Here is a 230,686-nt window from a genome sequence, read left to right as displayed (position 1 = left end):
AAGCCAATGGTGACGTGTTACCTGTGGATACGGGGAGAACCGGGCATGCCTTCCTCGATGACATCGCCCACACGGCGGTGCCGAAAGCTAACCTGGTAGCCGATGGCGATAGCGAAGTGGGTAATACACCGGGGGCAGGAACCTATGACGATGAACTGCTCGACAGCCACTTCATTACCGGTGACGGTCGCGGCAACGAAAATATCGGTCTGACCGCCGTACACTCTGTGTTCCACAGCGAACATAACCGGCTGGTCGATCAGTACAAGACCACCATCCTCGAAACTAACGACATTGAACTGATCAACCAATGGCTGATTAAGCCGATTACCGAACTGCCAGAGGATCTCAACACCCTGCAATGGAACGGGGAATACCTCTTCCAGGCGGGACGTTTCGCGACGGAAATGCAGTATCAGCACCTGGTGTTTGAAGAGTTTGCCCGTGCCGTGCAACCAGCGGTCGATCCGTTCGTCTTCTCCAACACGGCGGATATCAACCCGGCCATTTTTGCTGAATTTGCCCACGTGGTTTACCGCTTTGGTCACTCGATGCTGACCGAAACCGTCGCCCGTACCGATGCCTCCATGCAAGACGATGACATCGGGCTGATTGAGGCGTTCCTTAACCCGGTCGCGTTCCATGAACTTAACGGCCAAACCATCTCCAGCGATCAGGCGGTCGGCGCTATTGTTCGCGGGATGACCCGTCAGGTCGGCAACGAAATTGACGAGTTCATTACTGAAGCGCTGCGCAATAACCTGGTCGGGCTGCCGCTGGATTTGGGCGCACTTAACCTCGCACGCGGGCGCGACACGTTAATGCCGACCCTCAATCAGGCGCGTGAGCAATTCTACGAATTAACCGGCAATAGCGAGCTGCGCCCTTACACCAGTTGGGCCGATTTTGGCTCCTTCCTGAAAAACCCGGCGTCGATCATCAACTTTATGGCGGCCTACGGTCAGCATGATTTGATTAAAAACGCGACCACACTGGAAGGAAAACGCGCGGCGGTGAACTTCCTCCTGTTTGGATCGGATGACGCCCCGGCGCCTGCCGATGCGCTCGATTTCTTTACAGGAACCGGTACCTGGGCAGATAAAGAAACCGGCCTCAATATGGTCGATTTCTGGATTGGCGGGCTGGCGGAACGCAAAAATGAGTTCGGCGGGATGCTCGGCTCCACCTTTAACTTTGTCTTTGAAACCCAAATGGAAATGTTGCAGGACGGTGACCGGTTCTACTATCTGAGCCGCGTTCAGGGTCTCAACATGCTGAACGAACTGGAGGCAAACTCCTTCTCTGCCCTGGTGATGCGTAACAGCGATCTGGGCGATCCGGGTTCGTCTCACCTGCCTGCCCATCTGTTCCAGACGCCTGATTATACCTTCGAGGTCAACCAGTCCTTGCAGACGCATGCCGATCCAAAATGGGACAATGCGCTGAAAGACCTCCTCTTCCCACTGGTAGTTCGCCGTGCGGCGGGAGCGGATGTCGATAATGACGGCGCGGCTGACGGTGCCTATCTGAAATATTCGGGTGATGGCCACGTGGTACTCGGCGGTTCGGCGGGCAACGACACGTTAATTGGCGGGAAAGGTATCGACAGCCTGTGGGGTGATGCCGGTGACGACCGTCTCGACGGTGGCGATGAAGCCGACGTTGTGCACGGTGGTGATGGCAACGACATCATTACGGATACAGGAACCCCCATCGGCGGCGCTGACTTCCTGCACGGCGATGCGGGACACGACGTTATTTTCTCCGGTAACGGTAACGACCTGATCTTTGGCGGCAGCGGCAGTGATTTCATGGTGATCGGCGAAGATGCTCAGGAAGTCTTTTCCGGACGCGATAATGACTTCGCGCTGGGGGGATCTGGCGGTGACACCCTGATGGGTAACGAAGGCGACGACTGGTTAGAAGGCGGTGACGGCTTCGATACCCTGGCCGGCGATAACTCCGAACTGTTCTTTAACAGTACCATCATTGGTCATGACGTCTTGAACGGTCAGGGTAACGACACCGACTACGATGGCGAAGGCGGTGACGACATTATGGTTCAGGGCGCGGGCATTCAGCGCAACAACGGCATGTCCGGTTTTGACTGGGCCATTCATAAAGGAGATCCGAACGCCGCCAACTCCGATCTGGGTATCCCGATTTTCGTTAACCAGCAAGAGTTTATCCTGCGCGATCGCTTTGACCTGGTGGAAGGCCTCTCGGGCTGGAAATTTAACGATGTGCTGATAGGCACGGAGCAACCTATCGGAACCGCGCCGGTTCAGGGCACACCGCTTTCCAATAACCTGACCCAGGAGGGTGCTGACAGAATCACCGGACTCCAGTCGATTCTGGGTGTTCCACGCGCAGAAAAAGCCGATACCGTCTTGTTTAACCCGGACAACGGTGGCGACATCTTACTTGGTGGCGGCGGCAGCGACCGCATCACCGGTAAGGCCGGCAACGACATCATCGACGGCGATTCGTGGCTGAACGTGCGTATTGCCGTCTCCGGGATGCAAGGGTTAACCAGCGCCGACAGCATGAATGAGCTCAAATCTTACATGCTGGCAGGCACGCTCAAACCGAACCAACTGTCGATTGTGCGGGAAATCCTCCGCGACGGTAATGGCACAGAAACCGACGTTGCCGTTTACCGGGATCTCAGCAGCAATTATCAATTCCAGCGCAATGCCGACGGCAGTCTTACCGTCAATCACGCCACGCCGGCCGCCGGACTGGCGTTCAATGATGGCGTAGACCGCCTGCTCAACATTGAAAAAGTGGAGTTCGTCAACGGCGAACAGCTCTGGGTGACGGCGCAAAAAGCCACTGGCAATCTGGCCATCAGCGACGGAACACCTGAAGTGGGCGATTTGTTGCAAGTCAATCTGTCTAATCTGCTCGACGGGAATGGTATTGCCGCAGATGCGCAAATCACCATGACCTGGCAGGCACTGGTCAACGGTCAATGGCGTGACCAGGCGACAGGTACGCAGTTCCGGGTTCCGGGGAATATTCTGGGCGCGCCGCTGCGGGTTGTTGCCAGCTTTACCGACCGCATGGGCGATGCTGAAACGCTGGTGTCGTCACAAACCAGCGCCGTGATGGTGCGCGATCAGGCCACCACCGGTTCGCCGGTTATCAGCGATCTGACGCCAACGGAAAGCGTCACCCTCACCGCCCTTGTCTCCGGCATTGCGGATGCAGACGGTTTAACTGGGAATAACTTCACCTACCAATGGAGAGTGAACCAGCCGAACGGCACTTTCACCAATATCGCCGGGGCGACGCAAGCGACCTACACCCCGCCAGCAAACATGATTGGGCGTACATTGCTGGTCGTGGTCACGGTCACCGATGATGAGGGGAACCCGTCCGTCGTCCTGACCTCTGCCGCCACTCAACCGATTGGCGATATGATCGTCGGCACCAACGCGTCAAACACCCACTCGGGAACAGCGTGGAGTGACGTCATCCTTGCACAAGGCGGCAATGACACCCTGCTCGGTCAGGCGGGTGACGATCTGCTCAACGGCGGAGCCGGTGATGATGACATTGAAGGCGGCAGTGGTCGGGATACGCTGATTGGCGAGGCCGGCAACGATCAACTGGATGGTGGACAGGATGCCGACTCCATGGACGGTGGCGCCGGGAATGACCTCTATATCGTTGATAACGCGGGTGACGTGGTGATCGAGGGGGCGAATGCGGGGACTGATACTGTCGAGACCAGCCTTGCCACCTATGTTCTGACGGACAACGTCGAAATCCTGGAATACACCGGGACAGGAAATTTCACCGGTACCGGCAACGCGCTGGCGAACACCATCACCGGGGGTAATGGCAATGACAACTTATCCGGGATGGGCGGGAATGACCAGTTGCTGGGTGGCGTTGGCAACGACATTCTCGACGGTGGCGACGGTAACGACAACCTGCAAGGGGCAAACGGCGTCGACACCCTGCTGGGTGGCGCAGGCAACGATGTGCTCTCTGGCGGTCTCGGCAATGACGTGCTGACCGGCGGTACAGGTAACGACACTATGGACGGGGGTACCGGTGACGACCGCTTCATCTTCTCAAGCGGGTTCGGACAGGACACCATTTCTGGTTTCGACAGTAATGCTACCGGCGGACAGGATCTGATTAATATCTCTGGAATGGGAGTGACTACCGCAAACTTTACCTCTACGGTTTTGATTTCGGGAAATAATAACCAAACGATCATCACTATCGGCGGCGATGTTATTACGTTGACGGGGGTTGCGGCCAATACCGTTAACTCTACCGACTTTATTATTTAAACGTCTGGAATAAGAAAAGCCGAACTGTTGAACATTTGATTAACGAGTAAGGAGCCTATTATGCCGCGCCAGCAAAAGCCAACTGAGCTACAAAATGCGTTGAAAGGATGTAAGCCTGCATTTCTGATGTTACTGTTTTTTAGCAGTACGATTAATATGCTAATGCTGGCGCCGGCAATTTATATGTTACAAGTCTACGATCGCGTGTTGGTCAGTAAGAACACCACCACATTGTTAATGCTGACATTACTGATAATCGGTCTGTATACCGTTATCTCAATGATTGAATATGCCCGTACCAGCGTGATGACGCGATTTGGCAACCGACTGGATGTAAAATTAAATCAATTAGTCTTTAACGCCGCGTTTAAACGCCGGGTTTCCACCCGTGAAAATAACCCGGCGCAGGCGCTGGCCGACCTGGCGCAAATTCGCCAGTTTCTGGCGGGTAACAGTTTATTTGCCCTGTTAGATATTCCGTGGACACCCTTCTATTTACTGATTGCGTTTATTGTCCACCCGCTTCTGGGATACCTTTCCATTATCGGGATCCTCATCTTATTTACCCTGACGTTGGTCTCAGAACTGTCGACCAAAAAACCGATTCAGCAGGCGCACGCATTAACCATCAACAATACCAGTAAGCTGAATAAGCAATTGCAAAACTCCGACACCATTGAAGCAATGGGAATGCTGGCGACGCTGAAAAAACACTGGCTGGAGCAGCACAGCAAAGTGCTGGTTCTGCAAACGCAAATTGCGGACAAAACCGCCACATTAAGCAGCCTGAGCCGCTTTGTTCGTATCTTACTGCAATCTGTTTCGCTGGGTGCGGGAGCCTTACTGGTGATCGACGGACAAATCACCCCCGGCCTGATGATTGCCGCCTCCATTATCCTCGGCAGGGTATTGAACCCGGTCGAACAGGTCATCGGTAGCTGGAAACAATTTGTGCAGTTTCGCAATGCCTGGCATCAGACCACCACGCTGTTACGGGAATTTCCGGAACAGAAAGATGTACTGACGCTTCCGCGTCCAAAAGGCAATATCAGCGTAGAAGGCGTATTCGCAGCACCTCCAGGCCAAAAAACGCCGACGCTGCGAAATATCACTTTTCAGCTCGAACAGGGCGAAATCCTCGGGATAATCGGCCCCTCCGCCTCAGGAAAAACCTCGCTGGCAAAACTGCTGGTCGGCGTCTGGAGCCCGCTTTCCGGTAAGGTTCGTATCGATGGCGCAGATATCTGCCAGTGGGACAAAGCCTTGCTTGGCCCGTCTCTGGGCTACCTGCCGCAGGATGTTGAATTGTTTGACGGAAGCATTGCGCAGAATATCGCGCGCTTTACCCCCAATAACAGCGAACTGATCGTCGCGGCAGCGCAACTTGCGGGGGTACACGACATGATTTTACGTCTGCCACAGGGATACGATACCCCGCTTGGCGCCGAGGGATACCAATTGTCGGGCGGCCAGCGGCAGCGTATCGGGCTGGCGCGGGCGGTCTATGACAACCCGGCATTCATCGTGCTGGACGAACCCAACGCTAACCTTGACGACGCGGGTGAACAGGCCCTCATCAAGGCCATCAATACGCTACGCACGCAGGGACAAACGGTGATCATTATCTCGCACCGACCGACGCTGCTGGGCGTCGTCAATAAAGTGTTATTGCTCAACGAAGGGGCGATTCAGGAATTCGGTCCGCGCGACCAGGTGTTTGCCAATTTGCGTCAGGCAAATATTTTAAAATCGGTTCCCAACGCATCAACCACACCACCACCAGCCCAGAATAATGAACCACAACGCGAGGCTTTATCATGAAAAAGCAGACAGAGAATACGACAGCGCCAAAGACGGAGAGTGTCGATACAAATATATGGCCGCCTTTAATCAGAGGTATCGCTGTGATTATTCTGGGGGTCGGTGGTTTTATATTATGGGCGGTAGGTGCGCCACTGGACGCGGGTGTGGTCGCTGACGGTACGGTTACCGTCTCCAGTAATCGTAAAACTATTCAACATTTAAGCGGCGGACGCGTAACTGATATTCTGATTAAGGAAGGAAATCTGGTTAAGAAAGATCAAATCCTTGTTCGCCTTGATAAAATGCAGCTTGATATGCGTTACAGCGCATTGATTGCGCAATATATCTCGGCAAAAACCCATGAGGACAGGTTACTGGCAGAAAGGGATGGCCGCGATACCATCGTCTATAGTGAGGAATTAATAAGCCAGTTTTCCAGTAATAAGCGTCTTGTCGAAGTCCGTCAATTACAAGAAAAGCTGTTTGAGACCCGCAGAAAAAATATTCAGGACGAATTATCTATGATTCAGGAAACCCTGGACGGTCTGACCGGGCAAACCGAAAACTTAACCAAAATAAAAGGGTTTCGCGAGCATCAATTTACACTGATTAGCAGAGAACTGGGCGCCATTCGCGCACTGAGCGAAAAAAACTACTATCCCAAGGCCCAGTTACTGGTACTTGAGCGGGAGGCCGCCGAAATATCCAGTAATGTCTCAGAAGATATTCTCAATATCGCCAAACTCAAGTCTCAGCAAAATGAAATGAAGATCAAGGCGTATCAGGTACAGCACCAGTTTCTCCAGGAAGTGGAATCAGAGCTGACCCTCAAACAAAAAGAGGTCGCGATGCTGGAAGATGAGTTAGCGTCTACCCGACACGAGCTGAATAATACGGAGATCCGCTCACCGATTGACGGGATCGTTCTGGACGTCAAAGTCAGTACCGTCGGCGGGATCATTCAACCGGGTGAGCATTTGATGGATATTGTCGCCGCAGAGCAACCGCTGCAAATTGACGCCAAAATCCCGGTGCATGCCATTGATAAAATGATGCCGGGACTGACCGTCGATGTGCTCTTCCCGGCGCTCAACCATGCATTATTGCCTTCAGTGCCGGCGCAGGTATTAACCGTTTCGGCTGACCGTCTTATCGATAAAGTGACTCAGCAGCCCTATTATCTTGCTGAAGTCCGGGTCTCCCCGGAAGGCGTGCATCTGTTAGGAAATTACAAAATTAAAGCGGGAATGCCCGCCAGCGTAACGATTAAAACCGGCGAGCGTACATTTCTGAGCTACCTGTTTAAACCGTTGCTTGCCCGTCTGGAGCTGGCGTTTAAAGAGTATTAATACTGGCAGACGTGTTTGGTCATGCTAGTTTTGCGAAGGGTTCCGTTCACCTTATGTTCTTCGCTTCTCTGGCATTTCATGTCCCGTGAACGGGTTAAGGGTGCTATCTGTACTGAACCCCAGATCCTGGACTTCATGTTCAGTGTCTGGGGTTCAGTACAGTGAGCCTCCCTTGCACGTTCACAGGTAGGGTGATTGCAAAGAGGCTGTGAACATCAGGTGAACGTCACCCTTCACCAGAGTGACAGGTTCTCGATAATTCTTTAACTAATCAGTATTACATCTAAGAGGACTAACGCTTAAATAGCCGACTTCGGCCGCAGATTCTCATCAAATTGCAGACGTTTACGGCCTGATTCCTCTTCCCGTAGCGGCTCCACCTGATGCATCGTCAGTTTGCAACGCTCGACCAGCACCTGATACTCACGCGTGCCCTGCTGTTTCCACGCCATCTCCTGCGCGCTCAGCGCGCGGATAGCTTTAGCCGGGCTACCGATAATCAGGTAATCCGCTGGCATTTCGGCTTTGGCTTTCACAAACGCGGCAGCGCCGACGATGCTGTTTTCACCGATCACCGCCCCGTCCATCACCACCGCGTTCATACCGACGAGCGCGTTGCGACGAATTGTGCAACCGTGCAGAATCGCACCGTGCCCAATATGGCCGTTCTCTTCCACCACGGTGTCCTGCTCAGGAAAACCATGCATCACGCAGTTATCCTGAATGTTCGCCCCATCTTTAACGACGATACGGCCAAAATCCCCCCGCAGACTGGCGTTCGGCCCCACATAGACCCCTTTGCCGAGGATAACATCGCCAATCAACACGGCCGTCGGATGGACATAACTCTCTTCAGGCACCACCGGGGTCAATCCATCTATTTGATAAACTGGCATACTGCCTCCTGATCTACACTCAGACCGCCAAAACGCTGGAACCAGAGACTGCCCGGCGACGGCAATTCTCCTACCGAGGTTTCCCCTTTTTCACTGACAAACGCCAGCGCACCCGGGGCAACACGTTGATAAATATTGATACACAACTGACGCGCCGTCTGTCCTGCCCAATGCGCCGGTAATAACTCCTCGGGCAACAGCGGATCTTTTAGCACCACGCGTCGATAGAAATGGATTAACAGCAGTTGAATATGAAAAGCGCGCTGGGGGGTTAGCTCGTCTGGCCCCACCTCTTTCAACAGGGGCAGCAACGGGCGAAATGCGTCGATGAACGACTCATACATGACGTTTTGCTCGGTCAGTTGCCAGCACTCTTCAACCCGGGCACGCAGCGCCGCGCGGGACAACGCCAGCGGAGAATGCGCCTCAAAGCAGATCACGTTTTCCGCGACACCGGCCTCGTGTAACAGCGACTGTACATCCGCAAGCTGTTGCGACGGCGACGCCATCAGACTCGGTGCCAGCGTGCCAAACCCCTGCCAGATAAGCTGTTTTTTCACATCGGCGAGGGTGTTTTTGTCTAACCCTTCAGACAGCAGCAGCAGCCATTTGCCATCCCACGCGGGCTGTTCAGCGCGATAAATTTTATTTTCTGCCCGCCGGGTTAAACGCAGGCCTTTGTCACTCAAACTGTAGAAACTGCGGCGGCCCAGGCGCGAAACATTCAGCCAGCCCTCTTTATTGAGCCGAAACAGCGCGGTACGCACAAAGCGTTCGCCAAAGCCCAGCCCTTCCAGCAATGCCGCCAGACTCCCGAGCCAGATTTCACCGCCGCGATGAGAGAGCGAGTCGCCATAAAGCGAAGAGATGAGTGAGGTTCCGCTGATGTGGCCCGAACTAACCGCATGCTGGATGAAGGTATCGAGTTTACTCATGTGACTCATTCTGTTGTTATTGTTCAGATTTACGCATCATAGCATAGGTTTATACGAGGACTTTGTCGGGTGGCGCGACGCTTACCCGACCTACGTTCAACCTGTAGGCCGGATAAGGTGTTTACGCCGCCATCCGGCAAGACTTACACGTTGGCGATGTTGCGTAAATCGAACACGCGGCAGGCTTTCCCCTCTGAACGCGGAATACTGCCGCAGTTCACGATCATCACGTCAGTCGAAATACCGACCATCGATTTGATGCGGTGGCGCAACTGATGGCACACCTGGCAGCGCTGTTCATGGGTCAGCGTCAGGCTGCTCTCTTTCAGTTCCACCTTCACGGAGAGTGAATCCAGATGCCCGCGACGGTTTACCTCAAGCTGGTAATGCGGCGACAGATGCTCGAGCTTGACGATCTCTTCTTCAAGTTGGGATGGGAAGACGTTCACGCCGCGAATAATCAGCATGTCGTCGCTGCGGCCACTGATGCGGTCCATACGGCGCATGGTGCGTGCAGTGCCCGGCAGCAAACGTGTCAGGTCACGGGTACGGTAACGAATGACCGGCAACGCCTCTTTGGTCAGGGTGGTGAACAGTAATTCGCCCTGCTCGCCATCGGCCAGCGGCGTGCCATCATTCGGGTTGACGATTTCCGGGTAGAAGTGATCTTCCCAGATGGTCGGGCCGTCCGCCGTTTCGATACACTCCATTGCAACACCTGGCCCCATCACTTCGGACAGACCATAAATATCCAGCGCGGTGATCCCCAGACGACGCTCAATTTCTTTACGCATCGCCTGCGTCCACGGTTCTGCGCCAAACACGCCGACCCGCAGAGAGCACTGACTGGCGTCGCCGCCCATCTGGCGCTCCAGTTCTTCAATTAAATTCAGGCAGTAGGACGGCGTCACCATAATCATATCGGGCTGGAAATCACGGATCAGTTGCGCCTGTTTTTCGGTTTGCCCACCGGACATCGGAATCACCGTGGCCCCTAAACGCTCTGCGCCGTAGTGCGCGCCAAGCCCTCCGGTGAACAGTCCGTAACCGTAGGCGACATGAATTTTATCTTTCGCCGAGCCGCCTGCTGCGCGCAGTGAGCGAGCGACAATATTCGCCCAGGTATCAATATCATTTTGGGTATAGCCGACAACCGTCGGTTTGCCGGTGGTTCCTGAAGAGGCGTGGATACGCACCACCTGCTCCATCGGTACCGCAAAGGTGTCGAACGGATAGTTATCACGCAGATCCTGTTTAGTGGTACACGGGAATTTGCGCAGGTCGGCCAGCTCTTTGAAATCGTCAGGATGCACGCCAGCGGCATCAAATTTGCGGCGGTACATCGGAACGTTGTCGTAAGCATGTTTCAGCGTCCACTTCAGGCGCTGGGTTTGCAGCGCCTGTAATTCATCCAGCGACGCGGTTTCAATCGGATCCAGTTGTGTTGTTGTTTTCGTTGTCATTGTAGGGTACTCGCAGGTTGTTATGCTCAAACACGTTCCAGAATCATGGCAATGCCCTGACCCACGCCGATACACATTGTGCACAACGCGTAACGACCGTTGCGACGATGCAGCTCGTGTGTCGCGGCTAACGCCAGCCGGGCACCACTCATTCCCAACGGATGGCCTAACGCAATCGCACCACCATTGGGGTTAACATGCGGGGCATCATCCGCCAGCCCCAGCTCTCGCAGCACACCCAGCGCCTGGGCCGCGAACGCTTCGTTCAGTTCGATAACGTCCATGTCGTGAATGCTCAGACCGGCGCGCTCCAGCACTTTGCGGGTGGCCGGCACCGGCCCCAGTCCCATCAGGCGCGGCTCAACCCCGGCTGTCGCCATCGCGACAATACGTGCCCGCGGAGTCAGTCCCTGTGCAATGGCCATCTGTTCGCTGGCAACAATCAGCGCCGCCGCACCGTCGTTAACGCCAGACGCATTACCTGCGGTGACGACGCCCTCACGACGAAACGGTGCTTTTAGCGCGTTGAGCTGCGCGAGAGTCGTTTCCGCACGCGGGTGCTCGTCATGTTGTATTTCGGTTATGGCACCTTTTTTATTCTTCAACAGCACCGGAACGATTTCCTGCGCCAGGATCCCCATCTCTTGCGCTCTCGCCGTCCGTTGCTGACTGCGTAACGCAAAGGCATCTTGATCCTCGCGCGTTATCCTTAACAACTCAGCTACATTCTCTGCCGTTTCCGGCATACTGTCAGTACCAAATTGCTGCTCCATGAGCGGGTTCACAAATCGCCAGCCAATGGTGGTATCAAACATCTCTGCCTGACGTGAAAATGCGCTGGTCGCCTTGCCCATCACGAAAGGTGCGCGAGACATCGACTCCACGCCGCCTGCGATCAGCAGGTCGCTGTCGCCCGATTTAATGGCACGCGCAGCAAAGCCCAGCGCATCCAGACCAGAACCGCACAAACGGTTGATAGTGGTACCGGAAACGGTTTGCGGCAGACCCGCCAACAGTGACGACATGCGCGCCACGTTACGGTTATCTTCGCCGGCCTGGTTGGCGCAGCCGAAAATCACGTCATCAATACAGTGCGCGTCAAGCGTCGGGTTACGCACCAGCAGTTCACGCAGCGGGATGGCCCCTAAATCATCAGCACGTACGCCAGACAGCGCGCCGCCGTAGCGACCAATGGGGGTACGGATTCCGTCACAAATAAATGCATCGCGCATCAGGCTTCTCCTGTAATGGTGCCGCCGGTGCGGTGAGATTTACCGCGAAACAGCGCGACCGTTTTATGCTGTTGGTTAACAATTTCGATATCGTAAACACCGGTTTTTTTACCCTGATGGCGAACCTGTGCGGTCGCCGTCAGAACATCGCCCGCAAATCCCGGACGTAAAAAATCAATGGTGCAGGCCGAGGCCACCGCCGCCAGTCCCTGACTGTTGCAGGCGTAGGCAAACGCGGTATCCGCCAGGGAAAACAGTTGCCCACCGTGGCAACTCTGATGCCCATTCAACATTTGCGGCGTGACGGTCATCGTCAACACGGCAAAACCGTCGCCCATCTCAATAATGTTGATCCCCAGCGCTTTTGCGCAGGCATCGTTCTCGTACATGGCGTGGGCGTTTTGCCAGGCGTTATGACTCATAACCAGACTCCAGAAGCGCACGCTGGCGCAGCAGTGAGCAAGGGCGATAACGTTCTTCACCGTAATGGCGTTGCAGGTTTTCCAGCAGAATCAGCAGACGTTGCCAGCCCAGACGTTCTCCCCATGCGAGAGGGCCGCACGGATAATTAACGCCAAGCCGCATGGCGGTATCGATGTCCTGTTCGGTGGCGACCCCTTTTTGCAGCGCATCCAGTGCTTCGTTCACGATCATCGCCACGGTACGCCAGACCAGTAGCCCAGGATAATCAGCGATGTGCAGCACTTTTTTCCCCTGCTGCTGCAGGTAATAAATGGCTTTTTGCGTCGCTGAGCGTGGATTGCTGTCGGCGGCGGCAACAATCGCCACATCGCCTTCCATGCGATCGACCACCACCACCGCACGCCCGGTACGCAAGGCCAGCGCCTGGGCGGTTTCGCCCTGCGTTTCAATCAGCAGCACATCGTCAAGCTCGGTGACACCGTCACTTCTCTTTTCAATCTTCACCGGGCCGTAGCTTGCACTCACCGTCCCGACGACCTCGGCGGGGGCACGTTCGGTACGCCAGTCATAGACGCCGTGACCACTTTTTTTGCCCAGACGCCCCGCCATCACCAGTTCTTGTTGAACCAGCGAAGGCAGAAAACGGCGTTCCTGCCAGAACGCGTTAAACACCGAGCAAGTGACCGCAAAGTTGACGTCCTGACCGATCAGGTCGGTCAATTCCAGCGGCCCCATCGGGAAACCACCGCCGCCACGCAGCGCGGCATCAATAACTTCAGGTGCCGCCACCTGCTCTTCCAGCGCGCGCCAGGCTTCCGAATAGAACGGGCGAGCCACCCGATTGACGATAAATCCCGGCGTAGACTGGCAGCGGACGGGCTGTTTGCCCCAGCTCATCGCCAGATTGCACAGTTGCTCCACCACCGCCTCTGAAGTGGCTAATCCGCTGACCACTTCAACCAGCTTCATCACCGGCGCGGGATTGAAAAAGTGCAGTCCGGCGACACGCTCAGGATGGCTTACGCTTGCGGCAATCGCCGTAATGGAGATCGACGAGGTGTTACTGGTCAGCAGTGTGTGAGGCTGGCAAATTTCCGCCAGTTGGGAAAACAGTGCCTGTTTGATTTCAAGGCGTTCTGACGCCGCTTCAATCACCAGATCTGCCGCTGCCAGCGAGTCGATATCAGTCACCGGAACCAGTCGCGCCAGCGTTGCTTCACAGGCAGACGCCGCTAATTTGCCGCGCGCCACGCGAGATTCCAGACGACGACGAATACCGTCAACACCGCGAGAAACAGCAGCCGCCGAAATGTCATATAACAGCACCTGATGGCCGTGGCTGGCGGCAACTTCTGCAATGCCCGCCCCCATTGTGCCACTGCCAATCACCGCAACGGTCTGTACACGTGTCATCATCTTATTTCCCCGTGAACTGCGGTGAGCGTTTAGCGAGAAATGCGCTGACGCCTTCACGGTAATCCGCGCTTCGACCCGCCAGACGCTGATAATCGCGCTCCAGATCGAGCTGTGCGTCCAGCGTGCTGGTTTCAGCGTGGTTGAGAGCCTGTTTAATCAATCCCAGACCAAAAGTGGGCTGCGCCGCCAGATGAAGCGCCAGTTGCTGTGCGGTGTCGGAGAGTTTCTCATCGTCCACCACCTGCCAGATCATGCCCCAGTTGTGCGCCTGCTCTGCGCTCAGCTTCTCGCCCAGCAGCGCCAGTCCCATCGCACGCGCTCGCCCCGCCACACGCGGTAACAGCCAGGTGCCGCCACAATCAGGCACTAACCCTAATTTGCTGAACGCCATTACAAAATTTGCCGAACGGGCGGCGATGACAATATCGCAACCCAGTGCCAGCGTTGCCCCGGCGCCCGCCGCCACACCGTTTACCGCGCAGATGACCGGTTTCGGCAGTTTGGCCAGACGACGCACCAGCGGGTTATAGAAACGTTCCACCGACATGCCCAGATCGGGCGCGGGGCCGGAAGGGTCGACGTTGCGATCGTTAAGATCCTGTCCGGCGCAAAAACCGCGACCGGCTCCAGTCACCAGCAGGCAGCGGATGGTGTCATCGCGCTCGGCCTGTTTCAGGCACTCAGCCAATTGCTGGTGCATCACGTCATTAAAACTGTTCAGACGCTCCGGGCGGTTGAGCGTAATGGTCATCACGCCCTGTTCAACATGACTCAGAATGAAATCCATGATTAGCGTCCTTTAAAAACAGGTGAGCGTTTTTGTAAAAATGCGTCGATCCCTTCCCGGCGATCTTCCGTTGCCGAAAGCAGCGTAAAGAGCTGGCGTTCTTGCGCCAGTCCCGCCTGGAGAGGGACTTCCTGCGACTGGCGTAGCGCCTGCTTTGCCGCCTGTAGCGCCAGCGGCGAATGGCGCGCCATCAGCGCCGCCTGTTGCAAGGCATACTCCAGCGTCAGCGCCGACGGGTAAACATCGCTGACCAGCCCCGACTGCAACGCCTGTTGCGCGGTAATGCTCTCACCGGTCAGCACCATTTTGGTGGCGAGCGATTTCCCGACGCTGCGAATCAGACGCTGCGTTCCACCGGCACCCGGCATAATGCCCAGCGTAATCTCCGGCAGACCAAAACGGGCGTTATCCCCGGCAATCACCACATCACACAGCAGCGCCAGCTCACAACCGGCGCCCAGCGCGTAACCGTTGACTGCGGCAATCAATGGCTTATTAAAAGCGTTGATTCGGGCCCACAGTTGGACACGCGCATCGTTGAGCGTGGCGGGCAGATCTTTTTCCGCCATTTCATTCAGATCGGCACCGGCGGCAAAAAAGCGTTCGTTACCGGTAATGACGCAGACAGAAATACTGCTGTCGCTCGCGGCGGCTTCCAGTTCGCCCGCCAGTTGCGCCAGCAGGGCATTGTTCAGGGCATTACGCGCAGCCGGACGGTTCAGCGTTAGCTGCAATACGCGGTCGTGACGGCTGACAATGAGTTCGTTCATGCCATCCCCTTCGCGTCAAAGTCGACAACCACATCGCTGGTCAGCGGCAGCGCCTGACAGCTCAGGACATAACCTGCCGCCAGTTCATCCGGCTCCAGGCTGTAGTTGGTGACCATGTCCACTTTTCCACGCACCACTTTGCATTTACAGGTAGCGCAGACCCCGCCTTTACAGGCGTAAGGTAAGTCAGCGCCCTGACGCAGCGCCGCATCAAGAATGCTTTCATCATCGGCAGACAGCGTAATTTCACGGTCACGGCCATCCTGACGCACGGTCACTTTTTGCCCTTCTGTCTGGACGCTGGTCGTGCGTTTTACCGTAGAGCCAGGGGTGTTGAAACGCTCCAGATGGATGGCTTTTTCCGGCATGCCGAGCGCTTTAAGCGTGACTTCCGCCTCGTCCATCATCGCCGCCGGGCCGCAGATAAAGGCCGCGTCGAACTGGCTGTAATCGACCAGGTGGGTGGCCAGCGCCGTCAATTTCTCACCGTCAATGCGCCCGTGCAGCAAATCGCTGTCCATCGTCTCCTGACTGAAGACGCAGACCAGTTGCAGACGCTGCGGATATTTGTCTTTCAGGTCGGCCAGCGCCTGGCGAAACATCATGCTCTGGCTGCTACGGTTACCGTAAATCAGCGTGAACTCGCTGGCGGTTTCGGTTTGCAGGGTGGCAGACAAAATCGCCAGCATAGGCGTGATACCGGAACCCGCAGCAATCGCCAGATAGCGCCCGCTGCGCTGGGCTTGCGGCTGATAGCCGAAATGGCCCTGCGGCACCATCACCTCAAGCGCCATACCTTGTTTGATCTCGTCGCGGGCATAGCGGGAGAAACGCCCGCCCTCGATAGCTTTTACCGCCACGCTGATTTCGCCCGGATTCAGGCTACGGCAGATGGAGTAGCAGCGGCGTAACTCCGTCCCTGCCAGGTGTGCTTTCAGCGTCAGGTGTTGACCCGGGCGAAAGCGATACGCGTCCTGTAACGCAGGCGGCACCGCAAAGGTGATGGTCACCGCATCGCGGGTTTCGGGTTCTACTTTTGCCACCGTTAAGGAATGAAACGTTGTCATGGCAACCTCAAATACATTTGAAATAATCGAAGGGTTCACGGCAGCTATCGCAGCGCCAGAGCGCTTTGCAGGCCGTTGAACCAAATTCACTGATAAGCGACGTGTGTACGCTGCCGCAGCGCGGACAGCTCACCTCAGCCGGGAGATGCGCGTGGCAACTGTGTCCGACCGGCGGGCTGATGCCGTACTGGCGCAGGCGTTCACGGGCATCCGGCGTCATCCAGTCGGTAGTCCAGGCGGGATCGAGGCGCAGTACAATGTGAACGGGCGTAAAACCGTGCGTCGTCATCGCCTCGCGGATAGCGCCTATCAGATGTTCCGTCGCCGGACAGCCGGAATAGGTCGGCGTAAAGCCAATAACCCAACCTTCGCCCTGCTGTGCGACGCTGCGCACCATGCCGAGATCGGTAATGGTCAGCACCGGAATTTCCGGGTCCGGGATCGCGCTAAGCAGATTCCAGATTTCGCGAGTTTGTGCCGGGGCTATCTCTGCCAGACGTTGCATGACGACTCCTCCGTTACCACTGCTGACCAGGATAAGCGCGCTGGAGGTACTGCATTTCCGCCAGCATCGGTCCCAGATGTTCGGTGTGCAGCCCTTTTTTGCCGCCCGTGCGGTACGCCGCTTCTTGTGGCGTCGTAAGCGTTGCTTCACGCAATCCGGCGAACACTTCCGCTTCCCACTGCGCACGTAACTGCGCGGGATGAACGGCAATACCGGCGTCGCTCAGGGCGATATCAATCTCATCGGCATCGAACAATTCGGCGGTAAAGCGCCACAGATTGTTGACCGCCTGCTGCATTTTTTGCGTCGACACGTCAGTACCGTTGCCCAGACGCTCCAGCCAGCCGCGGCTGAAACGCAGGTGATAACGCGCTTCTTTAATCGCTTTGGCGGCGATGGCGGCAAGCTGCTGATCGCGGCTCAGCGTGAGGCGGGAAAACAGCGCCACATGCCAGGCATCAATGAAATACTGGCGCACGAGGGTGTCGGCAAAGTTGCCGTTTGGCTGTTCGACCAGCAGTAAGTTGCGAAACTGGCGCTCATCGCGGCCAAAGGCCAGCGTATCTTCGTCGCCCGCGCCTTCCAGTTCGGCGGCATAACTTAAGAAGTTGCGCGCCTGACCCAGCAAATCCAGACCAATGTTGGCGAGCGCGAGGTCAATCTCCAGCTCTGGCGCATGTCCGCACCACGCGCCAAGGCGTTGCGACAGAATCAGACAGTTGTCACCCAGACGCAGGGTATAAGCGGTTAACGTTTTCATTCCCTGCCTCACATGTGCTCAATGCCATCGGGGATGGTGTAAAACGTCGGATGGCGGTACACCTTGCTCTCCGACGGGTCGAAGAACTCACCGCGCTCTTCCGGCTGGGAGGCGACGATTTCGCTCGCCTTCACCACCCAAATCGAACACCCTTCGCTGCGGCGGGTGTAAGCGTCACGCGCATTCTCCAGCGCCATCCGATCGTCTGCCGCGTGCAGGCTGCCCACGTGGCGGTGCGATAATCCTTGCTTACCGCGAACAAAAACTTCATATAACGGCCAGTAAACTTTGCTCATTGTGTTTCCCCTTAAGCGACCTTGCAGGCGTGTTGTTTTTGCGCATGCGCCAGTGCGGCTTCGCGCACCCACGCCCCGTCTTCCCACGCTTTACGTTTGGCATCCAGACGTTCCTGGTTGCAAACGCCGCGTCCGTTGATCACCTCGTTGAACTCCTGCCAGTCGATCTCGCCAAAGCGGTAGTGGCCGCTTTCAGCGTCAAAGCGTAGATCCGCATCCGGTACGGTCATGCCCAGCATTTCAACCTGCGGGACGGTGTTGTCGACAAAGCGCTGACGCAGTTCGTCGTTACCAAAACGTTTGATCTTCCACGCCAGGCTTTGGGCGCTGTTCGGCGAGTTATCGTCGTTCGGTCCAAACATCATCAACGCTGGCCACCAGAAACGATTGATCGCGTCCTGAAGCATCTGACGCTGCTCCTCGCTCCCCTGTGCCAGGGCCATGCAGGCTTCGAATCCCTGACGCTGGTGAAAGCTTTCCTCTTTACATATTTTCACCATCGCCCGGGCATACGGCCCGTAGGAGGTACGGCACAGCGCCACCTGGTTCACAATCGCGGCACCGTCAACCAGCCAGCCGATCACGCCGATGTCCGCCCAGCTCAGGGTGGGATAGTTAAAGATGGAGGAGTATTTCATGCGGCCATCGAGCATCTTCTGATAGATGTCTTCCCGGGCGCAGCCCAGGGTTTCTGCCGCACTATAGAGATATAAACCGTGCCCGGCTTCGTCCTGCACCTTCGCCAGTAAAATGGCTTTGCGACGCAGCGTCGGCGCGCGGGTGATCCAGTTGCCTTCCGGTAACATGCCAACAATTTCGGAATGCGCATGCTGACCTATCTGGCGGATCAGCGTTTTACGGTAGGCCTCGGGCATCCAATCTTGTGGCTCGATTGCCGTCTCCTGCGCTATGCGTTGCTCAAAGCGTTGTTCTTCGGTCACGTCATCACCTTTACGATTCCAGTTTTCGTGATTTAAAACAAAAAACGAATCACGTTGTTTTACAAACGTTACACAATAGTTAATTAAAACCCCAAGATTTGTTTGTGTAATTTGTGACGCGATTCGCAGGTGATTTATCATTTCCCTTTATATTCAGGCTTGTAAAGGTTTTCGCATAATGCTCCGCGATCACATTGTTAATAAAATATTAAAACAAGGCTTGATTTTTATGATTCATAAATCAACTATTCACAGCGAGATCACGTAACATTTGGAGAGAAGAGATGCAGCAACTAGCCAGCTTCTTGTCCGGTACCTGGCAATCTGGCCGGGGCCGCGCCCGTATGATTCATCACGCCATCCACGGCGAAGCCTTATGGGAAGTCACCAGCGAAGGCCTTGATATGGCGGCAGCTCGCCGGTATGCCATTGATAAAGGAGGAAATGCGCTACAGGCCATGACCTTTATTGAACGTGCCGCCCTGTTGAAAGCCGTTGCCAAACATTTGCTCGGCGAAAAAGAGACCTTCTATGCGCTCTCCGCGCAAACCGGCGCTACCCGGGCAGACAGTTGGGTCGATATTGAAGGGGGTATTGGTACGCTGTTTGCCTATGCCAGCATGGGCAGCCGTGAACTTCCGGACGATACGCTCTGGCCAGAAGATGAACTGATCCCCCTTTCCAAAGAAGGCGGTTTCGCCGCGCGTCATGTACTGACGTCAAAATCAGGCGTGGCAGTCCACATTAACGCCTTTAACTTCCCGTGCTGGGGCATGCTCGAAAAACTGGCGCCAACCTGGCTTGCCGGGATGCCGGCAATCATTAAACCGGCGACCGCCACCGCCCAGGTAGCACAGGCAATGGTGAAATCGATGATTGATAGCGGTCTGGTTCCTGACGGCGCTATCAGCCTGATTTGCGGCGGCGCGGGCGATCTGCTCGACCAACTCGACAGCCAGGATGTGGTCACGTTCACCGGTTCCGCCTCAACCGGTCAGTCATTGCGTGTTCACCCGAACATCGTGGCAAACTCGATCCCCTTCACCATGGAAGCCGACTCGCTGAACTGCTGCGTCCTCGGTGAAGACGTGACGCCAGAAAGCCCGGAATTCGCGCTGTTTATCCGCGAAGTGGTGCGTGAAATGACCGCCAAAGCTGGGCAAAAATGTACGGCCATTCGCCGTATCATCGTGCCAAATTCACAGGTTGAAGCGGTTAGCGATGCGTTAATCGCCCGCCTCGGTAAAGTGGTGGTGGGCGATCCGGCGCAGGAAGGGGTCAAAATGGGAGCGCTGGTTAACGCCGAACAGCGTGCCGACGTTCAGGAAAAAGTGAACCTGCTTATCGAGGCTGGCTGTGAAGTGCGTCTTGGCGGTCAGGCGGATTTAACCGCGCCGGGTGCGTATTTCCCGCCGACGCTGCTGTTCTGCCCTCAGCCGGACGAAACCCCGGCGGTACATGCCACAGAAGCCTTCGGCCCTGTCGCAACGCTGATGCCGTATCAACACGCCGACCACGCGATGGCGCTGGCACGTGCGGGTGGCGGCAGTCTGGCGGGAACGCTGGTGACGGCAGATCCTGCGCTGGCGCGTCAGTTTATCGCCGGGGCTGCCCGCGCCCACGGTCGTATTCAGATCCTCAATGAAGAATCCGCCAAAGAATCTACCGGCCACGGTTCGCCGCTGCCGCAACTGGTTCACGGCGGCCCAGGACGCGCAGGCGGTGGCGAAGAGCTGGGCGGTTTGCGGGCGGTGAAACATTACCTGCAACGCACCGCAATTCAGGGCAGTCCGACCATGCTTGCCGCCATTGGTAAACAGTGGGTTCGTGGCGCGCAGGTTCTTGAAGACCGAATCCACCCTTTCCGCAAATACTTCGAAGAGTTGCAGGCGGGCGACAGTTTGCTGACACCGCGTCGCACCATGACCGAAGCGGACATCGTTAATTTTGCCTGTCTGAGTGGCGATCACTTCTATGCGCACATGGACAAAATCGGCGCAGCGGAATCCATTTTTGGCGAGCGCGTTGTGCACGGTTACTTTGTGCTTTCTGCCGCCGCAGGGCTGTTTGTCGATGCTGGCGTCGGGCCGGTTATCGCCAACTACGGGCTGGAGAATCTGCGCTTTATCGAGCCGGTGAAACCCGGCGATACGATTCAGGTTCGTCTGACCTGCAAACGCAAAACGCTCAAAAAACAGCGTTCAGCGGAAGAAAAACCGACGGGCGTCGTCGAATGGGCGGTCGAAGTCTTTAACCAGCACCAGACCCCGGTCGCGCTCTACTCCATTCTGACTCTGGTCGCACGTCAGCACGGGGATTTCGCGTCCTGATAAGGGTTAACCGGGTGGCCTGTTGCGGGCTGCCCGGCTCTTTTCAGTATAACAGCAGTGCAATGAGCCAGACTGCCCACAGCAGCGCAATTACCCCCAACGCCTGGCGAAATTGTTTAAGCGCCCCCTGACGCCGTTCGTCTAACGTTAACCGTTGCAACCTTTCGCGCCGCCAGATGAAAAAGAGCGCAGCCCCCGCCTGTTCGTTATTCTCTTGAGTGATCAGCGCTAAATACTGCGCATCCAGCCAGACTCGCCAGCAGCCAAAGAAGGCTAACCCGCACAGCAATGCGATACCCGCGCGAACTACCCCGGCCTGTCCGACAAACACCACCCACATCAACGGCGGGAGGATAAAAAGCAGCAAGAATCGCCAGCTCGACAAGGTCTGTTTCAGCAGGTGCGACGCGACATCATCGCCATAAGTTACACTGTCACACTTGTTTTCCATTGTTCCAGTAACTCCAGATGTTCAGGGGTGAAGACCACCTGCGGCCGGGCTTCGCGAACACGTGCTACCGCGTGTGCGACGTGCAGTGTCGGGTCGCGCCACAGCAACCATGCCGCAGCCACCAGTGCGCTACGCGAAAGCCCAAGCGCGCAGTGAACAAGCACGCTCCCGTGCGCGGTGCGTAACGCTTCAAGCGTATTTACCGCCAGACGTAGCGTCGCCGGGGTTGGATTCACCAGATCCAACAGGGGAACGCACTGGTAAGCATGTTCGCGCACGGCGCGTGAGCGCGCAAACTCGCTGGTCAGATCCAGTACCGCGCGTGGCGCTGGCGGCGTTCGTGGGTACACGCCCAGAGACACCCCATCCGCAAGCGGGCTGATGGTCGGTAAACGGCGGGTGTAGAGGCGCATAGAAAGCCACATGCCCGCGCGCCAGGGCAACAGCAGCCACCAGGCCGCGTCGCTTAACCGCCCTTTTTCATCCTTTTGCAGCGCGTCGACGCCCAAAACGGCATACGCGAGTGAAACAATCAGCAAGGCAATGGCGGGCCACCACAGCCAGTACGTCATGAAGGTTCCAACCAAACACACCAGCGCGCCCGCAAAATAGCGTCCTGCCAGCGTGCGATGTTTTCCGCCAGCCCATTGCCAGCGCCATTTGCCCTGCACGGGGATCAGCCAGTCAATCAGCATACCAACTGCCAGACCCGTTAGCACATCAATGGCGTGATGCTGCCAGGTCGTCAGCACAGAAACCGCGATCAGCGAAAACCAGCCGGTACTTAGCGCCCGCCAGTCGCCGCTCAGATGGCGGTTGAAATGCCGCCACAGCAGCCAGCATAAAATAATATGCAGTGAGGGCGACTGGTTGTAGGGCAAATCAAACTGTTCAAGCTGACCGAATAACCAGCCCGCCAGACCGCTGATTTCCGGTCTGACAAAGGTAAAACGCAGTGGAAACAGCAGGAAACCAGCGCAGGCGATAAGCGACGCCAGCGCCAGTCGCCCGACCAGCCGGCGTTGTTCATTCAGCGAAGTGCAAATAAACAGCGACAGGCCGTACAGCAGATCCAGGCTCCAGTAGGGAATGATGGTGAACGGCACAAACGGAATATGCCGTTCCCAGTCAAAGACAATGCTGCCGATGCCGTCTCGTCCGGCGGTGAATTGATTGACCTGCCCGTAGGTCAGAAAGAAAAACGGCGCGAGCAACAGCAGCCAGCCGATACCCTGAACAAAAATGGGGCGTTGAACCGTCATGATGCGCGGCGCACCGCCATTGAGACAGTGAAAATGCCCCACTCATCAATCAACTGGGCGCATTTATCGAACCCCGCTTCATGTACCAGCGCATCCATTTCGCCCTGAGTGCGCACGCGCATTACCCACGCTTTACCGTCTTTGTGGCTGGTGAGCGACCAGGCGATGGTTTTTAACTGTGGATGCCAGGGCTGTCCGGTGTAGATCAAAATGCCGCCCGGTTGTATGGCGTCTGCCAGCCCGGCAAGCGAGTTTCGCACCAGCGTGTTGTCTGGAAACAGTTCGTACAGACCGGAGACAATGCCCAGCGTCGGACGCGGCTCAAGCGCGGCCAGTTCCGTGCGGTTAAAGGCATCTCCCCGCTCAAAACGCGCCCTTCCCGCCATCCCGCGCTGTGCGATCATCTCCTGACCTTTCAGCACGTTCAGCTCGCTGTAGTCGCGCAGTAATATTTCGCTCACCGCCGTTTCGCCTTGCAGCGCATCGAGCACGTAGCGGCCGTGACCGGCGGCGATATCAACCACCCGCACAGGCGTTTCCTGCGCGTTCAGTTGCGCGACCGCCTGTTGGATTAGCGTCTGAAGATGGGCTTTACGCTGGCGAATACCTTTCCAGCCCACGCTGTTGAGGTAGTTTTTATCAATCAGACGCCCCAGCACGCCGCTGCCCTGGGGCTGATTGCGATAGACGTAGTCCAGTGTGCTGCCGGAGTCAAAACCGGTTTCAAACCCCACGCGAACGCCCGCAGACTGCGTGCCCAGCATCTTCATGGCGTAGCGCAAACTGCGATACGCGAGATCGTCGACGGAGAACGGTTCTGGCCCGCCGTTTAATATCCGCCAGTTATCGGCGCCAGGGCTCCAGCGGTCTTCGTGGCGGTAATCGAAGAATTGCGGCGGCTTCGCGTAGAGCGTATCGATAAAGTCCCGCATTTTGTCAAAAGCCAGATGACGATCTTTTTCGCCCAGCGTGTCGTGATAAAAACCGGGTAGAACATGCAATTCTTTGTGCGGATTGCGCAGGCGCTGATAAAAATCGATCTGAGGTTGACGATGCACCACGAAATCTTCGCCGGAGACCAGCAGTTGTACCGGTAACGTAATCGCGCCAGCGTCGCTGACAATACGTTCCGCCGTTTTGTAGAGATCGAGCAGAATATTGACGGCAATCGGGCGGGTAATCAGCGGGTCTTGATTGAAACTCGCCACCCGCTCGTGATCGTGCGTCAGATATTTGCCTTTGACATAGGAATTCACGAAGAAAAGTCCGCGCAGGCGGTGCATCAGCGAAAGCCCCTGGCGGGCAAACGGGACGTACAACTTCACCTTAAACGCCGGGGATGCCAGCACCATCCCGCGAATGCGCGGGGCATAGTCATGAGCCCAGGTCGCCGCCATCACCGCGCCAACGCTTTGCGCAACCACCACCACCTCTTCCAGCGCCGCCAGGCTGTCGGCAGCAGCAAAACGCACAAACTCATCGACATCCTTTACCGAACGCGCCAGCGACGGACTGTATCCCCGCACGCCAGGTGAACGCCCATGCCCGCGCGCATCCCAGGCGTAGAACGCGGTGTCTGGCATCGCCAGTTCGTCGACAATATGCTGCAAACGCCCGGAATGCTCGTGTCCACGATGAAACAGGACGATCACTTTGGCGGCAGTCCCTTGCGTCTGTGCGGGCCAGTGGCGATAAAACAGTTCGCAATTGTCGCTGGTCAGAAAATGCCGTTCATCCGGCGTGCGATGTGGGTTCATGAGCGTAGTTTCCTGTTGTTTGTTGCTGAAGCGCCAACAGTTGTTGCTTCAGTTCATCCATAAACACGTTTTTTTCCGGGTGACAAGGCAGCGCCTCACCCACACAGACGTCAATAAAGAGCGGCAGAGGAATTCGATTTCCCCGCGCCATCACCTGTTCTGTACCGCGCAACCAGACAGGAATAATGGGCGCTTCTGGCACCCGTTGGCTCAGATGCCACAGCCCGGATTTCAGCGGCGACAGCTTACCCGGCTCGCCTCGCGTCCCTTCCGGGAAGATAATCAGTATTTTGTTGTCGCGAAGCGCCTGTTCACACTGTGCCAGCGGATTGGCTTCGCCCCCCTGGCGAGTGATGGGAATAATATTGATGATATTCAGCGCAAACCAGGCCATCCATTTGTTGCGCAGAAAATAGTCAGCAGCCGCGACCGGATGGATCTGCGCCTGGCGGCGTAACGGAAACAGCGACAGCAAGGCAAACACATCCATATGGCTGTTGTGATTCGCCACGATGATCGCCGGGCCGTTTTGCGGTAAGCGTTGCCGATGTTTGACCCGCAGCCCCAGCCACAGCCAAATCACCGGCCAGACGATACACAATGAGAACAGCGTTCTAAGCAGTTTTGTCATCATAGGTTAGTAACAAAAATAACGAATAAAATGGAAAAAGACCGGCGCGGTGAAAATCAGCGAGTCCAGGCGGTCAAGGATCCCGCCGTGACCGGGCAATAACGTCCCGCTGTCTTTTACGCCGATATCACGCTTGATGGCCGACATCACCACATCGCCACAGAATCCGGTCACCCCAATTATCACCCCGGCAAGCAGCGCCATCGGCCAGCTTAACGGCGTGAGTAATGGCCCGAGCAACAGCGCCGCCAGCGCCGTAGTCGCCACACCGCCCACCAGTCCTGCCAGCGTTTTATTGGGGCTGACCGTCGGCGTCACCTTGATGCGCCCAATGGATTTCCCCCACAGGTACTGGGCGATGTCGTTAAACTCGGTTAATCCGACCAGGAAGAGAACCAGTAGCGCGCCGGTTTGTTTGTCGTCAGCAGGCAGCACCAGCAGAAAAGCAACGTGACTGAAGGCGAAGACGGTCGTCATCAAACTCCAGTGCAACTGGGAGGCGGTACGCAAAAATCCCTGCGTATCTCCGGCTATCACCATCCGCGCCGGTAAAAATAAAAAGACATACACCGGAATAAACACCACAAACATGCCGTACCAGCCAATGCCGATGAGCCAGTAGTTAATGGGAATGGCAATAAACATCCATAACAGCGGCATACGATCGGAATGACGCGAAGGCACCAGCGTCAAAAACTCTTTTAACGCCATAAAACTGACGATCGCGAAAAAGGTCAGCGCCAGCCAACGCGGGCTTAACATCGCCAGCGAAAACAGGATGATAATGACCCACCAGGTGCGGATACGTAACGTAAGCTCGCGCCAGTCTTTGCCAGGACGCAACCACACCAGCAGCATGTTCACCACCGTTGCCAGAATTAACAGAGCAAAAATGACCGCCAGTGATTTTTCCAGCAACATCATTTCGCCCCCTCTTCACGCAATGCGCTCCGGCAGCGGTTCACCACCGTCCACAGCAGCAGCGCTATCGCCAGTCCCCAGACAAGGTTGTTCCACTGCACAAGCTGAGGCCAGATGGCCAACGCCAGCCCCCACGCGCCAAACACCAGCGCCCTGTCGCTTTTACCTAACGGGCCACTGTAGCTACGTACACCGTTAAGGGTTTGCACCAGCACGCCGCAGAATTCCGTCATCGCGGCACAGAACAGCATCGCCAACACCAGCGGTAACGAACTGGCGGGCAGAAACAGAAACGGCAGGTAAAGTGCAATGTCTGACACGACATCGCCCACTTCATTAAGAATAGCGCCCAGGCGAGATTGTTGATGGCATTCTCGCGCCAGCATACCGTCCAGCGCATTGAGTGCCATGCGAACAAACAGCACCACGGGCAGCAGGAAAAACAGTTTGGGCTCGGGGAAAAAACTTAATATCGCCCCGGTGACCAGGGAAAGTGCCATTGCGGCGAGGGTAACGTGATTCGCCGTCACATGGCGTCGGTTCAGCCAGAACATCAGTGGACGCAGAAGTGCCTGAAACGCGGGTTTTATCTGATAAAGCGTCATTACCTTTCCCTGATAATTGATAGACTTCCCTATAGTGTATCAAGTATTAACAATGGGCTAACGCTTTTCACCCTGTCGGTGAGTAATTCTGAAATCACTCGCAAAAAATGATAACAAGTGAGCGTTATCACCGCATGTCTGCCACCGGTTGGCAGGTATCTGGCAAATCTGACAAATAACCTGGCAAATGTAAGCAAACTGTTTCCACGGCCATATTGCTATGTTAGCGATAGATAAACCGCGCACAAAAGCGGTCACAAACGCAGAACAACACAACAAGACGAGGTTATATATGAACCTGACTCCCCGCAAAACAGCGCTGGCGTTGGCTGTCGCCCTGCTGTGCTCCTGGCAGTCGCAGGCATTCGCGCATGGCAGTGAAGCAAAAATGCTGCCAATGACAAAAACCCTGCAGGATTTTGGCGCAGATGTGCAGTGGGATGACTACGCGCAGATGTTTACCATCAGCAAAGACGGCGCTTTCGTTAAAGTTAAGCCGGGAGCGAAAACGGCCATCGTCAATGGTAAAACCCTGACGTTACAGGTTCCGGTAGTGATGAAGAACAAAAAAGCCTGGATCTCCGATGGCTTTATCAATGACGTTTTTCAGTCCGATCTGGATCAAACCTTCCAGGTGGAAAAGCGCCCCCACCCGCTTAACTCACTGACCGCCGACGAGATCAAACAGGCCGTCGAAATCGTCAAAGCCTCACCTGATTTCAAACCGAATACCCGCTTTACCGAAATTTCACTGCGTGAGCCGAACAAAGAAGAAGTCTGGGATTTCGCCCTGAACGGCACACCGGTGAAACAACCCCGTAAGGCCGATGTCATCATGCTGGATGGCAAAAACATCATTGAAGGCGTGGTTTCACTGGATGACAAAAAGATTGAATCCTGGACGCCCATCAAAGATGCCCACGGCATGGTCTTGCTGGACGATTTCGCCACCGTGCAAAACGTGATTAATGGCAGCGAAGAGTATGCCCAGGCGCTGGCAAAGCACGGCGTGACTGACCCGAAAAAAGTGATCACCACCCCGCTGACCGTCGGCTACTTTGACGGCAAAGATGGATTAAAACAGGATGCGCGTTTACTGAAAGTGATCAGCTACCTGGATGTCGGCGACGGTAACTACTGGGCGCATCCGATTGAAAACCTCGTCGCCGTGGTCGATCTTGAGCAGAAGAAAATCATCAAAATTGAAGATGGCCCGGTGATTCCGGTTCCGCTGACGCCACGTGCGTATGACGGTCGCGATCGCCATGCTCCAACAGTAAAACCGCTGCAAATCGTCGAACCTGAGGGCAAGAACTACACCATTACCGGCGATATGATCCACTGGCAAAACTGGGACTTCCATCTGCGCCTGAATTCGCGCGTCGGCCCGATTATTTCCACCGTCACGTTTAACGACAACGGGAAGAAGCGCAAGGTGATGTACGAAGGATCGCTCGGCGGCATGATCGTGCCTTACGGCGACCCGGACATCGGCTGGTATTTTAAAGCCTACCTGGATTCCGGCGATTACGGGATGGGGACGCTGACCTCGCCTATCGAGCGCGGCAAAGATGCGCCAGGCAACGCCGTACTGCTGAATGAAACTATCGCGGACTACACCGGCAACCCGACGGAGATCCCGCGTGCTGTCGCTATTTTTGAGCGCTACGCAGGCCCGGAATATAAGCACCAGGAGATGGGGCAACCCAACGTCAGTACCGAACGACGTGAACTGGTGGTGCGTTGGATAAGCACCGTCGGCAACTACGACTACATTTTTGACTGGGTTTTCCATCAGAACGGCACTATCGGCATTGATGCTGGCGCCACCGGGATTGAAGCGGTGAAAGGCGTACAAGCGAAAACGATGCACGATCCGAGCGCGAAAGACGATACCCGTTACGGTACGCTTATCGATCACAATATTGTCGGCACCACTCACCAGCATATTTATAACTTCCGCCTGGATTTAGACGTCGATGGCGAGAATAACAGTCTGGTGGCAATGGACCCTGTGGTGAAACCGAACACCGCTGGCGGGCCGCGCACCAGCACCATGCAGATTGATCAGTACAACATCAGTAATGAGAAGGATGCCGCTCAGAAATTTGACCCCGGCACCATTCGCCTGCTGAGCAATACCAATAAAGAAAACCGCATGGGTAATCCGGTGTCCTACCAGATAATTCCTTACGCTGGCGGTACGCACCCGGTGGCGACAGGCGCGAAATTCGCCCCGGATGAGTGGATCTATCACCGTCTGAGCTTTATGGACAAACAGTTGTGGGTCACGCGTTACCATGCCGATGAACGCTTCCCGGAAGGCAAATACCCGAACCGTTCAACGCATGATACGGGGCTTGGCGAGTACACCAAAGACAACGAGTCGCTGGACAATACCGACACCGTGGTCTGGATGACAACCGGCACTACCCACGTTGCCCGCGCGGAAGAGTGGCCGATGATGCCAACCGAATGGGTTCATACCCTGTTGAAACCGTGGAACTTCTTTGATGAGACGCCGTCGTTAGGCGCGAAGAAAGAGAAGTAATGTTGGGAGATGTGAAAAACGGCGCGCTGCGCCGTTTTTTTATCCCTGAATAAACAGCGATTCCAGCAGAGATGGTCTGCAACCGATTTTTGCTTTATCTGAATGTCTATGGATTTAAATCTAAAAAGACGGGCAGAGGTTTCTTTTCAGGCGTTTAGCCCGCGAAGTCAGTTCCACTGGCTATGCAGGTGATTTTTGCGAGGGTAAGGGGGCGGGAGAAGAGTACGATTTGCTTAGTTTTCTGTTGATGGATTATCCGGCCTGTCACAGGAGGTGCCCGGTAAACAACACGCTACCGGGCATCCGTTCAGAGATTAATAACGTACGCACACCGACTTGGTTTCACACCAGCCGTCCAGCCAGTCAGGGCCGAAATCACGCCCGGTGCCGGACTGTTTCATTCCGCCAAACGGCAGGTTGGCATCGATCAGCGTATGGCTGTTAACCCACACCGTTCCGGCCTGTAAACGGTCAGTATATTCCAGCGCTTTGCTGATATTTTGCGTCCAGACACTCGCCGTCAGGCCGTATTCCGTATCGTTCGCCAGTTGAAGTGCTTCTTCGCCATCCGCCACGCGTACGAGGTTAACGACCGGGCCGAAAACTTCTTCTCGCGTCAGGCGCAGATTCGCATCCGGGTTGACGACCAGCGTCGGCGTCACGTAGTAGCCTTTCGCGTCCGGAATTGTCGCGCCGGAGATAAGCTCTGCGTGGTTGGCACGGGCATCGTCAAGGAAGGTCTGTACTTTGTCGCAGTGCGCCCGGGAAACCAGCGGGTTAATCTGCGCCTGTAACGACATACCCGGCCCGATGCTCAATGATTTGACGGCCTGCTCAAAACCGCTCACCAGCGTGTCAAAGAGCGGGGCTTCAATGTAAATGCGCGAACTGGCCGCACACACCTGCCCCTGATTCAGGAAGCTTCCGGTCATCAGGCCTTCAATCACCCACTGCGGGTCGGCATCTTTGAGCACAATCGCCGGGTTTTTACCGCCTAACTCCAGCGTCACGCCGGTCAGCCGGTCTGCCGCCGAACGCGCGATGTTTTTCCCCGTCGCCGTTGACCCCGTAAAGCTGACTTTCGCGATATGCGGATGGGTGGTTAACGCTGCGCCGCACACGGCACCGCTGCCGGTCACCACGTTGAAGACGCCATCCGGTATCCCCGCTTCTGTCGCCAGTTCCGCGACACGCAGCAGCGTAAGCGGCGTAGTTTCAGACGGTTTGATAACGATAGAGCATCCTGCCGCCAGCGCAGGCATCACTTTCCACATCCCAATCATCAGCGGGAAGTTCCACGGCACAATCCCGGCGACCACACCGACGGGCTCTTTACGCGTCCAGGCCTGATAACGCGCGCCTTGCGGCAGCGGAATCGAAAGATCCAGCGTTTTACCGGCAATTTTGGTCGTTAACCCGGCGGTATAGCGCATCCAGTTCAGCGTGCAACCGACTTCAAATGCCCGGGCAATGGCGATCGATTTCCCCTGCTCCAGCGTTTCGAGCTGCGCCAGTTCCTCGCTGTGCTGTTCGACCAGATCGGCGAAACGCAGCAGGATCCGCTCACGTTCAGCCGGTAATTTCCCTGCCCAGGTGCGAGAAACAAAAGCGCGCCAGCCGGACATCACCGCGCGATCGACATCGGCGACGCTGGCGTCTGCCGTTGAGCCGATCACCTCACCGGTGGCCGGGTTGTAAATACTGAGCCGCTTATCGCCATCGGACGGCGTCTGGCGCCCATCAATCCAGAGCCCATGCTGCCTGTCCAGAAAGTGTTGTACCGCGGCGAGGACGGTGACCTGTGTATCAGACATACATTCTCCTTAGTATTGCAGGTTGTCCAGACAGTCTATGCCGCCTTCACAAAACAGGCTTTTTGCTCTGTGACAATCGCTTTGTTTGCTGTGACAGGCTCCGCAAATACCAAGAATAACCCCTACAAACGCTATGCCCGGCGAGCGTTATTTCCTATAGTCACCCACAACGCCCTTGCTATTTGCAACATTAAAGCAACAGAAATAAAACAATGCATAAGGCAGCGAGATAAAAATGGCTGGTGTGAGCAAGATGGATCAATACGAACAGTGGCTGGCGCAGATCAACCAGGTTTGCGGCAGCTTTGCCGCCCGCCCGTTGGCGGGAGAATTTGTTGGCGAACTGGAGTCCAGTTTTGCTAACAATCTGAAGTTAAGCACGGTCACAGTGGGCGGGGTAAATCTGTTCCGAACCCCCCAGGAAATTAAGCACAGCAATGACGCCTGGTTTTATACCGTGTTCCAGCTTGACGGTAAGGCCGTCATGGAACAGGACAATCGCCAGATTGAACTTGAAACCGGCGACATTACGCTGATCGACGCCTCGCGCCCCTGCTCTTTTTACTGGCCGGCAAAAGCCCGTCAGGTTTCACTGTTGCTGCCACGGCAGATGCTCGAACAACACTTTCGCTTTCAGGAAGTCAGCACTGCGCAAAAGCTCTCGCGGGATCTGCCTACCGTGCAACTGAGTCACCGACTTTTGCAGGAAAGCATGAGCAACACGGGCATGAGCGAGACAGAAAGCGAAGCGGCGCTGGAAGCCATCGTGTGTCTGTTACGGCCGGTGCTGCAACAGCAAGAGATCTTGCAGCCGCGTAAAGAGCGGCAGTTTCGCAATGTGTTGTCGCTGATCGACGCGCATATCCAGTCAGAAGCGCTTCGCCCGGAATGGGTCGCCGCCGAGAGTGGTATGTCAGTACGCAGTTTATACCGCATGTTTGCGGATAAAGGTCTGGTGGTGGCGCAGTACATTAAAAATCGCCGTCTTGATCTTTGTGCGCAAATGCTGCGTACGGCTAACGGAGAAGAGAAGCTGGCGGGTATTGGCTATGCCTGGGGATTTACCGATCATAGCCATTTTTCGACTGCCTTTAAGCAGCGCTTCGGCATTTCGCCGGGAGAATACCGTAAGCGCTATCGCTAATTATTTTTGCATCCATTTCCCGTTGATGCCCTGAACATACTCACCGGGCTTCGCACGGTCGACCAGCTTTTGCCCCGCCATTTTCGCCACTTGATCAACCGGAATATGATTGGTTTCGGCCAGTTGTTGATAACTGGCGCTGCGCGCCTCATTGATTTTTTTCACCAGCGTTTGCGTTTCTGCGTCGTTTTTCAGCGCGACCAGATAGCCATTCAACGTTTCCCCGACACGCCCCTGGGTTCTGGCGTCGTTGAGGGTCAACGCCAGCACATTGCCGCTCAGCAAACTCAGAATAAGCACCGCCAGTGTTAGCTGTTTTCTCATCATGACCTCAGAATAAATCGCTGCGCGACTTCAGTAAGCTTTCCACGTCTTTATCCACTTTGATATGAATTTCATGTTCAATTTTGACATTCATATTAATGGTTATCGGTTCCTCCGGCGCGGCGACTTCAATACGGGGCGTACACCCGGTCACTAACGCAGAGGCACACAGCGCCAGCATGGCGGTCATCGTTTTCATTGTTGTTCCTCACATTCCTTGCCTTCCGGGCAATGGGTTTCTGGCAACGCTGTATTTTGTTCTAGCCATGCCTGTAAATTGTCGCCAAAACGCAGGCTGCGCCAGAGCGTAAACACATTTTCTTCATGGGTGTAGTTCAGATTTACCCGCCCCACTTTTCCATCAACGCGACTGCTGCCTGCAATCGTCGCCTGCATGGTTAATACACCCAGATTATCTAAATTGATTTTCGTCCAGGAATGGGCAATTTCCATATAACGTAGCCAGTTGATCGCAGCACCCGCAGCCATATTGTCCTTGACCACGGCGTCGGCGGTGTCTTTGTCAATACGCAAGGTCATCGGGCCAGGATTCGTCAACCAGCCGTCTTTGATTATCCATTTTTCATTGTTTAGCCAGAGTGGTAAGGCGCCGCTAACCGGGCCGGACATGGCAAACTGTTTCGGATTGACCGCGCTGATAAGCTCGCTTGACGAGATGTTCTGGACACGCAGAAGTGCCGGGTCGTGCTGTGGCATCCGCAACTGCTGCATAGTGATTTTCCCGCCCAACACATCGACGCTGACATCGCTCAGCAGCAGAGGATCCTCTTCGCTCCAGGGATAATTCCCCTGCAGGTCGGCCGTAATATTTTTCGCCGTCACCTGGTTGACGACTTCTGCGATACGTAATGACACCGGCCCTCGGGTGCCCAGTTGCCAGACACCGGCGCTAAAACGAAACGGCAGCACAAAATCCACGCCATTGATTTCGTTGTCCGGCATCCACGCGCTACCGCCTTTCAGCACGCCGTGACCGCCCGCTTCAAAACCCTGCTCCTGCGCTGCGGAGAATGCAATCTGCGCATATAGGTCACCTTCGCGTAATTTCATCTTCCATTCAGGCGGTATTAACGGCTGAAAGACCGTCAGTGACTGCTTTGGCCACCAGGCCTGTCCACGCAGACGCACACCATCCCAGCGCCCGTTCACCCGTACCGGGCCGATTGCCCCAGCATGCAGATCGCCTTTATATTGGAAAAACGTGGGATCGCGGCCTTCGACGCTGAATTTCAACGTTGAAGGCGGTAACACGCTGCCGCCGGTAAAGGTTGTTTTCCCCGCATCAAAGGACAATGCACCGCTAAAGGCCGGTTTCTTCGCGTCGCGAACCCACACGACCGGGTGTTCAAGGATCAGACGCGGGCTATCCACCTGCATGGTGCCGTATTGCAGTTGGTCAAATCCGGTAGACAGATCGGTGAGGGTGATGGTTTCGTCATGCCACTCGCCCCGACCGGCGACGTCCCAGTGGGCATGCATCGGGGTAAAACTGCCCGTTCCCCAGTAGCGCCACTGCCAGCGTCCCGCATCAGGAAGAAAGTCATTGGCCATGCCATCGAGGTGCAGAACAAAGTCGCCCATTTTATTCTCGTGAGCGCGCAAAATGGCCTGCAAACGACCGTCGACCCCACGCGGCGTCACCTTCACGCCCGCCAGCGGCCAGCGGATCTCATCAATATCCAGAGAATCTATGACCCGGCCACGGGAGCGCAGCAATGCGCCTGGCGCAAAGTCCAGTTGCGGCGCAGCCAGACTCCCGGTGAGCTGTGCGGGTAAAATGGCGTAGAAAATCAGGTCGCCCTGTTTCGCTTCCCCGGTGACCTGCAATGGCATCTCGCTGTTATCCATGCTGAGTTTCCCCGGCCCGAACGTCAGCACCGCGTTCCCTTTCCCCGCATCGCCCTGGGTAAGCACGTTCAACCGCCCGCTCACAAGCGCATTTTCGGGGCCAGCCTGCCAGTTCTCGATTTTGAGTCCCATCCGCCCGCTGAGCGGAAAACCCTGATACGGCCACGCCCAGCGCCCGTCGCTAATGGTGAGCTTTTGACGCGTCACTTCCCAGGGGAGATCCAGCAGCGGATCCGGGTTATCGCGTGCCATCACCACCAACTGCCCGGCGTTGTCGCGCCAGTCAATTTCGGCATCCACCAGCGAGGGTTCCTGCGGCAGGCTAAGTGTCGTCACGGCGTGACCGCTTACGGGCAGCCCGTCGGGAACTAACGGCAGAGTGAACTCCCCGACCAGTTTTACCGGCGGCTGTTGCTCGAAAGCGGAGACTTCCAGTTCACTGACGGTGAGCGTCTGCCCGCGCAGGTGGCCCTGGAAAATGACTTTATCGCCCTGATAACGAACTTGCTGGAGAGTGGGCGTCAGAGAGACCGACAGTTTCCCCTGCCACTCCTGCCAGGGCGAAAGGATAATTTTGTCGATAGTAATCCAGGTATTCGGCAGCATAGACTGCCATTCAGCCAGCGTTTTGGGTGCCGCTGGTGAGGGTTCGGCTTCGGGGAGTTTTGCCAGACAGGCTGAATCAAGCTCGATTGCGCCAACGTTTAACCGCCAGCGGCTCGGGTGAGAAAGCCCGGCCTCGGTGACCTTCGCTAACTGGCAGTCGCCGACCAGGTAGCGCAGTTCAGGAATATGTAATCCATCACGCGTGATACGCGGACTCTTATCCAACGCGATACGCGTACCCACAGGCAGCCAGATCCCTGCCAGTGTGGGAACCCATAACCCCAGCGTCATAATCAACGTCAGCGGTATCAGGGTCAATAATAGAAGTAGTGCGAGAACGGCTTTATATTTACCCTTCATGGGTAGTTAATGTCCTGATTTAGCAAAAAAATATAGCCGATTAAGGCCCGTATTGTGGCATGTTTGATCGTACTGTTACAGAAGGCGCCACTAATAAGGATAGATCCTCTTTAATTATATGTAATATTTATATAATACAGATTTTACATAAAGATATCTAATTAATCAGGCACATAGCGCTTAAACCCCTCGCGGCGATAGTGTGCAGCTTTGCTGCCAAATACGCGCCAGGCTCCCAAATGCCCCCAGGAACTGGATATTTGATGCCAGAGTACTGTGATTATCGAAGCGCTTTGCAGGGCCCCTGACTGCTAACATCAACGCAAACGCCTGTGGGATGTACACTGAGCGGTACAGTCGCCGGGGTATTCTTCGATCCGTTTTTTCGGCTGCTTATCATTTAACCCGGAATCGGTTGCCTGTGAATATCAGGTTGCTCATCTCTGCGGTTTGCCCGGTCAGTATAAAGGGAGTCAACCGCGCAATACGGTGTAATGCACTACGACGGCGAGTGATGGCGGCGTATTCTGAGCATGTCTGATTTCAGTAACGCTTTAATTATAAGGGCAAAAAGAAACCCAACGATCCACAGATGCTTCAGCCTCTTTTTATGAGGGACAGCTAACTTAATTTAGTTCGAAAAAAAAGCAAAATTAATCAAAAAAGTAATATGAAGAATTGTCATAATATTATGATATTTTTTAATGAGCATCATCATGATCACTTTATTGCAAAAAAAACGCAAAAAAAATATAACGCTTTTTTTACTGCTTTCTATTAGTACATTCTTGTGTCTGTGGCTGACGCCGTTAAACAACACCCATTACGCGCTTTCACTCTACCCCGTCATTGCCACTTTTACGGGCGCCCTGCACATCCAGATAGGGAGCTTTATGATAATGAACTACTTAAGCTACCGTAAAAACAAGCATCTATTACCCCTGGCATGTGCATTTCATAGTTCAGGAATACTTTTATTTATCGCCTTATTCACTTATTTCTCAGGCACCGTTCCGAACAGTACCGTCTTTAATGACATCGCCATATTACATACGCTAAGAATTATACTCACCACCGGATTGTTTATCGTTGCGATCTATTTATACAAAAAAGAAAAAAGTCAACAAAAGTATCACAATGCGATTTTTTATTCCGTTTTCCTGTGGTGTATTTTACACCTGGTCGTCGCCATCCTTTATTCAACCAATACAATCTCACCGCCTTTACAATTGGTCAATCCTGTTACCTTCGAGTGGTTATATCCCTGGCATGGATTGTTCATTTTCACTTTTATTTTGCTGTGGGCAGGCATCGTCTATTTTATCCTCAGCCTGACGAAACTTAAAAACCAGTTCTGGCTAAGTATGTCGCTCGTAGGTCTGAGCAATTTACTGATTTTTATAATATTTTTTAAATATCCTTACATGAATTCAGCGGGCTGGTATCTTGCCAGGGGAGTAGAATGCCTGAGTTCGATGGCGGTGATGACCGTATTAATGTCCGATATATTCCATCGTTTTAAAGACTCACGCCAGGCCTATGCGCTTTCGTACGAAAATTCAGTTCGCGACCCAATGACCCGCCTCTATAATCGTGGATATTTTTATAACTCACTAAGCAATGAAATCAAAAGCGTTCACGCACAAAGACCGCTCAGCATTATTTTTTGCGATATTGATCACTTTAAGTCAGTGAATGATACGTGGGGACATTTGCAAGGGGACAGAGTCATTATCAAACTTGCAGCGTTAATGGTAAGCCTGGTTCGGGAGCACGATATTGTCGCCAGAATTGGGGGTGAGGAGTTTGCGGTTCTCCTCCCTGACTGTGATTCAGAAAGTGCGCAAAATATTGCCGAAAGGATGCGAAAACAGATAGAGCAGGCAACCCCCGCAACAACGGACGGTGATTTTCCACGAACCATCACTGTCAGCCTGGGTATCGTTTCTTCGGTTGATTGCTCTGTGGCAACTGAGCAACTCGCAGATTGGGCAGATCGCGCGCTTTATATGGCAAAAAATCAGGGGCGCAACCGGGCGGTTGTCTTTCCTGAAGAGCTGATGTCGCAAAGTACCGTGTGACAGTCAATTCACCGCAGCCTCCATTCTCCTCCTGAATGGAGGCATCACCGACCTCCCTCAGTAAACACCCCGAATCACATCAACACGCTAAACGACAGAATGCCTGTGGCGCTGTATCAGAGTGCTGAAAGTAAAGAACGCAATCTGATTTTAACGGGCTACCTACATGGGCACTGGATGCTCTAGAATTATTCATTATGTCCATGTCTATCAATTACTTTTTAGATTTTGTAAGATAATTTTAATCATGTTAATGTGAATCCATTATCACCGGAGAAAGTCTTATGAAACTCGCTATCTATAGCACTAAACAGTACGACAAGAAGTACTTGCAGCAGGTTAACGAGGAATTTGGTTTTGAACTTGAATTTTTTGACTTTCTGCTGACCGAAAAAACAGCAAAAACGGCGTATGGCTGCGAAGCGGTGTGTATTTTTGTTAACGATGACGGCAGCCGTCCGGTGCTGGAAGAGCTGAAAAAGCATGGCGTTAAGTACATCGCCTTGCGTTGTGCCGGGTTCAATAACGTGGATCTGGATGCGGCAAAAGAACTGGGGCTACAGGTTGTGCGTGTCCCGGCCTATTCTCCAGAAGCCGTGGCTGAACATGCCATTGGCATGATGATGACGCTCAACCGTCGTATCCACCGCGCGTATCAGCGTACCCGTGATGCGAATTTTTCTCTGGAAGGTCTGACCGGTTTTACGATGCACGGTAAAACGGCTGGGGTTATCGGTACGGGGAAAATTGGCGTGGCCACGCTGCGTATTCTGAAAGGTTTTGGCATGCGTCTGCTGGCGTTTGATCCCTATCCCAGCGCAGCAGCCCTTGAACTGGGTGTAGAGTATGTCGATCTGCCCACGCTGTTTGCCGAGTCGGACGTTATCTCCCTGCACTGTCCGTTAACACCGGAGAACTACCATTTACTCAACCACGCCGCATTTGATCAAATGAAAAATGGCGTGATGGTCATCAACACCAGTCGTGGCGCGCTGATCGACTCCCAGGCGGCAATCGACGCGTTGAAAAACCAGAAAATTGGTTCACTGGGAATGGACGTTTACGAGAACGAACGCGATCTGTTCTTTGAAGACAAGTCGAATGATGTGATTCAGGATGACGTTTTCCGTCGCCTTTCTGCCTGCCATAACGTGTTGTTCACGGGACATCAGGCCTTCCTGACGGCGGAAGCGTTGATCAGCATTTCTGAAACGACGTTACAGAACCTGAATCAACTGTCCAACGGTGAAACCTGCCCGAACGCGCTGTTCTAACCTTTTCGCTCCCCTGCCATCAGGGGAGCATTTTCAGATAATCACCAATGATTTATCTGACCATATTATTATTATGGTAAATATTCCCCATTATCGAATGTAGAGAACCATCATGCAAAAAATCGTCACGCTGGTTGCACTCAGCATGCTAATGGCTGGTTGTGTGAGTAACAGCAAAGTGTCCGTTAACAGCGATCAGCTTCAGCACCACCGTTTTGTTCTTGAGAGCGTTAACGGCAAGCCGTTCCCCGCCAGCAAAAATCCCCCGGAACTCAGTTTTGGTGAAAAAATGACGGTTTCGGGAAAAATGTGTAATCGCTTCTCCGGCGAAGGCAAACTTTCTGACGGCGAACTGAAAGTGAAAGAGATGGCGATGACGCGCATGATGTGTGCCGATCCGCAGTTAAACGAACTGGATAACACCATCAGCACCATGCTCAGGAAAGGCGCGCAGGTCGACTTAACCGCCAACCAGTTGACACTGGCGACGGCGGAACAGACGTTAACGTATAAACTGTCAGATTTAGTGCAGTAAATCGGCGGCGATTAATAGCTGCCGCAGCTCCCGGCGGCGAGCGACTGTTCACTACAGCGTTTGCCGTTGGGTAATGCGCACATGCCGATGGCCGAACCATCAAGCTGGCGAGCCACAGAGAGCGAACCGCCAATCATGGCGCAATTAGCCTCACCAGAGCTGGACATTGCCGCTCTTAAACCGGGCGTCACATGCGCGGCCGTTGCCTGCTGAACAGGTTCACTACTGCAGGCCGACAATAATAAGGCGGCACACCCCACCAAAAATGCTGCGCGCATTTCTCTCCCCTCTAAAAATTTACCCAGAACAACACCGCCATAAATAATAGGCAGCGGAATCTGCGGCGTCGAGAGGCAATGTGCGCATTTATGCGCCCTGGTTACATTTTCTGGCAATTTTTTTCGCGTTTGTTTGATAAAACCCTTCATTCTTTTTAATGCATGGACACAAAAGCGAAAATGCGGCCCGACGGAGTTTGCTAAAATTAGAGGATAACTACAGGACTCGCCGATGTTTCGCGCGTCCCTTTATTTTGCGCAATGTAAGGGTGTCATATGATTACTATTGACGGTAATGGCGCGGTTGCTTCGGTCGCATTCCGTACCAGTGAAGTTATCGCCATCTACCCGATTACGCCTAGTTCGACAATGGCTGAACAGGCGGATGCCTGGGCCGGAGACGGGCTTAAAAACGTGTGGGGTGACACCCCGCGCGTTGTAGAAATGCAGTCGGAAGGCGGCGCAATCGCCACTGTTCATGGCGCGTTACAGACCGGGGCATTGTCTACCTCGTTTACGTCATCGCAGGGTCTGCTGTTGATGATCCCGACACTGTACAAACTGGCGGGTCAGCTTACCCCGTTTGTCCTCCATGTTGCTGCCCGTACCCTCGCCACACACGCGCTGTCTATTTTCGGCGACCATTCCGACGTGATGGCCGTTCGCCAGACCGGTTGCGCCCTGCTGTGTGCCAGCAGCGTTCAGGAAGCGCAGGATTTTGCGTTGATTTCGCATATCGCGACCCTGAAAAGCCGCGTGCCATTTATTCATTTCTTTGATGGCTTCCGCACATCACATGAGATCAATAAAATTGTCCCACTGGCCGATGACACGATCCTCAACCTGATGCCGCAGGCTGAAATTGATGCGCACCGCGCCCGTGCACTGAATCCGGAGCACCCGGTTATCCGCGGTACGTCGGCCAACCCGGACACCTATTTCCAGTCTCGCGAAGCCACCAACCCGTGGTATAACGCCGTTTACGACCACGTTGAACAGGCGATGAATGATTTCGCTACCGCCACCGGACGTCAGTACCAACCGTTTGAGTACTACGGTCATCCGCAGGCCGAACGCGTCATCATTCTGATGGGTTCCGCGATCGGCACCTGTGAAGAGGTCGTGGATGAGTTGCTTACACGCGGCGAAAAAGTCGGCGTGCTGAAAGTCCGTCTGTATCGTCCCTTCTCCGCTCGCCATTTATTGCAGGCTTTACCGGAATCCGCTCGTGCGGTTGCCGTTCTGGACCGCACCAAAGAACCTGGCGCGCAGGCAGAACCGCTGTATCTGGATGTGATGACGGCCCTGGCCGAAGCCTTCAATAGCGGTGAGCGCGAAACCTTACCGCGCGTCATCGGTGGCCGTTATGGTCTTTCTTCAAAAGAGTTTGGCCCAGACTGTGTACTGGCCGTCTTTAACGAACTGAACAGCGCCAAACCGAAACCGCGTTTTACGGTAGGCATTTATGATGATGTGACCAATCTGTCACTTCCCCTGCCTGAAAACACCCTTCCCGGCAGCGCAAAACTCGAAGCGCTGTTTTATGGTTTAGGCAGTGACGGTAGCGTTTCAGCAACCAAAAATAATATCAAGATTATCGGTAATTCCACGCCGTGGTATGCGCAGGGATATTTTGTCTACGACTCCAAAAAAGCAGGAGGCCTGACCGTTTCTCACCTACGGGTGAGCGAGCAGCCAATCCGCTCCGCGTATCTGGTGTCCCAGGCGGATTTCGTCGGCTGTCACCAGGTGCAGTTTATCGATAAATATCAAATGGCAGAGCGTCTGAAACCGGGCGGTATTTTCCTGCTTAACACCCCCTACCACGCCGATGAAGTTTGGTCGCGGCTACCGCAGGAAGTTCAGGCGGTTCTGAACCAGAAGAAAGCCCGGTTTTACGTTATCAATGCCGTCAAAATTGCCCGTGAATGTGGTCTGGCGGCACGTATCAACACCGTCATGCAGATGGCGTTCTTCCATCTGACCCAAATTTTGCCGGGCGACAGTGCGCTGGCTGAGTTGCAGGGTGCGATTGCGAAAAGCTACGGCAGCAAAGGCCAGGATTTGGTGGAGCGTAACTGGCAGGCTCTGGCGCTGGCCCGTGAGTCGGTCGCCGAAGTTCCTCTGCAGGCGGTGGATCCGCGCAGTGCGAATCGTCCTCCGGTCGTTTCTGACGCCGCGCCTGATTTTGTGAAAACCGTGACCGCTGCGATGCTCGCCGGTCTGGGCGATGCCCTGCCCGTTTCCGCGCTACCGCCAGACGGCACCTGGCCGATGGGCACCACCCGTTGGGAAAAACGCAACATCGCTGAAGAGATCCCGATCTGGAAAGAAGAGCTGTGTACCCAGTGTAACCACTGCGTCGCTGCGTGCCCTCACTCGGCCATCCGCGCCAAAGTGGTTTCGCCAGAGGCGCTGGAAAACGCGCCGGCCAGCCTGCATTCGCTGGATGTGAAATCACGCGATATGCGCGGTCAGAAATACGTCCTGCAGGTTGCGCCTGAAGATTGCACCGGGTGTAATTTGTGCGTTGAAGTTTGCCCGGCGAAAGATCGCCAAAATCCGGATATCAAGGCCATCAACATGATGTCACGCCTTGAGCATGTTGAAGAGGAGAAAATAAATTATGACTTCTTCCTCAGTCTGCCGGAAATTGATCGCAGCAAACTGGAGCGTATCGATATCCGTACCTCGCAGTTGATTACGCCGCTGTTCGAGTATTCCGGCGCCTGTTCCGGCTGCGGTGAGACGCCGTATATCAAGCTGCTGACGCAGTTGTACGGCGACAGAATGTTGATTGCCAACGCCACTGGGTGCTCTTCAATCTATGGCGGCAACCTGCCATCAACCCCTTACACCACCGATATTCATGGTCGCGGGCCTGCATGGGCGAACTCATTGTTTGAAGATAACGCCGAGTTTGGTTTGGGCTTCCGTCTGACGGTGGATCAACACCGGGTACGCGTTTTGCGCCTGTTAGAACAGTTTGCAGAAAAGATCCCCGCAGAATTAAATGAGGCGCTGCATGCCGACGCCACGCCGGAAGTGCGCCGCGAGCAGGTCGCCGCTTTACGTCTGCATCTTAAGGATGTTGAGGCTGCGCGTGAGCTGTTAACCGATGCCGATGCGCTGGTAGAAAAATCAATCTGGCTGATCGGCGGTGACGGATGGGCCTATGATATTGGCTTTGGCGGTCTTGACCATGTATTGAGTCTGACCGAAAACGTCAATATTCTGGTGCTGGATACCCAGTGTTACTCCAATACCGGTGGGCAAGCATCGAAAGCGACGCCGCTGGGGGCAGTGACTAAATTTGGCGAACACGGGAAACGTAAGGCACGTAAGGATTTGGGCGTCAGTATGATGATGTACGGTCATGTTTATGTCGCACAGATCTCATTGGGCGCGCAACTGAACCAGACAGTGAAGGCGATTCAGGAAGCGGAAGCGTATCCGGGGCCGTCGCTGATCATCGCCTACAGCCCCTGCGAAGAGCATGGCTACGACCTGGCGTTAAGTCACGATCAGATGCGTCAGTTAACGGCGACCGGCTTCTGGCCACTGTATCGCTTTGATCCGCGTCGGGCCGATGAAGGTAAACGACCGCTGGCGCTGGATTCTCGCCCGCCGTCAGACGCGCTGGCCGAGACGTTGCTCAACGAGCAGCGGTTCCGTCGCCTGAATACGCAACAGCCGGAAGTGGCCGAGCAGTTGTGGAAAGATGCGGCAGCGGATCTGCAAAAACGCTATGACTTCCTTGCCCAGTTAGCCGGTAAGGCCGAAAAGAGTGATGCGGAGTGATCCTGAAAGTAAAGAGTTAACGTTCAGATAAAAAAAAGCCCGAACAATCGTTCGGGCTTGTCAATTTATTCGCTGGGAAATAAATACCCATCGCAATGGCCAACGAAAAAAGCAAAAAGTGACAATAAAGGCATATAACCCGCGCAGAATATCGCAACAAGTTTCGCTTGTATAATTTTTATTTTGTATATATCGACACAATACATTCACGAAAATTATCATCATTTCAACGGAATTATTTCTTTAAGATTTTACTTAACACGTAACAATTCATACTTATCGATTTACGGAACTTCTCATTTAGCATGCTTTCACTCCCTACATATGGGTAGTCACAGGTAATTAAAAAAAACTAAAGGATTATTTCGATGAAAAGAAAAGTACTGGCCCTCGTTATTCCTGCCATGTTAGCCGCAGGTGCTACCCACGCCGCTGAAGTTTATAACAACAACGGCAACAAATTAGATCTTTACGGTAAAGTAGTCGGTCTGCACTATATGTCTGACGACGCTGGCGCTGATGGCGACCAGTCTTATATGCGTATGGGTTTCAAAGGCGAAACTCAGATCAATGACGAACTGATCGGCTTCGGTCAGTGGGAATACCAGGTAAACACCAACACCACTGAAAGCGACCACGGCAACAGCTTCACCCGTCTGGGTTTCGCGGGTCTGAAATTCGGCGACTACGGTTCATTCGACTACGGTCGTAACTACGGCGTAATGTACGACGTAGAAGGCTGGGTGGATATGCTGCCAGAATTCGGTGGCGACTCTTACACCAAAGCGGATAACTTCATGACCGGCCGTGCCAACGGCGTTGCCACCTACCGTAACAACAACATGTTCGGTATGGTTGACGGCCTGAGCTTCGCGTTGCAGTTCCAGGGCGCTAACGAGAACCAGAACGGTCACGAAAGTGACGATGGCATCTTCCAGGAAGGTACTGGTAATGGTGGCGACCGTAATATCAAAAACTCCAACGGTGACGGTTTCGGTATCTCCTCCTCTTACGACTTCGGTATGGGCGTAACCCTGGGTGCGGCGTACACCTCTTCTGACCGTACTAACGAGCAGGTTGAGCTCTCTACCGCAGGCGGCGACAAAGCTGACGCATGGACTGTCGGTGGTAAATACGATGCGAACAACATCTACTTTGCCGCAATGTACTCTGAAACCCGTAACATGACCCCGTATGGTGATAGCGACAACACCATCGCCAACAAAACACAGAACTTTGAAGTCACTGCTCAGTACCAGTTCGACTTCGGTCTGCGTCCGAACATTTCTTACCTGATGTCTAAAGGTAAGGATCTGGGCACCGACGGCGACCAGGATCTGGTAAATTATGCTGAAATCGGCCTGACTTACTACTTCAACAAAAACATGTCCACCTTCGTTGATTACAAAATCAACCTGCTGGACGAAGACGACAGCTTCTATGCTGACAACGGCATCGGCACTGACGACATCGTAGCCCTGGGTCTGGTTTACCAGTTCTAAGTCTACCGGCCCGCTGGAAACAGCGGGCTACTCTCCCTTCTCCATCCCTCATAACACTGTTTTATTTCTGCTAAAACAATATATCTGTTGCGTTAAAATCCCTGACTGATAGATGATAACTGGCATAAGAACCTGTCATAAAGGACGCCTGCCATGCATCACCATCCTGTAAAATCATCACGCATTGCATCCGTCGGTTATGATGAAACATCCCGCACGCTGGAAATTCGTTTTCATCACACTGATGCCGTTCTGCAATATCAGGATGTTCCCGCCCGTATATTTCATAATTTTCTTAACGTTGTCTCGAAAGGGCGATTTTATGACGGCGTTATCAAGGGAAAATTCCCTGAATGTAAATTGAAATGACACAAAATGTGACTTCCGTCATTATACATAAAGTGCCATTAGGAGGTAGAATCCAGGCGGATACTTAAACAGGAGGTTTTTTATGAGCAGAATGATTCTTGTCCCTATCGATATTTCAGATTCAGAATTAACTCAACGTGTTATTGCCCATGTCGAAGCGGAGGCAAAAATTGACGACGCACAGGTTCATTTTTTGACCGTGATCCCGTCACTGCCCTACTACGCCTCGTTAGGTCTGGCTTATTCGGCTGAATTACCCGCGATGGACGACCTGAAAGCTGAAGCAAAATCTCAACTGGATGACATTACCAGGAAGTTCACTATCCCCAGAGACAGAGTGCACCTGCATGTGGCGGAAGGCTCTCCGAAGGATAAAATTCTGGAAATGGCGAAAAAGTTACCGGCCGAGATGGTGATTATTGCCTCGCATCGCCCGGATATCACCACGTATCTGCTTGGCTCTAACGCCGCCGCCGTGGTGCGTCACGCGGAATGTTCCGTGCTGGTTGTTCGCTAAACATGGCAGCCCGCAACGCCGTTGCGGGCTTTTAGGCGATTTTTGTTACAAAGAGATCCGGTGAAAACCCAATAACAGCGCGGGCGCCAGTCGATAAAAAGGTACCGGACGCCAGAAATAATACCCCTGTAAAAAATGAATCCCTTTCGCATTCAGGTAGTCGGCCTGTTGCTGCGTTTCAACACCTTCCGCGATGATTTTTAACGACAGCTTTTTCGCCATATCAATAACGCAGTCAACCAACAGGGTTGAATCCGGGGTGTTGCTGATCCGTCGGACAAAGCTCTTATCAATCTTAATGAAATCAACCGGGAATTCGTTGAGATAAGAAATGCCAGAATAGCCGGTACCAAAATCATCCAGCGCCACCAGGACGCCATGACTACGCAGACGGGCAAACATCGAAAGGCTTTTGGGTGTCAGGACTAAAGGTTCCCGCTCGGTCACTTCCAGCACCAGCGTGATTTTTTTCGCGGAAAAGACATCAAGCAGATGCAGGCAATCATACTCCAGCTCTTCACTTTGCCCGTGCGCCGCACTGATGTTGATAGCAATATGCAGGCCTTCCGGTAAATGAGGCATCACCGGAGTAAGATCGTCGATGACCCGCATCATGAGCTTATGTGTCAGTTCGATAATCATACCGGTCTTTTCAGCTACCGGAATAAAAACGTCCGGGGGAATAAAGCCCGCTTCAGGATGTTTCCAGCGGGCCAGTATTTCAAAACCGTCAATTTTTCCATTCACCCCATTAACCACCGGCTGATAAAAAGGAACGATCTCTCCTCTGTCTATGGCCCGGCGTAAGTTCTCTTCAGGGGTGGTGTATTTACTCAGATAACGATGGAGTATCCATCCGGTGACCAGCGACATGATCGCAAGGATAGCGGTAAGAAAACCGCCCTGTGAGATTAACCGTGCCAGACTAAAAAAAGGCGGTGGGTCGTACTCAATTCTAAAAGGATATCGCAGCGATTGCTGTTGCGCCTTACCCTGCCGGTCTGACGTTAAAGGTCTGACAACATCATTGTAATCTAACATTTTATTACCTACCACGAGGGTAAGCTGGATTCGGTTGGACGCCGTCTTAAGCGCGGTGTTGAGATGCACGTACCCAATACTCGCCCCGATATAACCCGAAATTCCCGGCGCCAGATAAAAGAGCACCGGGGTTCCCCCAGTAATTTCATCGCCTGGATAAAGTGTAAGACTGGCCGCCGTCGATTTATCTTCGAGGATTTTCCGGGTCTGACTTCCCAGCAGAGAAGAACACCATACGTCGTGATTTCGGATCAAAGCCACATAACGTAAGTGTGGCCCCATTGCCGCTTCGCGATTCAATACCCGCTGCGCATCAGGGGTACAGGAACCGGCTGTCAGCGGGCGAACAACGCTCACCGCTTTTATGGCCTCATCCACCATACTGTCGGCAAGGGATACAGACAGTTTTGCTTCCTGAACTCTGTCTGTATATGCCGCGCGCCAGAGTTGCCAGTTCAGCGTCATCACACCGACAATAAAAAACATAAAACCACAGAGTAAGGAGACCAGCGTTGCTCGCATAATGGCTTTCCGGTTTGGGAGATTTTTTATGGCTTTCCTGAATCGTAAAAATAGTCGGCTTTCAGGAAAAAAGTGTGATTAATCAATAAATATTCAAAATACGCGTTATCAGGGTTTTCGACGCGCTGAGCACAACGGTAAAGGCAGGAGAGAACAAAAGCCGTACCCGGCGCGCAGTCACCTTGAGGCAAGAGAAAACGTTGCTATAAAACGTGCTGACATTCGTCGCCTTAATCCGTACCATACGCGGCATACTTTTGCCTGTTGGCGTTTGCCAGCCGGAGCTAACCCGTCATTTATCACTAACCCGATGGGCATGAAAACGCGCCCACCTTTGGTGTCTGAGACAGTAAATAATGCAAGAAAATCAAGAAGTCACAAAGAAAGAACAATACAACCTGAACAAATTACAAAAACGTTTGCGCCGTAACGTGGGCGAAGCGATTGCTGACTTCAACATGATTGAAGACGGTGACCGTATTATGGTGTGCCTTTCCGGCGGAAAAGACAGCTACACCATGCTGGAAATTCTGCGGAATTTGCAGCAAAGCGCGCCGATCAGTTTTTCCCTGGTTGCCGTTAACCTTGATCAGAAGCAACCCGGTTTCCCGGAGCATATTCTGCCGGAGTACCTCGAGCAGTTAGGCGTAGAGTATAAAATTGTCGAAGAGAACACGTACGGGATTGTGAAAGAGAAAATCCCGGAAGGTAAAACGACCTGCTCCCTCTGCTCGCGCCTGCGCCGCGGCATTCTTTATCGCACGGCGACTGAACTTGGCGCGACAAAGATTGCGCTTGGGCACCACCGTGACGACATTCTGCAGACGCTGTTTTTGAATATGTTCTACGGCGGCAAAATGAAAGGTATGCCACCGAAGTTGATGAGTGATGATGGCAAACACATTGTTATTCGCCCGCTGGCCTATTGCCGCGAAAAAGACATTGAACGCTTTGCACAGGCCAAAGGTTACCCGATTATTCCGTGTAACCTTTGCGGTTCACAGCCTAATCTGCAACGTCAGGTGATTGCCGACATGCTGCGCGACTGGGATAAACGTTACCCTGGGCGCATTGAGACTATGTTCAGCGCAATGCAAAATGTGGTGCCTTCTCACCTGAGCGATATCAATCTGTTTGACTTCAAAGGGATCAAGCACGGTTCCGACGTCGTAGACGGTGGCGACCTGGCGTTTGACCGCGAAGAAATCCCGCTGCAACCCGCAGGCTGGCAGCCAGAAGAAGACGAAAACCAACTGGATGAATTACGACTGAATGTCGTCGAAGTGAAGTGATCTTTCAGCGTCTCAGGTGTGATACCTGAGACGCTCTCTTAACGCTTATTTCAACAAACGAACCCGGCAGTTCTTGCCTTTAATCTTGCCGTTTTGCAATTGTTTCCACGCTTTGTGTGCGACCGACTGGCGAACCGCCACGTAGACATGCGCCGGATGCACGGTAATCTTGCCAATGTCGGCACCATCCAGACCCATATCCCCGGTCAACGCCCCCAGCACATCGCCAGGACGCATTTTGGCTTTTTTGCCGCCGTCGATGCACAGCGTCGCCATCTCAGCCTCCAGAGGCACAATCGGGCTGTTACCCGGCGTCGCCAGCCAGTTGAGTTTAATCTGTAACATTTCAGACAGAATATTCGCGCGCTGCGCTTCTTCCGGCGCACAGAAACTAATGGCCAGCCCGCTGTTACCCGCACGGGCGGTACGACCAATACGGTGTACGTGAACTTCCGGATCCCATGCCAGTTCGAAGTTGACTACCAGCTCCAGCGATTTGATATCAAGGCCACGGGCAGCGACATCTGTTGCCACCAGCACGCGGGCGCTGCCGTTTGCAAAGCGAACCAACGTCTGGTCACGATCGCGCTGTTCAAGATCGCCGTGCAACGCCAGCGCGCTTTGCCCTGCGGCATTCAGCGCATCGCAAACTGACTGGCAATCTTTTTTGGTGTTACAGAACACCACGCAGGATGCCGGCTGATGCTGGCTGAGCAATTTTTGCAGCAGCGCAATTTTGCCGTGCGAAGAGGTTTCAAAAAATTGTTGCTCAATCGCCGGAAGCGCGTCGACAGAATCGATTTCGATGGTGAGAGGGTCGCGCTGAACCCGACCGCTGATGGCGGCGATAGCGTCAGGCCAGGTGGCAGAAAACAATAACGTTTGACGCGACGCGGGGGCAAAACGGATCACCTCGTCAATGGCGTCGCTGAATCCCATGTCGAGCATACGATCGGCTTCGTCCATCACCAGTGTATTCAGGGCATCCAGAGAAACAGTGCCTTTTTGCAGGTGGTCGAGTAAGCGCCCGGGCGTTGCCACAATGATATGCGGCGCATGCTGGAGAGAATCACGTTGAGCGCCGAAAGGCTGCCCACCGCAGAGCGTTAAAATTTTGGTGTTGGGCAGGAAACGCGCCAGACGACGTAACTCTCCCGCGACCTGATCGGCCAGTTCACGGGTGGGGCAAAGCACCAGGGATTGCGTCTGGAACAGACCCGCATCAATATGCTGCAAAAGTCCAAGGCCAAATGCGGCCGTCTTACCACTGCCGGTTTTTGCCTGTACGCGGACATCACGCCCGGACAGAATAGCTGGCAGCGCGGCAGCCTGTACCGGCGTCATCTCAAGGTAACCCAACTCGTTAAGATTCTCGAGTTGGGCGGTGGGCAAAACATTCAGGGTTGAAAAAGCGGTCACAATTCAATCTCGTCGTAAATGGCTGGTAATCAGCAGGCGCGTATCCTCGCAGATCTCCGCTTACGATGCGACATTTTAATCGGTTCTTCGTCGGGCGGCGGATCGGGCATGGGCTGCGGACGAGGAATGGGATCGGGCATCGGTATCGGATCGGTTGGCAGGGGTTCCGGCTGACGCGTTTGCAGGTGCAGTAGGGTTAAAAAGCGGTTCATGTTACCCTCCGGTCGTTCAGGCTGACACTTTTAGGGTAGTCCCGCAGGCAAAAAAAAGCCGACTAATCTAAGTCGGCGTCGTACGAATCAATTGTGCTATGCAGTAATTCAAAAAAGGAAGTAAGACAATATGGAGCGCAACGCCCATCGCTTGACGTTGCATTCACCTGCGAGAGAGATATTGCCCCGAATAGGTAGACGGTTTATTGACTTCGCTCAAACTATACGGCGTTTTCATCCTCACGCAGAGAGAAAAATCGCTGATGTTACAACCATTTACTACGATGCAACCATAAAGTAACACCACCAATCAGCACCACTAACAGAATACAAAACAGGGAGAATCCAAAGTGCCACTCTCCGCCGGGTATTCCGCCAAGGTTGACGCCGAACAAACCGGTCAAAAAGGTGCTTGGCAGAAAAACCATCGCCATCAGTGACATGGTATAGGTTCTGCGAGACAGAGATTCCTGCATTACCTGCGCAATTTCATCGGCCATAATGCCTGTGCGCGCGATGCACGCATCAATCTCATCCAGCCCTCTTCCCAGGCGATCGGCAATATCCTGCATCCGACGGCGCTGATCGTCATTCATCCACGGCAGACGCTCACTGGATAACCGCGCGTAAACATCTCGCTGCGGCGCCATGTAACGTCGCATCACAATCAGTTGTTTACGCAGCAACGCCAGAAAACCCCGCGGCGGAATTTGTTGATCGAGAAGGTTATCTTCCAGGTCGATTATCTTATCGTGAAGCTGTTCTATAAACTCGCTGGCATGGTCGGTTAACGCATCGCAAACATCCACCAGCCAGCCGCCGCAATTTTCGGGGCCAGTGCCTTCCTGCAGGTCGCTCACCACGTCATCCAGCGCCAGGACTTTGCGCTGCCGGGTAGAGACAATCAGACGCTCATCCATATACAGACGCATCGCGACCAGTTGATCGGGGCGTTCGTCGGTGCTGCCGTTGATGCAGCGTAAGGTGATTAACGTCCCTTCCCCCATCCGGCTCACTCGTGGGCGCAGGCTTTCGCCCGCCAGCGCGCTGCGCACATTATTGGGCAGCAACGGTGTGGTCGCCAGCCACTGCGCGCTGTCAGGATGGGTGTAATTGAGGTGCAGCCAGCAGGGGTGCGCGTTATCAATAATGTCGTTATCTTCTAACGGTTTCACGCCGCCATTACCGTCCAGCAACCATGCAAAGACAGCATCCGGCACGTTAACCTCCGATCCCTTAATGGCTTCCACAACGCCTCCACAGTCATTCATTCTCACCGATAGTCTAGCCTTCAGCGCATGTTAAGCAATATCTCTTTATCCCATTGTGCTGAAATGATTCAGAAAGATCGATCAACTCGCCCGCAGAGCGCCCTTCGCTAACGCATCCCCTCTGGAGCCCTGTTTTCTACCGGTTTAGTGAGTGCGATGCGGTTGTTCTATGTAAAAAAAATGTTATAGGTGACGTGTTTTGCCAGGTCGGTGACACAAATTACTGCTAGATTTATCTGCACGATATTCTCTCAATGGAGAGCTTGATGTTAGACGTTGCCTGGGACCCCGTTCTGATTGGCATTTCGTTTTTAGTCGCTTTTATCGCTTCTTTCGTTGCCCTCGACAGTGCCGGTAAAGTGGCGATCTCCAGTCGTCGTGGTTCGGCTTTCTGGCGTTTTTCAGGTGGCGCGACACTCGGCATGGGCATCTGGTCAATGCATTTCATCGGGATGCTGGCGATGAAAATGAGTATGCCGATGAATTATCATTTTCTCCTTACCGCGTTCTCTTTGCTGATCGCCCTGGTGGCCGCCACGCTGGCTATTACTATCGCCATTTCCGGTGATACGCTTTCCAGGAAAAGGCTCGTGCTGGCGACAGGAATTTTGAGTTCTGGCGTGGTGAGTATGCATTATGTCGGGATGGCCGCCATTCTGGAACATTCCGCTATTGTCTGGGATGCGAGCCTCATTTTGCTCTCCGTCGTCATCGCCGTGGTCGCCTCAGGCGCCGGATTGTGGCTGGCATTTCATCTCCGACAACATTCCCGCAGGGTATTCATTAATCGTCTTCTCGCCGCGTTGATGATGGCGCTGGCGATTTGTGCGATGCATTACACGGGCATGGGGGCGGCCACATTTACGCATTATGCGCATACCCAGCACACGGGCATCAATACGGTCGAGTTGTCGGTCTGGGTTTCCGCCATTACGCTGATGATCCTGGGCATTATGCTGATTATTTCGATGGTCGATTCTCAGTTGCGTACCTCGCGACTGGCAGACAACTTACATCAGTTAAATTCCCGTCTGGAATATCAAACCCAGTTTGATGCCCTCACCGGTCTTGCCAACCGCACCCAAATCGATATGTGCCTGCAAGATTGTCTGCAGCATTGCGCCCTGCACCAGCAACATTTTGCCCTGGTGTTTATCGATTTAGACCGCTTCAAGATGGTGAATGATACGTGGGGTCATCACATTGGCGATCAGCTACTGATTGCCAGCGCCCAGCGGATCCACAAATGCCTCGACGACACGATGACGCTTGCACGACTGGGCGGGGACGAGTTTATTCTGCTGGTGCCGGGGAGTACGAAAGCTTCGTTGTCCTCCTTACTGACGCGGATTGCCGGGGAAATCAATACCCCCTTTTCACTCTCCGGGCACATGATTCGTGTCTCGCTGAGCGCCGGAAGCAGTTTTTACCCTGAACATGGTTCCACGCTGCACGACCTCAAAGTGAAAGCCGATGTGGCGATGTATCATGTTAAGCAGAAAGGCAGAAATGGCTGGGCGATTTATACGCCTGAAATGGAGGCCATTGTGACCTCCGCAGTAGGGATCCTGCAAGACCTCTCTCAGGCGCTCGAGCAACATCAATTCGAGTTGTGGTTTCAGCCTAAATACACGGCCGGAGACCATGCTCTCACCGGTTTTGAGGCCCTGATTCGCTGGCGGCATCCTGAACAAGGGCTGCTGTTGCCAGGTGTATTCCTGCAAGCGCTGGAAGATACAGGGCTTATCATCCCGGTAGGAAACTGGGTTATTCAGCAAGCCTGTTTCCAGCTTCACCAATGGAAACAGCAAGGGCATCCTGAATGGTCACTGGCCATCAATCTTTCCCCTACGCAATTTGAGCAACATGATATCGTCGATATCGTCTCTGAGTCGCTGGCGCGTTATAACCTCTCGCCGACGCAATTAACGCTGGAAATCACTGAAAGTGTTGCCTTTAAAAATTTATCGCGCAGCGTAGAAATATTGAATACGTTTTCTGAAGCAGGGATCATCGTTTCTATTGATGATTTCGGAACCGGTTATTCAAATATGTTGATGTTGAAATCACTTCCGGCGCGTGAGTTAAAAATTGACAGGGTATTTATTAAAGATCTTGATGAAAACAGCAAGAATATGAAAATAGTGTCTACTATTATCGACATTGCACATTCCATGAATATGCGCGTGGTCGCTGAAGGTATTGAGACCCCTGAGCAAGAAATGCTGTTAACCCGCATGGGCTGTGGCATTCTGCAAGGTTTTTTGTTTGCAAAACCGATTCCAGCGAATAGAATCCCAGAATTGATCCAAAGAGACCGTATCGTAAAGCAGTTGAACGCTGTGTCCCCATTAACTCCGCAGCAAACTATTTCGCTGTAAGAGATTGATGATAAAAATGATCTGCCAATAATTGGCTGCACAGCATGTGAAGATAACAGGATTATCGATGATTGCACACGAACTCAATGCCCTTGATTTATTAACCATTCCTGTTTGGGTTGTTTCAGCACATAAAGAAGCGCTGGTATTTGCCAATACCGCAGCGCGGGAATTGATGCAGGAAAACACCTTCAGCCAACTGCGAAAAGGGTTATTTTCGGCACATGCACAAAATGAATTGTCCATGTATATCACTGACCTACGAAATCAACGAGATATTGTCGAAATCCTGACAGTGAATTGTCATGGTCAGGAAAATGCGTTGACCTGCCGACTTTCCATCAAAACGCTCGCAACTGAGGACGATGTGATTCTCTTTGAGGGTTTCGAAGTGCAGGCAGTTCAGGGGCTGAAGGCTAGCCGTTCTGCAAACTATCAGCGCAAGAAACAGGGCTTCTATGCCCGATTTTTCCAGACAAACACCGCGCCCATGCTGCTGATAGATCCTTCCCGTGAGGGGCTGATTGTGGATGCTAACCTGGCTGCGATGAACTTCTACGGCTACAGCCACGAGGTGATATGCCAAAAGCATACATGGGAAATTAATGAGTTAGGTCGTCATGTATTACCTGTTATGCATGAAATCGCACGCCTGCCCGGAGGACATAAGCCGCTCAATTTCGTGCACAAGCTGGCTGACGGCTCCACCCGTCACGTACAAACGTATGCAGGCCCAATCGAAATCTACGGCGAACGGTTGATGCTGTGTATCATCCACGACATCACCGAACAAAAACGGCTTGAGCAGGAGCTGGAACGCGCGGCAATGCATGACGAGCTCACCGGTTTATTGAACCGAAGGCAGTTTTACCAGTTGACCGAGCAGAGCCAGACGCCCCATTTAGCGCTAACGCAGGATTACAGTTTGCTGCTGATCGACACCGATCGCTTTAAGAGCATCAACGATCTGTATGGTCATCTGAAAGGCGATGAGGTGCTGTGTGCCCTTTCACGCACGCTGGAAGCCCACGCCCGTAAAGGCGATCTGGTTTTTCGCTGGGGAGGCGAAGAGTTTGTGTTGCTGTTGCCGCGCACGCCACTGGATACGGCAATGACCATCGCCGAAACCCTGCGCGCCAGTGTCGCCAAAATCAGTATCGCAGGCTTACCGCGTTTTACGGTCAGTATCGGTGTGGCGCGACATGAACAGAATGAAAGTATCGACGAGTTGTTTAAACGCGTGGACGATGCGTTATACAAAGCCAAAAATGACGGCCGTAACAGGGTGCTCGCCGCCTGACGTCGTATGATGTTGTTGATACGTCACGCAAGACGCTGGTTTTACTGCCCTGACATTGCGGCCTGCCGCTGGCGGCGCAGGCGCATTTTTCCGTGATATTGCTAGCGACTGCGTTTGGCGTGACGTTCCCAGTTTTCTTGTTTCGCCTGCGCGGTTTTGCGCAGCGCAACATAACATGCACCGCTGCCGCCATGATGCGGTAACGCCGAACAATAGGCCTGCACATCGTCGAATTCTGTCAGCCATCGCGCGACATAACTGCGAACGATATTGGCATGTGAACCGTCTTCCCGTCCTTTACCGTGGATTATCAGCACATTACGTAAGCCGTCCTGCAGTGCCTGTAAAATGAAGCTAAATAGCATCTTGCGGCACTCTTCAACCGGTTGGCGCAACAAATTCAGGCTCGCCTGCTGGCTGTATTTACCTAAACGCAGTTTGTCGGTTACCCCTTGCTGTAAACCTTCCCGGCGAAATTCCAGTGGCTGACTGAGCGGAAAAACATCCAAAAAACCGGTGGTGAGAAAATTATCAAGCTGGAGCATATCCAGACGCTGCGGGGCGCGCTGATTACGCGTGGGCTGCCAGTGTATATCCGTACAACGCTTTAGCGGCTGGACATCCTCCATGGCGTCAAGAAATAGCGATGTGTCGTCAAGGTTCATGATTCGTCCTCCAGCTTTAGCCTCTGCACTATCATAACCGCACGATATTATGCCGACAACGCTTTACAGTTGTTTCCAATAACAGGTCTGGATGCATCGCTGTGTGCGTCACCGGAGTCACTCCACCTTCTCTTTTAAGGGTATAGATGGCGATCATCGTCGCATGATATCTTGTCGTTTTGCCGACCGTGTCGGAGATATCTCCGTTCTTAATAAGGGAAACGGATGCTGAAATTACTTCAGGACAATATTGCGACCCCGCTGGGGCCGTTGTGGGTGATTTGCGATGAACAATTTCGCCTGCGCGCTATCGAGTGGGAGCAACACAGCGACCGTATGGAACAATTGCTGGATATTCACTATCGCAGAGAAGGCTACGAGCGTGTTGTTGCCAAAAATCCCGGCGGCCTGAGCGATAAACTCGCCGACTATTTTGAGGGCAATCTCAGCATTATCGATACGCTGGAAACCGCCACCGGAGGCACCGATTTTCAACGTGAGGTGTGGCGAGCGCTACGATCCATTCCGTGCGGGCATGTCATGCATTACGGTCAGCTAGCCGAACAGTTAGGTCGTCCTGGCGCCGCACGCGCTGTCGGTGCCGCCAATGGTGCGAATCCCGTCAGTATTGTTGTGCCCTGCCACCGCGTCATTGGACGTAATGGCACGATGACCGGGTATGCCGGCGGCGTGCAACGAAAAGAGTGGCTACTCCGCCATGAAGGTTACCTGCTACTTTAAAATCCAGGCATTTCGTGCCATCCACTTCACACTTTACTGTAAAGTAACCGCAGATAACTTAAGTATTTTCAAAGAGATATAAATATTCACTACACTTATGTCTGAATTATCCCCTATTGGGGGTAGCTCAGACTTACGTGCTCACCAAAAAGATGTTAAAATTGACAAATATCAATTACGGCTTGAGCAGACCTATGATCCCGGAAAAGCGAATTATACGGCGCATTCAGTCTGGCGGTTGTGCTATCCATTGCCAGGATTGCAGCATCAGCCAGCTTTGCATCCCGTTCACACTTAACGAGCATGAGCTTGACCAGCTTGATAATATCATCGAGCGTAAAAAGCCTATTCAAAAAGGCCAGACGCTGTTCAAAGCAGGTGATGAGCTGAAGTCACTCTATGCTATCCGCTCCGGCACGATTAAGAGCTACACCATCACCGAGCAAGGCGATGAGCAGATCACCGGTTTTCATCTTGCAGGGGATCTGGTCGGTTTTGACGCCATTGGTACCGGTCATCACCCGAGTTTTGCTCAGGCGCTGGAAACCTCAATGGTATGCGAAATCCCGTTCGAGACGCTGGATGACCTGTCAGGCAAAATGCCGAATCTGCGTCAACAGATGATGCGTCTGATGAGTGGCGAGATCAAAGGCGATCAGGACATGATCCTGCTATTGTCGAAGAAAAATGCGGAAGAACGTCTGGCTGCCTTTATCTACAATCTGTCACGCCGGTTTGCACAACGTGGTTTCTCACCGCGTGAATTCCGCCTGACCATGACGCGTGGCGATATCGGTAATTACCTTGGATTAACGGTTGAAACCATTAGCCGTCTGCTGGGACGTTTCCAGAAAAGCGGTATGCTGGCGGTCAAAGGTAAGTACATTACGATCGAAAATAGTGATGCGCTGGCAGTCCTGGCAGGTCATACGCGTAACGTTGCCTAATCATTTCGCGAACGTGTCAGCTATCCTTCTGTCAAATCGGTAGATTTTATCGATTTGGTAGAAGGATCTTCTCCCTTCAAGTTATCCCCCTTTCTTCTCTATTTTCAGTCTGACATCTGGAGGTTTCCATATGTGGACATTTTCGCAGTCTCAAACCATAAAAAATTAAAACCAGAAGCGCTGAATAACCGTTTACCGGGGGTATTGCCCTCAGAGCGACACAGACCCTGAAGAAAGTTGTTCAATTTAAACGGTATAGCGTCGAAAACCATAAATTTCCTCAATTTATTGATCTGGCAGAAGGTTCTTCCCTGTTTCAATTAGCATATATGGGTTACTCTTTTAAATACAAACTGCGGTGACAGTTGTAAGGAGACCCTGTATGGCTATGTATCAAAACATGCTGGTGGTCATCGATCCGAACCAGGACGATCAACCAGCATTACGGCGAGCTGTTTATTTGCATCAACGGATTGGTGGCACAATCAAAGCCTTTCTGCCGATCTATGACTTTTCCTATGAGATGACTACCCTGCTGTCGCCTGATGAGCGCACGGCGATGCGTCAGGGCGTTATCAGCCAGAGAACAGCATGGATACGTGAACAAGCAAAATACTATATTGATGCAGGCATTCCTGTTGATATTAAAGTGGTCTGGCACAACCGTCCCTTCGAGGCAATCATCCAGGAAGTCATCAGCAGCAAGCACGACCTGGTTCTGAAAATGGCGCACCAGCACGACCGACTGGAAGCCGTCATCTTTACCCCTACTGACTGGCATCTGTTACGGAAATGTCCAAGCCCGGTCTGGATGGTTAAAGATCAGCCCTGGCCTGAAGGTGGCAAGGCGCTGGTTGCAGTAAATCTGGCCAGTGAAGAACCGTACCATAATGCGCTGAACGAAAAACTGGTCAAAGAGACGATACAACTCGCAGCGCAGGTCAACCATACCGAAGTGCATTTGGTTGGCGCTTATCCTGTTACACCTATCAATATTGCCATTGAATTGCCTGAATTCGATCCAAGCGTTTATAACGATGCGATCCGCGGACAGCATCTGCTGGCAATGAAGGCGCTGCGCCAGAAATTCAGTATTAATGAGGACGTCACGCACGTTGAAAAAGGCCTGCCGGAAGAAGTGATCCCTGATTTAGCAGAACATCTGCAAGCGGGAATTGTGGTGTTAGGAACGGTCGGGCGTACCGGGATCTCCGCAGCGTTCCTCGGTAATACGGCGGAACAGGTCATCGACCATCTGCGTTGTGACCTGCTGGTCATCAAACCCGATCAGTATCAGACGCCAGTTGAACTGGACGACGAAGACGACGATTAATCCGCTAATGAAAATGCCGGATGGCGGTGTAAACACCCTATCCGGCCAACCATCAAGGCCCGGCCGATGCGTCGGGCTTTTTTCTGCTCAGTGTTTATCCTCACCGCCCAGAAAATAGATCCCCAACGGAATCGCCAGTAAGATCGTAAAGACCAGGCTGTAGACGAAAATCATCGAAGATTGAATGGCATACATTGACGTCGTCCAGTCAGACAGCGGGATATCGTATTGCTCAATCACCCCTCCGATGGTCGCACGCGTCACCACTGACGCCGCGATAATAAAAACCCCCAGCAGGCACAACAGAAACTTCTTCCCCTTTGCTGTCTTCAGCGTTGTCATGATCATAGTATCGTCCTTTTGCAGATGAAAGCTCTGTTACTTGCGCGTAACAATACCATGACAATACGCGATTGTCTGCCCGAGAAACCGTGACATTACGTTCACATTATCGGCACTCTTCTGCCATTAGCGCTAAATGCGCTATTTTTTTCGCCCATTCCATTATCCGCTATGCGTCTGTGCTGGATAAAATGTCATCCCTTCAGGTTAGCCGTAATGCATAAATACTCCTCCAGGAATAACAACGATACCTATGATTGCGGATCTCATTTTAAAAAATTCATTCAATCTGGCGGTGATTTTCTGCTGTAGCGCCGCACTGGTAACGATGCGATTTTGGCTTTGCCATAAATTAAAATGGCAGAAAGGCTTTATTTTTCACGCGGCCCAATTCTTTATTTACGCGATTATCATCGGTACGGTGGGTTGCATCATCAATAACGCTATCGAGAGCTACAGGCTAACGTTCATTTCAGCCAGCGTTATCGACTTTATCTGCACCTCGCTGATTGCGCTTATCCTGACGACCAAACTGTTTTTAGTGATCAACCAATTTGAGAAAGCGCAGATCGATAAAGGCCGGGATGTCACCAGCGCCCGAATCGTGTCGAGGATAATTAAGATCACGATTATTATTTCGATCGTTTTACTGTACGGCGAGCACTTTGGCATGAGTTTATCCGGTCTGCTCACCTTTGGCGGAATCGGCGGTATCGCGGTCGGAATGGCGGGTAAAGATATTCTGAGTAATTTCTTTTCAGGCATCATGCTTTATTTTGACAGGCCTTTTAGCATCGGCGACTGGATACGTTCTCCCGACAGAAATATCGAAGGCACGGTGGCGGAAATTGGCTGGCGAATCACCAAAATTAATACCTTCGACCATCGTCCACTGTACGTACCAAACTCGATATTCTCGTCTATTAGCGTAGAAAACCCGGGCAGAATGACTAACAGACGCATCAAAACGGTGATCGGGTTACGTTATGAGGATGCCGGGAAAGTCCGCGAGATTGTCCAGGCGGTCACCAGTATGCTTCAGCATCATCCTGATATTGACCAAAAGCAGACGCTGCTGGTATATCTCAACGAGTTCGGCGATTCATCACTGAATATTCTGGTCTATTGTTTTAGCAAAACCACGGTATGGAAGGAATGGCTCGCGGTCCAGCAAGATGTTTATCTGAACATTATTGATATTGTGCAGCGTCACGGCGCTGATTTCGCGTTTCCCAGCCAGACGCTGTATATCGATGATACCCGTCCCCAGTGAGCGCTTATCAGCAGTTCGCATTCCCGCGTCCTCCAGGCTATATCTTAGACATCTTTATTCATACAGGAGTGGTGAGGATGGGCAAGAAAATTCTAATGCTGGTGGGTGATTACGCTGAAGATTACGAAACCATGGTGCCGTTTCAGGCATTGCAGATGATTGGTCATCAGGTTGATGCGGTCTGCCCTGACAAAACCAAAGGCGATTTTATCATGACGGCGATTCATGATTTTGATGGCGCCCAAACTTACAGTGAGAAACCCGGTCACCGTTTTACGCTCAACGCCGACTTTGCGGCGGCGGAAGAAAAGAATTATGACGCGCTGTTAATTCCCGGTGGACGGGCGCCGGAATATCTGCGCTTAAATGATAAAGCCATCAAACTGGTGCAGGCGTTTGACGCGGCGGGTAAACCTATCGCCGCTGTTTGCCACGGCGCTCAACTGCTGGCGGCGGCTGGAATACTGAAAGGACGCACCTGTAGCGCCTACCCGGCCTGTGCGCCGGAAGTCCGGCTCAGCGGCGGGCAGTATGCTGACATCGGCATTGACCAGGCACACGTTGACGGCAATCTGGTTACCGCCCCCGCCTGGCCTGCACATCCGCAATGGTTGGCGAAATTTGCCAAACTATTGCAGCAGTAAATTGTTGAACGGATAAAAAAACGCTGGCGCGATGATAGCGCCAGCGTTTTTTTTATTGTTGACGGTATATCAGTGTTTCACAATATACATTGTCCGGCTGTAGGCGACGTCTTCCGGGTTGGTAATGGGATAACCTTTAAGCCAGGGTTTAATTAAACGGCCATTGGTGTACTGATAAATTGGCGCAATCGGCGCCTGCTCCATCAGGATTTTTTCTGCGGCATTGTAATCCGCATTACGTGCCTGCGCGGTATTTTCCAGGGTTGCCTGCGTCAGCACTTTATCGTAAGCCGGGTTGTTGAAACGAGAAATATTACCGGAATGCGTTGAGGTCAGCAGCGAGAGGAAAGTAGACGGTTCGTTGTAATCCCCAACCCAGGAGGCACGAATCACATCAAAATTACCGGTATTGCGGCTATCAATATAAGTTTTCCATTCCTGGTTTTGCAATTTCACATCCACACCGAGGTTTTTCTTCCACATCGATGCCACGGCAATAGCAATTTTCTGATGATTTTCTGACGTATTATACAGCAGTGTCAGATTTAACGGACGATTCGGCCCATACCCTGCCGCACGCAATAACGTTTTAGCCTGTGCATTCAGTTCTTCCTGACTCATTTGCTCAAACGGTGAAGGTTCAGGTGTAAATTCTGCCGTCACATCCGGAGTAAAATGCCAGGCCGGTTTTTCCCCGGTGCCCAACACTTTTTCAGCCATAATACGCCGGTCGATGGTCATGCTTAATGCCAGACGCACACGCGAGTCTGCGGTAGGCCCTTTTTGCGTGTTAAAGGCATAATAATACGTGCCCAACTGCGGTGGGGTATAAACCTGACCAGGAATATCCTTCAGCAATTTCTGATACAGATTTTTCGGGAAGGACTCTGTGATATCAATATCACCCGCCAGATAGCGTTTGGTCGCGGATGATTCCTGGTTAATGGGCAGGAACGTCACTTTTTGGATGACGGTTTTCGCATTATCCCAGTAATGCGTATTCGGCTCGACGACCAGCTTTTCATTGACCACGCGATCTTTCAGAACGTAAGCGCCATTGCCAATTAAATGACCTGGCTTAGTCCAGTCCTTTCCACTTTCTACGTTGGCTTTCTGCACCGGATAAAAGGCAAAGTTGGCAGTCAGATTCGCAAACCAGGGTAACGGTTTATCCAACTGGACTTTTAACGTTCGCGAATCAACGGCAATGACGCCCAGTTTATCGGGCGCGGCTTTGCCATCAATAATGGCCTGCGCATTATTGATCCCTGCCAGTGCGGCAAACCAGGCGAACGGTGACAGTGTTTTGGGATCCACCAGACGCTGCCAGCTATAGACAAAATCCTGCGCCGTGACCGGGCTACCGTCGGCCCATTTGGCGTTGTCGCGCAGGGTAAACGTCCAGACACGGTTGTCATTGCTCTTCCACTGGGTGGCGACACCCGGAATAATTTCACCTTTGTCGTTTTGATTGACCAGACCTTCAAACAGGTCACGGATCACCTGAATTTCGGGTAATCCAACGGCTTTCGCCGGATCAAGCGACGCAGGCTCATCTTTGATATGGCGTACCAGCTCTTGTTTTTCTGCCAGTACCGTTCCGTTGGGAACATCCGCAGCATGTGTCTGAAAAATGCTGCTAACCAACAGCGCACAACAGGTTACTGAAACAGAGAGCTTCATAAGGTACCCCAATCGATAAGTTAATCCTGAATAAAATGACCGCGTAATTATTTGTTTTAACTATGGGAAAAGCAAATAACTTCCCACACAAAATTGATATTACAACGAGAACACGAAGTCTATGAAAACGATTTGATTATCCGCTAATTTTGCACAACACTGCGAATAATAACTCCAGCATTCAGAGACGCTTATGACCGTTACTCGCCCTCGCGCCGAACGCGGCGCATTTCCGCCAGGCACGGAACACTATGGACGTTCACTCTTAGGAGCGCCGTTGATCTGGTTTCCGGCTCCCGCAGCCGATCGTGAAAGCGGTCTGATTTTGGCGGGCACTCACGGTGATGAAAATTCATCGATGGTCACGCTCTCCTGCGCGCTGCGCACCCTCAATCCGTCTTTACGTCGTCATCATGTGGTGTTGGCCGTTAATCCGGATGGTTGCCAGCTTGGGCTGCGCGCCAATGCCAACGGCGTCGATTTGAATCGCAACTTTCCGGCGGCAAACTGGAGAGCAGGAGAAACGGTTTATCGCTGGAATAGCGCCGCAGAAGAGCGCGATGTTGTGTTGCTTACCGGAGAACATTCGGGGTCTGAGCCGGAAACCCAGGCATTGTGCCAGCTCATACACCGCATTCACCCTGCCTGGGTTGTGTCATTCCACGATCCGCTGGCCTGCATTGAAGATCCCAAAAACAGTGAACTAGGCGCATGGCTGGCGCAGATGTTCGAACTGCCACTGGTGACCAGCGTAGGTTACGAGACGCCAGGATCCTTTGGCAGTTGGTGCGCCGATCTCAATCTGCATTGCATCACCGCCGAGTTTCCGCCTATTTCGTCCGACGAAGCCAGCGAGACGTATCTGCTGGCAATGTCGAATTTGCTTCGCTGGCATCCTAAAGATGGAGTTTACCGGTCGTAAAATGCAGCGCGGGCTCGACATCCACCGCCAGCCAGGTCGGGCCATCAAGATCGGCGAAACTCACCTGCGTCGTCAGCGGTAGCGCGGCGCTGATCGCACGCGACGTGCATAACATGCAGCCCAGCATTAAAGCGAAACCTTGCGCTTTGGCTTCGGTTGCTAATGCTAATGCTTCCGTCAGCCCTCCGGTTTTGTCCAGTTTAATGTTAACCATCTCATAGCGTCCTTGCAGCGATTTCAGGCTGCTACGGGTATGGCAACTCTCATCAGCGCAAATGGGCAGCGGGTGAACGAAATTCTCCAGCGCGGCATCATCCTGCGCCGGTAGCGGCTGCTCCAGCATCGCCACCCCCAAATCGGCCAGTAGCTGGCAGCGGGCGGCCAGACCGCCCGGATGCCAGGACTCATTGGCATCGACAATCAGCGTCGCCTCAGGAACCGCCGAACGAATCGCCACCATACGCTCACTGATCAGTCGATCGTCGAGCTTCACCTTCAAAAGTGTCGCCCCGTTTTCCCACAGGGCCGCAGCGCTGGCCGCCATTTGCTCTGGCGTTCCAATCACCACGGTTTGCGCTGTAATCACCGAGGAATCCAGTGTGATACCGACGAGTTCCGCCAGCGATTGCTGCTGCTGACGGGCGCTTAAATCCCACAATGCGCAATCGACCGCATTACGCGCCGCGCCAGCAGGTAGTAGCTGTTGTAAGGTTTCGCGGGTTAACCCTTTTTCCAGTTGCGGGGCTATGCTCATTATCTGCGCAAGCACCGAGGCATCGCTTTCGCCATATCGTGGGTAAGGCGTACACTCGCCTGTCCCCTTCACACCGTTTTCTTCCAGCTCCACGACCACCACATGCGCTTCACTCCGACTTCCTCGCGCAATAACAAAGGGGGTGTGCAGTGGCCAGGCTTCCTCATACACCTTCACCGATCTCATTCGTGCTCCTTATGCTGCGACGGTGTGCGATTCACCACAAATAGCGTTTGCTGTGTTAACTACTGATGGCATAAACTAACCGCGACGTTAACTATATGTAAACAGGAAGATAACCATGTCACAAACCGTTCATTTCCAGGGCAACCCCGTTGCAGTCGCCAACTCCATTCCTCAGGCTGGTAGCAAAGCGCAGGCTTTTACCCTCGTGGCAAAAGACCTGTCTGACGTCGCACTGACTCAGTTTGCTGGCAAACGTAAAGTGCTGAATATTTTCCCGAGTATTGATACCGGCGTATGTGCGGCATCGGTACGTAAGTTTAACCAACTGGCGACAGAAATCGACAACACCGTCGTACTGTGCATTTCTGCCGACCTGCCGTTTGCCCAGTCCCGTTTCTGCGGTGCGGAAGGCCTGAGCAACGTTATCACCCTCTCCACGCTGCGTAACAGTGATTTCCTGAAAAACTACGGTGTGGAAATCACCGAAGGCCCTCTGAAGGGCCTGGCCGCGCGCGCCGTCGTCGTTGTCGATGAAAACGACAACGTCATTTTCAGCCAGTTGGTGAATGAAATCACCAACGAACCTGACTACACCGCGGCGCTGGACGTCCTGAAAGCGTAATCCTCGCGGATAAAAAAATGCCTCCGAATTTGGAGGCATTTTCATTTTTGCAATTACTCGTCACTCTTCTTCTGGCTCAAGCCATACTCACGCAATTTATTGGCAATCGCGGTATGTGACACCCCTAGCCGTTTCGCGAGCTTACGCGTGCTGGGGTAATTGCGATAAAGCTGCGTCAATACCGAACGCTCAAAACGACTGGTAATATCATCCAGTGACCCTTCCATCGCATCTTCTCCGACAGCAACGGTCGCGGCATCGTAATCCGGCAATAAAATATCCTGTGGCCGCAACTCGTAACCTTCCAGTTGAGTCAACGCACGGTAAATGGCGTTTTTGAGCTGACGCACGTTACCGGGCCAACCGTAACGGGTGAGTACCGTTCCAAGATCGGCCGCCAGTTTTGGTCTTGGCACACCCTGCTCATCGGCAAAACGCGCCACGAACAGTTCGGTGAGCGGCATAATGTCCTGCGGGCAATCGCGCAGCGGCGGCAGGTTGAGCGTCAGAACATTCAGGCGGTAATAGAGATCTTCACGGAACAGTCCTTTTTGCACCAGTTCCACCAGATTCTTCTGGGTGGCGCAAATCACCCGGACATCGACATGAACCTCTTGATCTTCACCCACCCGGCGAAACGTGCCGTCATTAAGAAAGCGCAACAGTTTGGTCTGCATACGCGGCGACATCTCGCCGATTTCATCCAGCAATACCGAGCCGCCGTTCGCCTGTTCGAAGAATCCTTTTTTGCCTTCCGGTGCGTGGCCAAAGAGCTCACTTTCCACCGCATCTTCCGGGATGGACGCGCAGTTCAACGCCAGGTACGGTTTTGCTGCGCGTGGGCTCGCCAGATGACAGGCGTGAGCAAAGAGATCCTTCCCTGTCCCGGTGTCACCGGTTATCAGCAGCGGCGCGCTTAACATTGCCAGCTTACGCGCCTGCTCAACCACATGTTTCATTTTCGCGCTAACGGCAATCACCTGACTAAAGGCGCTTAAATCCTGGGTGTTAAGATTCTGCAACTGACGCCCCATCCGCAGGGTAGAACGCAGCATCACCACCGCCCCTGTCAGCATGTGTTCGTCGTTCTCACCCTGTAGATGAACCGGCGTAATTTCCATCAGGAAGTTCTGACCGTTAATCACCACATGTTCGTTGTGGGAGCCCTGCGGATTTCCCTCCAGCCAGCGCTGGAAGTTAAAACCATTGATCAATTGCGCCGCCGTGTGGTTGCGCATGCGCTCCGGGTTTTGTGCGAAAAGCTGACAGCTCGCGGGGTTCGCCATCTCCACTTTGCTTTTCATGTCCAGTGACAAGACCGGCTCCGGGAGCGCCTCAAGCAAAGCGCTAAGCGCCAGATGCTCGCGCTCGGAGGGCATCCACGGCACGGTGCGCACATCAGTGACGCCCGCGATGCGGCGAATCTCCGCCATCAGGCTGCTGAAGTTGGTGAACTCCAGTTCAGCAAAATTAAGGTAAATCCGCCCGATGGGGTCAATCTCAATACCGCGTAAATCAATGCTGCGAAGTACCAGTAAATCCAGCAATTCACGGGTCAGACCAAGACGATCTTCACAAAAGACTTCCAGACGCATGGGAACCTTCACCTAATCAATGAACTATTAGACAGATGATAAGCCACTATTGGGTTAGCAGGAAGGAGTCTGTCAACAAATATTGACAGCATGGTGGAAAAATGGGCGCTGACGCGTAAAGCTGTACGGTCAGCCCCCTGTTCAGGTTTAATTTTCGTTGGAAGATTTGTTTTTCTGCAGCGTCTCTTTGAGCTGACCCACCAACTGACGCCGGAAATCCCCCAGACGCGGTTTGTCATCATCCATCCACGGTAATGGACGGCAAAGCTCCATGGCTTTGATCCCCAGACGGGCCGTCAACAGCCCTGCACCTATCCCCTGCGCGGCGCGGGTGGACAGACGTGCCGCCAGATCCTGCGACATCCAGTCCATCCCCACTTCACGCACCAGTTCACTGGCGCCCGCAAACGCAATGTTCAGTAGCACCAGACGGAATAATCGCAGGCGGCTGTAATAGCCCAGTTCAATGCCGTACAACGTGGCGATGCGATTAATCAAGCGTAAATTACGCCAGGCAATGAAGGCCATATCCACCAGCGCTAACGGGCTGACGGCAATCATCAGGGTCGATTCCGCCGCCGAGCGGCTGATTTCTCGCCGGGCCTGTGCGTCCAGCACCGGTTGCACCAGATGCGCATACAGGCTGACCACTTCCCGATCATTTTGCGTTTCATGAATTGATGCATACCAGCGTTGCAACGCCGGATGCGACTGATCAATCCCCGCCTGCTGCGCCAGCTTCTCACAGAAAGCGCGCCCTTTACCGGTACCGACACTGTGTAACAGCTCGCGCGCTTCATCGCGTTCATGCGCACGCTGGCGTAACCGCCACAGCCGACGCCACTCGGTCGCCACCGACCCAACGCCCGCACCAACAATCAAGATGCCTGCCGCACAGCCGCCAAGCGCGACCCAGTCCTGAGTTTGCCAGGCATTCATCGTCCACTGAACGCCCTGCCCGACGACGCTTGCGCCAAACAGCGCCAGGCCGCCCATCACCATTTTGCGCCACAGGCTGCGTTTTGGACGTAATGCCGCATCAATGACCGCTTCTGCCTGTCCTTCGTCTTCCAGCAGTTCTTCTGTCTTTGCCGGCGCGAAGGTCTGCGCCTCTGTTTCGCTGAAGGACTGTTGCGACTTAAAGATCGGTTGTTGTTCTGCTTCCAGCGGCCCGGCGAAATCGATACGCGGTTTCAACGGTTCGGTCATCGCAATTTATCTCCTATCAAAAACTCCAGCGCGGCATCCAGACGAATATGCGGCAACGGTTTGTCGACATCCATCACCTGGGGGCGAAACGCTTCAAACTGAAACCCCTGGCTGTCCCAAAACGCCTGTCCGGGCAAACGCGCGGGCACCTCGCCGGGATAGACGGTCAGAGGTTTACCGTCACTGAGACGATCCCCACGCAACGCAGGGATTTTTTCACCCTTCACATCAATTAGCCCACTGGTCGTCGCCTGTACGGACGCCAGTCCCAGGCAATCCATACTGATCCCCTCAAAGGCGGCATTTTGCCAGGCATCCTGGATCAGTTGCTGGAGCAAAGAAACCATATTGGCGTGCTGATCGACGGTCACGTGATCCGCTTTGGTGGCGGCAAACAGCAGTTTGTCGATAACGGGAGAAAATAGCCGCCGGAACAACGTACGTTGACCGTAATGAAAGCTCTGCATCAGTTGCGTTAAAGCCAGACGCATATCATTAAACGCCTGCGGCCCGCTATTAAGCGGCTGCAAACAGTCCACCAACACTATCTGACGGTCAAAGCGCAGGAAGTGGTTTTTATAGAACCCCTTCACCACTTTTTCGCAGTAGTAATTAAAGCGCTCGCGCAGCATTCCGGCATTGGTGTGCTTGTCTGCCTGTGCCAGTTTCGATTCGCCATACGCATCGACATCCGGCCACGGGAAAAATTGCAGCGCCGGTGCCCCCGCCATATCCCCCGGCAACACAAAGCGTCCCGGCTGGATGAAATGCAAACCTTCGTGTTTGCATTGATGCAGATAGTCAGTCCACGCGGCCGCAATCTCAGCCAGACGGTTTTCATCGGCGGGCGCCAGCGGATCCAGCCCCTCGCATAACTGACGCCATTTAGCTGACCACTCACCCCGTTTGCCTTGCAGCAGCCCTGTCATTTGCCGTGACCAGCTCAGGTAATCCTGTGCCAGCATCGGTAAATCGAGCAGCCATTCGCCAGGATAGTCCACAATCTCCAGATACAAGGTGGACGTATCTTTGAAATGGCGCAGAAGGGAATCGTTAGATTTGTAACGCAACGCGAGACGGATTTCACTCACACCGCGCGTCGGCGTCGGCCAGCCAGGCGGCTGAGCATAAAGCTGGGCCAGCCCCTCATCATAGGTAAAACGCGGAATGCCAAAATCACGCTGCGGCACTCGTTTTACGCCGAGCAGGCGTTCTTCCCGTACGGCGCTGAGCAGCGGCAGACGAGCGCCGGTATGCACATTCAGCAGTTGATTCACCATTGCCGTGATAAACGCCGTTTTACCACTGCGGCTCAGTCCGGTCACCGCCAGGCGCAGATGTCTGTCGACCCCACGATTGACCAGCGCATTGAATTCGTTTTTAAATCGCTTCATCGCCATCCCGTTGTGCCTGAAGACCCGAAAAAATTATAACCAGCAGAAAATAAAGATAGGGACAGATTCTTAATTATCAATTCAGTGGCTGTATGCCTTTATCATTTTTCAATGGATCGTTGATGGCACCCAGTAAGGGTTCCTGCTGATCCCCTTCAGGAATACGTACCACGATCCTATCCACCAACGCAAAAACCCCTTTTCTCAACCTGTTATTGTCTTTATTGGGGGGAATTGAAAAGAGGTATTCTACGCCGGATCTTAACCAGAGAAAGCGGGCACGCTCTTATCATCCATAGCGGCGGGATATTTTTGCCGCCGCACGTCTTAATAGGGGTTCCAGCGCCAACGCCAGCAACATTTTCAGCGGGCGGCGAGCGACAGATTTGATGGCCCACCCTGCCACACCGGCAGGGCCATAGCGTAACGCGGTCAGCAAAACCAGTTTCCCTGCGAGTTTAACGCCCGGCTTCACCTTTTGCCCGGCGCGTTGCCAGCGACTATTCATCTTTAGAACTCTCTTCATTACAACTGACGGAAACGGCTACGCAGCGTGAACGTGTCGGACGTAACATAACGTTCCATCTCACGAAGACGTTTTTCGCCCGCAGCCAGTTCCCTGTCGACGGCATCCAGCAATTCACCGCTTGAGGGGGATTGCTCACCCGTGGTCATGTTGTCCGGCAGGGGATCAAGCACAAACGTCAAAATGATATAAGCGACCAGCGTAAAGAACGCCAGCCCGCAGAAAGTCGACAGTACCACCAGGATGCGCACCAGTTTCACCGGCACATCAAGATAGTTGGCGATCCCGGCGCAGACGCCACGCACCATGCCCTGCTGCGGAATGCGCCAGAGTTTTTTATTCAAATCAATCCCTCCCATTAGCGATCCCTCCAGTTCGGATGTTCAGCATCAAGAATATCTTCCAGGGTCTGAATGCGTTCGCGCATCCGTTGCGCGTCGTCGGTTAATTGCGCCAGACGCTGTTGCTCGCTTTGCGACAGTTCCCCACGACTGGCGCGGTTGCTGTAATGCAGCCATAACCAAATCGGCAAGACAAACAGCACAAAGATGGTTAACGGAATGGCCAGAAATAGCGCGCTCATGAGTACTCCTTACCGGTGATGAGCGGCGGCGTATTCAGACGCCGCCTGCAATTATTATTGATTGTCTTGCTTCATTTTGGCTTTCAACTGCGCCAGTTGCTCGCCGATTTCATCATCGGCTTTCAGGTCGGCAAACTGTTGATCCAGCGATCTCTGTTTGCCAAAGTTATGGCTTTCCGCTTCCGCTTCCATCTGATCAATACGGCGTTCAAATGATTCAAAGCGAGCCATGGCTTCGTCCAGCTTGCCGCTGTCCAGTTGACGGCGCACATCGCGAGAAGAACTTGCGGCCTGGTGACGTAACATCAGCGCCTGCTGACGAGCACGGGTTTCACTGAGCTTGTTCTCCAGTTCGCCAATCTCTTTCTTCATGCGCGTCAGCGTGTCATCGACCAGCGTCACTTCATGTTCCAGAGTGGTGATAAGATCGGTCAGTTTCTGCTTTTCAATTAACGCGGCGCGCGCCAGATCGTCTTTCTCTTTACGCAGCGCCAGTTCCGCTTTCTCCTGCCACTCTGCCTGCTGGCTGAGCGCCTGCTCAATGCGACGGGACAACTGTTTCTTTTCCGCCAGCGCTCGCGCAGAGTTGGAACGGACTTCAACCAGGGTGTCTTCCATTTCCTGAATCATCAGTCGCACCAGTTTCTGCGGATCTTCAGCCTTTTCCAACAGTGCGTTAATGTTGGCGTTCACGATGTCGGCAAAACGAGAAAAAATACCCATAATTCAATCCTCACAATTTTTCTGATGTCGGGCTATGCCCTGCTGTAGCTCTAATACAATTCACGTGCCAACTTTTTAAATTATTGATTGATAATGAGTTGTATCATTTTACCTCGGCGGTAATTCGGGTTAAAGTGGTGAATAACACTAACAAGTGGTGAATTTCATCATGGCAGAATACAAAGATAACCTTCTCGGTGAAGCCAACAGTTTTCTTGAAGTGCTGGAGCAGGTTTCGCATCTGGCGCCGCTGGATAAACCGGTACTGATTATTGGTGAACGCGGAACGGGGAAAGAGTTGATCGCCAACCGTCTGCACTATCTCTCCTCCCGCTGGCAGGGGCCGTTTATTTCGCTGAACTGCGCCGCGCTCAATGAAAATCTGCTCGACACCGAGTTATTTGGTCATGAAGCTGGTGCATTTACCGGTGCGCAAAAGCGCCATCCCGGCCGTTTTGAGCGCGCCGATGGTGGCACGCTGTTTCTTGATGAGCTGGCGACGGCGCCTATGCTGGTGCAGGAAAAACTGCTGCGGGTCATCGAATACGGTGAGCTGGAGCGCGTCGGCGGCAGTCAGCCGTTGCAGGTTAATGTGCGTCTGGTCTGCGCCACAAACGCCGATCTGCCGCAAATGGTGGATGACGGGACGTTTCGCGCAGACCTGCTGGACAGGCTGGCTTTTGATGTGGTGCAGCTCCCGCCGCTTCGCGAACGTCAGGCCGATATCATGTTAATGGCGGAACATTTTGCGATTCAGATGTGCCGTGAAATCCGTTTGCCGCTTTTTCCCGGATTTAGCGATCGCGCGAAAGAGACGCTACTGCACTATCGCTGGCCCGGCAACATTCGTGAGCTGAAAAATGTGGTGGAACGTTCGGTCTACCGGCACGGCACCAGCGATTACCCCCTCGACGAGATCATTCTTAATCCGTTTAAGCAACACGCCGTTGCCGTTGAAAACAGCGAAACGCCCGCATCTTCCCCGGCACTGCCGGTGGATTTACGTGAATTTCAGCAACAGCAGGAGAGAGATTTACTGCAACGCAGCCTGCAGCAGGCAAAATTTAATCAGAAACGCGCCGCGGAATTATTGGGTCTGACCTACCATCAACTGCGTGCATTGCTTAAAAAACATCAGATTTAGTGATTCCTTCACCAGAATTGATGACATTTGCACCAGTTACCCGCAGACATTTTTACCTGGTGGGTCGTAGTGCGATACACTTTATAGATTGAATCTAAAAACCTTAAAAATTATGCGCCTGGTTTTATCATCTCTGATTGTGATGGCTGGACTTCTCAGTGGTCAGGCTGCTGCCGCGCCTGAACAGCCCCCGCGTGCTGATATTCGCGAGAGCGGCTTTGTCTACTGTGTCAGTGGGCAGGTCAACACATTTAATCCGCAAAAGGCAAGTAGCGGTCTGATCGTCGACACGCTTGCCGCTCAGTTGTATGACCGACTGCTGGATGTAGACCCTTATACCTATCGCCTGGTGCCTGAGCTGGCGGCAAGCTGGGAGGTGCTCGACAACGGAGCAACCTACCGTTTTAACCTGCGCCGCGACGTGCCGTTTCAAAAAACGGCCTGGTTTACCCCCACCCGCAAACTGAATGCGGATGACGTGGTGTTCACCTTCGAACGTATTTTTGACCGTCATCATCCGTGGCATAACGTCAATGGCGGTAATTTCCCCTACTTCGACAGCCTGCAGTTTGCCGATAACGTCCAAAGCGTGCGAAAACTGGATAATTACACCGTCGAGTTTCGTCTGACGCAGCCCGATGCCTCATTCTTATGGCATCTGGCGACGCATTACGCCTCGGTGATGTCAGCAGAATATGCGGCAAACCTCGCCAAACAGGATCGCCAGGAATTACTGGATCGTCAGCCTGTCGGAACCGGGCCGTTCCAGCTTTCTGAATACCGTTCCGGGCAATACATTCGTCTACAACGACATGGCGATTTTTGGCGGGGTACGCCGCTGATGCCTCAGGTTGTTGTCGATTTAGGGTCTGGCGGTACGGGGCGTTTATCTAAATTGCTGACCGGTGAGTGTGACGTGTTGGCCTGGCCTGCCGCCAGCCAGTTAACCATTTTACGCGACGACCCTCGCCTGCGACTCACGCTACGCCCGGGAATGAACATTGCTTATCTGGCGTTTAATACCAATAAATACCCGCTGAATAACCCCGCTGTGCGACATGCGCTGGCGCTGGCCATCAATAACCAGCGTCTGATGCAGTCCATCTACTACGGTACAGCGGAAACCGCCGCCTCTATTTTACCGCGCGCCTCGTGGGCCTATGACAACGAGGCTAAAATTACAGAGTACAATCCGGCCAAATCCCGCGAGCAGTTAAAAGCGCTGGGGCTGGAGAATTTAACGCTGAAGTTGTGGGTGCCAACCAGTTCTCAGGCATGGAACCCAAGCCCGCTGAAAACGGCTGAACTGATCCAGGCAGACATGGCTCAGGTGGGGGTAAAAGTGGTGATTGTTCCGGTAGAGGGACGTTTCCAGGAGGCGCGGTTGATGGACATGAACCATGATTTGACGTTGTCCGGCTGGGCAACGGACAGTAACGATCCAGACAGCTTTTTCCGTCCGCTGCTGAGTTGCGCCGCCATCAACTCGCAAACGAACTTCGCCCACTGGTGTCATCCCGAGTTTGACAGCGTTCTGCGTAAAGCGCTTTCTTCTCAGCAACTTGCCTCGCGTATAGACGCGTATGATGAAGCGCAAAATATCCTGGCGACAGAGTTGCCGATCCTGCCGCTGGCTTCATCGTTGCGTCTGCAGGCTTATCGCTATGACATCAAAGGGTTAGTGCTCAGTCCGTTTGGTAACGCCTCCTTTGCCGGTGTCTCGCGGGAAAAAGCCAAAGAGGTGAAAAAACCATGATTATCTTCACCCTGCGTCGTTTTTTGCTGTTGCTGGTCACGCTCTTTTTCCTGACGTTTATCGGCTTCAGTCTGAGTTACTTTACGCCGCACGCGCCGCTTCAGGGTGCCTCGTTGTGGAATGCGTGGGTATTCTGGTTCAATGGCCTGATCCACTGGGATTTCGGCGTCTCCAGCATTAATGGTCAGTTAATCTCTGAGCAGCTTAAAGAGGTGTTTCCCGCCACCATGGAGCTGTGTATTCTCGCGTTCGGCTTTGCCCTGATGGTCGGCATCCCGATTGGGATGGTGGCTGGCGTAACCCGCAATAAATGGCCCGATCGCTTTATCAGCGCCCTCGCCCTGCTGGGATTTTCTATTCCCGTGTTTTGGCTGGCGTTGTTGCTGACGTTGTTCTTTTCGCTGACGCTCGGCTGGCTGCCGGTGTCTGGTCGTTTTGATCTGCTTTATGAAGTCAAACCCGTCACCGGATTCGCCATTATCGATGCGTGGATTTCTGACTCGCCCTGGCGTGACGAAATGGTGATGAGCGCATTGCGCCACATGGTATTACCGGTTCTGACGCTGTCGGTCGCCCCGACCACCGAGGTGATTCGTTTAATGCGGATCAGCACGATTGAAGTGTTCGACCAGAACTACGTAAAAGCGGCGGCCACCAGAGGCTTATCACGACTGACGATTCTGCGCCGTCACGTACTGCACAACGCGCTACCGCCGGTGATCCCGCGTCTTGGCTTGCAATTTTCGACCATGCTAACGCTGGCAATGATCACCGAGATGGTCTTTAGTTGGCCAGGACTGGGCCGCTGGTTGATCAACGCCATTCGCCAACAAGACTACGCCGCCATTTCCGCCGGCGTGATGGTGGTGGGTTCGTTGGTCATCATCGTCAATGTGATATCTGATATTTTGGGTGCCATGGCTAACCCTCTGAAACATAAGGAATGGTATGCCCTACGATAGCGTATACAGCGAAAAACGCCCACCGGGTACGCTACGCACGGCCTGGCGGAAATTTTATGGCGATACCACCGCGATGATCGGCCTGTATGGCTGCGCGGGACTGGTGTTGTTGTGCATTTTTGGCAGTTGGTTTGCCCCCTACGGTATTGATCAGCAGTTCCTCGGCTATCAACTGTTGCCGCCTTCCTGGTCTCGCTACGGTGAAGTGTCGTTCTTTCTCGGCACCGACGATCTGGGACGCGATGTCTTAAGCCGATTGCTGAGTGGCGCTGCGCCCACCGTCGGCGGCGCATTCGTGGTGACGCTCGCCGCCACGCTTTGCGGTCTGGTGCTTGGGGTGGTTGCCGGGGCGACCCACGGCTTACGTTCCGCCGTACTCAATCACATTCTGGATACGCTGCTCTCTATTCCGTCGCTGCTGCTGGCGATTATCGTGGTGGCGTTTGCCGGGCCGCATCTGAGTCATGCGATGTTTGCAGTCTGGCTGGCATTACTGCCGCGTATGGTGCGTTCTGTCTACAGCATGGTGCATGATGAGCTGGAAAAAGAATACGTGATTGCCGCCCGTCTGGATGGCGCCACCACGCTGAATATTCTCTGGTTTGCCATTCTGCCCAACATCACGGCCGGTTTAATCACCGAAATTACCCGCGCGCTTTCGATGGCGATCCTCGACATTGCGGCGTTGGGTTTTCTGGATCTTGGCGCACAACTGCCCTCTCCCGAATGGGGAGCCATGCTCGGAGACGCGCTGGAGCTGATTTATGTTGCGCCGTGGACCGTCATGCTGCCCGGCGGTGCCATTATGATCAGCGTGCTGCTGGTTAACCTGCTTGGCGATGGTCTTCGCCGGGCAATTATTGCGGGGGTGGAATAATGCCATTACTGGATATTCGTAACCTCACCATTGAATTCAGAACCGACGAAGGATGGGTAAAAGCCGTCGACAGGATCAGCATGACCTTAAACGAAGGCGAAATCCGTGGTCTGGTCGGTGAATCAGGGTCTGGAAAAAGTTTGATCGCCAAAGCGATTTGCGGTGTCGCAAAAGATAACTGGCGCGTCACCGCCGACCGTATGCGCTTTGATGATATCGACCTGCTGCGTCTCTCTTCGCGTGAGCGCCGTAAGCTGGTCGGCCACAACGTCTCGATGATCTTTCAGGAGCCACAATCCTGTCTTGATCCGTCCGAGCGCGTGGGTCGCCAGTTGATGCAAAATATTCCTGCCTGGACCTACAAAGGACGCTGGTGGCAACGTATTGGCTGGCGCAAACGCCGCGCCATTGAACTGTTACACCGTGTCGGCATTAAAGATCACAAAGATGCGATGCGCAGTTTTCCCTATGAGCTGACCGACGGCGAGTGCCAGAAAGTGATGATCGCCATCGCGCTGGCTAACCAGCCGCGTTTGTTGATTGCCGACGAACCGACGAACGCGATGGAACCCACCACGCAGGCGCAAATTTTTCGCCTGCTGACCCGTTTGAATCAGAACAGCAACACCACGATTTTGCTGATCAGCCACGACCTGCAGATGCTGAGTCAGTGGGCAGACAAAATCAACGTGATGTACTGCGGGCAAACGGTGGAAACCGCGCCCAGCAAGGATTTAGTGACGATCCCACACCATCCGTATACCCAGGCGTTGATCCGCGCTATCCCCGACTTTGGCAGCGCTATGCCGCATAAAAGCCGCCTGAATACGATGCCAGGGGCAATCCCATTACTTGAACAATTACCGATAGGTTGTCGTCTGGGGCCTCGCTGCCCGTATGCTCAACGAGAATGTATTGAAACCCCGCGTCTGACCGGGGTAAAAAATCATCTCTACGCCTGTCATTTCCCGCTGAATATGGAGAAAGAGTGACATGGTGGATACGCTGCTTGAAGTCCGCAATCTGAGCAAAACCTTTCGCTATCGCACAGGTTGGTTTCGCCGTCAGACCGTTGAAGCGGTAAAACCGCTGAGCTTTACCCTGCGTGAAAAACAAACTCTTGCCATTATTGGCGAGAATGGTTCCGGTAAATCGACGCTGGCGAAAATGCTGGCGGGCATGATTGAACCCACCAGCGGTGAACTATTGATTGACGATCATCCCCTGCACTACGGCGATTATTCGTTTCGTAGCCAGTGTATTCGGATGATTTTTCAGGACCCGTCGACCTCGCTCAATCCACGCCAGCGAATCTCGCAGATCCTCGATTTTCCGCTGCGTCTGAACACGGATCTCGAACCCGAGCAGCGCCAGAAGCAGATTGTGGAAACCATGCGGATGGTCGGTTTGCTTCCCGATCACGTCAGTTATTACCCGCATATGCTGGCACCAGGGCAAAAACAGCGTCTGGGACTGGCCCGTGCGCTGATTTTGCGCCCGAAAGTGATTATCGCCGATGAAGCGCTGGCATCGCTCGATATGTCGATGCGCTCGCAGCTCATTAATCTGATGCTGGAATTACAAGAGAAACAGGGTATCGCTTATATTTACGTTACCCAGCATATCGGGATGATGAAACATATCAGCGATCAGGTTTTAGTTATGCACCAGGGCGAAGTCGTCGAGCGCGGCAGCACCTCCGACGTACTCGCCTCTCCGTTGCATGAGCTAACCAAACGGCTGATTGCCGGGCATTTTGGTGAAGCGTTAACGGCAGATGCGTGGCGAAAGGATCGGTAACTGACATCCCCTTCTGGCATAGGGCTCCTGTGTTTCCTGTTGCTTTAAGGGGAAATCCTTTCTGGATGTCTATTTTTTACCCATCCAAAACAGTAGGTTAGACAAAATACCTATGCTAATATTGAGCGATCATGCGGAGGTGTAGACGACCTTAACCAGACATTACTTATCTCTTCGTTAAGCATGCACCATTCAGTTTCTGGCTATATCTAAATACCTCCTACGCATTTTTTAACACCCACTGCATTATGCTTTGGGTTTTAATTCCATGAGGGATTTATGGCCAGTGAAATAATACTTGATCTCGATTTGCCTGAATATCGTGATGATTTTTGTGGGAGCGGAGTCAAAGGCGAGCAAAATAACCTTTGGCAACAGCAGGCAAATAAGAAGATGCTTGAAAATTTGGCACGTATGGGGTTAGAGGCCCGACACTATAAAGTTGATTTGCAAGACTCCCAAGCTACCAGACTCACCAGTTACCATCATGCCATTTTCATCAACGGCGCCCGGGGAGCAGGAAAAACCGTATTCTTGCGTAATGCCAGTGCAGCGTGGGAAAATTACACTGCGAAATCAACGCAATTGCCTGAGTTACATTTCATCGATGTCATCGACCCCACTTTGCTGAACATTGATGACCGTTTCTCTGAGGTCATAATTGCCTCCATTTATGCTTCTGTTGAATCCAAACTTAACCAACCGGATATTAGCCAGGCAATAAAAGAGACCTTTTTCCAGGCGTTAAGAACGCTAGCCGGCGCATTAGGAAAATCACAAGAAATAGATGAATTACGGGGCATCGACAGAATTCAAAAATATCGTTCAGGAATTCATCTCGAGCGCGATTTTCATCGATTTTTGATTGCCACAGTGAATTTAATAGGCTGTGATGCACTAGTATTACCAATTGATGATGTCGATATGAAAATTGATAATGCTTTTGCCGTACTGGATGATATTCGCTGCTTACTTTCCTGTCCTCTAATACTTCCGCTGGTGAGCGGTGATGATGAGTTATATCGTCACATTACCAAAAAAGCCTTTATTCATGGGCCAAACCATAGATTCGGTGTTGGTTATATGGCTGAAGGTTTGTCGGATGCTTATCTGACAAAAGTCTTCCCAAATCATACCCGACTGCCATTGCAACCCATTGATCAAATATTACCAAAACTGGAAATTCGTTATAACGGTTCAAAAACAGAAAATACCAACAAAATATCCAGCCTGACTTTCCCACAATACGAATCATTACTGAAAGAAACGTTCTATGCTTTGTGCAATGGCCAGGAGCGTAGTACTGACTGGGTTCGACCGATTAGCGCCAGAGAAGTGACCCAGTTAATTAGAAGTTTACCGCCTTCATTACTAAAAGAGCAGCAATATCTCACGCCTGATATTTGGCAAAAGTATTCTTATTGGGCTGAAACGCATCATGATGGTGTTGCCCTAACCAACATGGAAACCTATTTAAGCATTCAGATTGCCCAACAGACAGCGCAACTTGATTTTAGCCGGTTGATCGCATTCAATCCCATATTGCAGATGAATCGATATAAGTGGGCAACTAAAAAATTTATTGACCAACAGAAAATAGTAGCTCAGGACATGAGAGCCCATGACACCAACCAAAGCATCTTAAGCTCAGTAAAAAACAGTTCAGATATATTACGCAGCATGCCTGCTTTAGAATTTATCATGGAACCCATGTTTATTAGCAAAACGGTGGCAGAGGCTAAAAATGGCAATCCGTTGTTACTCGCGCTCTATACGCACCATGACTACTACAGCCGACAACTAAACCGACGACATCATATATTCTTCAGCCGGGTTTTTGAACTTCTTGGCTGGTCGATGCTTGCGGTTACCGGCAATCTACCAGATACTTTTTATCAAAAAGAGAAATTCAACGCTATTTTTCAGGATCTTTTCCTACGCGCACCATTCTATTCAATCTTTGCAATGAACCATACCAGAGAGATAGAAGAAGTCGACGACGGTCTTAATCAACCCGACAATCCCATCGACTACTCCAGCCACATTAACGATCTGGTGGATAAAATTTACGACTGGTGCGAGGCTGAAAAACTTCCGGCACTCAAAGGTAAAAACCTGATACCGTTGTTCTGTGTTATTTTTAATAAAGTTTTTTCTCAGCTATCTGTGCTCAGAATGAATTTAATCGATAAGAAAAAACCGCGGGAAGAACTGTTATCGGATCTGGCGCGGCGTTTTGAGTATATATTCATCAACGCACTCCTGACCTTTACCAAAGATGGTCTTGTTGTCAATACCAACGTAGCCACAGGCGCCAAAGCATCTATCGTCAGAGACTATAGAGAATTCACAAAATACGATCGTACTTTATCTCGCAATCTCGCCGGCGTGGTCGACCTCAGCGTTGCTAAGGATGGTACATTGACGGTTAGTCGTGTCAGTGAAGATGAGTATGCGCAGCTTGTCGCTGCAATGTGGTATCACCCAATATTCAATATTGATATATCTGAATGTTATCCGATCGGTGATAACAACGCGGCGACGCTGTTTAATGAAGCTTATTTTTCAAAAATGTCGTTTACTGAACTGCGCGACTTTTATTATACACAGACGGGCAAAACCACGATCAGAACACAGGAAGTTAAGCAATGGGCAAGTAACAATACTGAAACGGCACTGAATATTCGTAAACGGATGCAGTCTTCACGAGTCATGCTGTCACAGCTGAAAGAAAATAATCAAGTCGCATGGTTTTATCGTGGACTTGTTCAGGGTGTTGGAGAGGAGGTCGTGGGTTAAATCATGTACAACCAGGATCCTCATTGGCTGATACCTTCCGTATTGTTGGCATCTGATCGCGTGTTTTATCACCACTTGATGCGACACCTCGGAGAAGGAGAACTGACAAGCAGTCCAGCAGATGCGGAGAGACATATTGTTTCTCAAGCTGCGCTGGACTACCAGTTCTACTTTGGTGGGCATCTTCGTAAAGAAGATATTCAGAATAATATGCGCTATTGGCACGTACCCAGTGCAGATGGTGACTATCTCAAACTTATCTCCAGGTTAGCGGATGATTTTTTGCTCTGGCGAGGTAATTGCTTTGAAGTTCGCCGCGAACGTTTAGAAGCCTGGTCAATGCTTTGCTCAGTCATTGATCCTGCATGGGTCATTGCAATAGCCTACGCCAAACTGCATGAGCAAGAGATATTATCCGAGCACGATATTGTTATATTATTGACGGAGAACCAATGCCCCTTTGCATTTCCTGGCGAATCCGGCGAAACGCTTTATGCGGATAACCACGTACATTTCAACGGCCATGGTTATACATCAATGTCAATGTTGAGTTTTATTGACAATGATTATACTCTCGGGAAGCATTTAAAATGGCCTTATCGCCAGGAATACACTTTCTTTGAAAGCCAAAGACTTGCAAAAGATAATCTTCCGCAGTGGATGGAGGGTTATTCATCATGCTTACTAACCAGTATTTTCACTACATCAAACCCGATAAATCATGCTCATATCTCCAATGGGGAAGGTTTATCATTAGATGATCTTCGTTGCACTCAGCAGCCAACTACGCCTCAACAAAGAATATTAAAAATCGCCACCCAGAAACAACAGTTCGGTCACCAGCGATGGTTATTATTCTGCTGTGGGTTAATGATGAACGCCTCAACAAGTAACTACCAGTCAGTTCTCGTTAATTTGATCAGAGTCTGCAATATATTGCGTAATTACATGGTGGTTTCTGCCGTGGGCCTGGGTCAGTTTGTTGATTATTTTGATGTCGGCAGACTGGGTGCCAACGCTGATAATAGTAAAAGTGATACAGTAGATTTTGACAATAGCAGTAATATTCATCGTGAGTATCGTGTCAGTCCAACATTCGTGTTAGGTAAGAAAAATAATATTTATCACCATAAACTCACTGATTTTTTCATTCGACATGAAAAACGAGCGATGTCTGAACAGGCTCATATCGTTATACATTTTCGTCGCGGATACGGTAAGCATCCGCGTAATGATCGTCGGTTAGAAAAACTGCGTAGCGATCTGCTGGCACAGGTACGAGCATTAGAGAATTTTTCAGCATCGGTCACTGTTCAGGAAACGGGTTACCATACACATCTCGGGAGTCCCGAACAAAGACTGGATGTCCGTAAATTGATTCGCGGTTACGATGTCGCGGGTAATGAAAACGACCTGCCGATTGAGGTGTTTGCTCCTGCGTTACGTGTATTGCGAGCCGCAAAATATCGTGCCGGAGAGCACTGGTCAGTACGATTGCCCAGACCTTTTATCACCGTCCACGCAGGGGAAGACTACAGTCACCTTTTATGCGGCCTACGCGCAATGGATGAAGCTGTCGAATTTTGTCATCTCAGCGAAGGGGATCGGCTGGGCCATGGATTAGCATTAGGCGTGGATGTTCACCACTGGGCAAAGCGGCAGCGTCGCGCATACATCACCGCAGGACAGCATCTCGACAACCTTGTCTGGGCATACCACCAGGCAGTTTTACTTTCTCAGCATACCGTTGAACACATCCCGGTGATGCATGAATTGAGGGATAAAATCCACCACTGGTCGCAATTGCTGCATGAAAAGGTTTATACACCGGATCTTTTGTACAGGGCATGGCTACTCCGCCGAAACTGGCCTGACTACTCTTCCCTTGAAACTGAAATCGCAAACCGACAAGAGTGGGTGCCCGACTGGAACGTCGTGGCATGCGAAAGTCAAAATCCGTTGACCAACGTTACAGCGAAAACACTGTGGGAGCGGTATTTAAATAGCGGTGAAAATCAGGCGTTTAATCGTATTATTTCGGTCAACTGCCTTCCGGGCGATACAGAAAGTTTTGTTGCACATACCTGTGATGATAAAGATATCATCTCACCAGGAGAACTTCGGTTATATGAAGCGATACAAGACTATCTAATTGAGAAATACAGTCGAATTGGACTTGTTATTGAAGCCTGCCCTACCTCAAATATTTACATTGGACGCTTTGAAAAATACCATGAACATCCCCTATTTCGCTGGAATCCACCAAACCCGGAATGGTTAAAACCCGGCGATAAATTCAACAAATATGGCTTGCGCTCAGGTCCGCTGTCCGTATGCCTGAACACCGATGATAGTGCATTGATGCCTACAACCATCGCTAACGAACATCGACTGATGCGTGAATGTACTATTCAGTATTTTGCTATTGGCGCCTGGATGGCAGATTTGTGGATTGATTCTATTCGCCAGAAGGGAATAGCAATCTTCAAAGCCAATCATTTAAAGCAAGATAGCCGATGACAAGAAGTTCTACTTACTCTGGTTGGATGAGGTGAAGCCCTCACTGGATGATATAATAGGCTTGTGCAGTAAGATCTCGAAAATCGATGAAAATTATCGTGACACGAAGACCCGTGAGTGGGCTATAATTTTCGGCTAATTTCGAACAAATTTGATACACTGCTTTTAACATATTGAAATTGAAAGCAAAATAAGCAATAACGATAAGGATCTAAGCTATGGGTTTTCTTTCCGGTAAGCGTATTCTGGTAACCGGTCTTGCCAGCAAACTGTCCATCGCCTACGGTATCGCTCAGGCGATGCACCGCGAAGGCGCGGAACTGGCATTCACCTACCAGAACGACAAACTGAAAGGCCGCGTGGAAGAGTTTGCTGCTCAACTGGGTTCAAACATCGTTCTGCAGTGTGATGTGGCAGAAGATGAAAGCATCGACACCATGTTCACAGAGCTGGCTAAAGCCTGGCCTAAATTTGATGGTTTCGTTCACTCCATCGGTTTTGCCCCTGGCGACCAACTGGACGGCGACTACGTGAACGCAGTCACCCGCGAAGGCTTTAAAATCGCTCACGACATCAGCTCCTACAGCTTCGTTGCAATGGCGAAAGCATGCCGTTCCATGCTGAACCCTGGCTCTGCGCTGCTGACGCTCTCCTATCTGGGCGCAGAACGCGCTATCCCGAACTATAACGTAATGGGTCTGGCGAAAGCGTCTCTGGAAGCCAACGTGCGTTATATGGCGAATGCAATGGGTCCTGAAGGTGTGCGTGTTAACGCCATCTCTGCAGGTCCAATCCGTACGCTGGCCGCCTCCGGTATCAAAGACTTCCGTAAAATGCTGGCGCATTGCGAAGCGGTTACTCCGATTCGTCGTACCGTTACCATCGAAGATGTGGGCAACTCCGCTGCATTCCTGTGCTCCGATCTGTCGGGCGGCATCTCCGGTGAAGTGGTTCACGTTGATGGCGGTTTTAGCATCGCGGCAATGAACGAACTGGAACTGAAATAATCGTTTCAGGAACAGGGTATGGGCGACTTTTGTCGCCCATCGATCTCTGCCCGCTTTCCCCTCTCCCCATGCTTTTCCCGCGCAGCATATAGCTTTACGATATTTATTATCACGTAACAATCTTTCATCCCACCTCTTGCTTACGTCAGGATAATGCAGCGAAAACGACCCGCTGTGTTTCGACGACGTGTCCGGGTCGCCACTTTTAGAAAAGGAACGCCCATGGAACAACGCCGAATTGAAGGCAAAAGCCACTGGTATCATGAAACACAGTCCAACGCCTGGGCGCAGGATGTCCTGCCGCTGGTGCCTGAGGCGGCGCACGTAGAGGACCGTTTTCTGCTCGATCTGCCGATGCCTGAAGACGCGCTTTTCCCCTTTCAGTCCTGGTTGCACCCCGCCCGTCAATTTGCTCACCTTCTGTTTCCCGCTCATGTTCAGCAAAATCAGATGAATACGTTCAGCGCCTATGAACGCATGAGCACCGCATTAACGGTCGCGCAGGTCTGTGGCGTTCAGCGGTTGTGCAACCACTATGCGGCTCGTCTGGCGCCGCTCCCTGGCCCCGACTCCTCCCGAGAAAGTAACCATCGACTGGCGCAAATAACCCAGTATGCCCGTCAACTGGCCAGTTCTCCTGCGGTGATTGATGGCCGCGCCCGGCAACATCTGGATGATGTTGGGCTGACGGTATGGGACAGTGTTCTGATAAACCAGATCGTCGGCTTTGTCGGTTTTCAGGCGCGGGTGGTAGCCGTCTTTCAGGCTTTTCTCGGACAGCCGGTTCGTTGGGTGCCCGGACTCGATATGCAGCCGTTCGCCCCGGCCCTCCCTTTTGCGGCCACCGAGGCGACATGGCATCCGGCGCATGTCGCCGTGGCGTTCCCTCAGGCCTGCGCTGAACAACAGGAGTTACAGCGGCTTGCGCCCGTACTGGCGCACGAACCTGCGCTGCTTGCCCTCCTTTCCACGCTGATAACAAACGCATTGCGCACTGAGATGCCGCAGAACGCCCTCGGGCTTGCCACCCTACTCTCTGCCCGTATTAATGGCAGCGTCGCGTGCTTTAATGAGCAGGCGCAACGTTTCTCGAAATGTGCCCCGCTCATTGCCGCACTGCGTCAGGACGAACGTGAAATACAGCAGTGGGAACGGCGACATCCGGTTGAGCGGATTACGTTGCAAGCGATACAATGGCTCACGAGGGCGCCCGATCGTTTTAGCGACGTTCAGTTCAGCGCGTTATCCGGGCTCGATTATTCCTCTGAACAGGCTGTCAACTTACTCAGTTGGAGCGGATTATGCGGATGGTTAAACCGCCTAAAAATCGCGCTGGGTGAGACCCACTAACCCATCCATTTGCTTAAAGAGCGCTTGATGCGTCAGGCAGAATCGCGTAAAACTGTCAGCCGCTCTTTTGGCCACGAAAATAGACAATTATGCTTCAGGACAACCCGCTGCTAGCGCAGCTTAAACAGCAACTGCATTCCCAGACGCCACGTGCTGAAGGGGTGGTAAAAGCCACGGAAAAAGGCTTTGGCTTCCTGGAAGTCGACGCGCAAAAAAGTTATTTCATCCCGCCGCCGCAGATGAAAAAAGTGATGCACGGTGACCGCATTGTCGCGGTAATCCACACGGAAAAAGAACGCGAATCTGCTGAACCCGAAGAACTGATTGAACCCTTCCTGACCCGTTTCGTGGGCAAAGTTCAGGGTAAGAACGATCGTCTGTCCATCGTGCCGGATCATCCGTTGCTGAAAGACGCCATCCCGTGCCGTGCCGCACGTGGTGTGGAACATGAATTTAAAGAGGGTGACTGGGCTGTCGCTGAGATGCGCCGTCATCCCCTGAAAGGCGATCGTACGTTTTACGCCGAATTAACCCAGTTCATCACCTTTGGCGACGATCACTTCGTGCCATGGTGGGTGACACTGGCGCGTCATAATCTCGAAAAAGAAGCCCCTGATGGCGTTGCCACTGAAATGCTGGATGAAGGCCTCGAGCGTCAGGATCTGACGGCGCTGGATTTTGTCACCATTGACAGTGCCAGCACCGAAGATATGGACGATGCGTTATACGCACAAGAACTGGCAGACGGTAAACTGCAACTCACCGTCGCCATTGCCGATCCTACCGCCTGGATTGCCGAAGGCAGCAAGCTGGATAACTCGGCGAAAATCCGTGCGTTTACCAACTATCTGCCGGGTTTCAATATTCCCATGTTGCCGCGTGAGCTTTCTGACTTCCTGTGCTCCTTGCGCGCGCAGGAAGTGCGTCCGGTTCTCGCCTGCCGGATGACCATTGCTGCTGATGGAACCCTTGAAGACGACATCACGTTCTTCGCCGCGACCATCATTTCAAAAGCAAAACTGGCTTATGACAATGTCTCCGACTGGCTGGAAAACACCGGCACCTGGCAGCCTGAGAGCGAAGCCATTGCCGGGCAGATCCGACTGCTGCAACGCATTTGCCTGAGCCGTGGCGAATGGCGTCACAACCACGCGCTGGTGTTCAAAGACCGCCCGGATTACCGTTTTGTGCTGGGTGAGAAAGGCGAAGTCCTCGATATCGTTGCGGAACCCCGTCGCATTGCCAACCGTATTGTGGAAGAGTCGATGATCGCCGCCAATATTTGCGCCGCTCGCGTACTCCGCGACAAGTTAGGTTTTGGTATTTATAACGTCCATATGGGCTTTGACCCGGCGAACGTCGACGCCCTGGCGGCGCTGCTGTCATCGCACGGTATGCACGTTAATGCCGAAGAAGTCCTGACCCTGGAGGGTTTCTGCAAACTCCGTCGGGAACTGGATGCGCAACCTTCCGGCTTCCTGGACAGTCGAATTCGTCGCTTCCAGTCTTTCGCCGAAATCAGCACCGAACCGGGCCCGCACTTTGGTCTTGGTCTGGAAGCCTACGCCACCTGGACGTCGCCTATCCGTAAATATGGCGACATGATCAACCATCGCCTGTTGAAGGCCATCATCAAAGGTGAGTCCATTGCGCGTCCGCAGGAAGAAACCACCCTGCAAATGGCAGAACGCCGTCGCCTGAACCGTATGGCGGAACGTGATGTCGGCGACTGGCTGTACGCGCGTTTCCTGAGTGACAAAGCCGGTACCGACACGCGTTTCGCGGCAGAAATCATGGATATCAGCCGTGGTGGAATGCGTGTGCGATTGGTCGATAACGGCGCCGTTGCCTTTATTCCTGCACCGTTCCTTCATGCCGTGCGTGATGAACTGGTCTGTAGCCAGGAAAACGGAACCGTACAGATTAAAGGCGAAGCGGTTTACAAAGTCACTGACGTTATCGACGTCACGATTGCCGAAGTGCGCATGGAAACCCGTAGCGTCATTGCTCGCCCGGTCGCATAACGTAGCACCGTACCTGCAACGTGAAGTATGACAACGACAACGGTCTTTCCCGATAAGGAAAGGCCGTTTTCTTTTCCCGTCTGAACCGCCCACGCACACTACACTTTACGTATTCGTTACGTTTTTTTTGGCTATTTCTCTGTGATGAGTATGCATTTTTCTAAATCTGGATTACAAATTAAAATATAAAAAAAACAATATGTTCAGCCATAGTTACCGCACAGGATGGATGGCTAACCTTTCTCCTGAAGGCTGTAGTGCTTTAAACAGGACGGTATGCATGATGAAAAATATTCAGGAACCGGTAACCTTATTTAGCTTTCTTGGGGCACACTCCCCTTACTGGCACTTGTCGGAAGATTGCAACATCCTGCACTTATCGGTAACCGAGACGGCACAGGCGGATCAGTCCGTCGAACTCACGCCCGAACAAGCCAACCGCATTCGCGAAATGACCGTGATCACCTCCAGCCTGATGATGACGCTACCCATCGACGATAACGATGTGTCAGTGCATTTGGTGGGACGAAAAATCAATAAACGTGAATGGGCTGGCAGCGCATCCGCCTGGCACGATACGCCTTCCGTCGCCCGCGATCTGGTGCAAGGCTTATCCTTTGCCGAACAGGTCGTCTCCGAAGCCAATTCCGCTATTGTGATCCTCGATAGCCGGGGCAATATTCAGCGCTTTAACCGTCTGTGCGAAGAGTATACCGGCCTGAAAGAGCACGAAGTCATCGGGCAAAGCATTTTTAAGTTATTTATGAGCCGTCGTGAAGCCGCCGCCTCACGGCGTAACATTGACGGTTTTTTCCGTAACGGCAACTCCTACGAAATCGAACGCTGGGTAAAGACCCGGAAAGGCCAGCGCCTGTTTCTGTTTCGCAATAAATTTGTGCATAGCGGTAGCGGAAAAAATGAAATCTATCTGATCTGCTCGGGAACCGACATCACCGAAGAGCGCCGAGCGCAGGAACGCCTGCGGGTGTTAGCCAATACCGACACGATCACCGGACTTCCCAATCGTAATGCTATTCATGAGCTGATCGATGACGCCATTGGTAGCGCCGGGGAAAGTCAGGTCGGTATTGTTTATCTCGATCTGGATAATTTCAAAAAGGTGAATGACGCCTACGGACATATGTTTGGCGATCAGTTGTTGCAGGCCGTGTCACTGGCGATCCTCAGTTGTCTGGAGGAGAATCAGCTACTGGCCCGCCTGGGCGGTGACGAATTTATTATTCTTGCCACCCAAACCTCTCAGGGTTCGCTTGAGGCCGTTGCTTCCCGCATTTTAACGCGTTTACGCCAGCCCTTCCGTATTGGCCTAATCGAAGTGCATACCGGATCCTCTATCGGTATTGCGATGGCTCCTCAACACGGCCACGACAGCGAGAGCGTTATTCGCAACGCTGACACGGCAATGTACACCGCCAAAGAAGGTGGACGCGGCCAGTTTTGCGTTTTCTCCCCCGAAATGAACCAACGGGTATTCGAATATTTGTGGCTGGATACCCATCTGCGTAAAGCCCTTGAAAGCGATCAACTGCTGATTCACTACCAACCCAAACTGACCTGGCGAGGCGAAGTTCGCAGCCTGGAAGCGCTGGTGCGCTGGCAATCCCCCGAACGCGGGCTGATCCCTCCCCGTGAATTTATCTCGTATGCTGAAGAGTCTGGTTTGATTGTTCCGCTGGGACGCTGGGTGCTCCTCGAGGTGGTCAGACAGGTTGCCGCATGGCGTGATAAAGGGATTCATCTGCGTGTGGCGGTCAACATTTCTGCCCGTCAGCTCGCCGATCAGACGATTTTTACTGACCTGAAGCAGGTTCTTAATGAGCTTAACTTTGAGTACTGCCCCATTGATGTTGAATTGACGGAAAGTTGTTTGATTGAAAATGAAGATCTTGCGTTATCTGTCATCCAACAATTTAGCCAACTGGGCGCACAAATACATCTGGATGATTTTGGCACCGGATACTCCTCCCTGTCGCAGCTTGCCCGCTTCCCGATTGATGCCATCAAACTTGATCACACCTTCGTCAAAGACATACACAAGCAGTCCATCTCGCAATCACTGGTTCGCGCCATCGTCGCTGTAGCGCAGGCATTGAATCTGCAGGTGATTGCTGAAGGGGTTGAAAGCACGAAGGAAGATGCTTTCCTAACCAAGAATGGCATCAACGAACGGCAGGGTTTTCTGTTTGCCAAACCAATGCCCGCCGCCGCATTTGAACGCTGGTATAAGCGGTATCTGAGCAAAAAAATGCGCTAGCGTTGGCGTTCAAGGGGACGCTGACCGTCCAGAATAAAGGCCATTTCAGCGCAAACCTATCTGTCTGTAATGACAGAAGATATGATATCTCTCACGGGTTGCGCGTAATCCTATTTTTCCCTTCTCTTTTGCGATAATTTTCTGCATCATTAAAATCAAACACATTCTGACGTAAGGATGACAACCATGTCTGATATCGACGCACAACGTGTCGCTGAGCGAATTGATACCGTACTGGATATCCTTGTCGCAGGCGATTACCACTCAGCCATTCATAACCTTGAAATTCTGAAGGCAGAGTTATTAAGCCAGGTGAAAGACGATGCGGAATCGTCGTCAAAACACCCCAGATCCCCTTGGGAGATCTAACAATACAGGGCTCCATCTGACGTCGGGCATGAACTGACGCAGACTACGTAGCATTCTTTTACTCCACGGTATGGATACCATTATAAAAATTAAAGCTATGAATTCCCGACAACAATCTATTTTACAAATGGTGATTGATAAAGGCCGCATGAGTGTGGCCGAGCTGGCGAAAATCACCGGTGTTTCTGAAGTGACGATTCGACAGGATCTCAACACGCTCGAGAAACAGAGCTATCTGCGCCGCGCTCATGGTTTTGCCGTTTCACTGGACAGTGAAGATGTTGAAACGCGCATGATGACTAACTATACCCTCAAACATCAGCTTGCCGAGTTTGCGGCTTCTCTGGTCAACCCAGGGGAATCGGTCTTTATTGAAAACGGCAGCAGTAACGCCCTGCTGGCCAGAACGCTGGCTGAACAAAAAGACGTGACGATTATTACCGTCAGCAGCTACATCGCGCATTTGTTGAAGGAAACGGCCTGCGAGGTGATTCTGCTGGGTGGGATTTATCAGAAAAAAAGTGAAAGTATGGTTGGCCCCTTAACCCGACAGTTCATCCAACAGGTTCACTTCAGTAAGGCTTTCATCGGGATAGATGGCTGGCAGCCTGAAACCGGGTTTACGGGACGGGATATGATGCGTTCTGATGTGGTCAATGCGGTTCTTGAAAAAGGGGCGGAGGCCATTGTGCTGACCGACAGCTCTAAATTTGGCACCGTACACCCGTATACGCTCGGCCCGTTATCCCGGTTCAACCGCGTGATAACGGATTCAAAAATCAGCGCTAACGACCAACAGGAACTGGAGCTTGCCGGGTTAACGGTGAACATCATTGAATCCCAGGCCTGACCGCTTTTCAGATGATTTGCCGCCCGGCAAATCATCGCCTCTCTCTGAGATTTTTCCGATCAGCCAATTAAGACTATTTACCTTTAGTAAATGAATCAAAGTCGTAAAATTAATGTTAGCGATATAACAGGAAGTGACTATCACCTGCGTGATAATAGGCAACACACCTGCGCAACACGGTTTTACGGAATGCTTCTTTGATAGCCTCTATCTTAGCTATAGTTAAAGAGACTTGCTTCCGTGAATCATTAATTCAGGAGAAAGTATTATGTTTGCAACGAGCAAAAAAATGACTGCCGCTGTTTTGGCTATTACCCTTGCGATGTCTCTGAGCGCATGTTCTAACTGGTCTAAACAAGACCGCAGCACGGCAATTGGTGCAGGCGCTGGTGCAGTCGGCGGCGCGGTCTTAACTGATGGCAGCGCGCTGGGTACGCTGGGCGGTGCTGCTGTGGGTGGTATTATCGGCCACCAGGTGGGTAAATAATTTAAATTACGGTTGATCAGATTGATATAAATACGGTATTCCCGTTTTGGTCTGATTAAAAATATTATTTACCACTGCATTTGAAGCCACGGAAAATACCGTGGCTTTTTCCGTTAGCCACCAGCCAATTTGACTTTCATTCCTTTGGCTTCCAGCAACGATTTAATCAGGTCGCGTTTATCGCCCTGAATTTCAATGACGCCCTCTTTCACCGCACCGCCGCAACCGCATTTTTTCTTCAGTTCAGCAGCCAGTTTTGTCAGCTCAACATCATCCAAATCAATACCGGTAATCAGGCAAACCCCTTTCCCTTTACGGCCGCTGGTCTGACGCTGAATGCGGACGATGCCGTCACCTTTCGGACGCTCAGGCGCAACTTCTGGCTCATTAATACGGCCAGTGTCTGTTGAGTACACCAGACGACTGTTGGAATCGTTCATTATGCTCCTCGTTTCACAGACGCGTTAATGGCTTTAAGCGTTTGCGCTGGGTCTTCTGACTGCGTCACCGGACGGCCAATCACCATATAATCCACGCCCGCAGACATCGCCTGTTCCGGGGTCATAATACGGCGTTGGTCGCCAGCGTCACTCCCCTGAGGACGGATGCCCGGCGTCACCAGTTTAAATGCTTCACCAAACGCCTGCTTGAAGCGCACGGCTTCCTGTGCTGAACAGACCACACCGTCCAGACCACAGTTTTGCGTTAAACGCGCCAGCCGCTCTGCATGCTCAGCAGGTGACAACGTCACGCCGAGATCAAGCAAGTCGCTCGCTTCCATGCTGGTCAGTACGGTCACCGCAATCAGCAAGGGCGCGTCGTTGCCAAAAGGTATTAATGCTTCACGTGCGGCAGTCATCATCCGCGCCCCACCCGAAGCATGTACATTGACCATCCACACGCCAAGTTCTGCAGCGGCTGCAACCGCATGGGCGGTGGTATTGGGAATATCGTGAAATTTCAGGTCGAGAAAGATATCAAACCCACGCTGTTGCAAATCACGAACGAGTTGCGGCCCGAAGAGCGTGAACATCTCCTTGCCCACTTTCAGGCGGCAATCACGGGGATCGATTTTGTCGACGAAAGCCAGCGCTTTATCACGATTATTATAATCCAGGGCAACAACGACAGGAGAATCAGTAGCCGCGCGAGAAGAAGATGAAGCAGTAAACGTCATGACCAGACCTTCTTATGATGGGCGCCAGGTGTGGCGCGAAATAGGTAAACGGCGTGCATTCTACCCGCGAGAGGCGCAAATTAACAGGTTCGTTTGCGTTCCTGCCAGACCCCGTTGCACGATTGCCGGAGGTCGCGGGATGAAAAACAATAAGGATGTTGTAACTAAAATAAGATTTTTTTTAAAACTACTGGCCGTCAAGACCACGAATCGGTTTGATGGTCGACCACGCACGGCAGGACGGACAGTGCCAGTACAGCGTATACGCCGTGAATCCACACTTCTGGCAGCGATAACGAGGCTTACTGCGCACCTGTTCGCCAACCATATCACGCAGCACCATCAGACTCTCTTTGGCGCGCCCTTCTTCTGCTTCATTAAGGTGGTAATCCATCAGCTTGTGGAACACACGCATCGTAGGATGACGCTGCAACTGCCGGGTGATATAGACCTGCGCGACATCATTGCCTTCACGCCCTTCCAGAATATCAGCCAGCATTAATTCCGCCGCGGCGCCGGTGTTCTCTTCGACAGCCCGACGTAAAAACTCAGCCCATTCGTCGTTCTTCCCGAGCTGCTGGTAGCAGGTTTGCAGCATTTCCAGCGTTTCGCTGACCAGTTCTTTATCCTGAGAGATGACGCGTTGCAGGCACTCAACCGCTTTGGCATAGTCGCCATTGGCCATGTAGACCCGCCCCATCATGATAGAGACTCTGGCGCTATTTTTGTCTGCCGCAGCACCTTTTTTTAACAGCGCCATCGCGCGATCCATATCGTCACTGCCCATCTGTTGCAGTGCTAACTCGCAATAGAAATGGGCAATCTCAATACGCTGTTTATCCTTGCCGAGTTTCACCAACCGTTCCGCCACGTCGATCGCTTTTTGCCAGTCGCTGGTCGCCTGGTAGATTTGCAGCAGTTGCTGTAGCGCGCTGATACGAAAGTCGGTTTCATCAGTCAGTTGGGTGAACATGTCTTCTGCACGATCGTACAGTCCCGCCGCCATGTAATCACGGCCCAACTGTTGAACCGCCAGCAGGCGCTGTTCATAGGTGAGTGATGCGCTTTCCATCAAAGTTTGGTGAATACGAATAGCCCTGTCGACTTCGCCACGTGAGCGAAACAGGTTTCCGAGGGTGAGATGAGCCTCAACGGTGCCGGTATCCTCTTTTAGCATATCGAGGAACAGGTCCACCGCTTTGTCCTGTTGGTTACTCAGGAGGAAGTTAACCCCGGCGACATAATCGCGAGACAAGCGGTTAGCTTCATCCTGTTTTGTTTGTTGCGCACTTCTGCGACCCATATACCAGCCATACGCTGCCGCTACAGGTAAAAGCAGAAACAACAACTCCAACATAAATGATTATTCCTTCGCAACCGACGAATCGGCAGTTACCGCAACGTCGATCGCAGGCGCAAGCTGGTTTTCCAGTCGTTTAATTTTACGTTCTGCACGCGTCAGCGAAACGCGAACCCGCAGCCAGAACAGACCACAAATCAGCCAACCAATGGCAAAACCTGCGGCAAACAGGACGGCAAGCAAAGTAGAGATACGATACTCGCCCTGAGCCAACAGATAATTAAACGTTACCTGTTGATCGTTTTGCGCACCCAATGTTACCGAAATAACAAAAATCGCCAACACCAGTAAGAAAATGAGTAAATATTTCACATTACTTCCCGTTATGTGGTTTGAGCGAATAAATCGTGTTCAACTTACCGCATTCATCCTGCTAAATTACCATTTTCACGACGACTGCGAAATGGAAAAGCGCCCTGCCATCAAATGATTTAAGGGCAAATTACGGAAAATCAACCACGATCAGTCTTCTTGTTCACGTTCAGCTATCTCACGAACCTCTTCCACCGGCGGCGTTAAAGGCCCGCACAGCCGTTGCGCCAGCCAGGTCGCCAGCGTGACCAGAAGCCAGGATATCACGGTCGCCACCACTAAATCGCGAGGCCAGTGCATCCCCAACACCATCCGACTCCCCATCACGCCAGTCGCCCAAACCAATAACACCGCAATGGTCAGGGTTCGTCTGCGGGGCCATAACAGCCCCACGGCCAGTAATGCCCAACTGGCCGCAAACATCGTGTGTCCGGAAGGAAATGCGAAACCCGTCTCTTTTTGCCAGTGTTTGCGTAAAAAGCTCGGAATATCATGCTGTCCGGACAGTTGTTCTTTCACTAAGTTACCACGTTCTTTACGCTTTAAAGTGTAGAACTCATCAACAGGAATATGGTGCGTTTTTTCCAGCCAAATAACAAATGGACGAGGTTCCTGGACGCGTTCTTTGACCCAGGATTTTATCCCCTGACCCAGCATAATCGCCGCCGCGAGGATCGCAAAGAGCATAATGGCCGCTTTGAGGCGAAAGCGCAAACACCAAAGAAACCAAATACATAGAATCACATGAGTGATAATTCCCCACGGCTGAGTGACCGTTTCCGTTACCCAGTATAAGGCTTTTAACCACCAGACATTGTGTCCCGGCTGCCATGTCCAGCCCGATATCCACACGGCAACAGGCATGGCAAGTAACAACGCGGCACCGACTGCGGTACGTTTGGCGATTGAAAGCATGAACTCTCCCCTTTGATAATTCACGCAATCATAACCGAAAATGACGCAGGTCGGGAAAATTGACAAATTTGTGCCATTCCAAATTCGAACGCACGACAGTGATTAGGTGAAGTCCGTCGGCTTATGGCAAAATAGACCCATACAGAAGCCAATAGGCGACGGCACGTCAGGTGCCAGCATAATCTGGAGAAATACATGCAGCTTAAACGTGTGGCAGAAGCCAAACTGCCAACCCCATGGGGCGATTTCCTGATGGTGGGATTTGAAGAACTGGCAACCGGACACGATCACGTCGCGCTGGTCTATGGCGATACTTCAGGGAATACACCGGTCCTGGCACGTGTCCATTCTGAATGTTTAACGGGCGACGCGCTGTTTAGCCTGCGCTGTGATTGCGGATTTCAGCTCGAAGCCGCACTTTCGCACATTGCGGAAGAAGGTCGCGGTATCCTGATGTATCACCGCCAGGAAGGACGTAATATCGGTCTGCTCAATAAAATTCGCGCGTATGCGTTGCAGGATCAAGGCTATGACACGGTTGAAGCCAACCACCAGTTAGGTTTTGCCGCAGATGAGCGTGACTTTACCCTCTGTGCGGATATGTTCAAGTTGCTGGGCGTGGATGAAGTTCGCCTGCTCACCAACAATCCGAAGAAAGTCGAAATCCTGACAGAAGCCGGTATCAATATCGTTGAACGCGTGCCGCTGATTGTCGGGCGTAACCCGAAAAACGCACACTATCTGGATACCAAAGCCGCCAAAATGGGCCATTTGCTGGATGAGTAAATGTCCGCCTTGCGCGCCCGGTAAGTGAAGCCCTCGCATGTTGGGGAAAAAGCCTGCTCACGCATAACACCGTAAGTTTAAGACCAGGATATCCGGGGCGACCACCGGGTTTGGTATCCCTCCGGGAACTAAATCCCGGAGTTTCCCCTCATTCATTGGCTTAAGTGAACAGTGTTATGCTCACGCAGGCTTTTTTGATCGTTTAATGCAGCATATTACGAATCACGTAGTGCAGAATGCCGTCGTTCTGGTAATACGTTAACTCGGTCGCCGTATCAATGCGGCATCGACAAGGAACGACGTCTGTACTGCCATCCGCCCGGGTCAGAGTGACCGGAATCGTCGCGCCGGGTTTCAGTTTTTGCAGATCCGCAATATCAATGATTTCCTCGCCGGTCAGCCCAAGCGTTTTACGGCTTACGCCTTGCGGGAACTCCAGAGGCAAAATCCCCATCCCAATCAGGTTCGACCGGTGAATACGCTCAAAAGACTCCGCAATCACCACGCGGATCCCCAGCAACCGCGGCCCTTTCGCCGCCCAGTCACGACTTGACCCTGAGCCGTATTCCTTCCCGGCGATAATCGCCAGTGGCGTTTTCTCCTGTTGATACTGCATCGCTGCATCGTAGATCGCCACAACCCCGGAGCCCGGTAAATGACGCGTCATTCCACCTTCAACCCCCGGCACCATTTCGTTACGAATACGAATATTGGCAAATGTGCCACGCATCATCACTTCATGGTTGCCGCGTCGTGAACCGTAGGAGTTAAAGTCTTTACGCTCGACGCCACGCCCTTGCAGATAGCGGCCTGCCGGACTGTCCGGCTTGATACTCCCGGCGGGCGAAATATGGTCGGTAGTGACCGAATCACCCAGCATGGCGAGAATACGCGCCCCATGAATATCTTCAACCGGATCGGGCTGTGCCTGCATCTCGTCAAAGAAAGGCGACAAACGAATATAGGTCGAATCAGGCTGCCAGCCATACGTGTCTGAGCGCTCAACCTCAATCGCTTTCCATTCCGGTGTTCCTTCAAAGACTTCCGCATACTCTTTGCGGAACATCTCCGTTGAAACCTGCGCAACGGCGCGGGCAATCTCTTGTGCCGACGGCCAGATATCTTTCAGATAGACCGGATCGCCTTTTTTATCATGACCCAGCGGCTCTTTCGCCAGATTGATGTTCATATTTCCGGCCAGCGCATAGGCTACCACCAGCGGCGGCGACGCAAGCCAGTTGGTTTTCACCAGCGGATGGATTCGGCCTTCAAAGTTGCGGTTGCCAGAAAGTACCGCCCCCACGGTCAAATCCCCTTTTTTAATGGCGGTTTCGATAGGATCGGGCAACGGGCCGGAGTTACCGATACAGGTGGTGCAGCCATACCCCACCAGGTTAAATCCCAGCTCGTCGAGATACGGCGTTAGTTTTGCCTGTGCCAGATAGTCGGAGACTACTTTTGAACCGGGCGCCAGCGAGGCTTTTACCCAGGGCTGGCGTTTCAGTCCCAGCGTAACTGCTTTTTTCGCCAGTAACCCGGCAGCCATCAATACGCTGGGGTTTGAGGTGTTAGTACAGGAGGTGATGGCCGAAATCACCACGGCGCCATCCGGTAACTGGTATTGATGACCGTTCAGAACATAATCAACAGGCAGTCTGTCTTTCTGCGCCGTGTTCACTTCCAGTTCGTTACTGGCGGCAAAGGCTTTTGGGACATCGCCCAAAGCGACCCTGTCCTGCGGGCGCTTAGGCCCCGCCAGACTCGCTTCAACCTCGCCCATGTCTAATTCCAGCGAACTGGTGAACACCGGTTCATCGCCCGCGTTGCGCCACATGCCTTGCGCTTTCGCATAGGCTTCCACCAGCGCAACCTGTTCGTCGCTACGTCCGCTTAATTTCATATAATCCAGGGTGACGGCATCAATCGGGAAGAAACCGCACGTCGCCCCATACTCAGGGGACATATTGGCGATAGTTGCCCGATCGGCCAGCGGCAGCGAATCCAGCCCATCGCCGTAGAATTCGACGAATTTGCCCACCACACCATGCTTACGCAGCATTTGCGTGACCGTCAGCACCAGGTCGGTGGCGGTAATACCTTCCTGCAATTTACCGGTCAGTTTGAATCCCACCACATCAGGGATCAGCATCGACACGGGTTGGCCCAGCATCGCCGCTTCCGCTTCGATCCCGCCGACCCCCCAACCTAATACGCCCAGGCCATTAATCATGGTGGTATGTGAATCCGTTCCTACCAGCGTATCCGGATACGCCACCCACTCGCCATCCTGTAACTCACTCCAGACCGCTTTACCCAGATATTCCAGGTTAACCTGATGGCAAATTCCGGTTCCCGGAGGGACTACGCTAAAGCGGCTAAACGCCTGCTGTCCCCAGCGCAAGAAAACATAGCGTTCGTGGTTACGCTCCATCTCCAGTCGGACGTTTTCTTCAAACGCGCCCTCATCGCCAAAATGATCGACCGTGACCGAATGGTCAATCACCAGATCAACGGGAGACAGCGGGTTGACTTTGGCCGTATCGCCCCCCAGACGTTTGACCGCCTCGCGCATAGCGGCGAGATCGACGACCGCCGGCACACCGGTAAAATCCTGCATCAGAACACGGGCCGGGCGATAAGCAATTTCACGGTCAGCATGGGCGTTTTTCAACCAGCCCGCCAGTGCCCGGATATCCTCTTCGGTAACCGAGTTTCCATCCTGCCAGCGCAGGAGGTTTTCGAGCAGAACTTTTAATGATTTGGGTAAGCGGGTGATGTCACCCACCGATTTCGCTGCTAACGGCAGGCTGTAGTAATGCCAGGTTTTGTCTTTGACCTGTAGCGTGTCCTTACTGGCCTCTCGTAGGGTTGACGACATAGCTCCTCCTTAATAACAGGGTTTGCGAAACCCGGATTCTCCTCAGGGTTAGTATTAAAGATAACACAAACAAAATGTAACGTTTTGATAACAACCCGAATTGATAAACGAGGAGGAACGTGGCGAGAGGGAATCAATACTCGATAATGCCCGACGGCATGACGCTATCGGGCATTGAGAAGAAGAGAATTAGCGGACAACGAGCCCCAACAATGAGGCCCAGAATAACAGCGAGACGAAGAACGTGCTTAGCCATGACCAATATTTAACACTGCCTGTTTGCATAAGCGACACCTGCATTTGTTCAGAGAATAATATGCTCATCGTATTTCAAGCGACCTGCGCTGCGATCGTGTTCGCCCTACCTCAGACACCGACGGCAGTAAGCCCAGGGCTTCTCTCATCTGGTGCGATACGGTAATTCGAACCCGGTAAAATTAACTGAGATTTTCTCAGCGCGATATTGCTGGGGTGTAGAAATAATGACAGCTCAGGCTATTAATCATCTGAACTAAAAAGTGAGAATAAGAATTTTATTGATTATTTTTCTGTTGCTCATCGTCGGCAAATGAATCAATAAATGCCTGCTGCTGTTGCGTCAGTTTCCAGGACTCTGGAATTTGCGTCACGCATCCCGTTGCCGTTTCTTTCTCGTCATCACGCTGCGGAGGTTGTTTTGACAAGGCTGACTGCTGCTCTTGTGTGACCATGATTTATCCCCACACTTTCCAGACTAACAGCGCAACCGCAACCCAGAACAGCGCGGAGCCAACAAAAACCATCAGCCAGGCTTTGCGTTTCAGCTCAGGGTCTCGACGTGGTTGCTGGTTTCCAGACGGCATTGCTAACCTCATACAATCGACATCACTTATTGTTTTAGCACCAAACAATTGATGCAACTAATCATCAGATGAGACAAATCCTAAAGAAAGTTTAGTCAGAAATCCAGCGAATTTACGCATCGTTTCCAGTGAATAAATCAATCTTTTGACACGAAATAAATATTTGAAGGGTGAAATTTGCGAGGCGGGGAATTTATAACTACTTTACGACATCATTACCTTGAATATTATACGGTTACTATTTTCAGGAACGTTAATTCAATTTCCAGGTCAATATATCCGACATTATTTTGGTATCTCCCATTGGCAGGAGATACCAAAAACAGCACATTCGCGATTACTTCTCAGGCAGTTTAATATCGTTAAACATGGCTTCGATTTCTTCGTTAGAACGTAATGCCACGGCGGTATCTACCACATCACGGGTCAAATGCGGCGCGAAACGCTGAATAAAATCATACATATAACTACGTATGAATGTGCTACGACGAAAACCGATCTTAGTCGTGCTGTGGCTGAAAATATCATGTGCATCAACACGAACAAGGTCAGGATCGGCAATAGGGTCGACCGCCATGCTGGCAATCACCCCAACCCCCAGCCCGAGTCTGACGTAGGTTTTGATAACGTCCGCATCCGTTGCAGTAAAGACAATACGCGGCGTTAAGCCAGCGCGCGTAAACGCGGTATCCAGCTCAGATCGCCCGGTAAAGCCAAAGGTGTACGTCACCAGCGGATATTGCGCCAGCTCTTCAATTGAGACCGATGATTTCGCTGCCAGCGGATGTTCCGGGGTCACGACAATAGAACGGTTCCAGTGATAGCACGGCAGCATGACCAGATCGTCGTACAGATGCAGTGCCTCGGTGGCAATGGCGAAATCCGCATTGCCTTTGGATACCGCTTCCGCAATTTGGGTTGGCGATCCCTGATGCATATGCAACGACACGCGTGGATAGCGCTCGATAAATCCTTTGATGACATTTGGCAGTGCGTAGCGTGCCTGAGTGTGCGTGGTGGCAATATACAGTGAACCTTTATCGGGCCATGTATGCTCCCCGGCGACCGACTTAATCGCATCCACTTTTGACAACACCTCACGCGCGATGCGAATAATTTCCTGCCCTGCCGGAGTGACTTGCGTAAGATGTTTCCCGCTACGGGCAAAAATCTGGATACCAAGCTCATCTTCCAGCATACGAACTTGCTTACTGATGCCCGGCTGGGAGGTGTAAAGTCCTTCTGCTGTTGAGGAGACATTAAGGTTGTGATTAACCACCTCAACAATATAGCGAAGCTGCTGTAATTTCATGTTAGCCATCCAGATTTGCGCCATCAGATCATCGTTTGAGAGCAAACTCCGCCGAGTTGCTAATACGATTTAATAATAAGAAAGTCGTTAACTATAACCACTATATCATTAATATCTGTAGTGTATAGACGTGGCGAAAAAATAATACGTCGCCCATAAAAAAGGCCGCTTTCGCGACCTTTTTACATCAACTTACTGTCAGTTAACGGTTATTTCTTACCTTCCACCCACTTGCCGTCGACAAAGAAGGCTGACCAGCCGGTGGCTTTTCCGTCTTTTTCCGCAGCAACATATTGCTGTTTCGTTTTACGACTGAAGCGTACCAGGGTCTTGTTGCCGTCGGCATCCTGCTGTGGCGCATCGGCCAGATAACGCAGTTTTTCCGGCAGACGATCGCGGAAGCGGTACAGCTCTTCCACTAACGGTGCACGGGTTTCACGTGATTTCGGGAACGTATTCGCCGCCAGGAAGATACCTGCCGCCCCGTCACGCAGGACGAAGTAAGCATCGGATTTTTCACACGGCAGTTCAGGCAGCGGAACCGGATCTTCCTTCGGTGGAGCCACTTCGCCGTTACGCAAAATCTTACGGGTGTTTTTGCACTCGTCGTTGGTGCAGGCCATGTATTTACCAAAACGCCCCATTTTCAGGTGCATTTCAGAACCACATTTCTCACACTCAACGATCGGGCCGTCATACCCTTTGATGCGGAACTCGCCCTCTTCGATTTCGTAACCGTCACACGTCGGGTTGTTACCACACACGTGCAGTTTACGTTTCGGATCGATCAGATAGCTGTCCATCGCCGTGCCGCATTTCTGGCAGCGACGTTTAGCACGCAAGGCGTTGGTTTCTGCATCATCGCCTTCGAGCACGTTCAGGACTTCGTTTTCCGGCACCAGGTTAATGGTGGTTTTGCAGCGCTCTTTCGGCGACAGGGCATAACCGGAACAGCCGAGGAACACGCCGGTACTGGCGGTGCGGATCCCCATCTGACGACTACAGGTTGGGCAGTCGATACTGGTCAATACCATCTGATTCGGACGCATACCGCCTTCTTCAGGATCTTTCTCGGCTTTATCCAGTTGCTGAGTAAAATCACTGAAGAAATTGTCGAGCACCCCTTTCCATTCGGCTTCGTGCTTCGCCACCTGGTCAAGGCTGTTTTCCATTTGCGCGGTAAAATCGTAGTTCATCAGCTCGCGGAAGTTTTCTTCCAGACGATCGGTGACGATTTCGCCCATTTTTTCTGCATAGAAACGACGGTTCTCAACGCGCACATAACCACGATCCTGGATCGTAGAAATGATCGACGCATAGGTTGACGGACGACCGATACCGCGTTTTTCAAGCTCTTTCACCAGTGACGCTTCACTAAAGCGCGCCGGTGGTTTGGTGAAGTGCTGCGCCGGGGTCAGTTCGACCAGCGTCAGCGCATCGCCTTTATTCACGGCAGGTAACGTGCGGTCTTCATCACCTTTACGCAGCGCAGGCATCACTTTTGTCCAGCCGTCAAAACGCAGGATACGGCCACGCGCTTTCAGACGGAAATCCCCTGCGCCAACGGTCAGCGTGGTGGAATCGTACTGTGCCGGAGTCATCTGACAGGCGACAAACTGACGCCAGATCAGTTGATACAGTTTCTGCGCATCGGCTTCCATATCCTTCAGGACTTCCGCCTGAACGGAGACGTCAGAAGGACGAATCGCTTCGTGCGCTTCCTGCGAGTTTTCTTTGCTCGCGTACTGATTGGCGTTGTCCGGGAGATATTTCTTACCGAAGTTGTCGCTGATGTAATCACGCACCATGGATACCGCGTCCTGGCTCAGGTTTGTTGAGTCAGTACGCATGTAAGTGATGTAGCCCGCTTCATACAAGCGCTGCGCCATCATCATGGTTTTCTTAACGCCAAAGCCCAGACGCGTACTGGCCGCCTGCTGTAGCGTAGAGGTGATAAACGGCGCACCCGGCTTGCTGCTGGTCGGTTTATCTTCACGTTCCAGCACGCTTAAGCGCGCTTTCTCCAGCAGACTCACCGCCGCCAGCGTTTGCTCGCGGTTAACCGGACGGAACGGCTTATCGTTCTGGTGCGTGACCTCCAGCGGTAACGCATCGCCGGATGGCGTGGTTGTGCTGGCATCGATTTCCCAGAACTCTTCTGGAACAAACGCTTTGATCTCGCGCTCGCGCTCAACGACCAGGCGCACCGCAACGGACTGAACGCGACCGGCAGAGAGGCCACGCGCGATCTTTTTCCATAACAGCGGAGAGACCATATAGCCTACGACGCGGTCCATAAAGCGACGCGCCTGTTGGGCATTAACACGATCAATATTCAGCTCGCCGGGCTTTTCAAATGCCTGACGAATCGCGTTTTTGGTAATTTCGTTAAACACCACACGACTGTAGCGTGTCTCATCACCCCCGATCACTTCCCGCAGGTGCCAGGCAATGGCTTCCCCTTCGCGGTCAAGGTCGGTTGCGAGATAGATGTGGTCAGCTTTTTCAGCCAACTGTTTAAGTTCAGAGACAACCTTCTCTTTGCCGGGCAGCACTTCGTAGTGCGCATCCCAGTCGTGCCACGGGTCAACCCCCATACGATTGACGAGCGCGCCACGTTCATCCTTTTTGGGCTTTTTGGCCGTTTTGGTGGAGGTAGAGTCGGCGCTCTTTTTAGCTGCTGAGCCACTGGTCGGCAAATCACGGATATGACCCACGCTGGATTTCACCACGTAGTCATTACCCAGATACTTGTTGATCGTTTTGGCTTTTGCCGGGGACTCAACGATGACAAGAGCTTTACCCATATTCACCTTTACCTAATTTGATTCTTCCAGAATGCGTCGCACGTTGATTCACCTTCCGCTGGCGACGAGACACCGATATGGTCTCTGCGACGACGGATATCAACCCCTTATACTGACTGTGTGCACGAAATAGTCAGGTGACTGAGTTAACAGGTTTTTTAGCACACAAGCGCTATAGCACGACGGAATTGTGGTTGAATGTCAAGCAATTCTGTTGCCAGATTGACGAAAGCGTCACACTGTACCTGATAAAATCCGTTACGCAACTTTATTAGCATGCAAAAACAAATCTCGCCAGTGACGCCTGTGGCATAAAGCCCTCGCTTTGCTCATGGAATATTTGCCCATAAGCGGCGCTCGGCGTAGACTAATGTCCTTGTTTAAGGAGTAAAAAATGCACAAAGACACTCAACCTATCGATCGTGAAACACTGCTGAAAGAAGCCAACAAAATCATTCGTGAGCATGAGGACACGCTGGCGGGGATTGTAGCCACCGGTGTGACACAGCGAAACGGCGTACTGGTCTTCAGTGGCGATTACTTTTTAGACGAGCAAGGATTGCCGACCCCAAAAAGCACCGCGGTGTTTAACATGTTTAAACATTTAGCTCATGTGCTCTCTGAGAAGTATCACCTGATCGACTGAAAGCAAAACGCGAGGCCTGTGCCTCGCGTTTTCGTTTACATCAGCGGCTTTTGCCCGCGTTGCCACCAGCGAAGCAACAATTTGTCCGCGCTCTCTGCGGCACTGCCCGTAACACGATCGATCAGTTTTTTACGCTGCATAAACCGCACGCTCAGCACTTCGCGACCGTCCATCAGATCAAGGATCACGTCATCACTGGTATTAACCTCGTCCACCAGCCCTTTTTCCAGCGCCTGTTGACCGTACCAGTGTTCGCCTGTCGCCACCTTTTCGATATCCAGACTTGGGCGCATCCGCTGTACAAAATCTTTGAACAAATGATGGGTTTCATTCAGATCTTCACGGAATTTCTGTCGCCCTTCTTCCGTATTCTCCCCCAACAGCGTCAGCGTACGTTTGTACTGTCCGGCAGTGTGCAGCTCAATATCGATCTCTTTGCCCTTCAGGAAGCGGTTAAAGTTCGGTATTTGAGCGACAACCCCAATCGATCCCACAATGGCAAACGGCGCCGAGACAATTTTATCGGCCACGCAGGCCATCATATACCCGCCGCTGGCCGCCACTTTATCGACCGTTACGGTCAAGGGAACCTGCTTATCGCGCAGGCGCTGTAATTGTGATGCCGCCAGACCATAGCCGTGGACAACGCCCCCGGGGCTTTCCAGGCGAACCACTACCTGATCCTGCGGTTTAACCACCGCCAGCACCGCGGTCACTTCTTCACGCAATGCACCCACTTCGTGTGCATCCATGCTGCCTTTGAAATCGAGCACCCAGACACGGGGTTTCCCGCGAGCGTCGCTCTCGCCCAACTTCGCTTTAGCTTTCGCGGCCTTAGCCTCCAGCTTGTGTTTCTTTTTCTGCGCTTTATGCCAAAGCTTTTGCTGTGCGCCATCCAGCAGACTCATCGCCAGCTCTTCTTTCATCTCTTTATACTGCTCACTGAGATTCGTCACCCGCAATTCACCGCGTTGACGTTTACGCTGGGTAGCATTCACAACAATCATGGCAATGACGCCAATCGCCACCACCACGGTGACGATTTTTGCCAAAAACAACCCATATTCAGACAACAATTCCACGAGTCCCACCTTGGTTAAACATTCCAACTTTGCCTCAGTGTACAACAGGCCTGTGAACCCGTCTCGCTTCATCCATCGAGATATTGCTCTGTGAAAAACATGACAAAGCGTTCATTTTACGGCGTTATCACCGTTGGCTGATTGAAAAACCGTAGGGTTTCAGGCATAAAACCCAAAAGTTAATGAAAAGATAAGACAACTGGCAGGGTGACCCAACGTGTCGCCGAGGAGTAGCCGTGCATTACCAACCTAAACACGATTTACTGCAGGGCCGTATTATTCTGGTCACTGGCGCCAGTGATGGCATTGGCCGTGAGGCAGCGCTCACCTATGCCCGCTACGGCGCCAGCGTCATTTTGCTCGGCCGTAACGAAGAAAAACTGCGTCAGGTGGCGCAGACCATTGCCGGGACAACAGATTCAATGCCGCCGTGGTTTACGCTGGATTTGCTGACCTGTAGCTCAGAAAATTGCTATCAACTGGCCCAGCGCATTGAAGCGCACTACCCGCGTCTTGACGGTGTATTGCACAACGCCGGACTGCTCGGCGATATTTGCCCGATGAGCGAACAGAATCCGCAGGTCTGGCAGGACGTGATGCAGGTTAACGTCAACGCGACATTTATGCTGACGCAGGCGTTGCTTCCTTTATTACTCAAATCAGATGCCGGTTCACTGGTGTTTACCTCCTCGAGCGTCGGTCGACAGGGACGCGCTAACTGGGGCGCCTATGCGACCTCAAAATTTGCAACAGAAGGCATGATGCAGGTGCTGGCAGATGAGTATCAAAATCGTCAATTGCGGGTCAATTGCATCAATCCTGGCGGCACACGCACCGGTATGCGCGCCAGCGCTTTCCCGTCAGAAGATCCGTTAAAACTGAAAACACCCGCCGATATTATGCCGCTCTATCTGTGGCTGATGGGCGATGACAGCCGTCGTAAAACCGGTATGACTTTTGATGCCCAACCGGGCCGTAAACCAGGAATCGCCCAATGAGTGAAGAACGCTACCAACAGCGCCAACAGCGCGTAAAAGATAAGGTTGATGCCCGCGTTGCGGCGGCACAAGACGAACGCGGGATTGTGATTGTGTTTACCGGCAACGGCAAAGGTAAGACAACCGCTGCCTTTGGTACGGCAACGCGTGCAGTCGGCCATGGAAAGCATGTCGGCGTGGTGCAATTTATCAAAGGAACCTGGCCAAACGGGGAGCGGAATTTGCTTGAACCCCATGGCGTTGAGTTTCAGGTGATGGCGACAGGTTTTACCTGGGAGACGCAAAACCGTGAAGCGGATACCGCCGCGTGTCTGGCCGTCTGGGAGCATGGTAAACGTATGCTGGCCGACGCAACGCTGGATATGGTGGTGCTGGACGAGTTGACCTATATGGTGGCGTACGACTATCTGCCGCTTGAAGAGGTTCTGGACGCCTTAAAGGCGCGCCCGGCGCATCAAACGGTTATCATCACCGGACGTGGTTGTCATCGGGATATTCTGGAGTTGGCGGATACCGTGAGCGAACTGCGCCCGGTCAAACACGCTTTTGAAGCGGGCGTGAAAGCCCAAATGGGTATCGATTACTGACTGTAGGCCGGATAAGGCGCTTGCGGCGCCATCCGGCACCGCGCAATTGCCTGATGGCGCTACGCTTATCAGGCCTACAAAAGCGTTAACCGTTGTTGTTACGACCGCCGGAACGACGACCGCTGCCAACCTGACTGTGACGTTTCACCGCACGGCGAATCTGATTCGCTTTCATGCGACGTCTGTCTTTCTCGACGGCCACTTTTGATTCGGTTTCTGGCTGCAATTCCACCAGTTCGCGCAAATAGTTAGTCTGTGCGAGATCCAGCTCAGTCCAGCCGCCGCGCGGAAGACCTTTTGGCAGCGGAATGTCACCGTAACGTACGCGAATCAAACGGCTTACCTGCACGCCCACAGCTTCCCACAGGCGGCGAACTTCACGGTTACGCCCTTCGGTCAACGTCACGTTGTACCACTGGTTAATCCCTTCACCGCCGCTGAACTTAATGGTTTTAAAGGCCGCAGGGCCATCTTCCAGTTGCACACCACGGCTCAGATCGCGCAGTTTGGTTTCATCGACCTGACCAAAGACACGCACAGCGTATTCACGCTCAACTTCACGGCTCGGGTGCATCAGACGGTTTGCCAGTTCGCCATCCGTCGTAAACAGCAGCAAACCGCAGGTGTTGACGTCCAGACGCCCTACCGCAATCCAGCGTGCGCCACGCAGTTTGGGTAAACGATCAAAAACCGTAGGACGACCTTCCGGGTCGTTACGGGTACACAGTTCGCCTTCAGGCTTGTAATAGGCCAGAACGCGACAAATTTGTTCCGCAGACTCTTTCACCGAGATCAGGTGACCGTCGATACGAATTTTCAGACCCGGTGTCACTTCAACGCGATCGCCAAGCGTGGCAATTTTGCCGTCGACGCTCACACGACCGGCTTCAATAATCGATTCGATTTCACGGCGGGAGCCGTGGCCAGCGCGAGCCAGCACTTTCTGTAACTTTTCGCTCATAGAGCTTCCTTTAGGTGTCGCCTTCACAGGCGTCGAACAGGAGAATCAACGGCGCTGTACAGCGCCATTTTAAGGCCGCGTAGTATACAGAGTTGCGCCCTTATAAGAAAGGTTTAACGTCGCCGACGCCTTCGCGCAAGACCACCGGAGAATCATCGGTTAAATCAATGACCGTCGTGGGTTGTTGACCGAGATAGCCCCCGTGAATAATCAAATCAACCAGCTTCTCGAGCCTGTCTTTGATCTCTTCAGGATCCGACTCGGTAAAATCGCTGCCCGGCAACATCAATGATGTCGACAGCATGGGTTCGCCCAGGGCGGCCAGCAACGCCAGCGCAATCGGATTTGACGGCACGCGAAGCCCGATGGTTTTGCGTTTTTCCTGCAACAGGCGGCGCGGCACTTCTTTGGTGCCTTTCAGAATGAAGGTGTAATTACCCGGCGTGTTGTTTTTAATTAAACGAAACGCGACGTTATCGACGAAGGAATAGGTCGACAGTTCCGACAGATCCCGACACATCAGCGTAAAGTTATGCCCATCTGGCAGATGACGAATACGGCAAATGCGCTCCATGGCGCCTTTATCTTCGATTTTGCAACCAAGCGCATAACCGGAATCGGTGGGATACACGATCACCCCGCCTTTACGCACAATCTCGACAGCCTGGTTAATCAGGCGCGGCTGCGGGTTTTCCGGATGAATATAAAAAAACTGGCTCATACTTCCCTCACTGTGGTGTCTTCGGGCTGTTCCCATAACTGCCATACGCCTTCGACGCCTGCTGGCAGCCAGAGCTTACGACCCAACTCAATCCACGGGCAAGGTTGATGAAAATCAGAGCCTTGCGATGCCCATAGTTGATTCTGGCGCGCCAATGTCGCCAGTTGGGTACGTTCATTGGGAGATTGCTGGCATTGCGAGACTTCCATCGCTTCACCGCGGTGTTCAGCAAAATGCGCAACCAATCTTTTCAGCCACTTAGCGCTAAGGTCGTATCGCCCTGGATGGGCCAGCACCGCCTTACCGCCAGAATGATGAATCACATCAATAGCTTGTTCTATTGTACACCACTGTGGGGGAACGTATCCGGTTTTCCCACGCGCAAGGTACTTTTTGAACACATCCGCCATGGTGGTCGCTTTACCGCATTCCACCAAAAAGCGAGCAAAATGCCCGCGAGTTACCGCCCCGCCATCCGCAAGGCGTAGCGCCCCTTCCCACGCGCCGGGAATATGGGCTTTGTCCAGCCGCTCGGCAATCAAACGCGCACGCTGCTGGCGACGTTCGGTTTGTTCGGCCAAAAAAGCACACATCGCCGGACAGGCAATATCGATATTCAGCCCTACGATATGGATTTCGTGATTTTCCCAGACCGTCGAGATTTCGACGCCAGCAATCAAATTCAGGGCTAACCCGGAACGTGAAATTTCTTCTCTTGCCGCCGGAATAGCGGCTGTGGTGTCATGATCGGTGATCGCCAGCGTGCCGACTCGCATCTCAACTGCACGGTGTACCAACGCTTCTGGCGTCAACCGTCCATCGGACGCCGTTGTATGACTGTGCAGGTCATAAATCACTGCGTAATTCGTGTCGCTCAAGGCGAGCTCCCGTCTTAATAATGGCTCTTTCACAGACATCATAGCGTTTCCGGCAAATATACTGAAATCAGGTGTTGACAAAAATCCATTGAACTAGTTAACTAGTACGCAAGTTCACATGAAGAAGGTATCTGAAATGAAAGCTCAATTCGTACTGCAAGGTTGGTGGCGCACTTCCTGATTTCGGGCAGTGTCTTCGCAGCTATATGCAACCAGATACCCGGCCCGCCAATAAGAGCGGGCTTTTTTTTGAAAAGAATAAATGAGAATAACGATGCAAATACAAAAACCGACACTCGAACTGCTCTCCTGTGATGCCGCGTACCGCGAAAATCCGACGACGCTGTTTCATCAGGTCTGCGGCAATCGCCCTGCCACGCTGTTACTGGAATCCGCCGACATCGACAGTAAAGATGACCTCAAAAGTCTGCTGCTGGTCGATAGCGCGTTGCGCATTACCGCATTAGGTGACGCTGTCACTATTCAGGCGTTATCCGATAACGGCGCGTCCTTACTGCCACTGCTGGATGCCGCACTGCCTGCCGGGATCGAAAACGAGCAACGTGCATCGAGCCGCGTTCTCCATTTTCCGCCGGTTAGCCCACTGCTGGATGAAGACGCCCGCCTCTGTTCACTCTCCGTGTTTGATGCGTTCCGTTTAGTGCAAAATCTGGTCAATGTGCCCTTGCAGGAGCGGGAAGCAATGTTCTTCGGCGGCCTGTTTGCCTATGACCTGGTGGCCGGTTTTGAAGACTTACCGCAGCTTGAAGCCGGTAATCGTTGCCCGGACTACTGCTTCTATCTGGCAGAAACGCTGATGGTGATTGACCATCAAAAGAAAAGCACCCGCATTCAGGCCAGCATCTTTACCGCTGATGCGACTGAACGTCAGCGCCTGGCGCAGCGTCTGGCGCAATTAACCCAGCAGTTGACCGAGACTGCGCCGCCGTTGCCTGTCACCGCAGTGCCGCATATGCGTTGCGAATGTAATCAAAATGATGAAGAGTTCGGCGCCGTGGTACGCAGCATGCAAAAGGCCATTCGCGCGGGTGAGATTTTCCAGGTGGTTCCGTCCCGTCGATTCTCACTTCCTTGCCCGTCGCCGCTCGCGGCTTATGATGTACTGAAAAAGAGCAATCCCAGCCCGTATATGTTCTTTATGCAGGACAACGAATTCACGCTGTTTGGCGCATCGCCAGAAAGCTCGCTGAAATACGATGCCACCAGCCGTCAAATTGAGATCTACCCCATCGCCGGAACGCGCCCACGCGGGCGTCGCGCGGATGGTTCTCTGGACAGGGATCTGGACAGCCGCATTGAGCTTGAAATGCGTACCGATCACAAAGAGATGTCCGAACATCTGATGCTGGTTGACCTTGCCCGCAATGATTTGGCGCGGATCTGTACGCCAGGTAGCCGCTACGTCGCCGACCTGACGAAAGTTGACCGTTACTCCTTTGTGATGCACCTGGTCTCCCGCGTGGTGGGCGAATTGCGCAGCGATCTGGATGTTCTGCACGCCTACCGCGCCTGCATGAATATGGGCACCCTCAGCGGCGCGCCAAAAGTCCGCGCCATGCAGCTTATCGCGAATGCCGAAGGACGCCGTCGCGGCAGCTATGGCGGCGCCGTCGGGTATTTCACCGCCCATGGCGACCTGGATACCTGCATTGTGATTCGCTCCGCCCTTGTCGAAGACGGCATTGCCACCGTGCAAGCTGGCGCCGGGGTTGTTCTCGATTCTGTTCCGCAGTCTGAAGCCGATGAAACCCGTAACAAAGCGCGCGCCGTGTTGCGCGCTATCGCCACCGCGCATCATGCACAGGAGATTTTCTAATGGCTGACATTCTGCTGCTCGATAACATCGACTCTTTCACGTACAACCTGGCAGATCAGCTACGGACCAACGGTCATCATGTGGTGATTTACCGCAACCACATCCCTGCCCAGACGCTGATTGACCGTCTTGCTACGATGAAAAACCCGGTGCTGATGCTCTCTCCGGGCCCAGGCGCGCCAAGCGAAGCCGGTTGTATGCCGGAGCTGTTGACCCGTCTGCGCGGAAAACTGCCGATTATCGGTATCTGCCTCGGCCATCAGGCGATTGTTGAGGCTTACGGTGGCTACGTCGGTCAGGCGGGCGAAATCCTGCATGGCAAAGCGTCGAGCATTGAACATGACGGCCAGGCGATGTTTGCCGGTCTGGCAAATCCGCTGCCGGTCGCCCGTTATCACTCTCTGGTGGGCAGCAATGTGCCTGCCGGACTGACCATCAACGCCCATTTTAACGGGATGGTGATGGCAGTACGTCACGATGCGGATCGCGTCTGCGGCTTCCAGTTTCATCCGGAATCCATTCTGACGACACAGGGCGCCCGCTTGCTGGAACAAACGCTGGCGTGGGCGCAACAGAAGCTGGAGCAAACCAACACGCTGCAGCCTATTCTGGAAAAATTATACCAGGCACAAACGCTTTCTCAGCAAGAGAGCCATCAGTTGTTCTCTGCTGTAGTACGCGGCGAGCTCAAGCCGGAACAACTGGCAGCGGCGCTGGTCAGCATGAAAATTCGTGGCGAACATCCTAACGAGATAGCCGGTGCGGCCACCGCATTGCTGGAAAACGCGGCGCCATTTCCGCGCCCTGACTATCTGTTCGCCGATATCGTCGGTACTGGCGGTGACGGCAGCAACAGCATCAATATTTCCACCGCCAGCGCCTTCGTCGCAGCGGCGTGCGGCATGAAAGTGGCGAAACACGGCAACCGCAGTGTTTCCAGTAAATCCGGCTCTTCCGATTTGCTGGCGGCCTTCGGCATTAATCTGGATATGAATGCCGACAAGTCCCGCCAGGCGCTGGATGACCTCGGTGTCTGTTTCCTGTTTGCACCGAAGTACCATACCGGTTTTCGTCATGCGATGCCGGTGCGCCAGCAGTTAAAAACGCGCACGCTGTTCAACGTGCTGGGCCCGTTGATTAACCCGGCACACCCGCCGCTGGCCCTGATTGGCGTCTACAGCGCTGAACTGGTGCTGCCGATTGCCGAGACGTTGCGCGTGCTGGGATACCAACGCGCCGCGGTTGTCCACAGCGGTGGAATGGATGAAGTTTCCTTGCATGCGCCGACTATCGTTGCCGAGTTACACGAGGGTGAAATCAAAAGCTATACGCTGACGGCGGATGACTTTGGCCTCACCCCTTATCATCAGGAACAACTGGCAGGCGGCACGCCAGAAGAAAACCGTGACATTCTGACACGCTTGCTACAAGGTAAAGGTGAAGCCGCCCACGAGGCTGCTGTCGCCGCGAATGTCGCTATGTTAATGCGCCTGCATGGCGAGGAAGATTTGAAAGCCAATGTGCAAACCGTCATCACCGTTCTGCGCAGCGGCGCAGCGTATGACCGGGTCACCGCACTGGCGGCAAGAGGGTAAATGATGCAAACCGTTTTAGCGAAAATCGTCGCAGATAAGGCGATTTGGGTAGAAGCCCGTAAGCAGCAGCAACCGCTGGCCAGTTTCCAGAACGACATCCAGCCGAGTTCACGCCATTTTTATGATGCCCTGGAGGGCGCGCGTACCGCCTTTATCCTGGAGTGCAAAAAGGCCTCCCCCTCGAAAGGTGTGATCCGGGAGAATTTCGACCCGGCGCAGATTGCGGGCGTTTACAAGCACTATGCGTCGGCGATTTCCGTACTGACCGACGAGAAATATTTTCAGGGCAGTTTTGAGTTTCTGCCGGTGGTCAGCGCCATCGCGCCGCAGCCGATTCTGTGTAAGGATTTTATTATTGACCCTTACCAAATCTATCTGGCGCGCCATTATCAGGCGGATGCCTGCCTGCTGATGCTTTCGGTGCTGAATGATGAGCAGTATCGCCAGCTTGCTACCGTGGCACACAGCTTAAAAATGGGCGTGTTGACCGAGGTGAGCAACGAAGAAGAGCTGGAGCGCGCCATTGCGCTGGGCGCAAAAGTTGTCGGTATCAATAACCGCGACCTGCGCGACCTGTCGATTGATTTAAACCGTACCCGACAGCTTGCGCCGCGTCTGGGTCACGGCGTGACCGTGATCAGCGAATCCGGGATCAACACCTACGGTCAGGTGCGTGAACTGAGCCACTTTGCCAACGGTTTTCTTATCGGCTCTGCGCTGATGTCCGAGGACAATCTTCACGCCGCCGTGCGCCGGGTGTTGCTGGGTGAGAATAAAGTGTGCGGTCTGACGCGCCCGCAGGATGCAAAGGCGGCGTATGACGCTGGCGCTATTTATGGCGGGTTGATTTTTGTGGACTCTTCTCCCCGCGCCGTGAGCGCTGAGCAGGCACGGGACGTTATGGCGGCCGCACCGCTACGGTATGTTGGCGTGTTTCGTGATGCACAGATTGCAGAAGTTTGCGAGAAAGCCACCGCCCTGTCGCTCACTGCGGTGCAACTGCACGGCCACGAAGATCAGGCTTATGTGAATGCGCTGCGCGCTGCACTGCCTGAACAGGTACAAATCTGGAAAGCGTTGAGCGTCGCCGACACGCTCCCTGCCCGCGATTATCAGCAGGTTGATAAGTACCTTCTGGATAACGGCCAGGGCGGTACAGGCCAACGTTTTGACTGGTCACTATTGCAGGGTCAGACGCTCGACAATGTTTTTCTGGCTGGCGGATTAGGCGCAGACAACTGCGTAGACGCGGCTAAAACCGGCTGTGCCGGCCTCGATTTTAATTCTGGTGTAGAGTCGCAGCCGGGCATCAAAGATGCTCGTCTTCTGGCCTCGGTCTTTCAGACACTGCGCGCTTATTAAGGAAGAAACACATGACAACATTACTGAATCCGTACTTTGGTGAATTTGGCGGCATGTATGTGCCACAGATCCTGATGCCTGCCTTGCGTCAACTGGAAGAAGCGTTCGTCAGCGCGCAGAAAGATCCAGCGTTTCAGGCCCAGTTTACCGACCTGCTCAAAAACTATGCCGGTCGCCCGACCGCGCTCACCAAATGCCAGAACATCACGGCAGGCACCCGCACCACTCTTTATCTGAAGCGTGAAGATCTGCTGCACGGCGGCGCGCACAAAACCAACCAGGTGCTGGGTCAGGCGCTGCTGGCCAAGCGGATGGGTAAAACCGAAATTATTGCTGAAACCGGCGCCGGTCAACACGGCGTAGCCTCCGCGCTTGCCAGTGCGCTGCTGGGTCTGAAATGCCGCATTTATATGGGCGCGAAAGATGTTGAACGCCAGTCGCCTAACGTGTTCCGTATGCGTTTGATGGGCGCTGAAGTGATCCCGGTTCACAGCGGTTCCGCAACCCTGAAAGATGCCTGTAACGAGGCGCTGCGTGACTGGTCTGGCAGCTATGATACCGCGCACTATATGCTCGGGACTGCCGCGGGCCCGCATCCGTTCCCGACCATTGTGCGTGAATTCCAGCGCATGATTGGCGAAGAAACCAAAGCCCAGATCCTGGAAAAAGAAGGTCGTTTGCCCGACGCGGTTATCGCCTGTGTCGGTGGCGGTTCAAATGCGATCGGTATGTTTGCTGATTTCATTGCGGAAACCAGCGTCGGACTGATTGGCGTAGAACCCGGCGGTCACGGGATCGAAACCGGTGAGCATGGCGCCCCGCTCAAACACGGTCGCGTCGGGATCTACTTCGGCATGAAAGCGCCGATGATGCAGACGGAAGAAGGCCAGATTGAAGAGTCTTACTCCATTTCTGCCGGGCTGGATTTCCCGTCCGTCGGCCCGCAACACGCGTATCTGAACAGTATTGGTCGTGCCGATTACGTGTCGATAACCGATGACGAAGCGCTTGAGGCGTTCAAAACCCTGTGCCTGCATGAAGGTATCATCCCGGCGCTGGAGTCGTCCCACGCCCTGGCCCATGCGTTAAAAATGATGCGCGACAACCCGGAAAAAGAACAACTGCTGGTGGTTAACCTTTCCGGTCGCGGCGACAAAGACATTTTCACCGTACACGACATTCTGAAAGCGCGAGGGGAAATCTGATGGAACGCTACGACAATTTATTTGCACAGTTGAAGGATCGTAAAGAAGGCGCATTTGTTCCCTTTGTCACGCTGGGCGACCCTTCGGTTGAGCAATCGCTAAAGATTATTGATACGCTGATCGAGGCCGGTGCCGATGCCCTTGAACTCGGGATACCGTTCTCCGACCCGCTGGCTGACGGCCCGACGATTCAGGAAGCCACGCTGCGCGCGTTTGCCTCAGGCGTTACCCCAACGCAATGTTTTGAGATGCTGGCGTTAATTCGCCAGAAGCACCCCACGATTCCTGTGGGCCTGCTGATGTACGCCAACCTGGTCTTCAGCAAAGGGATCGACGCATTTTACGCCCAGTGCGAAAAGGTCGGCGTCGACTCCGTGCTGATTGCCGACGTACCGGTAGAAGAGTCTGCACCGTTCCATCAGGCGGCACTGCGCCACAATGTTGCACCGATTTTCATCTGCCCGCCGAATGCCGATGATGATCTGCTGCGCCAGATTGCCTCCCGGGGCCGCGGTTACACCTATTTGCTCTCCCGGGCGGGGGTGACGGGTGCAGAAAATCGTGCCGCGCTACCGTTGCACCATCTGGTCGAAAAACTGAAAGAGTACAATGCGGCCCCGCCGTTGCAGGGTTTCGGCATCTCTTCGCCCGAACAGGTTACAGGGGCAATTGACGCCGGCGCGGCGGGGGCGATTTCCGGTTCGGCGATTGTGAAAATCATCGAGAAAAACCTCGATAAGCCCGAACAGATGCTGACCGAGCTAAAAACGTTCGTCACGGCAATGAAAGCGGCAACGCGCGCATAATGTCCGGCAACCGCCAGAGCACCTCTGGCGGTTTACCCTTTTGTCTGTTTCATTTTGTACATCTCATTGTCCGCAACCTGGATCGCCGCATCCAGGGCGCCGTTCACTTCCGCAATTCCCCATGACACCGACAACGGCACCTGATTACCGCCAACCCAAAACGTAAATCCCTGTACCTGGCTGGCAATGCGTTCTGCAACCGCAATAGCATCACTGGCTTTTGCCCGGTAAAGCAGAATCACAAACTCATCACCGCCCGTGCGTATCACCATGTCATTGCTGGTTCGGGTATTGGAAAGCATACGGTTCGCGATAACCTGGAGCGCCCTGTCGCCTGCCACATGTCCCCAGGTATCGTTGATCGCTTTGAATTTATTGCAATCCAGCAGGATCACCGCGCAACGCGAGAGATCGCGGCGTTTAATAATATCGAGGATCTTGCGGTTAAAGCATCCCGTCAAAGAGTCGATATAAATCTTGAGGTCACTTTCGTTGAGCCATCCCTTCAGCCCCAGAGTGATCATGATAAAAAAGAACGGCGCCAGCAGGATCGCCATACCCGCCTGGATGTCATGCGTGACAAAGCGCCCGAGTGAAATCGTGTATTTGAACGCATACTTTTCAGACACTATTTTGACGATGCTCTGCCCCATCGACGAGCAGTTCCCGGCAAGGCACAACGACTCATTGTTGGTCGCATTCACCAGCGCAACATTAAGCCCCTGCGGAATCTGGTTATCAAAGGCGTTCGCCAGGGCTTCCTGCAACTCTGGCCTGGCGTGGTCGTAGACCAGATAGGCCACAATATGATCGGAGATCTCTTTCCCGGAAAGGTCGTAGATATAACTCACCACGCTAAAAGCTTTATCGCCGGTGATTTTATCGGTGTAGAAATTAGTGGAACTCAGCGCCTTGGTTTTGACGTTTTTTTCCAACAGGCGAGTATAAAAATCAACGGGAGGGTAAAAAAAGCTGCGAATATCTCTCGCCATTTCCGAGTCAGAGAAATGAAACATCCGGGAATCTGCGGGGGTAAACCAATAAAAGTAATCGGCATCTTTGGCGATGATATAACGGTGCGCATCATAGTTTCCGGGATTGAGGGTATTTACCCTGTCGCGGATGAATTCTGCGGCGGTAAACATACATAGCGCGTCCATACCGGTATGTTTTGCCACCATCGCGCCTGTCGCCGAATGGATCCGTTTTTCGTCGGCATTGATTCCCCAGGCGTCTTTTTCTCTGGGAATAAAGCGTGAGGTATCGCCACACATGCCGGCATTTTTAATCTGGTGATAACGTTCACCCGTTGCATCGGCGATCAGTTCGTTGTCATTAAAAATGTCTACCATCCGCGTTTGCAGACGATTCATGCCCTCACTGGCCGCCGCAAGTCGCTGTTCATAAATCACAAAAATGAACAATGAGGTACAAAGCAAGGTGATAAGCCCTGAGATGAGCAATGCCTGCCGGTTTCTCAGCCCATCCTGCACAATCTTCACACGTCCACCCGGTTCATTAACCGCACGGCAAAACCGGTCGCCCGTTTATGTTGTTGCATAGCATCCCTGAAATCTGCTTGCCAGAGACGGCGATAATTTTACTCATGTTAGCATTTCAGAGAGTTAAGCGAGGGGAAAAAATAACAAACACGTTACAAGAGACGAAAAAAAAGCCGGTAGCAATGCAACCAGCCTTTTTCGATAGCGCTAAGGATGTTAGAAGCGATAGCCCGCAGAGAACATAAACACCCATGGATCGATACGCGTACTGACGGTCTGGTTTACACCACCCGCCTTAAATTTCACGTCAGTGTCGATATCCATGTACCAGACGGACATGTTGATCAGCCAGTCACGATCAATCAGATAGTCCATCCCCACTTGCCCTGCGGCGCCCCAGGAGTCTTCCAGGCTCAGATCGGATAATCCGGCGGCCTTGCCGGTATCATTAAATCCGTTGTCAAAGAAAGTGGTGTAGTTAATACCGGCACCTACGTATGGACGCAGTTTGCTGCTGGAATCACCAAAGTACCATTGCGCCATCAGCGTCGGCGGCAATTGATGCACGGTGGCGATATCACCGGTCGGCCCGGTACCGACTTTATGGCGAAACGGCGAAGCTGCCAGTAATTCAATACCAATATTGTCCGTCGCCATGTAGGTGAACGTCAAACCCAGTTGGGTATTGTTACTGATGTTAAAACCGCCCAACGATCCCAGGACGTTATCAGAACCTTCGGTTGGTCGAACCGTCGCCGAACCTGCACGAATAAAGAACTCGCCCGCTTCATGCGCATAAACCCCGCCAGAAAGAAGAGTACTGACTGCCAACGCCGCCACTGTTAATTTTTTCATGTCCGCTCCATCGTTATGGTTATAAAAGCGTGACGAATATACCCACAATGGAGTAAAAAGTGATCTAACACAGATCACATTACATCTTGTAATTTAACATTTATTGATCTGGATTAATTTAGAACTTGCATTCAAAATCCTGGTTAAACTGATACAGATCAAATTTGATATATTTCCACACTGAAAATATTCAGATGTTGCCCTCTTGCCCTTCCTGAAACAGGGCGCTAATTTAGCTTTCTCACCATTGAATTGATGCGTTATCTTGTTGCAGGTGGAATCATGAGCGATCTCAACCCGTGCATGACGTGCGGTGCCTGTTGTGCGTTTTTTCGTGTCTCTTTTTATTGGGCGGAAGCCAGTGATGCTGGCGGCCCTGTCCCGGATCATCTGACGGAACCGGTGAATCCCTTTCTACGTTGTATGGCGGGCACCAACCAAAAACAGTCCCGCTGCGTGGCGCTGTCCGGTTCGCCCGGGGAACATGTCAGTTGTACTATCTATGAAAACCGCCCCTCTGCCTGCCGGGAATTTGCCATGTCTGGGGAAGATGGCGAGGTCAATGAAGCCTGTAACCGCGCTCGCGCCCGATACGGATTACCTCCGCTTTACAAAGATATGCTTTTCCATACAAGCCTTGATGCTGCCACTCACGGGTTATCCAGGGTACAATTGCCCGCTAATTAACACCTGCAGAACTCAAGGAGAGTGCATGTCTATCACGGCGAAGTCCGTATACCGTGACACGGGGAATTTTTTCCGTAATCAATTTGTTACCATCTTACTGGTATCGTTGCTGTGCGCGTTTATCACGGTGGTTTTAGGTCATGCCTTTTCACCCAGCGACGCGCAAATTGCGCAACTCAGCGAAGGCGACAACCTGGCGGATAGCGTTGGATTGTTCGACCTGGTGCAAAACATGACGCCGGAGCAGCAGCAAATTTTGTTACGTGCATCTGCAGCCTCGACGTTTTCAGGTCTCATCGGCAATGCCATTCTGGCAGGTGGCGTCATGCTGATGATTCAATTGATTTCAGCCGGTCATCGGGTCAGTGCATTACGCGCCATTGGCGCCAGCGCCCCTGTTTTGCCTAAGCTGTTTATTCTGATTTTCCTGACGACGCTGCTGGTGCAGGTAGGGATTATGCTGGTGGTGGTGCCAGGTATTCTCATGGCCATCCTCCTCGCACTTGCGCCTGTCATGCTGGTTCAGGATAAAATGGGTGTTTTTGCTGCAATGCGCAACAGTATGCGTCTTACGTGGTCTAATATGCGATTGGTCGCGCCCGCGGTGATCGGTTGGTTGCTGGCAAAAACGTCGCTTCTGCTCTTTGCACCTAACTTTGCTGTACTGAGCCCGAACGTGGGTGCGGTGGTGGCGAATACGCTGAGCAATTTGATCTCTGCTGTTTTGCTCATCTATTTATTCCGCCTGTATATGTTGATTCGCCAATAACCCTGTGTGCGTCGGTGCTTTGCGGCCGATGCATGTTAATTACGGAATCGAAGAATGAAGCAGTTTCTTGATTTTTTACCGCTGGTTGTCTTTTTTGCCTTTTACAAGCTTTATGACATCTATGCGGCAACCTCAGCCCTGATCGTCGCGACCGCAATTGTCTTGATTTACAGTTGGGTGCGTTATCGCAAGGTTGAGAAGATGGCGTTAATCACCTTTATTCTGGTTGCGGTGTTTGGCGGCCTGACCATTTTCTTCCATAACGATGAATTTATTAAATGGAAGGTGACGGTGATTTACGGCCTGTTTGCCGGCGCATTGCTGGTAAGCCAGTGGATTATGAAAAAGCCCTTAATTCAGCGCATGCTTGGAAAAGAGCTTACGCTCCCGCAACCCGTCTGGTCGAAGTTAAATCTGGCGTGGGCGGTCTTTTTCATCCTGTGCGGCCTTGCGAATATCTACATCGCGTTCTGGCTACCGCAAAATATTTGGGTCAATTTTAAAGTCTTTGGCCTGACCGCATTGACGTTGATTTTCACCCTGTTGAGCGGCGTTTATATTTACCGCCATCTCCCCCAGGAAGATAAATCGTAATCTCTCCAGCGCCAGACCTTTCCTCTGGCGCTGCTCTTTTCTGCGTGACTCCCCGTATTCCGCTCTACCGATTGCATGAATCATTACGAAAGGGTGGAAATGTCACCCTTTCTTTCTGACCAGCCGGAACACCCGCAGTGCGCGGCGTATCTCCTCTGTTCTCAATCTGCAAATCATAGTAGCATCGCGCCTGTAATTTTTTTCTATAGTCGGTTCCAGAATGACAACAACGAATAATGTCCCCCAGGGCGAACTTGTTTTACGCACGCTGGCCATGCCTGCTGATACGAATGCCAATGGCGATATTTTTGGCGGCTGGCTGATGTCGCAAATGGATATTGGCGGCGCCATTCAGGCCAAAGAAATTGCTCATGGTCGCGTGGTGACCGTGCGCGTCGAGGGAATGACGTTTTTACGCCCTGTCGCGGTGGGAGATGTGGTGTGCTGTTACGCTCGCTGCGTAAGACGTGGCACAACCTCTATTAGCATCAACATTGAAGTGTGGGTTAAAAAAGTGGCCTCTGAGCCTATTGGACAGCGTTACAAAGCGACCGAAGCGCTGTTTATTTATGTTGCGGTAGACAAAGACGGCAAGCCCCGCGCCCTGCCAGTTCAGAAGTAAAAAAAAGCCTCCGAATGTGGAGGCTTTTTTAATCATCATCTCGCTTATTCAATCTGCGTTGTGCCATTGAGGCGGAAAACAATATTCACCACCAACCCGGTACCTGGTTTCCCGGCTTCATAGCGCCATTTGCGCATCGCGTTTTTCACTTCTCGTTCAAACATGTTCGCCGGTTGTGCTGAGAGTATTTCAACATCATCAACACGTCCGTCGGACGTCACGTTGAATTTCACCTTGACCCGCCCTTCGATACGCAACGCTTGCGCACGCGGTGGATACTGCGGTTGATTACGGCTCAGCGCACGAGGGCCCGCAGGCGCACTGACCACGGGTTTGCTGGTCGCGGGTGCGGTACTGGTCGTCGGGCGCGCTGGCGCGGTGTTTTCAGACGGCGTCAACGGACGCGACTCGACCGGCTTCACATCACGTTTCGGCTGCTCCTGAACCTTCTTCACCGGTTTAGGTTTGGGTTTCGGTTTTGGCTTCGGTTTCTCGATCACGACCGGCGCTTCTTTTGGCGGTTCCGGGATCGGCTCAGGCTCGGGTTCAGGCTCGACAACAGGTTGCGGCGGCGGCTGAACAGCCTGAGGTGGCTCAAGATCGGCTGGCGCGACCATGGTGACAGAGATCGGCTGCGCAGGCGCAGGCAGTTCAATAACCTGATGTACCGAGGTATACAGCAGTCCCGCCACTACAGCACCATGAACGCCAACGGAGAGTAACGTCGGCCAGGGAAAGCGACGAGGTAGATCAAGGGTCATTGAAGTCATAATCGTTTCAGTTAAAAAACCAGGCCCTGATTTTAAATGCAAATAGCAATCATATTCAATAAGACATCACAATGAGGTGCATTTAAAACGCAATATTATCCAAAAAAAGCCCTGCAAAGTGTACGCCTTAACAAAGCCGTCATCTTTGCGTTGCAGTTGAGAGTCGTTTCCAATAACGTAATTAACGACTTTTACCTATTAAGGAGCTCTACCCGTGCTGTATGTCATCTACGCTCAGGATATCGCCGACTCTCTTGAAAAGCGCCTTTCGGTTCGCCCCGCACATCTGGCGCGTCTGCAACTTTTGCACGATGAAGGCCGTCTGCTCACAGCAGGGCCAATGCCTGCTGTCGACAGCAACGATCCCGGTGCGGCAGGTTTTACCGGCTCAACGGTCATTGCTGAATTTGAATCTCTGGACGCAGCGCAATCCTGGGCTGAAGCAGACCCGTATGTTGCCGCGGGTGTCTACGCACAGGTTTCCGTTAAGCCCTTCAAAAAGGTGTTTTAATAAAAACATAACCTTTTGTTTTTATTAATTAAATAAATCACAAAAACCAAATCAAAACAAAACAATAAAAGGGCACACTTAAGTACACATTGTTTAAGGTGCCCTTCAATTCACCTGGTTACTATCAGCGAATCGTACTACCGCTCACAGCCCCTTCCGGCTTCGGCTGCCCGGTCAGCGTACTCTGCCAGTTGCCGGCTTCGTTCGAGAGATTTGCTGAGCACGTCGGCAAGCAGAACTCCGGTGTCTGCGGCTGACGACCCAGCGCCGATAGTGGCGTTATACTGCCCGAGCTGCTCACGGATGGCAACGAGTTGCTGCTGCAACCTGCCAGCACGAGCGGCAGCATCAAGAGCATCATTGCGCGCCTGGTCGATCCTATGCTGCGCTTTTCGTTCACTGGTGGCTTTCTCCTTCTCATTACGCTGGCGTGACTCATCATCAGCCTGTTTCTGATCTGCCTGTGCCTTTGAATATCCGGCGGCGTACTGCACCTCACCATGGTTAACCCAAGCGACACGGCAGCCGTAAGCGATAGCAGCAAGCAACGCAACAATAAGCAACTGTTTCCAGTATGCTTTCACGAATGCCGGGATCATAGCAGCGCCTTTACCGCGATAGCGTAACGCGCGCGCCGGTCGTCGATGCCGTTCTGGCCACCGTTGATGATCTGCGTGACGCGAACCACACTGCCGGTGCATTTCAGACATCCTTTCGTTGCGAAGTACCACGCCGCGCTGCGGGCTGCATACGAATCCTGCGCCATTAGTTCAGGCTGAGAGGCCAGATCGACTTTCAGGCCGTTTCCGCAGTCCCGGTAGTTGTTCAGGCCGGTGATCTGGATAAGCCCGCGCCCGCGATATTTCCAGCCGTCGCCCGGTCCGTTATTGCCCATCCGCTTGCTGTACACCAGATTGGCGATCGCGCGCTGACGTTCCAGTGGTAACGCCTTCTCATACGTCTTGCGACCAAGGGTGTTGGCCTGGTCCTGTGTAATGCGGCCAGCGCGGACGAAGTTTGCCAGCCCGGCCACGCTGTAGTTGAAGTTTTCCTGCAACCTGGTGAACCCGCCAGACTCATGACCCACCTGAGCAATGAACATCGCCTGATCTTCTGGCTTCGTAATACCGAATTCCTGCATCGATGCGGTAATGTGTTGGTGCCATCGCGTAGCCAGTTCCTGGCTGACTCCTGCGGCGAGCTTGAACTGATTAATGTCCATGTTGCGACCTCGATATTTTGAAAATCTGCACGACGTTACCGCGTGTCTTCAGCACGGCGACAAGCATCACTGCGTTGATGATGACCTCTGATAAATCAGCGATCATTGGTGTGTGGTAATACAGGGCGTAAGCCACTCGGATAGGAATGCTGGCGGAGGAAACAATCAGGAAGTAAGCTATCCATGCCCCCCACCGCCGGTGCTGTGCTCCATTGCGCTGGAACGTACCGACACGCACGGCAATGCCTGAACAGATAGCTGCATTGGCAATAAGCAGAAGAACATCATGAGTTGCCATCGTCTTTTCTCCCCGGGATTAACTCGCGTGGATTGTCCGAACGGTGATAGAGCCAGATGCCAATACGAACTGCGACTATTGCCGACACGAACGCGCCAGCGGAGAAGACAATTCCTTTCTCAAATGAGTCCTGCGTGATGGTTGGGATCAGGCTGGCTACGCCGATTAGGATTGATGCAGTGGGTTTGTAGAAGAGAAGCCCGCATAGGAAGCTGAGCAGCGACAGTAAAACCCGGCGCCGTATCTGATACTCAACCGCCGAGGTGATAAATATTACCGCGCCAGCCAGCGCGCCTAACGCCACTTCTGGTGGAACGCCAGCAACTACCGCAGCAAGAGACCCCATGCTAAGCCACTGATTTAAAGTCTCACTGGTTATCTGGGCTGACATAGCGACCACCGTTTAATGTACATAAAGAACCCCCTTAGTTGGTGAGTTCATCACACACAATAAACCATATATGGATTGAATTACCTAAAGCCGCTTTTAACGGAATTACCCCAAATGGTGATTATGATATTGATTATCATTACTATTTTTGGTGATTTTATGTGATCTCTATCAATTCAAAAGCATTTAATTTCATTATTAACTTAATGTTCCATTATAATAATACATTAATTTTAATATCCTGATTAACAATGATTAAGTCAATACATTATTTACGTGGCATTGCTGCTTTGTTTGTTGTGTTATTCCATATGCAGGGATATCTGAACAATGGAACATATGAAAATCTTGGGTATCGACTATTTGGATTTGGAAATATTGGTGTTGATTTATTTTTTATAATAAGCGGTTATATTATATGTCTATCCGCTAAAGATTTCACAATAAACACAATACATATTTACGCTTTAAAAAGATTTTTTAGAATTTATCCAGTACTTATTTTTTCAGCATTGCTATGGTATATTTTTTTACCTGGAAACAAAGATGTTGATTTCCTAATTAGATCATTAATTCCAGCGCAATCAAACTATGCCGATGCGCCTCCATACTTTGGGTTTAATTTAATATACCCAGCATGGACATTAACTTTTGAAGTGTCGTTCTATGTTTTATATGCAATTTGTTTTTCATTATCTTGTAAATACAAAAATATCATGGCATTAGCAGTTACAATATTAACTCCAATTATTTTGCAATTGATAACTTCTGATAGCATAACATTGGATGGAGCAAAAAGCATTGTTCTGAATTCAGACGTATACTCAAATGCTTTTATTATTCTATTTTCCTCTCCAATGTTTATTGACTTTTCGTATGGAATAATTATTTATTGTTTTTTTAACAGTAACCTATCAATGTCATACTTATCTTTCAAGAAAACATCATTATGTATTTCTCTTTTAATGCTAATCACTTCACTTGCAATGATAGCGACAAGGCACGTACATGGGCACGGACCAATAAGTTTTGGATTTGTTAGTTTTTTAATTGTTTTCTCGCTTATCTCAATAGAAAAAGCATACGGAATGATTAATATATATGGTTTAGGGTTTCTTGGAAATATATCATACTCTTTATATATGACTCATGTGCTAATATATCATGGCTTAGATAGCGCAGGTATACTTATGCTTATAACTGGCGTAAATAAATTGATGATAATGATAACGTTATCTTTAATATTTTCATATATGGTATATCAATCAATTGAAAAGCCATTCATTAAACTTTGTGGTTATATTATAAAGCCAATTGAAAAATACTCATTAAGCTCATTAAAAAATAATTAGGCGCATCCTTGCGCCTTTTTTTAATTGAATAAAGAATCAACTGCATACGTTAATGATCCGTCAATCCTAGTTGTGTTAGTAAGGTTAGATCCAGTTAAATTTGTTACTGAGACTGATGTTAGATTATTAATAAATATCTCTGCCCCTCCTGCATTAACCTGCCCTCCTATAGGGCCAACTGACGCAAGGTTAGTATACAAAGATTGACCCTGGCCCAAAATCAGTGCAGTGCTAAATCAGAGATCTTCGTCTTTCTGACCCTGGCCCAAAATCAGTGCAGTGCTAAATCAGAGATCTTCGTCTTTCCGGAGACTTCGGATAAATTCAGCCGGAGTCATGTCATTTAATGATGAATGCGTTCTCTCATGATTGTATTCCCTGCGCCAGCTGTCGAGTTTGTCCTGCGCATCTTCCAGTGACAGGAACCAGTGAATGTTCAGACATTCATCCCGCAGGCTGCCGTTAAATGATTCAATAAACGGGTTATCTGTCGGCTTTACGGGGCGCGAGAAGTCGATGGTCACTCCGTGTTCATACGCCCATTTATCCAGACTTTTTGAGATAAACTCGCTGCCGTTATCTGTCTGAATACGTACCGGCAGGCGCTTACCCAGCACCCGCAACCCTTCCATCACACCGACCACATCCTAGCCTTTCAGCGACTTTCCGGCATGGATCGCCAGACGCTCCCGACTAAAATTATCGACTACAGTCAGCGCCCGGAAACGCCGTCCGTTAAACAGATTATCCGACACGAAATCCATACTCCAGCACTGATCGATATGGGTCAGGACCGGACGTTGCTGGCGATGTGCGGCACTGACATGTCTGCGGGGGCGCTTTCTGCGCAGGTTGAGGCCTTCCAGGCAGTAAATACGGTGAGTTTTCTTGTGGTTAACCCGCCAGCCTTCCCGCCGCAACTGGATATGAATACGCGGACAACCATACCGTATCCGGGTTTCCGCGATTTCCCGGATACGCAGGGTTATCGCCCGATCGTCGCGCCGGCTCTGCCAGTGGTAGACAGTCCTGCTCTGCATCAGCAACCCGCATCCCCGGCGAACGCTGATACGGTATGCTGCCTGCAGGAAATGCACCGCCTGGCGCTTCTGAGCCGGCCTCAGAACTTTTGCTTCAGCACCTCCTGCAGCATCTCCTTGTCCAGACTCAGGTCGGCCACCAGTTTCTTCAGCCGCTGGTTTTCATCTTCCAGCTGCCGCAGACGTCGCAGTTCCGTCACGCCCAGACCGGCAAATTTTTTCTTCCAGTTGTAAAAGGTGGCCTCAGAAATACCCATCTTTCTGCAGACTTCCCCGACGCGGGTGCCGGTTTCGGCTTGTTTCAGCGCAAATGCAATCTGTTCTTCGGTATAACGGGTCTTTTTCATGGCAATGTGCCTCCCGGTGAGATGGAAGAAAGACCGGATACTTCAGTTTAGACTGGCACTGTTTTCAGGGAGGAGATCAGTCCCATATATCAATCCATTTCCTCTGGTCGTCCAGGTAGTCGTGAAGGTTATAGTGAGCCATAACCCCGACCATCTGGTGACCAAGTATTTTCTCTATAACGTGCGGTGGGCAACCAAGTTCTGATAGCGTGGTTGCTATTGTCCTGCGCAGATCGTGAAGTGACCACTCATCCATTTTCGCCCCTTCCCTCGCACTACGGGCAAAGTTCGCGGCGACCTGCCCAGATATTGGCGTATCAACCTCCTTTCCTTCCATCCGGCGTGGCGACGTCACGACATGCTACGTGTTAACCCGCTCTCTCTGCGCTTCCAGTAGGCGAACTGCGGATGCAGGTAGTGCCCTGCGCGTAGCCTTGCGGGTTTTGTAATACTTATCTGGTATTGTCCAGGTCATCTCATCGAGATTAAACCAGCTCCATTTAGCCAGGCGTATTTCTGCTGTTCTGCACCCGGTGAGCATTACGAATTTTATGAGGAACTTTGCTTCAGTGGTTTGCCGGAATTTCAGCCAGTCATGGATCGTCTTGAGTTCTTCATTACTCAGAACCCTGCCTTTTCTCTTCGGCTTATCCCCGACATCTGACGGCAGCACGCCATCCAGTGGTTAGACTTTATCGCCTCACGGTTCAGGCAAAACCGGAATGCTCTCTTGCACAATGAAACCATGTAGTGGGCCATCACCCTGCTTTCAATGGCATCAAAAACGCTAACCCAGTGCTTACGGGTAGTGCTGTCGATTTTCACGTCGCCCAGCGCAGGCGCAACATGTTTATTAAAGACCTGAATATAGTAATCAGTCTTCGAAAGGCCAGACGGCAGGCAGTGCCTTTCAATCCAGCACATAAAAGCTTCTGTAGTAGTGAGTGACTCAACCAGTGAAACCCTCTCCAGCTTCACGCGCTCACGGGGATCGAATCCGTCCACCAGCCATGCTCTGAACTGTTGTCTCCTCTCCCTGGCCTGGGAAATACTCATCGCCGGATACTCACCGATGTTCAGCTTCACCGCTTTATTGTCCCATCAGTACCGGTAGAAGAACGTGACTTTGCCAGCCTGGCTTATTCTTGCGTTTAACCCGTGGGTATCTGCTACCACTTCTATTTCATCGCGCCGCTTACCAAGGGCCTTTTTTAGTTTCGTATCCGTGAGCATGAATTGGGTACACTTTTAATTTTGTGGTACACAAAATGCCTTCCTCAAAGATACCCGAAAGGTAACAATTCGAACCAGTTTGATTCAGTATGAAGAGAGATGCCTTATCTGGCGGGGTGCGGGAGGTAACAGTAGGTTTCAGACGAAAATTAATCTACACGGTATGATTAACAATTCAAAAAAGTCTTCTGAGTCCGGCTGGACGCCACTGAAGTCGTTGGGCACCGAATGCGGTGCCCTTATTTTTATCAGATGCTGTGGATCGCAAACAGCAACGAGTTACGTTGATGATTGAGAACACACTTTCTGATTGAGTGGATACGCATATTGCGACGCGACTGTCCTTCAAGCCAACGCGCTTTACGGCGGCTAGCCTGACGTAACATCCGCCAGCGTCCCACTTCCGTTCTACTACGTTTCATGTTAACGACTCTTACAGTGCTGGAGCCGAGCATTATACGCCCTCACCAAACTCAGACCAGCGCTTTTCCTGTGTTTTTATTTGCCAGATGATTCCTGATGCGTAAACTCATAACAATACGCTTTCAAAAGGATTTTTAATGTTATGACAACCTTCTACACAGTGGTGAGTTGGCTGGTCATTCTCGGATACTGGGTTCTGATTGCCGGCGTGACGTTGCGCATTTTGATGAAACGGCGTGCAGTACCTTCCGCGATGGCATGGCTGCTGATTATCTATATTCTGCCGCTGGTAGGGATTATTGCTTATCTCTCGTTTGGTGAACTGCACCTGGGGAAACGTCGGGCCGAACGTGCCAGAGCCATGTGGCCGTCGACCGCCAAATGGCTGAACGATCTCAAGGCTTGCAAACATATCTTCGCGCAGGAAAACAGTAGCGTTGCTTCATCATTGTTTAAACTTTGCGAGCGCCGTCAGGGAATTGCGGGCGTAAAGGGAAACCAACTGCAACTGCTGACCGATTCCGATGATGTGATGCAGGCGCTGATCCGCGATATCCAACTCGCACGCCATAATATTGAGATGGTGTTCTATATCTGGCAGCCCGGCGGGATGGCCGACCAGGTTGCGGAGTCTTTGATGGCCGCCGCTCGCCGCGGTATTCACTGCCGTCTGATGCTGGATTCCGCAGGCAGTGTCACCTTCTTTCGCAGCCCGTGGGCGGCAATGATGCGTAACGCAGGCATCGAGGTCGTCGAAGCCCTCAAAGTCAATCTGATGCGTGTCTTCTTACGCCGTATGGATTTACGCCAGCATCGCAAAATGGTGATGATCGACAATTACATTGCGTATACCGGCAGCATGAATATGGTCGACCCGCGGTTCTTCAAACAGGATGCGGGCGTTGGGCAATGGGTCGATCTGATGGCAAGGATGGAAGGCCCCGTCGCGACGGCGATGGGTATTGTCTACTCTTGCGACTGGGAAATCGAGACGGGTAAACGCATCCTGCCTCCCCCGCCGGATTTGAATATTATGCCGTTTGAAGAGGCCAGCGGGCATACTATTCATACTATCGCGTCCGGGCCAGGCTTCCCTGAAGACCTGATCCACCAGGCGCTGCTGACCGCAGCCTACTCTGCACGCGAATATTTGATTATGACCACACCGTACTTCGTGCCCAGCGACGATCTGCTGCACGCGATTTGCACCGCGGCGCAACGCGGAGTGGATGTCAGTATCATTCTTCCGCGTAAAAATGATTCCGTGCTGGTCGGCTGGGCGAGCCGCGCCTTTTTCAGCGAACTGCTGGCGGCCGGGGTCAAAATTTACCAGTTTGAAGGGGGACTGTTACACACCAAGAGTGTACTGGTTGACGGCGAACTGAGTCTGGTCGGCACCGTAAATCTGGATATGCGCAGTTTATGGCTCAACTTTGAGATAACGTTGGTCATTGATGACGCCGGATTCGGCGGCGATCTCGCTGCCGTTCAGGATGATTACATCTCGCGCTCACGCCTGCTTGATGCGCAGTTGTGGGCAAAACGCCCACTGTGGCAACGAATCACCGAGCGACTGTTTTACTTCTTCAGCCCGTTGCTGTAAAACGTGCGCAAGCGACGATAAACAGGTAGTCATTATGGATATGGATCTGAACAATCGCCTGACTGAGGATGAAACCCTTGAGCAGGCTTACGATATTTTTCTTGAACTGGCTGCGGATAACCTCGACCCGGCAGACATTATTCTGTTCAACCTGCAGTTCGAAGAACGCGGCGGCGCAGAACTGTTTGACCCGACAGAAGACTGGCAGGAACACGTTGATTTTGACCTGAATCCTGACTTTTTTGCCGAAGTAGTGATTGGTCTGGCAGACAGCGAAGACGGTGAAATTAATGACATCTTTGCCCGCGTGCTGCTGTGTCGCGAGAAAGATCACAAGCTGTGCCATATTCTCTGGCGCGAATAAGTGAAAAGCCGCTAACGCGGCTTTTTTTCATCTACTCCGGGAGCTTACTCCCGCAGCGGTTACAATACTGCGCGCTGTATTCGTGCTGCCCCTGCTGACACGTCGGGCATCTCCGCTGCTGATTACGTTTCAGAAACGCCGTGCTCATGTGCGTGGTGATTAAACCGGTTGGAATCGCAATAACAGAATAACCAATTAAAATCAGCGCCGATGCCACGATACGCCCCAATGGGGTATGCGGCGTAATATCGCCATAACCTACCGTTGTTACCGTTACGATCGCCCAATACACCGACGCATTCAGCGTCGTAAACCCATATTGCGGCCCTTCAATCACATACATCAGCGAGCCAAAAATAATCATCACAATGGCAATAAACGAATAAAACAGAATCAACTGATGACGCGCGCTATTGATAGCTCCCCAGAACACCCGCAACGAGGGCATGAAACGCAAGAGTTTCAGGATCCGCAGAATACGAATCGCCCGCATCGCCCGCCAGGCAAAAACATAATTGAGACTGATTTCCGGCCATAACCACATAACATACAGAGGCAGTATGGTGGCTAAATCAATGAATCCCCAGAAGCTGAAGACGTATTTCGCCGGATTCGGCCAGGTCAATAATCGCAGGAGATATTCGCTGGTGAAGACCAGCGTGACAAATAACTCCAGCCAGACAAAGGTATGCCATTCGCTGTACGTCAGGTGATATTGCGTCCCCAGCCCCGATTCAACAAAAATGATTAAGACGCTAATCAGCGCGAACAGACCGCATAACCCTTCAAAGCGGCGACCAGAACGCGTATTCAAATCGAATAAGAGATGATAAAGACGTCCACGAACGGAAGAGATGTTGAGCGACACAGTGACCTCGAAATGATAAGGGCTGACATAATGTCAGCCCTCGCGATTATAACGGGTCTACTTTCAGACAGGAAACCGCATGTCGGAAACTGCCCTCCAGCACGGGCCGCGTTTTAGCACATTCAGGCCCGGCAATGGGGCACCGGGTGCGAAATACACAGCCAGACGGAGGATTGATTGGCGACGGCAACTCCCCTTCCAGCAGTTGAATCGTTTTGTTTTTTTCCAGATCCGGATCCGGAATCGGCACAGCCGACATTAACGCTTTGGTATAGGGATGCAGAGGATTGTGGTACACCTCGTCATACGTTCCCAGTTCCACAGCATGACCCAGATACATCACCAGAACGCGGTCAGAAATATGTTTCACCACCGCCAAATCGTGGGCGATGAAAATCAGCGACAGCCCCATTTCACGCTGTAATTGTTGCAGCAGGTTAACCACCTGAGCCTGAATGGAGACGTCCAGCGCGGAAACCGGCTCATCACAAATAATCAGTTTAGGCTCAAGGATCAGCGCGCGTGCAATACCAATACGCTGACATTGTCCACCTGAAAACTCATGGGGATAGCGGTTGATCAGGTTGGGCAGAAGCCCCACTTTCAACATCATCGCCTTCACACGGTCGCGGACGTCCTGACGCGACAGTTTAGGATGATAAGTCCGCAGCGGTTCGGCAATAATTTCCCCAATCGTCATACGCGGATTCAGCGAGGCCAGCGGATCCTGGAAAATCATCTGAATATCGCTACGCACCGCGCGCCATTCATCCGGTTTCATGCCCAGCAGATCTTTACCCAACCAGGCTACTCTACCGTCAGTGGCTTTTACCAGCCCAATAATCGCCCTGGCGAAGGTCGATTTTCCGCAACCCGATTCGCCCACCACGCCCAGCGTTTCCCCTTCATACAGTCGCAGCGTCACACCATCGACCGCCTTCAGGGTTTTCGCAGGTTGCCAGAACCATTGCTTACCGTCTTTGATGTCAAAATGCACTTTCAGATCGGCAATTTCGAGAAGCACTTTTCGTTGTTCAGTCACCGCGTTCATACCAGATCCTCCACCGCTTTGAAGCAGGCGCGCAGACGGCCAGGGCTAAATTCCTCAAGAGGAGGCGCACTGCTGCATATTTCCATCGCATGAGGGCAGCGAGGCTGGAATGGGCAGCCTTTTGGCAAACGCAGCAGGTTCGGCGGGTTGCCTGGAATCGTCAACATAGATTCCCCTTCCGCATCCAGACGCGGTACAGCGTTGAGCAAGCCAATGGAATACGGATGAACGGGTTGATAAAACACGTCACGCGCGTTCCCATATTCCATCGTACGACCCGCATACATCACCAGAACTTTGTCGCAAATGCCGGCCACCACGCCAAGGTCGTGCGTGATCATGATAATGGCGGTGTTAAATTCACGTTTAAGCTCATTCAGCAGCGTCATAATTTGCGCCTGCACTGTGACGTCAAGCGCTGTGGTAGGTTCATCGGCAATCAGTAATTTAGGACGGCAAAGCAACGCCATCGCGATCATCACGCGCTGGCGCATACCGCCAGAAAACTCATGCGGGAACATTTTCATGCGCTTACGCGCTTCCGGCATTTTTACCGCATCCAGCATTTTCACAGACTCTTCAAATGCCTCGGCTTTACTCATCCCTTTATGCAGCATCAGAACTTCCATTAACTGCTCGCCGACCCGCATATACGGGTTCAGTGAGGTCATCGGGTCCTGAAAAATCATCGAAATTTGTTCAGCACGCAGCGTGTTAAGCTCGCGCTCGGGTAAGTTCAGTATTTCGCGCCCATTAAACTTTGCAGAGCCGCCAATGTGTCCATTTGCCGCCAGCAGTCCCATCAACGCAAACGCGGTCTGTGATTTGCCAGAACCTGACTCACCGACAATCCCTAACGTTTCCCCGGCGCGAAGCGAAAAGTTTAAATCGTTAACCGCGGTGACATCGCCGTCTGGGGTACTGAATGTCACGCGAAGATCTGTCACGTTCAGCAGTGCGTTAGCCTGTTGCTGCGCGAGCGGCGCGGTTGAGGTTTCAATTACACTCATGGCTGCACTCCTTAACGGTCTTTCGGGTCGAGGGCATCACGCAGGCCATCGCCAATAAAGTTAAAACAGAATAACGTCACCACAAGGAAACCGGCCGGGAAGAGCAGCAGCCACGGTGAAACTTCCATTGAGTTGGCGCCATCGCTCAACAAGGCGCCCCAACTGCTCAACGGCTCCTGGGTGCCTAAGCCGAGGAAACTCAGGAAAGATTCGAACAGGATCATGCTCGGCACCAACAGTGACGCATATACCACCACCACACCCAGAACGTTAGGGACGATATGACGAATCACGATATTGCCCGTAGAAACACCGCCCACCTGGGCCGCTTCAATAAACTCTTTACGTTTCAGGCTTAGTGTCTGCCCCCGCACAATACGCGCCATATCCAGCCAGGACACCATCCCGATCGCCACAAAAATCAGCAGGATATTTTGACCAAAGAAGGTCACCAGCAAAATAACGAAGAACATGAACGGAAAGGAGTTGAGGATTTCAAGCAGGCGCATCATCACAGAATCAATTTTGCCGCCAAGATAGCCCGATAACGAGCCGTATAGCGTCCCCACGATCACCGCCACCAGCGCAGCGGCAATCCCAACCATCAGCGAAATTCGCCCACCAATCGCCACACGAACCAGCAGATCGCGCCCGGAAGAATCGGTGCCGAAATAGTGCCCCGATTCGCTATCTGGCGCACTCGACATCATGCCCCAGTCGGTATCGAAATAGGTAAACTGCGACAGCATCGGCGCCAGTGCGACAAACAACGCGATGAAAACCAGAACCACGAGGCTGGCTACCGCCGCACGGTTGTGCATAAAACGGCGACGGGCGTCTTGCCAAAGACTGCGCCCCTCTACCTCCAGCTTTTCACTGAAATTTTCCAGCGTCTCGCTGTTTTTCTTACTTAACATCATAGCGAGCTCCAGTATCAGTAACGAATCTTCGGATCGATGACGGCGTACAGCACATCGACGACGGCGTTAAACACGATGGTCAGCGCCCCCACCAGAATGGTGAGGCTCAGCACCAGCGAATAGTCACGGTTCAATGCCCCGTTAACGAACAACTGGCCGATCCCCGGCAAACCATAGATTGTTTCAATGACCATCGAGCCAGTGATAATGCCGACAAATGCCGGGCCCATATAAGACAGAACAGGCAACAACGCGGGTTTTAACGCGTGGCGGAAAATAATCCGTCGCATCGGCAACCCTTTTGCCCGGGCGGTACGAATAAAGTTGGAGTGCAATACTTCAATCATTGAGCCGCGAGTAATACGCGCGATACTGGCAATATAGGCAAGTGACAGCGCCACCATCGGCAAAATCATAAATTTCAGCGCCCCGCCGTTCCAGCCTCCGCCGGGCAGCCATTTGAGCGTGATGGCAAATATCATGACCAGTAAGGGGGCCACGACGAAGCTGGGGATAACCACCCCGGTCATAGCTACCCCCATCACCGTGTAATCCCAGCGCGTGTTCTGGTTAAGCGCTGCAATGACCCCTGCGCTTACGCCGAGGATCACGGCAAGGAGAAAGGCGGCCGCTCCCAGTTTTGCAGACACCGGGAAGCTTGAGGCAACCAGGTCGTTGACCGTGTAGTCTTTGTATTTGAATGAAGGCCCAAAATCACCGTGCGCCAACTGCTTCAGATAGCTGAAGTACTGCGTACTGATGGGGTCATTCAGATGATATTTCGCTTCAATATTCGCCAGTACCTCCGGCGGCAGCGCACGTTCACCGGTGAAAGGACTTCCCGGTGCAAGACGCATCATAAAGAATGAAATCGTGATAAGAATAAAGAGCGTTGGAATCGCTTCCAGACAGCGGCGTAAAATAAATTTCAACATTGCCCGTACCTTCTGGCGTGTGCCTTTACACCTCTGTGTCAAACGAACTCAGGCGAGGTGTTTATAGTGCGATGAAAAAAAGACACTGTGGGGCAAAACTCGTTTGCCCCACGTCTTGCCATTAATGCTTGATAATATACAAGTTTTTAACGTAGATATTATCCATCGGGTCTTTACCGGTGTAACCGCCTACCCAGGGTTTCACCAGGCGCGCGTTAACGTAATAATATACCGGTACAATTGCAGAGTCTTTATCAAGTTGCTGTTCTGCTTTCGTGTACAGCTCAGTACGCTGCGCTTCGTCAGTGACTTTCAGCGTGTCGCCAATCAGTTTGTCAAACGCAGGGCTCTTATAGTGAGCGGTGTTGTTTGAACTGTTTGACAACATGGTATTCAGGAAGGATGTCGGTTCATTATAATCCGCACACCAGCCGGCACGAGACACATCAAAGGTTCCCTGATGACGCGTGTCGAGGAACGTTTTCCATTCCTGGTTTTCCAGCTTCACGTTAGCGCCCAGATTTTTCTTCCAGATGGAAGCCACCGCAATCGCCAGTTTTTTATGCAGATCGGAGGTGTTGTAAAGCAGGTCAAAGGTCAACGGCTTATCTGCGGTGAAGCCCGCTTCGGCCAGCAGTTTTTTCGCTTCTTCGTTACGTTTTTCTTGTGACCACTTAAACCACTCCGGCTCAACCAGTTTTGCGCCATCGGTGTATGGAGGGGTATAGCTATAGGCTGGCAGGTCGCCCTGATTTTTCACTTTGTTGACGATGATATCGCGATCCAGCGCCATTTTCAGCGCGGTACGAACGCGAACATCATTAAACGGTGCTTTCTGGTTATTGATTTCGTAGTAGTAAGTACACAGATAAGGATCGACGCGGACTTCATCCGGGATCTCTTTTTTCAGTTTCTGGAATAATTCAATCGGCATGTTGTTATAGGTCATGTCGATTTCGCCGCTGCGATAGCGGTTAACATCAGTAACTTCGGAAGAGATCGGCAGATAGGTGACCTGGTTAATGACGGTCTTGTCGTTATCCCAGTAGTTCGTATTACGCTCAAGCTCAATACGCTCGTTCACCACCCAATTTTTCAGTTTGTATGCACCGTTGGTGACAATGTTGGCGGGCTGAGTCCACTTCTCACCGAATTTTTCGACGGCAGCTTTAGGCACTGGAGAAACGGACGGGTGAACCAGCAGTTTATAGAAATAAGGCACCGGCTCGCTCAGGGTCACTTCGAACGTATTATCATCAATCGCTTTTACGCCGAGATCGGTCGATGGTTTTTTACCCGTGATAATGTCGTCGATATTGGCGATATGACCGTACTGGAGGTAGCTTGCATACGGTGACGCGGTATTCGGGTTGGCGAGGCGTTGCCAGCTATACACAAAGTCATGTGCAGTAACCGGCGTGCCGTCTGACCATTTTGCATTTTTACGCAGATGGAACGTCCAGACTTTAAAATCTTTATTTTCCCACTTTTCCGCAACACCTGCTGACGGATGTCCTTCGACATCGCTTATCAATAAACCTTCAAACAGATCGCGGCTAATGTTTGACTCCGGCACACCTTCAATTTTGTGCGGGTCAAGAGACTGAACTTCGGAACCGTTATTGCGCACCAGAGTTTGCTTATCGGAGAGTTGAACGCCGGCGGGAACGTCCGCAGCCATTGCAACATTTCCGGCGACCAGCGCAGTTAAAATCCCCGCAGCTACTAAACTTTTTTTTGTGATGTTAGACATTGTGTTTGTACTCCACTCATTATAATTACTGGCTTTTTAACCAGCCTGTTTAATCCCGTTTGGGTTTCTGTACAGCACCGGAGATTTTGCTGCTGTCAGTTCGTTTACTACGTTGCTATCACCGACTTTATTTATTTTGGCGATTCGTTTGATCGCCTTACGTCGATTCGGTCTACGCCTCCCCTGTCAGAGACGCGCTTTTATTCTGTAAACCACTTTATTGGCAATGGTTCTCAACAACGTGAGATCTTCTGAAATTATCTGGCCGGAAAGTACCAAATGCGTTTCTTAACCGCCAATACAATTTACAGATTTGTTAACCAATTCTCTTTTGTAGAAAAAACATGCCAGAATGAAGACATCATATGAGAACGTGATTTTTATAAAAACCCATTGTCATCAATGCATTATCTGGCACCCTATGCCTTTAACCCCCCAGGGCATCAGACAGAGGTTGAAATACACATAAACTTAACAACTGGTCATTATTTAGCACATTCATCTGGCGTGGCGCTGAAATAACTAATAACATTTCGATAATCCTTCATCAAGCCCCTTAGTATGATGTTAATAAAATAACAGCGAGACGCGAGACGTTAAGCCATAAAGATTGAATAAAATCCCGCTAAATCAACAGGAAAACAAATTTGAAAGTCCGCCATGTTGATTCTTTTTTCGCGTTAATTTTCAACGTGAGTGAGCGCTTTTACCAATGGCATGAAGGAAACGGAGTCAATATTGACTCCGTCTATATGAAAGATGGGTTAGCTGAGGAGGCCGGGGAAAATAGCTTTAAGGCCTGTTACGATGAACTCAATACCCAACGCCATCAACAGCAGGCCCATGATACGGGTAATGACGTTAATGCCGGTTTGTCCAAGCAATCGCACCAGCCACGGCGCCATACGGAATAAGCCCCAACAGCACAGCGCAAAAATAGCGATAGCAACGAAAAAACCCACCAGGTGCATAATGCTGTTATATCGTGTACCCCAGACTATCGTCGAACTGATAGCCCCCGGCCCTGCCATTAAAGGCAATGCCAGCGGCACAACACCGATGTTTTCACGTATTGCGGTTTCTGATTTTTCCTGCGTGTTCTGCTTATCTTCGCCCAGTTTCCCGCTGATCATCGACATTGCAATCGTGACAACCAGAATCCCACCCGCGATCCTGAACGAATCAATCGAAATCCCGAAGAGTTGCAAAATGCCGTCACCCAGGAAGAGTGAAGTCCACAAAATAATGGCCACCGACAAGTTGGCGGTCAGGTTTGTCTTGTTACGCGCCGCTGCCGTTTGGTAGCTGGTCATACTGATAAAGACAGGAATAATCCCAACCGGGTTAACCAGCGCAAATAACCCGATGAAAAATTTAAAGTAAACAGGAAAGTCAAATAACGTTTGGATCACGGTTAGCTCCGAAGCGTTAGCCGGATGAAGTTAGTCGTCAAAAATGGTAAAAACCGCGCTGAAGATACGCCTTTTAGCAGCATACTTCACCTCAAATCTGCACTATCTCTCTATATTCTCCACTGTTATTTATATGTATGGATTATGCTAATGTGGATATCATTCACCTCAACAATTCACCAACACAGGGTGTGAATTGCTAAAAGGGCCTGCTGAAAGGTGTCAGCTTTGCGTAATTTTGATCCAGATCACGTAATAACTACTCAGAAGTGAGTAATCTGGCTTCCGCCACCTGGACGTAATGCGCTAGAATCAATTAACGCTAACGCATAAGCTCTTTTAGTAAATCAGAGTAAAATGGACGTTAAGTAACCGTTTGATTTTTAGACTTTTATACAAACTTTCGTCGATCTGTCTATACTCTCGTATCGAGCAGATGATTTACTAAAAAAGTTTAACATTATCAGGAGAGCATTTATGGCTGTTACTAATGTCGCTGAACTTAACGCACTCGTCGAGCGCGTAAAAAAAGCCCAGCGTGAATATGCCAGTTTCACTCAAGAACAGGTTGACAAAATCTTCCGCGCCGCCGCTCTGGCCGCTGCTGATGCTCGAATCCCCCTCGCTAAGATGGCCGTTGCCGAATCCGGCATGGGTATCATTGAAGATAAAGTGATTAAAAACCACTTCGCTTCTGAATACATCTATAACGCCTACAAAGATGAAAAGACCTGTGGTGTGCTGGATGAAGACCACACCTTCGGGACTATCACCATTGCTGAACCGATTGGTATCATCTGTGGTATCGTTCCGACCACTAACCCGACGTCTACGGCTATCTTCAAATCATTGATCAGCCTGAAGACCCGTAACGCTATCATCTTCTCTCCGCACCCGCGTGCTAAAGATGCAACGAACAAAGCTGCCGACATCGTTCTGCAAGCTGCTATCGCTGCAGGGGCACCGAAAGATCTGATCGGCTGGATCGATCAACCTTCCGTAGAACTGTCAAACGCGTTGATGCACCACCCGGACATCAACCTGATCCTTGCTACCGGTGGGCCGGGCATGGTTAAGGCTGCGTACAGTTCTGGTAAACCTGCTATCGGTGTTGGTGCAGGCAACACGCCAGTGGTTATTGACGAAACAGCAGATATCAAACGTGCGGTAGCGTCCGTGCTGATGTCTAAAACGTTCGATAACGGCGTAATCTGTGCTTCTGAACAGTCTGTTGTTGTTGTTGACGCCGTATACGATGCCGTTCGTGAACGTTTCGCCAGCCACGGCGGCTACATGCTGCAAGGTAAAGAGCTGAAAGCCGTTCAGGACATCATCCTGAAAAATGGCGCGCTGAACGCAGCAATTGTTGGTCAGCCGGCGTACAAAATCGCTGAACTGGCTGGCTTCACCGTACCAGAAACGACCAAGATTCTGATCGGCGAAGTGAAAGTGGTTGACGAAAGCGAGCCGTTTGCTCACGAGAAACTGTCACCTACGCTTGCAATGTACCGCGCTAAAGATTTTGAAGACGCCGTACTTAAGGCAGAGAAACTGGTCGCCATGGGCGGTATCGGTCACACCTCTTGCCTGTACACCGACCAGGATAACCAGCAGGATCGTGTCAACTACTTCGGTCAGATGATGAAAACCGCGCGTATCCTGATCAACACCCCGGCTTCTCAGGGTGGTATCGGTGACCTGTACAACTTCAAACTCGCACCTTCCCTGACTCTGGGTTGTGGTTCCTGGGGTGGTAACTCCATCTCTGAAAACGTTGGTCCGAAACACCTGATCAACAAGAAAACCGTTGCTAAGCGAGCTGAAAACATGTTGTGGCACAAACTTCCGAAATCTATCTACTTCCGTCGTGGCTCACTGCCAATCGCACTGGATGAAGTGATTACCGATGGTCACAAACGTGCGCTGATCGTAACTGACCGCTTCCTGTTCAACAACGGTTACGCAGACCAGATTACCTCTGTTCTGAAAGCCGCTGGCGTTGAAACTGAAGTGTTCTTTGAAGTTGAAGCTGACCCGACGCTGAGCGTAGTTCGTAAAGGCGCAGAGCTGGCTAACTCCTTCAAACCAGACGTTATTATCGCTCTGGGTGGTGGTTCCCCGATGGACGCCGCGAAAATCATGTGGGTCATGTACGAGCATCCGGAAACTCACTTCGAAGAACTGGCGCTGCGCTTTATGGATATCCGTAAACGTATCTACAAGTTCCCGAAAATGGGCGTGAAAGCGAAGATGGTTGCTGTCACCACCACATCCGGTACCGGTTCTGAAGTGACCCCGTTTGCGGTGGTTACCGACGACGCTACAGGTCAGAAATATCCGCTGGCTGACTATGCGCTGACGCCGGACATGGCGATTGTTGACGCCAACCTGGTTATGGAAATGCCGAAGTCTCTGTGTGCCTTCGGTGGTCTGGATGCGGTAACTCACGCGCTTGAAGCTTACGTTTCTGTACTGGCTTCTGAGTTCTCTGACGGTCAGGCTCTGCAGGCGCTGAAACTGCTGAAAGATAACCTGCCAGCGTCCTACAATGAAGGGTCTAAAAACCCGGTAGCACGTGAGCGTGTACACAGTGCAGCGACTATCGCCGGTATCGCGTTTGCTAACGCCTTCCTGGGTGTATGTCACTCCATGGCGCATAAACTGGGTTCTCAGTTCCACATTCCTCACGGTCTGGCGAACGCCCTGCTGATCTGTAACGTTATTCGTTACAACGCAAACGACAACCCGACCAAACAGACGGCATTCAGCCAGTACGACCGTCCGCAAGCGCGTCGTCGTTATGCTGAAATCGCCGATCACCTGGGTCTGAGTGCTCCTGGCGACCGTACCGCAGCGAAAATTGAAAAACTGCTGGCATGGCTGGAAAGCCTGAAAGCGGAACTGGGTATTCCTAAGTCCATCCGCGAAGCGGGCGTACAGGAAGCTGACTTCCTGGCTAACGTGGACAAACTGTCTGAAGATGCGTTCGATGACCAGTGTACTGGCGCTAACCCGCGTTACCCGCTGATCTCTGAACTGAAACAGATTCTGATGGATACCTTCTACGGTCGTGAATTCAGCGAAGGTGAAACTGCAGCGAAGAAAGACGTTGCCGCAGCAGCACCGAAAGCTGACAAAAAAGCGAAAAAATCTGCTTAATTTGCTCACGTAAATATCAGCAAATCGCGAAAACGGTCCCTCTGGGGCCGTTTTTTTTATACTTTTTATAGATGGCCACCCGATGCACAATGGGTATCAAGACTGATGCCATCATAGACGGACAATGCGCGGGGTCTTACCGGGGAACGTCAGAGAACAACGGGAGAAGAGGTTTCAGGGCAGACGTGGTTTGTGATAGCCATCAACCTACCCTGTTTGTTTCATTGCGTACAGGGAGCCTGTATTAGTCGTATCGATGCTTTTCCTGAATAGATGTCAAAGACCCTACCTCAAGCGCTTCTTTGTAATGCTTACGACATACGGAAACGTAGCGTTCATTGCCGCCGATAACGACCTGCTCACCTTCATTATAAGGTCTGCCAGCCTGATCAAGGCGTAAAACCATGCTCGCTTTACGGCCACAAAAACAGATGGTTTTTAATTCCACCAGTTTGTCCGACCAGGCAAGCAGGTATTGGCTACCGCCGAACAGATCACCCCGAAAATCTGTACGTAATCCATAACACAGAACCGGAATATCAAGTTGGTCAACGACCTCTGATAATTCGTAGACCTGCTCGCGGGTCAGAAACTGACACTCATCAACCAGTACGCAGTGGATTGGCTGTTGCGCGTTATCCGCACGAATCTCTTCAAACAGTGATGAATTCTGGTTAAACAACTTAGCGGGTGAGGACAGCCCAATCCGTGAACTGACTTTTCCGGCACCATAGCGGTCATCAATTTCCGCCGTATACACGACGGTGCGCATCCCACGTTCCTGATAATTGTATGAAGATTGCAGCAATGCAGTCGACTTACCCGCATTCATTGCCGAATAGTAGAAATATAGCTGTGCCATTAGCCGCAGGCCCCCACCTGAGAGAAATAAAAATCCGGGGGATTCTATCATAATTTTCGAACCTGTCGGCCTCAGGAATTGTATACACGCCTGACGTCACAGTCTTGTTCAGATGACTACCCACATTCATTGCAGGCACGCACAGATATTGTTCTAAAGCGACTTTCCGTGTTTCTGTCATGATGTTGGTGAATAAATTGAAGTATATATAAGCGTTAACAAACGCCCCCGGTGATATATCCGCCATACATAAGGTTGCCCCTTCGTCAGCAATACCTCGCTTCCGGCGGCTCAACTCGACGCTGCCAGTATATCCTGGGGTCAACCTCTGGGGATGAATGAGTAACAAGCCAGGGCTCATCCGGGCCGACCTCTGATTGTTAAGATCCCTGCTGGCGAATTTGACGCACGTTGCTGACGTCCTGTACCCCGAATTATTTAGGATATACGCCCTCTTCGCAATTTGTGCTTTAGACATTCATCAACTTTACTTAACATCCGCTTCATTATCTAAACCCTGTACTTATTGTTACTGTTCCTCATATCTACCTCAAAGTAATAGGTGAATTCGGTAAGCAAAACTAATACAAAAGGTTGAAATTACTGCAATGAGATACTATTGCTACACGATAAAATGTGACTCTAATCGCTGAAGTTTAGCCCCCTGCCCGGAGTAACATCGCAACCAATAAGCTCTTTTTTGTGCGTCCCTTCAAGAAAAATTTAAGTTCGGATATTTAAATGCTGTCGTAAATAAAGAGCAATTTTGAATTCCTTACATTACTGGCTATTGCACATCTGAATTTATCGCTCTATTATTAGCTCAACAAACCACCCCAATATAAGTTTGAGATTAAAAAAATGAGCGAAGCACTTAAAATTCTGAACAACATCCGTACTCTTCGTGCGCAGGCAAGAGAATGTACCCTTGAGACGCTTGAAGAAATGCTGGAGAAATTAGAAGTTGTTGTTAACGAGCGCCGTGAAGAAGAAAGCGCTGCCGCTGCTGAAGTTGAAGAGCGTACCCGTAAACTGCAACAGTATCGTGAAATGCTGATTGCTGACGGCATTGACCCGAACGAGCTGCTGAATAGCATGGCTGCTGTTAAATCCGGCGCCAAAGCTAAGCGTGCTGCACGTCCTGCTAAATATAGCTATGTTGACGAGAACGGTGAAACTAAAACCTGGACTGGCCAGGGTCGTACACCGGCTGTGATCAAAAAAGCAATGGAAGAACAAGGTAAACAACTGGACGATTTCCTGATTCAGGAATAATTCGTTACCTGTTTGCTTAAAATCCCGCCAATGGCGGGATTTTTTTTGGGGGTACTTTACCCGTCGTCACCTTACTGGCGAAAAAAACGGCGCTGAGTGTTCAGCGCCGTTTTTTCGGGATTTATACCGTCTGGCTTACTTCTTAATACCCATTTCTTCTTCAAGCCATGCTTTAAATTCAGCACCCAGGGTATTATGGCGAATGCCATATTCTACAAATGCCTGCATGTAACCTAATTTATTACCGCAGTCATGGCTTTTGCCTTTCATATGGTAAGCTTCGACCGTCTCTTTTTCGATCAGCATATCAATCGCGTCGGTGAGCTGAATTTCATCCCCGGCACCTGGAGGCGTTTTCGCCAGCAGTGGCCAAATATCAGCGCTCAGAACATAACGTCCCACGACGGCCAGATTAGATGGCGCAACGTCTGCTTTCGGTTTTTCAACAACACCGACCATTGGCACGCTCTCGCCCGGCGCTAACTCTACGCCCTTGCAATCGACCACACCGTACGCGGTAACGTCAGCAACGGGCTCTACCATGATCTGGCTGCTACCGGTTTCGTCATAGCGACGAATCATTTCAGCCAGGTTATCCCGGGACAAATCAGATTCAAATTCATCAAGAATCACGTCCGGCAGAATGACCGCAACAGCTTCATCACCAACGACCGGATGCGCGCACAATACGGCATGACCCAAACCTTTCGCCAGCCCCTGACGAACCTGCATAATGGTCACATGCGGCGGGCAAATAGATTGCACTTCTTCCAGCAACTGACGCTTAACGCGTTTTTCCAGCATCGCTTCCAGCTCAAAGCTGGTATCGAAATGGTTTTCAATTGAATTTTTGGAAGAGTGGGTCACCAGCACAATTTCAGTGATGCCAGCAGCAATACATTCGTTTACGACATACTGAATTAATGGCTTATCAACCAGCGGTAACATCTCTTTCGGGATGGCTTTCGTCGCCGGCAACATCCTGGTTCCTAAACCCGCAACCGGGATAACGGCTTTTCTGACTTTCGTATTAAGGGCAGCCATTTAAATTCTCCTGGACTGTTCATTTATTGAACGTGTTCATCAATCTGCATCGCATCCGAGTATATCAGTCGTGGAACAAACCCCAACGCCGAAAAGGACGCGCGTTCGTATAATTAAGATAAATTCGCAAAAACCTGGCGCTGATAGTAGCACCCGAAGTGTAAAGCAGGTATGTCAATTTCAGTCCGCCTTCTCGTTTGCTCATTCCGCAGACAACATAAGGCGAAGCCGTCCTCCTGCCCCCCAAATTTGACACTGCCAGGATTCACAGCGCTGGCTTAATTGGTTTAGATAAGTATTACCTAACGTCCCTAACGGGACGCCATTACTGATCTGTACCTGATGCGTTGGTGTATTTAACGTCGCGTTCAGTCCGGCAGAAACCAGGGTCAGATTTTTAAGCCCACAATGGTAATAACCGACTAATAGCGGAAACTGTCCCGGTAAATTGGCTTGCCGCAGCAGATGATTAACTTGTTTCAGCAGTGTACCTAATTCGGGTAAGCGATGATCCTGATGCGTCAGTTGTTCCTGTAACAGACCATTAAATAACGCCCGCAACAGTAATGCCGCCAAAACGCCATTATCGCCAGCACGCGTGACATCAAGACAATAAAAGGCAAGGTCACTGTCAGATAGCGGCGCAATATCGAGCACCAGACCGGGTTGGTCGGCGGTAACGAGTTGGCGATAATTTACCCGACAATGAGAAATAACCTGCTGAACCGGCGGCTGTAGTTCCTGCAGTAATTTTGCCGCTGCCGGTGGATTATCGACCAGCGCATCCCAATCGCGAAACAGACGTTCCTCTTCTTCGACCCTGGAATTAAACATATTGGGATAAAGGCAGGCGAAAACGGCTTGCTTCAGACGGTTAAGATCTTTCACTGGCTTAAGCAACACGTCCTCAACCCCCAGACGTAGCGCTTTAGCAATGTCCGCCATATTTTCTGTCGCGGAAATCACCAGAATCGGCGTCTGGTCGCCACGGTTACGCATATGCTCAACCAGTTTGAGCCCATTCATTCTCGGCATGGCGATGTCGCAAATCATCAGGTCGGGGGTGAATGTACTGAGTAATTCCAATGCATCCAGACCGTCTGCGGCTACCGCTGTCGTCGCTCCCAATGAGGAAAACCAGGAATCGAGAAGCGAGCGAAAAACAGGCTCGTCTTCAACAATAAGAATCTGTTTTCCGACCAATGGCTGCGTCATGTTCTCTCCCCTGACTGGCTTTAATCAATAGTGGCATGCTATTGCCACTCGTGCCTGTCAGATTTTGCTTAAGTGTTCGTAAAAGGTGTGTCAAACGTCGGTACGCACCAAGGGTAAAAGCTCGTCCATCTTTTTCTCGACCGCCAACTGCCCTGCCGCAATGGCGGCATTGGCACGGTGGAAGTCCAGAGTGGATATCTGCGGACAAAACGGTTGGATCAGTATATCCGGCGGGTCGCCCGCCATTCGGTTGCGCTTAAGTCTGTTTTCCAGCACCTGAATCGAGGTTGTCATGATCTCCATGGCCGTTGGCGCGCTTTCGACGCGTCGGGAGGTCATGTTGCTCAGACGCTCTTTCAAACGTGCATGCCAGGAAAGCGTATCCTCGCTGTCATCATCGTCATTACTGACATTAAAAGAGAGAAGGTCTTGCTGCATGAGGTGCGCATCGTGCTGAAGGTCGACGGCAATAACAATGTCGGCCCCCATCGCGCGAGTCAGAGAAACAGGAACAGGGTTAACCACCGCGCCATCGACCAGCCAGTAACCATTATGGGACACCGGCGACATCAGGCCAGGCATACTGCAGGAGGCGCGCACCGCCAGGTGTAGATCGCCCTCGGTAAACCACAACTCCCGGCCGGTGCTGAGATTGGTTGCGACGGTGCCAAAACGGCGAGTACAGTGTTCGAAATCGTCGGCGGGCATGATCTCGCGGTATTGGTTGAATACGCGTTCACCCCGCAAGAGTCCGCCTTTACCCCAGGACAAGTCCATCAGGCGTAGCACATCCCAGTAGCTGAATGAGCAAACCCACTGCTCAAGCGCGGTCAATTTATTACAGGCATAAGCGGCGCCAACAAGCGAGCCAATGGAGCATCCCGCAACGATATCGATATCAATGCCCATGTGCTTTAGCGCCTTGATAACACCGATATGGGACCACCCTCGTGCTGCGCCGGAACCTAGCGCCAACCCTATTTTAATTTTTCTCATTGTCACGAAAGACTTCCCATGGCTTCAAGACGTGGCAACATCGCCACGGCTCAGTTAACATAGTGCTACCCAGGCGTTTGTACGCCGTTTTTTTTATTCCAGGGAGATGATTGTGTCTCAGCTTTGTCCCTGCGGCAGCGATGTCGAGTATAGCCTATGTTGCCGCCCTGTTGTGTCCGGTGAGCAAGTAGCACTCGATCCGTCACAACTCATGCGTTCTCGCTACTGCGCTTTTGTGATGAAAGACGCAGATTATTTAATCAGAACCTGGCATCCCTCCTGTGGCGCGGCAGCGTTTCGCGACGATATCAGCGCCGGATTTGCCCACACGGAGTGGCTGGGTCTGACCGTTTTTGAACACAGTTATTCTGAAACGGACAATACAGGCTATGTCAGCTTTGTCGCCCGCTTTTCCGAGCAAGGAAAAACAGGTGCCATCATTGAGCGTTCTCGTTTCTTAAAAGAAAACGGCCAATGGTATTATATTGATGGTATACGTCCTCAGTTTGGTCGAAATGATCCCTGCCCTTGCGGGTCAGGTAAAAAATTCAAAAAGTGCTGTGGTTAAACACATCTGACAGCGACGAAACAGCAAACACTCTCAACAGGATTTTCCCGGCAATGCATTCACTACAACGAAAAGTTTTGCGTACTATCTGCCCCGATCAAAAGGGCCTCATCGCACGTATCACCAACATTTGTTACAAGCACGAATTAAACATTGTGCAAAACAATGAATTTGTTGACCACCGTACCGGTCGCTTTTTCATGCGCACCGAACTGGAAGGCATTTTTAATGACTCCACGCTGCTCGCCGATTTGGACAGCGCGTTGCCGGAAGGTTCCGTTCGCGAACTGAATCTGGCTGGACGTCGCCGCGTTGTTATTCTGGTCACCAAGGAAGCACATTGTCTGGGCGATCTGTTAATGAAAGCCAACTATGGTGGTCTGGATGTTGAGATCGCCGCCGTCATTGGCAACCACGAAACGCTGCGCTCACTGGTTGAACGTTTTGAAATCCCGTTCGAGCTGGTGAGTCATGAAGGATTAACGCGCGAGGAACACGACCAGAAGATGGCGGATGCCATTGACGCGCATCAACCTGACTATGTGGTGTTGGCGAAGTATATGCGCGTTTTGACGCCTGAGTTTGTTTCGCGTTTCCCGAATAAAATAATCAACATTCATCATTCGTTCCTGCCTGCCTTTATTGGTGCGCGTCCTTATCACCAGGCCTATGAGCGTGGCGTCAAAATCATTGGTGCAACTGCGCACTATGTGAATGACAACCTGGATGAAGGCCCCATCATCATGCAGGACGTGATTCATGTGGATCACACCTACACGGCGGAAGACATGATGCGCGCCGGACGCGACGTAGAGAAGAACGTATTGAGCCGCGCACTGTATCAGGTGCTGGCTCAGCGCGTGTTTGTTTACGGCAACCGGACGATTATTCTTTAATCGATAGATAAATTAATTGGTTACCTTTACGTCTTTACGCGTAAAAATCAGGCGATTGGTTTATTTTTATCAACGGAATGCTTTACAGTGGCGCGTCATTTGATATGATGCGCCCCGCTTCCCACAAGGAAGCAGGCCAGTAACCAGCATTACCCCGTGGTGGGGTTCACGAGCGATCATAAGGGAGCTGACTGCAAATCTGCCGTCATCGACTTTGAAGTTCGACTCGAGCATAGCGAGAGAGCGTTACCGCAGGTAACGATAATCCTTCAAGCTATGAAACACCAAACCCTGTGGTGGGGTTCCCGAGCGGCCAAAGGGAGCAGACTGTAAATCTGCCGTCATCGACTTCGAAGGTTCGAATCCTTCCCCCACCACCATCTCAACGCTCAAGCATCATACCCCTGGCGGGGTTCCCGAGCGGCCAAAGGGAGCAGACTGTAAATCTGCCGTCATCGACTTCGAAGGTTCGAATCCTTCCCCCGCCACCATCACTTCCTGATTGAACCCATATATATTCAAATTTCAGTGCCCTATATTCTGCCCATGCGGGAAGGATGAGAAGCTTCGATCAAGGTTCGATTCGAGCGCAGCGACGCAGGTAACATCGCCTTTGCCCGGTGGCACGTCGTTTACCGAGCCTACAAGACCGCCATCATGTAGGTCGGATAAGCGCAGCGCCATCCGACAATTCAGGTAGCACTGTGCCCATAAAAAAACCCCGCCGAAGCAGGGTTTAACCTTACATCACACACCGATCAGCGGCGCGCGCGCACGACCTGATATTTACGCGTCAGATACTCAACTGGCGCACTCCAGATGTGTACCAGACGTGAGAACGGGAATAACAGGAACAGCGTCATCCCCAGCACCAGATGCAGACGGAAAATGAATGCCACACCCTCCAGATGCGCTGACGCCCCACCGTGGAAGGTCACCACAGACTGCGCCCAGCCGACCAGTTTCATCATCTCGCTACCGTCCATATGCTGAACAGAGAACGGGATGGTCAGCAGACCCAACGCACACTGAATCACCAGCAGAGAGAGGATCAGAATATCCGCACCGGTGGTGGTTGCACGTACGCGTGGGCTGAACAGACGGCGTTTGAGCAGCAACACACCCCCGACGAGGCACATCAGGCCCGCCGCACCGCCACCAATCATCGCCATCTTCTGCTTCACCTCAATCGGTAGCCAGGCTTCATACATCCAGTGTGGCGTCAGCATACCAAGGAAGTGACCGGCAAAAATGCCCAGGATCCCGAAGTGGAACAGGTTGGAGGCCATATTCATGCCTTTGCGATCCAGCATCTGACTGGAGGCGGCACGCCAGGTGTACTGACCGTAGTCATACCGCAGCCAACTGCCAATCAGGAACACCGACCCGGCAATGTACGGGTAGATATCAAAGAAGAACATATTCAGGAAGTGCATTAGTGCTGTCCTCCGGTGGTGATATTCAGATATTGCGGCGCAACGGCACCGGCAAAACGACGCTGGTGAGCGGAGATTTCAGATTCGCCGCAGCCCTTATCGGCAAAGAATTTCACCTGTTCTTCTTCCCAGACCGCATCCAGCGCCTGCGGCGTATCGTCGCGCACTTCATCGGCAATTTTTTCGGCCACTTTATCGCTGTCGATAGCCGTGTTTGCCAGTTTCAGCAGCAGATCGAACAACACCGCATAACGACTTTCACGCTGTTGCAGACGCGCGCCCAGTAGCGCCAGAATCGGCGCGATATCCTGCAAACCGCCCAGCGCGTCGTGCTTCGGCAACTGTGCCAGATACTCCAGATACAGCGGCAGATGATCCGGCAACTCGCGACTGTCGAGTACCAGGCCGTGCTGCTCGTACTGATTCAGCAGATCAACCATCGCCTGACCACGATCGCGGGATTCTCCATGCACATGTTCAAACAGCAGCAGAGACGTGGCACGACCACGGTCGAACAGCTCGCTGTAGTTTGCCTGCACATCCAGCATGTCCTGCGCGGTGACGTCTCGCAGGAAGACGCACAGGGTTTGAGCATCTTCTTTATCCAGGTTTTCAGATGACGCGAGTGCATCGAAAAGTTCCTGCTGATGCTGCCAGAGGGCAGCATCCGGGTACTCGAGCAGGCGCGAAACAATGACGAGTTCAATCATGAGTGCGGCTCCGTTTTGCGGGTCACATCGACAGCATCGATGCGACGGCTGTTGAACAAGTTGAGTTTGGTATCGGAACCGTGGCAACCGTCGCCGAAGGTAAAGCCACAACCGCTTTTCTCCGGGAACGCATCACGCGCCAGCTCACGATGACTGCTCGGCACCACAAAACGATCTTCGTAGTTGGCAATCGCCAGATAACGGTACATCTCCTGGGCTTGCGCTTCGCTTAAGCCCACCTCTTCCAGCGCACGGGTATCGACTTTGCCGTCAACGGTTTCCGCTCGTTTATAGTGACGCATCGCCAGCATCCGTTTCAGCGCCAACAGCACCGGCTGGGTATCGCCTGCGGTCAGCAGGTTCGCCAGGTACTGAACCGGAATACGCAGGCTGTCCACGTCCGGGAGAATGCCGTTACTGCCCAGTTCTCCGGCATCCGCCGCAGACTGAATCGGTGACAGCGGCGGCACGTACCAGACCATCGGCAGCGTGCGGTATTCCGGATGCAGCGGCAGCGCCAGCTTCCAGTCCATCGCCATTTTGTAGACCGGCGACTGTTGCGCCGCGTCAATCACGCTCAGCGGAATACCGTCTTTCTGCGCCTGTTCAATGACCGCCGGATCGTGCGGGTCAAGGAAGACGTCCAGTTGACGCTGATACAGATCTTTTTCGTTCTCGGTGCTGGCCGCGCTTTCGATGGCATCGGCGTCATACAGCAGCACGCCGAGGTAGCGGATACGGCCGACGCAGGTTTCCGAGCAGACGGTCGGCTGACCGGCCTCGATACGCGGATAGCAGAAAATGCACTTCTCGGACTTACCGCTCTTCCAGTTGAAGTAGATTTTTTTGTACGGGCAGCCGGTGATGCACATGCGCCAGCCGCGGCATTTGTCCTGATCGATAAGCACAATGCCGTCTTCTTCACGCTTATAGATGGCACCGCTCGGGCAGGTCGCCACGCACGCCGGGTTAAGGCAGTGCTCACACAGACGCGGCAGGTACATCATGAAGGTGTTTTCGAACTGACCGTACATCGCCTTCTGCATGTTTTCGAAGTTCTGGTCTTTGGCGCGTTTTTCAAACTCGCCCCCCAGAATCTCTTCCCAGTTTGGCCCGCTGGTGATTTTGTCCATCCGCTTACCGGTAATCAGTGAGCGTGGACGCGCGATCGGTTGATGTTTGCTTTCCGGCGCGGCATGCAGGTTCTGGTAGTCGTAATCAAACGGCTCGTAGTAATCATCGATGCCCGGCAGATGCGGGTTCGCGAAGATTTTACCGAGCAACATCGCACGGTTGCCCATGCGCGGCTGCAACTTGCCGTTGATTTTGCGGATCCAGCCGCCTTTCCATTTTTCCTGGTTTTCCCAGTCATTCGGGAAGCCAACGCCGGGTTTGCTTTCCACGTTGTTGAACCAGGCGTACTCCATGCCCTCACGGCTGGTCCAGACGTTTTTACAGGTGACTGAACAGGTGTGGCAACCGATGCACTTATCGAGATTCAGCACCATGCCGACTTGTGAACGAATTTTCATTTTACGCTCTCCTGTACCTGGTCATTGCCTTCGCCATCCAGCCAGTTAATGTTCTTCATCTTACGCACCACCACAAACTCATCGCGGTTTGAGCCGACGGTACCGTAGTAGTTAAAGCCGTAGGCCAGTTGCGCGTAGCCGCCAATCATGTGGGTTGGCTTCGGTGTAATACGGGTGACCGAGTTATGGATCCCGCCGCGCTGTTGGGTGATTTCTGATCCCGGCAGGTTAACGATACGTTCCTGCGCGTGGTACATCATGGTCATCCCGGACGGTACGCGCTGACTGACCACCGCACGCGCGGTCAATGCGCCATTGCTGTTGAAGACTTCGATCCAGTCGTTATCTTCAATGCCCAGATCTTTGGCATCGGTTTCGCTCATCCACACAATCGGGCCACCACGCGAGAGCGTCAGCATCAGCAGGTTGTCGCTGTAGGTGGAGTGGATCCCCCACTTCTGGTGCGGCGTCAGGAAGTTAAGCGCTTTCTCCGGGTTGCCGTTCGATTTCTCGCCCATCACGGCTTTCACCGAACGGGTATCAATCGGCGGACGGTAGACCAGCAGGCTTTCACCAAAATCACGCATCCACTGGTGATCCTGATACAACTGCTGGCGACCCGACAGCGTACGCCATGGGATCAGCTCATGAACGTTGGTGTAGCCTGCGTTGTACGAGACATGTTCGTCTTCCAGACCGGACCAGGTCGGGCTGGAGATGATTTTACGTGGCTGGGCCTGAATATCGCGGAAGCGGATTTTTTCCTCTTCTTTGTTCGTCGCCAGGTGCGTGTGGTCGCGACCGGTAAACTCGCTGAGCGCCGCCCAAGCTTTCACCGCCACATGACCGTTGGTTTCCGGTGCCAGGGTCAGGATCATCTCTGCCGCATCAATCGCCGTGTTGAGCATCGGCTGGCCTTTCGCCGGGCCGTCTGCCTTGGTGTAATTGAGCTTACGCAACAGATCCATTTCGCTCTGGGTGTTCCAGGCAATCCCTTTACCACCGTTACCGATTTTCTCCATCAACGGGCCGATAGAGGTGAAACGCTCGTAGGTCGCCGGATAGTCACGTTCAACGGTCATGATGTGCGGCGCGGTTTTACCTGGGATCAGGTCACATTCGCCTTTTTTCCAGTCCTTCACATCCAGCGGCTGCGCCAGTTCGGCGGCCGAGTCGTGCTGAATTGGCAGCGTCACGACGTCGGTTTCTTTACCTAAATGGCCAACGCACACTTCTGAGAATTTCTTCGCGATGGCTTTGTAGATGTCCCAGTCGCTTTTCGATTCCCAGGCCGGGTCAACGGCGGCGGAGAGCGGATGAATAAACGGATGCATATCCGAGGTATTCATGTCGTCTTTTTCATACCAGGTGGCGGTCGGCAGCACGATGTCAGAATAGAGACAAGTGCTTGAAAGACGGAAGTCCAGCGTCACCACTAAATCCAGTTTGCCGTCAAGACCGTTATCCTGCCATTCCACCTCTTCGGGTTTTACGCCGCCCTGCTGACCGAGATCTTTCCCCTGAATACCGTGCTCAGTACCCAGCAGATATTTGAGCATGTACTCGTGACCCTTACCGGAAGAACCGAGCAGGTTAGAGCGCCAGATGAACAGGTTACGCGGATGGTTTTTGCCGTTTTCCGGCTGTTCGGCGGCAAAACGAATCGAACCTTCTTTCAGGGATTTAACGGTGTAATCCACCGGCGTCATACCGGCTTTCTTCGCCTCTTCAGCGATAGTCAGCGGGTTAGTGCCTAACTGTGGTGCGGACGGTAACCAGCCCATCCGTTCAGCGCGAACGTTAAAGTCGATCAGATGACCGCTGTAGCGGGATTTATCCGCCATCGGCGACAACAACTCCTGCGCGGTGACCGTTTCATAACGCCACTGGCTGGAGTGGTTGTAGAAGTAAGATGTACTGTTCATATGACGCGCCGGACGCTGCCAGTCGAGGGCAAACGCCAGCGGCTGCCAGCCGGTTTGCGGACGCAGTTTTTCCTGACCGACATAGTGCGCCCAACCGCCGCCGCTCTGGCCGATACAGCCACAGAACACCAGCATGTTGATAAGCCCGCGATAGTTCATATCGAGGTGATACCAGTGGTTCAGGCCAGCACCGACGATAATCATCGACCGGCCATGCGTTTTGTCTGCGTTGTCGGCGAACTCACGGGCGATACGGGTGATCTGCGTACGCGGCACACCGGTAATTTGCTCTGCCCACGCCGGGGTGTACGCCTTGATATCGTCGTAACTGGTCGCGCAGTTTTCGTCGTTCAGGCCGCGTTCCAGACCATAGTTGGCCATCGTCAGGTCATAAACAGTGGTCACCAGCGCAGAGGTGCCGTCTGCCAGTTGCAGGCGTTTTACCGGCAGTTTATGCAGCAGAACATTTTCCAGTTCCACTTTATTGAAGTGCTCGGTGCCCTCGCCGCCAAAGTACGGGAAGCCGACATCGGCAATCTCGTCCTGGCTGCCCAACAGGCTGAGCTGCAGTTCGGTTTCCTGGCCCGTCGTCCCGTCGCGTTGTTCGAGGTTCCATTTGCCTTTTTCGCCCCAGCGGAAACCGATAGAGCCGTTCGGTGCCACCATGTCGCCGTTATTGTTGATGGCGACCGTTTTCCATTCCGGGTTGTTTTCCTGGCCGAGCGAATCCACCAGATCGGCAGCACGCAGCATACGACCTGCCGCGTAATACCCGTCACGCTGTTCCAGCATCACCAGCATTGGCATATCGGTGTAGCGGCGGACGTAATCGGTGAAATACTGGCTCGGGTTGTCGAGGTGGAATTCGCGCAGCATCACGTGGCCCATTGCCAGCGCCATTGCCGCATCGGTTCCCTGCTTCGGTGCCAGCCACAGATCGCACAGTTTGGCGATTTCGGCGTAATCCGGTGTTACCGCAACGGTTTTCGTCCCTTTGTAGCGGACTTCGGTGAAGAAGTGGGCGTCCGGGGTACGGGTCTGAGGAACGTTTGAGCCCCAGGCGATGATATAGCTGGAGTTGTACCAGTCAGCCGATTCCGGTACGTCGGTCTGTTCGCCCCAGGTCTGTGGAGAGGCTGGCGGTAGATCGCAGTACCAGTCGTAGAAGCTCAGACAAGTACCACCAATCAGCGAAAGGTAACGTGCGCCAGACGCGTAAGAGACCATCGACATCGCCGGGATGGGCGAGAAGCCAGCCACGCGATCCGGGCCATAGGTTTTGACGGTATAGACGTTGGATGCCGCAATCAGCTCATTCACTTCCTGCCAGGAGGAGCGAACAAATCCACCGCGACCACGCGCTTGTTTGAAGCTTTTGGCTTTATCGGCGTCTTCAATGATAGAGGCCCACGCATCAACCGGGTCGCTGTGCAGTTTTTTCGCTTCACGCCACATCTTCATCAGACGTTTGCGCATCAGCGGATATTTGAGGCGGTTAGCGCTGTAGAGATACCAGGAGTAGCTCGCGCCGCGTGGACAGCCGCGCGGTTCGTGGTTTGGCATATCCGGGCGGGTACGCGGGTAGTCGGTTTGCTGGGTTTCCCAGGTCACCAGGCCGTTTTTCACATAAATTTTCCAGCTACATGAGCCGGTACAGTTTACCCCATGGGTTGAACGCACCACTTTGTCGTGCTGCCAACGTTGGCGGTATCCATCCTCCCAGTCCCGGTTGGTTTCGAGAAGCTGGCCGTGCCCATCGGCAAAGGTTTCGCCCTTCTGCTTGAAGTAGCGAAAGCGGTCCAGGAATTTACTCATCGGTTCTCTCCTGTGGGAGCCTGACGGCTCTCTGATAAATCGACATTGCTTTAAGAGCGAAGGTAACGCTCTGAAAGGGCGTCAGAATTGATAACGATCAAGGCGGGTGGGGTTGAAAATCAGAGTGAAATCAATGACTACCCCCAAAGTGGGATGACAGAATTCAGAGTAACAAATTGAAATTAAAGAATATTTTTGAACACCCATGATTATTGCAGGCTGGTTTCTTTACAAGTGGGTATTAAGGGGTATGCCCCTGCCCGACATAACACATGATCATGCCGCTTTTCTGCTCCCACGGTTCAAACACTAAAGTATGTTGTAACTAATTTAGGGCAAAAAAAAGCGCGGTCTAACGCCGCGCAAAGGATAATCAAACCGTACTTTTTATTTTTTAGAATGGCGTCCGTATACCATCCAGGTGATGACCACACAGGCGATATAGAAGATGAGGAACACTTTCATTGCGCCGACGGGCGTGCCGGTTAGCGCCAGTGAAGTGCCAAATGCTTTCGGGATAAAGAAGCCGCCAATCGCGCCAATCGCCGAGATAAAGCCCAGCGCAGCCGCCGTGTCAGTCGCCGCTTCACGCATCGCTTTCTCTTCAGAACCACCCTCTGCTTTGACCCTGTCCATGGTTAGCTTACGGAAAATAACGGAGATCATCTGGAAGGTTGACCCACTCCCAAGCCCGGCCGTCATGAACAACGCCAGGAACACAACGAAAAAGGCGATAAAACTGCCCCCTGTTCCGTTTGTCGGCAGAGTCAGAAACAGCAGCGCGCTAAAGATGGCCATCAGGACAAAGTTAACCAGCGTAACGCGCGTCCCGCCTAAACGATCGGAGATAGCGCCCCCGGCGGAACGTGCCAGTGCGCCAATAAACGGGCCGAAGAAGGCATAATGCAGGATCTGCACGTCCGGGAATTGCGTTTTCGACAGCATGGCAAACCCGGCGGAAAAACCGATAAATGAGCCAAAGGTCGCCAGATACAGCAGGCTCATAATCCACAAATGACCCCGTTTGAGTACCGGCAACTGCGCCTTGAGAGAGGCTTTCGAGGTCGCCAGTTCATTCATGCCGAACCAGGCGGCAAGGGTGAAAATGGCGAGGAACGGCACCCAAATCCACGCCGCATTCGCCAGATACAACTGAGAGCCGTCCGGCTGTTCCACACCGTGGCTGCCAAACACGGCAAAGATAGACAGGGAAACCACCAGCGGTGCAACCAGTTGCATCACGCTGACGCCCATATTACCCAGCCCGCCGTTCAAACCCAGCGCGCCGCCCTGTTTTTGTTTCGGAAAGAAGAAGCTGATGTTGGCCATACTGGAGGCGAAGTTTGCCCCGGCAAAACCACACAGCAGTGAAATCACGATGAACGTACTGAACGGCGTGGAGGTATCCTGTACCGCAAAACCTAACCACACGCACGGGATTATCAGGATCCCGGTGCTGAACGCCGTCCAACGGCGACCGCCAAACAACGGAACCATAAAGGAGTATGGCACGCGTAATAATGCACCCGAAACGGAGGGTAATGCCGTTAACATAAAGAGCTGATCGGTGGTGAAGTTAAAACCCACCTTAGGCAAATTTACCGCAACCGCACTGAACAGCATCCATACACAAAATGCCAACAGCAGGCAGGGAACGGAAATCCACAGGTTTCGACTAGCGATCCCCTGACCACGCTGTTCCCAGAATGCCGGATCTTCCGGTCGCCATTCGGTAATGACTGCGCCTGATGCCCCTTCCGGGGCGGATGAGTGACTCATAGACACCTCTGATACTCGATTCGATATCTGCCACATTAGGGTTTACAGCCGGGGGTAAGTTGATATAAATCAAAGGAAAATGCGTCATTATTGATGCCCAAAAATCATCATTACCCTAAGTGAGTAGGCATTTTCGATAAAAAAGATGTGGTTTTTCACGGCACTGTCGGGGCATTCCCCTCACCCGTAAATCCCTCTTCCTTCCATGGCAATTAAGAGGTAACTCGTTGTGGGTATGGGTATACTCCAGGGTATAGCCGAGAATAACGCCATTGCCGCTATATCCCGGCAACATCATCATTCATTAAGGCTTTCCACAGACAGGAAGCGAAGGCCCGAAGGACGCAGTCACATGTTTAAACGTTGTTTCTCCCCGCTCACGCTGGTTAACCAGGTAGCGCTTATCGTCATGCTCTCCACCGCCATTGGCCTCGCCGGTATGGCGGTCTCCGGCTGGCTGGTTCAGGGGGTACAAGGCAGTGCTCACGCCATCAACAAAGCCGGGTCGCTACGTATGCAGAGTTATCGCCTGCTGGCGGCGGTGCCGTTGGATGCCAGCGATCAAAAATGGCTCGATGAGATGGACAATACGGCATTCAGCCCGGAGCTAACCCGTGCGGCAGAACGTGACGGGCAGCAGGAACAACTTAAAGCGCTACAGAATTACTGGCACAACGAACTGTCGCCAGGATTACAAAAAGCACAGAGCGCACATGCCGTCGCGGAGGATGTCAGCCGCTTCGTCACCGGACTGGACAGACTGGTAACGGCCTTCGACCATACCACTGAAATGCGTATTGAGCGCGTGGTCATGGTACACCGGGTGATGGCGGTGTTTATGGCGCTGCTGCTGGTCTTCACGATCCTCTGGCTGCGCGCCCGTCTGCTTCAACCGTGGAAACAGTTACTGTCGATGGCCCGCGCCGTCAGCCAGCGCGATTTTACGCAGCGCGCCCACATTAGCGGTCGCAATGAGATGGCCGCGCTGGGAAGCGCCCTCAACAATATGTCGGAAGAACTGGCCGAAAGTTATGCGGTGCTGGAACAGCGAGTCCAGGAAAAAACAGCCGGGCTGGAGCATAAAAACCAGATCCTCTCCTTCCTGTGGCAGGCGAACCGCCGTCTGCATTCACAGGCGCCGCTGTGTGAGCGGCTGTCGCCCGTTCTCAATGGTTTGCAAAATTTAACCCTGCTGCACGATATTGAGCTGCGCGTTTATGACTTCGAAGATGAAGACAATCATCAGGAATTCACCTGCCAGTCTGACGCCAGTTGCGACGATAAGGGCTGTCATCTCTGCCCTCGCGGTGTTCTTCCGGGTATTGAAGGGGGAACGCCCCTGAAATGGCGACTGACCGACGCCCATACCCAGTACGGAATTCTGCTGGCCACGTTGCCGCAGGGGCGCCATCTGAGTCACGATCAGCAGCAACTGGTCGACACGCTGGTCGAGCAACTCACCGCCACGCTGGCGCTGGACAGGCACCAGGAGCGCCAGCAGCAATTGATTGTCATGGAAGAGCGTGCCACCATTGCCCGCGAATTGCATGATTCGATCGCACAATCGCTCTCCTGCATGAAAATGCAGGTCAGTTGTCTGCAGATGCAGGGCGATGCATTGCCAGAGAGCAGCCGGGATCTGCTGAGTCAGATCCGCAACGAGCTGAATGCCTCGTGGGCGCAGTTACGTGAGCTGTTAACCACCTTCCGTTTACAACTGGCGGAAGCCGGACTTCGGCCTGCACTGGAGTCCAGTTGCCAGGAATACAGCGCCCGGTTTGGCTTTACGGTTAAGCTTGATTACCAGTTGCCGCCCCGGCTGGTGCCTTCACATCAGGCCATTCACCTGTTGCAAATTGCCCGCGAAGCGCTCAGTAACGCCCTCAAGCATTCACATGCGGATGAAGTGGTCGTGACCGTGGAGCAAAATGGCAATCAGGTTAAACTGACCGTCCGGGATAACGGCTGCGGCGTACCGGAAAATGCAGAACGCAGTAATCACTATGGCATGATTATTATGCGCGATCGTGCCCAAAGTTTGCGCGGCGATTGCCGTGTACGCCGCCGTGAGACGGGCGGCACAGAAGTTTCCGTCATCTTTATTCCCGAAACTCACTTCAAAGACGTTCAAGGAGATACCCATGAATAATCAGGAACCCGCGACCATTCTACTGATCGACGATCATCCGATGCTGCGTACCGGTGTAAAGCAGCTTGTCAGTATGGCGCCCGATATTAGCGTGGTGGGCGAAGCCAGCAACGGTGAACAGGGTATCGAACTGGCGGAATCCCTTGACCCTGATCTGATCCTGCTTGACCTGAATATGCCGGGGATGAACGGGCTGGAAACGCTCGACAAACTGCGTGAAAAAGCGCTATCCGGGCGGATCGTGGTGTTTAGTGTTTCCAACCATGAAGAAGATGTCGTGACGGCGCTAAAACGCGGTGCGGACGGTTATCTGCTCAAAGACATGGAGCCGGAAGATCTGTTAAAAGCCCTGCAACAAGCGGCGGCAGGCGAAATGGTGCTGAGCGAAGCCCTGACGCCCGTGCTGGCGGCCAGCCTGCGCGCCAACCGCGCAACGTCCGATCGTGACGTGACCCAACTGACGCCACGTGAACGCGATATTCTGAAACTGATCGCCCAGGGTTTGCCAAACAAGATGATTGCCCGTCGCCTCGACATTACCGAAAGTACGGTAAAAGTGCATGTGAAGCATATGTTGAAGAAGATGAAACTGAAATCCCGCGTTGAAGCCGCCGTATGGGTGCATCAGGAACGTATTTTCTGATTACTCTTCCGGGAGCAGTTGCCAGCGAGGGTCATTCTCCGGCATCGCCATAAACGGCTCGGTCAGTGATAGCGTGACCTCATTGGAAGAGACGCGCTGGCCCTGCTCGTCTTCGATGACCACCGAGAGCCGCCAGCGGTTTGTCGCCCCTTCAAGACTGTCCCAGGCCGGCATAATGATGGTCCAGCCCTCTGTGCTGTCGGCGCTGGCGCCCGCCGTCAGGCTCAGCGCATGTGTGTCTCCCTGCCACGTCACATGCCGAATCCCGTGCAGGCTGCGCACCTGCAGTTTGAGCGGCACCGTTTCGCCCGGCTGAAGATCCCAGGGCGGCGTCGCCAGAAATACGGTCAACGTTTTGCGTTGCCGGTACTCCATCGTCGGCAGATTGTTACGCTGCGGCGTATCATACCGGCTTCCGCGCAGCGATTTGCTGTCTGCCACTTCACTGGCCGCCAGTTGTTTTTTAAGCGGTACGCCAAAGCGATAGTTGAGGTTCAGGCCAAGATTATTTTGACTCACCCCGCTTTCACCCTGTTTATGCTGGGCTGTCACGGTCACCAACGGCACCGGCGTATAATTTAATCCCAGTTTTACCGCTACCGGATTATGAAAACCCGTACCGGAATCGAAGAGATCCACACTGTCGCCAAAGTACTGCTCAACGCTAACGCTGGTGTTGAGATACTGATAAAACGGCATCCGCATTTGCGCCGTAATATCGTATCCCGGCGCCATGCGCTGTTCGACGGTCGGTGAATTCTCGCGCCAGGACGCAAAGGGTTGATAATAGTTAGCAGAAAGCCGCAGATTTTCGCCCCATGCTTCAGCCCCAACACCAGCACGCTGCAAATTCTCATCTAACAAATTGTCGTAAAAGGTGTTGTATCCCAGTAGCCAGCCATCGTGCGCCCAGCGCTGCCCGATACCGACATTGCTGACCAGTCCATCGTCCTGCTGGGTGAATCCCAGTTGGCTCCAGGTGAGATAACGCGTGTTATCCTGCCAGGGGATAAACCAACTGCCGCGACTGCCGTTGAATTTCCCCTCGTTGTCTATTTGCATATCCACACTGGCATTGCCCCACGGCGAAAGCCAGGTTTCCAGTTGATGATTTACCTCTTCACTGACCACATCACGCACCTGTCCGAGCGCGAACTGCCGTGCCTGTTCGCCTGTGTCCAGGCCGTTATCCGTCATGCTCGCTTCGCCAAACGCTTTGACCACCTCAGCGAAGTGCTTTTCGCCGTCAGCGGACTCTGGCGCCATGCCTAAATCAGGCAGGCCATCATGATTGTTGTCAAAGGGGTTTTCCGCCTGCTGGATATACGAAGACTGGGCACTGGCAATACCGCCTGCCAGCAGCAAGAGTAACGGGAGGGGAAGTAAACGCAAAACACTACGGCTCAAATCGTCAACGGTTTCTTACATCAGTGTATTCAGATATCACAAGGTTAAAAGATACCTGCTCAACATCCATTTTGCAGCTTTTTCTCACGCTTTCAGGAATATCCTTACGCTTTGGCGGGGGCGTAATTCCCCAGACTTTCATTGGTAATGCTCCGCTTGCGCGGTAACATACCCACAGGAAGATTAGCTCATCCCGGAGAACAGGAGTCAAAATGCAAAAGATAGTGATCGTCGCCAACGGCGCGGCTTACGGCAGTGAGTCGTTATTCAACAGTTTGCGTCTGGCCATCGCACTGCGCGAACAGGCCGGCGACCTGGATCTGCGTCTGTTTCTGATGTCTGATGCGGTGACAGCGGGCCTGCGTGGGCAGAAACCTGCCGAAGGCTACAACATTCAGCAAATGCTGGAGATCCTGACCGCCCAGAATGTACCGGTGAAATTATGTAAGACCTGTACCGACGGTCGCGGGATCACCGCCCTGCCACTTATTGATGGCGTGGAAGTCGGAACGCTTGTCGAACTGGCGCAATGGACGCTGGCAGCCGATAAGGTGCTCACGTTCTGAAGTTTGTCGCTGGAATGACCCGTTTATTTCAGCGAACGTTTCATTGCTGATCTTGCCTGCCAGCGCTCATCGACAGGCAAGCTCGCTGAAAATGTACGGCATTTTCGAATTTAATCTTATACAGACAGCCATTCACCCAACGTAATCACGCTTCTGAAACGTTTCTGAGAAATTTTATCAGCTTTGTTGAATCGTCATGCCATTTTTTGATCAAAATCAGCATCTGTAGCCCTCCCCTTTGGTGTTATGCAATGAGTGAAATGTGAACAACGTCACGCAGTTCTTCCGCAAGGAAGTCAGTTGGTTTCAGGATGGGGTGAAAAATGGCATTAGTGAAAACAAGTTTGAAATTGTTTGGCGGGGATACCGTGGTGGTGCGCTGTTCCGGGCGCTGCCATATCCATTTAATGAGTGACAGCACACACGCCAAAGACACGCAGACCGATATTTTAAGCGTGCAGGATCGTGACAACGCCTGGCTGACCGTACCGTACACCGGCGTATGGAATGTCCTGATCGACGCCCACAGTCAATCGCTGGAGCACTCGATCAGTTATATTGCAGCCTGATAATCTGGCCCCTGATTTCAGGGGCCAGGTTTAGGCAAAACCCGGTCTGAGAACGCCCTCTGATGGCGTCTCCCTCAGCAGTGCTTTGACATTCGCCACCAGCTCGTTCAGACAATCATCCTGCATACCCAACGTAACCAGCGCCTGCTCCAGAGACAGCAGATACTGCGCATTGCTGCCTAAAGGGCCACTGGCGCGGGCAATCAATGGCGCAATAATTTGCGCCCGGGTATCGGATTCATACAACGGATGACGAGGGTCCATAATAAAGACCAGCGCATTCACCGTCCGACCATCATCAAGCGCCAACTCACACCATGTCGGCAGATAGCAGCCGGTGATCATCTCTCGCTTCCACAACAGCGTAAGCTCCTGCTCAAGCGTGTCGTCAGGTAGCCGGTAGGCAACGCCAGTGGTACGTCCGCCCTCTTTCAGCGCCAGCATACGGCCTGGCCGACACGCCGTACCGCGCCCCGCCGTCAGACGAAGACAAAATGCCCGATGCCAGCCGACCAGAGTGCCGGTACAGGACTCATCGAACTCTAACGCCGGATTCCACATCAACGATCCATAACCGAAGATCCACACCGGTCCATCATCTGGTCTGTCGGCAAGCGTGGCCGCCAGTGAGGCTGCCCGTTGTTCTGCTGACCAGAGTAGTGATTCTTCAATAGCACCAAATGCCGTCTTACAGTCGGCATTTAATAAAAAATCACGCGTTAACACCTTACACCTCCGCCACTGCATACTTCCCTGCGACACTTTTCTGACGCCTTCCGGGCATTTTTGCTGTACATTCTGAAACCAATAACAGGACAATATGCAATTCACAGTCCACATGCAAGACAACGGCCCTGCTGCGGCGCACCAATTGCTCATTGTGCGTATTGCAGGAATCACTAACTCTCTGGAAACGATACACTTCGGTTTTTATCCGCAATGGACATCGTTTCATTATTCATACTCTTTTCTCACCCCCCTTGCGTCTGTACACAACGTCTTTTCCGGGAGTGAAATGACCAACAGCGCATTGCATATATTACGCAGCGACGCTTATTTTTTGTTTTATCGAAATACTAATCTGCTGTTATTTAAATACTCTATAAACAAGATAGATGCTTTTATTCACTTTGCCTGCATCAGGCGCCAATGCGGTAAAATTTCGTAAAACCACTCTGGTCAGGCTGCGTTTTCTGTTACTTTTTACAATCTTTGTTACATTTATAATTAAAAGCACCTGCACAGTTGGAGAATCAAAATGACGCATGCGCATGAGGCGGTAAAAACCCGCCACAAGGAGACTTCGCTTATTTTCCCGGTGGTTGCCCTGGTGGTACTGTTCCTGTGGGGAGGCAGTCAGTCACTACCAGCGGTCATCGGCATTAATATTCTTGCCCTTATTGGTATTTTAAGCAGCGCGTTTAGCGTTGTCCGTCACGCGGATGTATTAGCCCATCGACTCGGCGAACCCTATGGCTCACTGATTTTAAGCCTCTCGGTGGTCATTCTCGAAGTCAGTTTAATTTCTGCGCTTATGGCTACCGGCGATGCTGCGCCAACCCTGATGCGCGACACGCTATATTCAATCATTATGATCGTGACCGGTGGTCTGGTCGGTTTTTCTTTACTGTTAGGCGGGCGTAAATTCGCCACGCAATATGTGAATTTATTTGGGATTAAGCAATATCTTATTGCTCTGTTCCCGCTGGCTATTATCGTGCTGGTTTTTCCAATGGCGCTGCCGGATGCGAATTTCTCCACCGGTCAGGCACTGCTGGTTGCCGCGATTTCCGCCGCGATGTATGGCGTATTTTTGCTGATTCAAACCAGAACGCACCAAAGTCTTTTCATCTACGAGCATGAAGATGAGGGCGATGACGATGACCCGCATCACGGCAAACCCTCAGCACACAGCAATATGTGGCACGCGATATGGCTGATCGTGCATCTGATTGCGGTGATTGCCGTAACCAAAATGAATGCCAGCCCGCTGGAAATGTTATTGACCGAGATGAATGCGCCTGTGGCATTTACCGGTTTCCTGGTGGCGCTGTTGATTCTCTCCCCTGAAGGATTGGGAGCACTGAAAGCGGTATTGAGCAACCAGGTACAGCGCGCCATGAACCTGTTTTTCGGTTCCGTGCTGGCGACGATTTCCCTGACCGTCCCGGTCGTCACGCTGATTGCATGGGCAACCGGCAACGATCTGGTCTTTGGGCTAGGCGCACCAGAAATGATTGTGATGGTGACATCGTTAGTCCTCTGCCACATTTCATTTTCAACGGGGCGCACCAACGTCCTGAACGGCGCGGCGCATCTGGCATTGTTTGTCGCCTATTTGATGACAATTTTTGCCTGACCGATTGCCGGGTGGCGCATACGCTTAACCGGCCTACAATGTGAATAAATTCAGGAACGACCAAACAGATTGTAGGCCCGATAAGCGCCAGCGCTATCGGGCACACAAAAATGACTTAGTTCTCGGTGTCGAGTTCGTCGAAGCTTTTCACCAGATCGTCAATCGCTTTAATCTGGGTCAGGAATTGCTCCAGTTTAGCCAGCGGCAGCGCAGACGGGCCGTCACATTTTGCGTTGACTGGATCCGGATGCGCTTCAATAAACAGACCCGCCAGACCTACCGCCATACCGGCGCGCGCCAGTTCGGTAACCTGAGCACGACGACCGCCAGAGGCTGCGCCAAACGGATCGCGGCACTGCAGCGCGTGGGTGACGTCGAAAATAACCGGAGAGTTACCGGAGACTTTCTTCATCACGCTAAAGCCCAGCATATCGACGACCAGATTATCGTAACCAAAGTTAGCGCCACGATCGCACAGAATAACCTTGTCGTTGCCGCCTTCGTGGAATTTGTCGACGATGTTACCCATCTGACCTGGGCTTACGAACTGGGGTTTTTTCACGTTGATAACGGCACCGGTTTTCGCCATCGCTTCAACCAGGTCGGTTTGACGCGCGAGGAACGCGGGTAACTGAATCACGTCAACGACATCCGCAACAGGCTGCGCCTGGCTGGCTTCATGAACGTCGGTGATCACTTTCACGCCAAACGTCTGCTTCAGTTCCTGGAAGATTTTCATCCCTTCTTCAAGGCCTGGGCCACGGTAAGAGTGAATCGAAGAACGGTTGGCTTTATCAAAAGAGGCCTTGAACACGTAAGGAATACCCAGTTTCTGAGTAACAGTCACATAGTGCTCACAAATGCGCATCGCAAGATCGCGGGATTCCAGCACGTTCATACCGCCAAACAGCACGAACGGCAGGTCATTTGCCACGTTGATGTCGCCAATGCTAACCACTTTTTGTTTCATAGGATCGCCTTAGTGATGAGTAAGAATGTCGATAAATTAATGCAGTACAATTTGCTTGTGCGAAATAGTATTAATCTGCGCACGAATCATTTCGCTGATCGGGTCTTCCGGACACTGTTCAACGAAATAGCTTAAATCGGTCAGCGCAACATGCTCGCATTCCAGTTGCGCGTAAATCAATCCGCGGTCACGTATCTCATACGGATCTTCTGGATTAAATTGCAGCAACGCTTCGCTGGCGCGCAATGCCAGTTCCATCTGCCGCTCTTCCATTAATGATGACTTCAGGGTGTCCAACAATTTACGGATCACTTCAGCGTTATCGGCTTCGTCCAGATCCTCATTGAACAGTTCCGCCACCGGGCTGATATTGCCCTTCAGCCAGACTTCCAGCGTATGCTCATCGAGCGTTTCACCGTTGAACGGGTTAATCAGCCACATTTCCCCTTCCAGTGATTCAATTCGCAGAATCAGCTGCGTCGGAAAAATCACCGGAACCAGCGGGAGATTAAGGCGGTTAGCCACCCACAGCAAGATAGCCCCCAGCGAGACTGCGCTGCCCTGGCGGTTTTTCAGCACCTGATCGAGCCATAAAGCATCAGACAGACGGTAGACGCCCTGGGTATCCGTAAATCCCCATTCGCCATAAAACAGCGCCAGCAGTTTTTCCACCTGCTCATCCTGAGACAGGAGCTGGTTAATTTCTTCGTGCGCCAGGCTGACCAGTCGTTCCAGCTCGTCATAGACAGATTGCGTGGGGAAATCCAGACGGATCGACTCCGATGCCAGGATCATCCCATCGCACAATGGCGCTTTGTTAAATTCGAAATCAGCTAACGACTTCATGACTTACCCCAGTAACGGTATTTTTGTGGTGGCGAGTTTAATGATGATGTACAGCACCACCAGCGCCAGCGGGAAAGCGATAACACGCGCCTGCTGACTGCGCACCTGACGGTAATCAAGCGCAATAAAACCCAAAACGATGTAAATGATAACTCCAAACAACTTTTCAGTCAGCCATGTACCTTGTTCGGTGAATGGCAGGATGTGCGTTTTAAGGATTAATCCCGCGCCGCTGAGCAGCAATACGGTATCAATGACCGGTGGCACAATCCGCGCCCAGCGGGCCGTTGCCAGCGGATTTCCGCTGTAACGCCACCAGTAACGCAGGGTCAGCAGGCTGACTGAAAGCGCAATGCTGATGAGATGAACGCCAATGAGCAGGGTAAACGCCGTCATAACGCGATACGTCCAAGCGTAATACGCTCGTTATCGCCATAATCACGGCAAGTCTCAATCTGTGTGTACCCCGCCAGACTGAACGCGTCTCTGACCAACGCCCCCTGCTGCCAGCCGTGCTCCAGCAGCAGGTAGCCGCCGGGCGTCAGCGCATGGCGCGCCTGCGCAATAATGTGTGCGATATCCGCCATCCCCTGATCGTCAGCAACCAGCGCCGACAGCGGTTCGAATCGCACATCGCCCTGAGAAAGATGCGGGTCTTGTTCATCAATATACGGAGGATTACTGACGATCATCTCAAACGACTGCCCCTGCAATGCGCTGAACCAGTCGCTTTGCAGGATACGGACATTGGGGATCGCCAGATGTGCTTTATTACGCAACGCCAGCGCGACCGCGTCGGCCATGCGGTCGACCGCAACCACATCGCAGTCCGGGCGTTCGCTCGCCAGCGCCAGCGCAATGGCGCCAGTCCCGGTTCCCAAATCAAGAATGCGACATGCGGAGTCAGGCAAACGCGCCAGCGCCTGTTCGACCAGACACTCGGTATCAGGACGCGGGATCAGCGTCGCGGGAGAGACAAACAGCGGCAGTGACCAGAATTCACGCACCCCAATCAAATGGGCAATGGGTTCTCCCCGTTGGCGGCGGGCAAGCAGTACGCTCAGTTGCTCGCACTGCGTGTCGGTTAATACCGTCTCGCCAAACGCCAGGATAAAGGTACGCGTTTTGCCGGTCACATACTCCAGAAGGATCTCGGCATCGCGACGCGGGCTTTCGCTCTGCGCTAATTGACTTATCGCGTCACGCAGCCAGTACTGGTAATCCATTATTCCTGCTCAGACAACGCTGCCAGTTGGTCGGCCTGATACTCCTGGACAATCGGCTCAATGAGCATATCCAGTTTACCTTCCATCGTCTCATCAAGACGGTAAAGCGTCAGGTTGATGCGGTGATCGGTCACGCGCCCCTGCGGGAAGTTATAGGTGCGGTTACGATCGCTGCGATCGCCGCTGCCTAACAGGTTACGGCGCTCAGAGGCTTCTGCCTGCTGACGTCTTGCCAGTTCGGCTGCACGAATGCGCGACCCCAGCACCGACATCGCTTTGGCTTTGTTCTTATGCTGCGAACGTTCGTCCTGACACTCGACGACAATGCCGGTGGGTAAGTGGGTAATACGGATTGCCGAATCGGTGGTGTTAACGTGCTGACCACCCGCCCCTGATGAACGGAAGGTATCAATACGTAGATCGGCCGGGTTGATGTCCGGCAGTTCCGCTTCGGGTAATTCCGGCATCACCGCCACGGTACAGGCGGAAGTATGGATACGCCCCTGTGACTCCGTCGCCGGGACACGCTGCACACGATGACCGCCGGATTCGAATTTCAGTCTGCCGTAAACGCCGTCGCCGCTCACTTTGGCAATGATCTCTTTATATCCGCCGTGTTCGCCTTCGTTAGCGCTCATGATCTCCACCCGCCAGCGGCGAGCTTCGGCATAGCGGCTGTACATACGGAACAGATCGCCGGCAAACAATGCCGCTTCATCACCCCCGGTTCCGGCACGCACTTCAAGGAATGCGTTACGTTCGTCGTCCGGATCTTGTGGCAACAGCAGAACTTGTAGCTGTTGTTCCAGTTGTTCGCATTTTTCTTTTGCTTCGCGCAGTTCATCCTGCGCCATTTCACGCATTTCAGGATCGTCGAGCATCATCTGTGCTGTTTCAATATCGTCCTGAATCTGTTGCCAGTCCGTAAAACAGCGAGAAACATCGCTTAATTGCGCATACTCACGCGACAAAGCGCGAAAGCGTTCCTGATCTGCGATGGTTCCCGCATCACCCAACAAGGCCTGAACTTCTTCATGGCGTTCATGCAGGGCTTCCAGTTTGGCAACGATAGAAGGCTTCATAGGCGTAAATGCACCCTGTAAAAATAAGATTGGTGTGCTGCTACTCCAGCCCGAGGCTGTCGCGCAGAATATTCAGGCGTTCGTCATCCCCGTCACGGGCGGCCTGCTGAAGAGATTTGGTTGGCGCATGAATCAGGCGGTTGGTCAGTTTCCATGCCAGATCCTGCATAATAGCCTGCGGGTCTCCGCCCTGTTCAAGGGAGGCTAACGCTTTTGCGGTTAATTCATCACGAACATGTTCTGACTGGCTACGATATTCGCGAATAGTCTCGCTGGCGCTTTGAGCGCGCAGCCAGGCCATAAATTCGCTGGTTTCCTGTTCAACAATGGTTTCCGCTTCCACGGCCGCCGCTTTACGCTGCGCCAGATTGTGCGAAATAATGCTTTGCAGGTCATCAACACTGTAAAGATACGCGTTCGCCAGCTTCCCGACTTCCGGTTCAACATCGCGCGGAACGGCGATATCAACCAGCAATATCGGTTGGTTGCGGCGGTTTTTCAGCGCCCGTTCGACCATCCCTTTACCGATTATCGGCAACGGACTGGCCGTCGAACTGATGATAATATCCGCATCCTGCAAACGTTCGTCGATCTCGCTGAGCGAGATAACATCGGCGCCAACTTCATCCGCCAATACCTGCGCACGTTCGCGGGTACGGTTGGCGATGATCATTTTCTTCACTTTGTGTTCGCGCAGATGGCGCGCAACCAGTTCGATGGTTTCCCCCGCCCCGACCAGTAACACGGTCACGGTGGACAGCGACTCGAAGATTTGCCGCGCCAGCGTACAGGCGGCAAACGCCACAGAGACAGCGCTGGCGCCGATCTCGGTTTCTGTACGAACGCGTTTGGCCACCGAAAACGACTTCTGGAACATGCGCTCCAGATCGCTGGCATTCAGATGCCCCCGGCTTGAATCAGCAAACGCTTTTTTCACCTGCCCGAGGATTTGCGGTTCGCCCAGCACCAGGGAATCCAGACCGCTGGCAACGCGCATCAGATGGCTGACGGCGTCGTTATCCTGATGCCAGTAGAGGCTGTTGCGCAGGTCTTCTTCGTTCAGGTTATGGTAATTGCATAACCAACGAATCAGCGCTTCTTGCAGGTTTTCTTGCTCTTCAACGCTAAGGTATAGCTCGGTACGATTACACGTAGACAACACCACTCCGCCTCGCACCATCGGCAGCGCCTGCAGGCTTTCCAGCGCCTGATCGAGCGTATCCGGCGAAAACGTGACGCGTTCTCGCAGCGATACCGGTGCTGTTTTATGGTTAATACCAAGCGCTAAAAGGGTCATGTGTGCGGGAATAGTACCAGCGTTGATAAGGTTAGACTGGGTGCATCATACAGGATGCGCGAGGTCAATAAAAGAGAGTCCCCCCTTTTGGAGTAATAGCTTACCGCACAAATTAAGATAACTTGACCATAGACGATACCCTGTGGCGGCGCTAGCATTAAGGGTTATAACTGCAACCGATGGCAAGATGTTGCCGGATGGCAGCGCATTCGCCTGCTCCGGCCTACGGGTTGCGTTTGTAGGCCTGATACAAGCGTAGCGCCATCAGGCAATTTTTGCACCGTACAACAAGGATTTGTCATCACTATGACCCTGCCTGATTTTCGTCTGATCCGCCTGCTGCCGCTGGCGAGCCTGGTTCTCACTGCCTGTGCCATCAACGCCCCGAAAGGCCCCGGTCAAAGCCCGGATTCCCCGCAATGGCGTCAGCATCAGCAGGAGGTGCGCAACCTGCACCAGTATCAGACGCGCGGCGCATTTGCCTATATTTCCAACCAACAGAAAGTTTACGCCCGCTTCTTCTGGCAACAAACGGGACAGGACAACTATCGTCTGCTGTTAACGAATCCGCTGGGCAGTACGGAGCTGGAACTGAATGTTCAACCTGGTAATGTGGAGCTTGTCGACAACAAAGGTAAGCACTATACCGCCGACGACGCAGAAGAGATGATTGGCAAGCTGACCGGGATGCCTATTCCGCTCAATAGCCTGCGTCAGTGGATCCTGGGGCTGCCGGGCGATGCCACCGATTACACGCTGGACGACAAGTACCGTCTGAGCGAACTGAAATACCGCCAGGACGGGAGAAACTGGAAGGTGGTCTACGGCGACTATGACAGCAAAACGCAGCCTGCAATGCCTGCCAATATGGAACTGTCTGACGGAAGTCAGCGCATTAAGCTGAAAATGGATAACTGGATTGTGAAATGATGACCCACTGGCCATCTCCGGCAAAACTGAATCTCTTTTTATACATCACCGGACAGCGTGCGGACGGTTATCACACACTGCAAACGCTGTTCCAGTTTCTGGACTATGGCGACACCATCAGCATTGAAACACGTGACGATGGTGAGCTCCATCTGCTAACGCCTGTCGACGGCGTTGAGAACGACGATAATCTGATCGTTCGCGCCGCGCGTTTGCTGATGAATACCGCCTCTGCGCGTGGACAACTCCCTGCGGGAAGCGGTGCGGATATTCGCATTGAGAAACGTTTGCCGATGGGCGGCGGTCTGGGCGGCGGCTCTTCCAATGCGGCCACCGTCCTGGTGGCGCTGAATCATCTGTGGCAGTGCGCACTCCCAGTTGATGAACTGGCCGCAATGGGTTTAACGCTGGGCGCGGACGTGCCGGTCTTTGTTCGCGGGCATGCGGCGTTTGCTGAAGGCGTGGGAGAAATCCTGACGCCGGTCACGCCACCCGAGAAATGGTATCTGGTGGTGCATCCTGGCGTAAGCATCCCTACACCCACTATTTTCAAAGATCCGCAACTTCCACGTAACACGCCAAAAAGGTCAATAGAAACGTTATTAAAATGTGAATTCAGCAACGATTGCGAGGTTATCGCAAGAAAACGTTTTCGCGAGGTTGATGCGGCGCTTTCCTGGCTGTTAGAATACGCGCCGTCGCGCCTGACTGGTACAGGGGCCTGTGTCTTTGCTGAATTTGATACAGAGTCCCATGCACGCCAGGTGCTTGAGCAAGCCCCGGAATGGTTTAATGGCTTTGTGGCGAAAGGTGTCAACCTCTCCCCATTGCATAAAACGTTACTCTAAATTGTCCGCGTTTCAGGAAGTTGGCGAGTTTACCCATCGCCAGGCGTATACAGCCGTATGCGCCCGGTGCGAGTACACGACGCCAGCGGCCACGAAATGTGAATGATGACGAGTAAGCCGGGCAAGCTGAGTTTCGGTGACAACGTCACCTTGTTCCAGACGTTGCATCGCGCTCTTTAATACACCGCCTGGATAGGATATGCCTGGCCCGCACAGTTTTTGGCAGATTCTATCCACCAATGGACGCATGCCTGAGGTTCTTCTCGTGCCTGATATGAAGCTTTTTGCTGGTAACGCCACCCCGGAACTAGCACAACGTATTGCCAACCGCCTGTACACTTCTCTCGGCGACGCCGCTGTAGGTCGCTTTAGCGACGGCGAAGTCAGCGTACAAATTAATGAAAATGTACGCGGTGGTGATATTTTCATCATCCAGTCCACTTGTGCCCCAACGAACGACAACCTGATGGAATTGGTCGTTATGGTCGATGCTCTGCGCCGTGCTTCCGCAGGCCGTATCACCGCCGTTATCCCTTACTTTGGCTATGCGCGTCAGGACCGTCGTGTACGTTCCGCTCGTGTGCCGATTACGGCAAAAGTCGTCGCGGACTTCCTGTCCAGCGTCGGCGTTGACCGTGTACTGACCGTTGACCTGCATGCTGAACAGATCCAGGGCTTCTTTGACGTACCGGTTGATAACGTATTCGGTAGCCCAATTCTGTTAGAAGACATGCTGCAGCTGAACCTGGACAACCCGATTGTGGTTTCTCCGGATATCGGTGGCGTCGTGCGTGCCCGCGCTATCGCTAAGCTGCTGAATGATACCGATATGGCTATCATCGACAAACGCCGTCCGCGTGCTAACGTTTCTCAGGTGATGCACATCATCGGTGACGTCGCTGGCCGTGACTGCGTGCTGGTTGATGATATGATCGATACCGGTGGTACGCTGTGCAAAGCAGCAGAAGCGCTGAAAGAACGTGGTGCTAAGCGTGTATTCGCCTACGCAACTCACCCGATCTTCTCCGGTAATGCGGCAAATAACCTGCGTAATTCTGTGATTGATGAAGTCGTTGTCTGTGACACCATTCCACTGAGCGATGAAATCAAATCACTGCCGAATGTGCGTACATTGACCCTGTCGGGTATGCTGGCCGAAGCGATTCGTCGTATCAGCAACGAAGAATCAATCTCTGCTATGTTCGAACATTAATCGAACCCGGCTCAAAGACCCGCTGCGGCGGGTTTTTTTGTCTATTTAGTATTTATTTCTCCACAATATCATTCAGGCTGCATCAATCAAGACAGCAAATAAATGAGTTCCCAGGAACGTACAGCCAGTACGTGACGGGGCGAATGAAGGCCGCCAACGAAGAGGCAACCTGAAGGATGAAGTGGATTTGACTGATGCCTCCTTCACCTGCCATTAAGTTGACAGATGATGCGCTCATGGATGAAACATTATTGTGAACAGATTATTTTCCTCACATGTGATGCCTTTCCGCGCCCTCATCGACGCTTGTTGGAAAGAGAAATACACCGCTTCACGATTTACGCGAGATCTCATCGCCGGGATAACCGTTGGGATCATTGCCATTCCACTGGCCATGGCCCTGGCCATTGGCAGTGGCGTCGCGCCGCAGTACGGTCTTTATACCTCTGCCGTGGCCGGGATTGTCATTGCCCTGACCGGCGGTTCACGCTTTAGCGTCTCCGGCCCCACCGCCGCGTTTGTGGTGATCCTCTATCCGGTGTCGCAGCAGTTCGGGCTGGCTGGTCTGCTGGTCGCGACCCTGATGTCCGGTATTTTTCTGATCCTTTTTGGCCTGGCCCGTTTTGGTCGCCTGATCGAATACATTCCTGTCTCCGTGACCCTGGGCTTTACGTCCGGTATTGGTATCACCATTGGGACCATGCAAATTAAAGATTTTCTTGGTCTGCAACTGGCCCATGTTCCGGAGCACTATTTGCAGAAAGTCGGCGCGTTGTTTATGGCGCTGCCGACAATCAATCTGGGCGATGCCGCTATTGGCGTCGTCACGCTGGGAACCCTGATTTTGTGGCCCCGTTTGGGGATCCGTCTGCCAGGACACCTTCCGGCGCTGTTGGCAGGCTGTGCGGTCATGGGGATCGTCAATCTGACCGGGGGACACGTCGCCACCATCGGTTCCCAGTTCCACTATATTCTCGCCGATGGTTCACAGGGGAGCGGCATTCCGCAACTGCTGCCGCAATTAGTGCTGCCGTGGAATCTGCCGAATTCCGATTTCACGCTCAGTTGGGCCTCTCTGCGCGCCCTGCTTCCAGCGGCATTCTCAATGGCAATGCTTGGGGCGATTGAATCCCTGCTGTGCGCCGTGGTGCTTGACGGTATGACCGGCACCAAGCATAAGGCCAACAGCGAACTGATCGGTCAGGGTCTGGGTAACATCGTCGCACCGTTCTTTGGCGGCATTACGGCGACGGCGGCGATTGCCCGCTCTGCGGCTAACGTCCGCGCTGGCGCGACTTCACCTGTCTCTGCCGTGATCCACGCCATTCTGGTTATCCTTGCCCTTCTGGTACTGGCGCCGCTGCTTTCCTGGCTGCCGCTTTCCGCGATGGCGGCCCTGCTGCTAATGGTCGCCTGGAATATGAGCGAAGCCCACAAAGTCGTAGACCTGCTGCGCCATGCGCCGAAGGACGACATCATCGTCATGCTGATGTGTATGTCACTGACGGTACTGTTTGATATGGTGATTGCCATTAGCGTGGGGATTGTTCTCGCTTCCCTGCTCTTTATGCGTCGCATTGCCCGTATGACGCGTCTGGCGACAGTGAACGTCGACGTTCCGGATGATGTGCTGGTGCTGCGTGTGATTGGGCCACTGTTCTTTGCGGCGGCTGAAGGTCTCTTTACCGATCTGGAATCACGTATTGAAGGCAAACGTATCGTTGTTCTGAAGTGGGATGCGGTACCGGTGCTGGATGCTGGCGGTCTGGACGCCTTTCAGCGCTTTGTGAAGCGTTTACCCGAAGGCTGCGAGTTGCGGATCAGTAATCTGGAGTTCCAGCCATTACGCACCATGGCGCGCGCAGGTATCCAGCCAATCCCTGGTCGTCTGGCGTTCTTCCCAAATCGCGACGCCGCACTGGCTGATTTGTAATCACTGACAATTACCGGTCTGCGCCTTTGCGGACCGGTAATTAAAAAGCGACAGGCAACGTAAACTTAGCTGTGACGACGATTATCGCTGCGACGACACCGTTTATCGTAGTGGCGAACCCACCAGTATCGGTCACTCACCTGTTCATGCCCGCCAACACGCGCCCCTGCCAGCCAGAGGATTGCGCCGACAAAGATACTGAGCACTGCGCCGTGTGCGAAAAACTGCGGCAGGTTAAACTGCGGAAGCTGATTTAAAATGGAATAACCAACACCAACAACCATTACCACTAAACCCAACCCCATGAGCACATTGCCGAGTAGCGAAGCGTTTTTGCGTTTCATGTGTCACCTCCGGAACTTTTGGGTTGTTGCAGGGAATACCCCTAATCCTTATGTGTAAAGTATAGACAACAGTTATCTTTGCATGTGCGGGAACGATCACAATTACAAACATCTGTTCAACAAAACTTTACAAATAACCCCCTGAACACCTTGACATTTCAATAGTCCACAAGGGAAATTATTCAGTTCTTCTCTCAACGCACGCTGTTTTTTGTCAAGCGACGCCGCAGACAGTACACTACGCGCCAGTGATAGACATACTCAGGACAAATAGCGTGACGATTAAATTGATTGTCGGCCTGGCAAACCCCGGCGCTGAATACGCAGCAACGCGACACAATGCTGGCGCATGGTTTGTTGATTTACTGGCAGAGCGGTTGCGCGCCCCCCTGCGCGATGAGCCTAAATTCTTTGGTTATACCTCCCGAGTGACGCTGGAGGGCGAAGATGTTCGCCTTTTAGTCCCGACCACATTTATGAATCTGAGCGGCAAAGCGGTTGGCGCAATGGCCAGCTTTTACCGTATTAATCCCGATGAAATTCTGGTCGCTCACGACGAACTGGATCTCCCTCCCGGCGTGGCGAAGTTTAAACTGGGCGGTGGACACGGCGGACATAACGGGCTGAAAGATATCATTAGCAAGTTGGGCAATAACCCTAACTTTCATCGCTTACGTGTCGGAATCGGGCATCCCGGCGATAAAAACAAAGTTGTGGGCTTCGTGTTAGGCAAACCGCCTGTTTCTGAACAGAAGTTAATTGATGAAGCCATTGACGAAGCGGCCCGTTGCACGGAGATTTGGTTCAAAGATGGCCTGACTAAAGCAACGAGCCGGCTGCATACCTTTAAAGCGCAATAAGCAGGGATATGCGGCATTTTTGCCTTTCGCTGTGTATAATAGGCAAAGTTATTTACTTTTCTACAATCTGTTTTCTACAACAGGTTGATTATCAAGATATTAAGGTGATTTAAATCATGGGATTCAAATGCGGTATCGTCGGTTTGCCCAACGTCGGGAAATCTACCCTGTTCAATGCGCTGACCAAAGCCGGTATTGAAGCGGCAAACTTCCCGTTCTGCACTATCGAACCGAATACCGGTGTCGTACCAATGCCCGATCCTCGTCTGGACCAACTGGCCGAGATCGTTAAGCCGCAGCGCATTCTCCCCACCACTATGGAATTCGTCGACATCGCAGGTCTGGTGAAAGGCGCATCCAAAGGTGAAGGCCTGGGTAATCAGTTCCTGACCAACATCCGTGAAACCGAAGCTATCGGTCACGTTGTTCGCTGCTTTGAAAACGACAACATCATCCACGTGAATAACAAAGTCGATCCGGCTGACGATATTGATGTTATCAATACCGAGCTGGCACTGTCTGATCTCGACACCTGCGAACGTGCCCTGCACCGCGTGCAGAAGAAAGCCAAAGGCGGCGATAAAGACGCTAAAGCCGAACAGGCCGCACTGGAAAAATGTCTGCCGCAGCTGGAAAACGCAGGCATGCTGCGTGCGCTGAAAAATCTGACCGACGAAGACAAAGCGGCAATCAAATACCTGAGCTTCCTGACCCTGAAGCCAACAATGTATATCGCCAACGTGAACGAAGACGGTTTTGAAAATAACCCGTACCTCGATAAAGTGCGCGAAATCGCAGCAGCAGAAGGTTCTGTCGTGGTTGCCGTGTGTGCCGCCGTTGAATCCGATATCGCTGAACTCGACGATGCCGATCGCGAAGAGTTTATGGCAGAACTGGGGATCGAAGAGCCGGGTCTGAACCGCGTTATTCGTGCCGGTTACGAACTACTGAACCTGCAGACGTACTTCACCGCAGGTGTCAAAGAAGTTCGCGCGTGGACCATCCCGGTCGGCGCTACTGCACCGCAAGCGGCAGGTAAAATCCATACCGATTTCGAAAAAGGATTTATCCGTGCCCAGACCATCGCATTCGAAGATTTCATCACCTATAAAGGTGAACAAGGTGCGAAAGAAGCCGGTAAGATGCGCGCCGAAGGTAAGGACTATATCGTTAAAGATGGCGACGTGATGAACTTCCTGTTCAACGTCTAAACCGTTTCGGTTGTCTCATGAGATTTTATTGAATCTCATGAATACCACAAAACCCTAAAATCCACGCAATTGCGTGGATTTTTCTTTTCATTATGTCTCAACTCATCTCATAACAATTCAATACCTGCCATGATGTAGCATCAGAAATTAAATACATTAAAAAACCACACCATCGCGTGTTTTTTTTGTATCCCGCTTTACCGTCAGACTTCCTTACGCACGCGCTCAATGTGAATGGTGAGGAACATGATCTCCTCGGTCGTCAGTTCTCGCTGGTACACTTTGCGCAAATGCAACGCAATTTTCTCAGCACATCCCCATGCCCGGGAATAGTTTTCTTTGACGGCACTATGCAACGTTGCATCATCATCCGGCACCACGGTACGCGTCAGCATGCGTTGTGCAAAGAATTTTAGATGCGTCACAAAGCGCTGGTAGCTCAGAGTACTTTCATCATATTCCAGACGCAGTTGATACTTCACCAGATTGAGGATCTCCTGCATCACCTGAGTGATGTGCATCACTTCAGGCATTTCACTATTAAGTTGCGCGGTCACCAAATGAAGTGCAATAAACCCGGCCTCATCTTCCGCCAGATCCACATTAAGCCGTTGACTGATAATCGCCCTCGCCTCCTGTCCCAGTTCAAACTCCCGTGGATACAAACGCCGAGTTTCCCATAACAGCGCATTTTTGATCGCCAGCCCTTTTTTTTGTCGCTCAATGGCATAGTGGCAATGGTCGGTTAGGGTAATGTACAGGCTCTCCTGTAGTTTCCCCAACCGCGAGCGCGCCAGTTCAATAATGCGATCGCAGGTGGTCATCACCTCGAGCGGGATCTGATTCATCAAATCCCCCAAACGGTTAACCAGCTCATCACTTTGCAGTGCGAACACTTTCTCGATACGCGACTCATCCAGCGCGTCGCCGACCCGCTTCTGAAACGCAAGACCACGACCCATCACGACCTGTTCGCGCTGCTGTGCATCGAGGATAACGACAACATTATTATTAAGAATTTTGGCGATGATCATCTGAACCCCAAAAACAAAAAAACCTGACTCCTGACAGTCGCCAGAAATCAGGTTTTGCCTGCAGTACGCAGTTACAATCCATTCACGTAATCTAACACTTCGGCGTTTTTATTTGAACTGCCTGGGTGAAAAACGTGATTCAGATCGCGCGCTATTTTTATCCAATTCAGAACATATTAAAGCGGTATTCAATGATAATTTCAGAGGCCAGAACATGTGCCCGCGTGTAGTGCACCGGTGTTTTGCCCTTGCTTTTGTATGACCATCCAGGGCCAACCATGGCCCACACTGTCAGGTTTTTAAACACAGGATCGGTGGGAACCCAGCGACTGAAGGCGTTAATCTCACCGGAGCGAACATGGTTGCCCTTGTAATTGAACTGCGCAATGTTACCAACCAGACCCACGGTCAGCGCAGGCGTTAACTGATAATCAGCCATGTCGGCCATCACCAACTCGCCATCACGCATGTAATCATCACGCGCGTAAGCCATTGAGATAAACGTTCCACGCGAGTTTTTACTCAGATGACGTGGATAGAAACCAATTTCGTTAGCTTTACTGGCATCGGTATAGCCGATACCCCATTTATTGCTCCAGCGGTCTGCTGTCCAGGTAATATCGAGGGCGAAATGCCAGGCTTGCTCGTCAAAATCGCGTTTATCAGCAGGTATGGCGCGGTAGTCATCCAGTGCCTGAGTGGCGTAAATTTGGCTGCCAATATTCAGCCGGGGAAGTGGTCTGACGTTGCTAAACAGCGGCTGACGGCGCAGGTAGTTTTGACTTTCGCCATACGCATACTGAACATCCATCAACGGTGTTTTCCACTTCACATCCCCCCCAACCAGATGATTAATATCCCGCCCGGTATTCGTCTGGAAATGTACCTTTTCAGGCGAATTAAGTTCCATCGCGTTTTCTAAATACGCCCCGTGAAGCGCCACATCTCCGTAGGTCACCCCACCGCTAATGCCTGAGTACGTCGTTGGCGAGAGTCGGGTGGAGCTCGATATCACGCCATAATTCTTGAATGTCTGCCAGCCCCAGCGGGCATTCAGTTGTGTGTCGCCCAGCGCATACTTCATCTTAATATTGCGTTGACTAAATTTAGAAAACCCTTCGGCGTTGCTTTTTTTATTTCCTTTACCCTTGCTGTACAGAATACCACGAGAATTAAAGTAATCACTGGCCCCTAACTTTATGACGCTATAATAAACAGCATCAACGCCGATAATGTCAGCAAAATACCCAGACGGATAGTCAACGGCGAATCCTTGCCCCCACGCACTATGCACATGCTTAGGATTGGCCATATACTCCTTCAGATACTTTCAGTAATTCTTGGCAGACAGTGTTAAATGCGAATCGGAAATAAAGGGGGCAAAACCCCTATATCAAATTGGGTAGTTGAAGGTGCCTGCCCATTATTATTGACAGACCAGACTGATGCAGAAACCCCAAGCATAATAAACGTAAAAGAAATACGTATCAGATTCATTTCATTATCCCAGAAGCGGCCGAAACCGGGCCTACCTGAAAATGGCACACCTGCATTCAGCCCTAAAAGAAAATCAGTTAATTATATTATTATTCACCTGCAAGAGATTTCTTCCCTGCATCAACATATTTCAATGTGCCGTTCTCTGGCACCGTATAACGGCCATTTTCATAGACTATTTTCACTACTGCGGCATTGGCAATGGGTTTATTTCTGGCCGGATCGGAGGTCAAATCAGAGATCATGATTTGCATTGACATACCGGATGAAATAACCAGAACATTTTTATCACCCTCCGCTTTTGCCCGTTCGACAATGGTGTCCAGCGCGGCCTGCGTGCTTTTACCTGCGCATAATTCTCTGCCAGGCCGCGGGGATCGGCACTTGCCAGCGCATTCTGGCTATCGCGTAGCGCAATCTTACCTGCCATCATCGCATTGAATAATTCACCACCATCGGCCATGCCGAGCTTGTGCGCAGCAGCATTGGCCATCTCTTTATTGTGCGCCCCTTCAAAACTGCCAAAAAAAGCCTCACGCAGGCCTGACAGTTCATTTAGATGATAATCAGTGATACCCTTCTGAGCTAATACAACGGCCATTGTTTCACGCTGTCGGCCTGCATCACTGGAATAGAAACGATCAAAATTAATATCTTTCAACCCCTCACCTAAATAGCGTGCGTTCTGGCGACCCTGATTGGTAAGAGGGAAATCCGCCCATCCCTGAACACGATCAAACGTATTTAAAAACGTTTTACCATGACGTGCGATATAAATGTTTATGCCTTACTCATCAGAGGCATTGCTCTTATTATTTGCCATCACTACTGGGCTATTAATCACGCTAGCCAACACCAGGAAAGCAAGCAATATTTTTTCACGTGTGACCCTCCGCCTATCATTTTTAAACATCAGAAACAAAAAAACCTACGCCAACTTCCTGATCGGTTAATTTTGATCCGGAAGGTGAGCGTAGGTTTTGCCTGTGGATACAGTAACAATCCAATGGTCGGGAACCATATCACTAATAATTTCGTATGACATCATGTTTATTAATAGAAAATGCAGAAATATGATCACACACCTAACGTGAGTGACATATTGGATTATTTACACTCGCAAACATGATGTATTAAGCCCAAAAAGTGAAACCGGTCACAGAAACCAGCGAGGACATCTGGACTAAATCGATTCCAACGCGTATTTTCGTTGTAGTTCTGGGATTGTTACTGAATCAGGCAAAACCTAAGGCACTTTGCTGCTGCGTAGCTGCAGCAAAGTGCCTTAGGTTTTTTTTTGCGCTGAATTCAGCCCCGCCAGTCAGAGATAAGGATTAAAGATGAAAATAACTCTCATCGCTGCAACGTTACTGTCCATGTTTTCCTGTTCTGCCTTCGCCAGCTCTGAGCCGCTGAAGATACTGATTGTCAACGTTGATGGTTGTGAATCTCCCGGCAGTATCTCATTACAGGAAAAACTGGCAGCCAAAGGTTTTGACGTCTGGATGGTCGCCCCCACCACAAATCAGAGCGGTATTGGTTCAGCCATTACGTTTAAAACCGGTAAGCTGTTCGATGTCAAAAAAGTCGGCGACAAACGTTTCTGCTTCCCCGGAACGCCCGCTGACGCCGTCGATTTCGGCTTGCAGAGCGTGCTGAAAAACAGTCCTCCAGATCTGGTCATTTCAGGTGTGAATGACGGCCCCAACACCGGGATGGCGCAGGTGAACTCCGGGACCGTCAGCGCAGCGGCGCGAGCAATCCGCTACGGCTACCCGGCGATCGCCGCCAGTATCGGCTATATCCTTAGCGAACAAGAAATGAAGAACAAATGGCCCAGCACTCACAAGTACTGGCCCGACTCCGTTGATTATGTCGTGGAGGTCGTTGAAACCCTTAATGCCAGACACATGCCAGGTACGCTGCTGCTGCCAAAAGGTTCCGGGCTGAGCATCAACTACCCTGCGCTGGCAAAAGCGGAGATCAAAGGGGTACGCTACGTCGAAAATGAAAGGTTCCCGGTACCACAAATCGGTTATGAATTGATGGCCAACGGTCAGGCAAAACAGACCCTCAACCCGGCCGCGCTAGAAAATACGCAGAATGAGACTGATTCCGGTTGGCTCAATAAGGGATACATCACCTATACCCTGTTCGACGGTTCCTGGGATGCACCCGCGTTCCAGGCACAATACGAAGCATTGCTAAAAAAATAGTCCATTGCTGCGCGACGCAAAATGACTACGCTAGCGGGCAAAACCAGTAGCACCGACCGGTAGGCCGTTCAGCATTCGGTTTTAAAGATCTCAGTACGGATAAGATGAATGAACATGAAATTTGAGGAACTGGCCAGCGATATCCTGCATCACGTGGGCGGTGGTGAAAACATCAACAGCGTAGTGCACTGCGCAACCAGGCTTCGTTTTAAGCTTAAGGATGATAGCCTGGCCGATGCTGAGGCGCTGAAAGCCAATCCCGACATTATTATGGTCATCGAGAGCGGAGGGCAGTTTCAGGTTGTTGTTGGCAACCACGTCCATGATGTCTGGCTGGCCGTCTGTCAGGCAGCCGGTATCAGCGATGATGTCCCGAGCCGTACAGAACAATCAGACGATAAAGGGGGTCTGCTGGCAAAATTTATTGATATGGTTTCGGGTATTTTTACGCCGTTTCTTGGCGTGATGGCAGCCTGCGGTATCCTCAAAGGTTTTCTCGCCCTGAGTCTGGTTTGCGGCTGGATGACCGAAAACAGCGGAACCTGGCGTATTCTGTTCGCCTCCGGTGATACATTGTTTTATTTCCTGCCCATGGTGCTCGGCTACACCGCCGGCAAAAAATTTGGTGGTAATCCCTTCTTAACCATGGTCATCGGTGGTGCCCTGATCCACCCGATGATGATTGCTGCATTTCGCGCGAGCACAGATGGCGCAACTGAGACATTCCTCGGGATCCCGGTGGTGTTTATTAACTACGCCTCCTCGGTAATTCCCGTTATTTTTGCCGCCTGGTTTTGTTGCTGGCTGGAACGACAGTGCAACAAGGTACTGCCCTCTGCGGTAAAAAACTTCCTCACCCCGCTCATCTGCCTGTCCGTCACAGTGCCGTTAACCTTTCTGGCAATTGGCCCACTAGCAACGGGTCTTGGCGAACTGCTGGCGGCCGGTTTTCAGACCATGTATAAATTCGCCCCCTGGCTGGCGGGTAGCATCCTCGGAGGCCTGTGGCAAGTGTGCGTGATCTTCGGCCTGCACTGGGGACTGATCCCGTTGATGATGAATAACATGGCCGTGGTGGGTCACGATCCCATGCTGGCTATCCTGCTGCCGGCCGTATTTGGACAGGTCGGTGCTACGCTGGGGGTTTTCATCAAAACCCGCGATCAGCGTCTGAAAGCGCTGTCCGGCTCAGCCACTGTTGCCGGTGTCTTTGGCATCACCGAACCAGCCGTATATGGCGTCACGCTACCCTATCGTCGCCCGTTTATTTTTGGTTGCGTCGGGGGAGCCATCGGCGGCGCAATCGTCGGCTTTAGCCTGAGCCAGGTGTATTCTTTTGGACTGGCCAGTATCTTCACACTGGCACAAATCATTCCGACAAGCGGTTTTGATTTCACCGTCTGGGGAGCCATTATCGGTGTGACCGTTTCATTCCTCTTTGCCTGTCTGATGACCATTGTTGCGGGCCTGCCTGCCGCATCGGCAGCCTCAACGCCAATTCCGGCAACCATTACCGCAACTCTCGATGAAAATACGGTACTTGCGCCCCTGAGTGGCGTCACGATTGCACTTGATGAAGTGCCGGATGCCACCTTCGCCAGTGGCCTGATGGGCGCAGGAGCAGCCATCATACCGTCAGAAGGAAAAGTCGTTGCCCCCTTCAGTGGCGAAGTTGCCAGCCTGTTTTCAACACGTCATGCCATTGGGTTACTCAGCGACAGCGGCATTGAGATCCTGATTCACGTCGGTATTGATACCGTCAAACTTAACGGTGAACACTTCACGGCGCATGTTAAAGAAGGCGACAAGATTCGCCCCGGTGAACTGCTGATTACCTTCGATCGTGAAGCCATTCTCAGCAAAGGTTTTGACCTGAGCACCCCTATCATTATGAGCAACAGTGACGACTTTGACGGACTGAAACACCAGCATGAAACACCGTACGTCAATGCTGGTGATCCGTTCCTGTGCGTCAAACACTAATTTTAAAGGAGAACACCATGAACAACACTTTCCCCGACGGATTTTTGTGGGGTGGCGCAATGGCGGCAAACCAGGTTGAAGGCGCATGGCAGGAAGACGGTAAAGGTGTGTCAACATCAGACATGCTGCCCAACGGCATTTTCGGTAACGTTGTCGCACGTCACGCGGGTCAGCACAGTATTAAGGACGTCGCCATCGACTTCTACCACCGTTACCCGGAAGATATCGCGCTGTTTGCCGAGATGGGTTTCACCTGTTTGCGCGTGTCAATTGCCTGGACCCGCATTTTCCCGCAAGGGGATGAAACCGCGCCGAACGAGGCCGGACTGGCATGGTATGACAACTTGTTTGATGAAATGTTGCGCCATAATATCCAGCCGATGGTGACCTTGTCGCATTACGAAATGCCCTGGGGACTGGTTGAAAACTACGGCGGCTGGGGAAACCGCGACGTCATCACCTTCTTTGAGCGCTATGCCCGTACCGTTTTCACTCGCTATCAGCACAAAGTCAAACTGTGGTTGACGTTCAACGAGATCAACATGTCCCTGCATGCGCCGTTAACCGGTGTCGGTCTGCAGGACGGCTGCAGCAAGGCAGAGATCTACCAGGCAATCCACCATCAGTTGGTGGCCAGCGGCCTGGCCGTTAAAGCCCTGCATAACATTATTCCTGATGCCAAAATTGGCAACATGCTGCTGGGTGGCCTCACCTACCCGCTGTCCTGCAAACCCGAAGACGTTTTTGCCACGTTGCAGGATAACCGTCAGTGGCAGTTCTTTGGAGACGTCCAGTGTCGTGGGGCTTATCCGGGCTATATGCAGCGTTTTTTCCGTGAAAACGACATCACATTACACATTGAGCCACAGGATCATGACGCATTACGCCACACCGTTGATTTTATCTCCTTCAGTTACTATATGACCGGCTGCGTCACCGCAGATGCTGAACTGGTCGAGAAGATGCGGGGTAATATTCTCGATATGGTGCCCAATCCGCATCTCGAAAGCTCTGAGTGGGGCTGGCAAATAGATCCTGTGGGCTTACGCACGCTGCTGAACGTTCTGTGGGATCGCTACCAGAAACCGCTATTTATCGTTGAGAATGGGCTCGGTGCCCAGGATACACCGGACCACGAAGGCCGCATTCACGACCACTATCGTATCAGCTATCTCAACGATCACCTGGTCCAGGTACGCGAAGCGATCGCGGATGGCGTGGATCTCATGGGATATACCTCGTGGGGCCCAATTGATCTGATTAGCGCATCAAAAGCCGAAGTTGGCAAACGCTATGGCTTTATCTACGTTGATCTGCAGCAAGATGGTTCGGGTACGCTGGCGCGCAGTCGCAAAGAGAGCTTTTACTGGTACAAGGGAATTATCGCCAGCCACGGCGCGTTGCTGAAAGCGTAATCGCGTTAACAAAAATACCCCGACATTACTGAAGGGGTATTTTTTATTCTTGCCAACGAAAGTAAATGCGTTATTCCTTTACCAGCGTTTCGACTAAATCCAGTCTCTCTTGCCACGGATCGCGCTGAGTCCGCGTCTGTTGCGCTCCAGCCGCTGGGATCAACAACAGGTTATCTACCTGACGGTTGAAAGCAGACCATTCAGGCAGATTTTGCGCATTAGGCTGGCTGTGCCTGGCAAAATTCACCCAATACTGATTAAGCTGGGCGGCCACTGCCTGATCTTGCGGTTTCACCGTGTCAGCATAACGCGCCGTCAGCGTATTAAAAACATACGGAATTTCACTGGCGTGCTGCGCGCCAGACGTCTGGTCACTCAGTGCCTGCGCCACGTAACCAAAACGATACTGCCACACAGGAATCTGGTTATCACTCCATACCCGGGCCATATAGCGCGCCGGTTCAACCATAAAGCTATCGCTGGCAATGGCGTTGGCTGTCTGCTGTGGTGACATATCGCGATAGGCCTGTGCCACTTTGCCGCGCAGGTCAGGAACAAACGGAGCAAACGCCTGTTCTCGCGTAGTGACCTGCGGTGCAAAACCAATATCCGCGTCGTTTGCACCAATCATCAGCGGCACTTTATTGAATTTCCCCTTACTGTACAGCTCGTGAGGCTCAGCGGTAATAATACGTCCATCGATCATCGGTCCAGAGTAATCCGGGCTTTGCATGGTGGCCATATTAAGGCCACTGACCACCTCGTTGGCTGGAAGGTGTCTCAGCGCTTCCAGCGCCTTGTCATCATCGCCGTTGACGCCGTGTTTGGCGGCAAATACCAGACCGGCTTTTTCTGCCTGCTGCCAGTTCTGGTGCGGGACGATATTGTGACGGCCAGAGCCGGACTGGATAATGGTTTTTTGGAACAGACCCGACGCTTCTTTGCTGGTCAACAGGCTGTTAACGGAGAAGCCCCCCGCAGACTCGCCAAAAAGCGTGACATTGTCCGGATCACCATTGAAGTTGGCGATATTATTTTTGACCCATTTCAGCGCAGCAAGTTGGTCCATCAGACCGTAGTTACCCCGCAGTGGATCGTTAGCCAGCGCCGGATGGGCGAAAAAGCCAAAACGTCCTACACGATAGTTAAAGCTAACGAACACCACACCCTGGCGGGCAAAGGCATCCCCGGCATACACCGCAGGAGATGAGCCTCCATTGACAAAGCCGCCGCCGTAAATCCAGACCATGACCGGCAATTTGCCGCTGGTGTTAGTCGGTCGCCACACGTTGAGCGTCAGACAATCTTCGCTAAACCCTACGCCTAACGGCGCGGCATCCCCAGGAAATGGCTCTTGTAGACAATCTTTTCCATAGTGTTTTGCCGGACGAACACCTTGCCAGGCTATTACCGGCTGCGGGGGCTGCCAACGTAGTGACCCAACGGGCGGTGCAGCAAACGGAATGCCCTTAAAAGCATCAACGCCCTGGTATTCACTTCCCAAAATACGTCCATCCGCCACCCTCACTTCAGGGCCAGCGGCCTGGGCCAGGCCAGCGCAACAGATAAAGGTGAATCCAACCACTAATGTGTATCGCATATCAATCCCCTGCTTTAAAAGCCAATGGGAGGAAGGCCAGTAGCGCCCCTCCTCCCGGTGTATAACGTTAAGATCGCGTTTGTGGCGTTATTTATGGATGCTGTTTGAGCTCATTTTCATCACTCGTGGTCGACCCCGTCACCGCATTTTGTGCATTCAACCCCGGCAATCCTGCGACTATCGTCATCACACAGCTCAGAATCAGCGCCACCACCGTGCCGATGATGCCCCCCCATAAAGTGGCATCGACGCCACCCGGCGGAATCATCTGTGCAATGGTGAAGATGTTGGCAAATCCGAAGGAGTACACGTGGGTATTGCTGAAGCCAACAATGGCTCCCCCCACTGCCCCCGCGATGCAACCAAAGATAAATGGACGTCTGAGCGGCAGGTTGACGCCGTACACCGCAGGTTCAGTGATACCGAAAATACCGGCCGTCACGGAGGATCCCGCCAGCATTTTCTGCCGTGTATCACGGCTACGCAGGAAGATCCCCAGCGCTGCGCCGACCTGGCCCATCACGGCTGGCAGCAACATAGGCAGCATCGTGTCATGGCCCAGCACAGCCAGGTTGTTGATCATCAGCGGGACCAGTCCCCAGTGCAGGCCGAAGATCACGCACACTTGCCACAGAGCGCCGATCGCCGCACCAGCCAGCCACGGGGCAAGGACATAAATCCACTGGTAGCCGTTAGCGAGGAACTGACTAATCCAGGTCGCTACCGGGCCAATAATCAGGAAGGTCAGCGGCACCGTAACCACTAAGCAAATCAGCGGCGAAAAAAAGTTCTTCATGGATGATGGCAGCAGTACTGAACTCTTTTTTTCCAGCCAGCAACTCACCCACGATGCGAGAATAATCGGGATCACGGACGCACTGTAGTTGAACCAGGTTACCGGAATACCAAGGAAGGTTTCCGTGATAGCGCCAGCTTGTTGACTGGCAGTAAACGCATCAATCATCAGCGGATGGGTCAGCGCACCGCCGATCACCATGGTAATAAACGGATTACCGCCGAACTTCTTCCCGGCAGTGTAACCCAACACCAGTGGGAAGAAGAAAAACAGCGCATCACTGGCAGCAAACCAGATTTTATAGGTCGCGCTATCGGTGGTTAACCATCCGCAAACAACTGCCAGGGCCAGCAATCCTTTGAGAATACCGGAGGCCGCCAGCACGCCAATAAAGGGCGTGAAAATCCCAGATACGATGTCAATCACGTGCCCTAAGGCGCCACTTTTATTGCCTTTTTTCTCCGTCGCCGCAGGAGCATCATCCGTCAGACCGGCTTCAACACACACCGCCTGCCAGACATCGCCCACATCATTCCCGATGACGACCTGAAACTGACCGCCACTTTCGACGACCATAATCACACCCGGGCATTGCTTTAGCGCTGGTGCATTAGCTTTTTGGTTATCATTCAATTTGAAGCGAAGCCGGGTAGCGCAATGCACCAGACTGTTAATGTTCTCTTTACCACCGACGTGGTCGATAATTTTTTTCGCCAGCGCTTGATGTTTCATATGATGTTCCTTACGTCCAGTGCCCGCAGCCACCATCTGACTGAGTATAAAAATGAAAAAACCCGAGAACGTTCCACATTCAGCGAACGCGCTCAGGTTTTGCCTGCATAGTGCAGTAACAATCCCGTTCTGTTATTTGTCAGGAATAAAACAGCATGACGGCTCTGGCCGTATTAGCTGTTTATGTATTAGAACGTCACCACCGTTTTCAGCTCGGTAACCCAAGCATCCTGGGTCTCTGAGACGCCACCAGGGTTATGCCAGTACTGAATACCCGGCTGCAATTCGATCCACGAAACCGGACGGAAGCGATAATAGATCTCAGCATTCATAGAGCGGCCAGGTACGGGGCAATAGCCCGGATTGTTGTAGTCGGAAATGCCGCTGATGCTGTTCATATACCGCTGGTTATGCGCAAACTCGTCGCTTGCATCGAACCAGGTTGCACCAATACCGATGGTGTCATTCGGGCGAGCATCAAACAGTCCACGGTAGCGGAACGTTGAGGCCAGCACGGAATGGATAACGTTCGTCCTCTGATCTGCAAGGCTGAAACTCAGTGAGGTGCTCAAGCCACGATTAGGATCACCATCATGCTGAGTCAGTTGCTGGTTAAAACCGGTATACATAAACCAGGTATCGCTATGTTTCGTATAACCATTCGGATCGGTGGCACCAGCACCGCCAGATTTTCCGTGATAGAGATCGGTTTGCGGCGCATTGGTGTACAGCACACCGAAGTTATATACCCCCGGTAATCCGCTGATGATTGGGCGCGTTTCAATTTCTACTGGCAGTAATACGCCTTTACTGCCTTTCGTCGACCAACTCCAGGCATGACTACGGCTGGTTGCATCTGGGTTTTGCTCCATAACCCCGCCCTTTAAGGTCACGGTTGGCGTAATTTTGTACTCCAGCGTGGTGCCCCAGGTATGTATGTTCCAGTTGCTCCAGGTCAGTGAGTTGGCAGACTTACCTCCGCACTGAGAGAGCAGTTGGGAATCGCAAGGGATGATTTGGTCGAAGGTCTGGACTTTGTTCATCATGCCGACACGCCAGGTCAAACGACGATCGTCAAAGCTCCGGGCAAAAGTCAGCCAGCCGAGGCGAGTAATAGATCCCCCACCCCAACTCTCCTGGGACAGATCGTTAAACGGGACGCGCGGATCCTGGACACGTTTGGTCGTCAGGTTGTCATCGTGGTTACGGTTAACGATATTCCCTTCAATACGAGCATCCGGGATCCCGGTCCAGCGTTCCAGATCCTGATTAAAGGTCAGCGCGAACTGATCAATATAGGCCACGTGTGAATCATGGTTGTACCCGCCGCCGCCATTCCAGGCGATTTCGTTCAGATACCCCAGGTTGTAGGTAAAACCATTGTCATTGAGGATCTTACGAATGCCAAGCATGTCGCCCAATACAGGGTCAGGTGGAGCTTCAAAACCCAGTACCGTCCCGTTCCAGTCTTGTGCCATTGTGAATGACGATACCGTCAGTAAGGCAAGTGCATAGAGCTTATAAGATATTTTTTTATATGCCATAATGAGACCTGTTTATTTATTCAATGCGTAACCGATGGCAGGCAATTTATATATTGCCCGTTATCATTTTATTTCATGTAATAGCCTACCCTGCAGTCAATAATAACTGCAAAGCGCCACTTTAAATAAAGTCAGACCAACAAGTAGAATGCGTGTAAATGCGCCTCCTCGTAAACGACAGGCAAAAAAAAACCTAAGTGCACCGCTTGCGCGGAGCACTTAGGTTTTGCCTGTTAGCCAGTAACAATCCTGAGTTGTAAACAGATAGGACTGTATCATCATCCCACCACGTTGCAAACGATGAGAACGCTCTGCTGTATGAAAATGTGAGCAAGATAACACTTGCATAACAGGGTACTACTGCGAAAAGTCGCAGCTTTTGTATTTGTGTGGAAAATATCTGCGCCGCTTTATAGCGGTTAGAGATATTAACGTTAAAAACTTGGGATAAAGATGCCTGCACATCGTTATCCCTCTTGCATTAAAATAAATTATACCGAGGTAATTATAGACACACTGACGTTAATTCAGCCATGTCTATCTATTACCGGCCTGCTTAACGCAAACTAGAAGCTGTATTTCACCCCTACCATCGCAGATAAATCTCTGTAGCCTTTACCACCAACCTTGACGCCCACGTTACCCCACAGCCTTCCACGCCAGTTCTGATTTCTCCGATATTGCGCGCGCCGTCCTGATACACGCTCACCCCGTCCATCTTCGTACCAAACTCATGGGTGTTGTGGAGCCAGTTTACTTCCACAAACGGCTGGAAGGTCCGCGCTTTACCGTCATCTATACTGTGACCTTTCAGGTAGGTACGTATGCCCAGACGCGACTGAAGATTACCTTCACCCTCCGCACTGACCCGCGTACCGTTGTTTTCTCGGTGGCCAGTTTTAGTTGACCACTACAGAGACACCGATGAGCCCACCGCCAGCGCTTGTACTCATTGGTTTTCGTATCGACACCCTTCATAAAACATTTATTAAACATAGAGATACAGGCGCCGCTAAGAAGTATCTGATTTAGGCAGAAGCTACTATATGTTGTAGTAGTCCACATCACACCCCTGTGACAAAATTAACAATTCTGCAAAATGTGGTGGGGCCCGCTTGATGTCAGAACATTCGCAATTCAGCCTGTTTAATGAAGGACAGGTGGCTCTTCCTGAAGGTTATCAGGACCGCTCAGTCAATATTTTCACCCGGCCTGGCGCTGACGTCCCGGCGTTCAATATTTCCCGCGACACGCTGAACGCCGGTGAAAATCTTTCGGCTTATATCAATCGTCAATTGGTACTGATGGAAAAACATCTTAAGGGCTGGAAACAGAGCGAACGCCATGCTGTCGTGCTGGGCGATAACCTTTTACAGGGTGAAAATGTGCACGCCAGCTACCTGCGCGACGGGAAACGTATCTGGCAGCAGCAGGCCGTGTTTAACACACATGATGCGCATATTCTGGTCTTTACCATGACCTCCGCCTCAACGCTGACAGACCGCGACGGCGATCTGTTTCTTTCATTGCTCGGGAGTTTTCGCCTCCACGCTTAACGATAAGGATTATTGTTATGTTTGAAGCTGCTCGCGCGGGTGATGATATTGGACACTCCGGCGCGCTGGCCGGGATGATTGCCGGAACTCTCGTTGGTGGCCTGATTGCTGCCGTGGGGGGGATCGCGGCGGGGGCGATGTTTATTGCTGGCCTTGGAGCATCCTGTATTGGCGTCGGGGTACTGCTCATCGGCGCCAGCCTTGCGGTCGGTTATCTCACCAGTGAACTGGCAACTGCCGCAAGAGACAGCATTGCGGATGCCGGGGCATCCAGCATGACGAAAAAAGGCGTCATCTCCACCGGTTCGCCTGACGTTTTTATCAACAGTAAACCCGCCGCACTTGCCACCAACAGCATGGTGGAGTGCTCTGACGACGGTTCTCAACAGATGGCGGAAGGCTCCTCGCGGGTCTCTATCAATGGCCTGCCCGCTTCCCGTCTGGGGGATCGCACCACCTGTGACGCAAAGATCATGACCGGTTCGGACAATGTCCGCATTGGGGGTAGCCCGAAACAGACGCTGCCTATTCAGTCCGAAGTCCCGGAATGGGTATATAAAGCCTCAGATCTCACCCTACTGTTCACCGGATTGTTCGGGGGCTGGGGCGGCGCTGCGGGTAAAGTGGGGGCGCTGGCTAAGCTGCTTGACAAAATTCCCGGTATTAACAAACTTAGCCGTATTGCCTGCCGTGCAGGCACGTTGATGACCGGCGTGGCGGCCGCAGGGATCGTTGCCCGCCCGGTGGATGTGGTCAGCGGACAGAAGTTTCTCAGCGGCGATGACGAGCTGGATTTTGTCCTCCCTTCCCGCTTGCCTGTACGCTGGCAGCGTTACTGGCGTAGCGGTAATCCTGGCGACAGCGTTCTTGGCCGGGGGTGGAGCCTGTTCTGGGAAACCCGCCTGGAACGCTATCAGGATGGTCTGGTCTGGCGCGCGCCTTCCGGGGATTGCGTCTCCTTCCCGAGGGTGCCGAAAGGCCTGCGGACATACTGTACAGACGAAAAATGCTGGCTGGAGCATCACTCTGATAACAGTTGGTCGGTGTATGACATCAGCGGCGAACGCTGGCATTATGCCCCTCTGGACGAAACGTCGCCTTCCCTGTTACAACGACTGTCTGACCCCTGCGGCAATGATATTCTGTTTGAATGGAACGACAATCACACTCTGCATGCGTTGACCGACAGTACCGGGCAGCGAGTGGTTTGCCGCTACGACAAAGAACGCCTGGCCGGAGTCTGGCTGGATGATGAAATCTGCCTGGTCAGCTATGCGTATGATGAACAGCGCCAGCTCGTTTCAGTAACGGGCCGGGGCGGTAGCGTGCGCAGACGTTTCCACTGGCGCGATGGTCTGATGAGTGCCCATGAGGATGCTAACGGGCTGCTAAGTGAATACCGCTGGCAGGAAATTGATGGTCTGCCGCGCGTGGTCGCGTTCCGGCACAACGGCGGCGAACGGCTAACGTTCGAATACGATTTTGACAACGGCACTCGCCATGCCATCCGTGATGACGGCGCACAGGCGCACTGGTTGATTGACGACGATGATAATGTCGCGCGTTTTACGGATTTTGATGGCCGCCAGACGACGTTTATCTACCGCGACGGCGAGCTCTGCGATGTTGTCCTGCCTGGCGGCGCCATCCGCCGCAGTTTATGGGACAAATATGGCCGGATGACGCAGGAGACGGACCCGGCAGGTCGTCGTACCGAATATTACTGGTACCGCCTGACGGACCGTATCACCCGTACGGTTTACCCGAATGGAACGTCATCACAGAACATTTATGACCTGAAGGGTCGCCTGTTGGCCGAAGACGATGTTTCCGGCAACAAAACCGCGTATCACTACCCTGCAGAAGACGAAATATTGCCGGACAGCATCACGGATGCCATTGGTGGCGTGGTGCGACTGGCGTGGAACAACCAGGGACTACTGACACAACGAACCGACTGCTCCGGCAGCATCACCCGCTTCAGCTATGACCGCGTCGGGCAACTGGTTGCCAGTGAAGATGCGCAAGGTAATATCACGCGCCGCGAATGGAACGACGCCGGGCTGCTCAGTGCAGTGATTCACCCGGACGGCAGCCGCGAATCGCTGCTGTGGAACGAACGCGGGCAACTCGCCGCCTGGCGTGACCCACTGGAAAGTGAAGTCAGCTGGATGTATGACGTGCTCGGCCTGCCGGTAAGCCTTACCGATCGTATTGGTCGCACCCGTCGCTGGCGCTACGACCCGCGCGGCAACCTGCTTCGTCTGGAGAATGGCAACGGCGGTGAATACCGGTTTACCTATGATGCCGTGGGCCGCCCGCTCAGTGAAACGCGCCCGGATGAAACATCCCGCCAGATGGAATGGGATACCCGGGGTTTTCTCTGCGCCCTGGAGGAAAACGGCAGACCTGCCGCCGAGGGTGGCATTGCCCGTCGTTTACAGCAGTTCAGTTATGACGACAGCGGTCTGATGACCGGGCGCAGCCACCACCATGCTGAATATCGTTATTTCCGCGATCTGAGCGGTCAACTCACCCGTATCCTGCGCACCCCCACGGCCGAAGGTGTCGCGCTGGGTATCGAAAATGATGAGATTGCCCTGACTCGTGATACCGCCGGACGCATGCTAAGTGAATCCGGGGTGAATGGAGAGGTTGGCTACCAGTGGGATGCGCTGAACAATCTGACCTCCCTGACATTGCCCGGTGAGCAGCAGATTTCCTGGCTGCACTATGGCTCCGGCCACGTCAGCGCCATCCGTTTTGGCCAGCAACTGGTCACCGAATTCACCCGTGACCGTCTGCACCGTGAAACGCACCGTACTCAGGGCGCACGCAGCCAGCTCCGCCGGTATGACAGCCTCGGCAGACGTACCGAGCAGCGCAGTGAAATAACCGCCGACGTCACACTGCCAGAACAGGCGATACTCGGGCGTCTTTATCGCTATACCGCCCGTGGCGAGCTTTCTGGCGTCAGCGACAGCTTGCGTGGCGAAGTGAATTACGGCTACGACGCCGAAGGCCGCCTGCTAAAACACTACGAAGCCCGGCAGGGGCACAGCAGTGTGCATTTTCGTTATGACGCCGCAGATAACCTTACCACCAGTGACAACGACTCGCCGGTCACCGATAACCGCCTGCAGCACTGGCAAAACCTGTTTATGCAGTACGACGCCTGGGGCAACCTGGTCAGCCGCCGCAGTGGTCTGTATGAACAGCACTATGCCTGGGATGCTGAGAACCGCCTGATATCAGCGCAAGGAACCGGCCCGGAGGGACGTTTTCAGGCGCATTATCATTATGATGCCCTCGGCAGGCGCACGCGAAAACAGGTCGCTACCGCCCGCGGCATCACCGAAACCCGCTTCCTCTGGCAGGGATACCGTCTGTTGCAGGAGCAGCACGAAGATGGGCTGTGCAGCACATACCTTTATGACCCGAATGAAGCCTGGAGCCCGCTGGCGCGAATTGACCATCTGCGCGACGACAGGCGTGGGGAGATTTACTGGTTCAGCACTGACCTGAACGGCGCACCGCTGGAAGTGACCGACAAGCGTGGAAACGTGCGCTGGAGTGGTCATTACAGCAGTTTTGGCGAAGTACGGCATCAGACGGCAGGCTTTACCGGCGCGTTGCAGCACACCGCCCTCACCCATCAGCAGCTTCGCTACGCCGGGCAGTATGCTGACAGCGAAACCGGTCTTCACTATAATCTGTTCCGCTACTACGACCCGCAGGTCGGACGGTTTATTGTTCAGGATCCGATTGGGTTAAACGGCGGGTGGAACCTTTATCAGTATGCGCCGAATCCGCTGGGGTGGATTGACCCGTGGGGCTTAAAAGGGTTCTTTGCACCATCTATTTTTAATGCGCCTTCAGGTAGCACTCATATCGTTTACCAGCAACCGATAGACTGGGATTTGCCTGTTAATACAAGGAATGGAGTAAAAACAAACTTAGAGTTAGCTTTGGGAGGAAAGTCACCTTTTGTAGTTAAAAACGGGGCCTATTCACAAATAAATATTCACCACTCCAAACAAAATGGGGTAGGATCTTTATTTGAGCTTTCTGCTAATACACACCAGACATATTATGGTACAAATGCCCTTCATCCTTACTTACCAAATGCTCATCCGTTCAACCCTGTAGACAGGGATTTGTTCAATATTGATCGTGAAGCATACTGGAATAGTCGGGGGAAAGCAGAGTTAAGTAGTCGAGCAAAAAACAAATGTGGGTAATAATTTATGTTATCTGAAAAAATAAAGTTAATGAGCCAATCTCGCGGTTGGTGGTATAATGATATTAATCAAGAGTATAGTGATGCATTGCTATCTATAAATGTTGATCTTTCTTCTGATTTTTCTCAGTTTTATCTGCACATTGAAGACAGTGCTACTTTTTATAGTAGGCAACAGGAAATTTATCAAATTTGTTGGTTTATTATAAATTCTGACTATCAACTTGATTTAAAACGAACACATGAATCCTTAAATATGCCAAAAGAGTATATACCGTTAGATAGTTTTGAAGGCGGCGGTGGTTATTTTTACAACAGAGAAACGGGAGAGGTTTTATTTGTTAGTGTTGGTGAAAAACTAAAAAAATTTTTAGATAATGAATTAAAACCCCAATGGGAGAATTTCAACACATTTATTGAGTGGTTTTTTGAATTAGATAGTTAATTTTTATATGCCGGGAGTTATCAAACATCCCGGCTTTTTACTATTTAACTCTCATTCAGCAACCCGAGAATATTTTCAGTCACTTAGTTACCTTCTACCTATTAATTAATAGGTAATACCCATTACCTTCAATATACTCCCTGCGTTCGCGTAGACTGCGGAATGATGGCAATGAGCCAGATCTTGACGAGCCACCCTAAATTAACTCAGCCAGCATCATCCTGTAACTATCCCACATAATGGCGTGTTCACTTTTAGTGATCTTACGGAATATGACTACAGCCTATCGGATAACGATACTAATTATTATTTTATACTTTTATGTTTAACATCTCGATTAAATAGTAAAATAGCTATCGTGCAGATAGATAGTTTATCAGGGTATGACGGTAGCGTATTCACACTGAGCTGGTCGTTCCTGGGATGTAAGAACGAAACGGCGGGTCTGATTCACTGTACCGACTACTGAAACACAATGAAGCCCGGCAAGAGTTAGCTTTACCGGCGCGTTGCAACACACCGTCCTCTCCCATCAGCCCCTGCGCTACGCCGGGCAGTATGCTGACAGCGAAACCGGACTTCACTATAATCTGTTCCGCTACTACGACCCGCAGGTCGGACGGTTTATTGTTCAGGATCCGATTGGGTTGGCAGGGGGGTTAAACGTCTATGCTTATGCGCCGAATCCTCTGTCATGGATAGACCCGCTTGACCTTAAATGTTGGACGGATAAAAATGTCAATGGGCGTAAAGTATATCAGAGGAACGATTTATTTGATCCTCACAGAGTAGATGCTGACGGTCTGACTAATATTCAAAGAATGAGAGCAGGAAATGCTCCTGTTGGCCAGGATGGATTAGAAATAAACCTCCATCACCTTACTCAAGACGAACCCGGACCCATGGTGGAGATTTTAAGTAGTTATCATAGCCAAAATGATCGTGTACTTCATATGTATTCGAATCAGTGGGATAAAACCTGGAAAGGTCCGAATGGAACACGATACACTTACAATAGCGCTCCACCATCAATGAATCGAGGCCCTTTTAATCGATGGAAGAGCAATTACTGGAAAACACGCGCATTGGATTTCCCGGAGAGTTGAACCATGAATGATGAATTATTTCTAAAAATTGAAACACTAATCGCAGATAGTGGTGAGACTTACTATAGCAGTGGTCCAGCATCAGAAGATACAATTCTCGCTTATGAAGCGTCATTAGGTCTTTCCTTTTGTGACTCTTATAAAATGTTCCTCAGAAAATATGGCACTTTGATGTTTAATGGGCTGTCATTTTATGGAATATCGAAACAAGGACTATTTGCTGATTCTGCACCTGATGTTAGATATGTAACTTTAGAGGCAAGAAAACTAGGTGATATTGATGATAAGATGATAAAAATACTATCATCCGGCTATGGCCCTTCATTTTCCCTGGATATGTCTATTGTTGGAACTTCGGGAGAAGCGGTTGTTGTAGAAACGGATTTGTCATTTAAAAGAGAAAGAAATAAAAATATCGTTTCAAATAGCTTCTCTGAATTTTTATTTCAAGAAATATCTGCATCTTTAGAAGAGTAATTTTTCGATATAAAAGCCGGAGAAAAATCAAATCATCCCGGCTAACTTTTACTTATCCGCTGCTGTTTTTGCAAGTATCCAGCAGGACTGTCTACCACTGGCAGAGCCGGCGTGACGATCGGGCGATAACCCTGCGTATCCGGGAGATAGCGGAAACCCGGATACGGTATGGCTGTCCGCGTATTCATATCCAGCTGCGGCGGGAAGGCTGGCTTGTTAACCATAAGAAAACACACCGGATTTACTGCCTGGAAGGCCTCAACCTGCGCAGAAAGCGCCCCCGCAGACATGTCAGTGCCGCACATCGCCAGCAACGTCCGGCCTGACCCATATCGATCAGTGCTGGAGTATGAATTTCGTGTCGGATAATCTGATTAACGGACGGCGTTTCCGGGCGCTGACTGTAGTCGATAATTTTAGTCGGGAGTGTCTGGCGATCCATGCCGGAAAGTCGCTGAAAGGCGAGGATGTGGTCGGTGTGATGGAAGGGTTGCGGGTGCTGGGTAAGCGCCTGCCGGTACGTATTCAGACAGATAACGGCAGCGAGTTTATCTCAAAAAGTCTGGATAAATGGGCGTATGAACACGGAGTGACCATCGACTTCTCGCGCCCCGGAAAGCCGACAGATAACCCGTTTATTGAATCATTTAACGGCAGCCTGCGGGATGAGTGTCTGAACATTCACTGGTTCCTGTCACTGGAAGATGCGCAGTGTAAGTATCCCGCATAATCGAGCCATTCACATTTAGAGATCATCCGGCATAATCAATCTGCCAACGAGGGTGGAATCTTTACCAGTATGCGCCGAATCCGCTGGGGTGGATTGATCCGTGGGGCTAACTTGTGGCTCTATGGTGAAAAAAATCAATGGGCGTAATTCGAGCAATAGTGCAGTTGCAGGAAAAATCTATCCAGCCGGTAAATTACCGGCAGATATAAGAGGAACATATCCTCATGGTGTACCATTTAATCATGCAGGGTTCCCTGATTTTTCACGTTATTCCATTAAAAATACTCACATTGAATTAGGCCCCTCAAGGAATGTAGGTTTTGGCAGGGCTGATCGTGCTGCCGGATATGGTCCCGAAAATCCTCGCCCTGAAGGATATACTTGGCATCACCATCAGGACTCTGGATATATGCAATTAGTTCCTCCTGATATACATGATGCAGTAAGGCATTCAGGTGGGATTTCAACAAGCAAGAGGTAATATATGGTTACTATCATTTATTCAAAGAAACCAGCAACATTAGAAGATATATCTGATTTTGAGAGAGAAACAAACGGTATTTTGCCAAGTGACTATAAAAAATTTCTAATGAAATATAATGGAGGACAACCTCGCCCTGACTCGTTCAGGTTTTTTTCTGACAGAAATGATGCCTCTTCCGTTGATCGTTTCCTTAGTTTAGGCAATGAGAAAAATAGTAACCTCCTGAAGTATTACAACAATTATAAAGATAGAATTCCATTGGGTTTTATTCCTATCGCTCATGATGCAGGAGGCAACCTTGTTATTATGGAGGTGAAAACCAATGAAAATAAAATTTATTTTTGGGATCATGAACTTGGAGCTGATGAAGGAGCCATTCCCGATATGAGTAATGTTTATTTGATCAATCAATCTTTTTCTGATTTTATAGATAATCTTTATGAGGAAATAATCTAAATAAAACCAAGGCCGTTTTATCGGCCAATTTCATCTCTGCTTGAACACCATATCCTCTGGAGGTTCTCTGCAATAAGTTGGCTCTGCCAGTAATACTACTCATGGGAAAATCCGAATCCATTACCCCCATAAGTTATACTGAGTCAACCATGAGTAGATTCCAAAATGTAAAAACGAAGCCGCAGATAAGATTCACTCTACCGCCCGCTAAAACACTACGAAACCCGACAGGAGCACAGCAGTGGGTATTTTCGTTATGAAGATGCGGATAACCTCCCCGCCAATGACTATTTTGGTGAAGCACAGTATCAGACGGCAGGCTTTGCCGGCGCGTTGCAGCACACCGCCCTCTCCCATCAGCAGCTTCGCTACGCCGGGCAATATGCTGACAGCGAAACCGGTCTTCACTATAATCTGTTCCGCTACTACGACCCGCAGGTCGGACGGTTTATTGTTCAGGATCCGATTGGGTTAAACGGCGGGTGGAATCTTTACCAGTATGCGCCGAATCCGCTGGGGTGGATTGATCCTTTAGGGTTAATGCCATGGGCGTGGAACCCAAATGGAATGGGACATCACCTCATCCCACGAAACAAGGCCAATAGCATCGGATTGACTGAGCTTGGTACTATGAGAAACACACCCACATTCTACCCTTCCCCCTATAATTCGGGAATGCATGAAGAATTGCACCGAGCTATTAAAATCGATATAGGGAAAATTCAAGGCCCATGGACAGGAACAGCAGATAGTTTATTTAATGCAACAAGTCGAAATTTAGACTCTGTTTCTCATATAAGAGGTGATTTGAGAATCCCTTCAACAGGTGAAGTTATTGCCCGAGACGTAACACCTAAAGATACTCATGCAAAATTATTAGAATGGTTCAATAATAAACATACAAGTAAAAATTTAGGAGGCAAATGTGATTAAAACAATATCCGTTGATGTTGATTATAATGGCATAATCATTTTTGATTACCCAGGAATCCTGAGGCCTTTTGGTGGCGAAATCGGCAACGGAGAAAATATCCTACAAGAGTTCTCTACTACAGATAAAGGGGATTTTGTCCTGGATGAAGGTATTGCTTTGCCTATCATGGGGATTGATGATGGAGGCTATGTTGTCAGATTGTTTTTGAATGAGTATCCCACCAATGAGAATAGGTGCGTTATCTTTAGTGACAAATATTTTTATCTCAAAGTGACAGGTGAATTATATATTGCTGATATGTCAGTCTTTTGGGAATGGGAAGAGTATACTGGCTGGCAAAATGCTAATATACCTAAAGGGATATATAAAACTTGCCTGGAAGGCGTGCATTTAGAGAAAGATGGTAATATTTTGTATTGCTATGATTTAATTCTAGAAAAAACAAACAGTCTTGGTGTAAGAGAGATTGAACCTCGTTCAGACTCCAGATTGGATTAAACAAAAAGCCGGGTGAAAAACAAACTGTCCCGGCCTTTTTATTTGCATCTGATATTAGGCGTCACAGGGCCATTGCAGCACACCGCCCTCACCCATCAGCCCTGCGCTACGCCGGACAGTATGCTGACAGCGAAACCGGACTTCACTATAATCTGTTCCGCTACTACGACCCGCAGGTCGGACGGTTTATTGTTCAGGATCCGATTGGGTTACTTGGGGGTATTAACCTTTATAGTTATGCTCCTAATCCGTTTTCGTATATTAATCCGCTTGGCCTCACCCTATGTAGCACAGGCACGAAAAATTCATACGAGCAAGCTAGAAATAAAGCACTAAAATGGCTTGAAGAATGTGGATTTGTGGCAGAAAGAGTAAATACAGGCAAATTTGGTTCTACAAATGGACAACCTGTTGGTATATCACTCCTCCTCAAATAGTAGAGAATTGGGAGGATCTTGCTGATGAACTATCTGACTATTTTGAATGGAAGGGTTCTAAAATAAATTGGTCAAAGACAAGTAAACATGAGAGTGAAAAACTGTCAGGGAGTTATTCTGAATGGCTGCCTTTGATAAGGGAATTTATTGGCAGCAAGTCGATTTTCAGTGAAATAAATAGCAGCACTAATATATTTTATATAAATGATTCATCATTGGATTTTGCCGTGCATTTAACGCCGAAGCAGCTTGAAGCTTTTATAGTATTGGCAATAGAGAACATACCGCAACATCATTATTTTTTTGATGAAATGAAAAGATGGTGTCTTGTAATTAGTTCTGAAGGTTATATAGATTTCGGCTTATCTATAAAACAATCCATTTAATATTCTAGTCGTAAAAATAGTCGGAAAGCTCCCCACACTCTTCCCGGCTATTTTATTATTTAACATTCATTCAGCACATTAAACATCCCACCACGCATTTCCTTAACAGCCTGTTTAGCCGGATAAAGTTACTTCCGCGCCTCCTGTACTTCGTTATAATCCGCAAGCAGGATTAGGCTGCTTTCTGCGATTTTTACTGTAACCGGTCCCAATATCAAAATTGAATTTTGCCCCGTCGCCCAAAATCAACCCATCTACACCCGCCAGAAGAAACGAGAGAAAAGGATGAGCACTGGATATATTTCGAGGCGTCCCAGTATCATCGCGATGCACATCAGGTACTTTGCCCCCTCGTTAAGGGTGCCAAATGTTGAAACGGTTTCACCGAACCCCAGTCCCATATTGTTAATACAAGCCGCAACGGTAGCAAATGAGGTTAATAAATCATAACCCATCATATTAAGCAGCCAGATGAAAAAAACGGTAAAGAGAATATAGAGAAAAAAGAAACTCCAGACCGAGCGCATCACACGGTCAGTGACCACACTTCCGCCAATTTTAATACTTATCAACGCCCTTGGATGGGCCAGTTGATGTAATTCATGTCGGCTTTGCTTGAAGAGAATAAGAAATCTAAGCGCCTTAATACCACCGCATGTCGACCCTACACAGCCACCAAAAAAGCTCACTAACAGCAAAAAGATGATGGTATGCGTCGGCCAGTCAGCATAATCCAAAGGGGCCAGACCATTATCCGTCATCATCGAACTTGCCAGGAAAAACGAATGCACAAGGCTTTCAGGGATGTTGTACATTCCGGCATGCCAGACCTGCCACGCCGTAATCAAAATGACAATGAGCGCGGTTAACAGAAAGAAATGCAATTCTGCGTTGCGAAGCAGAGGTTTGAGAGTGCGCCTGAGAATGACCACGTACCACAGCGTAAAGTTGAACGCTGATAACAGAGAGAACAACCCGGCAACAAATTCAATGGCGTTACTGTTATAGAACCCGATGCTCTCCGTATGCGTTGAGAATCCCCCCAACGACACCGTCGATAATCCGTGACAAATGGCATCAAAAACCGGCATTCCTGCAATGACGTACGCGAGACTACATATGACCCCCAGCAGCAGATAAGTTAGCCAAAGCGTGCGAGAGGTATCAGCAAGCCGCGGTGTCAGTTTCTCTTCTTTAAATGGGCCGGGCATTTCTGATTGATACAGTTTTGAACCACCAATCCCCAACAACGGCAGTACGGCGACGGCCAGTACGATAACCCCTAACCCACCAATGAAATTAAGTTGCGCGCGATAGTAAAGGTAGGATCGGGGTAACGCATTAACATCACCGATCACGGTTGCACCGGTGGTTGTAATGCCAGAAACGCCTTCGAATAACGCATCTGCAAAAGTTAAATGAAGTACGTCATCCAGCCATAAGGGAAACGCGCTGATCGTTGAAAACAAAAGCCAAAATAACACGATGATGAGAAATCCATCGCGCGTCCGCAGTTGAATACCTGTTCGTTTTGTTGCCATCCACGCACCACCACCGAGGATGAAAAATGCGATGAACGTTTCCAGAAAAACAAAAAAGCTTCTTTCTTTGTTAACTAATGCGATGACCATTGGCGGCAGCATAGAAAAACTGTAAAGCCATACCAAAAAACCACACATATGAGTAACAACTCGAAGCTGAGATGTATTCAGGGAATAGTAGGTTTTCAAACAACACCCCGGACTTAAAGCGAAAATTCGTCATTTTTATCGCGTTAGTATATCTCTTCTCGCGATGAATCACCTGCCTGTGGCAACCCCACACATTCTTTGTGCCTACTTTGCAACCAGTTCCCTTTCACGGCGTAGCTGATTAATCTGCCACATTGATTGCGCGGCAGTCGGCAAATGTCATTGTCAAAGTATGATCGATTTTGCGTCAATACCGCGCATAAATGCGGTAAAGGAAATGCTTGTGTCAACAGGTTAAGCCTGCCGATACTGGGATAGTGGTGAGATAGCGTATAAGCAGGATTTGATATAAGTCCCAGCGGTTGCCGGGACTTTAAGGAGGAGCGTGACGTCTTGCAGGACTAGCCCATGCTCATTGCGGGTTTGCCCCTGTTAGCAGAGGGATTCACCGCAAAAGGCTAAAAGGTGAATTAGTTGGTTGCTTTGCCAATCATAGCGCCGGCACCGGCACCCACAGCGGCGCCCTGAACCATACTACGACCCGTCATTGCAGCAGCCCCGGCGCCAACAGCAGCACCGACAGCACCGCCTTTACGCGCAGACTTCCCTTCTTTACCGTGTTCAGTCATGGCGCCAACACCCCCGCCAACGACAGCACCTTTAACGGTAGACTTAACGCTTTTACCGGTCAAAGCACCCACCGCAGCACCTGCGACGGCACCGCCTGACGTTTTATCCATTGCCTGGGCTGAAAATACAGGAACCATTGATAGAGCACAAACAACCAGTAATGTGCTTTTAGCAAAATTTTTCATGTGTCCATCTCGTTTTTTAGAGTAATTAATCTTCCTGTTGAATTTTACTCCCGCAAAGACAAACCTCAAGCTAAAAGCGTTAACAACCACAACAGTGCCGCCACTATCAGAATATTCACTAGCAATCGCTGGCATTTTCGTAGGTGTTTCTGAGGCTACTCGTTACCCCATTGGTTCAAAAACGTGGCTATATCATCAATACGCTGTCCGTCGATACCCGCTTCAGTAGCCATCTCTTTCTGCGCCTCCTCACTGATTTCTTCATTATTCATCAAACGTGTGATCAGCAACTGGAAGTAGCGAGCCAGGGCGTCCCGTTCTGAGTCGCTCACCGGCTTTGCACTTTCCGTCGAGTACTCATCCACGATGTCATAATACTTGAGCGGTATTTCATTGTTCATAAATTGATCCCGGGGTTAACGTTTATGTCTGCGTTGTCTGACTTAGATAATGTCATTCTGTTGGGCTGCACTCACGGCAGGCTTCAACATCATCCAATAATATCAACCCCGCAATAATCTGTGTTTTAGACGCCATTATCTACTTATTTTCATAATCAGTTTTGGCAACACATTGATAAACATTCAAATGCTAATAACAAAAAACGGGAGCCAACCGGCTCCCGTTCTCACACAACCCAGAAACTGGATTACATGTTTTCGATGATCGCGTCACCAAACTCTGAACATTTCAGCAGTTTAGCGCCGTCCATCAGACGCTCGAAGTCATAGGTTACGGTCTTCGCGGCGATCGCGCCTTCCATACCTTTAACAATTAAATCAGCAGCTTCGAACCACTGCATGTGGCGCAGCATCATTTCGGCAGACAGAATAATTGAACCTGGGTTCACTTTATCCTGACCCGCATATTTCGGTGCTGTACCGTGGGTGGCTTCAAACAGTGCACACTCGTCACCGATGTTTGCACCCGGCGCGATACCAATACCGCCCACCTGAGCTGCCAGCGCATCGGAGATGTAGTCACCGTTCAGGTTCATACACGCGATAACGTCGTACTCAGCCGGACGCAGCAGGATCTGCTGCAGGAACGCATCGGCGATCACGTCTTTAACCACGATCTCTTTGCCGGTGTTCGGGTTCTTGATTTTAACCCACGGGCCGCCATCAATCAGTTCGCCACCGAATTCTTCACGCGCTAACTGGTAACCCCAGTCTTTGAACGCGCCTTCGGTGAACTTCATGATGTTGCCTTTGTGCACCAGGGTCACAGAATCGCGATCGTTAGTGATTGCGTATTCAATCGCCGCACGCACCAGACGTTTCGTTCCATCCTCGGAGCACGGTTTGATACCAATACCGCAATGTTCCGGGAAGCGAATTTTCTTCACGCCCATCTCTTCACGCAGGAATTTAATCACTTTCTCAGCATCAGCAGAGTCGGCTTTCCATTCGATACCCGCGTAGATGTCTTCAGAGTTTTCACGGAAGATGACCATGTCGGTCAGTTCAGGATGTTTAACCGGGCTTGGGGTGCCCTGATAATAACGCACCGGGCGCAGACAAACGTACAGGTCAAGTTCCTGACGCAGTGCAACGTTCAGAGAGCGAATACCGCCACCGACTGGGGTCGTCAGGGGACCTTTAATGGCGACGCGGTAATCACGAATCAGATCCAGAGTTTCCGTCGGCAGCCAGACGTCCTGACCGTAAACCTGGGTGGATTTCTCACCGGTGTAGATTTCCATCCAGGAGATTTTACGCTCGCCTTTATAGGCTTTCTCGACTGCAGCATTCACAACTTTGATCATCGGAGGGGTTACATCAACACCGATGCCGTCGCCTTCAATGAATGGGATAATCGGATTGTGCGGCACGTTCAGTTTGCCGTTTTGCAGGGTGATCTTTTTGCCTTCAGCCGGAACAACTACTTTACTTTCCATTCACCTCTCCTTCGAGCGCTTCTGGTTTGCTCGTCTGTCATCACGCTGCATGTGCAATTGCGTCCTGCTACACGGATGCGTTAGAGCAATTTTTTGTTAATGTTTTGTAATGAGCGTGTCAATACTACCCTATTGTTTGTCGCCATGAAAGACACTCGTTATTAGGCTATAATGCGTCAATTGATTAGGCCTGAAAATACCATGCAAAAAACATCTTTTAGAAATCACCGACTTGAGCGATTCAGCTCCCGACAATCCACCAGACAGCGCAAAGAAAACCAGCCAAAACGCGTGGTTTTGTTCAATAAACCTTACGATGTTTTGCCGCAATTTACCGATGAAGCGGGCCGCAGCACGTTAAAAGATTTTATTCCCGTGCAGGGTGTCTATGCCGCTGGCCGTCTCGACAGGGACAGCGAAGGACTTTTAGTGCTCACTAACGACGGCGCATTGCAGGCACGACTCACGCAGCCAGGCAAACGCACCGGCAAAATTTATTATGTGCAGGTTGAGGGGGAACCCGGCATTGAAGCGCTGAATGCCCTGCGTAACGGCATCACGCTCAATGATGGCCCCACCCTACCCGCAGGGGTGGATATTGTGGCTGAGCCGCAATGGCTGTGGCCAAGAAACCCGCCGATTCGCGAACGCAAAAATATTCCTACCACGTGGCTTAAAATCACGTTATATGAAGGGCGCAATCGCCAGGTTCGCAGAATGACTGCCCATGTCGGGCATCCGACGCTGAGGCTTATCCGCTACGCTATGGGTGACTATACGCTTGACGGACTGGCGAACGGCGAGTGGCGGGAACATCCGTCGTCACACAGTGTCTGACGAAGCACATTAACCGACATCATCATGGAAGAAGAATTATGGATACCCGTGTTATCGCCGCGTTAGTGTTTTCCGCTGTATCGCCATTTTGCGTTGCAAAGCAGGACTGCGAAACCATCGCGGGCGACAGCGCAGGCGCGGCGGACTATGTTTATGAAACCGCCGAGGTGAAAACAAACGCTCGCCTGCATTTCTATTCTGCGCCAGATGCGCAATGCCGACTGCCCGCCCATTTGATCAACGGCGACACGGTGGAAGTCCTGAGAAGCCAGCAAATAAAGCAATCGGAAGATGCCCCCATTCAGACGTTTCGCTACGTCCGTTATCGTGATGCTAAAGGCTTGTTTGCAACCGGATGGGTCACCGCTGAAGGTCTGGTTCCCGTGGCGAATCCCTTGCCTGTCACTGAAACTTGTCAACAGTGGGCGAATACCGCCATGCCCGGGCGAGTCCGGCACGCACCGGCCACGAATAACCATTACCAGGTTCAGGGGAGCGGGCGCGCCGCTTTTTATACGATGCCGAATGAACAGTGTCGCAGTGCCTCCCTCTTTCTGATCACCGGCGACCTTGTTTCCGCACAAGAACAATCAGAAGATGATTTTCTTGACGTGACGTATTACACCGCCGATCGCCATGTCGTTCGCGGCTGGTTAAAGAAATCACAGTTGCAGCCTGTCAACAGCGGTGATCGTTATCGCGATGATATCAATCCGTTATCGACGGATAAGGCGACACGCATTGCCACGCTCAATTTGCGTCACGACTATCAATGTGTTTTTTATGAGAGCTGGAACGCGAAAAAAGCCATTGAGATTATCGTGCGCGAAGACCATCAGGCGGCGTTGTGCCGAGGGGGCGCCGATCCCGCAACCTCTCCGCCAACGGCCTATATCAGTATCGATAAGGCCAGCGGCGAGATTAGCTGGCCGGATGTCGCTGAAGGATTTAAAGAAGAATAAGGGGTAACCGATGTTTAAACCGCACGTCACCGTCGCCTGCATTGTACATGCAGAAGGAAAATTTTTAGTCGTTGAAGAAACCATCAACGGCAAAGCGCTGTGGAACCAGCCCGCCGGGCATCTGGAAGCCGATGAGACATTAGCCGAGGCCGTCGCGCGTGAACTGTGGGAAGAGACTGGCATCAGTGCGCAACCTCAGCACTTTATTCGGATGCACCAGTGGATTGCTCCCGATAAAACGCCGTTCTTACGTTTTCTGTTTTGCATTGAGCTTGCCAATATGTGCGATACCGAACCCCATGACAGCGATATAGATTGCTGCCGCTGGGTGAGCGCAGAAGAGATACTCAATGCGCCAAACCTGCGTTCTCCGCTGGTTGCCGAGAGTGTGCGCTGTTACCAGAGCGGGCAACGCTATCCACTGGCGATGATCGGTGAATTTAACTGGCCGTTTACAGAGGGTGTCAAGTAAATGGCTGCGTGATAGAATATGCCGCCTTGAAGTTCAATGTCGTGAGTATTCCAATGTCTGAAAGCCCAAAAAAAGTGATCGTCGGCATGTCCGGCGGTGTCGATTCCTCCGTTTCTGCCTGGCTGTTGCTGCAACAGGGTTATCAGGTAGAAGGCCTGTTCATGAAGAACTGGGAAGAGGACGACGGTGAGGAATATTGCACAGCAGCCGCCGACCTTGCGGATGCTCAGGCTGTCTGCGACAAGCTCGGCATTGAACTGCATACCGTAAACTTTGCCGCAGAATATTGGGACAACGTTTTCGAACTCTTCCTCGAAGAGTACAAAGCCGGTCGTACGCCAAACCCGGATATTCTGTGCAATAAAGAAATCAAATTTAAAGCCTTCCTCGAATTTGCCGCTGAAGATTTAGGTGCCGATTACATCGCCACCGGTCACTACGTGCGTCGAGCCGATGTAGACGGTAAAAGCCGTCTGCTGCGTGGCCTTGATGGCAATAAAGACCAGAGCTATTTCCTCTATACGCTCGGCCATGAGCAGATCGCGCAAAGTCTGTTCCCGGTGGGTGAACTTGAGAAACCGCAGGTACGCAAAATTGCCGAGGATCTCGGGCTCATCACCGCGAAGAAAAAAGATTCCACCGGTATTTGCTTTATCGGTGAACGTAAATTCCGTGAATTCTTAGGCCGTTACCTTCCGGCACAACCCGGCAAAATCGTCACTGTTGACGGCGATGAGATCGGCCAGCATCAGGGGTTGATGTACCACACCCTTGGTCAGCGCAAAGGTCTGGGGATTGGCGGAACCAAAGAAGGTTCTGAAGATCCGTGGTATGTCGTAGACAAAGATGTTGAGAACAACATTCTGGTTGTTGCCCAGGGTCATGAACACCCGCGTCTGATGTCTGTTGGGCTTATCGCGCAACAATTGCACTGGGTTGATCGCGAACCGTTCAGCAGAACCCTGCGCTGCACGGTGAAAACCCGTTACCGTCAAACCGACATCCCTTGCACGGTTAACGCCCTGGACGACGATCGCATTGAAGTGGTCTTCGATGAGCCGGTCGCAGCCGTTACGCCGGGTCAGTCAGCGGTCTTTTACATGGGTGAAGTGTGTCTCGGCGGCGGCATTATCGAGCAGCGCCTGCCCCTGCCGGTATAATTATTCTCTTAGACTGATACAAGGAAGCAGTGATCGTGGCAAAGAATTTTTATGACATCACCCTCGCGCTGGCCGGTATTTGCCAGTCGGCACGCCTGGTGCAAGAACTGGCGCACCAGGGACACTGTGATGCCGATGCGCTACACGTTTCACTGAACAGCGTCATCGATATGAACCCCAGCTCAACGCTGGGCGTGTTCGGTGGCAGCGAGGCCAATCTGCGCCTCGGACTGGAGACTTTGCTCGGCGTGCTCAACGCCAGCAGCCGTCAGGGCTTAAACGCAGAGCTCACCCGCTACACCCTGAGCCTGATGGTGCTGGAGCGCAAACTGTCGGCAGCAAAAGGGGCGATGGACACGCTGGGCGATCGAATCAACGGTTTACAGCGTCAGCTCGACCATTTTGATTTGCAGTCGGAAACGCTGATGAGCGCCATGGCGGGCATCTATGTTGACGTCATTAGCCCACTGGGGCCGCGCATTCAGGTGACCGGTTCTCCTGCTGTTCTGCAAAGTCCTCAGGTTCAGGCAAAAGTTCGCGCCTCTCTCCTTGCCGGTATCCGTGCGGCCGTGCTCTGGCATCAGGTTGGCGGAGGCCGTCTGCAATTAATGTTTTATCGCAATCGTCTGACCACTCAGGCCAAACAAATTCTTGCTCATTTAACCCCGGAGTTATGATTTATGGAATTATCCTCACTGACCGCCGTTTCCCCTGTCGATGGACGCTACGGCGATAAAGTCAGCGCGCTGCGCGGGATTTTCAGCGAATACGGTTTGCTGAAATTCCGTGTACAAGTTGAAGTACGCTGGCTGCAAAAACTGGCCGCGCACGCAGCGATCAAGGAAGTTCCTGCTTTTGCTGCCGACGCAAACGGTTTCCTTGATACTATCGTGGCAAACTTCAATGAAGAAGATGCTTCACGTATCAAAACCATTGAGCGCACGACAAACCACGACGTGAAGGCAGTAGAGTATTTCCTGAAAGAAAAAGTGGCCGGAAACCCGGAACTGCATGCGGTTTCCGAATTCATCCACTTCGCCTGCACCTCCGAAGACATCAACAACCTGTCTCACGCATTGATGCTGAAAACCGCCCGTGATGAAGTGATCCTTCCGTACTGGCGTCAACTGATTGATGGTATTAAAGATCTGGCCGTACAGTATCGCGATATTCCGCTGCTGTCGCGCACCCACGGTCAACCTGCCACGCCATCGACCATCGGTAAAGAGATGGCTAACGTGGCGTACCGTATGGAGCGCCAGTTCCGCCAGTTAAATCAGGTAGAGATTCTCGGTAAAATCAACGGCGCGGTCGGCAACTATAACGCCCACATCGCCGCGTACCCGGAAGTTGACTGGCACCAGTTTAGCGAAGAGTTTGTCACGTCGCTGGGGATCCAGTGGAACCCGTACACCACGCAGATCGAGCCGCATGATTACATCGCCGAACTGTTTGATTGCGTTGCCCGCTTTAACACCATTCTGATCGACTTTGACCGTGATGTCTGGGGTTACATTGCCCTCAATCACTTCAAACAGAAAACCATCGCCGGTGAAATTGGTTCCTCAACCATGCCGCACAAGGTTAACCCGATTGACTTTGAAAACTCCGAAGGCAACCTGGGCCTGTCTAACGCGGTACTGCAACATCTGGCGAGCAAACTGCCGGTATCCCGCTGGCAGCGTGACCTGACGGACTCTACCGTACTGCGTAACCTGGGTGTCGGTATTGGCTATGCGCTGATTGCCTACCAGTCCACCCTGAAAGGCGTGAGCAAACTGGAAGTGAACCGCGATCGTCTGCTGGCCGAACTGGACAACAACTGGGAAGTACTGGCGGAACCTGTCCAGACCGTTATGCGTCGTTACGGCATTGAAAAACCGTATGAGAAACTGAAAGAGCTGACCCGCGGTAAACGCGTCGATGCCGAAGGCATGAAGCAGTTTATCGACGGTCTGGCGCTGCCGGAAGAAGAGAAAGTTCGCCTGAAAGCCATGACCCCGGCTAACTATATTGGTCGCGCCATCACCATGGTTGACGAGCTGAAGTAACGACATTGCCCGGTGGCGCTAACGCTTGCCGGGCTTGCTATCGAGTAGGCCGGATAAAGCGTTCGCGCCGCCATCCGGCATGTCCCTCCCCTCCGGTTTAGTCAATGTTTATCCCCACAACACCATAATCGCGTTAAACTATTCCTACCATTGACTTAGGGAGAAAAGAGAATGCGCGTACTGGTTGTTGAGGATAATGCATTGTTACGCCACCACCTGAAGGTTCAGTTGCAGGATTTAGGACACCAGGTGGATGACGCAGAAGACGCAAAGGAAGCCGATTATTACCTTAACGAACATCTGCCTGATATTGCGATTGTCGATTTAGGTCTCCCGGATGAAGATGGTCTGTCCCTTATCCGCCGCTGGCGTAGCAACGAAGTTTCTCTGCCCGTCCTCGTATTAACCGCGCGTGAAGGCTGGCAGGACAAAGTCGAAGTGCTCAGTGCCGGGGCTGACGACTACGTGACAAAACCCTTTCATATTGAAGAAGTGATGGCACGTATGCAGGCATTGATGCGTCGCAACAGCGGTCTGGCCTCCCAGGTCATTTCACTGCCGCCATTTCAGGTCGATCTCTCCCGCCGCGAACTGTCGGTCAATGACGAAGTGATTAAGCTGACGGCGTTTGAGTACACCATTATGGAAACGCTGATCCGCAATAATGGCAAAGTCGTCAGCAAAGATTCGTTGATGTTGCAGCTTTACCCGGATGCCGAACTCCGTGAAAGCCATACGATTGATGTACTTATGGGGCGTCTGCGCAAAAAAATCCAGGCCCAGTACCCTAACGACGTGATCACCACCGTGCGTGGTCAGGGATATCTTTTCGAACTGCGCTAATGAATAAATTACTGCGTCACTTTTTTCCCCTGTCGCTGCGGGTCCGCTTTTTGCTGGCGACGGCGGGCGTTGTGCTGGTTCTTTCCCTGGCTTACGGCATGGTGGCGCTGATCGGTTACAGCGTTAGCTTCGATAAGACAACGTTCCGCCTGCTGCGCGGTGAAAGCAACCTTTTCTATACCCTCGCAAAATGGGAAAACAACAAGCTTCAGGTAGAACTCCCTGAGCATCTCGATATGCAAAGCCCAACGATGTCGTTGATTTATGACGAAAACGGCAAACTGTTATGGGCGCAGCGCGACGTGCCATGGCTGGTTAAACAGGTTCACCCTGACTGGCTGAAAACCAATGGTTTTCACGAAATTGAGGCCGACGTCGACGCCACCAGCGCATTGCTGAGTGACGATCATTCCGTCCAGCAGCAACTTAAAGAAGTGCGGGAAGATGACGACGATGCAGAAATGACCCACTCTGTGGCAGTGAATATTTACCCCGCCACCGCGCGCATGCCGCAACTCACTATCGTCGTTGTTGATACTATCCCCATCGAGCTGAAACGCTCTTATATGGTGTGGAGTTGGTTTATCTATGTGCTGGCCGCCAACCTGCTGTTAGTGATCCCCCTGCTGTGGGTCGCCGCCTGGTGGAGTCTGCGGCCTATTGAGGCGCTGGCGCGAGAAGTGCGTGAGCTGGAAGAGCATCACCGTGACATGCTTAACCCTGAAACCACACGCGAACTGACCAGCCTTGTGCGTAACCTCAACCGACTGCTAAAAAGCGAGCGCGAACGTTACGACAAATATCGCACCACCCTGACCGACCTCACGCACAGCCTGAAAACCCCGCTGGCGGTGCTGCAAAGTACACTGCGTTCCCTGCGCAGCGAAAAGATGAGCGTCAACGAAGCCGAACCGGTGATGCTCGAACAAATTAGCCGTATTTCGCAGCAGATAGGCTATTACCTGCACCGCGCCAGCATGCGCGGCAGCGGTGTTTTGCTGAGCCGCGAACTGCATCCTGTTGCGCCGTTGCTGGATAATCTGACCTCTGCCCTGAATAAGGTTTACCAGCGTAAAGGGGTCAATATCAGTCTCGATATCTCGCCAGAAATCAGCTTTGTCGGCGAGCAGAACGACTTTGTCGAAGTGATGGGCAACGTACTCGACAATGCCTGTAAATACTGCCTTGAGTTTGTCGAAATCTCCGCCCGCCAGACCGACGATCATCTGCATATTTTGGTTGAGGATGACGGGCCGGGGATCCCGCACAGCAAGCGCGCGCTGGTTTTTGATCGTGGCCAGCGTGTTGATACCCTGCGACCCGGGCAAGGCGTCGGGCTGGCGGTGGCGCGTGAAATTACCGAGCAGTATGACGGGCAAATTATCGCCAACGACAGCTTGCTGGGTGGCGCGCGCATGGAGGTTATTTTTGGTCGCCAGCATCCAGGCCAGAAAGACGAATAACGCGGCATGTAATATTTGTGTATATAGTTCACCGCATCGGGTTACGCATCCGTTATAATCGGTGTCAGATACCAGCCTGCGGATACTCAATATGGAATACCAATTAACCCTCAACTGGCCCGAATTTCTCGAACGCCACTGGCAAAAACGTCCGGTGGTGTTAAAGCGCGGGTTCACCAACTTTATTGATCCGCTCTCTCCTGACGAACTGGCAGGACTGGCAATGGAAAGTGAAGTCGACAGCCGTCTTGTCAGTCATCAGGATGGCAAATGGCAGGTCAGCCACGGCCCCTTCGAAAGCTACGACCATCTCGGTGAGAACAACTGGTCACTGCTGGTGCAGGCGGTGAACCACTGGCATGAACCGACTGCCGCGCTGATGCGCCCTTTCCGTGCGTTGCCTGACTGGCGTATCGACGACCTGATGATCTCGTTTTCCGTTCCCGGTGGCGGCGTCGGCCCCCATCTGGATCAGTACGATGTCTTTATTATTCAGGGAACAGGCCGTCGTCGCTGGCGGGTGGGCGAAAAGCTGCAACTGAAGCAGCATTGTCCACATCCCGACCTGTTACAGGTTGATCCTTTCGACGCCATTATTGATGAAGAGCTGGAACCAGGCGACATTCTGTATATTCCACCGGGATTCCCGCACGAGGGTTATGCGCTGGAAAATGCCATGAACTACTCCGTTGGGTTCCGTGCGCCTAATACCCGCGAGCTGATCAGCGGTTTTGCCGATTATGTTCTGCAACGTGAACTGGGGAGTACGTATTACAGCGATCCTGATATGCCGCCTCGCGATCATCCTGCCGACATTCTGCCGCAGGAAATGGATAAATTGCGTGAAATGATGCTCGGGTTAATCAATCAGCCGGAACATTTCAAACAGTGGTTTGGTGCGTTTATTTCTCAGTCTCGCCACGAACTGGACATCGCACCGCCAGAGCCGCCCTATCAGCCCGATGAGATTTATGATGCTCTGAAGCAAGGCGATGTGCTGGTTCGTCTTGGCGGGTTGCGTGTACTGCGCATTGGTGACGAAATATATGCAAACGGCGAGAAGATCGATTCTCCACACCGTCCTGCACTGGAAGCGCTCGCCAGCCATATCGTGCTGACCGCCGAAAACTTTGAGGACGCGCTGGACGATCCGTCGTTCCTTGCGATGCTGGCCGCGCTGGTCAACAGCGGGTACTGGTTCTTCGAAGGATAAGTTGTTACGGTAGTCGCCGGATGGCGCTTCGCTTGTCCGGCCTACGAACGACTATAGTGCCGGATAAGGCCTAAGCCTCCATCCGGCATCTACCGATATCCCTTACTTTTGCTTTGCCGTCAGTTCTGCGATACGCACAATGACCTGCACCGCTTTTTCCATCCCTTCCAGCGTCACAAACTCATGCTTGCCATGATAGTTGTAACCCCCGGTGAAAAGGTTCGGACACGGTAATCCCATGAACGACAGTTGCGCCCCGTCGGTACCGCCGCGAATCGGTTTCATTACCGGCTCAATGTCACAATCACGCATTGCCTGCTGAGCGATATTCAGAATGTGTGGATGCTCAACAACCTTTTCATGCATGTTGTAATAGCTGTCTTCAATCACCAGCTCAATGTAGCAGTCCGGATGCAGCCCCTTACCGACCTTCCTGGCGATATCCATAATTTTACGCTTGCGCGCTTCAAACTGCTTGCGGTCAAAATCGCGAATAATGTAGTGCATATCGGCCCGATCGACGGTGCCTTTCATGCTGGCAAGATGGTAAAAACCTTCGTAACCGTCTGTGGTTTCGGGGCTTTCATCCGCCGGAACTTCCGCATGAATTCGCGCAGCCAACGACAGCGCATTCACCATCACACCTTTTGCGGTGCCCGGATGCACATTGTTACCCACAATTTTGATATTGACGGAGGCGGCATTGAAGTTTTCAAACTCCAGTTCACCAACGCCGCCACCATCAACGGTGTAAGCCCATTGCGCATTAAACGCGGCGACATCGAAGTGTTTCGCCCCTTTGCCAACCTCTTCATCTGGCGTAAAGGCGACACGAATATCGCCGTGCGGAATCGCTTTGTGTTTCAGTACCGCCAGCGCGGTCATGATTTCCGCCACACCCGCTTTGTCATCCGCGCCGAGCAGCGTTTTACCGTCAGTCGTGATCAGCGTTTGCCCCAGTAATTGATGCAAAACCGGGAACATCACCGGCGATAACACTTCATCACCAATGCCCAACGCGATATCGCCACCGCGATAATTCTCCACAATTTGCGGATTCACGTTTTTACCACTGAAATCCGGAGAGGTATCCACATGGGAAATAAAACCGATGGCAGGAATATCACCAGGGACATTGGCTGGCAGCGTCGCCATCACGGTCCCTTTGTCACTTAATGTAACGTCAACCAGCCCCATCTCTTCGAGCTGTTGTTTGAGTAACTGTAGTAGCTTCCACTGTCCCTCGGTGCTGGGAACTTGTCGTACACCCGGCTTTGACTGGGTATCCAACGACACATAGTGCAAAAAACGCTCAAGTAGTTTATCCATGCAGTCACCCTCACTTTTTGTGACAACATTATCAATAAGCAAGAAAAGACAAATATTGCGTCAGGTCACTTTTATCCCCTAAACGGGAATATTTCGATCCGTATCCCTTCCTGAATATAAAGCTAACCCCGCAATTCGCAACAAGGATTGGCGATTTCAGTGGTTTGCCGTAGAATAACCGCCCTCATTAAGAGTCACCAAGGTGGTCAACCACAAACCCCGCATCGGTCAGCCATCCGTTGCGTCTACATGGGACAGAGTAAAAAATTGAATAAACAACCGCGTTCGCTTTCACCGCTGGTGCAATTGGCGGGAATTCGCAAAAGTTTTGATGGCAAAGAGGTCATTTCTAACCTGAATTTGACCATTAATAATGGTGAATTTCTCACGCTGCTTGGCCCCTCTGGCTGCGGTAAAACAACCGTTCTACGCCTGATTGCCGGTCTGGAAAATGTAGATTCCGGTCATATCATGCTGGATAACCAGGACATTACCGATGTTCCGGCGGAAAACCGTTATGTGAATACGGTGTTCCAAAGTTATGCGTTATTCCCTCACATGACGGTGTTTGAAAACGTGGCTTTCGGGTTACGCATGCAGAAAACCCCCGCCGCCGAAATCACACCCCGCGTTACCGACGCGCTGCGTATGGTGCAACTCGAAGAATTTGCCCAGCGTAAGCCGCATCAACTGTCCGGCGGACAACAACAACGCGTGGCGATCGCCCGTGCCGTGGTGAACAAACCGCGCTTGCTTCTGCTGGATGAATCGCTGTCTGCGCTGGATTACAAGTTACGCAAGCAGATGCAAAACGAACTGAAAGCATTGCAGCGTAAACTCGGCATCACTTTTGTGTTCGTTACCCACGATCAAGAAGAAGCGTTAACCATGTCTGACCGTATCGTGGTGATGCGCGACGGCGTTATTGAACAGGACGGCACCCCACGCGAGATCTACGAAGAACCGAAAAACCTCTTCGTGGCTGGTTTTATCGGCGAGATCAATATGTTCAACGCCACCGTGATTGAGCGTCTTGACGAGCAACGCGTACGGGCAAATGTGGAAGGCCGCGAATGCAACATTTATGTCAATTTTGCGGTTGTTCCTGGGCAAAAGTTACATGTCTTACTGCGCCCGGAAGATCTGCGCGTTGATGAAATCAATGACGACAACCACATTGAAGGCCTGATTGGTTACGTTCGCGAGCGCAACTATAAAGGGATGACGCTGGAATCGGTCGTCGAACTGGAAAACGGCAAAATGGTGATGGTGAGCGAATTCTTCAATGAAGACGATCCCGATTTTGATCACTCGCTCGACCAAAAAATGGCCATTAATTGGGTAGAAAGCTGGGAGGTCGTACTGGCTGATGAAGAACACGAGTAAGTTCCAGAATGTGGTGATTGTCACCATCGTCGGTTGGCTTGTGTTGTTTGTCTTTTTGCCCAACCTGATGATCATTGGTACCAGTTTTTTGACCCGCGATGACGCTGATTTCGTCAAAATGGTCTTTACGCTGGAAAACTACGCGCGTCTGCTCGATCCACTCTATTTTGAGGTGCTGCTGCACTCGCTCAATATGGCGTTGATTGCCACCCTCGCCTGTCTGGTACTCGGTTATCCGTTCGCCTGGTTTCTGGCAAAATTGCCGGAAAAAGTCCGTCCACTATTGCTGTTCTTGTTGATAGTCCCGTTCTGGACTAACTCACTGATCCGCATCTACGGGCTGAAAATTTTCCTTAGTACCAAAGGCTATCTTAACGAATTCCTGCTCTGGCTGGGTGTTATCGATACGCCGATTCGCATCATGTTTACCCCCGGCGCCGTCATTATTGGTCTGGTCTATATCCTGTTGCCCTTTATGGTGATGCCGCTCTACTCCAGCATTGAAAAACTGGATAAGCCGCTGTTAGAAGCGGCGCGTGATTTGGGGGCCAGCAAATTACAGACCTTTACCCGCATTATCATTCCGCTAACCATGCCGGGGATTATCGCGGGCTGTCTGCTGGTGATGCTGCCAGCGATGGGACTGTTCTACGTCTCAGACCTGATGGGGGGCGCCAAAAACTTGCTGATTGGTAACGTCATTAAGGTACAATTCCTGAACATCCGCGACTGGCCGTTTGGTGCAGCCACCAGCATTACGCTGACCATTGTGATGGGGCTGATGCTGCTGGTTTACTGGCGTGCATCGCGTCTGCTGAACAGAAAAGCAAGCGAGCTCGGTGAGTAAACCACCACGTTCATTGCATTGATGATGGTAAAAACCGGCACCGTAAAGTCGCCGGTTTTTTATTGCTCATTCGCTTTCTATTGCCACACTAACTTTCCGTTCACTATTTTATATACTCCTCGGGTTTCATCTGAAAGTTTACAGCAATATTATACACAGACGCAGGATAATACCGTTTTCGACATAAGACGATTCCCAGATAATAATGAAATCCGCCCCTCAATTAATTAACAGTAAAAATTAACTGCTGCATACCAAAAACTAATACCCTTAAAACAAGTCGATAACACAATGACCGCCATGTACATAATGACGAGATAAAACAAGAATTTAAAAAAACATATAATGCTATATTTATTTGTTGAACAACCGGCAGTTTTAATTGAATAATCTCATCAGACCACTCATAAAGCTATCTTTGCATAGGGATGCAAGTACCACCACTGCGTAAAAAATGCAGGAAGGAGATAGTTTTCTGAGTCATATAACCTGAGAGTAAAATAATGAATAAAGTATCAATGTTGTTAGCCATCGGTAGTTTGTCGGTCTTGTTATCCGGGTGTGTTATTGCGCCACCGCAAGGCCACGATGCGTATGCCAAAAACCTCGAGCAACAAGGCTGCACGCAGGTAGAAGATGCCAATGGAACCTGTGGTAATAACCCACAGCGCCACCACAAACATCACCATCAGGATAAAAACATGATTACCCGCGATGGCATCACACTACCCGCATGCGCAGACATTCCTGATGCAAGTCAGGCCGATAATGGTTCCCGCTGCTGGTATTAATGCCGTTGAACGAGGTTCACCTCTCCCAGGAAATAAAATACTGAGCGTGCAGGAAAAAACCTGCCTGAATGACCCTTTTATCTCCTTGCCAGTCAGCGTGTTATTTGTGTAAGTCGCATGTAATAAAAATACCGGCATAATATTTACTGAACGATATAAATATTAGATCTGTCGAAAACGAAAAACCTGATGTTATTTCTATTTTGGCAGTTCAAAAAAATTGAGAGTTAAAAAAATGAAAAGTAAAAATATTACAGCAGCACTCATAATGGTGTTCGGCGGACTCTATTTTCATAGTGCTTTTGCTATCAGTGAGTCTTATCGGGCACAGCTGGAAAATTCGGGTTGTACACAAGTTAGTGAAGCAAACGGAACATGTAACCCTCATCATTCTAAGCAACAGAATGCCGCGCAAGCGAACCGCCACCACCAGGCAGACCCCGACGCCGCGGCTGACATCGCCCGTACAATTGACCGCCACATCGCCGGAAAGTATCAGGGGGAAGCGGTTGATTATATGGAGGCTCAGGGATGGAAATCACAAAACGAAGAACGCACCCACTGGCGAAAATCCGGCTTTACCGCCAAATTTGATATGAACCAGAGTAACGGGATGGTGATGGGGGTTATCGTACAGTAATCCTCCGTCGGGCTGCATGGGTGGGCAAAACGTATAACGCCCGTCATTAAATCAGCCATTTTTTCCCGATAGCCGGGAAAATTGTTGTAAAATGCGCGGCCTCACGTAATGGCCGCGTTTTTTTTGCGCGCTATTTAATCAACGCGTTTTGGAGATATTTTGGAGATAAAGGAAAAATTGAATAATTTCAATACTCTGAAACTATCCCTTCTGCAATGCAAGGAGGTGGGTCTCGAATGATCGGTAGACTGCTTCGCGGTGGTTTTATGACCACCATTTATGCTTATCTGTATATTCCAATCATCATCCTGATTGTGAACTCCTTTAACAGCTCGCGTTTTGGCATCAACTGGCAAGGGTTTACCACTAACTGGTACAGCTTATTGCTCAACAATGACAGTCTGCTTCAGGCTGCACAGCATTCACTCACGATGGCCGTTGTCTCGGCAACCTTTGCCACGCTTATTGGCTCACTCACTGCCGTCGCACTGTATCGCTATCGTTTTCGCGGCAAGCCCTTCGTCAGCGGTATGCTGTTTGTCGTCATGATGTCACCGGACATCGTCATGGCCATCTCCCTGCTGGTGCTGTTTATGCTGCTTGGCATTCAACTGGGATTCTGGTCGCTGCTTTTCTCCCACATCACGTTCTGCCTGCCATTTGTCGTCGTGACCGTCTATTCACGGCTGAAAGGCTTTGATGTCCGGATGCTGGAAGCCGCAAAAGATCTGGGCGCCAGCGAAGTCACTATTCTTCGCAAGATCATTTTACCGTTGGCCATGCCTGCCGTGGCCGCCGGTTGGTTACTGAGTTTTACCTTGTCGATGGATGACGTCGTGGTGTCGTCATTTGTGACCGGGCCCGGCTATGAAATTTTACCGTTGAAGATCTATTCGATGGTGAAAGTGGGCGTTTCACCCGAGGTGAATGCGCTGGCAACGATATTGTTAGTTCTGTCGCTGGTGATGGTTATAGCCAGCCAGCTTATTGCTCGTGATAAAACGAAGGGCCGTTAAGGCCCGTAATTCAGGGGACGTTAAATGAAAAAATGGTCACGCCACCTGCTTGCCGCGGGTGCTCTGGCACTGGGCATGAGCGCCGCTCACGCCAAAGATAACAACACACTCTATTTCTACAACTGGACGGAGTATGTCCCGCCAGGACTGCTTGAGCAGTTCACCAAAGAGACCGGTATTAAGGTTATCTATTCGACCTATGAGTCGAATGAAACCATGTACGCCAAGCTCAAAACCTACAAAGACGGCGCCTACGACCTGGTGGTTCCTTCCACCTACTACGTCGACAAAATGCGCAAAGAGGGCATGATCCAGAAGATCGACAAGTCGGCGTTAACCCACTTTAACAATCTCGACCCTGAGATGCTCAACAAGCCGTTTGACCCGAACAACGACTACTCCGTCCCTTACATCTGGGGTGCCACGGCGATTGGCGTCAACAGTGAGACAATCGACCCGAAAACCGTCGCCGGCTGGGCCGATCTGTGGAAGCCGGAGTATAAAGGCAGTCTGTTGCTAACGGATGATGCGCGTGAAGTGTTCCAGGTCGCGCTGCGTAAACTGGGTTATTCCGGTAACACAACCGATCCAAAAGAGATTGAAGCGGCCTACAACGAGCTGAAAAAGCTGATGCCAAACGTGGCGGCGTTTAACTCTGACAACCCGGCTAACCCGTATATGGAAGGCGAAGTGAATCTGGGAATGGTGTGGAACGGTTCTGCCTGGGTTGCGCGTCAGGCCGGTACGCCGCTGGAAGTGGTCTGGCCGAAAGAAGGCGGGATCTTCTGGATGGACAGCCTGTCGATTCCGGCAAACGCCAAAAACAAAGAAGGCGCGCTGAAACTGATTAACTTCCTGCTGCGCCCGGATGTCGCAAAACAAGTGGCGGAAACCATCGGCTACCCGACGCCCAACCTGGCGGCACGTAAACTGTTAAGCCCGGAGGTCGCTAACGACAAATCGCTGTACCCTGATGCAGAAACCATCAAAAAAGGGGAATGGCAGAATGATGTCGGTGCGGCCAGCGCCATTTATGAAGAGTATTACCAGAAGCTGAAAGCAGGACGCTAATTCAGCAGGAAGGCCCGGTGTCGCAGTGCGAACCGGGCCTTTCACTTTACAATCCTTTCAACAACTTCTCGACAAACTCCGGCACCACCTGACTCGCAGGGCCGTAATATTTTTCTTCAAATTCGCTGCCGACCTGGCTCGGTTCAAGGTTCAGTTCGATCGTATGTGCGCCGTGCAGTCGCGCTTCATGGACAAAACCCGCCGCCGGATAAACGTGACCCGAGGTGCCAATCGCGATAAAAATATCCGCCATTGCCAGCGCCATGTAGATGTCGTCCATGCCCAGCGGCATTTCGCCAAACCACACCACATGCGGGCGCAACGGTGCCGGGAACTGGCAACAGTGACACTTATCGTCGGGGGTGACATCGCCAGTCCACTCCAGGATCTGCCCGCTCTGGGAACAGCGCACCTTCAGCAACTCACCATGCATGTGGATAATATTTTCGCTGCCCGCACGCTCATGGAGATTGTCGATATTCTGCGTCACCAGTAAGAAGTTCTCGCCGAGGGCTTCTTCCAGTTTTGCCAGTGCAATATGCGCCGCATTGGGCTGAATTTCGGATTGCTGCAGTTGCTGTCGACGCGCGTTATAAAATGACTGAACCAGTGTAGGGTTGCGCGCATAACCTTCCGGTGTCGCCACATCTTCCACGCGGTGCTCTTCCCAGAGACCATCGGCTGCACGAAACGTACGAATACCGGATTCTGCTGAGATCCCTGCCCCTGTAAGTACTAATACTCTTGGTTTTTCCATCACTTCCGGCACCACTCTGTCTCTGAAAAAGATCCGTTGACGCAGGCGTTCGCGTAAATGGCGTTTGTTTTTACGAAAACGAGTTAATCGATGACCCCGACGCGACTGCATAACAACCTCTTTTGATTAGTCGGTAAGATGTAAGAAGGCGGCGCCGCGCATTCCACCCGCATCCCCATGTCGTGCTCGTTCAATACGCGGCACCCGGGCGACGGGCAAGAGATGACGTGGTAATCGCTCCGCCAACTGCGTTGTTATCGCTGTGAAATTCGATAAACCGCCGCCGATCACGACCAGATCGGGATCGACAATAGTCAGGATATTCCCCAGGCAGACCGCTAATAAATCGAGATAGCGTTCAACGTGGGCTATCGCCTGAGCATCACCCTGCTCCCACAGCGCAATGATTTCAGGAGCCTGCAAAGGTTGATGATAGTAATGCTGATACAGCCATGCAAATCCACGACCGGAAAGATAGTTTTCGATACAGCCCAGTTGACCACAGCCACAGCGGCGCAACGGGAAGTCAAATCCCATCAACGTGAGCGCATCTACCGGCAAGCGGATATGACCAAATTCACCGGTAATGTAGCTGTGACCGGCGATCGATTTTCCATTAATGACCAGACCGCCACCGACACCGGTGCCGAGGATCAGCCCCATCACCAGCGGATACTGCGTAAATTCATCGTCCCAGGCTTCGGAGAGGGCAAAACAGTTGGCGTCATTATCCAGGCGAACATCACGATCCAGGCGAGCGCTGAGATCGGCACGCAGAGGTTTTCCACTGGCAGCAGGCACATTGGCGGCGTACAGCGTACCATCCGCCGTCTCAGGCATTCCAGGAATACCGATGCCGACGCTGCCCTTTTCACCAAATCGCGCATCGGCCTCAGCGACCAAATCACACACGGCATCCAGAAAAGCGTCATAGCTGTCGCGCGGGGTTGGCACACGCTTTTCCCACTGCAAATGCCGTTTGTTATCAAACACGCCTAACGCAATTTTGGTCCCGCCAATGTCAAACCCGTAATACATCGCCGCTCCTTGTTTCTGTCTACCGCTGTTACTGGCCGCTGAGCACTCTCGCTGGGTCGATATTACTGGCGCGTCGCGCCGGATACCAACTGGCTAACAAACTCAGCAACAATGCCGTGACCAGTACGTAAAGGACATCCAGCCAGTGTAATTCGGATGGCAGGAAGTCGATAAAATAGATATCTCCGGACAAGAACTGATGGCCGATAATCGTCTCAATACCTTCGATGATGGGGGTCAGTTGCAATGAAACAACAACGCCGATGAGCACCCCACACAGGCTGCCAAACAGCCCCGCCAGCAATCCATACCAGACGAATATGGCGCGAATCAAACCATCTTTGGCGCCCAGCGTTCTTAATACGGCAATATCGCCACTCTTGTCTTTTACCGCCATCACTAACGTCGAGACGATATTAAAACAGGCCACGCCGATCACCAGCACCATCGCCAGATACATAATGGCGCGGATCATCTGAATATCGCGGTACATATAACCGTAAGTCCCAATCCAGCTCTTAATGTAAACATAGCTATTGGTGACTTCGCCGGCGTCACGCACCAGTCTGTTGGCGTTAAAGACATCGTTAACTTTGATAGCAATACCCGAAACGCTGGAACCCATATCCAGATACTGCTGAGCATCGTTCATCGGGATCATCGCAAAGCTGTGATCAAGCTGACCGCTCAGTTGCAAAATCCCCGCGACATGCAGGCGCACGCGTTTGGGCTGCATCAGTTTATGATCCGCATTTGAATTTGGGATCATGATAGAAACCCAGTCGCCCTGTTTGACTTTCAGGGCATCAGCCACCCCTTTGCCGATAATAATTTGCTGTTCACCGGCTTTAAAGTTATCCCAGGCATGGTTTTGCACAAACGAGGGAAGCGCGCTCAACTGCTGTTCCTGTTTAGGATCGACCCCTTTCACCTGAATGGCGCGTAGATTAGCCCCGCTCTCCACCAGTCCGGTAAAGTTGATGTAGGGTGCCGCCGCCGCAATGCCCGGCACTTTCTGTACGTTCTCCAGCGCGTCGCGCCAGTTAGTCCACGGCTGATTAACCGCTTCAATTTCACCGTGTGGAACCACTGCCAGAATACGGTTGTTCAGCTCACGTTCAAAACCGTTCATCGCGCTTAAACCGACGATCAGCACCGCCACTCCCAGCGCAATGCCAATCGTAGAAATCACAGAGATAAGCGAGACCATTCCGCCACGCCGACGACCACGGCTAAAACGCAGCCCAATCAATAACGATAAAGGCGACGCCATTACTCTGCTCCCATCAGGCTCAATTCCGCCGTCAGGCGACCGTCGCGCATCTCAAGCTGGCGATTCATCCGTTTCGCCAGTTGCAGGTCGTGGGTGACGACCAAAAATGCGGTGCCCTGTGAACGGTTCAACTCGCCCAAAAGCTGGAAAATACTGTCGGCGTTACGCGCATCCAGGTTCCCCGTAGGTTCATCCGCCAGCACCAGACGTGGGTTGTTAACCAACGCTCGCGCAATCGCCACACGCTGGCGCTCGCCGCCGGAAAGCTCAGAAGGACGGTGACTGGCACGATGATCCAGTCCCACGGCTTTGAGCATTTCGCGCGCGCGTTCGCTGATTTCAGCCGGTTTCTTTTTGCCGATCAGCAACGGCATGGCAACGTTTTCCAGCGCGCTGAAATCCGGCAGCAGATGGTGGAACTGATAGATAAACCCGAGCTTCTGATTGCGCAGCTCCGCTTTTGCAGTCGAAGAGAGCTTACTCATCGGTTGCCCGCTAAAAATCACATCGCCCGAGGTCGGTGTGTCCAGTCCGCCCAGCAGATGCAGCAAGGTACTTTTACCCGAACCCGAGCTGCCCACGATCGCCATCATTTCGCCTTCACCTACGCTAAAACTGACATCATGCAACACGTCGGTTTGCACAGTGCCTTCCTGATAGCGTTTGCACAGGTTGTCGCATTGCAACAGGATCTTATTCATAACGTAAAGCCTCAGCGGGTTGAGTGGCGGCAGCGCGCCAGGAAGGATAAAGCGTAGAAAGCAGTGCGATAGCCATTGCCACCAGCGCGATGACAATAACCTGCAGCGGCTCGATGGCCACAGGCAGCGCGGCGCCGTCCAGGATCGCGCCAATCACCGGCATCAGATTATTCAACTGACTGGCAAGCAATGCGCCCAACGCCGCCCCCAGCAGCGCGCCGATGATACCCGCGCTCGCCCCTTGAACCATAAAGACCATCATGATTTGGCGCGGCGTCAGCCCCTGCGTTTGCAAAATAGCCACTTCTCCTTGCTTCTCCATCACCATCAAGCCCAGCGACGTAATAATATTGAATGCGGCGACCGCCACGATCAGGCTCAACAGCAGCCCCATCATGTTCTTTTCCATTCTTACCGCCTGGAACAGTTCGCCTTTGCGCTCACGCCAGTCCTGCCATTTTGTCCCTGCCGGCAACGTTTGCTGGCTGAGGGTATCGACTTTCAGCGGTTCATTCAGCCACAAACGCCAGCCGGTGATATTCCCCGCCGGATAGCGCATCAAACGCGAGGCATCCTGAATATTGACCAGCATCTGGTAGCCATCGACCTCGCTGTTCGCCGCGAACGTGCCAATCACCGTGAATAAGCGCTGGCTTGGCAGTCGTCCCATCGGGGTAAACTGGCTGGCAGAAGGCACCATCACGCGGATTTGATCGCCGCGATTCACCCCTAATTGCCCGGCGAGCTGTTCGCCAAGAATGACATTATACTTGCCCGCTTCAAGGGAGGTTTGCTTCACATTGACCAGATACGGCGTTAACGGATCTTTTTGTGCCGGATCGATGCCCAACATGACACCAACCGCCACACTGCGCGCACTTTGCAGGACGACATCGCCCGTCGTCAGAGGCGCAATACGCTTCACGCCCTCTAAGACAACGGCTTTTTCCGGTAACTGCTGAGGATTAAGGGAACCTTGCTCAGACGAGAGAATTGCCTGAGGCATCAGGCCAAGAATGTTGTTTTGCAGTTCACGTTCAAAACCGTTCATGACCGACAATACCGTCACCAGCGCCATCACCCCAAGGGTAATGCCAATGGTGGAAAGCCAGGAGACGAAGCGACCGAAGCGATCTGCTGCACGCCCACGCATGTAACGCAGGCCGATGAATAGAGCGACAGGTTGATACATGAAATCCGTCTGGTTGCTGTTAGCAAAGTCACGAGTATATAAGCGAAAGCAGAATGGGTAAATGACTGAACCGCAAGTGTTCGTCAGTGTTATTCCTAAATGTATCCACAAATCAACTTACTAAAGTGACCCACTTCGTCCCCCCATCCTGACCTGATCTTTATCTTAAAAATAAAAAAAGCAGATTGTTACGCATTACAGCACCGCGCATGACCCGCAGGATCGCAGGCTACGTCGAACACTACGGGCAGGCCGTTTTTATGAAACAAAAAGAATTATGGATTAACCAAATCAAAGGGTTATGTATTTGTCTGGTAGTAATCTATCACTCGGTGATCACCTTTTACCCCCATCTCACCACTTTCCAGCATCCTTTTTCGCAGGTGCTGTCTAAATGTTGGATCTATTTCAATCTCTACCTTGCGCCGTTTCGTATGCCTGTATTTTTCTTTATTTCCGGGTATTTGATCCGCCGCTATATTGATGCGGTTCCCTGGAAGGCGTGCGTGGAAAAACGCCTCTGGAGCATTCTGTGGGTTCTCGCGCTGTGGGGCGTTGTGCAATGGCTGGCATTAACCTCGCTCAATCACTGGCTGGCGCCTGACCGGGATATCAGCAGTAGCGCGAATGCGGCCTACGCCAGCAGCGTCAATACGTTTCTGCGCGGGATGCTCACCGCCAGTACCAGCCTGTGGTATCTGTATGCGCTGATGGTCTATTTTGTCCTGTGTAAGCTCTTCGCCCGCTGGGCAAAACCGCTGTTTGCCATCTTTATCTTACTGAGCGTCACTATCAATTTTCTCCCGACACCGTGGTGGGGAATGAACAGCGTTATCCGTAATCTTCCGTGGTACAGTCTTGGCGCCTGGTTTGGCGCATCGCTCATGACGGGCATTAAACAGACGCCGCTACGGCGTTATCCTCTTGCCCTGCTGACCCTCGCGGTAGTGGCGGTTGCCGCATGGCTGGCAAACATCGCATTGCTGCTTTCGTTTGTTTCAATCGTACTGATAATGAAAACGTTTTATCAGTTCGAGCAGCGTTACGGTATGCGTTCTTCCGGTCTGCTCAACGTCATCGGCTCCAACACCATTGCTATCTACACCACCCACCGTATTCTGGTTGAAGCGTTCAGCTTAACCCTGACGCCCAGACTGAATCAGGCCTCATGGTCGCCGCAGATTGAACTCGCGCTGTTGCTTACCTATCCCTTCCTCAGTCTGCTGCTTTGTACTCTGGCGGGGCTTGCCGTGCGTAGCGTATCGCAGAACGTCTTCGCCGATCTCTTCTTCTCCCCCCCTTCCCGCCAGGCTGCCACCAGCCCGTCAGCCTAGTTTTTCGCCCCTGTACGGGGGCGAATCATTTGCTAATGAGTGATGATCAAGGATAATAAAGAGCATTGCTTATCAGTCATATGCCCCCATAGTGTGGTGTATACCCAAAAGAGATCCTGACAACCGAATGCCTGAAAAACAACGTTATACTCTGCCGACGAAAGCCGGCGATCAGCGCCAGTTGGGTGAGCTTACCGGCGCTGCTTGCGCCACACAGGTCGCGGAGATTGCCGAGCGTCACGCGGGTCCCATCGTGCTCATTGCGCCGGATATGCAAAACGCCCTGCGTCTGCATGATGAAATTAGCCAGTTCACCGATCAGATGGTGATGAATCTGGC

The 230,686-nt window shown here is 52.0% G+C and carries 201 protein-coding genes, 2 tRNA genes, 11 pseudogenes and 1 other annotated feature (2 of these 215 cut by a window edge); of the genes and pseudogenes, 107 read left to right on the top strand and 107 right to left on the bottom strand.

Going from position 1 to position 230,686, the window contains the following annotated elements:
• The 3 genes in view from ACO7SM_RS10725 to ACO7SM_RS10715 are tightly spaced (at most 60 nt apart) and all read left to right on the top strand, a layout consistent with a single transcriptional unit that may run on beyond the window.
• Positions 1-4,310, top strand: the 3' portion of a protein-coding gene (locus ACO7SM_RS10725) for a peroxidase family protein (protein WP_490470781.1). Its footprint begins 982 nt before the window's first position; the window shows 4,310 of its 5,292 coding nt (coding positions 983-5,292); its start codon lies beyond the left edge, outside the window; it ends in the stop codon at positions 4,308-4,310.
• A 60-nt stretch (positions 4,311-4,370) separates the two neighbouring features.
• A complete protein-coding gene (locus ACO7SM_RS10720) occupies positions 4,371-6,131 on the top strand; it encodes a type I secretion system permease/ATPase (RefSeq protein WP_490470780.1) in 1,761 nt (586 codons plus the stop codon).
• Entirely contained in the window at positions 6,128-7,462 is a 1,335-nt protein-coding gene (locus ACO7SM_RS10715; protein WP_490470779.1) for an HlyD family type I secretion periplasmic adaptor subunit, read from the top strand. Before ACO7SM_RS10720 ends, ACO7SM_RS10715 begins: the two co-directional genes overlap by 4 nt.
• A 299-nt stretch (positions 7,463-7,761) precedes the next feature.
• Here the strand turns inward: ACO7SM_RS10715 and paaY are convergent, their stop codons facing one another.
• The 13 genes from paaY to paaA all read right to left on the bottom strand — a co-directional run bounded on the left by paaY (position 7,762) and on the right by paaA (position 18,953).
• Entirely contained in the window at positions 7,762-8,358 is a 597-nt protein-coding gene (gene paaY / locus ACO7SM_RS10710) for a phenylacetic acid degradation protein PaaY (RefSeq protein WP_203361116.1), read from the bottom strand.
• A complete protein-coding gene (gene paaX / locus ACO7SM_RS10705) occupies positions 8,340-9,293 on the bottom strand; it encodes a phenylacetic acid degradation operon negative regulatory protein PaaX (RefSeq protein ID WP_203361115.1) in 954 nt (317 codons plus the stop codon). The genes paaY and paaX overlap by 19 nt, the downstream gene beginning before the upstream one ends.
• A gap of 143 nt (positions 9,294-9,436) precedes the next feature.
• The gene (gene paaK, locus ACO7SM_RS10700; RefSeq protein WP_490470778.1) at positions 9,437-10,756 is read right to left on the bottom strand and encodes a phenylacetate--CoA ligase PaaK; all 1,320 of its coding nucleotides are present in this window, start codon (positions 10,754-10,756) and stop codon (positions 9,437-9,439) included.
• A gap of 26 nt (positions 10,757-10,782) precedes the next feature.
• The gene (gene pcaF / locus ACO7SM_RS10695; protein WP_490470777.1) at positions 10,783-11,988 is read right to left on the bottom strand and encodes a 3-oxoadipyl-CoA thiolase; all 1,206 of its coding nucleotides are present in this window, start codon (positions 11,986-11,988) and stop codon (positions 10,783-10,785) included.
• Positions 11,988-12,410, bottom strand: a complete 423-nt coding sequence (gene paaI, locus ACO7SM_RS10690) for a hydroxyphenylacetyl-CoA thioesterase PaaI (RefSeq protein WP_192612297.1) — start codon at positions 12,408-12,410, stop codon at positions 11,988-11,990. The genes pcaF and paaI overlap by 1 nt, the downstream gene beginning before the upstream one ends.
• A complete protein-coding gene (paaH, locus tag ACO7SM_RS10685) occupies positions 12,400-13,827 on the bottom strand; it encodes a 3-hydroxyacyl-CoA dehydrogenase PaaH (protein WP_490470776.1) in 1,428 nt (475 codons plus the stop codon). The genes paaI and paaH overlap by 11 nt, the downstream gene beginning before the upstream one ends.
• A gap of 1 nt (position 13,828) precedes the next feature.
• Entirely contained in the window at positions 13,829-14,617 is a 789-nt protein-coding gene (gene paaG / locus ACO7SM_RS10680; RefSeq protein ID WP_490470923.1) for a 2-(1,2-epoxy-1,2-dihydrophenyl)acetyl-CoA isomerase PaaG, read from the bottom strand.
• Complete coding sequence (gene paaF / locus ACO7SM_RS10675) at positions 14,617-15,384, bottom strand: 2,3-dehydroadipyl-CoA hydratase PaaF (protein WP_490470775.1); 768 nt, start codon at positions 15,382-15,384, stop codon at positions 14,617-14,619. The genes paaG and paaF overlap by 1 nt, the downstream gene beginning before the upstream one ends.
• A complete protein-coding gene (gene paaE / locus ACO7SM_RS10670) occupies positions 15,381-16,451 on the bottom strand; it encodes a 1,2-phenylacetyl-CoA epoxidase subunit PaaE (RefSeq protein ID WP_490470774.1) in 1,071 nt (356 codons plus the stop codon). Before paaE ends, paaF begins: the two co-directional genes overlap by 4 nt.
• A gap of 7 nt (positions 16,452-16,458) precedes the next feature.
• Positions 16,459-16,956, bottom strand: coding sequence for a 1,2-phenylacetyl-CoA epoxidase subunit PaaD (gene paaD / locus ACO7SM_RS10665; RefSeq protein WP_490470773.1), 498 nt, complete (start codon positions 16,954-16,956; stop codon positions 16,459-16,461).
• Positions 16,957-16,969: 13 nt separating this feature from the next.
• Positions 16,970-17,716 carry a 1,2-phenylacetyl-CoA epoxidase subunit PaaC gene (gene paaC / locus ACO7SM_RS10660; protein ID WP_490470772.1) on the bottom strand — a complete coding sequence of 249 codons (747 nt, stop codon included), beginning with the start codon at positions 17,714-17,716 and terminating at the stop codon, positions 16,970-16,972.
• An 8-nt stretch (positions 17,717-17,724) separates the two neighbouring features.
• Positions 17,725-18,012 carry a 1,2-phenylacetyl-CoA epoxidase subunit PaaB gene (gene paaB, locus ACO7SM_RS10655; protein ID WP_162382198.1) on the bottom strand — a complete coding sequence of 96 codons (288 nt, stop codon included), beginning with the start codon at positions 18,010-18,012 and terminating at the stop codon, positions 17,725-17,727.
• Positions 18,013-18,023: 11 nt separating this feature from the next.
• Positions 18,024-18,953: a 1,2-phenylacetyl-CoA epoxidase subunit PaaA gene (gene paaA, locus ACO7SM_RS10650; protein ID WP_490470771.1), complete on the bottom strand. Its 930-nt coding sequence runs from the start codon at positions 18,951-18,953 to the stop codon at positions 18,024-18,026.
• 284 nt (positions 18,954-19,237) lie between these two features.
• Between paaA and paaZ the strand changes: the two genes are divergently transcribed.
• Positions 19,238-21,283 (top strand): phenylacetic acid degradation bifunctional protein PaaZ, encoded by a 2,046-nt coding sequence (paaZ, locus tag ACO7SM_RS10645; RefSeq protein WP_490470770.1) that lies wholly within the window; start codon positions 19,238-19,240, stop codon positions 21,281-21,283.
• A gap of 43 nt (positions 21,284-21,326) precedes the next feature.
• Here paaZ and ACO7SM_RS10640 read toward each other — a convergent pair whose 3' ends face one another.
• The 6 genes from ACO7SM_RS10640 to ACO7SM_RS10615 are packed head-to-tail and all read right to left on the bottom strand — an operon-like array spanning position 21,327 to position 26,910.
• A complete protein-coding gene (locus ACO7SM_RS10640) occupies positions 21,327-21,734 on the bottom strand; it encodes a hypothetical protein (RefSeq protein WP_490470769.1) in 408 nt (135 codons plus the stop codon).
• Positions 21,710-22,996: a phosphatase PAP2/dual specificity phosphatase family protein gene (locus tag ACO7SM_RS10635; RefSeq protein WP_490470768.1), complete on the bottom strand. Its 1,287-nt coding sequence runs from the start codon at positions 22,994-22,996 to the stop codon at positions 21,710-21,712. The genes ACO7SM_RS10640 and ACO7SM_RS10635 overlap by 25 nt, the downstream gene beginning before the upstream one ends.
• Positions 22,993-24,753 (bottom strand): bifunctional alpha/beta hydrolase/class I SAM-dependent methyltransferase, encoded by a 1,761-nt coding sequence (locus ACO7SM_RS10630; protein WP_490470767.1) that lies wholly within the window; start codon positions 24,751-24,753, stop codon positions 22,993-22,995. The genes ACO7SM_RS10635 and ACO7SM_RS10630 overlap by 4 nt, the downstream gene beginning before the upstream one ends.
• The gene (locus tag ACO7SM_RS10625; RefSeq protein WP_490470922.1) at positions 24,728-25,384 is read right to left on the bottom strand and encodes a lysophospholipid acyltransferase family protein; all 657 of its coding nucleotides are present in this window, start codon (positions 25,382-25,384) and stop codon (positions 24,728-24,730) included. Before ACO7SM_RS10625 ends, ACO7SM_RS10630 begins: the two co-directional genes overlap by 26 nt.
• 6 nt (positions 25,385-25,390) lie before the next feature.
• Complete coding sequence (locus ACO7SM_RS10620; protein ID WP_490470766.1) at positions 25,391-26,308, bottom strand: phosphatidate cytidylyltransferase; 918 nt, start codon at positions 26,306-26,308, stop codon at positions 25,391-25,393.
• Complete coding sequence (locus tag ACO7SM_RS10615; protein WP_490470765.1) at positions 26,305-26,910, bottom strand: CDP-alcohol phosphatidyltransferase family protein; 606 nt, start codon at positions 26,908-26,910, stop codon at positions 26,305-26,307. The genes ACO7SM_RS10620 and ACO7SM_RS10615 overlap by 4 nt, the downstream gene beginning before the upstream one ends.
• 292 nt (positions 26,911-27,202) lie before the next feature.
• Here ACO7SM_RS10615 and tynA point away from each other — a divergent pair, with 292 nt between their 5' ends.
• Positions 27,203-29,461, top strand: a complete 2,259-nt coding sequence (gene tynA, locus ACO7SM_RS10610) for a primary-amine oxidase (RefSeq protein WP_490470764.1) — start codon at positions 27,203-27,205, stop codon at positions 29,459-29,461.
• Positions 29,462-29,775: 314 nt separating this feature from the next.
• On the opposite strand, the gene ACO7SM_RS10605 is transcribed toward tynA, so the two are convergent.
• The gene (locus ACO7SM_RS10605) at positions 29,776-31,275 is read right to left on the bottom strand and encodes an aldehyde dehydrogenase family protein (RefSeq protein ID WP_490470763.1); all 1,500 of its coding nucleotides are present in this window, start codon (positions 31,273-31,275) and stop codon (positions 29,776-29,778) included.
• Positions 31,276-31,510: 235 nt separating this feature from the next.
• On the opposite strand from ACO7SM_RS10605, the gene feaR reads away from it, so the two are divergent.
• The gene (feaR, locus tag ACO7SM_RS10600) at positions 31,511-32,419 is read left to right on the top strand and encodes a transcriptional regulator FeaR (protein WP_490470762.1); all 909 of its coding nucleotides are present in this window, start codon (positions 31,511-31,513) and stop codon (positions 32,417-32,419) included.
• Here feaR and ACO7SM_RS10595 read toward each other — a convergent pair whose 3' ends face one another.
• From ACO7SM_RS10595 to ACO7SM_RS10585, 3 genes are read right to left on the bottom strand one after another with little or no spacing between them, the layout of a single operon-like run.
• Entirely contained in the window at positions 32,420-32,743 is a 324-nt protein-coding gene (locus ACO7SM_RS10595) for a YdbL family probable chaperone protein (protein ID WP_490470921.1), read from the bottom strand. It abuts the gene before it with no gap.
• A gap of 7 nt (positions 32,744-32,750) precedes the next feature.
• Entirely contained in the window at positions 32,751-32,942 is a 192-nt protein-coding gene (locus tag ACO7SM_RS10590) for a YnbE family lipoprotein (protein WP_162382189.1), read from the bottom strand.
• Positions 32,939-35,578, bottom strand: a complete 2,640-nt coding sequence (locus ACO7SM_RS10585; RefSeq protein WP_490470761.1) for a YdbH family protein — start codon at positions 35,576-35,578, stop codon at positions 32,939-32,941. Before ACO7SM_RS10585 ends, ACO7SM_RS10590 begins: the two co-directional genes overlap by 4 nt.
• A gap of 716 nt (positions 35,579-36,294) precedes the next feature.
• Here ACO7SM_RS10585 and ACO7SM_RS10580 point away from each other — a divergent pair.
• From ACO7SM_RS10580 to hslJ, 3 genes are all read left to right on the top strand, one after another.
• Entirely contained in the window at positions 36,295-37,659 is a 1,365-nt protein-coding gene (locus tag ACO7SM_RS10580; RefSeq protein ID WP_490470760.1) for a sensor domain-containing diguanylate cyclase, read from the top strand.
• Positions 37,660-37,943: 284 nt separating this feature from the next.
• Entirely contained in the window at positions 37,944-38,933 is a 990-nt protein-coding gene (locus ACO7SM_RS10575) for a 2-hydroxyacid dehydrogenase (protein ID WP_203361092.1), read from the top strand.
• Positions 38,934-39,045: 112 nt separating this feature from the next.
• Entirely contained in the window at positions 39,046-39,468 is a 423-nt protein-coding gene (hslJ, locus tag ACO7SM_RS10570) for a heat shock protein HslJ (RefSeq protein WP_192612319.1), read from the top strand.
• Positions 39,469-39,479: 11 nt separating this feature from the next.
• Here the strand turns inward: hslJ and ACO7SM_RS10565 are convergent, their stop codons facing one another.
• Positions 39,480-39,746 carry a putative hemolysin gene (locus tag ACO7SM_RS10565; RefSeq protein ID WP_490470759.1) on the bottom strand — a complete coding sequence of 89 codons (267 nt, stop codon included), beginning with the start codon at positions 39,744-39,746 and terminating at the stop codon, positions 39,480-39,482.
• Positions 39,747-40,022: 276 nt separating this feature from the next.
• Here ACO7SM_RS10565 and nifJ point away from each other — a divergent pair, with 276 nt between their 5' ends.
• The 4 genes from nifJ to uspF all read left to right on the top strand — a co-directional run bounded on the left by nifJ (position 40,023) and on the right by uspF (position 45,935).
• On the top strand, positions 40,023-43,547 hold the full coding sequence (nifJ, locus tag ACO7SM_RS10560) for a pyruvate:ferredoxin (flavodoxin) oxidoreductase (protein WP_490470758.1): 3,525 nt from the start codon (positions 40,023-40,025) through the stop codon (positions 43,545-43,547).
• A 368-nt stretch (positions 43,548-43,915) separates the two neighbouring features.
• Positions 43,916-45,049: a porin OmpC gene (gene ompC, locus ACO7SM_RS10555; protein WP_490470757.1), complete on the top strand. Its 1,134-nt coding sequence runs from the start codon at positions 43,916-43,918 to the stop codon at positions 45,047-45,049.
• A gap of 153 nt (positions 45,050-45,202) precedes the next feature.
• Positions 45,203-45,418: a KTSC domain-containing protein gene (locus tag ACO7SM_RS10550; protein ID WP_490470756.1), complete on the top strand. Its 216-nt coding sequence runs from the start codon at positions 45,203-45,205 to the stop codon at positions 45,416-45,418.
• An 82-nt stretch (positions 45,419-45,500) separates the two neighbouring features.
• Positions 45,501-45,935, top strand: a complete 435-nt coding sequence (gene uspF / locus ACO7SM_RS10545; RefSeq protein WP_192612324.1) for a universal stress protein UspF — start codon at positions 45,501-45,503, stop codon at positions 45,933-45,935.
• Between the two features lie 45 nt (positions 45,936-45,980).
• Here the strand turns inward: uspF and ACO7SM_RS10540 are convergent, their stop codons facing one another.
• On the bottom strand, positions 45,981-47,498 hold the full coding sequence (locus ACO7SM_RS10540; protein WP_490470755.1) for an EAL domain-containing protein: 1,518 nt from the start codon (positions 47,496-47,498) through the stop codon (positions 45,981-45,983).
• A 133-nt stretch (positions 47,499-47,631) separates the two neighbouring features.
• On the opposite strand from ACO7SM_RS10540, the pseudogene ACO7SM_RS10535 reads away from it, so the two are divergent.
• Together ACO7SM_RS10535 and ttcA are read left to right on the top strand one after the other, a co-directional pair.
• Positions 47,632-47,823: pseudogene (locus ACO7SM_RS10535) on the top strand (site-specific integrase); the annotation flags it as partial.
• Between the two features lie 31 nt (positions 47,824-47,854).
• Positions 47,855-48,790, top strand: coding sequence for a tRNA 2-thiocytidine(32) synthetase TtcA (gene ttcA, locus ACO7SM_RS10530; protein WP_203361085.1), 936 nt, complete (start codon positions 47,855-47,857; stop codon positions 48,788-48,790).
• Positions 48,791-48,835: 45 nt separating this feature from the next.
• On the opposite strand, the gene dbpA is transcribed toward ttcA, so the two are convergent.
• The 3 genes from dbpA to zntB form a co-directional block, all read right to left on the bottom strand.
• Positions 48,836-50,209, bottom strand: coding sequence for an ATP-dependent RNA helicase DbpA (gene dbpA / locus ACO7SM_RS10525; RefSeq protein ID WP_490470754.1), 1,374 nt, complete (start codon positions 50,207-50,209; stop codon positions 48,836-48,838).
• Positions 50,210-50,238: 29 nt separating this feature from the next.
• The gene (gene ynaL, locus ACO7SM_RS10520) at positions 50,239-50,421 is read right to left on the bottom strand and encodes a proline-rich small protein YnaL (protein ID WP_490470753.1); all 183 of its coding nucleotides are present in this window, start codon (positions 50,419-50,421) and stop codon (positions 50,239-50,241) included.
• Between the two features lie 266 nt (positions 50,422-50,687).
• Positions 50,688-51,671 carry a zinc transporter ZntB gene (zntB, locus tag ACO7SM_RS10515; protein ID WP_490470752.1) on the bottom strand — a complete coding sequence of 328 codons (984 nt, stop codon included), beginning with the start codon at positions 51,669-51,671 and terminating at the stop codon, positions 50,688-50,690.
• A 287-nt stretch (positions 51,672-51,958) separates the two neighbouring features.
• On the opposite strand from zntB, the gene ACO7SM_RS10510 reads away from it, so the two are divergent.
• Both ACO7SM_RS10510 and ACO7SM_RS10505 read left to right on the top strand, forming a co-directional pair.
• Complete coding sequence (locus ACO7SM_RS10510) at positions 51,959-54,073, top strand: putative bifunctional diguanylate cyclase/phosphodiesterase (protein ID WP_490470751.1); 2,115 nt, start codon at positions 51,959-51,961, stop codon at positions 54,071-54,073.
• A gap of 67 nt (positions 54,074-54,140) precedes the next feature.
• Positions 54,141-55,373 (top strand): GGDEF domain-containing protein, encoded by a 1,233-nt coding sequence (locus ACO7SM_RS10505; RefSeq protein WP_490470750.1) that lies wholly within the window; start codon positions 54,141-54,143, stop codon positions 55,371-55,373.
• A gap of 101 nt (positions 55,374-55,474) precedes the next feature.
• Here ACO7SM_RS10505 and smrA read toward each other — a convergent pair whose 3' ends face one another.
• Complete coding sequence (gene smrA, locus ACO7SM_RS10500; protein WP_490470749.1) at positions 55,475-56,038, bottom strand: DNA endonuclease SmrA; 564 nt, start codon at positions 56,036-56,038, stop codon at positions 55,475-55,477.
• A 225-nt stretch (positions 56,039-56,263) separates the two neighbouring features.
• Between smrA and ogt the strand changes: the two genes are divergently transcribed.
• The 3 genes from ogt (at position 56,264) to uspE (ending at position 59,059) form a co-directional block, all read left to right on the top strand.
• Entirely contained in the window at positions 56,264-56,779 is a 516-nt protein-coding gene (ogt, locus tag ACO7SM_RS10495; RefSeq protein WP_490470748.1) for a methylated-DNA--[protein]-cysteine S-methyltransferase, read from the top strand.
• A 194-nt stretch (positions 56,780-56,973) separates the two neighbouring features.
• Complete coding sequence (fnr, locus tag ACO7SM_RS10490) at positions 56,974-57,726, top strand: fumarate/nitrate reduction transcriptional regulator Fnr (protein ID WP_015964308.1); 753 nt, start codon at positions 56,974-56,976, stop codon at positions 57,724-57,726.
• Between the two features lie 382 nt (positions 57,727-58,108).
• Positions 58,109-59,059 carry a universal stress protein UspE gene (gene uspE / locus ACO7SM_RS10485; protein WP_490470747.1) on the top strand — a complete coding sequence of 317 codons (951 nt, stop codon included), beginning with the start codon at positions 58,109-58,111 and terminating at the stop codon, positions 59,057-59,059.
• 87 nt (positions 59,060-59,146) lie between these two features.
• On the opposite strand, the gene ACO7SM_RS10480 is transcribed toward uspE, so the two are convergent.
• The gene (locus ACO7SM_RS10480; protein WP_192612335.1) at positions 59,147-59,407 is read right to left on the bottom strand and encodes a DUF2534 family protein; all 261 of its coding nucleotides are present in this window, start codon (positions 59,405-59,407) and stop codon (positions 59,147-59,149) included.
• Between the two features lie 247 nt (positions 59,408-59,654).
• Here ACO7SM_RS10480 and ACO7SM_RS10475 point away from each other — a divergent pair, with 247 nt between their 5' ends.
• A complete protein-coding gene (locus ACO7SM_RS10475) occupies positions 59,655-60,674 on the top strand; it encodes a mechanosensitive ion channel family protein (RefSeq protein ID WP_490470746.1) in 1,020 nt (339 codons plus the stop codon).
• Between the two features lie 77 nt (positions 60,675-60,751).
• Complete coding sequence (locus ACO7SM_RS10470; protein ID WP_490470745.1) at positions 60,752-61,318, top strand: DJ-1/PfpI family protein; 567 nt, start codon at positions 60,752-60,754, stop codon at positions 61,316-61,318.
• Between the two features lie 69 nt (positions 61,319-61,387).
• Here ACO7SM_RS10470 and ACO7SM_RS10465 read toward each other — a convergent pair whose 3' ends face one another.
• Positions 61,388-63,001, bottom strand: a complete 1,614-nt coding sequence (locus tag ACO7SM_RS10465) for a peptide ABC transporter substrate-binding protein (RefSeq protein ID WP_490470744.1) — start codon at positions 62,999-63,001, stop codon at positions 61,388-61,390.
• Positions 63,002-63,194: 193 nt separating this feature from the next.
• On the opposite strand from ACO7SM_RS10465, the gene mpaA reads away from it, so the two are divergent.
• Positions 63,195-63,923: a murein tripeptide amidase MpaA gene (gene mpaA / locus ACO7SM_RS10460; protein WP_490470743.1), complete on the top strand. Its 729-nt coding sequence runs from the start codon at positions 63,195-63,197 to the stop codon at positions 63,921-63,923.
• Here the strand turns inward: mpaA and ycjG are convergent.
• A complete protein-coding gene (ycjG, locus tag ACO7SM_RS10455; protein ID WP_490470742.1) occupies positions 63,898-64,863 on the bottom strand; it encodes an L-Ala-D/L-Glu epimerase in 966 nt (321 codons plus the stop codon). The genes mpaA and ycjG overlap by 26 nt on opposite strands.
• A gap of 115 nt (positions 64,864-64,978) precedes the next feature.
• On the opposite strand from ycjG, the gene tpx reads away from it, so the two are divergent.
• The gene (tpx, locus tag ACO7SM_RS10450) at positions 64,979-65,485 is read left to right on the top strand and encodes a thiol peroxidase (protein WP_203361070.1); all 507 of its coding nucleotides are present in this window, start codon (positions 64,979-64,981) and stop codon (positions 65,483-65,485) included.
• A 53-nt stretch (positions 65,486-65,538) separates the two neighbouring features.
• Here the strand turns inward: tpx and tyrR are convergent, their stop codons facing one another.
• The 7 genes from tyrR to pspA all read right to left on the bottom strand — a co-directional run bounded on the left by tyrR (position 65,539) and on the right by pspA (position 71,515).
• Entirely contained in the window at positions 65,539-67,080 is a 1,542-nt protein-coding gene (gene tyrR / locus ACO7SM_RS10445; RefSeq protein ID WP_490470741.1) for a transcriptional regulator TyrR, read from the bottom strand.
• A gap of 147 nt (positions 67,081-67,227) precedes the next feature.
• Positions 67,228-68,289, bottom strand: coding sequence for a TIGR01620 family protein (locus ACO7SM_RS10440; RefSeq protein WP_490470740.1), 1,062 nt, complete (start codon positions 68,287-68,289; stop codon positions 67,228-67,230).
• Entirely contained in the window at positions 68,286-69,683 is a 1,398-nt protein-coding gene (locus ACO7SM_RS10435) for a YcjX family GTP-binding protein (RefSeq protein ID WP_490470739.1), read from the bottom strand. Before ACO7SM_RS10435 ends, ACO7SM_RS10440 begins: the two co-directional genes overlap by 4 nt.
• Positions 69,684-69,972: 289 nt before the next feature.
• A complete protein-coding gene (gene pspD, locus ACO7SM_RS10430) occupies positions 69,973-70,191 on the bottom strand; it encodes a phage shock protein PspD (protein ID WP_490470738.1) in 219 nt (72 codons plus the stop codon).
• 17 nt (positions 70,192-70,208) lie between these two features.
• Positions 70,209-70,568, bottom strand: a complete 360-nt coding sequence (pspC, locus tag ACO7SM_RS10425) for an envelope stress response membrane protein PspC (RefSeq protein ID WP_490470737.1) — start codon at positions 70,566-70,568, stop codon at positions 70,209-70,211.
• On the bottom strand, positions 70,568-70,792 hold the full coding sequence (gene pspB / locus ACO7SM_RS10420) for an envelope stress response membrane protein PspB (protein ID WP_192612359.1): 225 nt from the start codon (positions 70,790-70,792) through the stop codon (positions 70,568-70,570). Before pspB ends, pspC begins: the two co-directional genes overlap by 1 nt.
• A gap of 54 nt (positions 70,793-70,846) precedes the next feature.
• Positions 70,847-71,515, bottom strand: coding sequence for a phage shock protein PspA (pspA, locus tag ACO7SM_RS10415; RefSeq protein ID WP_490470736.1), 669 nt, complete (start codon positions 71,513-71,515; stop codon positions 70,847-70,849).
• Between the two features lie 169 nt (positions 71,516-71,684).
• On the opposite strand from pspA, the gene pspF reads away from it, so the two are divergent.
• The 15 genes from pspF to osmB all read left to right on the top strand — a co-directional run bounded on the left by pspF (position 71,685) and on the right by osmB (position 91,735).
• On the top strand, positions 71,685-72,659 hold the full coding sequence (pspF, locus tag ACO7SM_RS10410) for a phage shock protein operon transcriptional activator (protein ID WP_490470735.1): 975 nt from the start codon (positions 71,685-71,687) through the stop codon (positions 72,657-72,659).
• A 112-nt stretch (positions 72,660-72,771) separates the two neighbouring features.
• Positions 72,772-74,415: an ABC transporter substrate-binding protein SapA gene (gene sapA, locus ACO7SM_RS10405; protein WP_490470734.1), complete on the top strand. Its 1,644-nt coding sequence runs from the start codon at positions 72,772-72,774 to the stop codon at positions 74,413-74,415.
• A complete protein-coding gene (gene sapB, locus ACO7SM_RS10400; protein ID WP_490470733.1) occupies positions 74,412-75,377 on the top strand; it encodes a peptide ABC transporter permease SapB in 966 nt (321 codons plus the stop codon). The genes sapA and sapB overlap by 4 nt, the downstream gene beginning before the upstream one ends.
• A complete protein-coding gene (sapC, locus tag ACO7SM_RS10395; RefSeq protein ID WP_490470732.1) occupies positions 75,364-76,254 on the top strand; it encodes a peptide ABC transporter permease SapC in 891 nt (296 codons plus the stop codon). The genes sapB and sapC overlap by 14 nt, the downstream gene beginning before the upstream one ends.
• Positions 76,254-77,246 carry a peptide ABC transporter ATP-binding protein SapD gene (sapD, locus tag ACO7SM_RS10390; protein WP_192612365.1) on the top strand — a complete coding sequence of 331 codons (993 nt, stop codon included), beginning with the start codon at positions 76,254-76,256 and terminating at the stop codon, positions 77,244-77,246. Before sapC ends, sapD begins: the two co-directional genes overlap by 1 nt.
• Position 77,247: 1 nt before the next feature.
• Positions 77,248-78,054, top strand: coding sequence for a peptide ABC transporter ATP-binding protein SapF (sapF, locus tag ACO7SM_RS10385; protein ID WP_490470731.1), 807 nt, complete (start codon positions 77,248-77,250; stop codon positions 78,052-78,054).
• A gap of 279 nt (positions 78,055-78,333) precedes the next feature.
• Complete coding sequence (gene rdrA / locus ACO7SM_RS10380) at positions 78,334-80,853, top strand: antiviral RADAR system adenosine triphosphatase RdrA (RefSeq protein WP_490470730.1); 2,520 nt, start codon at positions 78,334-78,336, stop codon at positions 80,851-80,853.
• 3 nt (positions 80,854-80,856) lie between these two features.
• Complete coding sequence (rdrB, locus tag ACO7SM_RS10375; RefSeq protein ID WP_490470729.1) at positions 80,857-83,373, top strand: antiviral RADAR system adenosine deaminase RdrB; 2,517 nt, start codon at positions 80,857-80,859, stop codon at positions 83,371-83,373.
• A gap of 218 nt (positions 83,374-83,591) precedes the next feature.
• A complete protein-coding gene (gene fabI / locus ACO7SM_RS10370) occupies positions 83,592-84,380 on the top strand; it encodes an enoyl-ACP reductase FabI (protein ID WP_490470728.1) in 789 nt (262 codons plus the stop codon).
• Between the two features lie 222 nt (positions 84,381-84,602).
• On the top strand, positions 84,603-85,730 hold the full coding sequence (locus ACO7SM_RS10365; protein WP_490470727.1) for a CMD domain-containing protein: 1,128 nt from the start codon (positions 84,603-84,605) through the stop codon (positions 85,728-85,730).
• Positions 85,731-85,819: 89 nt separating this feature from the next.
• Entirely contained in the window at positions 85,820-87,754 is a 1,935-nt protein-coding gene (locus tag ACO7SM_RS10360; RefSeq protein ID WP_490470726.1) for an exoribonuclease II, read from the top strand.
• Between the two features lie 283 nt (positions 87,755-88,037).
• Positions 88,038-90,029 carry a cyclic di-GMP phosphodiesterase gene (gene pdeR, locus ACO7SM_RS10355; protein WP_490470920.1) on the top strand — a complete coding sequence of 664 codons (1,992 nt, stop codon included), beginning with the start codon at positions 88,038-88,040 and terminating at the stop codon, positions 90,027-90,029.
• Between the two features lie 177 nt (positions 90,030-90,206).
• Complete coding sequence (locus ACO7SM_RS10350; protein ID WP_490470725.1) at positions 90,207-90,398, top strand: YciZ family protein; 192 nt, start codon at positions 90,207-90,209, stop codon at positions 90,396-90,398.
• 97 nt (positions 90,399-90,495) lie between these two features.
• Positions 90,496-91,248, top strand: coding sequence for a DNA-binding transcriptional regulator YciT (yciT, locus tag ACO7SM_RS10345; RefSeq protein ID WP_490470724.1), 753 nt, complete (start codon positions 90,496-90,498; stop codon positions 91,246-91,248).
• 268 nt (positions 91,249-91,516) lie between these two features.
• Complete coding sequence (osmB, locus tag ACO7SM_RS10340) at positions 91,517-91,735, top strand: osmotically-inducible lipoprotein OsmB (protein WP_162383533.1); 219 nt, start codon at positions 91,517-91,519, stop codon at positions 91,733-91,735.
• 113 nt (positions 91,736-91,848) lie between these two features.
• Here osmB and yciH read toward each other — a convergent pair whose 3' ends face one another.
• From yciH to pgpB, 5 genes are all read right to left on the bottom strand, one after another.
• Positions 91,849-92,175, bottom strand: a complete 327-nt coding sequence (yciH, locus tag ACO7SM_RS10335; protein WP_490470723.1) for a stress response translation initiation inhibitor YciH — start codon at positions 92,173-92,175, stop codon at positions 91,849-91,851.
• On the bottom strand, positions 92,175-92,912 hold the full coding sequence (gene pyrF / locus ACO7SM_RS10330) for an orotidine-5'-phosphate decarboxylase (RefSeq protein ID WP_490470722.1): 738 nt from the start codon (positions 92,910-92,912) through the stop codon (positions 92,175-92,177). Before pyrF ends, yciH begins: the two co-directional genes overlap by 1 nt.
• A 187-nt stretch (positions 92,913-93,099) precedes the next feature.
• Positions 93,100-94,269 (bottom strand): lipopolysaccharide assembly protein LapB, encoded by a 1,170-nt coding sequence (gene lapB / locus ACO7SM_RS10325; protein WP_490470721.1) that lies wholly within the window; start codon positions 94,267-94,269, stop codon positions 93,100-93,102.
• Between the two features lie 6 nt (positions 94,270-94,275).
• Positions 94,276-94,584 carry a LapA family protein gene (locus ACO7SM_RS10320; RefSeq protein ID WP_490470720.1) on the bottom strand — a complete coding sequence of 103 codons (309 nt, stop codon included), beginning with the start codon at positions 94,582-94,584 and terminating at the stop codon, positions 94,276-94,278.
• 150 nt (positions 94,585-94,734) lie between these two features.
• On the bottom strand, positions 94,735-95,499 hold the full coding sequence (gene pgpB, locus ACO7SM_RS10315) for a phosphatidylglycerophosphatase B (RefSeq protein ID WP_490470719.1): 765 nt from the start codon (positions 95,497-95,499) through the stop codon (positions 94,735-94,737).
• A gap of 195 nt (positions 95,500-95,694) precedes the next feature.
• On the opposite strand from pgpB, the gene ribA reads away from it, so the two are divergent.
• Entirely contained in the window at positions 95,695-96,285 is a 591-nt protein-coding gene (gene ribA / locus ACO7SM_RS10310; RefSeq protein ID WP_490470718.1) for a GTP cyclohydrolase II, read from the top strand.
• Between the two features lie 202 nt (positions 96,286-96,487).
• Here ribA and acnA read toward each other — a convergent pair whose 3' ends face one another.
• The 6 genes from acnA to topA all read right to left on the bottom strand — a co-directional run bounded on the left by acnA (position 96,488) and on the right by topA (position 104,124).
• On the bottom strand, positions 96,488-99,163 hold the full coding sequence (gene acnA, locus ACO7SM_RS10305; RefSeq protein ID WP_490470717.1) for an aconitate hydratase AcnA: 2,676 nt from the start codon (positions 99,161-99,163) through the stop codon (positions 96,488-96,490).
• A 189-nt stretch (positions 99,164-99,352) separates the two neighbouring features.
• A complete protein-coding gene (gene ymiC, locus ACO7SM_RS10300) occupies positions 99,353-99,448 on the bottom strand; it encodes a small membrane protein YmiC (protein ID WP_490470716.1) in 96 nt (31 codons plus the stop codon).
• Between the two features lie 248 nt (positions 99,449-99,696).
• Complete coding sequence (locus tag ACO7SM_RS10295; RefSeq protein WP_490470715.1) at positions 99,697-99,873, bottom strand: hypothetical protein; 177 nt, start codon at positions 99,871-99,873, stop codon at positions 99,697-99,699.
• A gap of 3 nt (positions 99,874-99,876) precedes the next feature.
• On the bottom strand, positions 99,877-100,017 hold the full coding sequence (locus tag ACO7SM_RS10290) for a YmiA family putative membrane protein (RefSeq protein WP_490470714.1): 141 nt from the start codon (positions 100,015-100,017) through the stop codon (positions 99,877-99,879).
• 325 nt (positions 100,018-100,342) lie between these two features.
• The gene (gene cysB / locus ACO7SM_RS10285; protein ID WP_490470713.1) at positions 100,343-101,317 is read right to left on the bottom strand and encodes an HTH-type transcriptional regulator CysB; all 975 of its coding nucleotides are present in this window, start codon (positions 101,315-101,317) and stop codon (positions 100,343-100,345) included.
• A 209-nt stretch (positions 101,318-101,526) separates the two neighbouring features.
• The gene (gene topA / locus ACO7SM_RS10280; protein WP_490470712.1) at positions 101,527-104,124 is read right to left on the bottom strand and encodes a type I DNA topoisomerase; all 2,598 of its coding nucleotides are present in this window, start codon (positions 104,122-104,124) and stop codon (positions 101,527-101,529) included.
• 394 nt (positions 104,125-104,518) lie between these two features.
• On the opposite strand from topA, the gene ACO7SM_RS10275 reads away from it, so the two are divergent.
• Positions 104,519-104,770, top strand: coding sequence for a YciN family protein (locus ACO7SM_RS10275; RefSeq protein WP_162383544.1), 252 nt, complete (start codon positions 104,519-104,521; stop codon positions 104,768-104,770).
• 35 nt (positions 104,771-104,805) lie between these two features.
• Here the strand turns inward: ACO7SM_RS10275 and sohB are convergent, their stop codons facing one another.
• The gene (gene sohB, locus ACO7SM_RS10270; RefSeq protein WP_490470711.1) at positions 104,806-105,852 is read right to left on the bottom strand and encodes a protease SohB; all 1,047 of its coding nucleotides are present in this window, start codon (positions 105,850-105,852) and stop codon (positions 104,806-104,808) included.
• A 236-nt stretch (positions 105,853-106,088) separates the two neighbouring features.
• Here sohB and ACO7SM_RS10265 point away from each other — a divergent pair, with 236 nt between their 5' ends.
• The gene (locus tag ACO7SM_RS10265; RefSeq protein WP_490470710.1) at positions 106,089-106,850 is read left to right on the top strand and encodes a YciK family oxidoreductase; all 762 of its coding nucleotides are present in this window, start codon (positions 106,089-106,091) and stop codon (positions 106,848-106,850) included.
• Positions 106,847-107,437: a cob(I)yrinic acid a,c-diamide adenosyltransferase gene (cobO, locus tag ACO7SM_RS10260; RefSeq protein ID WP_203361023.1), complete on the top strand. Its 591-nt coding sequence runs from the start codon at positions 106,847-106,849 to the stop codon at positions 107,435-107,437. The genes ACO7SM_RS10265 and cobO overlap by 4 nt, the downstream gene beginning before the upstream one ends.
• Before the next feature lie 85 nt (positions 107,438-107,522).
• Here the strand turns inward: cobO and rluB are convergent, their stop codons facing one another.
• The 3 genes from rluB to rnm all read right to left on the bottom strand — a co-directional run bounded on the left by rluB (position 107,523) and on the right by rnm (position 109,997).
• A complete protein-coding gene (gene rluB, locus ACO7SM_RS10255; RefSeq protein WP_192612393.1) occupies positions 107,523-108,398 on the bottom strand; it encodes a 23S rRNA pseudouridine(2605) synthase RluB in 876 nt (291 codons plus the stop codon).
• A 100-nt stretch (positions 108,399-108,498) separates the two neighbouring features.
• Complete coding sequence (locus ACO7SM_RS10250; protein ID WP_203361022.1) at positions 108,499-109,119, bottom strand: L-threonylcarbamoyladenylate synthase; 621 nt, start codon at positions 109,117-109,119, stop codon at positions 108,499-108,501.
• Entirely contained in the window at positions 109,116-109,997 is an 882-nt protein-coding gene (gene rnm / locus ACO7SM_RS10245) for an RNase RNM (RefSeq protein WP_490470709.1), read from the bottom strand. Before rnm ends, ACO7SM_RS10250 begins: the two co-directional genes overlap by 4 nt.
• Before the next feature lie 136 nt (positions 109,998-110,133).
• Here rnm and trpL point away from each other — a divergent pair, with 136 nt between their 5' ends.
• The 6 genes from trpL to trpA all read left to right on the top strand — a co-directional run bounded on the left by trpL (position 110,134) and on the right by trpA (position 116,802).
• On the top strand, positions 110,134-110,178 hold the full coding sequence (trpL, locus tag ACO7SM_RS10240; RefSeq protein ID WP_193568659.1) for a trp operon leader peptide: 45 nt from the start codon (positions 110,134-110,136) through the stop codon (positions 110,176-110,178).
• Positions 110,155-110,248 (top strand) — a sequence feature (Trp leader region). (Overlaps the previous gene by 24 nt.)
• A 23-nt stretch (positions 110,249-110,271) precedes the next feature.
• Positions 110,272-111,834: an anthranilate synthase component 1 gene (locus tag ACO7SM_RS10235; protein WP_490470708.1), complete on the top strand. Its 1,563-nt coding sequence runs from the start codon at positions 110,272-110,274 to the stop codon at positions 111,832-111,834.
• A complete protein-coding gene (trpD, locus tag ACO7SM_RS10230) occupies positions 111,834-113,429 on the top strand; it encodes a bifunctional anthranilate synthase glutamate amidotransferase component TrpG/anthranilate phosphoribosyltransferase TrpD (protein WP_271444752.1) in 1,596 nt (531 codons plus the stop codon). The genes ACO7SM_RS10235 and trpD overlap by 1 nt, the downstream gene beginning before the upstream one ends.
• Before the next feature lie 3 nt (positions 113,430-113,432).
• Positions 113,433-114,791: a bifunctional indole-3-glycerol-phosphate synthase TrpC/phosphoribosylanthranilate isomerase TrpF gene (trpCF, locus tag ACO7SM_RS10225; protein ID WP_490470919.1), complete on the top strand. Its 1,359-nt coding sequence runs from the start codon at positions 113,433-113,435 to the stop codon at positions 114,789-114,791.
• Between the two features lie 11 nt (positions 114,792-114,802).
• A complete protein-coding gene (gene trpB, locus ACO7SM_RS10220) occupies positions 114,803-115,996 on the top strand; it encodes a tryptophan synthase subunit beta (protein ID WP_490470707.1) in 1,194 nt (397 codons plus the stop codon).
• Complete coding sequence (gene trpA / locus ACO7SM_RS10215) at positions 115,996-116,802, top strand: tryptophan synthase subunit alpha (protein ID WP_490470706.1); 807 nt, start codon at positions 115,996-115,998, stop codon at positions 116,800-116,802. The genes trpB and trpA overlap by 1 nt, the downstream gene beginning before the upstream one ends.
• 32 nt (positions 116,803-116,834) lie before the next feature.
• On the opposite strand, the gene ACO7SM_RS10210 is transcribed toward trpA, so the two are convergent.
• Positions 116,835-118,304, bottom strand: a complete 1,470-nt coding sequence (locus tag ACO7SM_RS10210; RefSeq protein WP_490470705.1) for a GGDEF domain-containing protein — start codon at positions 118,302-118,304, stop codon at positions 116,835-116,837.
• Positions 118,305-118,520: 216 nt separating this feature from the next.
• Positions 118,521-119,159: an outer membrane protein OmpW gene (ompW, locus tag ACO7SM_RS10205; protein ID WP_490470704.1), complete on the bottom strand. Its 639-nt coding sequence runs from the start codon at positions 119,157-119,159 to the stop codon at positions 118,521-118,523.
• Between the two features lie 282 nt (positions 119,160-119,441).
• Here ompW and ACO7SM_RS10200 point away from each other — a divergent pair, with 282 nt between their 5' ends.
• The 4 genes from ACO7SM_RS10200 to yciA all read left to right on the top strand — a co-directional run bounded on the left by ACO7SM_RS10200 (position 119,442) and on the right by yciA (position 121,831).
• The gene (locus ACO7SM_RS10200) at positions 119,442-119,846 is read left to right on the top strand and encodes a YkgJ family cysteine cluster protein (protein ID WP_490470703.1); all 405 of its coding nucleotides are present in this window, start codon (positions 119,442-119,444) and stop codon (positions 119,844-119,846) included.
• A 25-nt stretch (positions 119,847-119,871) separates the two neighbouring features.
• Positions 119,872-120,615: a YciC family protein gene (locus ACO7SM_RS10195; RefSeq protein ID WP_490470702.1), complete on the top strand. Its 744-nt coding sequence runs from the start codon at positions 119,872-119,874 to the stop codon at positions 120,613-120,615.
• A 54-nt stretch (positions 120,616-120,669) separates the two neighbouring features.
• On the top strand, positions 120,670-121,209 hold the full coding sequence (locus ACO7SM_RS10190; RefSeq protein ID WP_192612404.1) for a septation protein A: 540 nt from the start codon (positions 120,670-120,672) through the stop codon (positions 121,207-121,209).
• 220 nt (positions 121,210-121,429) lie between these two features.
• Positions 121,430-121,831 (top strand): acyl-CoA thioester hydrolase YciA, encoded by a 402-nt coding sequence (gene yciA / locus ACO7SM_RS10185; protein ID WP_490470701.1) that lies wholly within the window; start codon positions 121,430-121,432, stop codon positions 121,829-121,831.
• A 44-nt stretch (positions 121,832-121,875) separates the two neighbouring features.
• Here the strand turns inward: yciA and tonB are convergent, their stop codons facing one another.
• Positions 121,876-122,601: a TonB system transport protein TonB gene (gene tonB, locus ACO7SM_RS10180; protein WP_490470700.1), complete on the bottom strand. Its 726-nt coding sequence runs from the start codon at positions 122,599-122,601 to the stop codon at positions 121,876-121,878.
• Between the two features lie 214 nt (positions 122,602-122,815).
• On the opposite strand from tonB, the gene ACO7SM_RS10175 reads away from it, so the two are divergent.
• Complete coding sequence (locus ACO7SM_RS10175; RefSeq protein ID WP_490470699.1) at positions 122,816-123,112, top strand: YciI family protein; 297 nt, start codon at positions 122,816-122,818, stop codon at positions 123,110-123,112.
• A gap of 137 nt (positions 123,113-123,249) precedes the next feature.
• On the opposite strand, the gene ACO7SM_RS10170 is transcribed toward ACO7SM_RS10175, so the two are convergent.
• Genes ACO7SM_RS10170 through ACO7SM_RS10155 form a run of 4 tightly spaced genes read right to left on the bottom strand, consistent with a single transcriptional unit; the run spans position 123,250 to position 125,023 of the window.
• Positions 123,250-123,711 (bottom strand): DUF2514 domain-containing protein, encoded by a 462-nt coding sequence (locus tag ACO7SM_RS10170; RefSeq protein ID WP_490470698.1) that lies wholly within the window; start codon positions 123,709-123,711, stop codon positions 123,250-123,252.
• Positions 123,708-124,334, bottom strand: a complete 627-nt coding sequence (locus ACO7SM_RS10165; RefSeq protein WP_490470697.1) for a glycoside hydrolase family 19 protein — start codon at positions 124,332-124,334, stop codon at positions 123,708-123,710. The genes ACO7SM_RS10170 and ACO7SM_RS10165 overlap by 4 nt, the downstream gene beginning before the upstream one ends.
• Entirely contained in the window at positions 124,324-124,632 is a 309-nt protein-coding gene (locus tag ACO7SM_RS10160) for a phage holin family protein (RefSeq protein ID WP_490470696.1), read from the bottom strand. Before ACO7SM_RS10160 ends, ACO7SM_RS10165 begins: the two co-directional genes overlap by 11 nt.
• Positions 124,619-125,023: a putative holin gene (locus tag ACO7SM_RS10155; RefSeq protein WP_490470695.1), complete on the bottom strand. Its 405-nt coding sequence runs from the start codon at positions 125,021-125,023 to the stop codon at positions 124,619-124,621. The genes ACO7SM_RS10160 and ACO7SM_RS10155 overlap by 14 nt, the downstream gene beginning before the upstream one ends.
• A gap of 251 nt (positions 125,024-125,274) precedes the next feature.
• On the opposite strand from ACO7SM_RS10155, the gene ACO7SM_RS10150 reads away from it, so the two are divergent.
• Positions 125,275-126,375 (top strand): acyltransferase family protein, encoded by a 1,101-nt coding sequence (locus ACO7SM_RS10150; protein WP_490470694.1) that lies wholly within the window; start codon positions 125,275-125,277, stop codon positions 126,373-126,375.
• A 287-nt stretch (positions 126,376-126,662) separates the two neighbouring features.
• On the opposite strand, the pseudogene ACO7SM_RS10145 reads toward ACO7SM_RS10150, so the two are convergent.
• From ACO7SM_RS10145 to ACO7SM_RS10135, 3 genes and pseudogenes are all read right to left on the bottom strand, one after another.
• A pseudogene (locus tag ACO7SM_RS10145) lies at positions 126,663-127,762 on the bottom strand (IS3 family transposase).
• Positions 127,763-127,838: 76 nt separating this feature from the next.
• Positions 127,839-128,995, bottom strand: a pseudogene (locus ACO7SM_RS10140) (tyrosine-type recombinase/integrase).
• 248 nt (positions 128,996-129,243) lie between these two features.
• On the bottom strand, positions 129,244-129,417 hold the full coding sequence (locus ACO7SM_RS10135; RefSeq protein ID WP_192612408.1) for a YciY family protein: 174 nt from the start codon (positions 129,415-129,417) through the stop codon (positions 129,244-129,246).
• A 143-nt stretch (positions 129,418-129,560) separates the two neighbouring features.
• Here ACO7SM_RS10135 and cls point away from each other — a divergent pair, with 143 nt between their 5' ends.
• Positions 129,561-131,021: a cardiolipin synthase gene (gene cls, locus ACO7SM_RS10130; RefSeq protein ID WP_490470693.1), complete on the top strand. Its 1,461-nt coding sequence runs from the start codon at positions 129,561-129,563 to the stop codon at positions 131,019-131,021.
• Positions 131,022-131,055: 34 nt separating this feature from the next.
• Positions 131,056-131,385 carry an HI1450 family dsDNA-mimic protein gene (locus ACO7SM_RS10125; protein WP_490470692.1) on the top strand — a complete coding sequence of 110 codons (330 nt, stop codon included), beginning with the start codon at positions 131,056-131,058 and terminating at the stop codon, positions 131,383-131,385.
• 31 nt (positions 131,386-131,416) lie between these two features.
• Here the strand turns inward: ACO7SM_RS10125 and ACO7SM_RS10120 are convergent, their stop codons facing one another.
• The 7 genes from ACO7SM_RS10120 to ACO7SM_RS10090 all read right to left on the bottom strand — a co-directional run bounded on the left by ACO7SM_RS10120 (position 131,417) and on the right by ACO7SM_RS10090 (position 139,334).
• Positions 131,417-132,253: an ion transporter gene (locus tag ACO7SM_RS10120; RefSeq protein ID WP_490470691.1), complete on the bottom strand. Its 837-nt coding sequence runs from the start codon at positions 132,251-132,253 to the stop codon at positions 131,417-131,419.
• 46 nt (positions 132,254-132,299) lie between these two features.
• On the bottom strand, positions 132,300-133,304 hold the full coding sequence (gene oppF, locus ACO7SM_RS10115) for a murein tripeptide/oligopeptide ABC transporter ATP-binding protein OppF (protein WP_490470690.1): 1,005 nt from the start codon (positions 133,302-133,304) through the stop codon (positions 132,300-132,302).
• Complete coding sequence (oppD, locus tag ACO7SM_RS10110; RefSeq protein ID WP_490470689.1) at positions 133,301-134,314, bottom strand: murein tripeptide/oligopeptide ABC transporter ATP-binding protein OppD; 1,014 nt, start codon at positions 134,312-134,314, stop codon at positions 133,301-133,303. The genes oppF and oppD overlap by 4 nt, the downstream gene beginning before the upstream one ends.
• An 11-nt stretch (positions 134,315-134,325) precedes the next feature.
• Positions 134,326-135,234 (bottom strand): oligopeptide ABC transporter permease OppC, encoded by a 909-nt coding sequence (oppC, locus tag ACO7SM_RS10105; RefSeq protein ID WP_490470688.1) that lies wholly within the window; start codon positions 135,232-135,234, stop codon positions 134,326-134,328.
• Between the two features lie 14 nt (positions 135,235-135,248).
• On the bottom strand, positions 135,249-136,169 hold the full coding sequence (oppB, locus tag ACO7SM_RS10100; protein ID WP_490470687.1) for an oligopeptide ABC transporter permease OppB: 921 nt from the start codon (positions 136,167-136,169) through the stop codon (positions 135,249-135,251).
• A gap of 121 nt (positions 136,170-136,290) precedes the next feature.
• The gene (oppA, locus tag ACO7SM_RS10095) at positions 136,291-137,922 is read right to left on the bottom strand and encodes an oligopeptide ABC transporter substrate-binding protein OppA (RefSeq protein ID WP_490470686.1); all 1,632 of its coding nucleotides are present in this window, start codon (positions 137,920-137,922) and stop codon (positions 136,291-136,293) included.
• Positions 137,923-138,686: 764 nt separating this feature from the next.
• Entirely contained in the window at positions 138,687-139,334 is a 648-nt protein-coding gene (locus ACO7SM_RS10090) for a YchE family NAAT transporter (protein ID WP_490470685.1), read from the bottom strand.
• Between the two features lie 477 nt (positions 139,335-139,811).
• On the opposite strand from ACO7SM_RS10090, the gene adhE reads away from it, so the two are divergent.
• Positions 139,812-142,493 (top strand): bifunctional acetaldehyde-CoA/alcohol dehydrogenase, encoded by a 2,682-nt coding sequence (gene adhE, locus ACO7SM_RS10085; RefSeq protein ID WP_490470684.1) that lies wholly within the window; start codon positions 139,812-139,814, stop codon positions 142,491-142,493.
• A gap of 244 nt (positions 142,494-142,737) precedes the next feature.
• Here adhE and tdk read toward each other — a convergent pair whose 3' ends face one another.
• Positions 142,738-143,355: a thymidine kinase gene (tdk, locus tag ACO7SM_RS10080; RefSeq protein WP_490470683.1), complete on the bottom strand. Its 618-nt coding sequence runs from the start codon at positions 143,353-143,355 to the stop codon at positions 142,738-142,740.
• Between the two features lie 861 nt (positions 143,356-144,216).
• Here tdk and hns point away from each other — a divergent pair.
• Positions 144,217-144,630, top strand: coding sequence for a histone-like nucleoid-structuring protein H-NS (gene hns / locus ACO7SM_RS10075; protein ID WP_162382834.1), 414 nt, complete (start codon positions 144,217-144,219; stop codon positions 144,628-144,630).
• A 135-nt stretch (positions 144,631-144,765) separates the two neighbouring features.
• Here the strand turns inward: hns and galU are convergent, their stop codons facing one another.
• The 3 genes from galU to rssA all read right to left on the bottom strand — a co-directional run bounded on the left by galU (position 144,766) and on the right by rssA (position 147,885).
• A complete protein-coding gene (gene galU / locus ACO7SM_RS10070; protein ID WP_490470682.1) occupies positions 144,766-145,674 on the bottom strand; it encodes a UTP--glucose-1-phosphate uridylyltransferase GalU in 909 nt (302 codons plus the stop codon).
• A gap of 201 nt (positions 145,675-145,875) precedes the next feature.
• Positions 145,876-146,889, bottom strand: a complete 1,014-nt coding sequence (rssB, locus tag ACO7SM_RS10065) for a two-component system response regulator RssB (RefSeq protein WP_490470681.1) — start codon at positions 146,887-146,889, stop codon at positions 145,876-145,878.
• A 90-nt stretch (positions 146,890-146,979) separates the two neighbouring features.
• Positions 146,980-147,885: a patatin-like phospholipase RssA gene (gene rssA, locus ACO7SM_RS10060; RefSeq protein WP_490470680.1), complete on the bottom strand. Its 906-nt coding sequence runs from the start codon at positions 147,883-147,885 to the stop codon at positions 146,980-146,982.
• 112 nt (positions 147,886-147,997) lie between these two features.
• Here rssA and ACO7SM_RS10055 point away from each other — a divergent pair, with 112 nt between their 5' ends.
• The 4 genes from ACO7SM_RS10055 (at position 147,998) to ACO7SM_RS10040 (ending at position 149,840) form a co-directional block, all read left to right on the top strand.
• Complete coding sequence (locus ACO7SM_RS10055) at positions 147,998-148,453, top strand: YchJ family protein (RefSeq protein ID WP_490470679.1); 456 nt, start codon at positions 147,998-148,000, stop codon at positions 148,451-148,453.
• 53 nt (positions 148,454-148,506) lie between these two features.
• On the top strand, positions 148,507-149,349 hold the full coding sequence (gene purU / locus ACO7SM_RS10050) for a formyltetrahydrofolate deformylase (RefSeq protein WP_162382838.1): 843 nt from the start codon (positions 148,507-148,509) through the stop codon (positions 149,347-149,349).
• Between the two features lie 295 nt (positions 149,350-149,644).
• Positions 149,645-149,729, top strand: a tRNA-Tyr gene (locus ACO7SM_RS10045).
• A 26-nt stretch (positions 149,730-149,755) separates the two neighbouring features.
• Positions 149,756-149,840, top strand: a tRNA-Tyr gene (locus ACO7SM_RS10040).
• Between the two features lie 267 nt (positions 149,841-150,107).
• Here the strand turns inward: ACO7SM_RS10040 and narI are convergent.
• The 5 genes from narI to ACO7SM_RS10015 form a co-directional block, all read right to left on the bottom strand.
• Complete coding sequence (gene narI / locus ACO7SM_RS10035) at positions 150,108-150,785, bottom strand: respiratory nitrate reductase subunit gamma (protein ID WP_490470678.1); 678 nt, start codon at positions 150,783-150,785, stop codon at positions 150,108-150,110.
• Positions 150,785-151,495 carry a nitrate reductase molybdenum cofactor assembly chaperone gene (gene narJ, locus ACO7SM_RS10030; protein ID WP_490470677.1) on the bottom strand — a complete coding sequence of 237 codons (711 nt, stop codon included), beginning with the start codon at positions 151,493-151,495 and terminating at the stop codon, positions 150,785-150,787. Before narJ ends, narI begins: the two co-directional genes overlap by 1 nt.
• Positions 151,492-153,027 (bottom strand): nitrate reductase subunit beta, encoded by a 1,536-nt coding sequence (narH, locus tag ACO7SM_RS10025; protein WP_490470676.1) that lies wholly within the window; start codon positions 153,025-153,027, stop codon positions 151,492-151,494. The genes narJ and narH overlap by 4 nt, the downstream gene beginning before the upstream one ends.
• A complete protein-coding gene (locus ACO7SM_RS10020) occupies positions 153,024-156,767 on the bottom strand; it encodes a nitrate reductase subunit alpha (RefSeq protein WP_490470675.1) in 3,744 nt (1,247 codons plus the stop codon). The genes narH and ACO7SM_RS10020 overlap by 4 nt, the downstream gene beginning before the upstream one ends.
• A gap of 387 nt (positions 156,768-157,154) precedes the next feature.
• Positions 157,155-158,546, bottom strand: a complete 1,392-nt coding sequence (locus ACO7SM_RS10015) for a NarK family nitrate/nitrite MFS transporter (RefSeq protein WP_490470674.1) — start codon at positions 158,544-158,546, stop codon at positions 157,155-157,157.
• A 352-nt stretch (positions 158,547-158,898) separates the two neighbouring features.
• On the opposite strand from ACO7SM_RS10015, the gene narX reads away from it, so the two are divergent.
• Together narX and narL are read left to right on the top strand one after the other, a co-directional pair.
• Positions 158,899-160,695 (top strand): nitrate/nitrite two-component system sensor histidine kinase NarX, encoded by a 1,797-nt coding sequence (gene narX / locus ACO7SM_RS10010; protein WP_490470673.1) that lies wholly within the window; start codon positions 158,899-158,901, stop codon positions 160,693-160,695.
• Positions 160,688-161,338: a two-component system response regulator NarL gene (gene narL, locus ACO7SM_RS10005; RefSeq protein WP_079804583.1), complete on the top strand. Its 651-nt coding sequence runs from the start codon at positions 160,688-160,690 to the stop codon at positions 161,336-161,338. The genes narX and narL overlap by 8 nt, the downstream gene beginning before the upstream one ends.
• Here narL and ACO7SM_RS10000 read toward each other — a convergent pair whose 3' ends face one another.
• Positions 161,339-162,745 carry a YchO/YchP family invasin gene (locus ACO7SM_RS10000; protein WP_490470672.1) on the bottom strand — a complete coding sequence of 469 codons (1,407 nt, stop codon included), beginning with the start codon at positions 162,743-162,745 and terminating at the stop codon, positions 161,339-161,341.
• Between the two features lie 212 nt (positions 162,746-162,957).
• Here ACO7SM_RS10000 and ACO7SM_RS09995 point away from each other — a divergent pair, with 212 nt between their 5' ends.
• Together ACO7SM_RS09995 and ACO7SM_RS09990 are read left to right on the top strand one after the other, a co-directional pair.
• On the top strand, positions 162,958-163,311 hold the full coding sequence (locus ACO7SM_RS09995; RefSeq protein WP_203360992.1) for a DsrE/DsrF/TusD sulfur relay family protein: 354 nt from the start codon (positions 162,958-162,960) through the stop codon (positions 163,309-163,311).
• A gap of 323 nt (positions 163,312-163,634) precedes the next feature.
• On the top strand, positions 163,635-163,880 hold the full coding sequence (locus ACO7SM_RS09990; RefSeq protein WP_276294884.1) for a DUF1883 domain-containing protein: 246 nt from the start codon (positions 163,635-163,637) through the stop codon (positions 163,878-163,880).
• Between the two features lie 30 nt (positions 163,881-163,910).
• On the opposite strand, the gene ACO7SM_RS09985 is transcribed toward ACO7SM_RS09990, so the two are convergent.
• Complete coding sequence (locus tag ACO7SM_RS09985; protein ID WP_490470671.1) at positions 163,911-164,606, bottom strand: gamma-glutamylcyclotransferase; 696 nt, start codon at positions 164,604-164,606, stop codon at positions 163,911-163,913.
• A gap of 532 nt (positions 164,607-165,138) precedes the next feature.
• Here ACO7SM_RS09985 and chaA point away from each other — a divergent pair.
• Complete coding sequence (gene chaA, locus ACO7SM_RS09980) at positions 165,139-166,239, top strand: sodium-potassium/proton antiporter ChaA (protein WP_490470670.1); 1,101 nt, start codon at positions 165,139-165,141, stop codon at positions 166,237-166,239.
• Between the two features lie 115 nt (positions 166,240-166,354).
• On the opposite strand, the gene kdsA is transcribed toward chaA, so the two are convergent.
• The 6 genes from kdsA to hemA are packed head-to-tail and all read right to left on the bottom strand — an operon-like array spanning position 166,355 to position 171,660.
• Complete coding sequence (kdsA, locus tag ACO7SM_RS09975) at positions 166,355-167,209, bottom strand: 3-deoxy-8-phosphooctulonate synthase (RefSeq protein ID WP_136391949.1); 855 nt, start codon at positions 167,207-167,209, stop codon at positions 166,355-166,357.
• A 36-nt stretch (positions 167,210-167,245) separates the two neighbouring features.
• Positions 167,246-168,055, bottom strand: a complete 810-nt coding sequence (gene sirB1 / locus ACO7SM_RS09970) for an invasion regulator SirB1 (protein ID WP_490470669.1) — start codon at positions 168,053-168,055, stop codon at positions 167,246-167,248.
• A gap of 3 nt (positions 168,056-168,058) precedes the next feature.
• Entirely contained in the window at positions 168,059-168,451 is a 393-nt protein-coding gene (gene sirB2 / locus ACO7SM_RS09965) for an invasion regulator SirB2 (protein WP_490470668.1), read from the bottom strand.
• On the bottom strand, positions 168,448-169,281 hold the full coding sequence (prmC, locus tag ACO7SM_RS09960; protein WP_490470667.1) for a peptide chain release factor N(5)-glutamine methyltransferase: 834 nt from the start codon (positions 169,279-169,281) through the stop codon (positions 168,448-168,450). Before prmC ends, sirB2 begins: the two co-directional genes overlap by 4 nt.
• Entirely contained in the window at positions 169,281-170,363 is a 1,083-nt protein-coding gene (gene prfA / locus ACO7SM_RS09955) for a peptide chain release factor 1 (protein WP_490470666.1), read from the bottom strand. The genes prmC and prfA overlap by 1 nt, the downstream gene beginning before the upstream one ends.
• 40 nt (positions 170,364-170,403) lie before the next feature.
• On the bottom strand, positions 170,404-171,660 hold the full coding sequence (gene hemA, locus ACO7SM_RS09950; RefSeq protein WP_203360984.1) for a glutamyl-tRNA reductase: 1,257 nt from the start codon (positions 171,658-171,660) through the stop codon (positions 170,404-170,406).
• A 306-nt stretch (positions 171,661-171,966) separates the two neighbouring features.
• Here hemA and lolB point away from each other — a divergent pair, with 306 nt between their 5' ends.
• The 4 genes from lolB (at position 171,967) to dauA (ending at position 176,584) form a co-directional block, all read left to right on the top strand.
• Positions 171,967-172,590 (top strand): lipoprotein insertase outer membrane protein LolB, encoded by a 624-nt coding sequence (gene lolB, locus ACO7SM_RS09945; RefSeq protein ID WP_490470665.1) that lies wholly within the window; start codon positions 171,967-171,969, stop codon positions 172,588-172,590.
• The gene (gene ispE, locus ACO7SM_RS09940; protein ID WP_490470664.1) at positions 172,587-173,438 is read left to right on the top strand and encodes a 4-(cytidine 5'-diphospho)-2-C-methyl-D-erythritol kinase; all 852 of its coding nucleotides are present in this window, start codon (positions 172,587-172,589) and stop codon (positions 173,436-173,438) included. The genes lolB and ispE overlap by 4 nt, the downstream gene beginning before the upstream one ends.
• 265 nt (positions 173,439-173,703) lie before the next feature.
• On the top strand, positions 173,704-174,651 hold the full coding sequence (gene prs / locus ACO7SM_RS09935) for a ribose-phosphate diphosphokinase (RefSeq protein ID WP_001298109.1): 948 nt from the start codon (positions 173,704-173,706) through the stop codon (positions 174,649-174,651).
• Positions 174,652-174,904: 253 nt separating this feature from the next.
• Entirely contained in the window at positions 174,905-176,584 is a 1,680-nt protein-coding gene (dauA, locus tag ACO7SM_RS09930; RefSeq protein WP_490470663.1) for a C4-dicarboxylic acid transporter DauA, read from the top strand.
• Between the two features lie 65 nt (positions 176,585-176,649).
• Here the strand turns inward: dauA and ychH are convergent, their stop codons facing one another.
• The gene (ychH, locus tag ACO7SM_RS09925) at positions 176,650-176,928 is read right to left on the bottom strand and encodes a stress-induced protein YchH (protein WP_192612442.1); all 279 of its coding nucleotides are present in this window, start codon (positions 176,926-176,928) and stop codon (positions 176,650-176,652) included.
• 275 nt (positions 176,929-177,203) lie between these two features.
• On the opposite strand from ychH, the gene pth reads away from it, so the two are divergent.
• Positions 177,204-177,788 (top strand): aminoacyl-tRNA hydrolase, encoded by a 585-nt coding sequence (gene pth, locus ACO7SM_RS09920; protein WP_192612443.1) that lies wholly within the window; start codon positions 177,204-177,206, stop codon positions 177,786-177,788.
• A gap of 116 nt (positions 177,789-177,904) precedes the next feature.
• A complete protein-coding gene (gene ychF / locus ACO7SM_RS09915; protein WP_203360980.1) occupies positions 177,905-178,999 on the top strand; it encodes a redox-regulated ATPase YchF in 1,095 nt (364 codons plus the stop codon).
• 203 nt (positions 179,000-179,202) lie between these two features.
• Here ychF and licT read toward each other — a convergent pair whose 3' ends face one another.
• The 3 genes and pseudogenes from licT to ACO7SM_RS09900 all read right to left on the bottom strand — a co-directional run bounded on the left by licT (position 179,203) and on the right by ACO7SM_RS09900 (position 182,314).
• Positions 179,203-180,033: a BglG family transcription antiterminator LicT gene (gene licT, locus ACO7SM_RS09910; protein WP_490470662.1), complete on the bottom strand. Its 831-nt coding sequence runs from the start codon at positions 180,031-180,033 to the stop codon at positions 179,203-179,205.
• A 166-nt stretch (positions 180,034-180,199) separates the two neighbouring features.
• On the bottom strand, positions 180,200-181,345 hold the full coding sequence (locus tag ACO7SM_RS09905) for an OprD family outer membrane porin (RefSeq protein WP_490470661.1): 1,146 nt from the start codon (positions 181,343-181,345) through the stop codon (positions 180,200-180,202).
• Positions 181,346-181,619: 274 nt separating this feature from the next.
• Positions 181,620-182,314, bottom strand: a pseudogene (locus ACO7SM_RS09900) (histidine phosphatase family protein).
• 592 nt (positions 182,315-182,906) lie between these two features.
• Between ACO7SM_RS09900 and surE the strand changes: the two are divergent.
• From surE to ACO7SM_RS09885, 3 genes are all read left to right on the top strand, one after another.
• On the top strand, positions 182,907-183,746 hold the full coding sequence (surE, locus tag ACO7SM_RS09895) for a 5'/3'-nucleotidase SurE (RefSeq protein ID WP_490470918.1): 840 nt from the start codon (positions 182,907-182,909) through the stop codon (positions 183,744-183,746).
• Positions 183,747-183,860: 114 nt separating this feature from the next.
• Positions 183,861-185,729, top strand: coding sequence for a PTS beta-glucoside transporter subunit IIABC (gene bglF, locus ACO7SM_RS09890; RefSeq protein ID WP_490470917.1), 1,869 nt, complete (start codon positions 183,861-183,863; stop codon positions 185,727-185,729).
• A 17-nt stretch (positions 185,730-185,746) separates the two neighbouring features.
• Positions 185,747-187,144: a glycoside hydrolase family 1 protein gene (locus tag ACO7SM_RS09885; RefSeq protein WP_490470660.1), complete on the top strand. Its 1,398-nt coding sequence runs from the start codon at positions 185,747-185,749 to the stop codon at positions 187,142-187,144.
• A 70-nt stretch (positions 187,145-187,214) separates the two neighbouring features.
• Here ACO7SM_RS09885 and ACO7SM_RS09880 read toward each other — a convergent pair whose 3' ends face one another.
• The 4 genes and pseudogenes from ACO7SM_RS09880 to ACO7SM_RS09865 all read right to left on the bottom strand — a co-directional run.
• Positions 187,215-188,744: a carboxylesterase/lipase family protein gene (locus ACO7SM_RS09880; protein WP_490470659.1), complete on the bottom strand. Its 1,530-nt coding sequence runs from the start codon at positions 188,742-188,744 to the stop codon at positions 187,215-187,217.
• 118 nt (positions 188,745-188,862) lie between these two features.
• Positions 188,863-190,272, bottom strand: a pseudogene (locus ACO7SM_RS09875) (PTS transporter subunit EIIC); the annotation flags it as partial.
• Positions 190,273-190,460: 188 nt separating this feature from the next.
• Complete coding sequence (locus ACO7SM_RS09870; protein ID WP_490470658.1) at positions 190,461-191,816, bottom strand: carbohydrate porin; 1,356 nt, start codon at positions 191,814-191,816, stop codon at positions 190,461-190,463.
• Positions 191,817-192,382: 566 nt separating this feature from the next.
• Positions 192,383-192,708: pseudogene (locus tag ACO7SM_RS09865) on the bottom strand (autotransporter outer membrane beta-barrel domain-containing protein); the annotation flags it as partial.
• A 226-nt stretch (positions 192,709-192,934) separates the two neighbouring features.
• On the opposite strand from ACO7SM_RS09865, the gene ACO7SM_RS09860 reads away from it, so the two are divergent.
• The 13 genes and pseudogenes from ACO7SM_RS09860 to ACO7SM_RS09800 all read left to right on the top strand — a co-directional run bounded on the left by ACO7SM_RS09860 (position 192,935) and on the right by ACO7SM_RS09800 (position 203,565).
• Entirely contained in the window at positions 192,935-193,372 is a 438-nt protein-coding gene (locus ACO7SM_RS09860; protein ID WP_490470657.1) for a DcrB-related protein, read from the top strand.
• 17 nt (positions 193,373-193,389) lie between these two features.
• Positions 193,390-197,613 (top strand): RHS repeat-associated core domain-containing protein, encoded by a 4,224-nt coding sequence (locus ACO7SM_RS09855; RefSeq protein ID WP_490470656.1) that lies wholly within the window; start codon positions 193,390-193,392, stop codon positions 197,611-197,613.
• A 6-nt stretch (positions 197,614-197,619) separates the two neighbouring features.
• Entirely contained in the window at positions 197,620-198,057 is a 438-nt protein-coding gene (locus ACO7SM_RS09850; protein ID WP_490470655.1) for a hypothetical protein, read from the top strand.
• A 524-nt stretch (positions 198,058-198,581) separates the two neighbouring features.
• Positions 198,582-198,773: pseudogene (locus tag ACO7SM_RS09845) on the top strand (RHS repeat-associated core domain-containing protein); the annotation flags it as partial.
• A gap of 105 nt (positions 198,774-198,878) precedes the next feature.
• Positions 198,879-199,163 (top strand): HNH/ENDO VII family nuclease, encoded by a 285-nt coding sequence (locus ACO7SM_RS09840; protein WP_490470916.1) that lies wholly within the window; start codon positions 198,879-198,881, stop codon positions 199,161-199,163.
• A gap of 3 nt (positions 199,164-199,166) precedes the next feature.
• Positions 199,167-199,640: an SMI1/KNR4 family protein gene (locus tag ACO7SM_RS09835; protein WP_490470654.1), complete on the top strand. Its 474-nt coding sequence runs from the start codon at positions 199,167-199,169 to the stop codon at positions 199,638-199,640.
• Positions 199,641-199,708: 68 nt separating this feature from the next.
• Positions 199,709-200,358 (top strand): annotated as a pseudogene (locus ACO7SM_RS09830) (IS3 family transposase); the annotation flags it as partial.
• A 133-nt stretch (positions 200,359-200,491) separates the two neighbouring features.
• Positions 200,492-200,851: an HNH endonuclease gene (locus ACO7SM_RS09825; protein ID WP_490470653.1), complete on the top strand. Its 360-nt coding sequence runs from the start codon at positions 200,492-200,494 to the stop codon at positions 200,849-200,851.
• Between the two features lie 3 nt (positions 200,852-200,854).
• Complete coding sequence (locus ACO7SM_RS09820) at positions 200,855-201,310, top strand: SMI1/KNR4 family protein (RefSeq protein ID WP_490470652.1); 456 nt, start codon at positions 200,855-200,857, stop codon at positions 201,308-201,310.
• A gap of 291 nt (positions 201,311-201,601) precedes the next feature.
• Positions 201,602-202,243: pseudogene (locus ACO7SM_RS09815) on the top strand (RHS repeat-associated core domain-containing protein); the annotation flags it as partial.
• Positions 202,236-202,742, top strand: a complete 507-nt coding sequence (locus ACO7SM_RS09810) for a hypothetical protein (RefSeq protein ID WP_490470651.1) — start codon at positions 202,236-202,238, stop codon at positions 202,740-202,742. The pseudogene ACO7SM_RS09815 and the gene ACO7SM_RS09810, both read left to right, overlap by 8 nt.
• A gap of 74 nt (positions 202,743-202,816) precedes the next feature.
• Positions 202,817-203,080: pseudogene (locus ACO7SM_RS09805) on the top strand (RHS repeat-associated core domain-containing protein); the annotation flags it as partial.
• 11 nt (positions 203,081-203,091) lie between these two features.
• The gene (locus tag ACO7SM_RS09800) at positions 203,092-203,565 is read left to right on the top strand and encodes a type IV secretion protein Rhs (RefSeq protein ID WP_490470650.1); all 474 of its coding nucleotides are present in this window, start codon (positions 203,092-203,094) and stop codon (positions 203,563-203,565) included.
• Positions 203,566-203,624: 59 nt separating this feature from the next.
• Here the strand turns inward: ACO7SM_RS09800 and ACO7SM_RS09795 are convergent.
• From ACO7SM_RS09795 to icd, 5 genes and pseudogenes are all read right to left on the bottom strand, one after another.
• Positions 203,625-203,784: pseudogene (locus ACO7SM_RS09795) on the bottom strand (SymE family type I addiction module toxin); the annotation flags it as partial.
• 35 nt (positions 203,785-203,819) lie between these two features.
• A complete protein-coding gene (locus tag ACO7SM_RS09790; protein WP_490470915.1) occupies positions 203,820-205,277 on the bottom strand; it encodes a TrkH family potassium uptake protein in 1,458 nt (485 codons plus the stop codon).
• 449 nt (positions 205,278-205,726) lie between these two features.
• The gene (locus ACO7SM_RS09785) at positions 205,727-206,023 is read right to left on the bottom strand and encodes a glycine zipper family protein (protein ID WP_490470914.1); all 297 of its coding nucleotides are present in this window, start codon (positions 206,021-206,023) and stop codon (positions 205,727-205,729) included.
• A 203-nt stretch (positions 206,024-206,226) separates the two neighbouring features.
• Positions 206,227-206,472 carry a YmjA family protein gene (locus ACO7SM_RS09780; protein ID WP_490470649.1) on the bottom strand — a complete coding sequence of 82 codons (246 nt, stop codon included), beginning with the start codon at positions 206,470-206,472 and terminating at the stop codon, positions 206,227-206,229.
• Between the two features lie 248 nt (positions 206,473-206,720).
• A complete protein-coding gene (gene icd, locus ACO7SM_RS09775; protein ID WP_490470648.1) occupies positions 206,721-207,971 on the bottom strand; it encodes an NADP-dependent isocitrate dehydrogenase in 1,251 nt (416 codons plus the stop codon).
• A 171-nt stretch (positions 207,972-208,142) separates the two neighbouring features.
• Between icd and rluE the strand changes: the two genes are divergently transcribed.
• From rluE to roxA, 9 genes are all read left to right on the top strand, one after another.
• The gene (rluE, locus tag ACO7SM_RS09770; protein ID WP_490470647.1) at positions 208,143-208,808 is read left to right on the top strand and encodes a 23S rRNA pseudouridine(2457) synthase RluE; all 666 of its coding nucleotides are present in this window, start codon (positions 208,143-208,145) and stop codon (positions 208,806-208,808) included.
• Between the two features lie 38 nt (positions 208,809-208,846).
• Positions 208,847-209,770 (top strand): hypothetical protein, encoded by a 924-nt coding sequence (locus ACO7SM_RS09765; RefSeq protein ID WP_490470646.1) that lies wholly within the window; start codon positions 208,847-208,849, stop codon positions 209,768-209,770.
• A 10-nt stretch (positions 209,771-209,780) separates the two neighbouring features.
• Complete coding sequence (locus tag ACO7SM_RS09760) at positions 209,781-210,242, top strand: NUDIX hydrolase (protein WP_490470645.1); 462 nt, start codon at positions 209,781-209,783, stop codon at positions 210,240-210,242.
• A 53-nt stretch (positions 210,243-210,295) separates the two neighbouring features.
• On the top strand, positions 210,296-211,402 hold the full coding sequence (gene mnmA / locus ACO7SM_RS09755; RefSeq protein ID WP_490470644.1) for a tRNA 2-thiouridine(34) synthase MnmA: 1,107 nt from the start codon (positions 210,296-210,298) through the stop codon (positions 211,400-211,402).
• Between the two features lie 35 nt (positions 211,403-211,437).
• The gene (gene hflD, locus ACO7SM_RS09750) at positions 211,438-212,079 is read left to right on the top strand and encodes a high frequency lysogenization protein HflD (RefSeq protein ID WP_490470643.1); all 642 of its coding nucleotides are present in this window, start codon (positions 211,438-211,440) and stop codon (positions 212,077-212,079) included.
• A gap of 3 nt (positions 212,080-212,082) precedes the next feature.
• Positions 212,083-213,453: an adenylosuccinate lyase gene (gene purB / locus ACO7SM_RS09745; RefSeq protein WP_490470642.1), complete on the top strand. Its 1,371-nt coding sequence runs from the start codon at positions 212,083-212,085 to the stop codon at positions 213,451-213,453.
• Positions 213,454-213,624: 171 nt separating this feature from the next.
• Positions 213,625-214,296, top strand: coding sequence for a two-component system response regulator PhoP (gene phoP / locus ACO7SM_RS09740; protein ID WP_192612469.1), 672 nt, complete (start codon positions 213,625-213,627; stop codon positions 214,294-214,296).
• Positions 214,296-215,759 (top strand): two-component system sensor histidine kinase PhoQ, encoded by a 1,464-nt coding sequence (gene phoQ, locus ACO7SM_RS09735; RefSeq protein ID WP_203360942.1) that lies wholly within the window; start codon positions 214,296-214,298, stop codon positions 215,757-215,759. Before phoP ends, phoQ begins: the two co-directional genes overlap by 1 nt.
• A gap of 91 nt (positions 215,760-215,850) precedes the next feature.
• Positions 215,851-216,972 (top strand): [50S ribosomal protein L16]-arginine 3-hydroxylase, encoded by a 1,122-nt coding sequence (gene roxA / locus ACO7SM_RS09730; protein WP_490470641.1) that lies wholly within the window; start codon positions 215,851-215,853, stop codon positions 216,970-216,972.
• Between the two features lie 102 nt (positions 216,973-217,074).
• Here roxA and pepT read toward each other — a convergent pair whose 3' ends face one another.
• Complete coding sequence (pepT, locus tag ACO7SM_RS09725; RefSeq protein WP_271445260.1) at positions 217,075-218,301, bottom strand: peptidase T; 1,227 nt, start codon at positions 218,299-218,301, stop codon at positions 217,075-217,077.
• A gap of 249 nt (positions 218,302-218,550) precedes the next feature.
• On the opposite strand from pepT, the gene potA reads away from it, so the two are divergent.
• From potA to potD, 6 genes are all read left to right on the top strand, one after another.
• Positions 218,551-219,687, top strand: a complete 1,137-nt coding sequence (gene potA / locus ACO7SM_RS09720; protein WP_162380597.1) for a spermidine/putrescine ABC transporter ATP-binding protein PotA — start codon at positions 218,551-218,553, stop codon at positions 219,685-219,687.
• Entirely contained in the window at positions 219,671-220,534 is an 864-nt protein-coding gene (gene potB, locus ACO7SM_RS09715) for a spermidine/putrescine ABC transporter permease PotB (protein WP_490470640.1), read from the top strand. The genes potA and potB overlap by 17 nt, the downstream gene beginning before the upstream one ends.
• Positions 220,535-221,037: 503 nt before the next feature.
• Entirely contained in the window at positions 221,038-221,325 is a 288-nt protein-coding gene (locus ACO7SM_RS09710) for a hypothetical protein (RefSeq protein ID WP_203360939.1), read from the top strand.
• Positions 221,326-221,560: 235 nt separating this feature from the next.
• Positions 221,561-221,965, top strand: coding sequence for a hypothetical protein (locus ACO7SM_RS09705; RefSeq protein WP_490470639.1), 405 nt, complete (start codon positions 221,561-221,563; stop codon positions 221,963-221,965).
• 236 nt (positions 221,966-222,201) lie between these two features.
• Entirely contained in the window at positions 222,202-222,981 is a 780-nt protein-coding gene (gene potC / locus ACO7SM_RS09700; RefSeq protein ID WP_192612477.1) for a spermidine/putrescine ABC transporter permease PotC, read from the top strand.
• A gap of 24 nt (positions 222,982-223,005) precedes the next feature.
• A complete protein-coding gene (potD, locus tag ACO7SM_RS09695) occupies positions 223,006-224,052 on the top strand; it encodes a spermidine/putrescine ABC transporter substrate-binding protein PotD (protein WP_490470638.1) in 1,047 nt (348 codons plus the stop codon).
• 46 nt (positions 224,053-224,098) lie between these two features.
• Here the strand turns inward: potD and cobB are convergent, their stop codons facing one another.
• Genes cobB through lolC form a run of 5 tightly spaced genes read right to left on the bottom strand, consistent with a single transcriptional unit; the run spans position 224,099 to position 229,013 of the window.
• Positions 224,099-224,920: a Sir2 family NAD+-dependent deacetylase gene (gene cobB, locus ACO7SM_RS09690; RefSeq protein ID WP_490470637.1), complete on the bottom strand. Its 822-nt coding sequence runs from the start codon at positions 224,918-224,920 to the stop codon at positions 224,099-224,101.
• Between the two features lie 15 nt (positions 224,921-224,935).
• Positions 224,936-225,847, bottom strand: a complete 912-nt coding sequence (nagK, locus tag ACO7SM_RS09685; protein WP_490470636.1) for an N-acetylglucosamine kinase — start codon at positions 225,845-225,847, stop codon at positions 224,936-224,938.
• Between the two features lie 28 nt (positions 225,848-225,875).
• Positions 225,876-227,120, bottom strand: coding sequence for a lipoprotein-releasing ABC transporter permease subunit LolE (gene lolE / locus ACO7SM_RS09680; RefSeq protein ID WP_490470635.1), 1,245 nt, complete (start codon positions 227,118-227,120; stop codon positions 225,876-225,878).
• On the bottom strand, positions 227,120-227,821 hold the full coding sequence (gene lolD / locus ACO7SM_RS09675; protein WP_301697352.1) for a lipoprotein-releasing ABC transporter ATP-binding protein LolD: 702 nt from the start codon (positions 227,819-227,821) through the stop codon (positions 227,120-227,122). The genes lolE and lolD overlap by 1 nt, the downstream gene beginning before the upstream one ends.
• Entirely contained in the window at positions 227,814-229,013 is a 1,200-nt protein-coding gene (gene lolC, locus ACO7SM_RS09670) for a lipoprotein-releasing ABC transporter permease subunit LolC (protein ID WP_490470634.1), read from the bottom strand. Before lolC ends, lolD begins: the two co-directional genes overlap by 8 nt.
• A 260-nt stretch (positions 229,014-229,273) precedes the next feature.
• Here lolC and ACO7SM_RS09665 point away from each other — a divergent pair, with 260 nt between their 5' ends.
• Together ACO7SM_RS09665 and mfd are read left to right on the top strand one after the other, a co-directional pair.
• A complete protein-coding gene (locus ACO7SM_RS09665; RefSeq protein WP_490470633.1) occupies positions 229,274-230,347 on the top strand; it encodes an acyltransferase family protein in 1,074 nt (357 codons plus the stop codon).
• 127 nt (positions 230,348-230,474) lie between these two features.
• A protein-coding gene (gene mfd, locus ACO7SM_RS09660) for a transcription-repair coupling factor (protein ID WP_490470632.1) crosses the window boundary here: on the top strand, positions 230,475-230,686 show its start. It continues 3,235 nt past the right edge of the window; only the first 212 of its 3,447 coding nucleotides appear in the window; its start codon is at positions 230,475-230,477; its stop codon lies off the right edge, out of view.

Source organism: Citrobacter sp. LJND-P06, assembly GCF_058188415.1.
The sequence above is the reverse complement of the archived record's forward strand: the minus strand, read 5'-3'. Positions and strand labels throughout refer to the sequence as shown.

Bases quoted from the DNA above. Each gene is read 5' to 3' on its own strand.
- ACO7SM_RS09855 (WP_490470656.1), top strand. From the start codon at position 193,390: ATGTTTGAAGCTGCTCGCGCGGGTGATGATATTGGACACTCCGGCGCG.
- ACO7SM_RS10435 (WP_490470739.1), bottom strand. From the start codon at position 69,683: ATGAAGCGATTTAAAAACGAATTCAATGCGCTGGTCAATCGTGGGGTC.
- ACO7SM_RS10640 (WP_490470769.1), bottom strand. From the start codon at position 21,734: ATGGAAAACAAGTGTGACAGTGTAACTTATGGCGATGATGTCGCGTCG.
- ACO7SM_RS10625 (WP_490470922.1), bottom strand. From the start codon at position 25,384: ATGACAAAACTGCTTAGAACGCTGTTCTCATTGTGTATCGTCTGGCCG.
- potC (WP_192612477.1), top strand. From the start codon at position 222,202: ATGATCGGTAGACTGCTTCGCGGTGGTTTTATGACCACCATTTATGCT.
- paaF (WP_490470775.1), bottom strand. From the start codon at position 15,384: ATGAACGAACTCATTGTCAGCCGTCACGACCGCGTATTGCAGCTAACG.
- ACO7SM_RS10615 (WP_490470765.1), bottom strand. From the start codon at position 26,910: ATGACGCTTTATCAGATAAAACCCGCGTTTCAGGCACTTCTGCGTCCA.
- ACO7SM_RS09825 (WP_490470653.1), top strand. From the start codon at position 200,492: ATGGTGAAAAAAATCAATGGGCGTAATTCGAGCAATAGTGCAGTTGCA.
- lolD (WP_301697352.1), bottom strand. From the start codon at position 227,821: ATGAATAAGATCCTGTTGCAATGCGACAACCTGTGCAAACGCTATCAG.
- tpx (WP_203361070.1), top strand. From the start codon at position 64,979: ATGTCACAAACCGTTCATTTCCAGGGCAACCCCGTTGCAGTCGCCAAC.
- lolE (WP_490470635.1), bottom strand. From the start codon at position 227,120: ATGGCGTCGCCTTTATCGTTATTGATTGGGCTGCGTTTTAGCCGTGGT.
- oppD (WP_490470689.1), bottom strand. From the start codon at position 134,314: ATGAGTGTAATTGAAACCTCAACCGCGCCGCTCGCGCAGCAACAGGCT.
- ACO7SM_RS09905 (WP_490470661.1), bottom strand. From the start codon at position 181,345: ATGGCCAATCCTAAGCATGTGCATAGTGCGTGGGGGCAAGGATTCGCC.
- rssB (WP_490470681.1), bottom strand. From the start codon at position 146,889: ATGACGCAGCCATTGGTCGGAAAACAGATTCTTATTGTTGAAGACGAG.
- ACO7SM_RS10585 (WP_490470761.1), bottom strand. From the start codon at position 35,578: ATGAAGGGTAAATATAAAGCCGTTCTCGCACTACTTCTATTATTGACC.
- ACO7SM_RS09710 (WP_203360939.1), top strand. From the start codon at position 221,038: ATGAATAAAGTATCAATGTTGTTAGCCATCGGTAGTTTGTCGGTCTTG.
- paaY (WP_203361116.1), bottom strand. From the start codon at position 8,358: ATGCCAGTTTATCAAATAGATGGATTGACCCCGGTGGTGCCTGAAGAG.
- sapA (WP_490470734.1), top strand. From the start codon at position 72,772: ATGCGCCTGGTTTTATCATCTCTGATTGTGATGGCTGGACTTCTCAGT.
- potD (WP_490470638.1), top strand. From the start codon at position 223,006: ATGAAAAAATGGTCACGCCACCTGCTTGCCGCGGGTGCTCTGGCACTG.
- ACO7SM_RS10620 (WP_490470766.1), bottom strand. From the start codon at position 26,308: ATGATGTTGCTGGAAAAATCACTGGCGGTCATTTTTGCTCTGTTAATT.
- potA (WP_162380597.1), top strand. From the start codon at position 218,551: ATGGGACAGAGTAAAAAATTGAATAAACAACCGCGTTCGCTTTCACCG.
- lolC (WP_490470634.1), bottom strand. From the start codon at position 229,013: ATGTATCAACCTGTCGCTCTATTCATCGGCCTGCGTTACATGCGTGGG.
- oppF (WP_490470690.1), bottom strand. From the start codon at position 133,304: ATGAACGCGGTGACTGAACAACGAAAAGTGCTTCTCGAAATTGCCGAT.
- fnr (WP_015964308.1), top strand. From the start codon at position 56,974: ATGATCCCGGAAAAGCGAATTATACGGCGCATTCAGTCTGGCGGTTGT.
- ACO7SM_RS10480 (WP_192612335.1), bottom strand. From the start codon at position 59,407: ATGATCATGACAACGCTGAAGACAGCAAAGGGGAAGAAGTTTCTGTTG.
- sapD (WP_192612365.1), top strand. From the start codon at position 76,254: ATGCCATTACTGGATATTCGTAACCTCACCATTGAATTCAGAACCGAC.
- ACO7SM_RS10365 (WP_490470727.1), top strand. From the start codon at position 84,603: ATGGAACAACGCCGAATTGAAGGCAAAAGCCACTGGTATCATGAAACA.
- ACO7SM_RS10715 (WP_490470779.1), top strand. From the start codon at position 6,128: ATGAAAAAGCAGACAGAGAATACGACAGCGCCAAAGACGGAGAGTGTC.
- ACO7SM_RS10290 (WP_490470714.1), bottom strand. From the start codon at position 100,017: ATGAGGTTAGCAATGCCGTCTGGAAACCAGCAACCACGTCGAGACCCT.
- ACO7SM_RS10470 (WP_490470745.1), top strand. From the start codon at position 60,752: ATGGGCAAGAAAATTCTAATGCTGGTGGGTGATTACGCTGAAGATTAC.
- narX (WP_490470673.1), top strand. From the start codon at position 158,899: ATGTTTAAACGTTGTTTCTCCCCGCTCACGCTGGTTAACCAGGTAGCG.
- potB (WP_490470640.1), top strand. From the start codon at position 219,671: ATGAAGAACACGAGTAAGTTCCAGAATGTGGTGATTGTCACCATCGTC.
- ymiC (WP_490470716.1), bottom strand. From the start codon at position 99,448: ATGCAAACAGGCAGTGTTAAATATTGGTCATGGCTAAGCACGTTCTTC.
- cls (WP_490470693.1), top strand. From the start codon at position 129,561: ATGACAACCTTCTACACAGTGGTGAGTTGGCTGGTCATTCTCGGATAC.
- ttcA (WP_203361085.1), top strand. From the start codon at position 47,855: ATGCAAGAAAATCAAGAAGTCACAAAGAAAGAACAATACAACCTGAAC.
- prfA (WP_490470666.1), bottom strand. From the start codon at position 170,363: ATGAAGCCTTCTATCGTTGCCAAACTGGAAGCCCTGCATGAACGCCAT.
- acnA (WP_490470717.1), bottom strand. From the start codon at position 99,163: ATGTCGTCAACCCTACGAGAGGCCAGTAAGGACACGCTACAGGTCAAA.
- smrA (WP_490470749.1), bottom strand. From the start codon at position 56,038: ATGAACCTTGACGACACATCGCTATTTCTTGACGCCATGGAGGATGTC.
- ACO7SM_RS10195 (WP_490470702.1), top strand. From the start codon at position 119,872: ATGTCTATCACGGCGAAGTCCGTATACCGTGACACGGGGAATTTTTTC.
- paaC (WP_490470772.1), bottom strand. From the start codon at position 17,716: ATGAAAACGTTAACCGCTTATACCCTGCGTCTGGGTGACAACTGTCTG.
- ogt (WP_490470748.1), top strand. From the start codon at position 56,264: ATGCTGAAATTACTTCAGGACAATATTGCGACCCCGCTGGGGCCGTTG.
- pspF (WP_490470735.1), top strand. From the start codon at position 71,685: ATGGCAGAATACAAAGATAACCTTCTCGGTGAAGCCAACAGTTTTCTT.
- pyrF (WP_490470722.1), bottom strand. From the start codon at position 92,912: ATGACGTTTACTGCTTCATCTTCTTCTCGCGCGGCTACTGATTCTCCT.
- ACO7SM_RS10015 (WP_490470674.1), bottom strand. From the start codon at position 158,546: ATGAGTCACTCATCCGCCCCGGAAGGGGCATCAGGCGCAGTCATTACC.
- paaH (WP_490470776.1), bottom strand. From the start codon at position 13,827: ATGATGACACGTGTACAGACCGTTGCGGTGATTGGCAGTGGCACAATG.
- ACO7SM_RS10275 (WP_162383544.1), top strand. From the start codon at position 104,519: ATGCACAAAGACACTCAACCTATCGATCGTGAAACACTGCTGAAAGAA.
- paaE (WP_490470774.1), bottom strand. From the start codon at position 16,451: ATGACAACGTTTCATTCCTTAACGGTGGCAAAAGTAGAACCCGAAACC.
- narJ (WP_490470677.1), bottom strand. From the start codon at position 151,495: ATGATTGAACTCGTCATTGTTTCGCGCCTGCTCGAGTACCCGGATGCT.
- purB (WP_490470642.1), top strand. From the start codon at position 212,083: ATGGAATTATCCTCACTGACCGCCGTTTCCCCTGTCGATGGACGCTAC.
- paaX (WP_203361115.1), bottom strand. From the start codon at position 9,293: ATGAGTAAACTCGATACCTTCATCCAGCATGCGGTTAGTTCGGGCCAC.
- chaA (WP_490470670.1), top strand. From the start codon at position 165,139: ATGACGCATGCGCATGAGGCGGTAAAAACCCGCCACAAGGAGACTTCG.
- ispE (WP_490470664.1), top strand. From the start codon at position 172,587: ATGATGACCCACTGGCCATCTCCGGCAAAACTGAATCTCTTTTTATAC.
- ACO7SM_RS10605 (WP_490470763.1), bottom strand. From the start codon at position 31,275: ATGTCTGATACACAGGTCACCGTCCTCGCCGCGGTACAACACTTTCTG.
- paaK (WP_490470778.1), bottom strand. From the start codon at position 10,756: ATGACAACGAAAACAACAACACAACTGGATCCGATTGAAACCGCGTCG.
- oppB (WP_490470687.1), bottom strand. From the start codon at position 136,169: ATGTTGAAATTTATTTTACGCCGCTGTCTGGAAGCGATTCCAACGCTC.
- ACO7SM_RS09665 (WP_490470633.1), top strand. From the start codon at position 229,274: ATGAAACAAAAAGAATTATGGATTAACCAAATCAAAGGGTTATGTATT.
- ACO7SM_RS09765 (WP_490470646.1), top strand. From the start codon at position 208,847: ATGGATACCCGTGTTATCGCCGCGTTAGTGTTTTCCGCTGTATCGCCA.
- ACO7SM_RS09850 (WP_490470655.1), top strand. From the start codon at position 197,620: ATGTTATCTGAAAAAATAAAGTTAATGAGCCAATCTCGCGGTTGGTGG.
- topA (WP_490470712.1), bottom strand. From the start codon at position 104,124: ATGGGTAAAGCTCTTGTCATCGTTGAGTCCCCGGCAAAAGCCAAAACG.
- narH (WP_490470676.1), bottom strand. From the start codon at position 153,027: ATGAAAATTCGTTCACAAGTCGGCATGGTGCTGAATCTCGATAAGTGC.
- trpCF (WP_490470919.1), top strand. From the start codon at position 113,433: ATGCAAACCGTTTTAGCGAAAATCGTCGCAGATAAGGCGATTTGGGTA.
- paaD (WP_490470773.1), bottom strand. From the start codon at position 16,956: ATGCAACGTCTGGCAGAGATAGCCCCGGCACAAACTCGCGAAATCTGG.
- galU (WP_490470682.1), bottom strand. From the start codon at position 145,674: ATGGCTGCCCTTAATACGAAAGTCAGAAAAGCCGTTATCCCGGTTGCG.
- prmC (WP_490470667.1), bottom strand. From the start codon at position 169,281: ATGGATTACCAGTACTGGCTGCGTGACGCGATAAGTCAATTAGCGCAG.
- yciA (WP_490470701.1), top strand. From the start codon at position 121,430: ATGACAACAACGAATAATGTCCCCCAGGGCGAACTTGTTTTACGCACG.
- sirB1 (WP_490470669.1), bottom strand. From the start codon at position 168,055: ATGAAGTCGTTAGCTGATTTCGAATTTAACAAAGCGCCATTGTGCGAT.
- paaB (WP_162382198.1), bottom strand. From the start codon at position 18,012: ATGAGCAAAGTTTACTGGCCGTTATATGAAGTTTTTGTTCGCGGTAAG.
- bglF (WP_490470917.1), top strand. From the start codon at position 183,861: ATGAAATTTGAGGAACTGGCCAGCGATATCCTGCATCACGTGGGCGGT.
- mnmA (WP_490470644.1), top strand. From the start codon at position 210,296: ATGTCTGAAAGCCCAAAAAAAGTGATCGTCGGCATGTCCGGCGGTGTC.
- hemA (WP_203360984.1), bottom strand. From the start codon at position 171,660: ATGACCCTTTTAGCGCTTGGTATTAACCATAAAACAGCACCGGTATCG.
- ACO7SM_RS09780 (WP_490470649.1), bottom strand. From the start codon at position 206,472: ATGAACAATGAAATACCGCTCAAGTATTATGACATCGTGGATGAGTAC.
- ACO7SM_RS10360 (WP_490470726.1), top strand. From the start codon at position 85,820: ATGCTTCAGGACAACCCGCTGCTAGCGCAGCTTAAACAGCAACTGCAT.
- yciT (WP_490470724.1), top strand. From the start codon at position 90,496: ATGAATTCCCGACAACAATCTATTTTACAAATGGTGATTGATAAAGGC.
- ACO7SM_RS10590 (WP_162382189.1), bottom strand. From the start codon at position 32,942: ATGAAAACGATGACCGCCATGCTGGCGCTGTGTGCCTCTGCGTTAGTG.
- ACO7SM_RS10235 (WP_490470708.1), top strand. From the start codon at position 110,272: ATGCAAATACAAAAACCGACACTCGAACTGCTCTCCTGTGATGCCGCG.
- rluE (WP_490470647.1), top strand. From the start codon at position 208,143: ATGCGTCAATTGATTAGGCCTGAAAATACCATGCAAAAAACATCTTTT.
- ACO7SM_RS10595 (WP_490470921.1), bottom strand. From the start codon at position 32,743: ATGAGAAAACAGCTAACACTGGCGGTGCTTATTCTGAGTTTGCTGAGC.
- rdrA (WP_490470730.1), top strand. From the start codon at position 78,334: ATGGCCAGTGAAATAATACTTGATCTCGATTTGCCTGAATATCGTGAT.
- sapB (WP_490470733.1), top strand. From the start codon at position 74,412: ATGATTATCTTCACCCTGCGTCGTTTTTTGCTGTTGCTGGTCACGCTC.
- ycjG (WP_490470742.1), bottom strand. From the start codon at position 64,863: ATGAGATCGGTGAAGGTGTATGAGGAAGCCTGGCCACTGCACACCCCC.
- cobO (WP_203361023.1), top strand. From the start codon at position 106,847: ATGAGTGAAGAACGCTACCAACAGCGCCAACAGCGCGTAAAAGATAAG.
- ACO7SM_RS09990 (WP_276294884.1), top strand. From the start codon at position 163,635: ATGGCATTAGTGAAAACAAGTTTGAAATTGTTTGGCGGGGATACCGTG.
- surE (WP_490470918.1), top strand. From the start codon at position 182,907: ATGTTTTCCTGTTCTGCCTTCGCCAGCTCTGAGCCGCTGAAGATACTG.
- trpD (WP_271444752.1), top strand. From the start codon at position 111,834: ATGGCTGACATTCTGCTGCTCGATAACATCGACTCTTTCACGTACAAC.
- ACO7SM_RS10565 (WP_490470759.1), bottom strand. From the start codon at position 39,746: ATGCGCGCAGCATTTTTGGTGGGGTGTGCCGCCTTATTATTGTCGGCC.
- nifJ (WP_490470758.1), top strand. From the start codon at position 40,023: ATGATTACTATTGACGGTAATGGCGCGGTTGCTTCGGTCGCATTCCGT.
- phoP (WP_192612469.1), top strand. From the start codon at position 213,625: ATGCGCGTACTGGTTGTTGAGGATAATGCATTGTTACGCCACCACCTG.
- kdsA (WP_136391949.1), bottom strand. From the start codon at position 167,209: ATGAAACAAAAAGTGGTTAGCATTGGCGACATCAACGTGGCAAATGAC.
- sirB2 (WP_490470668.1), bottom strand. From the start codon at position 168,451: ATGACGGCGTTTACCCTGCTCATTGGCGTTCATCTCATCAGCATTGCG.
- rdrB (WP_490470729.1), top strand. From the start codon at position 80,857: ATGTACAACCAGGATCCTCATTGGCTGATACCTTCCGTATTGTTGGCA.
- ACO7SM_RS10635 (WP_490470768.1), bottom strand. From the start codon at position 22,996: ATGACGGTTCAACGCCCCATTTTTGTTCAGGGTATCGGCTGGCTGCTG.
- ynaL (WP_490470753.1), bottom strand. From the start codon at position 50,421: ATGAACCGCTTTTTAACCCTACTGCACCTGCAAACGCGTCAGCCGGAA.
- lapB (WP_490470721.1), bottom strand. From the start codon at position 94,269: ATGTTGGAGTTGTTGTTTCTGCTTTTACCTGTAGCGGCAGCGTATGGC.
- narI (WP_490470678.1), bottom strand. From the start codon at position 150,785: ATGCACTTCCTGAATATGTTCTTCTTTGATATCTACCCGTACATTGCC.
- ACO7SM_RS10150 (WP_490470694.1), top strand. From the start codon at position 125,275: ATGATTAAGTCAATACATTATTTACGTGGCATTGCTGCTTTGTTTGTT.
- ACO7SM_RS10510 (WP_490470751.1), top strand. From the start codon at position 51,959: ATGTTAGACGTTGCCTGGGACCCCGTTCTGATTGGCATTTCGTTTTTA.
- mpaA (WP_490470743.1), top strand. From the start codon at position 63,195: ATGACCGTTACTCGCCCTCGCGCCGAACGCGGCGCATTTCCGCCAGGC.
- ompW (WP_490470704.1), bottom strand. From the start codon at position 119,159: ATGAAAAAATTAACAGTGGCGGCGTTGGCAGTCAGTACTCTTCTTTCT.
- uspE (WP_490470747.1), top strand. From the start codon at position 58,109: ATGGCTATGTATCAAAACATGCTGGTGGTCATCGATCCGAACCAGGAC.
- ACO7SM_RS09995 (WP_203360992.1), top strand. From the start codon at position 162,958: ATGCAAAAGATAGTGATCGTCGCCAACGGCGCGGCTTACGGCAGTGAG.
- phoQ (WP_203360942.1), top strand. From the start codon at position 214,296: ATGAATAAATTACTGCGTCACTTTTTTCCCCTGTCGCTGCGGGTCCGC.
- narL (WP_079804583.1), top strand. From the start codon at position 160,688: ATGAATAATCAGGAACCCGCGACCATTCTACTGATCGACGATCATCCG.
- ACO7SM_RS10580 (WP_490470760.1), top strand. From the start codon at position 36,295: ATGATCACTTTATTGCAAAAAAAACGCAAAAAAAATATAACGCTTTTT.
- ACO7SM_RS10630 (WP_490470767.1), bottom strand. From the start codon at position 24,753: ATGAACCCACATCGCACGCCGGATGAACGGCATTTTCTGACCAGCGAC.
- ACO7SM_RS10505 (WP_490470750.1), top strand. From the start codon at position 54,141: ATGATTGCACACGAACTCAATGCCCTTGATTTATTAACCATTCCTGTT.
- ychH (WP_192612442.1), bottom strand. From the start codon at position 176,928: ATGAAACGCAAAAACGCTTCGCTACTCGGCAATGTGCTCATGGGGTTG.
- ychF (WP_203360980.1), top strand. From the start codon at position 177,905: ATGGGATTCAAATGCGGTATCGTCGGTTTGCCCAACGTCGGGAAATCT.
- ACO7SM_RS09885 (WP_490470660.1), top strand. From the start codon at position 185,747: ATGAACAACACTTTCCCCGACGGATTTTTGTGGGGTGGCGCAATGGCG.
- ACO7SM_RS10250 (WP_203361022.1), bottom strand. From the start codon at position 109,119: ATGAGCCAGTTTTTTTATATTCATCCGGAAAACCCGCAGCCGCGCCTG.
- ACO7SM_RS09835 (WP_490470654.1), top strand. From the start codon at position 199,167: ATGAATGATGAATTATTTCTAAAAATTGAAACACTAATCGCAGATAGT.
- ACO7SM_RS09840 (WP_490470916.1), top strand. From the start codon at position 198,879: ATGAGAGCAGGAAATGCTCCTGTTGGCCAGGATGGATTAGAAATAAAC.
- ACO7SM_RS10125 (WP_490470692.1), top strand. From the start codon at position 131,056: ATGGATATGGATCTGAACAATCGCCTGACTGAGGATGAAACCCTTGAG.
- roxA (WP_490470641.1), top strand. From the start codon at position 215,851: ATGGAATACCAATTAACCCTCAACTGGCCCGAATTTCTCGAACGCCAC.
- oppA (WP_490470686.1), bottom strand. From the start codon at position 137,922: ATGTCTAACATCACAAAAAAAAGTTTAGTAGCTGCGGGGATTTTAACT.
- ACO7SM_RS09820 (WP_490470652.1), top strand. From the start codon at position 200,855: ATGGTTACTATCATTTATTCAAAGAAACCAGCAACATTAGAAGATATA.
- ACO7SM_RS10160 (WP_490470696.1), bottom strand. From the start codon at position 124,632: ATGGCAACTCATGATGTTCTTCTGCTTATTGCCAATGCAGCTATCTGT.
- ompC (WP_490470757.1), top strand. From the start codon at position 43,916: ATGAAAAGAAAAGTACTGGCCCTCGTTATTCCTGCCATGTTAGCCGCA.
- rluB (WP_192612393.1), bottom strand. From the start codon at position 108,398: ATGAGCGAAAAGTTACAGAAAGTGCTGGCTCGCGCTGGCCACGGCTCC.
- uspF (WP_192612324.1), top strand. From the start codon at position 45,501: ATGAGCAGAATGATTCTTGTCCCTATCGATATTTCAGATTCAGAATTA.
- tonB (WP_490470700.1), bottom strand. From the start codon at position 122,601: ATGACTTCAATGACCCTTGATCTACCTCGTCGCTTTCCCTGGCCGACG.
- ACO7SM_RS09880 (WP_490470659.1), bottom strand. From the start codon at position 188,744: ATGCGATACACATTAGTGGTTGGATTCACCTTTATCTGTTGCGCTGGC.
- sapC (WP_490470732.1), top strand. From the start codon at position 75,364: ATGCCCTACGATAGCGTATACAGCGAAAAACGCCCACCGGGTACGCTA.
- adhE (WP_490470684.1), top strand. From the start codon at position 139,812: ATGGCTGTTACTAATGTCGCTGAACTTAACGCACTCGTCGAGCGCGTA.
- nagK (WP_490470636.1), bottom strand. From the start codon at position 225,847: ATGTATTACGGGTTTGACATTGGCGGGACCAAAATTGCGTTAGGCGTG.
- icd (WP_490470648.1), bottom strand. From the start codon at position 207,971: ATGGAAAGTAAAGTAGTTGTTCCGGCTGAAGGCAAAAAGATCACCCTG.
- cobB (WP_490470637.1), bottom strand. From the start codon at position 224,920: ATGCAGTCGCGTCGGGGTCATCGATTAACTCGTTTTCGTAAAAACAAA.
- ribA (WP_490470718.1), top strand. From the start codon at position 95,695: ATGCAGCTTAAACGTGTGGCAGAAGCCAAACTGCCAACCCCATGGGGC.
- cysB (WP_490470713.1), bottom strand. From the start codon at position 101,317: ATGAAATTACAGCAGCTTCGCTATATTGTTGAGGTGGTTAATCACAAC.
- rssA (WP_490470680.1), bottom strand. From the start codon at position 147,885: ATGAGAAAAATTAAAATAGGGTTGGCGCTAGGTTCCGGCGCAGCACGA.
- tyrR (WP_490470741.1), bottom strand. From the start codon at position 67,080: ATGCGTCTGGAAGTCTTTTGTGAAGATCGTCTTGGTCTGACCCGTGAA.
- ACO7SM_RS09800 (WP_490470650.1), top strand. From the start codon at position 203,092: ATGTGGATTTGTGGCAGAAAGAGTAAATACAGGCAAATTTGGTTCTAC.
- fabI (WP_490470728.1), top strand. From the start codon at position 83,592: ATGGGTTTTCTTTCCGGTAAGCGTATTCTGGTAACCGGTCTTGCCAGC.
- ACO7SM_RS10295 (WP_490470715.1), bottom strand. From the start codon at position 99,873: ATGGTCACACAAGAGCAGCAGTCAGCCTTGTCAAAACAACCTCCGCAG.
- paaZ (WP_490470770.1), top strand. From the start codon at position 19,238: ATGCAGCAACTAGCCAGCTTCTTGTCCGGTACCTGGCAATCTGGCCGG.
- licT (WP_490470662.1), bottom strand. From the start codon at position 180,033: ATGATCATCGCCAAAATTCTTAATAATAATGTTGTCGTTATCCTCGAT.
- pgpB (WP_490470719.1), bottom strand. From the start codon at position 95,499: ATGCTTTCAATCGCCAAACGTACCGCAGTCGGTGCCGCGTTGTTACTT.
- pepT (WP_271445260.1), bottom strand. From the start codon at position 218,301: ATGGATAAACTACTTGAGCGTTTTTTGCACTATGTGTCGTTGGATACC.
- tdk (WP_490470683.1), bottom strand. From the start codon at position 143,355: ATGGCACAGCTATATTTCTACTATTCGGCAATGAATGCGGGTAAGTCG.
- yciH (WP_490470723.1), bottom strand. From the start codon at position 92,175: ATGAACGATTCCAACAGTCGTCTGGTGTACTCAACAGACACTGGCCGT.
- ACO7SM_RS10165 (WP_490470697.1), bottom strand. From the start codon at position 124,334: ATGGACATTAATCAGTTCAAGCTCGCCGCAGGAGTCAGCCAGGAACTG.
- ACO7SM_RS10135 (WP_192612408.1), bottom strand. From the start codon at position 129,417: ATGAAACGTAGTAGAACGGAAGTGGGACGCTGGCGGATGTTACGTCAG.
- ACO7SM_RS10350 (WP_490470725.1), top strand. From the start codon at position 90,207: ATGACAACCATGTCTGATATCGACGCACAACGTGTCGCTGAGCGAATT.
- ACO7SM_RS10475 (WP_490470746.1), top strand. From the start codon at position 59,655: ATGATTGCGGATCTCATTTTAAAAAATTCATTCAATCTGGCGGTGATT.
- pspA (WP_490470736.1), bottom strand. From the start codon at position 71,515: ATGGGTATTTTTTCTCGTTTTGCCGACATCGTGAACGCCAACATTAAC.
- ACO7SM_RS10720 (WP_490470780.1), top strand. From the start codon at position 4,371: ATGCCGCGCCAGCAAAAGCCAACTGAGCTACAAAATGCGTTGAAAGGA.
- ACO7SM_RS09785 (WP_490470914.1), bottom strand. From the start codon at position 206,023: ATGGTTCCTGTATTTTCAGCCCAGGCAATGGATAAAACGTCAGGCGGT.
- ACO7SM_RS10190 (WP_192612404.1), top strand. From the start codon at position 120,670: ATGAAGCAGTTTCTTGATTTTTTACCGCTGGTTGTCTTTTTTGCCTTT.
- ACO7SM_RS10440 (WP_490470740.1), bottom strand. From the start codon at position 68,289: ATGACCGAACCGTTGAAACCGCGTATCGATTTCGCCGGGCCGCTGGAA.
- ACO7SM_RS10550 (WP_490470756.1), top strand. From the start codon at position 45,203: ATGCATCACCATCCTGTAAAATCATCACGCATTGCATCCGTCGGTTAT.
- pspD (WP_490470738.1), bottom strand. From the start codon at position 70,191: ATGAATAGTCGCTGGCAACGCGCCGGGCAAAAGGTGAAGCCGGGCGTT.
- pcaF (WP_490470777.1), bottom strand. From the start codon at position 11,988: ATGCGCGATGCATTTATTTGTGACGGAATCCGTACCCCCATTGGTCGC.
- ACO7SM_RS10020 (WP_490470675.1), bottom strand. From the start codon at position 156,767: ATGAGTAAATTCCTGGACCGCTTTCGCTACTTCAAGCAGAAGGGCGAA.
- ACO7SM_RS10170 (WP_490470698.1), bottom strand. From the start codon at position 123,711: ATGATCCCGGCATTCGTGAAAGCATACTGGAAACAGTTGCTTATTGTT.
- ACO7SM_RS10465 (WP_490470744.1), bottom strand. From the start codon at position 63,001: ATGAAGCTCTCTGTTTCAGTAACCTGTTGTGCGCTGTTGGTTAGCAGC.
- hns (WP_162382834.1), top strand. From the start codon at position 144,217: ATGAGCGAAGCACTTAAAATTCTGAACAACATCCGTACTCTTCGTGCG.
- purU (WP_162382838.1), top strand. From the start codon at position 148,507: ATGCATTCACTACAACGAAAAGTTTTGCGTACTATCTGCCCCGATCAA.
- tynA (WP_490470764.1), top strand. From the start codon at position 27,203: ATGAACCTGACTCCCCGCAAAACAGCGCTGGCGTTGGCTGTCGCCCTG.
- ACO7SM_RS09705 (WP_490470639.1), top strand. From the start codon at position 221,561: ATGAAAAGTAAAAATATTACAGCAGCACTCATAATGGTGTTCGGCGGA.
- pspC (WP_490470737.1), bottom strand. From the start codon at position 70,568: ATGGGAGGGATTGATTTGAATAAAAAACTCTGGCGCATTCCGCAGCAG.
- sapF (WP_490470731.1), top strand. From the start codon at position 77,248: ATGGTGGATACGCTGCTTGAAGTCCGCAATCTGAGCAAAACCTTTCGC.
- ACO7SM_RS10155 (WP_490470695.1), bottom strand. From the start codon at position 125,023: ATGTCAGCCCAGATAACCAGTGAGACTTTAAATCAGTGGCTTAGCATG.
- ACO7SM_RS09860 (WP_490470657.1), top strand. From the start codon at position 192,935: ATGTCAGAACATTCGCAATTCAGCCTGTTTAATGAAGGACAGGTGGCT.
- oppC (WP_490470688.1), bottom strand. From the start codon at position 135,234: ATGATGTTAAGTAAGAAAAACAGCGAGACGCTGGAAAATTTCAGTGAA.
- ACO7SM_RS09870 (WP_490470658.1), bottom strand. From the start codon at position 191,816: ATGGCATATAAAAAAATATCTTATAAGCTCTATGCACTTGCCTTACTG.
- ACO7SM_RS10540 (WP_490470755.1), bottom strand. From the start codon at position 47,498: ATGCGAGCAACGCTGGTCTCCTTACTCTGTGGTTTTATGTTTTTTATT.
- ACO7SM_RS09760 (WP_490470645.1), top strand. From the start codon at position 209,781: ATGTTTAAACCGCACGTCACCGTCGCCTGCATTGTACATGCAGAAGGA.
- ACO7SM_RS10575 (WP_203361092.1), top strand. From the start codon at position 37,944: ATGAAACTCGCTATCTATAGCACTAAACAGTACGACAAGAAGTACTTG.
- paaI (WP_192612297.1), bottom strand. From the start codon at position 12,410: ATGAGTCATAACGCCTGGCAAAACGCCCACGCCATGTACGAGAACGAT.
- osmB (WP_162383533.1), top strand. From the start codon at position 91,517: ATGTTTGCAACGAGCAAAAAAATGACTGCCGCTGTTTTGGCTATTACC.
- pspB (WP_192612359.1), bottom strand. From the start codon at position 70,792: ATGAGCGCGCTATTTCTGGCCATTCCGTTAACCATCTTTGTGCTGTTT.
- trpA (WP_490470706.1), top strand. From the start codon at position 115,996: ATGGAACGCTACGACAATTTATTTGCACAGTTGAAGGATCGTAAAGAA.
- trpB (WP_490470707.1), top strand. From the start codon at position 114,803: ATGACAACATTACTGAATCCGTACTTTGGTGAATTTGGCGGCATGTAT.
- pdeR (WP_490470920.1), top strand. From the start codon at position 88,038: ATGAAAAATATTCAGGAACCGGTAACCTTATTTAGCTTTCTTGGGGCA.
- feaR (WP_490470762.1), top strand. From the start codon at position 31,511: ATGGCTGGTGTGAGCAAGATGGATCAATACGAACAGTGGCTGGCGCAG.
- hslJ (WP_192612319.1), top strand. From the start codon at position 39,046: ATGCAAAAAATCGTCACGCTGGTTGCACTCAGCATGCTAATGGCTGGT.
- ACO7SM_RS10200 (WP_490470703.1), top strand. From the start codon at position 119,442: ATGAGCGATCTCAACCCGTGCATGACGTGCGGTGCCTGTTGTGCGTTT.
- lolB (WP_490470665.1), top strand. From the start codon at position 171,967: ATGACCCTGCCTGATTTTCGTCTGATCCGCCTGCTGCCGCTGGCGAGC.